This window comes from Nisaea acidiphila, assembly GCF_024662015.1.
In the GTDB taxonomy this organism is placed as follows: domain Bacteria; phylum Pseudomonadota; class Alphaproteobacteria; order Thalassobaculales; family Thalassobaculaceae; genus Nisaea; species Nisaea acidiphila.
On record NZ_CP102480.1, the window covers coordinates 1,989,176 to 2,219,861 of the forward strand.

Genomic DNA, 230,686 nt, shown 5'->3' on the forward strand with positions numbered 1-230,686 from the left:
TCCTCGGAGAAGATGTGCTTCTCCAGGCTCTCGGCGGAGTCCGCGCCCTCGCTTGCCTCGCGCGCCCGGATCGCCAGCAACTGGCGCTGATAGTTCCACTCGTAGAGCGTCGCGTTCGCGTCCAGTCCCTCGTAGCACTGCAGCCGGATGAGCCGGGTACCGAGCAGCTTCGCCAAAGCCCGCGCGATGTCGGTCTTGCCGACACCGGCCTCGCCCTCCAGGAGCAGCGGCCTGTGGATCTCCGTCGCCAGCGTCAGCGCCATCACGAGGCTGTCCTCGGCAATGTAGCCGGTCTGTGCAAGTTCCGCCTGAAGCTCTCTGTAATCTCTCATGAGCCGAAAACCCGGGCCGGACGACGCATGTTCCGCCGCCCGGCCCGCAAGGTGGGTTCCTACGCCGTGACGCCGAGCCGCTCGGCCGTCTTCCACACCCGCCAGTGATCGTGCGGCATCTGGGTGTGGGTCAGGCCGAGATGGGCGAAGGCATCGTTGACGGCGTTGGAGAAGGCCGAGACGCCGCCGACATTCGGCGACTCGCCGACCCCCTTGGCGCCGATCGGATGATGCGGTGAGGGGGTCACGGTGAAGTCGGTCTCCCAGACCGGGGTCTCCACCGCCGTCGGCAGGAAGAAGTCCATCAGGCTCGCGCCTTTCACGTTCCCCATCTCGTCGTAGGAGATCTCCTGCCCCATCGCGATGGCCAGCGCTTCGGTCAGGCCGCCATGGACCTGCCCCTCGATGATCATCGGGTTGATCCGGGTGCCGCAATCGTCCAGCGCATAGAAACGCCGGATATCGGTCACCCCGGTATCGACGTCGATATCGACGACGCAGATATAGGCCCCGAACGGATAGGTCATGTTCGGCGGATCGTAGTAGCTGACTGCCTCCAGCCCCGGCTCCATGCCCGGCGGGACATTGTTGTAGGCGGCGAAAGCCACCTCGGCCATGGTCTTGAAACGCTCCGGCGCTCCCTTGACCACGAACCGGTCGACCTCGAACTCGACATCGTCGTCATGCACCTCAAGCAGGTAGGCCGCGATCATCTGCGCCTTGGCCTTGATCTTCCGGCCGGCCATCGCCGTCGCCGCACCGGCAACGGGAGTGGAGCGGGAACCGTAGGTCCCGAGACCGTAGGGCGCGGTGTCGGTATCGCCTTCCTCGACCGTGATCTGGTCCGCCGGAATGCCGATTTCCGAGGCCAGGATCTGGGCGAAGGTGGTGGCGTGCCCCTGCCCCTGGCTGATCGTGCCGAGCCGGGCGATGGCGCTGCCCGTCGGATGCACGCGGATCTCGCAGCTGTCGAACATGCCGAGCCCGAGAATATCGCAATTCTTGATCGGTCCGGCCCCGACAATTTCGGTGAAGAACCCGATTCCGACCCCCATCAGCGACCGGGTCTCGCTGCGCGCGAAGGCCTCTCGGTTGGCTTTCTGTTCGTCCCGGAGCGCCTTGTAGCTGACCGTCTCCAGCGCCTTTTCCATCGCCGTGTGATAGTCGCCGCTGTCGTATTCCCAGCCGAGCGCCGAAGTGTAGGGGAACTGCTCCTTGCCGATGAAGTTCTTCATCCGGAGTTCCGCCGGATCCATCTCAAGCTTGCGGGCGAGCACGTCGATCATCCGCTCGATGAAATAGGAGGCCTCCGTCACCCGGAAGGAACAGCGGTAGGCGACGCCGCCCGGCGCCTTGTTGGTATAGACGCCGTCGACGCTCACATGCGCGACCGGGATATCGTAGGACCCGGTGCAGATGTTGAAGAACCCGGCCGGGAACTTGGTCGGGTCGGCGCAGGCGTCGAAGCCGCCATGGTCGGCAAGCACGTGGCACTTGAGCCCGGTGATACGCCCGTCGCGTGTCGCGGAGATCTCGCCCGTCATGTGGTAGTCACGGGCGAAGGCCGTCGATTGCAGGTTCTCGATCCGGTCCTCGATCCATTTCACCGGCACGCCGAGCACGATCGAGGCGACGACGGCGCAGATATAACCGGGATAGACACCCACCTTGTTGCCGAAACCGCCGCCGATATCCGGCGAGATGACGCGGATCTTGTGCTCCGGAATGGTGGAGATCAGCGAGGCCACGGTGCGCACCGCGTGGGGAGCCTGAAAAGTGCCCCAAAGCGTGAGCTGGCCGTTCACCTTGTCCATGCTGGCAACGCAACCCGCAGTCTCCAGCGGACAGGGATGGACGCGCTGGTAGGTGATCAGCTCCTTCGCAACCACCTCGGCCTCGGAGAGCGCCCTGTCGGTCGCGTCCTTGTCGCCCACCTCCCAGGTGAAGATGTGATTGTGGTGGCGGCGCGGTCCGTGGGCACCCTCGGTCTTGCCGTCGAGATCCTCGCGCAGTACCGGCGCCCCCGGATCCATGGCTTTGAAGGGATCGACCAGAACCGGCAGTTCCTCGTAATCGACCTCGACCAGTTCGGCCGCGTCGGAAGCCGCATAGCGGTCCTCGGCGACGACGAAGGCGACCTCCTGGCCCTGGAACAGCACCTTGCCGTCGGCAAGCACCATCTGGACGTCGCCGGCCAGCGTCGGCATCCAGGCGAGATTGACCGGCTTCAGGTCGTCGGCGGTGAGCACAGCCTTGACCCCCGGCACGGCCAGCGCCGCCTCCTTGTTCACCGACTTGATACGGGCATGGGCATAGGGCGAACGGACGAAGTCGCCGAACAGCATGCCCGGCAGTTTGATATCGTCGACATAATTGCCCTTGCCCTGCACGAAGCGGACATCCTCGACCCGGCGGCGGGCGGTGCCCATACCTTTCAGGTTCTGTTTGCGTTCCTCGACGCTTGCGACTTCGGCGTTCATTGGGCTGCCTCCCTGGTCGCGTTCAACTCGTCCGCCGCGGCTCGGATGGCCTTGACGATGTTCTGGTAACCGGTGCAGCGACAGAGATTGCCGGAGATGCCGTAGCGGATTTCCGTTTCGCTCGGATCGGGATTCTCCTGCAGCAGCCGGTAGGCGCGCGTGATCATGCCCGGCGTGCAGAAGCCGCATTGCAGTCCGTGATGCTCGCGGAAGGCCTCCTGCAGGGCATGCAGGGTGCCGTCGGCATTCGCGACTCCCTCGATCGTCGTCACATCGGCACCGTTCGCCTGGGCGACAAATACGGTGCAGGACTTCACGGATTTTCCGTTGAGATCGACGGTGCAGGCTCCGCAATGGCTGGTCTCGCAGCCGATATGCGGCCCGGTCAGGCTGAGCTGCTCGCGCAGGAAATGGATCAACAAGGTACGCGGCTCGGCGAGGCCTTCGACCTCGGTGCCGTTCACGTTCAGTTTGACATGCATCTTTGCCATCGGTCGGCTCCCCCTCAACCGGCGTTCTTCTGGGCGCGGGCGATGGCGCGGCGCACCATGACCCCGGCGACATGGGTCCGGAAATCGGCCGGCCCCCGACCGTCGCTCGTCGGCTCGGTGATGGCCTCCGCCTGTTTCACCGCCGTGTCGACCGCAGCCTGCCCGAGGTCGCTCCCGACAAGCGCTTCGGCCGCCGCTTCGGCGAAAAGCGGCGTGTCTGCCACATTGGTCAGCGCGATGGACGCGGACGTACAGCGCCCGCCGTCCAGGGTCAGGATCACCGCGGCCGCCGCCGTCGCGTAATCGCCGATCTTGCGTTTCTGCTTCTCATAGGCGGAACCGTGCCCCGGGGCCGGCGTCGGGATACGGATCTGGGTCAGCACCTCGTTTTCCTCGAGGGCCGTAAAATAGGCCGCCTCGTAATAGTCGCGCGCCGCGATGTCGCGGCTGCCGTTCGGACCGACCGCCCGGTAGCGCGCCCCGAGAGCCTGCATGATCGCCGGCATGTCGTTGCCCGGATCCCCGTTCGCGACATTTCCGCCGATCGTCCCGCAATAACGCACTTGCGGATCGGCGATCAGAGCGGCCGCCTCAAGGAGGATCGGGCATTTCTCCGCGAGCAGGGCCGAGGCCAGCACCTCATGCTGCGTGGTCAGCGCGCCGATGACGATCTCGCCGCCCTCTTCCGAGATGCCGTGCAGGCTTTCGATGGCTTGCAGGTCGACAATGTGCGACGGCACCGCCATACGCAGCTTCATCATCGGTATCAGGCTGTGCCCGCCCGCGAGCAGACGTGCTTCATCGCCGTGCTCGTTCAGCAGGGCGACGGCACCGTCGACGGATTCCGGGCGATGATATTCGAATGATCCTGGGATCATTGTTGGTACCCTCCCTCAAGGACTGCGGCTCTAAAGGCCTCGTTGCCGGTTCGCCGGCACTTGCGAAGGAGGATGAAGCGGCGCCGCCGGATGCACAGGCGGCGATGCGCTTGGGGCGCCTGGATTGCACGAATGACGTTATATCTGCACGAGTTGCGCCGGGGCGGGCCCGCGCGATCTACAGGCCCAGCGCCTTGCGCACATCGCCCATGTGGGAACGGCTGACAGGCACCGCCTCTCGGCTCTGCCCGGCAACCAGAACGAAGGCCTTGTCCTTCTGCCGCTCGAATCCGGTCGCATGTTCCATATTGAGCAGGAAGCTGCGGTGGGTGCGGAGAAAGGGGGTGCCTTTCAGAACCCCTTCCAGCTTGGAAAGCGACCAGGGACAGAAGACATGCGCAGCACCGTCGTAGATCTCCGTATAGTGGCCGTCTGCCCTGATGGAGCGAATCTCCTGCGGAGCCAGGAAAAAGGTCGTGTTGTTGCGCTCATAGGGAATACGGATCCGGCCATTCGGTGCGGCGGCAACGTGCCGGACCTCCGGGGCGGTTCGCTCGCCGGCGGGAACCGTTCCAGCGACGGACGCGGTCGCTTCCGGAAGCGGCCCCGGAGCCGGATCCTCGCGGAGCGGGCGCGGATCTTCCATCGGCAGGGCGGAGAGCAGGAACAGGCCGCAGACCAAGAAGGCGGCAACCGCGACGACCAGCGCCAGATAGGTGTCGGGGAGCACCGGCCCTTCAACGGGAAGAGCCATCTCGACACGGCTGAAGGCAGTGAACGCCATCGCCGAATAGTGCATCGATGATATCGTGACTCCCAGCACCACCGCCCCGAGACTGAGCTGGACCAATGTCCGCTTCTTGTAGGCGAGCGCCAGCGCGCAGGTCGAGGACAGGATGGCAATCACGGTCGGCAACACAAAACCGAGCGGGCTGAACTCGACGATGCAACTGCCCTGCAGGGCCTGCATGCCCACATAATGCATCGCAACGATACCGCAGCCGATCAGCGTGCCCGCTGCGACAGTCTTCGCGATCGAACGCACGCCCATATGCATGAGCGCGAGACCGGCCCCCGTGATGAGGATCGCGATCAATACGGAGCCCAGCGTGAAGAGCAGATCGTAGGCGACGGGCACCGGCAGGCGCAGCGCCAGCATGCCAACGAAATGCATCGACCAGATCCCGCCTCCGATTGCCATCGCCGCTTTCGCGAGCTGCGCCTTGCGGGTGCGACCGTCTACATAGCGCAACCCCGTCAGCAGCCGGAGACCGGTAAAGGACGCCATCGCGGCCACCGCCACGGACGCCACAACCAGAAGCGGATCGTAAGAAACGATCATTTCGCCGCCACCCGCAGGTTCCTCCCTGAAAGGGCCGGTTATCCAGCCTCTTGATTCAGCGATTGAGTGTAACAAAGATCGCAGCGGTTAAGGAAGGCGGCACCGGCGCGGCGCCGGTGGAATTCACCAACAGTCTCGGCATGCCGCTGCGCGAAGGGCTGCATTTCGTCCATATGACGCTTATCGGCGCCGGGATCCGGGACCGGATCCGCCTCGGCGCCAGCGGCAAGATCATCTCCGGCGCCGATATCGCGACCGCTCTGGCTCTGGGCGCCGACTGGTGCAACGCCGCGCGCGGCTTCATGTTCGCCGTCGGCTGTATCCAGGCCCGCGCCTGCCATACCAACCGCTGCCCGACCGGCGTGGCGACCCAGGACGCGGCGCGCCAGCGCGGTCTCGTCGTGGAAGACAAGTACAAGCGGGTCGCCAATTTCCACCGCAACACCCTGCACGGCTTCGCCGAGATGCTCGGCGCCATGGGGCTCGACGATCCGAGCCAGATCCGCCCCGACACGCTGCATATCCGCGCCACAGATCCGACCAGCATCCTGCATCACCGCCTGAAGCCCGGGCATCTCTTCGAAAAGGATTGTCCGGTGGCTTTCGCCGACCCGTGGAGCCTCGCCCGGGTCGACAGTTTCCGCCCCGCCGACATGGCGGAGGCGTGACGCGTCCTTCCTGCACGGCTTGCGATTAACAGCCCCGGCTTGCCGGCGGCAGCCGTGCGCCGGCGTCTCCGGCAGAAACCGGCAATCACCTATCGCTTCGGCCATCCGCTCGCCGATCGTGGACAGCATCCCGGTGGTGACAGACGTTGCGCAAGAGATGAGACCGCAGCAATCACACCGCCGCAGGCTTCCCAACGGCACACGCGCGGACCTTTAAGACTTGATGCGAGTCCTTTCCGCGCCTACGATTCAGGTGATCGCCAACAGCTAGCATCGGTAAAGAGATGCAAATCAAACTCGACGGCGCATTGCTCTCCCAGTTCGTCGTAAATGGCTTCGTCTGCTTCGATGGAGTAATCCCGCCATCGGAACTCGAAGGAATGGAACGGGAATTCGACCGGCTGGTCTCAGAGGGATCGTTCCTGAGCGATCAACGTTTCGAAAACGGATATTGCGTATCTGTCGCCGGGGCCTACGTCCAAGCCCGAGCGCAAGAACTGCCGCAGTTGAGCGCATTCCTGTCGGATCCGTCCCTGCACCAGCTGATGACGGCATATTTCCTGTCTTTCTACAGCCAGCCGGAACAACTTCCCGCTCCGATCTTCCATCAACAGCTCGATCTGGAAGAAAATGTCCGCGCGGGCTCGACCAGCAACAGTGACTGGCATTTCGACCGGTCTCCGAGCCTCAAATGTGCCGTGTTCTTCAACGATATCGGCCCAAACTGCGGTCCGTTTTCCGTTGTCCCGAAAACGCATTTCCAAACCCGGGAACGCGCCCATCGCCAGCTTGAAAAAAACCCGGATCCTCTCTTCGTCGATAATTACGTGAAATTCAAAGCGGCGCCGGAACGGACAACCTTTGTGGTTGGCCCGGGTTCGGTGGTTGTTTTCGACACCTTTCTGATCCACCAGGGCGGCGGAGTGACAGGGGACGGCCGGCGGAAGACGATGAGAACCGTGACTTGGCCCCCGATCCTCAACCACGACTACCTGCATCCCGCCCGTTTCGCGCCTGACCGGTCGGACGATATGGACTTCGAAACCTACTTCCCGCGCGATCGCACCGGACAGAGCATCAAGAACCCGCAACATCTGTATCGTGGATAGGATGTCCGCCGAAACGCCGCCTGAAGGGAATGCTCCGGCTCCTTCCGCAGAACTGCAGAAGGCCATCGAATTCATCAACAGCGGTCATTTGGATCTGGCCCAGGAGCAACTGCGGAATATCGTCCGGACGAGCCCGGACGACGTTCGCTCAATTCTGCTGCTGGTAGAGGTTTCGGACCGCCTGAAGGACAAGGACGAGGCCGCCGAACTCCTCGACAATCTGCTATCCCGCGCGCAACACAACGCTCATCTGCTGTATCGTCGGGGATTGGTCGCTCTCGGAACCGATCCGCAACAGCTTTCGAAAGCCAATGAAGCCGATCATTATTTCGAGAAAGCGATCGCCGCAGACCCCGGGATGGTTGCGGCGCACCTGCACCGCGGCCTGGCGCTGAAGAGACAGACTTGGCAGGTCGAAGGTATTCCGCACTACAAGCGCACACTCCTGCTCGTTCCCGAACTCACGGTCGCCGCATACGAACTCGCCCGCTCCCAGTTTCTCGCGGAAGATCTGACCGCGTCGAAAAACAACCTCCGGCGCACACTGGTTCTGGAACCGGGACACCCGTCCGCTCGAAAAGACCTCGAGGACCTGGAAGAGGTTCTGCGCAATGCCCGCATTCGACAACGCGGCATCAGATTTCCAAACAATCTGGATGATATGCAGGATGCCAGGGCCGCTCTCCGGAAGCACATCCTTTCGCCCTCCTATCCGAAGATCCTCAACAGCTCGACGAAAGTCGCAACATTCGGCTCTTGCTTCGCCGCAAATATTGCGCGGACGCTGCGTAGCCTTGGCGTCAAGGCGGGCAATACGACAATGGGCGAGTATGTGAATTCCACCTTCGCCAATCGCCACTACATCGATTGGGCCGTGAACGGGGCGGACAACGAGGTGACGCGCGGCATCGTCGACTTCCATGCCGGAGACCTAACGTTTTCTGCAAACAGGGAGGATCACCTCAAGACACTGGCCGAGAGCGACATCATCATCATGACCGTCGGTGTCGCCCCTTGTTTCTTCCGCCGCGACACGGGCGAACTGGTGATGCCGCGACAGTCGAACTTCAATCTCCGGGCGCTGCTCCGCGATTGCGAGTCCCGGATGACGACGGTCGACGAAAACGCCGAGAATATTCGTTTCATCGTCAGGCAGATCAGAAAGATTAATTCTGAGGCAACAATGGTGATCACGATTTCTCCTGTGCCCCTGAACGCAACATTCGAATACGACTCGGCCATTGTCGCAGATTGCGTCTCCAAATCGACGCTACGCGTGTCCGTGGACCAGGTCATGCGCGGTCAATTCGATAAACTGCTCTACTGGCCGTCGTTCGAGGTCGTTCGTTGGCTTGGCGCATATGCCCCGGGCATGTACGGGGAGGATGACGGATCCACAATCCACATTTCAGAGCGAGCGATCGGATTCATCGTTGAAGCCTTCGTCGAACAATTGAGCGGCGGTGAGCTTTCACTGGTGAATGCCGGCGACTGATCGATCACCCGCCGGAGCCGATTGCGATTCCGGCAGGACACGGAGCAACAGAATAATCGTTGTACGCCAGCGCGTATTGGCTACTGTTTGAGCCAGATCAGCCGCTGTTCCTGTCTCCAATCCATGCGAAAATCATAAAGAATGCACGGCCTTTCGGACTACGACGACTTCGATGCAACCGGACTGGCCGATGGTGTTGCGAAGGGCAGGTTCAGCCCGGACGAGCTGCTCTCCGCCGCTCTGGAACGGGTGGACGCGCTCAATCCCGCGCTCAATGCCGTGACTCAGGTGCAGGCCGATCGCGCCCGTGCGAACATCGCGGCGGGTCTGCCGGACGGACCGCTCAGCGGTGTGCCCTTCTTGTTGAAGGATCTCGGTGCCGAGGCTGTCGGCTTCCCCGGGAACAACGGCTCGCGGCTGCTTCGAAACACCGCCTATTCCTTCAATTCGAACCTGGTCGAGCGCCTGATCGCCGCGGGCCTGGTGATCTTCGGTCGCACGACCTCTCCCGAAGGCGGTATCGGCTGCGCCACCGAGGCCGCCGTCTATGGCGGCCCGACGCGCAATCCGTGGAACCCGGCCCATACGCCGGGAGGATCTTCCGGCGGGTCCGGCGCCGCGGTCGCGGCCGGCATCGTGCCCGCCGCCCATGGCTCGGACGGCGGCGGATCGGTCCGCATCCCGGCCTCGAGCTGCGGCCTGTTCGGCTTCAAACCGACCCGTGCCCGGCTGCCCGACGGTCCCGCCTCCGGCGAGGGCTGGGGCGGCATGGCAATCGAGGGCTTCCTCACCCGATCCGTACGCGACAGCGCGTTGCTGCTGGATATCGGCTCCGGTTCCGATCTCGGCGCACCTTATGTCGCGCCGCCGCTCGAAGCCGGTTTCCGCGCCGCGATGGATAACCCTGCCAAGGGATTGCGGGTGGCACTCTGCACAACGACCTTCGACGGCGATGCGGTACATCCGGAATGCGCGGCGGCGGCCGAGACAGCGGCGAAGCTGCTCGAAGATATGGGCCATCATGTCGAAATCGCCCGGCCGGAGGCCGACAACCAGGGCATGATGCGGGCCTGGACCAAGATCGTCGCCTGCGGCACGGCCCTCGGGGTCCGGAGCAAGCTGGCACGGCTCGGACGGGACCTCGGACCCGACGACCTGGAACCCGTGTCCCGCAGCGCGGTCGAATATGCGGCGGAGATCTCCGGCGCCGATTATCTGGAAGCGCTGGAAGAGGTGCACGATTACGGCCGGCAGATGGCCCGCTTCCTCGACCGCTACGATCTGCTGGTCAGCCCGACGCTGGCGGAACCGCCGGCCAAGGTCGGGCGTTTCTCGCATAACCGGCAGAGCTATCTCGATTACCGCCTCGGTCCGGACGGTGTCTTCGCCTATTCGCCCTATACCGCCTGCTTCAATGCGTCGGGCCAGCCGGCGGCCTCGCTCCCGCTGGCCTGGTCGAGCGAGGGCCTTCCGATCGGCGTCCACCTCGCCGCAGCTTTCGGCGCGGACGAGCTTCTAATGAGCGTCTGCGCGGAACTCGAACGGGCAGCTCCCTGGTTCAAGAAGCGTCCGGCCATGGCAAAGGAAGTCCGGAAATGAGCGACGCCGCGGTTTCGGCCCAATCGATCACCAAGATCTTCGGTCCGACCGACGGCGGCCTGCGCGCGCTCGACGACGTTTCGGTCGACATCCGCGCCAACGAGTTCTTCACGCTGCTGGGCCCGTCCGGCTGCGGCAAGACCACCCTGCTCCGGATGATCGCCGGCTTCGAGACGCCGACCTACGGCAACATCATCCTCGACGGCGTGGACATCACGACCGAGCCGCCTTTCAAGCGGCCGGTCAACACCGTGTTCCAGAGTTACGCCCTCTTCCCGCATCTCACCGTGGCCGAGAATGTCGGCTTCGGGCTGGAGATGCGCGGCCGGCAGAAGAAGGAAATCGCCGGCACGGTCGAGGAGGTCTTGGCGCTGGTGCGTATGGAGCAGATGGCCGGGCGTTATCCGTCGCAGCTTTCCGGCGGTCAGCAACAGCGCGTCGCGCTGGCCCGTGCGCTTGCGCCTCGGCCGTCCGTCCTTCTGCTCGACGAGCCGCTCTCCGCCCTCGATCTGAAATTGCGCAAGCAGATGCAGATTGAGCTGAAGCGCATGCAGCTCGAGACCGGCATCACCTTCGTCTTCGTCACCCACGATCAGGAAGAAGCGCTCACCATGTCGGACCGGATCGCGGTGATGAGCGCCGGACGGATCCTGCAGATCGGCGCCCCGCGCGACATCTACAACGCGCCGGCCAACCGTTTCGTGGCGGACTTTATCGGCGAGTCGAATTTTCTGCCGGCGACGGTGGCGGACGCCGGCAGCGTAACGCTCGGCAACGGCAATACCGCGCCAGCGGTAATGCCCGCCGGCCTCGAGGCCGGAACCCGCGTGACGGTCGCGATCCGCCCTGAACAGATCGACGTCTGCGCGGAAGCGGACGGCCTGCTCGCCGGCACCGTCGCGGAGCTGGTCTATTTCGGCACGGACATGCATGCCCATCTCACGCTCGGCGACGGCGAGACCGTCGTTGCCCGGGTGACGGCCCGCTCCGAGGCCGCCCTCGAAAAAGGCGGACGGACCGGCATCCGCTTCGCCCCCGGCGCGCTGCGCGTCGTCGAGGACGATGCATGAGCGGCGAGAGCGCCAGCCTCCGGTCCCTCGAGAGGGACGCGGCCGCCCGGCGCATCCGGCGCAACTGGCTGCTGTCCGCGCCGGCGCTCGCACTCCTTCTGGTCGGCGCCTCCGGCCCGCTGCTGATCGTGCTGGTCTATTCCTTCCTGAAGCCCGGCGATTTCAGCGGCGTGATCTGGGAGCCGAGCTTCAATGCCTGGTTCCAGATCCTGTTCTCGCGGGACATTTTCGACGACACGGTCGGCCTCGCCGATGCGCACCTCACGATCTTCTGGCGCTCGGTCCGGCTGTCGCTCTCGACCACGCTGATCACCCTCCTGCTCGGCCTGCCGACCGCCTATTTCATCGCCACCCGCTCCGGCCGCCAGCGCATGTTCTGGCTGTTCCTGATCACCATCCCGTTCTGGACCAACCTGCTGATCCGGACCTTCGCCATCCTCGAGATGCTGCGCAACGAGGGCATCGTGAACAACGCCCTGGTCGACCTCGGGCTGATCGCGGAACCGCTGCAGATCCTCTATACCGACACCGCCGTGCTGATCGGCATGTCCTACGTCTACCTGCCGCTGATGGTGCTGCCGCTCTATGCCGCGATCGAGCGCCTCGACTTCCGCCTCGTCGAGGCCGGTTACGACCTCTATGCGAACCGGGTACAGGTGTTCCGCCGCATCATCCTGCCGATCATCAAGCCGGGCATCATCGCCGGCTCGATCCTGGTCTTCGTCCCCTCGCTCGGCGCCTATGTGACGCCGCGGGTGCTCGGCGGCGGCAAGAACATGATGATCGGGAACTTCATCGAGCTGCAATTCGGCCAGGGCCGGAACTGGCCGCTGGGCGCCTCGCTCTCGATCCTGCTGCTGTTCATCGTGATGGCCGCGCTGCTGCTCTATGTCCGGGTCTCCTCGCGGGAGGAGCCGCATGGCTGAGCGCGCGCGGAAGTCCTTCTCCGTCCGGCAGCTGCCGGGAGTGACGCCGATCACCCTGGCCTGCTTCGCCGCGCTCTACGCGCCGATCGTGATCATCGTGATCTATTCCTTCAATGCGGGGGATTCGGTCGCGCTCTGGCAGGGCTTCTCGTTCCGCTGGTACGCCATCGCCGCCGAGAACGAACTGGTGCAGGAAGCGACAATCCGCTCGCTGGTGATCGCGCTCTGGGCCTCCGGAATCTCGACAGTGCTGGCGACCATGGCGGCGCTGGGCACCACGCGGACGGCGAAGTTCCCGGGCAGCACCTTCATCTACGTGATGATCAACCAGCCGCTGATGGTGCCGGAAATCGTCACCGCCGTAGCGCTGCTGATCTTCTTCGCCGCGATCAAGGTGGCGACCGGCTATTCCGGCCTCGCCTATCTGATCCTCGCCCATTCCGCCTTCTGCGTGCCCTTCGCCTACCTGCCGATCCGGGCCCGCCTGGAAGGTATGGACCGCACGCTGGAGATCGCGGCGGCGGACCTCTATGCCACGCCCTGGCAGACCTTCCGCAGGGTGACCCTGCCGCTGGTCGCGCCGGGCATCGTCGCCGGCGCCATGCTCGCCTTCGTGATCTCGCTGGACGACGTCATCATTACCGAGTTCGTGAAATCGGCGGGACAGGATACCCTGCCGACCTACATGCTCGGTCAACTGCGGCGGGCGATCACGCCCGAGGTCAATGCCATCTCCACGGCTTTGCTCGGGCTGACGATTTTGCTGCTCACCGCCTTCTTCCTCCTCACCGGGAGGAACAACGACAAGAAACCCTAAACGGAAAAGAACAGACCAGAGGCGCACAAAAGGAGAGTCCCATGCGCACGTCCTTGCTTGCACTGACCACCGCCGCGACGCTGGCCCTCGGCTCGCAGGCCTTCGCCGCCGGCGAACTGAACATCTACAACTGGGGCAACTACACCAACCCCAAGCTGATCGAGAAATTCGAAAAGACCTACGACGTCAAAGTCACGCTGACCGACTATGACTCGAACACCACCGCGCTGACCAAGATCGAGGCCGGCGGCCACGGCTTCGACATCGTGGTGCCGACCGGCAACTACGTGCCGATCTATGTCGAGAAGGGCCTCCTGCTCGAGAGCCGTCCGGACCAGATGGAGAACTTCAAGAACCTCTCCGAACAGTGGAAAGACGTTCCCTGGGATCCGAAGCGGCACTACACCGTTCCGTGGCAGTGGGGCACCACCGGAGTCGCGGTCGACACCTCCGTCTATGGCGGCGATATCAATACCTCCGCCATTTTCCTCGACCCGCCGGCGGAACTGGTCGGCAAGGTGAACGTCGTTCCGGAAATGAACGACATCATCAACATGACCCTCTTTTATGTCGGCGGCGAGCCCTGCACGACCGACAAGACGGTGCTGAAGAAGGTGCGCGACACGCTCGTCGCGGCGAAGCCGAAATGGCTCTCGATGGATTACGGCACCACCGACAAGCTCTCCAGCGGCGAGTACAAGGCGACCGTGAACTGGAACGGCTCGACCTTCCGCGCCCGCCTGAACAACCCGAAGGTCGCCTACGGCTATCCGAAGGAAGGCTACCCGCTCTGGATGGACGCGGTCGCGATCCTGAAGGACGCCAAGAACGTTGAGAACGCCAAGCTGTTCCAGAACTTCATCATGGAGCCGGAGAACGCCGCGCTGATCTCCGCCTTTGCGCGCTACGCCAACGGCGTCGAGGGCTCGGCGGAATTCCTGCCGGAAGAGATGAAGACCGCGCCGGAAATCGTGACGCCGAAGGAACTGCAGGCCGCCGGCAAGTTCCTGCCGACCTGCCCGCCGGCCTCGCGCGATCTCTACACCGCGATCTGGACCGAGCTGCAGAAGTAAGCGCTCGCGTCTGAACGAAAAACGAGACGGCCCGGGTAGCGACTTCCGGGCCGTTTTGCGTTTTCTCCATACTTCAGGCCGGCCTCTGCTCCGTCTCCTTCCACGAGATATCGAGAGGCGCCAGCGCGGCGAGATACTCCTCGAGAGCGATCAGACCGACGCATGGCATCGCGCCCGAAGCTCCAAGCGATTTCACCGCCAATTTCCGCGCCAGCAGGATCGACGGAATACAGGGTATGTTCGGGCCATCGCCGGAGCGGGCGACCAACTCCAAGGTGAGCGAGGTTTCTGCGCCCGCCTCATCGGTGCCGCTCATCGTCATATGGAAGGCGGAGGCGTCGGAACCGAAACGGTCGAACAGGTTCGAAGCTTTGAGCAACAAGGGCGCGAGCGGGACCAGGCTGCGGACGAGTCCGAACCGCACCAGCCAGGAAAGTCCCCAGAGCCCGAGATGGGAAAACGGCACTTCGAGCCCGGCGCGGAACCGTATCGTCCGAAGGTCCGGATAGCGTTCCGGAAAGAGCTCAAGATCGGGGATGTCGCAATAGCCGAGAAGCCGGGTCCCGAGATCGCCATAACGGCGGGCCGTCAGTCCCTGCCAGCCATGGACAGTCCGCCGGGACCCGTCGATCAGCGTGGTGAAGGGGCGCCCGACATAACCGAGGATCGCAGTCGTCGTCGCCAGACCGCGCCCGGTGCGCTGCGCCGTCGCGATCGCGTAGTCCAATCTGGTGAGGCAGGAAAACCGGGACCGGTAATGGTCGGCAATGGTGGAGGTCAGGCAGGGAACCGAACTCGCCCCGCTGACGACGGTGACACCCTTCGCTTTCGCCACCCCGTCCAACCTGCCGATCCCGGTAACGAAATCGCGGCCGTCGGCGAGGTCAATGTAGTGACAACCGGCCTCGATACAGGCTTCGGCCACCGCATAACTCTGCCCCTGAAATGGCCCCGAGGTGTGGATAACGATATCCGGCCGGATCCGCGCCAGCACCGGGCCGAGAGGTTCCGTCACATCGATCTGTTCCGCTTCGGCGGCGGGTAGGCTTTCGGCCAGGTCCCGAGCCTTTTCGAGCGACCGGCCGGCGACGATTACGGTCAGCCCCTCATCTTCGGAGAGGTTGCGGCAGATGAAACTGCCGAAGGTCCCGTAACCGCCGAGAACAAGAACGCGCGTACTCACTCCTGTATCTCCTCGAAGACGCCCGCCTGCACGAACATCGGACCGAGGAGGACATGATCAATATCGATGCGGATGCGGAAGCGCCCCGCGCCCTCGTTGATATGCATGAGATAGGTTTTGCCGGGGGAAAGCAGTCCCGGCACCGGAATGCGCACGAAACCAAGATCCCAGAAATAGCCGTCGCTCTGGAAATGCAGGTTCCCTTCCTTCTCGAAGACGAGCAGCTTCATGCCGAGGCCGAAACCGACATATTCCAGGACCTCCCCCCGCGTGCTCCTGCGCATGAAGGAGGTGAACTCGACCAGCTCTCTGCCCGGAAGGTGATAGATGCGGTGTTTATAGATCGCGGGGTCGCCGGGCTCCGCATAAACTTGGATGTCGACCGGCACGTTCGTGGCGCTATGGGGGATCAGCGCGCCCCTGATCAATGGCCTCGTCAGGAAGCCGAGCAGCTTTCCAGCGAACGAGCAGGAGAGTTCATCGAGAATGCCGCGATAACGAAGCGGTGCTCCCGGTTCGGGATTCTTCTCGAAACGCTTCTGGATATCCGGGTGGAGGTTCGACCACTTGTCCCCCATGACCTCCCGAAAAAGCTCACCTTCCGATCTAAGCGCAACAGAATCGAGTGGCATTACCCATCCTCCACGAAACTGAAGCGGCCACGATATTCATAGACCCGGCCCCAGAGCGGATGGGTGATCTGCGTCATCATTTCGAAACTGTCCGTATCCACAGGAACCTCCTCGGCCTCGTTCCGCCCCAGCAGCAGGCCGAGCGGCAGCGGAACGTGGCACCCGAAGAGCCGGATCCCGTAGCAGCGGTGGGCAAGGATCACCTTTCCGTTGCGCCAGGCGTAGCGGCAGCGCCAGAAAAACCCGTAACGCATGACTTCCACGACCTCACCGCCGCCGAGATGGAGCATGCGCGAGCGGAAATGATAGTCGCCGTCGTCGAAGCGGAACCGTCGGTCGAAGACGAAGGCCGCGCTGCCGGGATCGCTTCTGAATGTCACCGACACCGGCACACCGTGATCATTGCGGGCCGGTATCTGCCCGAGAGCGGAAAGCAGCGGCGCCAGCAAACGAACCGGACCGGCACTGACGACGTCGAGCGCACCTTCGACCCGGGTGGCATCATCGGAAAACGGGCGGTTCGGATAATGCCTTCGGATGACCGGAGGAAGGCGCTCCCAGTCGTCACCGAAAACCGAAGCGAAGATCGGCCGACTGGCATCGCTGGGCTTTCCCAACCCGTCAACGTCCCGCAAAAACAGCAGGGCTTTTCGAGCGCCGCGCAGGATGGCATAGGCCATCTCCGAGGCCTTGCGGGAGCGGTGCAGCAATCGGGCAAGCTTCGTCAGCACCTGGCCGGGATCGCCGTAGCGCGCGAGAAAGAGCGTCGCTTCGGCTCCGTAATAGAGACGCCCGTCCGCCTCGATCAGCATCCCCTTGTCAAGATCGAGGCCTTGCTCTTCCGCTGTTCGGCAAAGCCGGTGCGCCTGCATCGTCCTTGCGTCAACAAGCGCAAGCGTGCCGTGCTCCGTTCTGAGCGCCATCGCCTGAGCGACTGACCGGCATAGCGGACATGCGCCGTCATAGACCACCGAAACGCCGGCGGATATCGGCTCACCGTTCATGTCGCCTGCCCCATCCGGTTCAGCATTTCAGCCATCGACATGCGCCAATCGAGATCTACGAAACCGACTATAATTAGCGCGCGAATATTCTGCGCCGGATCAATTGTCGCACACTCCACAATGGACACTTGAATAATGCCGGTCACCGGCAGCGCATTGCGAGATCCGGCGTCTCGCTCATATTGAGCCCTCGTCACTTCGGGTTGACCCGCGCGCGATTTCCGATATGAAAACGTCCGAAATCCTCTTCTTCGATATATGTCCGTTGCTCAACGGGTCCGCTTATCGAACGAACCTTTCGACAGACGCAGAAGACCGATCCTTAAAGGAGGAAACCATGAAGCGTTGGATCCTGGGCGCCGTTGCCGCGGCCGCTCTGCTGGCTCAGCCTGTGCAGGCCGTTGCCGAGACCACAATCCGGGTCACCCTGCAGCTCCCGGAGAAGCACTCCCTCGGGCAGAACTGGCTCGCATTCAAGAAGATCGTCGAGGAGAAGTCCGGCGGCGACCTGCAGGTGCAGCTCTTCCCGTCGGCGCAGCTCTTCAAGGACAAGGAAGTGCCGGGCGCCGTCGGCTCCGGTGCGATCGAAGCGGGCTCCGCCTTCATCGGCCGCTTCGCCGGTTCCGTACCGACCGTCGACGTGGTCGCGATCCCCTTCATCTTCGACAGCGAGGCCCATGTCCGCGCCGCGGTCGCGCCGGACAGCGCGATGCGCAAGGAGCTCGACAGCGCCATCCTGAAGGAAACCAACAACCGGATCCTCTGGTGGCAGGCCTACGGGCTCAACGTCTATCTCGGCAAGGACGCGGCGATCGTCGAGCCGGGCGACCTCAAGGGCAAGAAGGTCCGGACCTACGGCAAGATCCAGGGCTGGACCGTCGAGGCTCTCGGCGGCGCACCGACCCTGATGTCCGGCTCCAAGCAGTTCCTCGCCTACCAGCAGGGCGCGGTCGATGTCGGCATGACCGGCGTCTCCGGCGTGAAGTCCCGCAAGCTCTACGAGGTGATGGATCACCTGACGCTGACCTATGACAGCGCCATCGAGTTCGTCGCGGTGATGAACAATGACGTCTACGAGGGTCTCTCGGACGCCAACAAGAAGATCGTCAACGAGGCCGCCCGCGAGGTCGAGCAGCAGCTGCGCGACCAGATCTTCGCCCAGCAGGCCGAAGCCGTCGAGGAAGCCCGCGGCAAGATGAACGTGGTCGAGCTGACCGACGCCCAGCGCGCCGCCTGGAAGAAGGCGACCGCCGGCATCGTCGACCGTTTCGTCAAGGAAAACGGCGGCGCAGGAAAGGCCGCCGTCGCCGCGGCCCGGGCCGCGGCGCAGTAAGCACCGAAACGATGCGCGGGGGCGGGGCGACCCGCCTCCCGCCCTCTTGCGAATTCAGGCGAAGAGACCCGTCATGATCCTGAAGTGCATCGACGCGATATCCGAGTTCACCGGCAAGCTCTGCGCCTGGTGCCTCGTCGCCGTCGGCTTCTTCATCACCTTCGAGATCGTCATGCGCTACGTCTTCAACGCGCCGACGATCTGGGTCGACGAGGTCAGCCGCATCCTGCAGGTCTGGGTGGTCTATCTCGCCGCCGCCTACGTGCTGAAACACCGGGAGATGGTGACCATCGAGCTGATCCTGCGCAATCCGCGCAGCCTCTGGCGCAAGCTCGCCGAAAGCCTCGCCATCCTGGTCATGTTCCTGTTCGCCGGCGCGGCGATCTATTTCGGCTTCGCGCTCTGGCTGCACGACACGCTCGCGGGACACACCACCGACACCTACCTCGCCCCGCCGAAATGGTTCACCCATGCCCCGGTCTGGGTCGGCAATGCGCTGCTGGTGCTGCAGGGCCTGGCCCAGCTCGTGCGGGTCTGGACCGAGGAACTGCCGGAGGACGACATCCTGGAAGGCGCGCACTGATGGAAGCCTTCCTGATCCTCGCGGCACTGGTCGCGCTGCTGCTGCTGCGCACCCCGGTCGCCTTCGCGCTTGGCGGGCTCGGCGTCATCCTGCTCGCCCTGAAGGGCCTGCCGATGGTCGCGGTGCCGCAGCGCCTGCACGGCTCGATGGACAGTTTCGAGCTGCTTGCCGTGCCGATGTTCCTGCTGATGTCCAACGTGCTTCTGAAAGGCGGTGTCGGCCGCGATCTCTATGCCGCGGTGCAGAGCTGGGTCGGACACTGGCCCGGCGGGCTCGGGGTGGCGACGATCCTCTCCTGCACCCTCTTCTCGGCAATCTCCGGCTCCTCCGTCGCCACCGCTGCCACCATCGGGACCGTCGCAATCCCGGAGATGATGAACCGCGGTTACGACCGGCGCTTCGTCTTCGGCATGCTCGCCGCCGGCGGCACGCTCGGGATCCTGATCCCGCCCTCGATCCCGTTGATCATCTACGGCGTGGTTTCCGAGACCTCGATCCCGACCCTGTTCCTCGCCGGCATCGGCCCGGGCCTGTTTCTCGCCGGGATCTTCACGCTCTACGGCATGGCCTATGCCCGCCTCTCCGGCCACTATCAGCCGGTTGCGGCCGCGCCATGGCGGGAGCGCGGACAGGCCACGCTCGGAGCGCTGCCAACGATCCTGCTGGCAACCGCGGTCGTCGGCTCGATCTATCTCGGCATCGCGACGCCCTCGGAAAGCGCCGGGCTCGGCTTCGTCGCCGCGCTCATGATCACCTTCGCCATGGGGCGGATGGACTGGCCGATGCTGAAGGAGGCGGTCGAGGCCTCGCTGAAGACTTCCGTCATGGTGCTGATCATCATCGCCGGCGCAAAGGTCTTCTCCTACGCCATCGCGCTTTACCTGATCCCCCAGACCATCTCCTCGCTGCTGACGGAGAGCATTTCCACGCCCGCGCTCTTCATGCTCGCGGTCGGCGCGGTGCTGCTGGTCATGGGCTTCTTCCTCGAGAGCCTTTCGATGCTGCTGATCATGGTTCCCGTGATGCTGCCGGCCGTGCTCAACATGAATATCGACCCGGTCTGGTTCGGCATCTTCTTCGTGGTGCTGATCGAAACCGCGCTGATCACGCCGCCGGTCGGCATGAACCTCTTCGTGATCCAGGCGGTCGGCAAAGCACGGCTGGAGGATGTCGCCCGCGGCGCCATTCCCTTTGCCGGTTTCATGCTGGCAACGGCGGCGCTGCTTTGGTTCTGGAAGGACCTCGCGCTCTATATTCCCTACCAGCTGATGCGCTGAGCAGAAAGCCGGCCGCCCCGCTCAGTCGGGCTGCGAAACCGCGCCGTAGAAGAACCGGACTTCCTGGCTCGGCTTGCCGAAATGCGCCTCGAACACGTCGAAGATCTGGCCCGAGCGGTAAAGCTTGCTGAGCGCCCGGTCGATCAGCAGGCGGAAATCCTCGTCGCCGCGCCGGATCGCCAGCGCGTAGGGCTCCAGCGTGTAACTCTTCTGGGAAAACTCGAACTGGCCCAGTTCCCGCTTGCGGATCAGTCCGGCGAGGATTGCGCGGTCGGCGAAATAGGCATCGACGGTACCGGCCGACAGCCGCCCCATGCCTTCGTCATGGCTGGCGACCGTCTCGATTTTCACCCCCTCGATGCCGGCGATCGGGCTGCGGCTCAGCCATGCCTCCGACGTCGTTCCCTCTCGGACGGCGAATGTCCGGCCCTGCAACGCACTCGCAACGACGGTCCGCGAGGCGTTCGCCGGGCTGTTTGTCAGCAAGACTTCCTTCAGCAGGTCCGGGGCATCCTTCCGCACGGCCACGCCGACACCGGTGATAAAGGTCGGGATCGAGAATGCCACTTTCTCCCGTCGCGCCAGGGTTATCGTCGTCGCGCCGCAAAGGACGTCGATATCCCCCGATGCGAGTTTCTCGAACCGGTTCGAGGCATCGACCTGAACCACCCGGCCCTTCAGTTCGGCCACGCCCAGCGCATCTACCACGACGTTGGCGATCAGACCGCAAAGATCGACGCTGAATCCCTTCAGGGTCGAGCCCTCCTTGACCGCGAAGGGCGGCGCATCGGTACGCACACCGAGCGAGATGGTCTTCGCCATCATGATCTTGTCGAGGACAGCACCCGCGTCGGCACGGGACGCCGTACCGGCAATTGCCAGCAGAGCAAGAAGCGGCGTAACCACGCCAAGGCGAAAGAATCTCATGAATTGGCCTCCGGAAGCGCGGCTCGGACACCGCTACTTTACATTGAAAAAAAGCACACGCAAGGGACGGCCGCTTCAAATGAGCTCGGACACCTCCGTCCAATAGAGGAAACTGTATGACGGACCGAATTGTTCCTTCCGATCCGGTCCCCGGCGATCGAAATGCACGACGCCGATCAGCCGGTCGACGAGCTCGCCGTCCTCCGACAGCGGAAACAGGACCCGCCTTGCGATGCGTGGAACATTGTCGACGGTCAGATGAAAGGAACCGTTATAGCAGACGAGCCTTTCCGCCGCGGCACGCTCCCAACGCCGCTCTGTATACTCCGCGTAACCCGGCTCGAAGACCTGGTCCGCAGTCTTGCCTTTGAGATGTCCTCCGAGCATGCGGTCCAGATCCTCACCGACCAGATGATAGGCAAACCGGCCGGATTCCACTCGGGAAAGTATGAAAATACGAGACAGCGCCCACGGAAAATCGACCGGATCCATGTCCCGCCAGCGAGGCAAACCGCGCTCGTGAAACTTGCAAAGCCAGTAGCGTGCGAAATCGGCCAAAAGCGGCGGCGCAGCCTCCGGAAAAATCTTTTCCAGCCCTGCTTCGACCCGGGCAGTCAATGGCACTCTCCATCGGAGCCGGTCACGGACAATAGCCCGGCTTCACCGCTACAGCCATCGTTTTGCCCGGATCAGGTTGTTTCGGCCGCGGCAGGTATGCCTTCGGCAAGCCAGGCAACCGCATCTTCGAAATCCAGAAATGCCCGGCGTTCCTGCGGGAACTGTTCAATCCGATAGACCGACCAGAGGCGTGCGAGAAGCATGGCGCTCCGGTCCGCGACAAGACTCGCGGATTTCGCGCTCAGGCGCCCGGGATAACGCTGAAGCACAAAGTTGGTCACGACCATCTCCCGCGTCGAGTAGCGCGAGAGGTCAGCTTCCCTAAGGTCCCAGAGAACAGGACCTCCGCTACCGTATTCCGGGTAGCGATCCAGGACTTCGATGCCTTTTTCGACGGCTTCACCGGTGAGTGCTTCCTGAATGTCAATCTTCAGGAATACAAGGCTCTTATGGACGATACGCCTCGTCTGGATCACGGTAAAATCCATGTTTTTTTTATCAGATTAAATGCACCTAATGGTATGCGCAACGCGGTTTGAAGATTTTTTTTGGAAAATTCTAAAACACTGTCTGGCGCCGGCGACGCACGATCATCCGCCCGCTTCGATCATCGGGAACCGGATCGTAACAGTGACGCCGTGTCCGGGCGTACTCTCGCACCGGACCGTTCCCTTGAGGACCTGTGTCACAAGATTGAACAGGATATGCATTCCGAGTCCGCTGCCGCCCTGGCCGCGTTTCGTCGTGAAAAACGGATCGAACACCTGCTTCACGACCTCACCCGACATGCCCTGACCGTCGTCCGCATAAGTAAACTCCAGCAAGCGACCGGACCGTGCAATCGTGATGGAAATGGCGCCATGGTCGCGGTCCGAAAACCCGTGAATGACCGAGTTCATTATGAGATTGGTCAGAATCTGGGCTATCGCGCCGGGATAACTTCGGAGGACAAGGTCGTCCGGCCCGTCGATCGAGACGGTAACATCCTCATGCCGAAGCTGTGGGCTAAGACTGTCGACGATGTCCTGAAGGTACTCGATCAGATTGAAGACCCGTTCCTCCTCGCTGGTCTGATCCACCGCAATGCTCTTGAAGCTGGAGATCAGCTTCGCGGCGCGGGCAAGATTTGCATCGACGAGTTTCATTCCCTCGGTGATCCTCGAGAGCGCGGCTTCGAACGCGCTCCTCTTCAGATTTCCCGTCGCGAGACCATCGATCAGCGAACTCGCCGAGCTCGAGACGGTGGTGCTTGCTGTGACGCAGATGCCGATCGGCGTATTCACCTCATGTGCGATCCCGGCGACCATGGCTCCCAAAGATGCAAGCCGTTCCGACTCGATCAGGCTCTTCCGGGCCTCGTAAAGTTCCGAGATGTCGGTCGTCGCACCGACATACCCCTCGAAAACTCCGTTCTTCCATAACGGGATGGCGTTCAGGCGGTAATGCCCCGGGGCCCCTGTGACTTTGCGCGCGATTTCATAGTCCCGGATCTGTTCGCGATTGGCGTAAGCGCTCAACAAATCCCGGCTCGCCTCTTCGGAATCGCCGACCTTTTCGTGATATTCCTGCAGCGACATGCCAATCAGATCCGCTGCCGGGAGATCGACGGGATTGGGGAAATTCTCCGACAGATAGGTGAAGCGCAAATCCGCGTCGCACTCCCAGAACCAGTCCGCAGAAGCATGGGCAAGAATACGGAAACGGCGCTCGCTTACCCGCAATTCTTCGGTCCGCTCAAGTACGGTCTTCTCAAGGCTCGCTTTCGCGATCTCCAGAGCGCGTTGCGCCTCTATCAGGTCCGATACGTCGTATCGCAGCACTCCAAGGCCCTGAACGACGTCATCGCGGTCGACGATCGGAAAGCGCGAGATAAGCAAGTGCGCCGGCGTCCCATCAGGGCCGGCGCGGGAAATCAAGGCGTCATCTCGCTGGCGCTGCGCCATGAGGCGAAGCTCCTGCGCCGTTACATCGCCGGTAAAATCCTCGATGCCCATCATCTCGAACATCTCGGCCGTGCTGCACCCGACCACCTCTTCTTCGGTCATGCCGATCTGCTCAAGCGCCACCTGATTGGCCCGGACAAGCCGGGTCTCCCGGTCGCGTATCATGATCCCATGAGTGAAATTGTCGAACAGGTTGCGCAGCAGATCTTCGGCTTCCTGATGCCGCCGTTCCAATCGGCGCTGCTCCGTCACATCCTGCCGCAGAAGAATGATGCCGCCCTGCGGTATCCTGGTCTCGTAGGTTACGCAGACGCTATCCCCCAGGAACTGCTCGTGCGCAGTTCCGGTGGCTTCCTCGTGGATCCTCATGCGATCCTCTATGAAGCGCTCGCGTTCGTCCGGTCCGACACCCGCAACCATCCCGCTTCCGACCACCTCCGAGAAAATCTGCCGGAAACTGACCCCGACAGCCCGGTCCGGGTCCCCTCGGAATGTCGACGTGTACTTGACGTATTCCTCGTTGCAGAGAACCAGCCTGTCCGACTCGTCGAAAACAGCGAAGGCGGCCGGCATTGCCATGATCGCCTCACGAAGAATTTCTTCCAGACGAGTCGCTCGCGCACGCTCGGCATCCAGTGCCGCCTCCACACGCCGTCTCAGCTCACGTTCAGCCTGTCGCGTTCGAATTGCCAACCCGATCGTGCCGACGACGGCGCCCGCCGCGAGGCAGACCGGAACGATCAGCATCCCACCGGAAACCGGCCCATCGCCGCTCGCCACCGCTACGAGCACAGCGAGCAAAGCAATATTCGTGCAGCAAACGAGGATTGCGACCATGAACATCGTTGCTGCCCCTCAGCACCGAGTGGGAAACGCCCCTCTCCCGGACGGTGCTACCTTATCAGATGAACGGAAACTCACGAATCTCGCGAGACCGTCCCGGACGACGCGCCATCGACACGTTTCAAAGCGGTTAGGTGACGGAAATATTCCCGAATCTGAAGCCACGGCAACTTGCACGTGAGATACATAGCAACGAGGACGCTCTCAAGCCGGCCACGCTTGAGGTCCCAAACAAGTTGTCGCCCCCAAGCCAGGCTCACCAGAACAAAAACCTGATAGTTCACGTCAAGAAACGTGCGTGGAGTGCCATACGTGACGGCGCGCCTCCAGTGCAGGTAGGTCTGATACTTCCAATAAGTGTTTGCGAGCGACCGAAGTGTATCGCGCCGCAGATGATTGACATAGGCCGACGGAATATACCTGAGCTTGGCATTGGGAACGTTCTTGTAGATCTGCTTGCAGATCTGGAAATCCTCCGCATTGGTACGGAGATATGCCGGGTAGCTTCCGGCCCGCACCAAAACATGGCGGCGAAAGAGAGTGTTCGCTCCGTAAAGGAAGCGCGGATTGTCGACCCGGTTCTGCCCGTAATGCTGAGCCATATGATAGGTTCGCCAACGATCCGCGATCGTACCGAGTTCCGTTTCCTGAACGCCTCCGGCGACACCGCACAAATCCGGGTCCCGTTCCATTTCCTCGACGAGAATTCGCAACCAGCGAGGGTCGGCCGCACAGTCGGAATCTATGGACGCGATGAGCTCGCCTTTGCTGAACCTGACGCCCGCATTCCGGGCCGTCGCGAGCCCTTTATTTCCCGGAAACTTAACGAGTTTCACACCCGGATACCGCGTCGCGATCTCGACCGAGCGGTCGGTGCTTCCATCGTCGACGAGAATGATCTCGTCCGGTTTGCGTTGCTGGGAGATCAATGAAGCGATGCACGCGCCGATCGTTCGCTCGGCATTGAAGCACGGGATGTAGACAGAGACCGTAAGTGACACAGTTTGGACCCGAAAAAAGACTTGGGGAGAGCTCTCAGATCTCGCCGAACAAAAAGCCCAGAAGAGCGAACCGGCGTCCTTTGCGCATGTGCAGAACCTCGTGCAGCAGAGAGCACGAGAACACGATCGCGGCGCCTGCCGGGGGTTTGTAGGACTGCTCGCTGAATTCCGGGAACCAAATCTCGCCGCCCTCATACTGATCAGAGTTCAGATTGATCGTCACCGCGAACCGGCGATAGGCCGATTGCGGGCTGGAATTGTCCCGGTGACCGTGTGCTTTTCCACCGCGCTCACCTTCGTAACAGGCGATCCGATAGCGTTCGTGCTTGGTCACCTTGTAATGGAAGGCCTTGTGGATCTCCGGCAGCAGCCGTTTTGAAATCCGCTCGTCGATATAGTTCTGGGTTTCGGGATTGATGACCCAATGATCGATCCGGTCGCCGCGGCCATAGTCCGGAATCCGCATCTTGCAGTCGGTTGTCCGGTTCTGAAGTTTGTTGTGCCCCGGCTCGACGAATTCCTGACCCTGCATGGCATAGACGCTCATCAAATGGGTGCAGTCCGCCGGGCTGAAGACATCCGGGACGAGCAGAACCGGCGGATGCATGCGGTAGGGCTGTTCAGCGCGCAAAGCCGACTGCGCGGCGAGCACGTCCAAAACGATCCCGGCATGGCCAGGCCTGTCCGCATTGAGCAAACGCAGAACATGACGGTTCGGTGAGACAAGAACCGTCTTTGGGCCTGCGCTAATCGGACGGCCGAAGGGCGCCTGCTGCCCAAAGGCCGCAAATGCCTTGCCTTCGGGATCGAGCAAGACCGAACCGGCATCCGCTTCCAGCTTAGGCGGTTTCTTTCCGGCCGCGACGAAGTATGCGCGAGCCCCGTGCTTCTCCAGCCGCTCCTTCGCCGCGACGAATTCTGCGGCCGCCGCACTGTTGGCTTCCGGATCGTGGCCCAGCAGCACGAAAACGTTGAAGTCACCCGCCACCGAGTCGTCGATGAGATTGAATTCGCCGCCGCCAAGCCTCGGTAAGGCGACCGGCGGGGCGATATCGCCCTGTTCAAGGTTTCGGCTCAAGACTGCCGACGCAAGTGCCATGACCCATCCTCTCGGTATCCACGGTGCCCGTAAATGTGCCCATTCAAATATGGAAAGCAAGAGTGTTCCGGAACGCAAACGGGCCCGCCAGAAGCGGGCCCGTGCAAGAAGTCTTGTTATGTCAGATCGCTCAGCTCGCCTTGGCGAAGAGCTCCGCGACATATTCCCAGTTCACCATGTTCTCGATGAAGGCCTTCACATAGTCCGGGCGACGGTTGCGGTAATCGATGTAGTAGGAATGCTCCCACACGTCGCAACCAAGCAGCGCGGTCTCGCCATAGGCCATCGGGCTTTCACCGTTCGGCGTCTTGGTGACTTTCAGCTTGCCGTCGCTGCCCATCGCGAGCCAGCACCAGCCGGAGCCGAACTGGGTAACGCCGGCCTCGATAAAGGCGGCCTGGAAGTCGGCGACCGAACCCAGATCCTCGATGATCTTCTTTTCCAGCTCGCCCGGAATGGCGCCGCCGCCATCCTTCTTCATCATCTGCCAGAACTGCACATGGTTCCAATGCTGGCTGGCATTGTTGAACAGACCGGCCATCTTTTCCTTGTAGGCGGTCTGCACGATCTCCTCGAGGGACTTGTCCTCGAGACCGGTGCCTTCCAGCAGCTTATTGCCGTTGGTCACATAGGCCTGGTGATGCTTGTCGTGGTGAAACTCAAGCGTTTCCTTCGACATGTACGGCTGAAGCGCTTCGTAATCGTAGGGAAGGGCAGGCAGTTCGAGGGCCATTTCGCTCTCCTGTTCTCGAATGTGATTCCGCCGGGATCCGGCAGGCCAAAGGTGAAAGCCGTTAATTTTTCGCCGATGTGCGCCAGATCCCTCGTGAACGTGACTTAATTCACATTCGCCGAAATGCAAAGGGAAGAAAACTGGACAAACAGGGGACGGACCCATGCAATAGGGTCAAAAATCGGGGGATACCGGGAATGCTGCTTGCCGAGATAACCGACACGCATCTGATGGATGGCGGGCTCCCGGCCTACGACAATATCGACACGAAGGCGTTTCTGGAGGCCGCGGTCGAAACATTGTCGGGTTTGACGCCGAGACCCGATGCCCTGCTTGTCGCAGGCGACGTTTCGGACGACGGGACCTCGGGCTCGTACCGGGTTTTTCGGGACATCGTCGGCCGGCTCGGCCTTCCGACCTATGTCATACCGGGAAACCACGATGCCCGGGAGAACATGCGCTCCGCCTTTGCCGCTGACGGTTACCTGCCCGCCGACGGGCATCTCGATTACGTCGCCGAGATCGGTCCTCTATCCCTCGTCGCTCTCGACACTCTGGTCGAGGGAGAGGTCTTCGGTGTCGTGGAGCCGGAACGCCGCGTCTGGCTGGAGAACGCCCTCCATGGGACAGAGGGGCGCCCGACGATCGTGATGCTGCACCACCCTCCTTTCATTACCGGCACCAAGATGGACGAGATCGGCTGCCGCGACGGCGACAGCATCGCTGCCGTGATCGAGCAGTTCGACAATGTCGAGATCGTTCTGTCCGGTCACTTCCACCGCTCGGTGCATCGCCGCTGGGCCGGTACGACCGCGAATATCTGCTCCTCGACCGCGCATCAGGTCGGCCTGAACCTCGCGCACGAACCGGGCTTCAAGGTCTATATGGAACCGCCGCAGGTCCAACTGCTGCACTGGCAGGAAGAGACGGGGCTCGCCGTCCATCAGGTCCCCGTCGGAACCTTCGAATGCGTACATGCGAGCGAATAGGCGATCTCAGAGGAGACTTTCGCCACGAACCTTCGATACCAATAATTTCCAGGACATGGCACATGGCCACAATTTGCAAGCGCTTCCTCGCGACAAGTCTTCTGATCTGCTTCTCCCTCCTCTGCAGTACGCTGCTCTCCCACAGAGCAGAGGCAGAACCGGGCGCGGAAAAGCGCGCTGCGATCGAGGCTCTCCTTGTCGAAACAGACGCACTCAAGCTTGGAGCGGAGATAGGAAAGCAGCTGATCAACGGCATAAAACCCGTATTCAAGAAAGCCGTACCGAACATCACGGACGAAGCTCTCGACGTGGTGGTGGAAGAGACGCTTTTTTCGGTTGAGAAAGCGCAGTCCGGCCTGATCGATCAGTACGTTCTGATCTACGACCGCTATTTCGAGGCGGACGAGATCGATGATCTTCGGGTTTTCTACAGAACACCCACCGGAAAGAAATCGCTCAAGGTGATGCCTCTGCTCATGCAGGACGCTGTGCAAATCGGTCAGACTCTCTCGAAAGACGTCATGCAGGACGCCATGCCAAGGATCGTGGAACGTCTTGAGGCCATGGGGTACAAGGTCAAGCAAAAGTAGGACGGGCAAACCGTATTCTCGAACAGGCGCGATCGCCTCGCTGCCAAGCCGTGATTGCCGCTGGCGCCGGAGGGTGTAAACTCCGGCGCCATGATGTCCCGATATCCCCTCGATCTCACTCGCCGCAAGCCGAATATCTACGGCTTCAGCGGCCTCGACCGCAGCGCCCATCTCCGCGAGGAGGAGGGCTGGCTCGAACGCCTCGTGGGCGAAGAGAGCACCCGTCTGGTCCCGGTCTGGCGCAGCCGCTCTCTCGTGGCCGGCGCGGACAGCGAATCCCCCGCGGCCTCGCTGCTGAGCGCGCGGGAGTTCACAGTCCTCGTCGAGCGTTCGGAGACCGTGATCTTCCTCGGCAACAAGGACGGCGAAGCGCATGTCGCGGTCGACCTCTCCGCGCTCGAAGAGAAAGAGGCGGCGGACCTGGTCAGCGGCGCCGGCGAGTTCATGGACCTGCGGCAGGTCGGACCGGTGCTGGAACGGTTCGACGGCTCGATCCTCGCCTATGCCCGCGGCCTGATGCACTGGCACCAGAGGCATCGCTACTGCGGCGTCTGCGGCGCCTCGACCCGAATTTCGAAAGGCGGTCACCAGCGCAATTGCAGCAACGAGAGCTGCCGCGCGCCGACTTTTCCGCGCACCGACCCCGCGGTGATCATGCTGGTGCATGACGCGGCCGGAGAGAAAGCCCTGCTCGGCCGCCAGGCGGTCTGGCCGGAAGGGCGGTACTCGACGCTCGCGGGCTTCGTCGAGCCGGGCGAGACCCTGGAGGAAGCGGTCGCGCGCGAGGTCTACGAGGAGACCGGCGTCGAGGTGCGCGATGTGCGCTACCACTCGTCCCAGCCCTGGCCCTTCCCGGCCTCGATCATGCTCGGTTTCCATGCCGAGGCGAAGACGAGCGAGATCTTCCGGCGCGACGACGAGCTCGAGGACGCGCAATGGTTCAGCCGGGAGGAGCTCCTGAATTTCCGCGCGCTCGGCAAGGGCCTGCCAAGCAAGGACTCCATCGCCCGGCGATTAATCGAGGACTGGCTCGCGGGCGAGGTCTGACGCCGGTCAGGCCGTTTCCGGTTCCCCGGCCGCCAACTCGTCCATCTGCACCGCGAGATCTATGTCGAGCATCGTCAGCCCACCCGCATCATGGGTGCTGAGGGTCACGTCGATCCGGTTGTAGACATTGAACCATTCGGGATGGTGATCCATCTCATCGGCGATTTCCGCGACCGCCGTCATGAAGGCGAAGGCCGTTTTGAAATCGGCGAAACGGTATTTCCGCGTGATCGCGTCCCGGCCCTCAGCAAGGCTCCAGTCGGGCAGGCCAGCGAGAGCCCGGTCCCGATCCGGGCCGGTGAGTTTCTCCATCATGTCGGCGTCCCCCAACGTTACGCTTCCATGCTAGCGCATTTCCCGCGCGCCGGTTATAGCCATGGCATGGCTCCGATGACCGAACCGCCGACGCTGGACGATATCGAACGGCTCGCCCGCGAGGCGTTCGCGACGATCCCGGACGGTCTGCGGGTGCAAACCGGCGACGTCACCTTCCTGGTCACGGAGTTCGCGGAAGAGGACGTTCTGGACGAGCTCGGTGCCGAGAGCCCGTTCGAAATCCTCGGCCTCTATGCCGGCGTGCCGTTCGGCGAGGCCTCGACCATGGCCAGCCCCTCCGACCTCAACCGGATCTTCCTCTACCGCCGACCGATCCTCGATTACTGGTGCGAAACCGGCGAGGACCTGCAGTCCATCGTGCGCCATGTCCTGGTGCACGAAATCGGCCATCATTTCGGGTTCTCCGACGCCGACATGGAAGCGATCGAAGCCGGCGCAGACTGACCTTTCACCGGGCGGATTGTCGCAGGCACACAGACCTCCTTGTGTTGCCTTCTAAAAGATATATTTTATATTCACCTTTAAGCGAAGGGAGACCTCGCATGAATACCGAAGCCATACGCAGTGCGCCCGGGAGACGGGCGGAGATCCGTGCGCAGGCCGAGGCACTCGGCGTGAACGAGGCCTATATCGACCTGCTGGTCGAGGTCTTCTACCGGCGGATCCGCCAGGACGAGGTTTTGGGCCCGGTCTTCGCCCGCCGGATTTCCGACTGGAGCCCGCATCTCGCCCGAATGAAGAGCTTCTGGGGCTCGGTCGCCCTTAACAGCGGGCAATATTCCGGCAAGCCCGTCCCCGCCCATCTGGCGCTGAAGGAAGTGCGCAGCGCCCATTTCGAACGCTGGCTCGCCCTCTTCCAGGCGACCCTGGAGGACACGGCGCCAACCCCCGGCGCGGTCGCCTATTTCATGGAACGCGCCCAGCGGATCGCCACCAGCCTGCAGCTCGCCATGTTCGGCGTTCCGGAGCTGCGCGGCGACAGGGGAGAGCCGCAATGATCCTCCTGAAAACCGTCACCATGCTCGCGCTTGCCGGCGCTGCCGGCTTTTTCCTGATCTATCTGACGGCGCTCGAAACCGGCAGCCGGGAGGATCGCCGTCTCGGCCGCGCCTCCTTCCTCGACGAGACCGGAAGCGCGCTCACCGTCGCCGCCCGCTCCGCCTTCTTCGCCTGGATCGGGTTCCTCGTCCTGCTGACCCTCTTCGACGCGGTCGGCTGAAAGGAACGGACAATGAAAAATCGCCTCCCCTTCTGGCGCCGCTTCGGACCGGCCCTGCTGCTCTGGATCGCTGCCCCGTTCCCGCTCTATCTCTGGGCCGGGATCGCGCTTGCCTGCGGGCTCCGATGAGCACCGGAACGGGCGCCCGCCCGGCATTGCCGCCAGGTGCCCAGCATTACAGCAGCTCGCCGCGCTTCACCGAGGTCACTGTGCCGGCCAAACTGACCGGGCTGCACCGCACCAAGCCGGGGGTCTGGGGCCGCCTCGTGGTGGAGGAGGGTGCGCTTACCTTCATCGAGCCCGGACCGGCGGAATATACGGACCGCCTCGCCGCCGGAGAGGTCGAGGTCATCGCGCCGGAGCGCCCCCATCGTGTCGCGGTGGACGGGCCCGTAGTTTTTCTTGTCGAGTTCTACCGGGAGTAACGGTGTCATGCGGCTCAATGTCCAGACCGACTATGCCCTGCGCCTGCTGATGCATCTGGCGGTCAATCCGGATCGGCTAATAACCATTCGGGAGGCTGCGGACCGGTTTTCCGTCTCCAAAACACATCTGATGAAACTCGCGAATGCGATGAGCCATGAAGGCTTCATCCAGGCCGTGCGCGGCCGCTCCGGTGGACTTCGTCTTGCCCGGCCGGCAGGCGAAATCCGGGTCGGAGACGTGGTGCGGCGGATGGAGAACGACTTTGCCGTGGTCGAATGTTTCCAGGCTGGCCGCGGCGAGTGCCTGATCACGCCCGCCTGCCGCCTGAAAGGCGTCCTGAACCGCGCTGTGGAAGCGTTTTTGGCGGAACTCGATGCCTGTACGCTCGAGGATTTGGTGCGGGCCAACGAACCCCTGCGCCTGATGCTGGCCTGACGCCCTGCGTCAGTCCAGTTCGCGGCCGAGCCATACCGCCCGTCCGGTTTCCTGTTCAGGCGGAAGCGCAATCGGCCGGAAGCCCGCGCGCTGCCAGAACGCGAGACCGCCCGCGTTACCGGGATTGACCCCGACATGAACCGAGGAGGCACCGGCCGCCCTCGCCCGGGAATACCAGGCCTCAAGCAGCCGCGTGCCGATCCCGCGGCGCTGCAGGCGCGGCAAGAGGTTCATATGCAGATGCCCGGGATGACCGGCCACGACGGCGTCGGGAATGACGCCCGCCGGATGATGGATGCGGTGCGCCCGTTTCGTATCCGCATCCCATCCGGGATCCACATCTCGGCCGGGATCCGGATAGCGCTTGCGCAGTTCCGGCCACCATTCGGCCTCCTGCCGGACTTCGAAGGCCCGTGTGTCAACGGCTCCGACCACATACCCGGCAACGCCCTCCTCGTCCTCCGCGACGATGCATAGCTCCGGCAGCAAGTTGGCGTAGGGGCCGACATAGACATGGCCGATGAGATCCGGGTCCCGGTAGAGATGCCGCGCATCCCCTCCGCCGTGGCCGGTCATCACCGAGACATGATAGAGCGCCGGAAGGTCGCCCTTCCGGTAGGTTCTGAGGCGAACAGACATGTTCAGCGCCGGCCGAAGAGTTTTTCGATATCGTTCAGGGAGAGCGAGACATAGGTCGGGCGGCCGTGATTGCACTGGCCGGAATGGGGCGTCGCCTCCATCTCGCGCAGCAGCGCGTTCATCTCCTCGACCGTCAGCCTTCGGCCGGACCGGACCGAACCGTGACAGGCGATCGTGCCGCAGATATGCGCGAGCCGGTCCTTCAGGGCCATCGCCTCGCCGAACTCCGTCAGTTCCTCGGCGAGATCGCGCACCAGCCCCTGCACGTCCGCCTCGCCCATCAGGGCAGGCACCTCCCGCACCACCACCGCGCCGGCGCCGAACGGCTCCAGCATGAGGCCGAGTTCGGCGAATTCCTCCGCCCTGGCGCCGAGACGGTCAACCGCGCCCTCGTCCAGCTCGACCACTTCCGGGATCAGCAGCATCTGCCGCTTGATGCCGTCCGCCTCCAGCGCCTTCTTCATGCGCTCGTAAACCAGCCGCTCATGCGCCGCGTGCTGGTCGACCAGCACGATGCCCTCGCCGGTCTGGGCGACGATGTAATTCTCATGCAGCTGCGCCCGGGCCGCGCCGAGCGGATGGCTCTGCAGGGCCGCGCTTTCCGGCAGCGGCGCCTCGGCCCGGGCCTGCGGCGCGACATCTTCCATCATGCCGCCGATCGGCGCCTGGAACGCCATCGCGGCGGCAGCCGCATCGCGCGGGACCTGCGGCTGCGCATAGGACGGCGGTTGCCACTGGTAGCGGGGCGCGGCGCCGGTTCCAAAATCCGTCGAGCGCCCGAGCGCGCCGAGCGCGGCATTGGAGACCGTCGTCGAGGCCCGGTGACCGGCGGCGGTCAGCGCATGTTTCAGCGCGCCGACAATGAGCCCGCGCACGAGACCCGGCTCGCGGAACCGCACCTCGGTTTTGGCCGGATGCACGTTCACATCCACCGCTTCCGGCGGCACCTCGAGAAAGAGCGCCAGCATCGGATGCCGGTCATGCGATATGAAATCCATATAGGCGCCGCGCACCGCGCCGTAGAGCAGCTTGTCCCGCACCGGCCGGCCGTTGACGAAGAGGAACTGGTGGCTCGTCGTGCGCTTGTTGATCGTCGGCAGACCGGCATAGCCCGAAAGCCGGATGCCCTCTCGCTCCGCTTCGATCGGCAGCGCATTGTCCTCGAAATCGCGCCCCATGACCGCGCCGAGCCGCGCCAAGCGGGCCTCGAAGAGGTCGCCGGACACTTCGTTGAGCCGCACGCTCGTCCGATTGCCGTCGCCGAGGGTAAAGGCGACATGGGGATGCGCCATCGCCAGCCGCTCGATCACATCGACGGCGTGGCTGTATTCCGTGCGCGCCGCCTTCAGGAACTTGAGCCGCGCCGGTGTGGCGTAGAAGAGATCGCGCACCTCGATGCGCGTTCCCTGACCGAGCGCCGCGGGTTCCGCCGCACCGACCCTGCCGCCTTCGATATCGAGGCTCCAGGCGCTTTCCTCCGGACCTGCCGCGGCCGAACGCGTGGTGATCGTCATCCGGCTCACAGCACCGATTGAGGGCAGGGCCTCGCCGCGGAACCCGAGGCTGGTGATATGGGTGAGATCCTCGCCTTTCAGCTTGGAGGTGGCGTGCCGCTCGACCGCGACCTCCAGTTCCTCCCGGCTCATGCCGACGCCGTTGTCCACGACGCTGATCGCCGTCCGGCCCCCGTCGCGCATAACGATGTCGATCCGGGTCGCCTCGGCGTCGAGCGCGTTCTCGACCAGTTCCTTCACCGCGCTCGCCGGCCGCTCGACCACCTCGCCGGCGGCGATCCTGTTGACCAGCCCGTCAGGAAGGCGGCGGATCCGCCCGATGCGCTCGTCGACCCGTTCCGCGACCGCGCTCACCCGGCCATCTCCGCGAGATAGCGCCGCGCCAGCACCTTGCCCTCTTCCACCGCCGGCTGGTTGAAAGCGTCGACCTCGAGCAAGTCGGCGGCGACCATGGTCTCCAGGAAGAAATGCATCATCAGCGCGCCGACGCTTTCCTCGTCCACGGCGGAGGCGCGGATGATGCGTGTGGGGCGGCCGTTCGCGATCAGCGTTTCCGCCGTCGCCCGCTGCTCCGCGTCAAGCAGGTCGCCCATGGTGCGGCCTTCGAGATAGGACAGCCCCTCGCCCATCAGTTCCGTCGCGTTGCCACCCACCCGGCCGCCGGTATCGGCAACATCGCTCTGCACGATGGTGACCAGCTTGTCCCGCGGTCCGTCGAGGAAAAGCTGCAGGGCGCTGTGCTGGTCGACCGCTCCGAGGGCACCGATGGGAGTCGTCCCGTTCCCGCCCTTGCCGAGGCTCTCCGCCCAGAGCTGGGTGTACCAGTCGCCGATCCGGTCCAGCCGGTCGCTATATGGCATCAGCACGCTCTGGGTAATCCCGCGCTCGCGCTGCAGGCCGATATTCACCATCGCGCCGGCCGCCGGTGCGCTCTCCTCCGGACTGCTTGCGTCCAGCGCCGCCCCGGTCACCGCAGCCGCGCCGCGCCGGATCGCTTTCGCGTCGAGCCCGACGATCATTGCCGGCAGCAGACCGTTGAGCGTCAGCCCGGAATAGCGCCCGCCGATATCCGGATCGTGGTCGAGGCAGGGACAGCCGACCGCCTCCGCGAACTGCCTGAGCGGCCGCGCGCCCGGTTCCGTGACAGCGATGAAGTGCCGCGCCGGATCGAGTCCCGCCTGCTTGAACGCATCGTGCAGGATCAAGGTCTGGCAGAGCGTTTCCGCCGTGCCGCCGGACTTCGAGATCGTAATGACCACAGTCCGTTCGAGCTCCACCCGCTGGAAGATCGCGGTGAAGGTTGCCGGATCGATATTGTCGAGAAAATGCAGCCGCGGCGCAGAAGGCGAGAACGCCGTGCCTTTCTCCGCCAATCGGCAGATCGTTGCCCCGCCGAGACTGGATCCCCCGATCCCGAGCACGATTACGTCCGCCGCGCGGCGTCGGATATCGTCCGAAAGCGTTTCGGCGAGTTCCAGGTCCTCCATGCGCCAAGGCAGGGAAAGCAGCGGAAGTTCGCCATTCTCCTTTTTTCGGCGAAGCCCTTCGAGAGAGGCTCCGGCAGCGCCCGAAAGCGCAGCGAAGGCGGCCCCCGAAAGGCCTCCGTCCCCGAGTTTGTCCTCGAATGTCGCGGAGAGATCGTGCCGGAGCGGCCCGGCCGCCAACTGAAACGCTTGCATGATAGGCGAATCTAGCATGGCCGGCGGGAAGGGACCACTCCGCGAACGCCAGATTCTAACGGGCGGGCGCTGTTCGCCGTCTCCCTCAGGAGCGCGGCTCCGGTACCGGCGCCGTGGGCTTCAAGTCCTTCGGCTGACCGACCACGACGAAGGTCAGCTCATCCGCAAGGAAGAGCCTTTTCGCAACCCGCTTCAGATCCTCCATGGTGACCGAATCGATCCGCTCCGGACGGCGGTCGAGATAATCGATCGGCCGCTTGTTCCGCTGCATCGAGACCAGCATCCCGGCGATTGGCGCTGAGCTGGTGAGCTGCATCGGGAAGGAACCGTTGATATATGTCTTGGCGTCCCGGACCTCCGCCTCGGTCGGCCCGTCCTCCGCCATCCCGGCCCAGATCTCGCGCACTAGCCGCACCGTCTCGGCAACCTTATCGTTGCGCGTCGAGACCCCGCCCATGATCATCTGCGCTCCGTTGAGCGGCAGGCTGTAGGCATAGATGCCGTAGGTCAGGCCGCGCTTCTCGCGGATCTCCTCGGTCAGGCGCGAACCGAATCCGCCGGCCATGATCTCCATCAGGATCGCGGCGGCGAAGCGATCCGGGTCGTCGCGCGGAATGCCCCGGTGTCCGAAAACGACGACGGATTGCGGCACCGGCTCCTCGATCACGAAGGTCTCGCCGACTGCGCTCAGCGTCGCCGCGTCCGGCGCTTCCGGTGCGGGCGTGTCGGGCAGGGCCCCGAAGGTCCGGTCCAGAAGGACACCGAGACGCTCCGGGTCGATATCGCCGACCACGCCGACTTCCATCGCGTCGCGGGTGAGCACCTTGTCTGCAAAGGCTTTCATGTCCGCAACCGTGATCCGGCCGATACTCTCGACAGTGCCAGCGCTGGGCCGGCCATAGGGATGATCCGGGAAAGCCGCCTGCCACCAGGTTCTCGACGCGATGGTCTGCGGCCGCGTGGCGCTCCGCTTGAGGCCGGAGACGATTTGGGCGCGAATGCGTTCGACTGGTTCGGTATCGAAGCGCGGTTCGGTCATGGCGAGGCGGAGCAGGTCGAATGCCTCGTCGGAATACTCTGTCAGGGTGCGCAGACGCGCGCCGAACCCGTCGCGCCCGGCATTGAAGCCGAGCCCGATGACCCGGTCCTCCAGACGTCTCCGGAAGGCCTCGCTGTCATATGGGCCCGCGCCCTCGTCGAGCAGGGCCGCGACCATATTCGCCAAGCCTTCCTTACCCTCGGGCTCAACCGCTGCACCGCCCTCGAAGGAGACAGAGAAGGTGATGATCGGGTTCTTGTGATCCTCGACCAGCCAAGCCTCAATACCGCCGGGGCTGACGACCCGCTGGATCTCGATCGCCTCGGCGCCGCCGGGACGCCCGAGGATCAGAAAGACGCCGAGCGCGATGCTTACCGCCCGCAAGAAAATGGTGGTCATGATGCTTTCCTCAGCTTGCGGGTTTCGGCCGCAGGACGCTGGTGACATGGCCCGGCTTTCTCAGCACCGCACGCGCCGCCTCCATCACCTGTTCGACGGTGACCGCACCGACCTCCTCGGGCCAGCTTTCGATCTCGTCGATTGTGCGGCCGACGGCGAGCGACCGACCGACGGAATGGGCAGGCGCCGTCACGCTGTCCCGCGCGTAGACCGCGCTCGCCTCCATCGCCTTCACCGCGCGAGCGACCTCCGCCGGATCGACGCCGTCACGCAGGATCGCCTCAAGCTCGCTCTCGACTGCCCTCTCCAGATCCTGAACCGTGTGGCCGTCCGCGGGCTGGCCATAGAACCCGAACGTCGCCGGACCGATGGTTCCACCGCCATAGAATGCGCCGACCGAAAGCGCCACCTTTTGCTCAATCACCAGTTCTTTGTAGAGCCTGCTGGTGGAACCGCCGCCAATGACCTCCGCGAGTACGGAAAGCGGCATGACATGCCGGCTCTCGCCCCAGAACCGGCTCGGCGCAAGCCAGCGCCGGGCCCAGCTCACCTGACCGGCGAGCGGATGGGTCAATTCCACACGGCGGGCGCTGATCTGTTCGGGTTCCGCCGGACGAATACGCTCCGGAACCGAACGGGCGGGAATCGCGCCATAGTACTTCTCCGCGAGCGGTTTCAGCCGCTCCATGGTGATATCCCCCGCGACGACCAGGATCGCGTTATTCGGAGCGTACCATTTGCGATAGAAGGCGAGCGCGTTCTCCCGGGTCAGCGCCTCGATCTCGTGCGCCCAGCCGATCAGCGGCCGTCGGTAGGGATAATTGAGGTAGAGCGCCGCGTCTGTACGCTCTCCCAGGAGGGCCGCTGGGCTATTGTCCACCCGCGAGCGCCGCTCCTCCAGCACCACCTGCCGCTCCGCCGCGACCTCGTCCGGATCCAGCGTCAGATTGACCATCCGGTCTGCTTCCATCTCCATCACCATCGGCAACTTGTCCGAGGCGATGGTCTGGAAATAGGCGGTGTAGTCGTAGCCGGTGAAAGCGTTGTCCTGCCCGCCATTACGCGAGACGGCACGGGAGAAGGCGCCCGACGGCACCTTGTCGGTGCCTTTGAACAACAGATGCTCGAGAAAATGCGCAAGGCCCGTCTCACCCGGCGCCTCATCGGCCCCGCCGACCCTGTACCAGACCATGTGGGTCACCACCGGTACCCGCTGGTCAGTGATCGCCACCACCTGCATACCATTGTCCAGCATGATGCTTTCGGGCTCGTAGACCTTAGCATCTGCATCGGCAACGCCGGCGGCGATCAGGAAACAGAAGGCGGCGAGGATCGGGACCGGGCCTCGCCCGAATGCCGGGCGTATCACGGGGCAATCTCCAAAAATGGCATGGCCGGAAACCCGGCCTCCGATCCTTCGAGATATGGACAGGTTTGCGGCAGGAACAAGGCCGACGCGCCGGTTGCAGTCGCCTGACAGCCGAGTTCCTTGCCAGAGAATCGATTGCGTGTACGATGCTATGACGCGGCCTCGAAAGAGCCTGCGACTGGTTCCGCGGATGCACTTAAGGCAAGAACCGAGCGGACGGCGCCTCGCCCGGGCGACACGAGAATAGGGGCCAATGGAGGGTCTGATGCTCGCGGTCGCGTCCGCTCGGAAATATTTGGTCTGTTTCTGCGCTATGGTTGCGTTGTGGCTCCCCGCAACCGCCTCTAAGGCGCAGTTGCTGACGGATTCCGCCGGACGGGCGATGCCGCGTCCGTCCAGGATTACGCAGATCCACCCCGCCGGCCCGGAGGCCGGTATATTCCTTTATATGCTCGCGCCGGATCTTATGAGCGGATGGAACGCTTCTGCAGAATCCGGCACGCGCGATCTTGTGCCGACAGCCTTCACCGAGATGCCAGACTTCGAGCGCTTGGCCAATGGCGGTGACCTGAAAGCCGCACTCGACAGCAACCCTCAGATCATCCTCGATTATGGCCTGATCGAACCTCATCACGTGACCCTCGCGGATCAGGTCCAGCAGCAGACCAGGATCCCCTATGCACTGATTGACTCGAGCCTCGAAGGCATTCCGGACGCTTTCCGCATCGCGGGCAGCCTGATCGGGCGGCCCCTAGAAGCCGAGACGAGAGCACGCAAAGCCGCCCTCCTCCTTGCGGACCTCGCCGCGATCCGGCAGACACTCTCCATTACCGAGACTGCGCCCAAAGTGTACTACGCGCGCGGCGCGGACGGTCTGCAGACCGGCGGTAAAGACTCGCTCCATGTCGAGCTGCTCAAATACGCGGCTGCCGTGAATGTCGCCGAGGATGTCGAGAGCGGCACGGGTGTGGCGCCGGTATCCCTCGATCAGGTCGCTGCATGGGACCCCGACGTGGTTCTGACAAACGATCCTGGCTTCTATGACCGGGTCTGGGACGACGAGCGGTGGTCCGGAATGAGGGCGGTTAAGACGGGCCGGGTCTATCTATCGCCCGCGCTGCCTTTCGGCTGGTTCGACCATCCCCATTCCGCGAACAGGCTGATCGGCCTGAGATGGCTTCTTGCCGTGCTGTATCCCGACCGTTTCGACGACGAACTGGAACCGGAAGCCCGGGATTTCTACCGCCAATATTATCATGTCGAGCTGACGGACGCGCAGCTCGGAGAAATCCTGGCGCCCGGAACCCGCTCTGGAAGCGGACGGTCTAGGTAAAGCGGGAGGCGCGGGCAGGCCGCAAACCAGCCCGAGGTCTAGTTGAAGAGACCTTTGCGCTTGCGCTCGATCGTCGGCGTCTCGCCGGTCGTCGGGGCATTTCCGAGCGCGGCGTTTTCCTGCAGGCGTTTCTGCTCCGCCTTGGCGTCGACAACGACGCCTTTGGGCGCCTCCTCTTTCCAGAACAGCAGATTGTCGATCAGGTACTGTTCGTCATAGACGAAGTTCTTGGTCTCCTGATTGACGGTATTCCGGATACCCGGCTCCGCCTCCGCGGTCCGCAGCAACTGACGCATTTTCGATTCGCCAGGCGTTTCTCTGGAAACCGGGGTGCTCGGAGCGGAAGACGGCACGGAGCCGGCGCGCCCCGAGACCGTGCTCTGGGCCCCCGCGCCAAGCACAAGGCGTTCGGCGGATTTCGTCACATCGCGCTCCTGCGGGCGCGGCTCGCCCGGAGTCGGCGGACGCAGAGCGAAATTCGGCGGCAGGCTGAGCGGCGGCCGGGCCACGACGGCGAATTCGTCCGGGGACTGTTTCTTGTTGCCGAGCGCCGAGCTGATATCGCTGCAAGCCTGCAACCCGAGCGCACCGACGCAAAGGGCAAGTCCTGCAACCCTGCCGAGCCTCATCATACCAATCTCACTCCGGTTCCTCGTCTTCCGCGTCACGCGCCGGGCCCTTTCGATATTTGGGGATCGGACCTCTGCGAGTCACCCAGAAAGCTGTCAAATAACAGAAACACCACGCCGATGGATATCGCACTATCGGCGATATTGAAAGCGGGCCAATGATAGCCCGCGATATGCCAGTCGATAAAATCGACGACCGCGTTGTAGCGTATCCGGTCGATCACATTGCCGAGCGCCCCCCCGATAATCAGCCCCAGGGAAATCCGCATCAGCGGGCTCGTCGCACGGGACAGCCAGACCGCGAGACCGGCGACCACCGCGATTGCAAAGGCCGAGAGATAGTAAGGAGTCATCGGATCGTCGCTCGCCAGCAGGCCAAAGCTCACGCCCCGGTTCCAGACCGCCACCAGATTGAAGAACGGCGTGACCTCGACGACACGTCCGTCGAGGAACAGGGTGGAAAGCGCCCAGAGCTTGGTGACCTGATCGAGGACGATCACGATCAGGGCAAGTACCCCGCCGAGCTTCAGACTGTGTTTCGCGGACTCCGTCACCGGACTATTCGGCAGCGGTGTCGAGAGAGCCCACCGCATCGGCGCAGCGCCCGCAGACCGGGGGGTCCTGCACTTCCGGCAGCACCTTCCAGCAGCGCTCGCACTTGCCGCCTTCGGCCAGCGCGGGAACCACCCCGACACCGTCGACATCGTCGAGGCGGAAGGCATCCGCGGGCGCTTCGCCGACGATCAGCTCCGCATCGGAGGTAATGAAAAGTTCGGCGGCATCCAGACCGTCGAACGCCTTTAGAGCCGCCTCGCCGACATAGACCTTCGGGGCTGCCTGCAGCGAGGAGCCGATACGCTTCTGGTTGCGCTCGATCTCCAGCGCGCCGGTGACGACCCGGCGCACATCGCGGATCTCGGCCCAGCGCGCGGCGACGGCCTCGTCGCGCCATTCCACCGGAGTTTCCGGGAAGGTCCGCAGATGAACCGACTCTTCCGGACCGGTCCCGCGCGTCGTCCAGGCCTCTTCCGCGGTGAAGCAGAGCACCGGGGCAAGCCAAGCGGTCAGCCGGTTGAAGATCTCGTCCAGCACGGTCCGCGCGGCGCGGCGGCGGACCGAGTCCGGCCGGTCGCAATAGAAGCTGTCCTTGCGGATGTCGAAATAGAAGGCCGAGAGATCGACGGCGCAGAAATTGTGCAGCTGGGTGAAGAGCGTATGGAAGTCGAACGCGCCGACCCGGTCGCGGATCATCGCATCCAGCTCCCAGAGCCGGTGCAGCACCCAGCGTTCCAGTTCCGGCATCTCGGCGACCGGCAGACGCTCCGCCTCCGTGAAACCGTCGAGATTGCCAAGCAGGTAGCGCAACGTATTGCGCAGGCGGCGATACTGGTCGGCCTGATGCTTGAGGATCTCCTTGCCGACGCGCAGATCCTCGGAATAGTCCGAGTTCACCACCCAGAGGCGCAGGATGTCGGCGCCGCTCTGGTCGATGATGTCCTGCGGCGCGGTGATATTGCCGAGCGATTTAGACATCTTGCGACCGTTTTCGTCGAGCACGAAGCCGTGCGTCAGCACCGCGTCATAGGGCGCGCGGCCGCGCGTACCGCAGCTTTCCAGCAGCGAGGAATGGAACCAGCCGCGGTGCTGGTCGGAGCCCTCGAGATAGAGATCGGCCGGCCATTTCAGTTCCGGGCGCGCCTCAAGCACGAAGGAATGGGTCGAGCCGCTCTCGAACCAGACCTCGACGATGTCCTTGTTCTGCTCGTAATCGTCGGCGTTGTACTTATTGCCGAGGAAACGGGACGGATCGCTGGTGAACCAGGCGTCCGAGCCTTCCTCCTCGAAGATGTTTCCGATCCGATCGATAACTTCCTGGTCGCGCAGCATCTCGCCTGTCTTCTTCTCGACGAAGACAGGGATCGGCACGCCCCAGGCGCGCTGGCGGCTGATGCACCAGTCCGGCCGCTGCTCGATCATCGAGCGCAGGCGCGTTTGCCCCGCCTGCGGCACAAACCGGGTCTCGTCGATCGCCTTCAGCGCGTTCAGCCGGAGATCGTTCGTCTCCATGGAGATGAACCATTGCGGCGTATTGCGGAAGATCAGCGGCGCCTTGGAGCGCCAGGAATGCGGATAGGAGTGGGTGATGCTGCCCCGCGCAAGCAACCCGCCGGCATCGCGGATGATGGCGGAGATCTTCAGATTGTCCTCCAGCACATGCATGCCGGCGAAGAGCGGGACGTGATCGTAGAACACCCCGTCGTCGCCCACCGTCTGCGGGATCTCGAGGCCGTTCGCCTGGCCGAGCACGAAGTCGTCCGCGCCGTGACCCGGCGCGATATGCACGAATCCGGTACCGGCCTCGGTGGTGACGAAATCGCCGAGCAACAGCGGCACGTCGTAATCATAGCCCTGTCCGCGCAGCGGATGCGCGAGGATCGAGCCGGCGATCTCGGCGCCCGTGACCCGTGCCAGTTCCTTCACCGCCTCGATCTTGCCCGCCTGCTTGACCGAGTCGAGCAGATCGGCGGCAACGACCAGCTTCTCGCCGACCTGGGCGAGGCTGTTCTCGGCGACATCGGTCACCTCGATCACGACATATTCGAACTCCTCGCCGCCAGCGACCGCACGGTTGCCCGCCATGGTCCAGGGGGTGGTCGTCCAGATCACCACGGACGCGCCTTCCAGCGCCGGATGTTTCGCCTCGACCACCTTGAAACGGACATGGATCGTGGTCGACTTGTGGTCGTGGTACTCGACCTCGGCATCGGCGAGCGCGGTCTTTTCGACCACCGACCACATGACCGGCTTGGCGCCCTTGTAGAGACCGCCATTCATCACGAACTTGCCGATTTCGCGGGCGATCTGGGCCTCCGCCGGGAAGGTCATCGTAAGATACGGATCTTCCCAGTTGCCCGAGACCCCGAGACGCTTGAACTCCTCGGTCTGGATGTCGACCCATTTCTGGGCGAACTCCCGGCATTCCCGCCGGAACTCGATGACCGGGACATTGTCCTTGTCGAGACCCTTCTCGCGGTACTGTTCCTCGATCTTCCACTCGATCGGCAGGCCGTGGCAGTCCCAGCCGGGGACGTAGTTGGCGTCCTTGCCGAGCATCTGCTGCGAGCGGTTGATGACGTCCTTCAGCACCTTGTTGAGCGCATGGCCCATATGCAGGTTGCCGTTGGCGTAGGGCGGGCCGTCGTGGAGGATGAACTTCTCGGCGCCGGCGCGGCTTTCGCGCAGTTTCTTGCGCAGACCAATCTTCTCCCAGTGCGCCAGAATCTCTGGCTCGCGGGTCGGCAGATTGCCGCGCATCGGGAAATCGGTCTTCGGCAGAAAGACGGTCGTCTTATAGTCCACGCTCATCGGTTTTCTCTCTTGGCGGGCCACTCCGGCCCGCGTCCTCTCAGTCGGACAGTTTCTCCCGCGCGACTTCCACGTCGCGCGCGATTTGCGCCTTCAATTCGTCGAGGCCGCTAAATTTCATTTCCGGGCGGATAAAGTCAATGAATTGCACGCGGAGTTTCCGCCCGTAAAGATCCGGCGCCACATCGAACAGATTGACCTCCAGCAGCGGCCCCCTGTCGTTCACGGTCGGTCGGCGCCCGAAATTCGCGACCCCGTTCCACCATGTGCCGCTTGCAGTATCGCGTGCGCGCACCGCATAGACCCCGTGGGCCGGATGCAGGACATGCTCAAGCTGAAGGTTCGCGGTCGGAAAGCCGATGGTACGGCCGCGCCGGTCACCATGCACTACCTCGGCCTCGACTTCCCAGGGGCGGCCGAGCAGCGCGGCGGCGCCGCGCGGATCGCCTTCCTGCAGGCACTGGCGCACCCGGCTCGAGGAATAGACCGCGCCGTCCCGCTCGGTCACCGCATCGATGACCGAGACGCCGAACCCCAGCCTTATGCCGAATTCCTGAAGCATCTCGGGTGTCCCGCGGCGGCGGTGCCCGAAGAAGAAATCGTGCCCGATGATAACATGTCGGAGGCCGAGCCCTCGATGCAGGATCCCGGTAATGAAGTCCTCGGCGGAGAGATGCGAGAATTCCGTGTCAAAGCCGAGCTCGAACAGGATGTTGATGCCGAGACCGGCGATCGCCTCGGCACGCAGCGCCGCGGTCGTCAGCCGGAAAACCGCCGCGTCGGGCTGGAACAGCATGCGCGGATGGGGCTCGAAGGTCAGTACCGACGCCGGCGCACCGGCGAGCTGCGCCGCGTGCAAAGCCTGCCCGATCACCGCCCTGTGGCCAAGGTGAACCCCGTCAAAATTGCCGACAGCGGCAATAGCGCCGCGGTCGTCCGAGGTCACCTCCTCGAGACTTCGAATTATCCGCATGTTCCAGCCATCCTATTGCGGACGGCTGGGTACCATGATCAATGCGTCGCCGTCGATCACCAACTGCTCGTTCACAAGGCAGCGGGTGGCGAAATGGACCCGGCTTTTCTCTTCCTGGATCTCAAGCACTTCCACCACCGCCTTGACGAGATCGCCGTAACGGACCGGGGCGGTGAATTTGAGGTTCTGCTTCAGATAAATACTGCCCTGCCCCGGCATCACCGTACCGAACAGGGTGGAAAAGAACCCTGCGGACAGCATTCCGTGAACAATCCGCTCGCGGAAAATGGTTCCGCGCGCATAGTCCTCGTCGAAATGCAGGGGGTTGCGGTCGCCGGACACATCGGCGAATTCGTCGACCATCGGCCCTGTCACTTTCCGGGAGAACTCCGCGCGCATGCCCGGGGCGAGATCCTCCAGATAGTAGCGTCCGATTTTCTCCGGTGCGTGAGACACAACCGGAGACGTCAATCCTCCATCTGGGGACATCTCGGCTCCAATATTCGATTGTGCAGTGCAACAAAACAAATATAGCCGTAGAGCCGGAGCCGCTCAACTGATTAGATAAGAAAAACGCGGAAAACCGGAGGAAACCGAATCCATGACGGATATGAGCCAGCTGGGCGACGCCATTCTGGCCGCCCGGCTTGAGAGCAAGCTGCCCGCGCCGACCCGGCAATGGTACGGCAGCACGGATATCGAGAACGCCTATGAGGTGCAGGACAACGTTCTGGCGGAAATCCTGCGCCGGCGCGGCGGACAGATCATCGGACGCAAGGCCGGATGCACGAACCAGTCGGCCCGGGACCTGCTCGGACTCGACGGACCGTTCCATGGCGCCCTTCTCTCCGGTACGGAGAAACAAAGTCCGGCGCGGATCGCCCGGGAAGATTATCCGTTCATCATTCTGGAGCCGGAGTTCGCACTCCGGATCGGAACGGCGTTACAGCCCGGCGCAACTCCGCACACGGCGAAGAGCGTGGTTTCCGCCGTCGATGCGATCGTTCCAGCGATCGAGATCGTGTCTTCCTGCCACGACGAATGGACCGCCGCGGGACCGGCTCTGCTCATCGCGGACAACGGCTCGTCCTACGGCTGGGTACGCGGAGAACCGGTGACCGACTGGACCGTGGAGGATGTGATGGCCGCGCCAGTCGCTCTCAGCGTCGATGGCACCGAAGTCGCCTCCGGCAGCGCCGCCAATGTCGATGGTGGGCCGTTCGAGGTGCTGGCCTGGATGGCGAACCGGATTCCGCTCGAGGCCGGGAGTTATGTCAGTACCGGCACGACCACGAATGTGCATCCCGCCGAACGCGGGGAAACGATCGAAGCCCAATTCGGGCCGTTCGGGCATGTGAGGGTGGAAGTCGTCTGAGCGAAACGGTCGCTATCCTTACCTTCCGGCCTTACCTTCCGGTGAGGAGATATTCCGGCCCGAAGGACAGCGCCTCGCCCTGCAAACTGCAGGACAGGATCACGTCGGGCTCCCTGCCGTTGCCCGGGCAGGGGAGCTTGACGACGGTCCATTCCGACACGCGGCCGTAGCTGGATACCATGCCGACATTCGTTCCGATGACGGGCAAGCGGAGGATATTGCTGTAGAACCGGATCAGGTCGCGTTCGACGATCGCCGGGGAAAGGCTGAGCGGCTTGCCGGTCTCGTCGATACCGAGCCGGTCCGTAAGCTCGGTGCCCCAGAGACGGCAGCGCATCTCGAAAGGGTCGTCGGAGACCATCTCGTCAACATGGATCCAGCCGTGCCAGCCCCCGAAATCATAGAAATCGAACGCGGACCAAGCCGGAAGACTCGCCCCTTGGCATTTTCCGCGCCAGATCGCGACGAAACCAGCCAGCGGTCCGAAGATCTCATCAGGCGCGTCCAGAGGATGCAGACCGAATTGCCGATCATGATCAGACTTCGGTGCGACGAAAGGCTTCCAGGCTCTCTTGTTCACGACGTCTCCGATCACCTCGCCGGAGGGATATCGTACGCCTTGTCACCAGATGGTAACAGCGATCAAATCGGATCGATCGGCACCGCACCAGCGTGACCGATTTCCGGCTCCAGCAGGGCCGCCGCCGAAAGCAGCGCCGCCTCGCCGCGCGGACCGCCTACGACCTGCAGACCGACCGGCAGTCCCTCGGACGTGAAACCGGCCGGCATGGAGAGTGCCGGAAACGTCGTCAGCGTAATCGCATAGGCCATGGTCAGCCATTCGACGTAATTGTCGAACTTGTGCCCGTCGCATTGCTCGACATAGCGCTGCTCGACCGGATAAGGCCCGACGCAGGTCGCCGGCGAGAGCAGCAGGTCGTAGGTCTCGAAGAAGTCGACCGCGCGCTGGATATAAGCGCCCCTTGCCAGTTCGACCCGGGTGAAATCCTTGATGCTGTAGTCGAGCGCCTTCTCGATGTTCCAGACCACTTCCGGCTTCAGCTTGTCCCGGTGCTCCGCCAGCAACTTATGCTTCGTCATATAGAAGGCCTCGGCGCGCAGGGCCTGGAATATGTCCTGCACGTCGTGGAAATCGGGATGCGCCTCCTCGACCTTGACGCCGAGGGATTCGAATTTGAGCGCCGCCGTCTCGCAGATCTTCGCGACTTCCGGATCGACCGGCGTACAGCCCAGATCGCGCGAAAAGGCGACGCGCTTCGGCAGACGCGCGGCTTTCACCGCGTCGACAAAGCTTTCCGAAGGCCGCGCGAGGGAGATCGGGTCGCGCGGGTGTTCGCCCACCATCGCGTCCAGCATCAGCGCCACGTCGGACACTGTTCGCGCCATCGGGCCGGCCACGGGCAGGTTCGCGAACGGCGTGCCGGAAGGCCCCCGTGCGACCCGTCCCGGGCTCGGGCGCATTCCGACGATTGAGCAGAAGCTCGCGGGATTGCGCAGCGATCCTCCGGTGTCGGAGCCCTGCGCGAGCCAAGCCGTGCCGCTGGCCAATGCGGCGGCGGATCCGCCCGACGAGCCCGCGACGCTGCGTTCCTGATTCCAGGGATTGAGCGTTGTGCCCAGCACTTCGTTGAAGGTATTCCCGCCCGCGCCGAACTCCGGCGTATTCGCCTTCGCGTAGACGACGCCGCCATTCTTCTCCAGCGTCTCGACGACGATGTCTGATTTGTCCGGAATATGGTCCGCGAAAATCGGCGAGCCGAAGGTGGTCCGCACACCCTTCACCTCTTCCAGATCCTTGATCGCGACCGGCATCCCCATAAGCAACCCGCGATCCCCGGCAGGCTTCTCCATCAGCGCCTTCGCGTTGTCTCGGGCCCGCTCGAAGCAGAGGGTCGGCAGGGCATTGATTTTCGGTTCAACCTCCGTGACGCGGGCCTCCAGCGCATCCAGAAGATCGAGCGGAGTCACCTCGTCCTTCACCAGCAGATCGCGGATTTCGGTCGCATTTTTCCAGATAAGGGAGGTATCGCTCATGTCAGGACTCCAGACGCCGGGCGGCGGAAACTCGAAAGGCAGGAGGCGACAGATTAATGAAAAGCGGAGCGACCGCAATCGGAACCGCCGGACAATGGACTGTTGCCGGAACGGAGAGGGTGCCGCGTTGACATGAGGCAAGGCCCGTCGCAAGGTCTGGCTCCTTCCGGCGCCCTACCGTCACAGCCTGCCACCGGAGATCCTGGAATGCGGATTTCGCTCGACGAGCTTGAGAAAACCATCACCGCCGCGTTTGCCAACAGCAAGGTCGCGCCCGACACGGCTGAAATTGTGGCGCGCGCTCTCGTTCGTGCGGAAGCAGACGGTATATCCTCCCATGGAGTGGCGCGCGTCCCGCCCTATGCCGAACAGGCCAAATGCGGGAAGGTCGACGGTTTCGCGAAACCGTCCGCCAGCCGTCCGCGCCCCGGAGTCGTCAATGTCGACAGCCACATCGGTTTTGCCTTCCCGGCCATCGCGCTCGGCCTTGCAGACGGGATAAAGGCTGCTCGCGAGACCGGTATTGCCGCCATCGGGATCTCCCATTCGCACCATTTCGGCGTTGCGGGTCATCACGTGGAAGACGCCGCCGACGCAGGACTGGTCGCCCTCGCCTTTTCCAATACGCCTTCGGCGATCGCGCCATGGGGCGGCAACAAGGCGCTGTACGGCACCAATCCGATTGCCTTCGCCTGGCCGCGCACCGGGAAGGTCCCGATGGTGATCGACCTCTCCGTCTCCACCGTCGCCCGAGGCAAGGTCACACTGGCCGCCAAGGCCGGCAAACCGATCCCCGAGGACTGGGCATTCGACGCCGACGGCAATGCGACAACCGACGCAAACGCGGCATTGGCCGGGTCGATGGCGCCGCTCGGAGGCGCTGGCGCCGGTGCGAAAGGGGCCGCGCTGGCGCTTATGGTCGAGCTGCTCTGCGGCGCGCTGACCGGATCCAATTTCGGCTACCAGGGCACATCCTTCTTCGAGCCGACAGGGGCACCGCCCTCGATCGGACACATGATCCTGCTGTTCGATCCTGCGGCATTCGGAGGCGCGGAAAATTTCGCCGGCCGAGGCGAGGAGATGTTCGCGGAAATCATCGCCCAGGAGGGCGCACGTTTGCCGGGAGACCGCCGGATTGTCCTGCGCGAGCAGGCGGCTAAGGATGGCGTCGATATCCCCAACGCACTTTACGAAGACATCAAGGGCCGCGCCTCCGAGGCGTGACGCAAGAGACGATGAGCGATGACATTAAGATCCGTCCGGCAACCCGGGAGGACGTTCCGCAACTGTTCAAGCTGGTGCAGGGGCTCGCGGAGTATGTCAAGGAAACCCACCTGCTGAAAGCCACCGAGGCCGACCTGCTGCGCGACGGCTTCGGACCCGAGCCCCGCTTCAAGGCAATCGTTGCCGATGACGGCGACGGAACGCTGCTCGGCAACGTCATCTATTCTGCCAATTACTCGACCTGGATCGGCCGTTCGGTCTGCTACATCGACGATTTCTTCGTTTCCGAGGCGGCCCGCGGCAAAGGCCTCGGCAAGCGACTGATGGCCGCCGTCGCGGCCGAGGCCGTGGCGGCGGGACACGGTCGCATCGCCCTCTCCGTGCTGCACTGGAATCCGGCCCGCGAAGTCTATCACCGGCTCGGTTTCGAGCATGAAGAGGAATGGCTGCGCTATTCGGTATCGGGCGAGGCGCTGCGCAATCTTGCCGCCGCCGCGGATTGATATGGGCTTCGCACGCTTGACAGAGCACCGCGACTTGGTCGCCAATCTATAGTGATTTCCGACCAACGGAGGGTTGCAACCGTGAATATCGACGTCGCCGGTGAAGTGAACGTTCTCTGGGAAGAAGCCCAACTCATCCTCGCGACCTACGGGTTCGACGTTTTGGGCGCGATTTTGATTCTGCTGCTTGGCTGGATTATCGCCGGCTGGGCGAGCAGCGCAACGCGCAGCGCCGTCGAGCGGATTGCCTGGATGGACGGCACGGTCAAGCCGCTGATCGCCTCCATCGTCCGCTATCTCGTCATCGTCATCACCGTCGTCGCGGTACTGAACCGCTTCGGGGTCCAGACGACAAGCATCATCGCCGTACTCGGCGCCGCCGGCCTCGCCGTCGGCCTGGCGCTGCAAGGCACGCTCAGCAACGTTGCCGCAGGGGTGATGATCCTCTTCCTGCGCCCGTTCAAGGTCGGAGATTATGTCACTGCAGGCGGCAACGGCGGGACCGTCGCCGAAGTCGGGCTCTTCACCACCGAACTCACCACCCCGGACAATGTCTATATCTCCGTGCCGAACAGCCAGATCATCGGCGGTGCGATCTCGAACTTCTCGCGGCACTCGACCCGGCGCATCGATATCGTCGTCGGCATCGGATACAGCAGCAATATCGACACCGCCTTCGCCGCGCTGATGAAACTTGCGGAAGAGGACGGACGCGTTCTGGCCGACCCGGAGCCGCAGGTCAGCGTCCGGGAACTGGCCGACAGTTCGGTCAATGTGGGGCTGCGCTTCTGGGTCAATTCGGTGGATTACTGGCCGACCCTCTTCGATTTCAACAAGGCAGTGAAGGAAACGCTGGACGCGAACGGCGTCGAGATTCCGTTCCCGCAGCGCGTGGTCGAGATCAAGAACCCGCAATAGGCCGCGCGCTCAGTAGGTACGGCCGAGCTTCAGCCAGTCGTGACGGTCCCGGCTTTCGATCTCGATCGAGAAGACCGAACCGTCACGCAATACGGTCAGCGGAACGCGGGTTCCCGCCGGACCGAGCGCCCAGATCGCGCGGAAAAAACCTTCCATGTCCTTCACCGGCTCCTCCCCGACCGCGATCAGCAGATCGCCCCTCTCAAGACCGGCCGACGCACCGGGCCCGCCCTCGGCGAGGCCCGAGACCACCAGGTAGCCTCTGATCTCCGCGGGATAGATCCCGACCCAGGGCCGCGCCGGCTCGGTAGAGCGGCCGAAGGCGAGCAGATCGCCAAGCACAGGCTTCAGAAGATCGATCGGCACGAACATGTTGCCGGCCTCGCCACTTCCGCCCGCGTCGCCGAGGATCAGAGAGCCAATGCCGAGCAGACGCCCATCCTCGCCGAACAGAGCCGCACCGCCGAATTCGGAGATTGGCGGAACGGTGAAGACCGCCCCCTCGATAAGGTATTCCCAACCGCCCGCGAAAGGCTTCACCGCCCGCACCTGGACGGGATGGGCCGGCACAGGCCCGACACTGGCGGCGAGCAGTGTCTGCAGATGTTCGATCTCGCCGGATACGCCGAGCGCGACGGCCGGCACGTCCAGGCCTTCGTGGGCGCGCAGCAGACCGAAACCGGTCGCGTGGTCATAGGCGACGATCTCGGCCGGAAAACGACGCCCGTCACGGTCGGTGACGGCGACCTCGTCAGCTTCGAGGATCAGGTACCCGATGGTCAGGATAAGGCCGTCTCCGGCGATGACCACACCTGCGCCCGCCCGCTCGGTGCCGAGGCGCGACGCCGTTCGTGAATCGCCCGGTACATGGGCTTCGATCCGAACGACGCTGAGCAGCGGATTGGTCGGTTCGGCCTCCGCGCGCCCGGAGAACGTGGCGAGCAGTACCGCGCACAGAACCAGAAACAGCAGCCGCGGCCCGGCTCGCGCTTTATGCCGCATCTGCATCGCCCTCCCCTCCATTCGGCGGTGCCGGGGATCGGATACCGCTCCAACCGATATATGGCGTCATCGGTGCCGGCCAAGAGCAAAGGGCCGCACCGCGATGGCGTGCGATGGGGCTGCGCGCGAAGCATGGATCTATGTTATTGTTCGCGAACGAATTCGATCCTCGACCTGGCAGGTGATGAATGGCGAGAGACCACGCGAAGAAAAAAGCGCTGGAGGCGCTGGAAGCGACCGGCAACAACCGCCGGGAGGCGGGCCTGCTCCTCAGGGTCTGGGCCGAGGCCGACGAGAAGTTGAAATCGGAGCTGGTCGCGCCTTTCCTCAACAATATCTGTGCGCTCACGGTGCAGAGTGCCGCGGCGGGACTTGCCGCACGGCGGAAACCGGGAACGCGGCGCGCACGTCCGGCGGACCAGGCTGCGTCCTTGCTTGAAGCCATCAGCGGAGGCGGGGCCCAGACAATGTCCAGTTCCCGCAGCTCCGCACCGCCGCCACCGGCAAGCAGCGCGCGGCACCGTCAGGCGGTCACGCTTCTCGCATCCGCCTTCAAGCCGACAAACTCGAAGTCCTGAAGCAGAAAAATCTACCGGCGGCGCTTACTTCGGCCGCGCCTCCACCATGTTCTCGTAGAGATTGGCGAGATAGGTCGGGTCCGCGCCGATGCTGACCTGCTGATTCGTCCGGTTGCGGATTTCAGCCGTCTCAGCCACGCCGGCAGCAACCATCTCCGGAGTCGGCTCGTCCGGAACGATAACCTGACCGTTCTTGATGAGGCCGGCCAGCATGTCCTGGGAGTGCTTGCGGAATCGCTGGAACGACGAGTCCATGCTACCGCTATCCCGCTTGGAGCGCGGATTCGAAGCCCGAGACAAGGCCATGGAGAAGATATCGAGGATCAAGTTCGGATTGTAAGTCTCGATCCAGCCGTCAAGCATGGCACCGAACACGGCCTCGACATAGACCCGTGCACCGCGCTGCCCCATCAGACCGCCCGCAAGGGTCCGGTCGGCCGCACCGACCATCTGATCGGTCGGCTGCTTCGGAACGATGGCGAAACCGGCGAGCTCCAGTGACTGAACGACACCTTCGGCATCCTTCTTGTACTGCTCCCACTCGTTTTCGATCAGGAAGGATCCGAGAATGTCGACCTGATCGTTCTGCACACGATTCAGGAACCGCGCGAATTCCTTCGCAACGTGCTCGACGACGGAAAATTCCTGCACCGGCTCTCTGCCGCGCATCGCAAACTCCAAAACCTGGCCGTTCTTCGCCGCGGCCGCGCCGCGAACCAATTCTCAAGCCCCGATGGTGCCGGACGATGGCCTACCGACCGGAAATAAATCTAAAATCCGCGCAAACTCTAGCCGATACATACATTAAAAAACAATGGCATCGTTCCGAATTGACACGGAAAAAGACCTGCGGAGTGCGGAAGCGCACGTCTTGGGCGATCAGCGCGGGGCCCGGGTCAGAAATCGCGGAGGAGCCTGCATGTCGCTCCCAACGTCCGGTTTACGGGCCGGACGAACCTGACGCCGCGGCGCATCCATGTCGCGCCAGTCACGTTCGGTCTCGAACGGTTGCCCCTGCAACGCCTCACGAATGATCGCGTGAGCCAGATGTTCGGCGGCCATACCGATATCGCCGCGCTGCCAGCCCGGCAGGGCATCGAATGCCGCACGCGCCATGAACCGGTCGATCTGCTTGCCGGACGTATAGGCGCGGCGGATCTCGCGCGTCACCTTATCGGACGGGCCGAGCTTTTCGGCAACGGTATCGGAAAGAATGCCAAGGGCTCTGCGATCGGTGGTCTCAAAGCTCGCCATCTAGCGCTCCGGGTGACTGGACGGAGACAAGATAAGCATACGGACGCACTCTGTCATCGGCTTCGTGAGTTATCCGAACTTGCGGACCGCGGTTCGCAGACCGCTCAGCACCTGATCCTCAAGGATCCCGCCATTGTCGGTAATGCGGTCAGCGATGACGACATACATGGCGTCGATATGCAGTTGCAGGATTTCGAATTGAATACGGCCGATCTTGGTTCGTCCCGTGACGAAATCGTTGAGCGTCGTCGCGATCAGACTGAGCACGTTGTAGCCGATGGTACCGCCCATGCCTTTGATCTGCAGACTCTCGTCGAATACCAGTGAAAGGAGGTCCCGCTGCTCCATGTTGCCATCGATGAGTTCCTGCACCGCGGCACGCAAAGTCCGGAGCCGACCCGCCAAATCGACCACGAACCGCTCCCGGGATTCGTTCACGACGGCTTCAAGGCGCCGCAGGACAGCCGGGCTCAACCGAAGGTCCATACCCGTGGTGCTGTTGACAGCACGCGTTCTCAGCTCTTCGACCGGAGGGAGAAGTATGGCTTTCGCAGCGGTCAAAACGGTTCCCAGCCTGCCTATTGGCGACGATCAGGCCCGTCATACGGCAGCTGGCGCCGCCGACGATCGGGTCCGAAATATTTGTCACTGTCAACGAAAGCGCGCGGATGCGCAATAATTCCGACCATACGACGGTAAAAACCCTCGACGCCATAGGGTTTTGCGATGAACTCGGTCACCCCGGCATCGCGGGCATCGAAGACATGGTCCTTGGCCGACAAGGCGGACATCACAAGGATCGGTATCTGGCGCGGCGCTCCCGTTTTCCCGGTCCGGACCTCACGGATCAGTTCGAGCCCACTTTTCGGCGGCAGATGCAATTCGGTCAAAAGAACGTCAACGATGTTCGACTTGAGAGCCGCAACGGCCTCGTCGTAACCATGCGCGACGAACACGGTCGTGGCACCCATCGTGAGAAGCAGGTCGCGCGCAAGGTCCGCAGAGAGCTGATTGCTGTCCACGATCAGGAAATGAACGTTACTGAAATCGACTTTTTCCGTCATGAACGGATCGGTCCCTTAAACTTCGCCATGATCCATACCTCATTCAAACCGACGGCCGCTTCCCCAAAATGCCGGCTTGTCGCGCGCTTCCCGCACGCCGGAGCACAAATCGTACCACGTACTCTTTCTGTCGGACGGAAGGTCGCCTGAAGCAGGCTCCTGTGGTTCCATAAGGTAAGATCGACAAACCGCGTGAAAATCTAACGAAATCGACCGCATAAACCAATGTCGGACATGAACAGCACAGAGCGACTGATCCTCCATTTCAAAAACAACCGCGCAGGCGAAGACGTTTTCCGCTTCACGGACGAGCGGATTTCAACGGCGATCGAGCGTCACAAAGATATCTCGGATCGCATCGAAATCCGCGTCGATTGGGATCTCGATAATTTCGAAAAATCTATGCGCGACGCCGACGCCCTGGTGACTTGGGATCTTCCGACGGAAAACCTGGCGGAGCGCGCGCCGGCACTGCGCTGGATCCATATCATCGGCGCCGGGGTCGAACATCTTTGTCCGCTGACCTGGCTCCCGGAGCGGACCGTCCTGACGAACAACCGCGGCATCCATGCGGAGAAGACGGCTGAATCCGCGGCAATGGCGGTGCTGATGCTGCACAACCGCATTCCTGCCTATGTAACGGACCAGCGTGCCGCACGATGGAATCCGGTCTTTGTTCCTCCGGTCAGTGGCAAGACGGTTGCCGTGATCGGAGTCGGAGAGATGGGCGGGGCTGCCGCGAGGAGTTTCAAGGCGCTCGGGCTCCGCGTGCTCGGAATCAGGCGCGGCGGCGTCCCGCACCCCGCTGTCGATCGCATGTACGCTCCGGAGGGGCTGCACCGGGTTCTCGCGGAAGCGGATTTCGTCCATATCACGCTGCCGCACACCCCCGAAACGAGAGGCCTGATTGACAAAGCCGCCATTCGGGCAATGAAGGCGGGGGCCGGCCTGATCAATTTCGGCCGCGCCCTGGTGCTCGATCACGCGGCGCTCGCCGAAGCGCTCAGGGACGGCCATCTCGGCGGCGCGTTCCTCGATGTGCACGACCGGGAGCCTTTACCGGGAGACTCCCCGCTTTGGGATGTGCCGAACCTGATCCTGACGCCGCATGTCACGTCGGACGACGATACGTCCTACACGCCGGCGACGCTCGATCTCGTGATGGAAAACTGCCGCCGGCTACTGAAAAGAGAAGATTTGAAAAACATCGTCAACCCAACGTTAGGCTATTAATCCTCACAACGTTGAAACGCTGTCCGCCCGCTCCATTTCGTGCTGTCCTGCTTCTCTCGGACGGGAACAAAAAACGGCCAGAATGAAGATTTCTTCTGCATCGCTCGACGGTCCGGATGATCCGCGAAAGGCTCTGACATCGGATATCCATCTGCGGGGCTTCGACTACTGGCGCTCCATTGCCGGTTCCGCCTCTCTTCCATTGCGCGAGGCTTTCGAGCCGGCGGATGTTCCCGATCTTCTGCCGCATTTGATCCTGCTGGAAGTGACCGAAAACCCGATCGATTTCCGCTACCGCGTGATCGGCGGCGTCGTCCGTCAGCACTTGCTCGGCAATTATACCGGACGTTGGATCTCCTCGATCCCGCATCAGGCGGCGCCGAGCACCATTCACAGCAATCTGGCGAAAGCCGTCCGCAACCGGAGCCCGCTGCTTTCCGACACGCCTTATATCGGACCGCAGAAGGATTTCCTGAAAAGCGACGAGCTCATCCTTCCGCTGATGGAGGCGGACGAGCGCGTGTCCCGTCTTCTCGTCCTGCTCGACTTCGTGAGAAGGCCGCTCGAAGAACGATTTTCCGGAAGGTGAAAGAGCGGCTCCGGCAACAGTCTGTTCGGGATTGCCGCATATCGCGCATATCGTGGAAATGTTAGATTCTCGCGATGTCGATACCCACGAAAATCGATCTGAACCGGGACACCATCCGGTCGGGCCATATCCGGTCCCTGATCCGCGCGCATGCCACCAGCTATCGCGTCCTCACGGACGAAGAGCTGCATGCATCCCTGACCTCGATGTTTCCGGAAGACGGGCCGCAGGGTGACGCCTGGCTGTTCGGGTACGGCTCGCTGATCTGGAACCCTACCATCCATTTCGCCGAATCGCGCTGCGCGACGGCCCATGGATATCATCGCCGTTTCTGCCTGCAGACCCATCTCGGACGCGGTTCGCCGGAGACCCCGGGATTGACGCTGGGGCTCGACCGCGGCGGCTGCTGCCGCGGGGTCGCCTTTCGCATTCCGCGAGAGACGGCTCTGGAGGAACTGGAGATCGTCTGGCGGCGGGAGATGGTGAGCGACGCCTACATCCCGCGCTGGCTGACCCTTTCGAGCGAGGAGGGGCCGATCCGCGCCATCGGCTTCGTGATGAACCGCGATCACGAGCGCTATGTCGGTCAGCTTCCGGAAGAGGAAATGGCCCGCACCATCGAGCGGGCCCACGGTTTTCTCGGCCCCTGCGCCGAGTATCTCTTCAACACGGTCGAGCATTTGGACGAACTCGGCATCCCCGACCGCGGCCTGACGCGCTTGCGCGACCGGGTTTCGGAAATCAGATCCGCCGCCGGCGACCCCTCGGACTGACATCCGTCTCAACCGCAAGACCGGATTTATGTAAGGGAAAATCCGTCTTCCGGACGGCGCTCTCCGGCGATAAAACGATCCTGCGCTTTCGAAAGGACGCGTTATGACCGTGAAGCCCCTCGCCGCGAAGTCTCTCTTCACCCGGACCGATCTGACGTCCCGGGACATTCAGAGCACGGACGACCTGGAAGACATAGAGGCCCTTATCGGCCAGCAGCGCGCGCTCGGGGCGGTCCGGTTCGCCGCCAGTATGCAGCAGCGCGGCTACAATCTGTTTGTCATCGGCCCGAAAGGCTCCGGCCGCCACATGGCGGTCAAACGTTTCCTGGAAGAACGGGGCGGCGAACTCGATGCCCCGCCTGATTGGGTCTATGTCCATAACTTCGACAAGCCTTATTCGCCGAAAGCGATAGCCGTTCCGGCAGGGCGAGGGGAACCGTTCCGACGGGCCATGCTGGAACTGGTCTCGGATCTGAAAGCGGTCATTCCGACGCTCTTCGAGAGCGAGGATTACCGGCTGCGAACAGATGCCGTGAACAAGACGGCGGCCGAGAAGCAGCAACACGCGCTTGAGGGCGTCGACAAGGAAGCGCGCAAACACGGCCTCACCCTGATCCGCACGCCGCAGGGCTTCGCCTTCGCGCCGCTCTCCGGCAAAAAGCCGATGGCGCCGGAGACATTCCAGCAACTCCCGGAAGAAGCGAAGAAGCGCTATCAGGACGCCACAAAGTCGATGATGGAGGAGCTGCAGAAGGTCCTCCACGGCCTGCCGATGATCGAGCGCGACCGGCTGCGCGCACTCCGCAAGATCGCCCGCGAGACCGCCCGGCACGTGATCGACCAGGAAATTTCCGACGTCGAGAAGGTGATGACCTCCTGCGATGCGGTACTGTCCTATCTGAAGACCGTCGCCGACGACATGGTCGAGCATATCGGCCTTTTCATGCATTCGGAGGAGGAAGGACCGCTCGCCCTGCCGAACGGCGGCGGCGAAAGCGCGGTCGAGAGCGATCCCTCGACCCGATATCAGGTCAATGTCCTGGTCGCCAACCGTCCGACGGACGGCGCACCCGTCATCATCGAGGACCACCCGGCACTCAGCAAACTGGTCGGGCGGATCGAACACTATGCCCGCATGGGTACGCTGATCACCGACTTCACCCTGATCAAGCCCGGCGCGCTGCACCAGGCCAATGGCGGTTTCTTGCTGATTAACGCCGACAAATTGCTGCTGAACCCGATGAGCTGGGAAGCCCTGAAACGCGCGCTCTACGCCGGGCAGATCACCATCGAATCGCCGTATATGACTTCCGCGACAGCGACCGTGGTCTCGCTGCAGCCGGATCCGGTTCCGCTCGACCTGAAGATCGTCCTATTCGGCGACTACCGTCTCTATCTCCTGCTCTCCTCCCTCGATCCCGACTTTCAGGATCTCTTCAAGGTCGCCGCGGATTTCGAGGAAGTCCTGGAGCGGACGCCGGAAAACGACCAGCTCTTCGCCCGCCTCGTCGCCACCATCGCCCGCAACAACAAGCTGCGCCCCTTCGCCCGCGACGCGATCGAGCGGGTCATGGAACATGCCGCCCGGATCGCCGGGGACGCCGAACGCGTGTCGACCCGCGTCGGGCTGATCGCCGACCTGATGCGCGAGGCGGATCACTGGGCGGGAGAGGTCAAGGCCAAGAGCGTTGCGCGCACGCATGTGCAGGAGGCGATCGACGCCCAGATCCACCGCGCCGACCGGGTCCGCGAACGCTCGATAGAGCAAATCACGCGTGGAACGGTGCTGATCGATACCGACGGCGCGAAGGTCGGGCAGGTGAACGGGCTTTCCGTGCTGCAGATCGGCAGTTTCGCTTTCGGCAAGCCGAGCCGGATCTCCGCCACCGTCCGCACCGGCGCCGGAAAGGTCGTCGATATCGAGCGCGAGGTCGAGCTCGGCGGCCCGCTCCATTCCAAGGGCGTGATGATCCTCTCCGGCTATCTCGCCCGGACCTATGCGCCGGACGCGCCGATGTCGCTCGCGGCGACCCTGACCTTCGAGCAATCCTATGGCGGGGTCGACGGAGACAGCGCCTCCTCGGCCGAACTCTATGCCTTGCTCTCCGCCCTCTCCGAGGTGCCGGTCGACCAGTCGCTCGCGGTCACCGGATCGGTGAACCAGATGGGCGAGGTCCAGGCCATCGGCGGGGCGAACGAGAAGATCGAGGGTTTCTTCGACGTCTGCGCCGCGCGCGGCCTGACCGGCAGGCAGGGCGTGCTGATCCCCGCCTCCAACGTGAAACATCTGATGCTGCGCGACGATGTGGTGCAAGCCTGTAAGGAAAAGAAGTTCCGTATCCTGCCGATCCGGACCATCGAGGAAGGCATCGAAACCCTCACCGGCAAGAAGGCGGGCGCGCGCGGCGCGGACGGCAAATATCCTTCCGGCAGCATCAACCGGCTGGTCGAGGACCGGCTGGTCGCCTTCGCCAAGGCGCGCTTCAAGGCGGCGGCAAAAGCGAAGACAGGGCAGTAGCTAGAGATACGTCCCGGCCAGCGTCACCAGCTTGCCGCCGAGGCCGAGTTTGAAGCGGGAGACGCCGGGCATATGCAGCCCGTCGACGCCGCCGAGATCGAGCCACTCGACGCCGAGCCCCTTCAGCTTTTCGATGGCAGCCCAGAGCAGCAGATTGTGGGCGTGTTCTTCCCGGCCTTCGAGCCCGGTCCAGCCGACGTAGTAAGTCGCCGCCTTGCCGTGGCGGACGGTCAGGATCGCGGCGATCGGCTCGCTTCCGGAATAGGCTGTAAAAACCTGAACAGCGCGCTTGTCCCGCCCGCTGTCGGCGAGCGCCGCGACGAAGGCGCCGGCAGGGGCGCGGAACTTGCGCCGCTTCCTGTGCTGATCGTGGCGGGAGAGCAGCCATTCCATCGGCGCTCCCCCGTAGCCGCTGCGGACCCGAAGTTTCGCGCCCTCGGCGGCCGTCAGCTGATTGCGCCATTTCACGTGCAGCCCCGCCCGAAGCGCGTCGAGATCGGGCCGCAGGTCGAGCCAGACGGTGCTGTACCCGGTCACCATAGGGCGCATCCCGACCGCCCCCATCTGCGCATCGCTCTCCGCGCCGGCGGGCAGTTCCGGCGTCAGGAAGAAGAGGTTGAGCTTCGCCACCGGATAGCGGCGCTTGATAAGACGGAAGACCGCCCCACGCTCGACATCGCTGACCGCGGCGAGAAAGACCGGGCCGCGGGTCAGTTTGGCCATGCGGAAACCGCCGGGAAAACGCCATTCGAGCAGCAGCGCCGCCGCCACCCGGTCTGGCCCGCGCATGAAGACGACCGGCATCGGCCGGTAGCCGGAGGCCCGTGCCATGGCCGCGCCATAGGCCGAGCATTGTTCGAGCGGCAGGCGTTCGGCCGCAGCCGTCAGCTCGTCCCACTGGCGCTGGTCGACCGCGTCCCAGAGCGCGACGATCCCGTCCAGTTCCTCCCCGCGCCTGTCGCTGCCGGCGCCTGACGCCATTGCCGTTTCCCCTCGCCCGCCTACGCGGCTAGTCTTAGCCCATGTCCCTGTTCGCACAATTCAAAAAGCCGCCGCTGATCCACGGGCACCGGATCCCGGGCCGCCGTTTCACGCGCTGGGCCGCGCTGTATTTTATCGGTTTCGTGGCGCTGCCGATTCTCGCCGTCACGCTGGCCCTCGACCTTGTCGGCTACTTTGTAGCAGTCAAGCTGTTCGGCGCCTCCTGCTACGGCCTGCTCTGCTTCTTCTGATCAGGACTTGCCTTCGGGTAAATCGATCCCGGCGAGTTTCTGGAACACTTTGATGACGGCGGAATCGTCCTCTGTGCCGAGCCCGGCCGCCGCCGCGCCGAGGAACTGCTGGTGCGCCGCCGCAGAGAGCGGCAGCGGGAAGGTGAGCTGCTTGCCGGTCTCCAGCACGATCCCGAGATCCTTGACGAAGATGTTCACCGCGCTGAGCGGGGCGTAATCGCCTTCGAGGATATGCGGCACCCGGTTGTTGAACATCCAGGAGGCGCCGGCGGAATTGGAGATCACCTCGAAGAGATCTTCCGGCGCCACCCCGGCCCGGATACCGAGCGCCATCGCTTCCGCCGCGGCGGCGATATGCACGCCGGCGAGGAGCTGGTTGATCGTCTTCACCGTGGAACCCGGTCCGGCTTGATCGCCGAGCCGGTAGACCTTGGACGCGATACCGTCGAGCAGGAAGCCCGCAGCCTCGAAGGCTTCGGGCTTGGCCGATCCCATCACCGTCATCTCGCCCGTGGCCGCCTTCGCGGCGCCGCCGCTGACCGGCGCATCGACCATCAGGATGCCGTATTCGGCAAGCCGTGCCTCGAGATCGCGGGCATAGGCCGCCGGTACCGTGCTGCTGGCGACGACGACCGCGCCTTTCTTCATGTGCGGCACGGCACCGGTCTCGCCGAAGAGCACGCTCTCCGTCTGGTCCGCATTCACAACGAGGACAAGCAAAGCATCCACGTGCGGCGCGAGTTCCGCCGGGCTCGCCGCACCCTTGCCGTCGTTCGCAGCGAAATCCGCCACCGACTCCGCGCGCACGTCCGTGCCCCAAGTCTCGACACCGGCCGCCACCAGCGACTTCGCCGCGCCCATGCCCATGGAGCCGAGGCCGATCACCCCGGCAATCTTCCCACTCGTCATCGTCTTCTCCCTAGATCAGCCCGCCATTCACATGGATGACCTGGCCCGTTATGTAGCTCGCTTCTTCCGAGGCAAGAAAGGCGATCAGTGCGGCGACCTCGCCCGGCCTGCCACGGCGCCCCATCGGGATCGACGGCACGAAGGCATCGACCGCGCCCGGTTTCAGCGCCGAAGGCGTGCCCGCCTCCTTCTCGATGAAGCCCGGTGCGACGACATTCGCGGTCGCGCCCGACGGCGCCAGCTTCAGGGCGAGCGCCCTGGCCGTCGCCTCGAGCGAGGCCTTCGCGCCGGCGGTCGCCGGGAAGGACGGCAGGTCCGTGCGCCAGACATGCGGGCCGAAAGCGCTGACAGCGACTACGCGCCCGCATGGTGCGGCTTCGAGAGAGGTCAGCGCCGCTTCGGCCATTTCGAAGAAGGAACGCGCGATGGCGTCGTGCGCCGCTTCGAAGGTCTCCGTTCCCGCCTCGCCGAGCGGGGCCCGGTCGGCATAGCCAGCATTGGCGACGAGAATGTCGAGGCCGCCGAAGAGTTCGGTGCAGCGCGCCACGAGCTGCCGTCCCGCCCCAGGATCGCCGAGATCGGACAGCACTGTCTCCACCGCGCAGCCGGCGCCGCGAATCTCGTCCGCGACCGCCGCCAGGGCAGCCGCGTTAGATCGCGTATGTAGAAGGAAACGGTCCCCCGGCCGGAGCAGCCGCCGCGCCGTCGCGGCGCCGATTCCCGTCGCCGCCCCCGTCACCAGAATGGTCCTCGCCGTCATGGCTCCCCCGCATCGAAAAGAGCCCGCACTTTTGCACGCAGCACCGTACTGCAAAAGGGGTGCGCGGCCGGAAAGACTGTGTTCTAGATCCAGCGCCGAACCCGGGCCTTGTAGTCGGTATAGGGCGTACCGAACTTGCGCTCTAGATAGGCTTCCTCGCGCAGGATGACGCCATACTTCATCACGCCGACAAAGCCGATGATGACCGCAAGGAACCAGAACGAATCGCCAAGCAGGCCGACGCCGGCAAGCAGGATCGCCATGGCGAGATACATCGGATTGCGGGTATGGGCGAAGATGCCGGAGGTAACGATCGCCGTCGACGGCACCCACGGTTTCACACTGGTTCCCGCTCGCTTGAACTGGCGCTCTCCCGCGACGGCAAGGGCAATGGCGCCGGCGATGAGCGCCGGACCGAGATAGAACCGCGCCCAGTCCGGGGCGAACGCCCGCGGCCAGAGGTAATCCAGGCCAAATCCGGCAAGGATCGCAATCAGCAGAATAACCGGGGGCGGCAGGATGACTCCCGCCGTGTCCTTCTTGGCCGCACTCTCTGCATCACCGCTCATCAGGATCCCCTCCCAACGTCACCTGAAATGTCGGACGCCGCGCCGCCGCTTCAAGAGGCGGGCGTGGCGGCGGGCTCCTTTTCGACACGCAGCCATGGCCAGCGCGCCCGGTAAGTCTCGCATTTATAGTCGAACTGATGCGGCGTCGGGTTCATCGGGTTCCAGCGCAGAATGCCGTCGAACATGTCGGCGAAACCGTAAGGCGCATGGACCTCGCCTTCCGACGAGATCCCGCAGCAGGTCCCCGCGACGACGAAACGCTCGATCCCGGTACGCGATTCGGAAATCGGCGGGTAGGGCACGCCGAACCGCTGTTCATACCAGAGCGGAACCCGCGCCTGGTTGCGGATCTCGATCTCCACCTCAAGATCGCCGAACAGCGCCTCTCCCCGCCGGATCACCGCGTCCTCTGCTTCGTAGCTGGTCTCCGGGTCGAAATAGAAAATGTCGTAATCGCGGATATTCTCGGTCAGAGGGCGATCCGAGAGGGCATTCCAGACCGTGCCGAAAAGACAGCCCGCAACGACCCAGCAATCCTCGACGCCAAGCTCCGGCAGCCGCTGGAGGAGTTCGCGGTTGACCGGATTCTCATGAACGAGCGCAACAAACCGCTCCCGCAATGCCGCCTCGCCCATTCTCAGGTCCCCCAACTTTTCGGCTATGTGAAATACATCCCAAACACGGGCGCGAATCGGCGGTCAAGCGATTGACGACATCCACTGGCGCTCCTTAAGAAATCTACGTCTCTATTTCCCCTGGCCGTCCTCTGGCCGGCTCAAGGACCATCGCCGGATGCCCGCTGCAACGCTCGCGCGCCACGCTCTCAGCCTCGCCATCGCCGCCGCCGGCGGGTGGCTTTTCGCCCTGCTGCACGTGCCGCTGCCCTGGCTGCTCGGTCCGATGCTCGCGATCGCGGCGATCAGTATGAGCGGCTACACGCTCTCGATGCCGAAAGGCGCGCGGCAAGTGGGGCAGCTTCTGCTAGGGACCGGGATCGGGCTCAACTTCACGCCGGAGGTCGCTGCCTTCGTCGCGCAGCATATCGTCGTCATGGTGATCTGTGCCCTCACCTCGATCGGCTTCGGGCTGATCTCGGCGCTGTATCTCCGCAAAGTCGCCAAGGTCGACATCGCGACCGCCTTTTTCTCGAGTCTGCCGGGCGGTGTGGTGGAAATGGCCCTGCAGGCGACCCGCTGGGGCGGCGAAATGGCACCGGTCTCCCTCGCCCAATCGCTCCGCATTCTCTGTGTCGTCACAACGATCCCCACAACCCTCATCCTGATCGGCGCGACCGGGCATTCTCCCTTCGAGGCGGCGAAACTGCCGTTCGAGCCGGCCGGGTTTCCATTTCTGATCGCCGCCTCGATCCTCGTCGGCGGGCTCATGGCCTGGCGCCGGATCACCAATGCCTGGATCCTCGGCCCGCTGATCGCCGCCGCGTTCATCACGGTGCTCAAGCTCGATCTGTCCGGCATGCCGCGCGAACTGCTCAATCTTTCGCAGGTCCTGATCGGCTGCTTTATCGGCTTGCGCTATCGCCGCGAACTCGTACTCTCGCTGCGCGGCTTCCTGCCGCACGCAGTCGTCAGCACAATCGTACTGGTCGGTCTCAATGTCGCCTTCGGGATCGGGATTGCCGGTATCACCGGGTTGCCGGCCTCGACCATGGTGCTGTCCGTCTCGCCGGGCGGCATGGCCGAGATGAGCATCACGGCGGCGGTTCTGGAACTCGGCGTGCCGCTCATCGCGGCTTTCCACATCGTCCGGATCTTCCTCGTCATCGGACTTTCCGGACTGATCTTCCGTTATGTCCTCAGCCCATGGACCTAACCGCCGGCCATACACCGACCGACCGCCAGTTGATCTGCATCAATGTTTCCCCCGATGCAGCGTGGAAGATGGTTTAGACCTGAAATAGCGGAAAAACACGGGGATTTCGGCGATGTTCCTCCGGCACACCATGAGTTCGACGATCATCGGCCTGATCGGCATCGCAGCGCTGACCTGGTTCGTCGCCTTCACGGCGGGAGAATCCATCGGGAATTTCTGGAACCCGGCCGGGATCACCATCGTGCTCGGCGGCACTGTCGCCGCCACTTTCATCGCCTTCAGATCCAACCAGCTTGCCGCGATTACCGGCGCAATCGGCGCAATCTTCCGCGACGAACGCTCGATCAATGCCGATATCAAGCACCTGGTGCAGATCGCACGGCTCTACCGGGGTGGGGATATTCCGCAAACTCAGGAAGCCATCAACAAGCTGACCAATCCGTTCCTGCGCCTCGGCCTGCAATTCGCCATCGACGGCACGCCGATCGACGACCTGATGCATGTGATGAACTGGCGCATCCAGAAGCTCATCGAGCGCGAGACCGCGGAGGCGAAACTGTTCCGGATGCTGGCCTCCTTCTCTCCCGCCTTCGGCATGCTCGGCACGCTGGTCGGTCTGATCGGTATGCTCGCCAATCTCGGATCCGGCGACCTGAACCTGATCGGACAGAACATGTCGATCGCCCTCATCACTACGGTTTACGGCCTGATGCTCGCGAACATGGTCTTCAAGCCCGTCGCCATCAAACTCGAACAGCGCACGGCCCAACGGGTGGCAATGATGAACGTGCTGCTCGAAGGAGTGATCCTGCTACGCATGGGACGCGGTCCCGGCACGATCGCAGACCAGATGCAAACGCTGGTGCGCAATTATCGCGACGAAATTCAGGACTGATCCCATGGGACCGGAGAACACCCCCCGCACAGCCTCAGAGGGCGACGACCGGCGTTCCTATGCTGCCGGCATGCGCCGCGCGGGCGGCGCCCGGACCAAGGGAGCCGATGCCGACAGCGACGAAGAGAGCTGGATGACCACCTATACCGACATGGTCACGCTGCTGCTAACCGTGTTCGTCATCCTGATCTCCATGTCCACCTTCGAGAAGCCCGGGATCGAGCTCGAAGCCGAGGTTCCCGCCGTCGAAGAACCGGAAAACCCGTTCGAGTCGATTTTCAACGCCCTGGCACCGGAGACCCAGCCGCGCCCGCAGGAAGTCGACGTGACCGACGAGGAAATGGCACGTCTGGATGCCCTGGAAAACTGGAGCCAGCGTGTGACCTCGGTGCTGCAGAGTTTCCTCGACAGCAACGACGCCCTGGACGGCGTGCAGGTCCGCGTGATGGATTTCCGCATCATCGTGGTCCTGCGCAACAAGATCCTGTTTCCCTCCGGAAGCGCGGCGCTCGAGGCACGCGGCCGGCAGGCGATCGACGCCCTTGCGGATATCCTTCGGGGGATCACCACACCGATCATCGTCGAGGGGCATACCGATAATGTGCCGATCAGCTCCGGGATTTACCCGTCGAACTGGGAGTTATCCAGCGCCCGCGCCGCAAGCGTCGTGCGCCGTCTGGTCGCCAGCGGGGTCGACCCGAAGAAGCTGCGCGCTGTCGGCCGCGCCGAAACAGAACCGGAGGCCGACAACGCCACACCGGAGGGCCGCGCCCGCAACCGCCGCGTGACGCTGATTATTACCCCACGTCTGGAAGAGCGAATCAGGTAGAATCGGAACCCGGGCGACCATTGGAGATGACGGCAAGCGGATGAAAACGCAGGAAACCGAACTGATCCGGCGCGCGCAGTCGGCGGCCGAAACCGACACGCCGTGCAGCATCCTGATCCTCAATCTCGCCGGCATTCCACATATCGAGGACCCGGTTTTCTTCCGTATCCTCGTTACCAGCCTGGAAAAGCGGGCAGGAATGCTCAAGGCGGACCGGTTCAATCTCGTCGGCCATCGCCTCAGCTTTGTCGTGGAGGCAAGCGCGGCGGCGGAACTGGAACGGGCCATAACGCAACTCTCGGAACTGCTGCTCAGTCACGGAAAGGCCGAGATCGAGATCATCCGCTTCGACATTCCGGCCAAACTCGATGCCTTTTTCGAACAAGCGCGCCTGCTGGTCGATCTGGCCCGCAATCAAGTGCACGATTCCATCGAGGAGGCACTATCGGACGAGCAGGAGAATCTCTCCCGCTTCCTTTCGATCGAAGAGACGCTGCATTCCGCCGACATCTCCAGCCTGCTGCGCGAACAGGCGATCTACGATTTCACCGACGATCAGAAACCGCAGATCGTCGCCTACGAGATCTTCTGCTCGATCTCGGATGTCGAAGACCTTTACAGCACTTCGATCAAGCAGAACCCCTGGCTGTTCGACCATGTGACCGCCCTGCTCGACGAGCGGATGCTGGCGCACCTGACGCATGACCACAATCAGGCCGACCGGGTGATCTCGATCAACCTGCACAGCGAGACAATCCTGTCCGACGGGTTCCGCCGGTTCGTGCAGCGGATCAGCCAGCATCAGCTGAGTAACCTGGTTTTCGAACTTCCCTATATGGAGTTCCTGGCCGATCCCGACCGCTTCCAGCGCGCCCTCGACCGGCTCGCGCAGAACAAACTCAAGGTCGCGATCGACGGGGTGGCCTGGACCTCCCTGAAATCGATCGTCAAACCGCCCTCTTCGGTCCGTTTCATCAAAGTGGAGTGGCATGATCAGCTTTCGGAAATCGATGACGAAGGCCGACTGCAAATCCTCGAGCAGCTGGAGCGGCTGGGCAAAAACCGCTGCGTGCTGATCCATTGCGGCAATCTAGACGCCGTCAAGGCGGGGCTCGATGCCGGGTTCAGGGTGATGCAGGGCTGGGGCGTCGACGAGGATGTCGCCCAGATCAGGCGGGATTACTTCGACCGGACCTCAGCGGCCATACGGGCGCAGAACGAAATGATGGAGGATCTCGACCCCGACGAGGACGATGACGATCATGCCGGGGGCATCTCGAAATGGTTTGGGAAACTGTTCAAAACACACCATAGAGAGGATGAGTTCTAAATCCTTTCGGGTCCCGACCGGTCACGCCGCTCTCAGTCGGCTCCGGCATCCACTACATTCTGAGTCCACACCATCTAGTTATTCTGTATCCTAGGTTTATCACTTTCCATCCAAGCTGGCGTCACGACCAGCAGATCACTCCGGTCTCTCCGGGAGGAAAATTCCATGAGCGCGATTGCCGCTGCAAACGACACAGCCCTCGATCTGGAGGAACGCGCCGAGCAGGAGCGCATGGTGCTCGACGCCGTCGAACGCTTCCTTGAACGGGACGTCGCCCCCTACGCGCACACGCTCGAAGCGGATGATGCCTGGCCGGAGGAAATCGTCGGCAAGATGTGCGAACTCGGCCTCTTCGGCGCAACCATCGGCGAAGAATGGGGCGGGCTCGGCCTCTCCGCCACCACCTACACCAAGATTGTCGAGCGGGTCAGCCGGGTCTGGATGTCGATTTCCGGCATTTTCAACTCGCACCTGATCATGGCCGCCGCGGTCGAGCGTTCCGGAACCGAGGCACAGAAGGCCGCCTGGCTGCCGCGCTTCGCCACGGGAGAACTCCGGGGCGGGATCGCCCTCACCGAGCCGGATGCCGGCACCGACCTGCAGGCGATCCGCCTGCGCGCGACGAAATGCGACAGTGGCTACAAGCTGAACGGCACCAAGATGTGGATCAGCAACGCCTATCACGGACATATCCTCGCGGTGCTCGCGAAGACGGACCCGGACGCTACCCCGCGCCACAAAGGGATGAGCCTCTTCCTGGTCGAGAAGGGCGACGGCTTCAACGTCTCAAAGAAACTGGAAAAGCTCGGCTATAAAGGGATCGATTCCGCCGGCTTCACCCTCGACGACTGTTTCGTGCCCGAGGCCAACCTGGTCGGCAATATCGAGGGCCGGGGCATGCAGCAGATCCTCGGCGGCCTCGAGCTCGGCCGGATCAATGTCGCGGCACGCGGCGTCGGCATAGCCCGCGCCTGTCTTGAGGAGTCGGTGCACTACGCACAGATCCGCAAGACCTTCGGCAAGCCTATCGCCGAGCATCAGGCCATCCAGCTCAAGCTGGCCGACATGGCGACCCAGGTGGAGGCTGCGCGTTTGCTGGTGGAACAGGCCGCCGCAGCCTACGACCGCCATGAACGCTGCGACATGGAAGCAGGCATGGCGAAGCTGTTCGCCACCGAAGCGGCGTTGCATAACAGCCTCGAAGCAATGCGCCTGCACGGCGCTTACGGCTATGCCAAGGAATACAATATCGAGCGCTATTACAGGGACGCGCCGCTGCTCGCCATCGCAGAAGGCACCAACGAAATGCAGCGCCTGATCATTGCCAAGCAGCTCGTTCAGCGCAGCCCGGCCTGAGAACCGCCCCATCGGAGATCAATAACCCGGCCTGTGCCGGGTTTTCTTTGGCCGGGTCGAGAATCCGGGAGCGCAACGCACAAGATTTTTTGCGAAAGCTCATTTTTTCATCTTAGAATCAATACAATCGAGACCTACCGCGCCGCAGCATTCTGGTGTAAGATTTCATTCAACGGGTCGCCGCGAACGTTCCTTGCCGATGCGCCCGACAGCGATAAAACCGAGGAAACAGTCACGCACCGGATAAACCGGCCCCTCCGCCGGTGCGGTGCCGCCGTTTGAAACGCAATAAATCCGGATAGACAGATGCTTGGCAGAAAAGTCCCTCTCGTAACCTTCCGCACCCGCGTCCGCGACGAGTCCATCGAAGGCCCGAACCCCTACAAGTGGGAAGACAAGACCTCCGACGACTATTTCAAAGGCAAGAAGGTCGTTCTCTTCTCGCTCCCGGGCGCCTTCACCCCGACCTGCTCGACCTTCCAGCTGCCGGACTTCGAGAAGCTCTATGCAGATTTCCAGGCCAAGGGCATCGACGAGATCTACTGCATCTCCGTCAACGACGCCTTCGTCATGAATGCCTGGGGCAAGTCCCAGGGCGTCGAGAACGTCAAGCTGATCCCGGACGGCTCGGGCGAATTCACCCGCAAGATGGGCATGCTGGTCAACAAGGACAATCTCGGCTTCGGTATGCGTTCATGGCGCTACGGAGCGGTGATCGACGACGGCACCGTGATCGGCTGGTTCGAGGAAGACGGTTTCGAGGACAATTGCGGCACCGACCCCTACGGCGCCTCCTCGCCGCAGAACATCCTCGAGAATGTCGAGACCGTTCTGAAGCGCGACGTCGCCGCCTGATTGCGACGCTGAACCGCACAAACGAAAAGCCCGGCATCGCCGGGCTTTTCTGCATCTAACCGGAAACGGAACCGGCCCTACTTGTTCATCCGGTTCTCGACCAGATCGTCCACGACCGCCGGCTCGGCCAGCGTCGAGGTGTCGCCGAGCGCGTCATGCTCGTTCGCGGCGATCTTGCGCAGGATACGGCGCATGATCTTGCCGGAGCGGGTCTTCGGCAGGCCCGGCGCCCACTGGATCAGGTCCGGCGAGGCGATCGGGCCGATCTCCTTGCGCACCCAGGTCACCAGCTCCTTGCGCAGCTCCTCGGTCGGCTCAAGCCCGGCATTCAGCGTGACATAGGCGTAGATGCCCTGCCCCTTGATGTCGTGCGGATAGCCGACGACCGCCGCTTCCGCGACCTTGTCGTGGGCGACCAGCGCGCTCTCGACCTCGGCCGTCCCCATGCGGTGGCCGGAAACGTTGATCACGTCGTCGACCCGGCCGGTGATCCAGTAATAGCCGTCCTCGTCGCGGCGGCAGCCGTCGCCGGAGAAATAGCGCCCCGGGAAGGTGGTGAAGTAGGTCTGGATGAAACGCTCGTGGTCGCCGTAGACCGTGCGCATCTGCCCCGGCCAGCTGTCCTGGATGCAGAGATTTCCCTCGGTCGCACCTTCCAGAACCTTGTTATCGCCGTCAACGATGATCGGTTCGACGCCGAAGAAGGGCAATGTCGCCGACCCCGGCTTCAGATTGGTCACGCCCGGCAGCGGCGTGATCAGGATGCCGCCGGTCTCGGTCTGCCACCAGGTGTCGACGATCGGGCAGCGTTTGTCGCCGACCACCTCGTGATACCACATCCAGGCTTCCGGATTGATCGGCTCGCCGACCGAGCCGAGGATGCGCAGGCTCTTGCGGCTGGTCGATTTCACCGGCCCGTCGCCCTCGCGCATCAGCGCGCGGATCGCCGTCGGCGCGGTGTAGAAGATCGACACATTGTGCTTGTCGCAGACCTGCCAGAAACGGCTGAAGTCCGGATAGTTCGGCACGCCCTCGAACATCAGCGTCGTCGCGCCGTTCGCCAGCGGGCCGTAGATGATGTAGCTGTGCCCGGTGACCCAGCCGACATCGGCCGTACACCAGTAGATCTCGCCGTCGCGGTAGTCGAAGACGTATTGATGCGTCATCGAGGCATAGACCATGTAGCCGCCGGTCGTGTGCAGCACGCCTTTCGGCTTTCCGGTCGAGCCCGAGGTATAGAGGATGAAGAGCGGGTCCTCGGCGCCCATTTCGGTCGGCGGGCAGTCGTCCGAGGCCGCATCGCAGATCTCGTGATACCAGTGGTCCCGGCCCTCGACGAAATTGACGCTACCGCCGGTACGCTTGACGACGACCACGGTCTTGCAGTCCGGGCAATCCTCCAGCGCCTTGTCGGTATTGACCTTGAGCGGCACCGTGCGTCCGCCGCGCAACCCCTCGTCCGCGGTGATGACGATGTTGCTGTCGCAATCCTGGATCCGGCCGGCCAGCGCGTCCGGAGAAAAGCCGCCGAAGACGATGGAATGAACCGCACCGACCCGGGCACAGGCCAGCATGGCGACCGCGGCCTCGGGGATCATCGGAAGGTAGATCGTAACCCGGTCGCCCTTCTTGACGCCGAGATCCTTCAGGGCGTTGGAGAACTTGCAGACGTCGCGATGCAGCTCGCGATAGGTGATCTTCTTGTCGTCCTTCGGGTCGTCGCCCTCCCAGATGATCGCCACCTGATCGCCGCGCTCCGCGAGATGCCGGTCGAGGCAGTTCGCCGCCGCGTTCAGCGTGCCGTCATGGAACCATTTGATATGCAGGTCCGAGGCGTCGTAGGAGACGTCCTTCACCTTGCTGTAGGGCTTGATCCAGTCGATGCGCTTGCCGTGCTCGGCCCAGAATGCCTCCGGGTTCTCGATCGACTCCCGGTACATCTTCTCGTAACCGGCCGCGTCCAGATGTGCCGTCTTTGCCAAGTCAGCCGGCACCGGAAAATCATGGACTTCCCACATTGCTTCCCCCTCTGAGCTACGGGCGCCTTTGGCACCCTTTCGGTCGTGCTTCGTTGGGCGCAACTATAGCAATCGTTTCGGTACGGTTAAGCGATTTTTGTGCGCTGCATTGAAGCAGGCGTCAGTATCGATCAGCGAAATTCAATTCCGCATCGAGTACGCCCGGACTCTCGGCATCCACCACTGTCGCCGCGATATCGAACGAGAAGCCCTGACGCGCGAGGGCGGCGAGATCCCGGTCGCGGGTCTCGGCGCGTTTTTCCGCGCTGCGAAAGGGGCCGATCCGCCGGCGCCTTGCGTAGCGGCAGGCCGCGTCGAGCTCGCTGCCCCCCTCCTCCCGCACCGTCTCGAGCGCACCGTCGATATCCCCGGGGGGCACTCCCTTCTCCATCAGCTTGCGCCGGATCATCTTCTCCGAGCTGCCGCGCGCGGCGAGCGAACGGGCGCGGGTCTCGGCGAACAGGCGGTCGTTCAGGATTCCCGCCTCTGCATAGCGCCGGATCAGCTCCTCGACCATCGCCGCGCCGTCCGCCGGGTCCGTATCGTGATAGGCGGCGGACTCCCGGACCCGCCGCATCAGCACGTTGCGCAGATTGGCCGCCGAGCTCGCATAGCGCTCCAGATACCAGAGCGCGACATTCTTCAGATAGCTCTCGGTGATCCGTTTCGGGATCTTCCTTGTGCGACGCGGCCCGGTCTTGCCGCTCTCGGAAAGCTCGCTCATCGATGCTCCGGGATGCGGCGGGTTGCTTCCCGCCATCGACACCCCATCTGGTTGCTGACACATTCTGCCGCGCCTATTGTGCGCGCCGACCGCCCAATCGCCAACGGCCCTCTTCATGACCGACCGCCCGTTCGTTCCGAATGCCAACGAGGATTTCGCCCCCGTCCCGACCGTCCGCCGAGTCGGACCGGTGAACTGGATCGGGGTCTGGACGCTTTACGAGAAGGAGGTCCGCCGTTTCCTCAAGGTGATCACGCAGACCGTGTTCGCCCCGGTTGTGACCTCCCTGCTCTTTCTCGCGATCTTCACGCTCGCCCTGCAGCGCTCGATCGATCTCGGAAACGGCATCAGCTATTCCGAGTTTCTCGCACCGGGACTCGTGGTCATGGCGATGATGCAGAACGCCTTCGCGAACACCTCCTCCTCGATCATGATCTCCAAGGTCCAGGGCAATATCGTCGACGTGCTGATGCCGCCGCTCGGGCCGGGAGAACTGCTCGCCGCCTTTGCGCTCGGCGGCGTCACCCGCGGCCTGATCGTCGGCACGTCGACCGTCATAACCATGGCGTTCGCGGTCGGCTTCCACGCCGCGCACTGGCCGGTCGCGATCTTCTTCGCGCTCTCCGCTTCGCTCGCCATGTCCCTGATCGGCATCGCTGCCGGCATGTGGTCGGGGAAGTTCGATCACCTCTCCTCGGTGACCAACTTCGTCATCCAGCCGCTCGCCTTCCTCTCCGGCACCTTCTATTCGATCGACCGGCTGCCCGGGATCTGGAACCAGCTCGCGCACCTGAACCCGTTCTTCTACATGATCGACGGCGTGCGCTACGGGCTGATCGGCTGGTCCGACACGAGCCCGCTGATCGGCGCCGCGGTGCTGACGGCGATGAACGCGGCCCTGATCGGGCTCTGCTACCTGCTGTTGAAGCGCGGCTACAAGATCAAGAGCTGAGCTCGCGGCGGTAGCGCTCGGCCCAGACGGCGCTTTCCGCGTCAGCGAGCTTTCCGGCCCGGATTTCCACCCTATCCGCAATCGCGGAATCGCGTCCGAGCGCGCGCAGCACCTTCGCCAGTTCCGCCCTCGGGTCGCGGCTGAGGTCGTCGTAATCGACGCGCACCGGCGCGATTCCGTGCGTCGCCAGCCAGTCCGTCCAGCCGGCATCCGCCGCCGTCAGACGGGCGACGAGATCCGCGAGTTGCGCGGAATCGTATTCGGCCGGTTTCGGTGGTGCCATCCGCTCCCTCTCCGAGCCGTCGGCATAGCGGTGCCAGAGACCCGTCTGCTGCGCCTTCAGATAGGAGATCGCCTGCGCCACCTTGTCCGACCGCGTCAGGTGCACGTAGAGGACGCGCCCGAAGGCTCGCTCAAGTCGCTCCGGTGCGCCGGGAAGCCCCGGATGGATACACTCGAGCGCGGAATCGAGTTCGCCCAGCGTCTCCCACATGATGCGCACGGCGAAGATACCGGTATCTCCGGTACCCTGGCGGATCACGGCCTCGAGATAGGCCCCGTCGATCTCGGGCGACGGAAGTCCGAATTCCTCCGCATATCCGGCGAGGTCTTCGCGCCGGAAGAAGGAGTGCGGATTCCCCGCGACGCCAGTCCCGGCGAGGAGGTCGCAGAACAGCGTGCTGCCGGAGCGCGGAGCCGAGCAGAGAACGAGGGACTGGTAGGTCATTGTGCGGCCTTGCGGGATGACTTCGGTTCCGCGAATAGAACATCCCTGGCCCAGGTACACAGCCCCGACCTCCACCGGCGGGCCCGATTGGCTTGCCCCTGTTGCCCGACGGGCACAAAACCGCTGGTCCCTGCGGCGCCGTCTGCTATTTTGCGCCGATTACGGTTCATTTGGCGGAAGAGACCATGCCCGCAGACGCGACAGCACAGGCGCCCGAGAGCGGCGCCGCGTCCCCGCGCGAAAAGCGCAGCACCGGGATTCTGCCGAGCCAGACGATCCGCGAGATGATCGCGAAGGGCGAGATCGCGACCACGATCCCGGTGATCGACGGACAGATCCAGCCCTCCAGCATCGACCTGCGGCTCGGCAAGAAAGCCTATCGGGTGCGCGCCAGCTTCCTGCCGGGGCGCGGCGCGACGGTGAAGCAGCGGCTCGACACGCTCTCCATGCACGAGATCGACCTGACCGAGGGTGCGGTGCTGGAGAAGGGCTGCGTCTATATCGCGCCGCTGCTGGAAAGCGTCTCGCTTCCGGCCAAGGTCTCCGGCACGGCGAACCCGAAAAGCTCGACCGGGCGGCTCGACATCTTCACCCGCCTGATCACCGACTACGGCACCGAGTTCGAGAGCGTGCCCGAGGGCTACGAGGGCCCGCTCTATTCGGAGATCAGCCCGCGCACCTTCAGCGTGCTGGCCCGCACCGGCTCGCGCCTCAACCAGCTCCGTTTCCGCCGCGGCAATCCTGTTGCGAGCGACGCTGCGATGCGCCGCCTGCAGGACAGCGTCAAGCTGGTGCACGGCCAGGAAGCCGACATCAAGGAGGGCGTCGCGGTCAGCGTCGACCTCACCGGCGACCCGGAGACCGGGCTCATCGGCTACAAGGCGAAGCAGCATACCGGCCTGATCGATATCGACCGGCCGGGCGGCTACGAGATCGCCGATTTCTGGGAGCCGCTCTATCGCCAGAAGGACCGCCCGGCGGAGCTGGTGCTGGACCCGGACGAGTTCTACATCCTCGCCTCGAAGGAATATGTCTCGGTTCCGCTCGACTATGCCGCCGAAATGCGCGCCTACGACACGCGGGTTGGCGAGTTCCGGGTGCATTACGCGGGCTTCTTCGATCCCGGCTTCGGCATGCCGGAGGCCGGCGGCGAGGCGACACGCGGCGTGCTAGAAGTACGTTCCCACGACGTGCCTTTCGTCATCACCGACGGACAGGTGGTCTGCCGCCTGGTCTATGAGCCGCTGACCGAGGTCCCGGACAAGATCTACGGCGCCGGCGGCATCGGCTCGAACTATCAGGGCCAGGGCCTGAAGCTCGGAAAACATTTCCGCAACGGCTGAATTTCTGCCGTTTTTCCGCTATCATCGCGTGCATCCGGAACCGCCTCGTTGGAGGAATGCCGCATGCCGAACCTGACCGCCCCCACCACCGTTAACCTGCCCAAGGTAAACCTGCCTCTCTCGGGCGACGTCACCCAGGCGATCAATCCCTGGAAATGGGTGTTCGACTGGGCCGGAAGCACCTTCAGCCTGATCAACGTCAATCTCGGCCGCTCGGCGAACCCCGAGCTGGAACAGGAGATCCTGGAGGAGGTCGGCTCCTACGGCCGCCAGCTCGGCCGGATCGGCGAAGCGATGCAGGTGCTGGTCGACAGGCTGGACCGCTCCACGCTGACGACGGAAGAACGGCATGCCATCGAGGCCTTCGAGGTGCAGCTCCGGGAAATCAACGAGCTGAAGGGACGCCAGCGTTGAATAACCTTCAACAAACTCCACTACCTATAATTATATTATTATCCAATAATTACCGTATGGCGAAATTAAACCATACAAGCTCATAACCCGACTTCACTCGGATTCAATGGAGGCAAGAATGGCGAAGAAAAAGACGATCATCCTCTGTTTCGACGGCACCTCGAACCACCCGCGCGACGCCAGGCAGGAACGCAAATGGTTCGGCCGGGGCGAAATTCGCGACAACGGAATCACCAACGTCCTCAAGCTGCATGCATTATTCGGCGGAAACCTGAAGAACAAGCCATCGAACCTGCCCGGCATGGCAAACCAGCGGAGCTTCTACTATTCCGGCGTAGGGACGTACGGCAATCGGCTCCAGCGCATGTTCAATGCCGGATTCGCCCCTTCGAACATGGACGTAGCAACGATCATGTTCCATGCCGGAGAGGATCTGAGACAAGCCTATAAGAAAGGTGACGAGCTGATCATCGTCGGCTTCAGCCGTGGGGCGGCGATTGCACGGAAATTCGCCTCGCGTCTACCCCGATTTCTGCCGGCCGCCACCAAAAACTGCATCACGTTGATGGCAGTATTCGACACAGTCGCATCCATCGGCGTGCCAAATCTAGACGATTTGGAAAAGCCGGTATCGGACGTCGTCTTCGAAGACAGCGTCATTTCCCCCTACATTAAGGAAGCGGTGCATCTGGTGTCTCTCGATGACAGTCGTATTGCCTTCCATCCGGTCTTGATGGCCCGTGAGCCGCGGGTCACGGAGGTCTGGTTCGCGGGCGCTCATTCGGACGTCGGCGGCGGATTCTGGAGAGACGGTTTATCCGATATAGCGCTTTCCCACATGATGACGGAGATTTCCCAGCGCACCGACGCCGTTTTCACCACTCCCGACAAGGTGGATTTCGACGGACTGAAGCACGAAGATGAATACAAGATCGATTTCGAGGATCTGGACCTGAAGCCGAATGTCCATGGGCAGTCCCATCAGCAGGACAGATGGGGGCCGATCGAAGAAATGACTCTCGAAACAAGGAGCCCACGCGTGGTGTTCCCCGAAGCGCCTCAGGAGGGGGCGGAAACTTCGGTCCTGCTGCACCAATCTGTCGTTGATCGGATCAAGAAAGTCGTCGACTACCGGCCTAAAGCCTTGAAAGGGGTCCGCCACCGCCTCGTCGCCGAGGCGGGTAGCGTCGGCAAGAAAGAGCATCTGGGGCTGGTCGGCCACATCTCCTGAACCCTGTTCTCAGACCGACACCATAAGCAAACACGGCGCGACATCCGCATATGTTGCAATGCCATTGTCGCGCCGTGTTGCAAATTTGATTATCGGCCGGAAGCCTCGGCTTCGGACCCTACCGGTCAGACCGTGATGTTTACCCCGCCGGAGGACGCGGCCTGCGCGCCATTCGACTGGGCGATCTGCTTTGCCGTTTCGACGGCACTGCTGACAACCTGGGCCTGAACAATCTGCTGCTGCTTGTCCGCGCGGAACGCGAAGATCGCGAGCGAGTTACCTACCGGTGATGTCATGGGCGGACTCCTTTCTGGCACTTCCGCTTTTCCAACACCGGGAATATAGGGGCTCCGGCTTAAGGAGTCATGAAGGATCGTATTGGATTTTATGGGCTTTCCCACAGAATTGTCCGAACCTCGCTAAGAATTGGCGCGTCAAAATCCCGGCTTCGACTCCGCTATGCCGCTGACGCCCCACATTCCCCTTGGCGTTCCCCGGATTCCGTGCTTTTTTCGCTTTCCGGCGGCGCCGGGGTTCGGTGCCGCCATTTCTTTTTCTCAGGAGAGGAACGTTGGTTACCACGGTGATGCCCACTTACGGGCGTATAGATATCGCTTTCGAGCGGGGGGAAGGTCCTTATCTGTACAGCACCGAAGGCCGACGATTCCTCGATTTCGCCTCGGGGATCGCGACCAACTCGCTGGGCCATGCGCATCCCCATCTCGTCGAGACCCTGAAGCAGCAGTCGGAAAAGCTCTGGCACGTTTCCAACCTCTACGAGGTGCCGGAACAGAAGCGGCTCGCCGACCGGCTGGTCGCGAACTCCTTCGCCGACACGGTCTTCTTCGCCAATTCCGGCGCGGAGGCCAACGAAGGCGCGCTGAAGATCGCCCGCAAGTACCAGTGGGAGCGCGGCGCGAAGGAGCGGCAGGAGATCGTCTGCTGCACCTCGGCCTTCCACGGCCGCACGCTGACCACGCTCTCGGCCGGCGATAACGAAACCTACCGGACCGGCTTCGGCCCGCGTCCGGAAGGCTTCCGCCATGTCGCCTTCGGCAACATGAACGAGATGCGCGAGGCGATGGGCCCCAAGACCGCGGCGATCCTGGTCGAGCCGATCCAGGGCGAGGGCGGCATCAACACAGCCGATGTCGAGTATCTGAAGGCGCTGCGCCAAGCGGCGGACGAGTTCGACGCGCTGCTGATCTTCGACGAGATCCAGTGCGGCATGGGCCGGACCGGCAAGCTCTGGGCCTATGAATGGGCCGGGGTGGAGCCGGACATCATGACGCTGGCCAAGGGCCTCGGCGGAGGTTTCCCCGTCGGCGCCATCCTCGCCTCCGAGAAGGCCGCCTCCGGCATGGCGCCGGGGACCCACGGCTCGACCTTCGGCGGCAACCCGCTGGCAATGGCGGTCGCGAACGCGGTGCTTGACGTGCTTCTCGAGCCCGGCCTGCTCGACCGCGTGGCGAAACTCGGTGATATCTTCCGGACCCGCCTCGTAGAGATCGCGGCGCGTCATCCGAAGGTCATCGCCGAGGTGAAAGGCAAGGGCCTGATGATCGGGCTGTCCTGCGTGGTCACGAATGCGGACCTTCAGGGCAAGCTGCGCGAGGCCGGTCTCCTGACCGTCGGCGCGGCCGGCAATGTGCTCCGCATCCTGCCGCCGCTGATCATCGACGAAAGCCATGTCGCGGAAGCCTGCGACATCATCGAAAAAGTCTGCGCGGGTATGGACGCCGGATAGGCGCCCCGCCGGCTCTCTCGCGGGAGAGCCGGCCGCTTCCGCCATCGACGACGGAAATCAAAAATGAGCGACCTCAACCATTTCCTCGATCTCGACCAGATCGATTCCCTCACCCTTCGGGCCATCGTGGATGAAGGCCTGGCGATGAAGCGCGGCGACGCCGGCACCGACAAACCGCTGGCCGGCAAGACGCTTGCCATGATCTTCGAGAAGCCCTCGACCCGGACCCGCGTCTCGTTCGAAGTCGGCATGAAGCAGCTCGGCGGCGATGTGGTGGTGCTGAACGCCGGAGACCTGCAGCTCGGCCGCGGCGAGACCGTGGCGGATACCGCTCGCGTGCTCTCGCGCTATGTCGACTGCATCATGATGCGGACCTTCAGCGCCGAGAATATCCGCGAGATGTCCGAGCACGCCACGGTCCCGGTCATCAACGGCCTGACCGACGCCTCCCATCCCTGCCAGCTGATGGCCGACGTGATGGCCTTCGAGGAGCATCGCGGCCCGATCCGCGGTAAGGTCGTGGCCTGGAGCGGCGACGGCAACAACATGGCCTCCTCCTGGATCCACGCCGCCGCCAAGTTCGGCTTCGAGCTCCGCATCGCCTGCCCGCCGGAGCGCAGCCCCGACCCGGCGCTGTTCGCCTGGGCCGAACAGAATGGCGGCAAGGTGACCCTGACGCACGATCCGGAAGCGGCCGTCGCGGGCGCGGACTGCGTCGTCACGGATACATGGGTCTCCATGGGCGACGACACCTCGAATGCACACAACCAGCTGGCACCCTTCCAGGTCACCGAGACCCTGATGGCGAAGGCGAAGCCCGACGCGGTCTTCATGCATTGCCTGCCGGCGCACCGCGAGGAGGAAGTCACCTCGGCGGTGATCGACGGGCCGCAATCGATCGTCTTCGATGAGGCGGAGAACCGCCTGCATTCGCAGAAGGCGATCCTGCACTGGTGTCTCGCCTGAGCACCTTCCGCCTGAACACTGGGGACGCGATATGAGCCTCGCCGACATCTTCGCCGAATCCGGCCATGACGACCTGCTGCTGCCGTTCCAAGTCAATCCGTTCGGCCTGCGCGGGCGAATGGTGCGGCTGAACTCCGCGGTCAATACGATCCTCTCGCGCCACGATTACCCGGAGCCGGTCTCTCTCCTGCTCGGCGAGGTGATGACCATCGCGGTCTGCCTTGCGGGTGCGCTCAAATACGAAGGCGTCTTCTCCCTGCAGATCAAAGGCGACGGCCCGATCCGCAGCATGGTCGCCGACATCACGAGCGAGGGCCATCTGCGGGGCTATGCCGCCTTCGACGCCGAGGCCGCGACCGCAGCCGCGGAGGACGGCGAGGTTACCGTGCCCCGGTTGATCGGCGGCGGCTATATCGCCTTCACGGTCGATCAGGGCGAGGATACGGAGCGCTACCAGGGCATCGTCCCGCTCTCCGGGCACACCCTCGCGGAATGCACCCACGCCTATTTCCGCCAGTCCGAGCAGCTCGAGACAGGCCTCAATATCGCCGTGCGCAAGGACGAGTTCGATGTCTGGCGGGCCGGCGCCCTGATGCTGCAGCGTATGCCGCTCGATGGCGGTGACGCGCCGGAGCCGGGCAAGGCACGCCCGGTGCACGATCTGGATGCCTACGAGGACGCCTGGCGCACGGCCATGGTCATGTTGAGCAGCGCCAGCGCGGACGAACTCGCCGGCACCCGCGTCGCTCCCGACCGGCTGCTCTTCCGCCTGTTCCACGAGTCCGGCATCGTCGCCTATCCGGCGCAGCCGGTGGTCGAGCAGTGCCGCTGTTCTCAGGACCGGGTCGAGACAGTGCTCAAGTCCCTCAGCCCCGAGGAAGTGAAGGAGATGACGGTCGACGGGCTGGTCTCCGTCACCTGCGAGTTCTGCAAGTCCCACTGGGAGTACGACGAGCCCACACTGGCGCGGATGCGCGAGGACACCGCACCAAATTGATCACATTGCTGCCCCATCTCTTGCGTTAGGATGGGGTTGCTGACCGGTTCATATTCAAGGGGGTCCCGATGCGCCTGCGTGCCGCGCTGTTCCTGCTCGTTCTGATGGTGCCAGTTCTCTCCGCCTGCGAGACTGCGCCGCCCGCCACAACCTTTCCGGAACTGACCTTCCGCCACAAGCAGCCGATCCGGCTCGCCGTCGGCTCGATAGAGATCTACAACGAGTTCCGGATGCCTTTCGCGCCACCGAACGTCGAGCACAAGATGCCTGTTGCGCCGGGCCCGGCGGCGGAGCGCTGGGGTCAGGACGTTCTGCAAGCCGCAGGCGGACCGGACAAGCTGGTAATGGTCATCACCGACGCTTCGGTCACCGAGACACCGCTGAAACGCAAGAAGGGGCTGGAAGGCGCCTTCACCAACGAGCAGACCGAACGCTACGACGGACGCATCGCCGTCCGCCTCGAGATCCGCACCGCGCTCAACAAGCGCCGTGCCGTCGCCGAGGCCTTCGCAACGCGCAGCACGACCATTCCGGAGGACGCCTCGCTGAACGATCGGGAAACGCTCTGGTACGGGTTGACGGAAAAGCTGCTGGACGATTTCGATACCGCCGTCCGGCCGCAGGTCTCGGCCCATCTTGGCGATTTCCTGCGCTAGCGGATTGCTGACGGAACCGGGGCGGTCATCCGCCGCCCCGAGCCCGGATCTTTCCGATCAGAGATTGGCCAGCACATATTCGGCGCTGGAGACCTCGAAGGCCCGCGGCTCTTCGACGAAGAGCTTGGTGACGGTGCCGTCCTCGACCACCATCGCGTAGCGCTGCGAGCGGGTACCCATACCGGCGACCGAGACATCCATCTCGAGACCGAGCGCCTTCGCCAGCTCCGCATTGCCGTCGGCGATCATGGTGACTGCATCGCCGGCCTTCTGGTCCTTCGCCCAGGCGCCCATTACGAATGCGTCGTTCACCGACGTGCAGGCGATGGCGTCCACGCCGCGCGCCTTCAGGTCGCCCGCCTTCTCGACGAAGCCCGGCAGGTGCTTGACCGAGCAGGTCGGCGTGAAGGCGCCCGGAACGGCGAAGAGCACGACCTTCCGGCCCTTGAAGAACGCGCCCGTCTCGAGATCGTCGATCCCGTCCGAAGTGTTGGTCTTAAGTGTGAGCGCCGGGATCTTGTCCCCAACCTTGATCGTCATGTCTGGTCTCCCCCTGTGACGAGTGTCCGGCCGAAACGGCCGCTGATGAATTCCTACAAGAGATAGGGCCCGCCGGCGGGAATGCCAGCATTGCTATCCGCGTGCTTCCCGGATCGCGGCCTCGACCGCTTCCAGGCTGAGAAGTTCCGGCAACACCACACCGGAGGGCGCGGCGGGACCGTAGACTGCATTGAAGGGAATACCATAGCGCCCGAAGGATGCGAGATATTCCGCGATGGCGGGATCCGGCGTGGTCCAGTCCGCACGCATCGCGACGATATCGCCGGAGGCGATCCGCGCCGTGATCTCGCTGCCGTCCAGTACCAGGGACTTGTTGACCTTGCAGGTGAGGCACCAGTCCGCGGTTACATCGATCAGCACCGTTTTCTCTGCCGCGACCAGCCGGGCGATCTCCCGCCGGTCGAATGTCTGCCAGTTGACCGCGCTCTCCGTTTCGGGAGCGGCACCTCCGTCCCGCGCCGTCGCCTGCAACCCAACCCCGATCACGGCGAGCATCGAAAACGCCGCCAACAGCCCGGCGGCACGATGCTGTGCTCCACCTCGGCGGGCACGCCAAACGAGCGCTCCGGTCAGGACCAAGGCGAGGACTGCAAGAAGGAGTGCGCGAACCGGCTCAGCACTCGCAGCAAAGACGGAGAAGAGCCATAGGGCCGTGGCAAGCAGAGCCAGTGCCAGTATCCGGCGCAACCAGACCATCCAGGGTCCCGGCTTCGGCAACGCCCGCGCCAGTCCGGGTATCGCGGCGACCAGCAGGTAGGGAGCCGCCAATCCCAGCCCCATGACGGCGAAGACCGTGAGTATCTCGGCCGCCCCCCGCGAGAGCGCGAAGCCGACCGCCGTGCCGAGAAACGGCGCGGAACATGGCGTTGCGAGCAGGGTCGCGAAGGCGCCGGTCAGGAAATGGCTGGTCAGGCGGCCCCGTCCGGCATCGCCGCCGGCAAGACCGAGATCGGCCAGGCGCCGCGGCAGGGCGATCTCGAACAGGCCTGCGAGATTGCCCGCGAACAGCACCAGGATCGCAATCATCACGGCGAGAAAGAGCGGCTGCTGGAACTGGATCCCCCAGCCGACCGCGAGACCGGCCTCCTTCAGAGCAATGGCGCCCCCGGCAAGCAGGAGAAACGAGGCGACAATCCCGGCCGCCGAGGCGAGGAAGCCGGTCCGGATCGCGCCCTTGTCGGCGCCGCCGTATTTAATCGCGCCGACGACTTTCAAAGAAAGCACCGGCAACACACAGGGCATCAGGTTCAGGATCAGCCCGCCGAGAAAGGCAATACTCAGGATGGCAGAGAGTGCCGCCCACCGTCCGGCATCCGCATTGCCGTCGGCCTCACTGACGATCAGTGCGCGTTCGAGAAAGCGATCCCCGTCCACCAGCGTCAGCGTCACCGCTTCTCCGCTGAGCCGTCCGCCTTCCGGCACGCCGGCGGGGACGATAAGGACAGCGGACAATCTGTCCGGCGAGAGCTCGACTTCCGGCTTTCCGAATGAGAAACCGGCGCGCGCCTCCGGAAAGACGTCCAGCGCCTCCAGCGGAACCGAGGAACGCACCTCGATGCGGAGCGAATGGGGTTCCGGCGCCCCGACTGCCGACACCGAGGCGATATCTAGCCCGAGGCCGCTCATGTCCCGCGGCACGCGGGCACGATAGCGGTCGATCAGCTGCGCGAAGGCCGTCGGCTCCGCCGCGCCGCCCTCGAGATCGAGCGCCAGCTTCGCGTTCAGCGGCACGCAGATATCGCTGCAGGCGAGCGCGTTCATGTCCGCCTTCAGCGAAAGCGCTGCCCCCGGCTTCGAGAGCACGGCGCCGATGGGGATCACCACCTCGTCGTGATAGCCGTAAGTCTCGAGCCCGAAGAGGCTGAAGCGTTCCGGCACCGGCCATTGCCATTCGGCGGCAGAGAGGTTTTCCGATCCCTGCCACGCGATCTCAGGCGGAAAGCCCGCGTCTCCGGGCGCCCGCCAATAGACCTTCCAGCCCTCGGCGAGACGGAACTGCAGACCCAACGGCACCGTCTCGCGTCCTTCCGTTCCGGAGACGGCGGATACCAGACGCACATCTGCAAAGTCGGTACTGACCCAGTCCGAGGCACCGGGCGCAGCACTAGCGTCACGCACGGCACCGGCTCCCGCCGCGAAGAGGCCCAGAAGCAGAAGCAGAGTTGGAAAAGCGGGACGCAGGGTCCAGATCATTAAGAGCAGTCCGACTGTGTTGCGCGGGAACTTTAACAATTCCGTCCGCCATATATAGTGGACCTCCGGTCGGGCGTCGGTCACATTTTCAGGAACCCGGACGTTCTCCCGGGTGCGAAGGGTTAACGAACACCGGAACTTCCGACATGCCGACCACGGTCGCCGACGAAACCGAAGAAGGCTATCTCACCGGCCAGCTCCTGGTGGCGATGCCGGCGATGCGCGACCCGCGTTTCGCGCGGACGGTGATCTATGTCTGCGTCCACAATGCCGAGGGTGCGATCGGCCTGGTGCTGAACCGTCTGGTCGGCTCGATCGAATTCCACGACCTGGTCGAGCAGCTCGACATGAATCTGATGGAGGCGGACATCGTCGCCAACCCGCCGGTGCATTTCGGCGGCCCGGTCGATACCGAGCGCGGCTTCGTGCTGCACAGCGCCGACTACCAGAGCGAGGAGACGCTGGATATCGACAAGGAGGTCGGTCTCACCGCCACCGTCGATATTGTCCGCACCATCGCCTCGGGCGACGGCCCGAAGAACCACCTGCTCGCGCTCGGCTATGCCGGCTGGGGCCCGGGCCAGCTCGACGGCGAGATCCAGGAAAACGCCTGGCTCAATGTCGATGCCGACAATGCACTGGTCTTCGACACCGATCTCGACAGCAAATGGGACCGGGCGTTGGCGAAACTTGGGATCAGTTCGGCGCTGCTCTCGACGGAAGCGGGCCGGGCGTAAACTTCCGTCCCCCAACGAGAAAAACACTCCACAACGTCGCATTATCGAGACAAAGCACGATTGCTGAATTGTCTCATTTTTGATACGTTACGGATGTTGAATGAAATGGCGCCTTGAGATTGATGCGCGTGCCGCGAAGGAGCTTCGGACTTTCCCGGCCGACATCAAGGCACGTATTCTACGGATAGGAGAGCTTCTGACGGAGTTTGGGCCAGAGAATGTCGGCCAGCCCCATGTGAGGCACCTGAAAGACAAGCTCTGGGAAATTCGGGCTTCGGGAAGAGACGGGATCGGGCGTGCTCTTTATTTCATCACAGAGGGACGCCGCATCGTCATCCTGAGCGTCTTCATCAAAAAGACTCGGAAAGCGCCTGACCGGGAGACAGCAAAGGCCATAAAACGGATGTTGGACCATGGCTGAAAAAGTCGCATTCGCGGACCTGCGCGAGGAGCTGCTTCAGGATCCGGAAACCCGATCCAAATACGAGACGCTTGAGCTGGAATTCGAAGTTGCGCGCAAGATCATCGCTGCTCGCACGAAAGCCGGCCTTACCCAGCAAGCCCTCGCGGAGAGGATGAACACGTCCCGCAGTACCATCGCGCGCCTTGAGGGAGGAAAAACGCTCCCCTCCCTCGAAACCGTCCGCCGCGTCGCGCGTGCGACTGGAACGGAAATCCGGCTATCGATCCACGCCTGACCGAAACTGTGCGCCGGCGGCTCACGCCGCCGGCAGCAGCTCGTCCACCAGCGCCATCCAGTAACCGATGCCGAGCGGGATCGAGGCATCGTTGAAGTTGTAGTCCGGGTAATGCAGCTTGCCCGACCTGTGATCCGGCGCCGCGGTGCCCATCCAGATGTAATTCCCCGGCCGCTCGTTCAGCATGAAGGAGAAATCCTCGCCCGCCATGCAGGGTTCGTGCTCGCGAATGACATTCGCCGTGCCGACGACGCTCCCGGCGATCCCGGCGGCGACATCCGCCTCGGCGGGCGGGTTGATCGCGGGCGGATAGTTCTTACGGTAGTCGATCACCGCCTCGCAGCCGAAGCCCTTGGCGATGCCTTCCGCCAATGATCGTATACGCGCCTCGGCGAGGTCGCGGACCGCCGGGTTGAAGTAGCGCACGGAGCCGCCGATCACTGCCTCGTCCGGCATCACGACATAGGCGTCGGAGCCCTTGAACATGGAGACGCCGATGGTCGCGGTCTCGTGCGGCGAGACGTTGCGGCCCGGCACGCTCTGGATCGCGGTGACGAGGTGGGCCGCCGCCAGTACCGTGTCGACGCCGTCGTGGGGCATGCCCGCATGGGTCCCCTGGCCGCGTACGGCGATGTCGAAATAGTCGATCCCGGCCATGGCCGGTCCGGCGAGCGGGCAGAAGGTGCCGAGCGGCAGATCCGGCCAGTTGTGCAGGCCCCAGACGCTCTTGCAGTCGGCCTTCTCGAACAGCCCCTCCTCGACCATCACCCGGCCGCCGCCACCGCCCTCCTCGGCCGGCTGGAAGATCAGCGCGACGGAACCGGCGAAATCGCGGCTCTCCGCCAGCAGTTTCGCGGTGCCGAGCAGCATCGCCGTGTGCCCGTCATGGCCGCAGGCGTGCATTTTCCCCGGCACGGTCGACTTGTAAGAGACGTCGCCCGTCTCCTGCATAGGCAGCGCATCCATGTCGGCGCGCAGCCCGATCGTGGGGCCCGGCTCGCGGCCGCGGACGATGCCCACCACCCCGGTGGTCGCGATCCCCGTCAGCACCTCATCGACGCCGAACTCCTTCAGCTTGCCCGCCACGATGCCCGCGGTCCGTACCTCTTCGAAGCCGGTCTCGGGGTGAGCATGCAAATCGCGGCGCCACGCGGTGACTTCCTCGTGCAGGGCCGAGATGCGGTTGTGATGGCGGGAGGAAATCGCGGGCAGGTCAGTCATGGGACATCCGGGAGTTGTCGGGCGGAAAGCCCATTCTCAGGGCCAAGGCCGCAGGATGACTCGCACGGGCGCCGGTTTCAAATCGTCATTCGGGAGCGCCTGAGAAAGACTCTCTGCGGATCAGCTCCACAAGCGGGACGACGGCCGGGTTATCCGACTCCCGCCGCACCTTCAGCACGACCTCAAGCCTGGGCGCGTTCCGGAGCGGCCGGGCGACGATGTCGGAGAGCTGCCCGTCGCAGATCGATTCCGGAACCAGCGCCACCCCGAGCCCGGCGGCGACGAGGCGAAGGATGGTGTTCTGCAGCTGCGGTTCGAAACGAAACCGCGGCACGATGCCGTCCGCGGCGAAGTAGTCGGAAACCGCCCGACGCAAGGTCTCTGAGATGCCGGACGGCGTCGCGATCAGGTCGGCGTCCCTCAGGTCCCGCGGACCGACCATCTCGAGTTCAGCCAGCGGATGTGACAGCGGTGTTACCAGGCAGAGGCGGTCGGTGACGACCGGTACGCTCTCGAGCTGCGGCAAGGTGCGCCCGGAGAAGGTAATCCCGGCGTCGAGTTCCCGGTTCAGGAGCTTGGCTTCGATCTCCGCCGGTGTTGTCTCCGAGAGCGAGACGCGGACATCGGGGCGGAGCGCCGTGTAGCCGCTGACGATGCGCGGCACGATCCGATGCGCCGCATGCATCATGAAGCCGAGTTGCACCTCGCCTTTCTGCCCTTCGGCGACCAGACGGGCATCGCGGCAGGCGGCCTCGAACTGCGCCAGCACCGCTCGAGAATCCTTCAGAAAGCGCTGCCCCGCCGGGGTCAGCGAGACCTGGCGCGAGTTCCGCTCAACTAACCGGACGCCAAGATCACGCTCCAGATTGGCGATCTGCCGGCTGAATGGCGGCTGGGTCATGTTCATACACTCCGCCGCCCGGCCGAAATGCAGCGTCTCGGCCAGGGCCACGAAATAGCGCATCTGCCGCGTATCCATTGATACCTTTTTTAACTCAATGAGCGCCTTGATCTGGATTGGATTGTATCGACAGGAGAGCGTAGAGAAAAGTCGTTCCGCAACGAAACCGTCCGCTCATGCTCTCGAACCTGTTCGTCGTCCTGCCGATCTTCGCACTGATCCTGACCGGGTTCGTCACCCGACGAACCGGCACGCTTGGCCCGACCGCGACCCGCGAAGTGAACCGCTTCGTCGTCTTTCTGGCCCTGCCGGCCATGCTGTTCAGCATCATGGCAAAGGCGGATCCGGCGGAAATCTGGCAGCCGGACTTCATCATCGCCTTCACGGCCGGCTGCGCGCTGGTCTTCGGCGCCACGCTCTGGATCCGCGTCCGCCAAGGCTGCCACGTCGCCGACGCCGCCATCGACGGACTGAACGCGAGCTATCCGAATACCGGCTTCATGGGCTTCCCGCTCGTGCTCGCGGTGATCGGCCAGTCGGCCATGGCCGCGACGATGATCGCGACGATCCTGACCGCCTGCATCCTCTTCGCCGTCGCCATCGTGCTGATCGAATGCGCACTCCAGACCGGTGCCCGCCGCCGTGACATCCTCCGCAAGACACTTGTCGCGCTGGTGAAGAATCCCCTCCTTGCCGCTCCCGCCCTCGGTGCGCTTTTCATGGCGTCGGGTCTCACGCTCCCCGAGACCTTCGACCGCTACCTTGCGCTGCTGGGCGGGGCGGCCTCTCCCTGTGCCCTCGTCGCGCTCGGCCTGTTTCTCGCCGACAATGCCGTGCGGAACGACGGGCCCGCGACGAGCAGCCGGCTGCAGGCGGTACTGATCGCGCTGAAGCTGGTGGTGCAGCCGGCCATTACCTGGGTGGTCGCGGTGCCGATCCTGGCCCTTCCGTCAGGCGTCGCCCATCTGGCAGTGCTTCTGGCGGCGCTGCCGACAGGCACCGGGCCTTTCATGCTGGCCGAGTTCTACCAGCGCGAGGCGGTGATCACGAGCCGCGTCGTGCTGATGACGACCGTGCTCTCGGTCGCCTCGCTGTCGCTCTATCTGGCGATTTCGGCAGGATAAGGTCCGTTCCGGATCCGGGCCGGCGCGGCTCAGAACTTCTTCAGCTCGTCCGCGAAGTTCGGATAGAACTCGTCGCGCAACAGCGCGAAGAGAATATGGTCCTGCCAGCGGCCGTCGATCTTCAGATACTTGCGCGCCAACCCTTCCTCGGTGAAGCCGGCTTTTCTCAGGACACCCTGGCTCGGATAGTTGCGCGGCAGGCAGGCCGCCTCGATCCGGTGCAGAGCGAGCTGGTCGAAGCCGAAGGAGCAAGCGCCGTGCACCGCCTCGGTCATGTAGCCGCGACGGGCATAGGGCCGGCCCATCCAGTAGCCGATGGTGCAGGACTGGGACACGCCGCGGCGGACATTGGCGATGGTGATGCCGCCGACCAGCGAGTCGTCGCTGCGCCGGTAGATGAAGAAGGAATAACCCTGGTCGCGTGCCCAATCCTCCGCATAGCGCGAGAGACGGCGGCGGAAGGCGGCCCGGGTCAGCGCGTCGTCCGGCCAGCGCGGTTCCCACTCGACAAGAAAATCCCGGCTGAGCGCGCGCAATTCGGCCCACTCACGCCAGTCATTCTTGTTCGGTTGCCTCAGATAGAGACGCGGCAGCGTGACGCGCGGTTCGATCTTCGACGGCGGGAAAAACGTCAGGACCACTCGGCGATCCCCCATGGAGTCCTATGCCGGATAGCATTTTTCCTGTTAACCGTGCGGAAGGCAAGCGGAAGTACCCGTCAGTTCAGCCGCGCCCGGATGCTGTCGTAGGATTCGAGCTGCGAGGTCGGACCCAGAGCCGCCAGGGTCGGAGCAGAAGCGAGCAACCGCTTTGCCGTCCGGCGAATTGCCGCTGTGTCCACCGCGTCGACCTTGGCCACCAGTTCCTCGACCGGCACCGGACGGCCGTAGACCAGCATGTGCTGGGCCAGCTGCTCGCAGCGGTTGGAGGTGCTCTCGCGGCTCATCAGCAGGCCGGAGCGGAGCTGCGTGCGCGCCCGTTCGACCTCCTGCTCGGTGACGTTCCCGGCCACGTCCTTCAACTCGTCGCAGACCACAGGTACGAGTTCTGCCACATCCTTCTCGCCGGTCCCCGCATAGATCGAGAACATGCCACCGTCGTGATAGGCGGCGCTGAAGGAATAGACCGAATAGACGAGGCCGCGCTTCTCGCGCACTTCCTGGAACAGGCGCGAGGACATGCCGCCGCCGAACAGCATGGACAGCACCTGCTGGGCGTAGAAATCCTCGTCATGGAAGCCCATGCCCTCGAAACCGAGCAGCAGGTGAAGCTGCTCAAGATCCTTCTCGACCCGGCTCTCGCCTCCCTTGTAGACGGCCGCCTCGGTCTTCGCGCCGGTCTTTGGTGCGAGCTTGCCGAACCCGCGCTCGACTTCTTCGACGACCTTGTCGTGCTCGACATTGCCCGCGGCGGAGAAGACGAGAATGTCGCCCGCGTAGTTCCCGCCGATGAAGGACATGACACCGTCACGGCTCATGTCACGAACGATCTCCGAACGTCCCAGAACCGGCCGGCCCATCGCCTGGTCCGGATAAGCGGTCTCCTGGAAATAGTCGAAGACGATATCGTCCGGCGTATCCGCCGCCTGGCCGATCTCCTGCAGGATCACATGGCGCTCGCGGGTGAGCTCGGTCTCGTCGAAGGTCGAGTTGGTGAGAATGTCGGAGAGAATGTCGACGCCGAGCGGGACGTCCTCCTTCAGCACCTTCACGTAATAGGCGGTCTGCTCGCGCGCGGTATAGGCGTTCATGTGGCCGCCGACCGCCTCGATCTCCTCGGCGATCTGCAGCGCGTTGCGCCGCCGCGTACCTTTGAACACCATGTGCTCCAGGAGATGCGCGACGCCGTTCTCGGCCGCCACCTCGTGCCGGGTCCCGACATTGAGCCAGGCCCCGAGCGAGACGCTCTCGACGCTGGCCATCCGGTCGGTCACGACCCGGACGCCGTTCGAAAGCTCAGTGATACGCACGCCGTCCTTGGCGTTACTCATGCAGCATTCTCCTTGCCGGCCACGATCCCGGCAATATGGGAACTGACGATGCCGAAATCATTGGCGAGCACCGTCATCCGCTCCTCGCGCTCCAGCAGGTCGGCGAGCCGCGCCGGAAGCGGCGGACGGATGCCGGTCGCGGCCTCGACCGCATCCGGGAACTTTGCAGCGTGGGCACAGGCGAGCGAGATCAGCGGCATTTCGGTCCCGATTTCTCCCGACGCGCGGGCCTGGCGTGCGGCTCCGAGAGAGACGGCGGAATGCGGATCGGTGATCTCGCCGGTCTCCTCATAGACAGCCTTGATGGTCGCTTTCGTCCCCGCCTCGTCCGTGCGGTAGCCGTCGAACACGGCGCGCGCCTTCTCCAGCATGCCCTGCGAGATGGCGAAACTGCCGCTCTCGCGGAAAGAGGTCAGCACCTCTGTCACGGCGGCGCCGTCGCGGTCGTAGAGATCGAACAGGAAGCGCTCGAAATTGCTCGAGACCTGGATATCCATGCTCGGGCTGATCGAGGGTTTTACGCCTTCGAGCTTCATCTCGCCTGAGGAGAGGAAGCGCGAGAGAATGTCGTTCTGATTGGTCGCCACCACCAGCCGGTCGATCGGCAGGCCCATCTGCTTGGCGGCATAGGCGGCGAAGATATTGCCGAAATTACCCGTCGGTACGACAAACGAGACCGGCCGCTCGGCCGTCGCGCCGACCGCCAGCGCCGAGGTCACGTAATAGACCACCTGCGGCAGGATCCGCGCCCAGTTGATCGAGTTCACGGCGGAGAGATTATGCCGGTCGCGGAAATCCGCGTCGTTGAAGAGCGCCTTCACCATGTCCTGGCAGTCGTCGAAAGTGCCTTCGAGCGCGATGGCATGGACGTTCGGCGCCAGCACCGTGGTCATCTGGTGCTGCTGCACCGGCGAGACCCGGCCCTCCGGGAAGAAAATGAAGATCTCGATATTGTCGCGGTCGCGGCAGGCCTCGATCGCGGCGGAGCCGGTATCGCCCGAGGTCGCTCCGACGATGGTCACCTTCTCGCCGCGCTTGGCGAGCACATGGTCGAACATGCGCCCGAGCACCTGCATCGCGTAGTCCTTGAAAGCGAGCGTCGGGCCGTGGAACAGCTCCATCATCCAGAGATTGGCGTCGAGCTGTTTCAGCGGCGCCACGGCCGTGTGATCGAAGGAACCATAGACCTCGTCCATGATGGTTTTCAGCGTCGCATCGTCGAACGCGTCGCCGGTGAAGAGGCGGCAGATCTCAAAGGCGGTCTCGGCGTAGGTGAGCCCGGACAGGCGCTTCAGGTCCGCTGCGGTAAGCTGCGGCCAGGTCTTCGGGACATAGAGTCCGCCGTCGCGGGCAAGGCCCGTCAGGAGCACGTCTTCGAAGCCGAGTTCGGGGGCTTTTCCCCGGGTACTGATATAGCGCACGTCCGCCGTCTCTTTTCGCTGTCCGAAAGAGCGCAACCTAGCGGCGGGCAAGGGTTCTTGCAACAATGCCCGCACGGGCTGAAACGGCAACGGGGACCGGCGGAATGACACTCGACTGCATCGCGATCATGACACCGGGGGACATGGGCCACGCCATCGGCCAGCGCCTCGCCGAGGCCGGGGCCAAAGTGGTGACCAACCTCGAGGGCCGCTCCGAACGCAGCCGCACTCTCGCGGCGAAAGCGGGGATTGAGGATCTCGCCTCCGATGCCCGGCTCCTGACCGAATGCGATGCCATCTTTTCCATCATGCCGCCGGACCAGGCGAGCGGCTTCGTCGACAGGATGGCGAAGGCCGCAGGCGGCCTTTCGGAAAAACCACGCGCCGCGCTTGTCGACCTCAACGCCATCGCCCCCTCGACCGCCCGCACGCTGCGCGACAAGGCCGAGGCTGCAGGCATCCGCTTTCTCGACGGCGGCATCATCGGCGGGCCGCCCTATCCGGGCCGGCCGAGTCCCCGTATCTATGTCAACGGCCCCGGCGCCGAGGCTTTCGAGGCGCTCCGCCCGGCGCTCGACATTCGTGTCGTCGAAGGGGAAGTCGGCGCCGCCTCCGCGCTGAAGATGTGCTTCGCCACGCTGACCAAGGGCGTGCAGGCGCTCGCGATCCAGAGTTTCGTCACGGCGGAGCTGGAAGGGGTCGGGCCCGCGCTCCGCACGGAGATGGAGGGCGCACAGGCCAATTTGCTGAAGAGCCTTACCAACAGCCTGCCCGGCATGCCGCCGAAGGCCTATCGCTGGGTCGGCGAGATGGAGGAGATCGCCAAGACCTTCGGCGATGCCGGCCTCACTCCGAAGACCTTCGAAGGCGCCGCCGATATCTACCGTTTCGTCGAGGGCACGCCGCTCGGTAAGGAGGTCGTCGAGAAACGCACCATGGGGACCGATCTTGAGGATCTGGTCGCACGGCTCGCGGACGCGCTCAGGGAGCGGGCGGGTTAGCCGTGCCTCGCCTTGCCTGCCACTCCTCGCGCGTGATCTCCCAGAGCTCCATCGGCAAACGCCCAGAAACGTAATCTTTCTCGCCGGTGGCGATCACGCGCATGCCGGTGCGCTCGGAGATCCGCCGGGAGCCTTTATTGGCAATCGCTTTCGGCACTCGCAGGACCGGCTGCTTCAGGGTCTCGAACCAGAACTCCGTCACAGCCTCCACCGCCTCGGACATCATCCCCCGACCCCGCCATTCCGGAAGCAGCCAGAAGCCCCGGTTGTTGTCGGGCTGGCTCATCAGGCCGATCACCCCGATCAGCGTACCGGGCTCGGATTTCGGACGGAGCGTCCAGTTCCACTCCGTACCGGCACGCATCGCGGGCAAGGCGATATCGCGGACATAAAACAGCGCACCGTCATGCGGATACGGCCACGGAACATGGCTGCCGAGATATCTGACGATTTCCCATTGCGGGAAGAGCTTCTGAAGCACGTCCGCATCGGCCAACTCCAACGGGCGAAGCAAGAGCCGCTCGGTTTCGAGCGCTGGCGTCACGGGCGCGGCGGTTTCGGACGTCTCTGTCATTTTCTCTCTCGATAGAACAAGCCTATCCAGCATAAGTCAGCGGCAGAGCCGTCGTGTACTTGATTTCCTCCATCGCGAAGCTGGAACTGACCTCGGCGAGGTCGGCGATGGAGATCAGGCGCTTATAGACCGCGTCATAGGCCTCGACGCTCGGCACCACGATGCGCAGCAGATAATCGACGGTGCCGCTCATCCGGTAGAATTCGAGCACCTCCGGGATATCCGCCACCCCTTTGGCGAAGGTCTCCAGCCACTCGTCATTGTGCTGGCTGGTCCGGATCATGACGAAGACGGTCAGCGGTACCTCGACCGCACGGCGGTCCAGCAGGGCCACGCGCTTGCGGATAATACCCTGCTTCTCGAGGTTCTGGATGCGCCGCCAGCACGGCGTCGAGGAAAGCCCGACGCGGCCGCCGATCTCCGCGACCGAGAGGGCGGCATCCTCCTGCAGCAGGGCCAGGATGCGGCGGTCCACGTCATCCATCGGCATTCTATAATTACCCAGTTTGTGAGAAAATTATTCTACAATTCTCCGGGACATCGCGAAAAATAGCAAACCATTTGCGCCGAATTGGGCGGACAATACCGGTCTCTTCACCCCTAAAACCGGAGCGCCGCCATGATTCTCAAACTCTTCACCAGCCATCCCCAGTCGGTCGGCGAGAGTTACTGGCAGCATTTCGGCTTCGCGACTTCGACCGGCGCGGCGATGATGCTCGGCGGGCTCGCCTGCATCGCGCACGGCCTGTTCCCGTTCCTCTTCACCCGGACCGGCAGCAAGACTATCGCCCGGCTCTACGAACGCATGTCCGCTGGCGCCCGTCACAAGGTGATGGCGGCCAACCATGCCGAGCTGGGGCAGCAGCCGGCGGAATGAGGATTACTCAGCCGAGATAACGCGTCCGCAGATGCGCGAGGAAGGCGTCGGCGCCGAGTTCGGCACCAGTCGCCTCGGTCAGGATCTCGTCGGTGAGCCTGGAACTCGCCTTCTCGTGCACGTTCGCTCTCAGCCAGCCGAGCAGCGGCGCGAAATCGCCTTCGGCGATCTGTGCGTCCAGCTCCGGCAGGGCGTCCTTCGCCGCCTTGAAGAGTTGCGCCGCCGCCAGCGCCCCGAGCGTGTAGGTCGGGAAATAGCCGAACGAGCCGTGATACCAGTGAATGTCCTGCAGGCAGCCGTCGCGGTCGTCCTCAGGCGCGACGCCAAGCGCGGTCTTCATGCCGTCGCGCCAAGCGCCCGGAAGGTCTTTCACCTGCAAATCACCTGACAGCAGCGCCTTTTCGAAATCGTAGCGCAACATGACATGCAGCGGGTAGGTGACCTCGTCCGCATCGACCCGGATCAGCCCGCGCGAGACCCGGTGACCGAGCCTGTTCAGGTTCTCCGGCGTGACGGCCGGACCGTCCGCCCCGAGGGTCTCGGCGGCGAGCGGCGCGAGGAAGCGGTAGAAAGCGGGCGCCCGGCAGGCCTGCATCTCCATCAGCAGGGACTGGCTCTCGTGCATCACCATGCCGCGCGAGGAGCCGACCGGCTGGCCGCGCCAGTCCTGCGGCAGGCCGCTCTCGTAGAGCGCATGGCCGGTCTCGTGGATCACCCCCATCAGGGCGCGGGTGAAATCCTCCTCGGAATAGCGCGTCGTGATCCGGATATCCTCCGGGATCCCGCCGGTGAAGGGATGCGCGCTCTCGTCGAGGCGGCCATGGGTGAAATCGAAGCCGAGCGCGGCCATGACCTTTTCGCCGAGCGCCTTCTGCTTCGCCGCCGGAAACGGGCCTTCCGGCGCTAGCGGTGCCGGACCGGCGGCCTGATGCGCCAGGATGCCGTCCATCAGCGCGGGCAATTCGGTTTTGAGGGTTGCGAAGATCGGATCGATCCAGGCCATGGTACCGCCCGGCTCGTAGCTATCGATCAGCGCGTCATAGAGCGAGCAGCCGAGTTTCTCGGCCTTGATCTCCCCATATTGGCGGGTCAGGTCGAGAACCTTGGCGAGCTTGTCGGAAACGGCGGAGAAATCGTCCTGCCTGCGCGCTTCGCGCCAGGCATTGACGCAGGCCGAGGTCGCCCGAGAGCGGGCTTCGACGAGATCGGCCGGGGCCACGGTCTCGTTGGTATGGACCCGGCGCATCTCGCGCAGATTGGCCTGCTGCCAGGGGGTCAATGTCGCGGTTGCCGCCTCTGCCTCCGCGAGTTCCTCGCCGACCGCCGGTGCGGAAAGCAGCTCATGCTGCAGCACGTCGAGGGTCGCCAGCTGTTCGGCCCGCGCCTCGGCGCCGCCCGACGGCATCATGGTCTCCTGATCCCAGCCGAGAATGGCACTCGCGCCGCTGAGTGCGGAATAGCGCCGGAAGCGGGTCTCCAGCGCGGTATAGGGATTATTGCTCACGGCCGGTTCCTTCGTCGGAGGCGTCGTCCTCGGGCTTCAGATGATAGATCACGTAGATAACGATCAGGGTCAGCGCAAGGAGCGCCCAGGTCATCGCGTAGCTCAGATGCTCGTTGCGGACATGGATCCTGGTGTCGGCGCCGATCGGCATCTTCAGCGGCCCCGGCGCGCGAAGCTGATCGACATAGTAGGGCAGAACCGGGCCTACCCCGCGATGCACCGCCATCTGGGCGGTATCGACATAGAGCCAGACCTCGTTTTGCGGCTCGTTCTCCGGCACGAAATAGCCCTTGAGCCGGTCCTGGCGGATCAGCCCCTCGACCGTCTGCAAGCCTTCGACATGCATCGGTCCGGTATCGACCGGACCGCGCGGCTTCAGCTGGATCCAGCCCCGGTTCACCAGCACGGTGCGCCCGTCGGTCAGGCGCATCGGCGTGATCAGGTGAAAACCGGCATTGCCTTCGAACGGCTTGCCGGTAACGAGCAGCTCCTTGTCGTGCAGAAACGTGCCTTCGAGCCGGACCCGGCGGTATCGCCAGTCCTCGATTTCGCCGAGCGCGTCGGGCGCCGCGACGGGATCCTCGGCGACGCGGCTCTCGAACTGCTCGATGAGGTTGGTCTTCCAGACCAGCCGCTCGATCTGCCAGTAGCAGAGGCCGAGCATGAAGGCGACGGCGAGGACGGTAAAGAAACTGGCCCAGAAGGTGGGCCGGAACCTGCGATTGCCGAGCATGTGCTTTCCCGGGCTGTGCGCACCGGCGGGAGCGGAGCTCCCGCCCCGGACCGCGGGTCAGACCCCCGGCGGGCGGTGCGGCGTCTTGTGCTTGTATTGCAGCGCGATCGTGTACGCCTTCAGGGGGCGTAGCAGCGCCATGGTGCCGCCGATGACGGCCGCGCCCCAGAGCACGGCATGTACCCAGAGCGGCGGTTCGAACAACGTCTCGAACCAGAGTGCGAGGGGCACCACGGTGCCGCCCAGCACGAAAATGATGAAGACAGCGGGACCGTCCCCGCTGTCCTCGTTCTTGAGATCCAGTCCGCAGGACGGACATGTCTCGCGGACGGTGAGGAACCCCTCGAACAGGCGCCCCTTACCGCAGCGCGGACAGCTGCAGGAGAGCCCGGTCGATAACGGGGAGAGCGGGGGATAGTAGGGTGCGCTCACGCAGATCTCCCCCGCTTCGTTCCCGTCAGGCCGATCAGCCGCCCCACCAGTAGACGCAGACGAACAGGAACAGCCAGACGACGTCGACGAAATGCCAGTACCAGGCCGCCGCCTCAAAGCCGAAATGGTGGTCCGGCTTGAAATGACCCGCGCGGCCGCGGAACCAGCAGACCGCCAGGAAGGTGGTGCCGATGATCACGTGGAAGCCGTGGAAGCCGGTCGCGAGGTAGAAGGTCGAGGCATAGATGCCGTCGGTGAAGCCGAAGGCAGCGTGGCTGTACTCGTAGGCCTGCAGCGCGGTGAAGGCGGCGCCGAGCAGGATAGTGATGCCAAGGCCGAGCTGGAACTGGTCCCGCTTGTTCTCGATCAGGGCATGGTGTGCCCAGGTCACGGTGCAGCCCGAGAGCAGCAGGATCATGGTGTTGATCAGCGGCAGATCCCAGGCATTGAAGGTCACAATGCCTTCCGGCGGCCAGACACCGGTATCCGGATAGAGCGAGGCGTCGAAGAAAGCCCAGAAGAAAGCGGCAAAGAACATGACCTCGGAAGCGATGAAGAGGATCATGCCGTAGCGCATGCCGAGCTGCACGACCGCGTTGTGATGGCCCTGATACTCGGCCTCGCGCACGACGTCGCGCCACCAGAAGAACATGGTCATCAAGATCGAAAGCAGGCCGAGGATCAGGATCGTCCCGCCGAACGCGTATTCATGCATGTACATGACGGCGCCGATCGCGGCGATGAAGCCTGACATGGACCCGACAAAGGGCCACGGGCTCGGCTCGACCAAATGGTAGGAATGCTGTGGATGTCCGCTCATTATCTTTCCCCTTTAGTCCGGCGTTTTACGCGCCTTCCTCTCCTTGATTATCCCTTAACGTCCGCTGCGTCGCCAGTCCCCGCACCGGTCTCCTTCAGAGAAGCCTGGGTGCGAGCGGTCTTTGCGCCGGACTGATCCTGTGCTTTGTAGAAGGTGTAGGACAGCGTGATCGTCGTAACCCCGTCCATCTTGATGTCCTTGTCCATCTCCGGATCGACATAAAACGAGACCGGCATGTCGACCCGCTCGCCCGGCTGCAGCACCTGCTCGGTGAAGCAGAAACAGTCGATCTTGTCGAAATAGAGTCCAGCTTTCTCCGGCGTGACGTTGAAGGTCGCCGTGCCGACGATCGGCTCGCTGCTGTTGTTTACCGCCTCGTAGAAGGCAAGCTTGGTCTCGCCGACCTTGATGTCGACCGTCTTCTGCACCGGCCGGAAGGTCCAGGCGAGGTCCGGCTGCACGCTCGCGTCGAAGCGCACGGTGACCCGGCGATCCAGGACTTCGGCAGCGGCGCCGTCGGCGACCTGCGTGGTCCCGCCGAAGCCGGTCACCCGGCAGAACAGATCGTAGAGCGGCACGGACGCAAAGGAGACACCGACCATGCCGACGACCACGCCGGCAAGGATCAGTCCGACCCGTGCGTTGCTCCGCTTGCGTTCCGCCTGCCCAGCCATGTCTCAGCTCATCTTCAGGATGGTGATGACGTAGAACAGCACGAAGAAGGCGATGATGCAGGCGAGAATGGCGAGGTTCTTGCCACGCTTGCGGGCATAGAATTGCTCGCGGGTTTCCGGTTTCCGGTCGTCGCTCATCGCACTCATGCCCCCGCCGCCCGGTCGATGATAAGCAGCGTGAAGATGACGAAAAGATAGAGGATTGAGTAGCCGAACAGGCGGCGGCAATTCTTCTCGCTCGCATCCCGGAAAACGCGCCAGGCCGATATCGTGAAGACCGCGCCGAAGACCGCCGCAGGGAGCCCGTAGGTCAGTAACCCGACGGTCTCGAACAGCGCCGGAAGCAGCGTGATGGGCACCAAAACCAGCGTGTAGAGCAGGATCTGCTTCTGTGTCTCGCGCCGGCCGGAAACCACCGGCAGCATCGGCACGCCCGCGGCCTCATAATCGCCGGAACGATATAGCGAAAGGGCCCAGAAATGCGGCGGGGTCCACATGAAGATGATCAGGAACATGACCAGCGGCAGCGCGGTAACGTCGCCCGTCACCGCGGCCCAGCCGATCACCGGAGGCAGCGCGCCCGAGGCGCCGCCGATCACGATGTTCTGCGGCGTGCGGCGCTTCAGCCACATGGTGTAGATGAAGACGTAGAAGCCGATCGTGGCGGCCAGCAAAGCGGCCGCGACCCAGTTGGTCGCGAGCCCCATCACCATCACCGACATGCCAGAAAGAATGACGCCGAACGCCAGGGCCTCGTCGGCGCCGACCTTCCCCATCGGGATCGGACGGCCGCAGGTCCGCGACATCACGGCATCGATATCGCGGTCGTACCACATATTGATCGCACCCGACGCGCCCGCACCGATCGCAATGCACAGCACTGCGACGGCCGCGAGGCCGGGATTGAGCTCGCCCGGGGCGAGATAGAGGCCGACGAACCCCGTGAAGACGACGAGCGACATCACGCGCGGCTTCAGTAGCGACACGTAATCACGGATCGCTTCAGACGCCGAAGCGGCGGACGCGTCCGCCGCTTTGAGCTCGATGGAAGTGTCAGACACGCAAGAGAACCTTTCTCGCTCCTGTCCATCCGGTACCGGCGCCGAGGCGCCGCGGATCACTTGATCCGCGGCAGCTCGTCAAAGGTGTGGAACGGCGGCGGGGAAGATACGGTCCACTCAAGGGTGTCCGCGCTCTCGCCCCACGGATTATCGCCCGCGACCCGCTTCTTCATGAAGGCCTCCACGATGATGTAGAGGAAGAGAAGGGTCGCGATGCCGCCCATATAAGCGCCGATCGAAGCAACGTAGTTCCAGCCGTGCAGCGCATCCGGATAGTCGATATAGCGCCGCGGCATGCCCGCCAGCCCGAGGAAGTGCATCGGGAAGAAGGTCACATTGGCCCCGATGAACATGATCCAGAAATGCACGCGGGCAAGGAAACCGTTGTAGTGGTAGCCGGTCATCTTCGGGAACCAGTAATAGAACCCGCAGAACAGCGCGAAGACCGCACCCAGCGACAGCACGTAATGGAAGTGCGCGATCACGTAGTAGGTGTTGTGCAGCACCACGTCGACACCGGCATTCGCCAGCACGACGCCGGTGACGCCACCGACCGTGAAGAGGAAGATGAAGCCGATCGCCCAGATCATCGGGACGCGGAACGAGATCGAGCCGCCCCACATGGTCGCGATCCAGGAGAAGATCTTCACACCCGTCGGCACCGCGATGACCATGGTCGCCGCCGTGAAATAGGCCCGCGTGTCGACATCGAGCCCCACCGTGTACATGTGGTGCGCCCAGACGATGAATCCGACGAAGCCGATGGAGACCATCGCGTAGGCCATGCCGAGATAGCCGAAGACCGGCTTGCGCGAGAAGGTCGAGACCACGTGGCTGATGATGCCGAAGGCCGGCAGGATCATGATGTACACCTCAGGGTGGCCGAAGAACCAGAAGAGGTGCAGGAACAGGATCGGGTCACCGCCGCCGGACGGCTCGAAGAAGGCCGTGCCGAAATTGCGGTCGGTCAGCAGCATGGTGATCGCGCCCGCCAGAACCGGCAGCGCCAGCAGCAGCAGGAACGCCGTGATCAGGATCGACCAGACGAAGAGCGGCATCTTGTGCAGCGTCATGCCCGGTGCGCGCATGTTGAAGATCGTGGTGATGAAGTTACTGGCACCGAGGATCGAGGACGCGCCGGCAAGGTGCAGCGACAGGATCGCCATGTCCATGGACGGGCCAGGCGTGCCGAGCTTGCTCGACATCGGCGGGTAGATCGTCCATCCGACGCCCGCGCCGCCATCGGCGAAGACCGAAAGGAAGAGCAGGACAAAGGCCGGAATCAGCAGCCAGAAGCTGATGTTGTTCATCCGTGGGAAAGCCATGTCCGGCGCGCCGATCATCAGCGGCACGAACCAGTTGCCGAAGCCGCCGATCAGCGCCGGCATGACCAGGAAGAACACCATGATCAGGCCGTGGGCCGTGGTGAAGACGTTCCAGACATGGCCGTTTTCCATGAACTGGACGCCCGGATTCTGAAGCTCCATCCGCATGTAGATGGACATCGCGCCGCCGATCAAGCCGGCGATGATCGCGAAGATCAGATACATCGTGCCGATGTCTTTGTGGTTGGTCGAATACAACCAGCGCCGGATACCCGTCGGCACCCCATGGTCATCAGCGTGAGCGTGCGCGCCACTCATATCGGTCTCTCCCAGTAGCGTGGTTGTTAGTTAGCGTTGACCGCGACACGGACCGGCGCGTCGCTGTTCATCGCAAATTGTTCCTTCGCACCCTTGAGCCATTCGGCGTAGTCGGCCTCGTTGAGGGCCTTCACGACGATCGGCATATAGGCGTGGCGGATACCGCAGATCTGGTTGCACTGTCCGTAGAAAGTGCCTTCCTTGTCGAACTGCATCCAGGTCTCGTTGGTCCGGCCGCCGATGGCGTAGATCTGAACCACCGCGGACGGCACGAAGAAGGAATGGAACACGTCGTTACTGGTGACCAGAACCTGGATCTTCTTGCCGACCGGAACAACCAGCGGATTGTCGACATCGAGCAGGCGCCGGCCATTTGCCTTCTGCAGATCCTCGCCTTCGAGCAGATAGCTGTCGAACACGATCTCTTCGTCCGGATACTCGTATGACCAGTACCACTGGTTGCCGATGACCTTGACGGTCATGTCCGGCTCGTAGGTTTTGTCGAGATAATAGAGGTTCTTGAATGACGGGACCGCGACCACCACAAGTATAATGACCGGCACTGCCGTCCAGAGGATCTCGATCAGCGTGTTGTGCGACGTCCGGGACGGGTTCGGATTGGCCGACGCCCGGTAGCGGATGCAGACATAGATGAGGAGTGCGAGAACGAAGACCGTGATCGCCGTGATCAGCACCAGGAGATAATCGTGGAACTCGCCGATCCGGACCCCGACCGGGGAGACCGGGTCCTGGAGACCAAGCTGGTAAGGCTGCGACGTGCGGACTTCCTCCGCACCTGCCGGCAGCGATAGTGCCGCGATCAACAGAAGGGGCAGCGCCGCGAGTTGCGCGAGGCTGGAGATTGCCCGGTTATAGAACCTCATGGTGTCCGCTCTCTCCGCGTTATTCATTCTCGGGCCGTTTTTAACGTCAGGCGCGGCCCTTCACAAGGGTATCGCAATACACCGTCCGCCTCATTGCGTGAAGACAATTCGACTGGCCCCCGCCGATCGGCAAGCGATCCGCGACGAAGTGACGCGCCCGCGGGGTTTGGCTTGCCAGATTGCAGCTAACCCCGTTCCGCGCCGTGACTTTATGAATAGCGGGACCATATGGTATCCAAAACGCGGACAAAGACGGCACGCGACAGATGCTGCCGAATCAGGAGCGGACTGAATGAGCGACCTCAGCAAGACGGACGAACTCTTCTTCGAGCGCAGCGGGATGGATCTTGATCGCGTCGGACGCATCGTCGACGAGGCGCTGCACGGTGCCGATGACGGCGAACTGTTCCTAGAGTACCGGCAAAGCGAGAGTCTCGCGTTCGATGATGGCCGCCTGAAGACCGCTTCCTTCGATTCCACCCAGGGCTTCGGTCTCCGGTCCATCGCGGGCGAAGCGCATGGTTACGCCCATGCTTCCGATCTTTCGGAAGCCGCAATCAAGCGCGCGGCCGACACTGTTTCCAGCGTGCAGCACGGTTACGGCGGTACGCTCGCAGCACCGCCGGCCGCCAGCAACGCGGCGCTCTATACCGACGCCAATCCGCTTGCCCTGACCCCCTTCGGCGACAAGGTCGACCTTCTGAAGGAAATTGACGCCTATGCTCGCGCCCGGGATCCCCGGGTCAAACAGGTCAGTGCCTCCCTTGCCGGCTCCTGGCAGGCCGTGCAGATCCTCCGCGCCGGAGGACACAGGGTCGCTGACATCCGTCCGCTCGTCCGGTTGAATGTCTCCGTCGTCATGGCGGAAGGCGACCGGATGGAAAGCGGCAGCTGCGGCGCGGGCGGCCGGGTCGCCTACGACATCTACCTGACACCGGAGCAATGGAAAGCGCAGGTCGACGAGGCGATGCGGATCGCCGAGGTTAATCTCACCTCGATCGCGGCGCCGGCGGGCGAAATGGAAGTGGTGCTCGGCAACGGCTGGCCCGGCGTGATGCTTCACGAAGCGGTCGGTCACGGCCTTGAGGGCGACTTCAACCGCAAGAAAACCTCCACCTTCTCGGGGATGATCGGCCAACGGGTTGCGTCTCCGGGTGTCACCGTTGTCGATGACGGCACCATCCACGACCGCCGCGGCTCGATCAGCATCGATGACGAGGGCACGCGCAGCCAGCGCAACGTTCTCATCGAGGACGGGATCCTCGTCGGCTACATGCAGGACCGGCAGAACGCGCGCCTAATGGGCATGGAGCCGACCGGCAACGGCAGGCGTCAGAGCTTTGCACACAACCCGATGCCCCGCATGACGAATACCTTCATGGAGGCCGGCGACAAGGATCCGGGCGAAATCCTCGCCTCGGTGAAGAAGGGGCTCTACGCGGTGAATTTCGCCGGCGGCCAGGTCGACATCACTTCCGGCAAGTTCGTGTTCTCCGCCAGCGAGGCCTATCTGATCGAGGACGGAAAGATCGGCGCCCCGGTCAAAGGCGCGACGCTCATCGGTAACGGCCCGGACGCGATGAACCAGATCGCCATGATCGGCAACGACCTCGCCCTGGACGACGGAATCGGTACCTGCGGCAAGAGCGGTCAGGGTGTGCCGGTCGGGGTCGGCCAGCCGACCCTCAAGATGACGGGCGTGACTGTCGGCGGCACCGCCATGTAGGCATGGATTAACGTCTCATGGCCGGTCGTTAACCTAATATTAGCCTAAATTCTATTTACTTCCCCGCGTAGCCACTCGGGACAGCCGGTGGTTGTTCGGCTTCACGGGAGACAAATCGTGCGTGACGTGCTCGGCGCCATTGCGCTTTTGCTCATCAGCACTTTTTTGATCGCAGGCATGATGCTTACCGGACCGGTGCAGACCGACCGGACGCTCGCCGCGATTTTCCCGCCATGGTTTGACCGGACGACCGTACTCGGAGCCGTTTCGGAATCCGGCGGCATGATGCTGCGTCATGGAGGACTTGAAACGGTCGCACTTGTTCGGCTCAACCGGCCCGACGCGGTCGAACAGCTTAAGAATTCCGGAGCCTGGGCCGTGGTCGATCCCACCGGGTTATTCGGTTGCGCAGGCGTCAAAGGTAGCGCGGCGCCTGTTTTCCTGAAGGAGATCTGAAGATGGGCACGTTGGGCCTGATCCGCGCGAAAGCGGTCAACTTCCTTGCAATATTCATCGCCGCGCACGTCCTGTTGATTGGGGCATTGGGATTCCTGCTCGACACCCACCTGATCGCGCCCACCGCAGGAGCCGCAGCATTCGCCGTTCTCTGCGGACTCGCCGCCTGGAAGGCACCGAACCAAAGCCTGACCCGGATCACGCTGTCGATCGCGCTGATGGTGATGGTGTCCCTGGTCGTGTTCCAGTTCGAAGGTCACCCCTGGCAGATCGACATCCACATGTACTACTTCGCATGCTTGGCGATTCTGACCACGCTCTGCGACATCCGGGCCGTGATTGCCGCGACGGCTGCCGTCGCCGTGCATCACCTGTCGCTCAACTTCCTCTTCCCGGCCGCGATCTTTCCGGACGGCGCCGATTTCGGCCGCGTCGTCGTACATGCAGTCATCGTCGTACTCGAAGCGGTTATCGTCGGTTGGCTTTCCTACACGGTCGCACAATCCTTCATGACCTCGGACTCGGCCTTGCACGAGGCTGAGGAAGCGAAGGCCGAAGCAGAGCGCCTCGGGCGCGAGCAGATGGAGCAGGAACGCCAGATGCAGGCGCGGAAGGCGGAGGAAATGTCGGCTCTCGCAGATACCTTCTCCTCCACTGTCGGCTCGATCGCCGTCACGGTCGCAAGCGCGACCACGGAACTCGGCCGCAATGCGAGCGAGATGAACTCGGTCGCGGGCTCTCTCGCCTCCCAGTCGCAGGCCGCCAACGAGAACACGGCCTCCGCCGCCGACAATGTCCGGACGGCGGCCCAGGTCACCGAGGAACTCGCGCGCTCCTTCTCCGAAATCGGCGAGCGCGTCGCCGAGGCCAGCGCGGTTACCCGGGAGGCCGTCGATCAGGCAAGCCAGACCAACGAGACGGTTTCCGGACTTGCCAATGCGGTCGACAAGATCGGCGAGTTTCTGAAACTGATCAACGACATCGCCGAGCAAACCAACCTGCTTGCCCTCAACGCGACCATCGAGGCGGCGCGTGCCGGCGAAGCCGGCAAGGGCTTCGCGGTGGTCGCGACCGAGGTGAAGAACCTCGCCTCGCAGACGGCGGAAGCGACGGAAACCATTTCCGCCCAGATCCAGGCAATCCAGGAAGAGTCGAACCGGGCCGTCACCGCGATCTCGACGATCCTCGAAACCGTCTCCAAGGTCGACGGCATCTCGGCCGGGATCGCCGCCGCGATCGAAGAGCAGGTCGCCGCCACGAACGAGATCTCCAATCAGGTCACCCAGGCCAGCGAACGCAGCAGCAGTGCCTCCGAGGGCATGAGCGCCCTGAATGCGGAAAGCACGCGCAGCGGCGAAGCGGCCCAGTCGATGCTGAGCGCCTCGGAGCAACTCGCGCAGGACACCAGCCGCCTGCGCTCGGAGATCGACGGCTTTCTCAGCCGGATCAAGGCCTCCTAGGCCTTATCCCGACTGTCAGACCGAAGAGGGTTCCGGCGCCTTGCCGGAACCCTCTTTTGCTTTGGGACGGGTTTCCCGGTAGCCGATATAAAGCCCCGCGGCGGCGACCAGCGCGCCGCCCGCGAAGGTCATCGCATCCGGCATCTCGCCCCAGAACAGGGCACCGAACAAAACCGCCCAGAGCATCGCCGAGTACTCGAATGGCGCGATGATCGCGGCCGCCGCGAAACGGAATGCCGAGGTCATGAGAAACTGCCCCACGCCGCCGAGCACACCGAGTGCGACGAGCACCGGCCAATCGCCCGGCTGCGGCGTGATCCAGACGCCCGTGGAGCCGATGGCACCGACGATGAGCGCGGCAACGCTGGTATAGAACACGATGGAAACGCTGCTCTCCGTATCGGACATCCGCCGCGCCAGCACCATGCCGAGCGCGAAGCAGAAGGAGGCGGCGATCGGCAGGATCGCGTAGGGCGAGAAGACGTCGCTTCCAGGCCGGACGATGATCACCACGCCGACGAACCCGACCAGTATCGCCGACAGCCGCCTTATGCCGACTTTCTCGCCCAGTATCGGCACGGAAAGCGCCGCGGCGAACAACGGCGAGGCAAAAGCCAGGGTCACCACTTCGGCCAATTCCAGCTTGGCAAGCGCGAAGAAGAAACAGAGCATCGCCCCGGTGCCAACCGTCGCGCGCGCCAGATGCGCGCGCCATCGCCTCGTCCGCAGGACGGTGAGACCGCCGGTAAGAGCAACGATGACCAACAGGGGGATGAGTCCGAACCCGGCACGGAAAAATATGATCTGGATGCTCGGAAAACCGGCGGACAGCCATTTGATCACCGCATCCATTACGGAAACGGTGAAGACGCCGGCGATCATCAGGGCTATTCCGCGGCCGGCAGCCGTGCTGTCGTCAATTCGTCCGTGCATCGTTCAGATCTTCCGGAGATGCCGCCATCTCCGGACAGATCCGGCGACGGCTCAATACCGTTGATATTCGTACAGAGGATCGATCTGCCCCTGCCATTCACCGTGATAGAGATCGAGCAGGCGGTCGGCGGGCGATTTTCCGGAATCGGCCACTTCCTGAAGCCAGTTGAGGAAACCGCTCTCGTCGTTTCCGGCAGAGTCGGTCCGGGCGCGGCGCTTCAGGCCATGACGCGAGATTTCGATCATCTGTTTTGCGAGATCCTGAACGGTACCGTCCCGGAACCCGGTCTGCAAGCCGGTCTTTGGCACGGCGTCACGCATCTGGGACATCTCTTCAACGCTCCAGCCGGCGATCAGATCCGCGGCCGCCTGCTGTGCATCCGAATCGTAGAGAATGCCCGTCCAGAGCGCAGGCAGCGCGCAGATATTGCGCCACGGCCCGGTATCAGCGCCGCGCATCTCGATATATTTCTTCAGCCGGACCTCGGGGAAACTGGTCGTCATGTGATCCGTCCAGTCGCCCATGAAGGCCTCCTCGCCTTCATAGCCCTCAAGCTCGCCCGCCATGAACTTGCGGAAGCTCTTTCCGGAAACGTCCTGATACTCCCCGTCGCGGTAGAGGAAGTACATCGGCACGTCGAGCATGTAGTCGACATAGCGCTCGAACCCGAAGCCGTCCTCGAAAACGAAAGGCAACATACCGCAACGGTCCGGATCGGTATCGGTCCAGACATGCGAACGGTAGCTCTTGAACCCGTTCGGCTTGCCCTCGGTGAAGGGCGAATTGGCGAAGAGCGCGGTTGCAACCGGCTGCAGGGCGACGCTGATGCGAAATTTCTGCACCATGTCGGCTTCGCTCTCGAAATCGTAGTTCGCCTGCACAGTGCAGGTGCGCTTCATCATGTCGAGACCGAGCGTGCCGACCTTCTGCATGTAGGCGCTCATCACGACGTAGCGCCCTTTCGGCATGAACTCGATCTCCTCGCGAGTCGAGGTCGGATCGAAGCCGGCGCCGAGCATGCCGACGCCGAGCGGATCGTTGACTTCCTTGATCTGCGCCAGGTGGGTGTGCACCTCGTCGCAGGTCTGGTGCAGGTTCTCCAGCGGCGCGCCGGAAAGCTCGAACTGCCCGCCCGGCTCAAGCGTGATCGCGCATCCGCTATGGCTCAGCGCGATGACGTTCTCGCCCTCATAGATCGGTTCCCAGCCGAACTTGTCGACCAGGCCCTGCAGGATGGCGCCGATGCCGTCACGGCCGAAATAGGGCAGCCGTTTGTGGTCGCTGAGACGGAAGGGAAATTTCTCGTGCTCCGTGCCGATACGCCAGTCTGCGCGCGGCGTACAGGCGGATTCCAGATCCTCGACGAGCTGCGCCTTGCCGACGATGGGATCGCCCTTGGCGCCAGGGGGACGGGACATGTTTCCTCCGGTGGGATCAGACGGGATGCGTGCCCTCGGGCACCGCTCTCAGGTTACAGATCAAGTCCGTCAGGACGTTCCATGGTCCAATCCCCGGCTACCGCCTGCCAACAGGCCAGCGCCGCGAGCGCTGCCGTGTCGGAACGCAGCAAACGCGGTCCTAGACTAACGGGTGTAACAAAGGAACTTTGGCGCAGCCGGTCAAGTTCACGATCGGCAAAACCTCCTTCTGGACCAATCAACAATCCGCAAGGGGTTCCCCCCTTGAAAGGAGGCTCGGACAACACATGGGCAATCGGCGTTCCGGCGCCGGTCTCGTCGCAGACGATCAGCGGACGCTCCGTGGGCCAGGCCTCGAGCAGAGCCTCGAACCGCATCGGATCGCGTATTTCCGGAACGCTGAGCCGCGCGGTCTGCTCGGCCGCCTCGGTCGCATTTGCGAGCAGGCGGTCGGTGTTCACGCGCTCGACCATGGTACGCTCGGTAAAGACCGGCCAGAGCACGGAAGCTCCGAGCTCGGTCGCCTTTTGAGCAGTGAAATCGATGCGCGCGCGCTTGATCGGAGCAAATACGAGCCAGATATCCGGTTCGGCGCGCTGCGGACGGCGCTGCGCTTTCAACGTGAGCGAGGTCCAGCCCTTGCCGATCCCGTCGATCTCCGCGATCCACTCCCCGTCGCGGCCGTTGAACAGCGCAACGCGGGCGCCCGGCCCAAGCCGGAGCACATGCTTCAGATAATGGGTCTGACCGGTCTCAAGGCCAACGGTTGCGCCCGCGGCGAGGTCGGTGCTCACGAAGAGCCGGGTCTCGATCTTGTCACTCATCCAGCCTCACGCCCGGGAGATGCGATACTGCGACCGCCCGATCACTCTCCTCCCGGTCCTTGCCGGGAAGTGCCGCCCGGTTTATGCAGAAGCCACCATGACCGCAAGCGATATCGCACGCAACGACTGGGTCGACCGGCTGCTTCCCACCGGCCTCCGCCCCTATGCCCGCCTGATGCGGCTGGACCGGCCGATCGGCACCTGGCTTCTGCTTCTACCCTGCTGGTGGGGACTTGCGCTCGGCTGGCAGGCGACGGACAAGGCGCTGCCCGTCCTCGACCTGATCTGGCTCTATATACTGTTCAGCCTGGGCGCGACGATCATGCGCGGCGCCGGCTGCACGATCAACGATCTCTGGGACCGGGATTTCGACCGCCAGGTCGCGCGCACGGTCGAGCGGCCGATCGCAAACGGCGACCTGTCCGTCCGTCAGGCCCTTGCCTTTCTCGTTCTGCAACTCGGCGCCGGGCTGCTCATCCTATTGCAGCTCAACCGGACCTGCTGGCTGCTCGGCGTGCTCGTGCTGGTGCTGGTCGTCACCTACCCGCTTTTCAAGCGGGTGACCTACTGGCCGCAATTCGTCCTCGGTCTCACCTTCAACTGGGGCGCGCTGATGGGCTGGGCCGCCGTGACAGGCGACATCCAGCTTGCCAACAGCGTGCTCTATGTCGCCGGCATCGTCTGGACGCTCGGGTACGACACGATCTACGCCCATCAGGACAAGGAGGACGACGTGCTGATCGGCGTGAAATCCTCCGCGCTGGCTCTCGGGGAGCGCACGGTGCCGTTCCTCTGGGCGGTCTATCCGCTGACCCTTGCCGGGATCGCGATGAGCGGCGCCCTGGTCGGTCTCGGATGGCCGTTCTATCTTCTCCTCGGCGCCGCCGGCGCGCAGCTTCTCTGGCAGATCCGCACGATCGACATAGACGATCCGAAAGGCTGCCTTCTCCGCTTCCGCTCCAACCGGTATTTCGGCTGGATCGTCACCCTGGCGATCCTCCTCGGATGACGCCCGGCGGCGGGCTTTCGATTCCAGCGGAATTCGTCCTCCGCAACACCGAGCTTGTTACCGCCCCCCTGGTTCCCGAAATCCGGCTGCACCTTGCGACGGACATCAGCCCGCTCTGGGAGGCCACCGAGGAGGAGCTGCAACGACACGGGCTGCCCCCACCCTACTGGGCTTTCGCCTGGGCCGGCGGTCAGGCACTGGCGCGATATGTCATCGATCATCCAGCGACCGTCGCCGGACGCCGAGTCCTGGATGTCGGCGCTGGCTCAGGTATCGTGAGCCTCGCCTCGTTATGGGTGTCGGCTGCGACAGTCGTTGCCAACGATATCGATCCTGTCTCCGCCCTTGCGGTCAGGCTGAACGCCGAGGAGAACGGCCTTTCCGCAGGGTTGGATATCGCCTGCCGCGACATGCTCGACGAACCGGCTCTGGCCGATGACGGCGGCCCGCTCTTCGATACCGTGCTGGCCGGTGATGTCTTCTACGAACGCGGCATGGCGGAACGGGCGCTCGCCTGGCTACGGCGCCACGCGGCGGCCGGCGCTCTTGTCCTGGTCGGAGATCCCGGCCGCGCCTATCTGCCGAAAGGCGGCATGGTCCATTGCGGTCGCTACCAGGTTCCGGTTCCGGCCGAACTTGAGGACAGGGAAGTAAAGGAAACCTCGATCTGGCAACTAGCCGAAGACGCGGGGCTTATCCCAAAACGATCGTGAAGCGCGGATCCTCGAAGGCAGCAACGTTTTCGCCAAGCGCGACCGCGAGTGCCGCACGGCGCTCGCGGTTCTCTTCCCCGAGCATGGAGAGTATCCACTCCTCCAGGTCCGGCCGATCCCCGAAATACCGGTGAACCGCCGCCAGCTTCGCCCGCTGCCCAAGGCTTACGAAACGCCGGTTCCGCGCCTCGACCTCGGCCAGAGCGACAGGACTGCCTTCAAGCGCGAGCGCCCCTCGCCTCGTGATGTAGCATCCGGCCCGCCGGACGGGCCGGCCGTCGCCGAGATCGATCACCTCCTCTTCGAAGGTTCCGTAGACATAGCTCTCGCCGACATTCTCCGTCTCGTGCATGCGCGCGAGCTGAGACTCGGTCAGCCATGTCACCGCCACTCGGACCTCGGTGCCCGGACTTGAATGGAGCGTCGCGGGGACCGAGCCATAACCCGCCAGATGGGCGCAATAGACCACGTCATACCCATGCATCCAGGCCCAGGTTACCGGGATCTCGCAACCCGGTCCGATACCGAATTTCCGGCGCAGTTGCTCCGGCGCGCGATTCGAGCCGACGGCAATAACCGGATGCCGCTCCGAAAGGTCGACCTCGCCACGGAACGTTTCCGCGCGGCCTTCCGTAAAGACGTAATCGTGAGGCGGCGCCGCATAGGGATAGCCGTAAGCGCGCTGCAATCCTGCGTTGTCGTGAGGGACCACCTGCGTTGAAACCCCGCCTGAGCAGTGAATCTGTGAATACTTAATTGAGACAAGACGACGCCTCTCCGGAAAACCGAAGATATCGGCCAATCTGCCGTTACGCAAATCGCTTTCGATTTATCATAGCACGCTCAACACTTTACCGCATTGCAGCATAAAAACTGAAATTCCTGGATTCATTATTTGGCGCCATTTCAGACTTAACAAATGCATCGGCGAATTTTCTTATTATTATTAGGTTAATGTTAAAACATGGAGAGGAAACTCGCATCCGGATCGGACTCTCGGGAAATTTCCGATGCAGTTTTGGCGAAACGTAAAGTTTCGGCGGGGACAAATGCTTGCAAGCAAATGACCGACGCATGGGGGCATGCTTCGGATCTCGCTGGAATCGAGCGCTTTCGCGGTACGAGGGGGCAATAGGCCTGGCCGGAGAACGGTTACCCGTCTCCGGGAAAAAAGAACAAAACAATGAAACAGGACCGGAGGATCGGCAAATGGGGCCAATAGACGAAACAGTGGAACTTTCAGAGCAGGTTTCCACGGAAAACCAAAATCCGAAACGCCGAGGTTTGGGAGTCGGTGGCAAGCTTTATTTTGCGATCGGCAGCATGTTTGTGATCACCGTTCTCGCGGCCTCCGTGGCAATTTGGGCGTTCGGCGATCTGCGGCGCGCGATGGAACGCTTCACCGGGGAATCGCTTCCCGCGATCAAGGTTTCGCTTGAGATGGCCGCGGTAAGCGCGGGCGTCGCGGCAAAGGCTCCCGAGATCATGACCGCGCGTTCCGAAGAGGAACGCACCTCGATGACAGGCGAGATCGAGCAACTCCTTTCAAGGCTTGAAGGACAGGTCGGCAATCATCCGTCCCTTACAGAAGAACAGCGGCAAAACAGCTTCGGTATGATCGCGACCTTCAGGACCGGGATACAGGGCCTCGACTCGAAGATGCACGAGAAATCCATGATCGAGGCCTCCATAAGCCGGAAGGTCTCGGACATGCTCGCGGCCCATGAGGCATTCCTGAACGAACTTACGCCATTGGTGGACGAGGGAAATGCAAACCTCGTGACGACGGGCGAGCAGACGATCGAGACTTCGGCCCAGCTGATCCAGGACCTGCTCCGCGGCGAAGTGAATGCGCTCCAGGCCGGTCTTCGCCTCAACGCGAACCTGCGCCAGCTCCTCGCCACGCTGGCCCGGGCGGCGGCAACGGTCGATTTCGAGGCGGTTGCGCCGCTTCAGGACCGTTTCGATGCGATTGTTGTCGACCTGTTGACCTACGAGGCCCTGCTTCCCGAGACGAAGGAAGCCAACGCGCTGAAAGCCTACACGGAAGAAATCCTGGCGCTCAGCGAGGGCGAGGATTCGATGTTCGCGATCCGGGCGACAGAGCTCGACTTCAACAAGTCGCTCACCTTCCAGGAAACTCTCGACCTCAAGGAAAAACGTACGGCGCTCGACACCAAACTGGCCGAGCTCGAAGCGCAGTTCTCGTCGAAGGTCGAACCGGTCGTCAACGCGGCAACCCGCAACCTCGCCCTCGGGAGCCGGAAGTTGAATGCAACCATCAGCGACACGATCGGTGGACTGGTGAACGGCGATATGGCCCGCCTGCAGGTAATGCTGCAGCTCGCCGCGGAAGCCAATCTCGCGGCCGGCCTTCTTAACTCCGCGGCAAGCGCTCCGGATGCTGCCGCCCTCACCGCGCTTGCCGCGCGTTTCGACACGGCAAGAGACGATGTGGAGAAGGATATCGCCGCCTTTACGGCACAAGCCGAGAATCAAAGCATTCCAGAACTGGCCACGCAGATGGTGAATTTCGGAGCCGGAGCGGAGGGGATATTCGCGCTCCGACAGAAGCAGCTGGAACTTGAGGCGGGCGCACTGAACGCGCTGGCCGAGAGCCGGACCACGTCGGAAACGATCAAGAGCTCGGTCGAAACGCTCGTCGGCAATGCCGAAACGGCCGCCGCCGAAAGTGAGATGCAGGCCCTGAAAGTCATTCAGGATAGCCAGAACCTTCTGTTCGCCGCTGTCGCTATCAGCGCGGCCGCAGGCATCCTGATCGGCTGGCTGCTCGTCTCGCAACAAGTGGTGCGCCGCCTTACCGGCCTTGCCGATACAATGGGCGTGATCGCGGATGGAGATCTGGAGACCGAGGTGAACACGTCCGGCAGAGACGAAATCTCCGCCATGGCCCGCACCGTCGAGGTATTCCGCGACAACGGGCGGGAAGTGGAACGACTGCGCACGGAACAGCAGCGCGCCGAAGCGCGTGCGACCGAAGAACGGCGCAAGGCAATGGTGAATCTCGCCGATACGTTCGAGCAGTCGGTCAAAGCCATCGTCGATCAGGTCGGCCGGTCGGCGGAAGAAATGGAAAAGAGCTCGGAGACCATGGTCAACGCCTCCGAACAGGTGAGAATGGAATCCAGCGGTGTGCTTTCCGTCGCCGAAGTCACCTCCAGCAACGTCAGCACCGTTGCGGCGGCGGCCGAGCAGCTGGCCGCTTCGGTGCAGGAGATCAGCGCCAACATCTCCGAGACCTCCCGAGTCGCGCAACAGGCTGCCGACAAGGCCCAGATGACGGATCGCATCGTCGCCAGTCTCGACGAGGAGTCGCAGAAGATCGGCGAAGTGGTGAAGCTGATCACCGATATCGCGGAACAGACCAACCTGCTCGCGCTGAATGCCACGATCGAGGCGGCCCGCGCCGGCGATGCCGGCAAGGGCTTCGCCGTGGTCGCCTCCGAGGTGAAGAACCTCGCGACGCAGACCGCCAAGGCGACGGAGGAAATCTCCGCCCAGATCGATGCCGTGCAGGCCAACACGAACCAGGCGGTCGATGCGATCCGCGAGATCGGCACCCTGATCGGCGACATGACCGAGAAGATGGTGGCGGTCTCCAGTGCGGTCGAGGAACAGGGTGCCTCGACAGACGAGATCGCCCGCTCCTCCTCCGAAGCCGCGCAGAGCACCAGCCAGGTCAGTGCGACCATGGATGGGATGATGGGCGTGGCTGGCGAAGCCGGCACCACGGCCGACCAGGTGCTGTCCGCCGCCAAGGGGGTCGCGTCGCAGGCCCAGACACTGAATCGGGAGGTCGCGACCTTCCTCAACAAGGTAAGAAACGACAGTTAACAGATAAGGTAAATTCTGCCCTCGACTGAAGGGATTTCGGGCGGGCCGCCAGGCCCGCCCGTTTCATTTCCTGTATGGCAATTAGGTGAATTGCCTGTTAATTCTTAGGCATATTTTAGCTTAAGGCCCCACAATAACTTCCTAAAAACATTATCTTTTTATCCTTGCAAAGGCCGCGGCGATTCCGCTGATATTGCGGGTGCGAAGATCCGTTTCGCTTGCGCGATTTACGCATTATGCTGAATTTTTTTATGGTAAACGCAGAAGCCGGCTTTCCCGGCGAAATCCGGAACACGACTTAGGGGTGCCTGCTACCGTGGTTGACTCGATGCATGTGGATGAAACCGACTCTCCCAGCGAAGAAAACGTGGGAGAGACCGTCAGAAAGCGGTTGCGGTTCGGGGTTGGAGGAAAGCTCTATTTCGCCCTTCTCGGCATTACCCTGATCACAATCGTCGGTATCGGCATTTCCCTCACAGCCTTCTTCGCTTTGAAGGACACACTGCAACTCTTCACCGGCAACTCGATCCCGGCGATCAAGAACTCGATGGCCCTCGCGAACACCAGCGCGAGTATCGCGGCGACGGCGCCGGCGCTGGTCAGCGCCTCCACGGAGGAGGAGCGCACGGAGATCCAGGACGGCATGCGGGTGGGTCTGGACGACCTCCGCGGCCGGCTGGAGGCCTTGACGACCCTGACCGACGAGCAGCGCGAAAAGATCTCCGCTCAAGTCGGCGAAATCGAGAGCGCCCTGACGAATTTGCAATGGACCATCAGCCGCCGTGAGGAATTGCGCGGCGATATGGACAAATTGACCAAATCGATCAACCAGGCCCACGCCCAGTTTGTCGCCGAGGCGATCCCGATCGTCCAGAACGCCAACGCAGCGCTTGAGTTCCGCGGTGACGAAACGATCGGGAATGCAGTGACCGCCGTCGAGGAACTGCTCGAAGGCGAAGTTCTGCAGTTGCAGTCCGGCCTGAAAGCGGCCGCAGCCGGGCACCAGATGCTTGCGGTTATCGCCGTGACCAATTCCGCGGGCTCTCCGGAAATGGTCGACATGTTGAAAGACGAGTTCGACCAAAGCTCGAACGAGGTTTATGACGCGGTAAACAATCTCGCGGACACGGAAAACTCGGTCGTGCTCCGGGATGTCGCCCTCGGCCTGAGCCTATTCGGCCTTGGGGACAAATCGGTTTTCGCGTTGCGGAAGCAAGAGCTAAACAAGGGTTCCCTCGGAATCGGCGAGCAACTCCAGATCGACATCAAGAGAGTCGCGATCAAGGCGGAAGTCGCCGAATTGACGAGCAAGTTCAAAGCGGCAATCGACCCGGTCGTCACCGAGGCGAGCTACAAGCTCATCGCCGGCGGAGAGAAACTGACCGAGGCCGTCGAAACCTCGATCTCGACCCTGGTCAAAGAAGACGCGGGCACGATCCGGAACGCGCTCGAGCTGGTTGCCCAGGCTAACCTGGCGGCGGGCTTGCTGAATGCAGGTGCGGTTGCGACCGACGCCGAGGCGGTGAAACAGATCACCTATCAGTTCCACGCGGCGAACGACGCGTTGAACGTTGCCCTGGAGGAGTTCCGCGATCGCGGCATCGACGAGTTCACCGCGGACAAGGCGGAAGAACTCAGCTCTTTCGGCATTGGCGCTTCGTCGGTCTTCGAGACCCGCAACGAACTGATCGACATGGAAAATGCGGCGGCCACCACGTTGGAGCAGGCTCGCCAGAGCGTGTCCGCGATGATCCACGAGGTGGATCTGCTGGTCGCGGAGGCCGAAGAGCAGGCTGCGGTCAGCGAGGCCTCGGCCATGGCGACCATCGAGCAAAGCGTCCAGCTTCTCGCGCTCGTCGGAGTCGGGAGCGTTGCCCTGAGCATACTCATTGGCTGGATGCTCGTGCGCCGTCAGGTGGTGCGCCGGATCAACGGTCTTGCGGAAACGATGGGCGTGATCGCGGACGGAGACCTCGAAACCGACGTCGACACTACCGGCTCCGACGAAATCTCGGTGATGGCGCGCACGGTGGAGATCTTCCGCGACAACGGCCGCGAGGTCGAGCGGCTGCGAGAGGAACAACAGCGTGCCGAAGCCCGCTCGGCTGAAGAACGCCGGCAAGCGATGCGCGATCTCGCGGACACTTTCGAACAATCGGTGAAAGCTATCGTCGATCAGGTCGGCCAGTCTGCCGGGGAGATGGAACGCAGCTCGGAAACCATGGTCACCGCCTCCGAACAGGTGAAATCCGAGTCGACCGGCGTGCGTTCGATCGCCGAAGCCACCTCGAACAACGTGAACACCGTCGCCGCCGCTGCGGAGGAACTCGCGGCCTCGGTGCAGGAAATCAGCGCGAATATCTCCGAGACATCCCGGGTCGCGCAGCAGGCTGCCGACAAGGCACAAAGCACGGACCGCATCGTCGCCAGCCTGGACGCGGAATCCCAGAAAATTGGCGAAGTGGTAAAACTGATCACCGATATCGCCGAGCAGACCAATTTGCTCGCCCTCAATGCCACGATCGAGGCGGCCCGCGCCGGCGATGCCGGCAAGGGCTTCGCCGTCGTGGCGTCGGAAGTGAAGAACCTCGCGACCCAGACCGCGAAGGCGACCGAAGAAATTTCCGCACAGATCGATGCCGTTCAAGCCAATACAAACCAGGCCGTCGACGCCATTCGCGACATCGGAAACCTTATCGGCGACATGACGGAGAAGATGATCGCCGTCTCCAGCGCGGTAGAGGAGCAGGGCGCTTCGACCGACGAGATCGCACGCTCCTCCTCCGAGGCGGCACAAAGCACCAATCAGGTCAGTTCGACTATGAACGAAATGATGGGTGTTGCCGGCGAAGCCGGTGCGAACGCAGATCAGGTACTGTCCGCGGCCAAAGGCGTCGCGGCGCAGGCGCAGTCTCTCGATCGCGAGGTTCAGAGCTTCCTCAACAAGGTGCGTTCGGACAACTAACCGGACGTCCGATTACCCGGTCAGAGGGCGGGATCGGTACGATCTCGCCCTTTTTCGCATCGCGAGTGGAAATTGTTGCCGCCGCGAACGGACAACCGTGCGTCACCACCGAATGCGTCGACTACACGATAAATCCGCATAAAAATTAACCTTAAGGCGAAGAAATAAGCTATTAATTTTACTCAATTTTTCGAACTTGATCTCTCGCAATCCCTAGTCGCAAAGTGTGAATAGCGGGCGTCTGCCGCACCGCACAATGACGCCGGATTTGGCGTCACGTTGGGGGACCGCGCTCCTGATCGGCCGATCCGGGAGCTTGCATTTGAGATGGGGGATCTTGAGCCGTGGACCAGGCAATCGATTCTGATGGCGAGATCGACGTTCCGGACGAGGCGGAAGAAAAGCGCCCCGTAAGACGAAGGAGCATCGGCGTTGGCGGCAAGCTCTACATGGCGCTCAGCGGTATCACACTGATTACCATCGCTGCGGCGGTGATTTCCATCTTCGCTTTCACCACGCTGCAGAAAACGCTGGATCAGTTTACCGGCACCTCGATCCCGGCGATCAAGGACTCGATGGCGCTTGCAAATGCCAGCTCGAATATCGCCGCGACCGCCCCTGCGCTGGTCAGCGCGGCGACCCAGGAAGAACGCGACGCCATTCAGGCGGACATGCAGGGCGGGATCGAGCAACTCCGCGCCCGCCTCGACCAGATGGCCTTCATCGACGATGCGGCGCGCACAAGCCTTTCCGGCCTGATCGGCGAGATCGAAAGCTCGTTGACCGAGCTGCAGGCCCAGATCAGCCTCAGGAACGAGCTGCGCATCGCACTCGACACCACCTCCGCGAACCTCAGGAAGGAACAGCGTCTCTTCGTCTCAGGCGCCTTGCCTCTGGTGCGTCAGGCCAGCGACACCCTGCAACAACGGGGGCAAACCGCCATCGTCACGTCCGGCGACGCCGTCGAAAATTTGCTCTCTCAGGAAATGATCCAGCTCGAAGCGGGATTGCGGACCGCCGCCCAGGGCTACGAGATGCTCTCCGTGATCGCGCTCTCCGCTACGGCCGAGACCGACGCCGAAGTCGATGCCATCGAGCGGCATTTCAAGGAGACCGCCGGCCAGATCAATGACGCCGTGAACATGCTGGATGACAGCGACGCGGCCTATGACTTGCGTCAGATCGGACTGAAGCTGATCTTTTTCGGCAAAGGCTCCAAGTCCGTCTTCGACCTTCGCAAGGCCGAGCTCGCCGGCGAAGACGCCAACGGCCAACGCCGCGATCGCATCGATGCCGAGGTCGCCAAGGTCACGGAAGCCTTCAAGGGTTCGATCGACCCGGTCATCAACGAAGCGACGGCAAGACTGAACGCCGGCGGCGCGGGACTGGTCGAAAATATCAAGGACTCGATTTCCAAACTGATCCACGAGGATGTCGGCACCATTCGGGACGCGCTTGAGCTCGTCGCCGAAGCGAACCGCATCGCCGGCCTGCTGAACGCGGCCGCCGGCGCGCCCGACACAGCCGCGGTCGGGCAGATTTCAAGCGAGTTCGTGCTCTCCAACAACGGCCTGGTGAACGCGCTCAATCACTTCCGCGACCGGCTCGATCCCCTGACGCTGGAAAGCGGGGACCTCCTGATTGCTTTCGGTACCGGCGACAATTCGATCTTCGCGATCCGCGGAAAGTATCTCGAAGCCGAAGCCGCCTCCCAGGCGGCCCTTGCCCAGAGCCGAGCCGCCGTCACGACAATGTCGGAAGAGGTCGGCCGCCTGGTCGCCCTCGCCGAGACCGAAGCCGCGGCGAGCGAGAAATCAGCCCGCCTGGTGGTGACCCAGAGCCGCTATTTCATGTTCGCGGTCTGCGGTGTGAGCGTGGTGCTCAGCCTGCTGATCGGCTGGCTGCTTGTTTCCCGCCAGGTGGTGCAGCGGATCACCGGTCTCGCGGAAACGATGGGCGTGATCGCCGACGGCGATCTGCAGACCGAGGTGGACACCTCCGGCGCCGACGAGATCTCCACCATGGCCCGCACAGTCGAGGTGTTCCGCGAGAACGGTCTCGAGGTCGAGCGGCTGCGCGAGGAACAACGGCGCGCCGAGGCCCGCTCCGCCGAGGAACGCCGCACGGCAATGCTGAACCTCGCCGACACTTTCGAGAAATCGGTGAAGGCCATCGTCGATCAGGTCGGCCGGTCGGCGGAGGACATGGAGAGAAGCTCCGAGACCATGGTCAACGCGTCCGAGCAGGTGAAGAGCGAGTCCACCGGCGTGCGGTCGATCGCCGAGGCGACCTCGACCAACGTCAACACCATGGCCGCCGCAGCCGAGGAACTTGCGGCCTCGGTGCAGGAGATCAGCGTCAATATCTCAGAGACCACCCGCGTGGCGCAGCAAGCCGCCGACAAGGCCCAGACGACGGACCGCATCGTCGCCAGCCTCGACGAGGAATCGCAGAAGATCGGCGAGGTGGTCGGCCTCATCACCGACATCGCGGAGCAGACCAATCTGCTGGCCCTCAACGCCACCATCGAAGCGGCACGCGCCGGCGATGCGGGCAAGGGCTTCGCCGTCGTCGCCTCCGAAGTCAAGAACCTCGCGACGCAGACGGCCAAAGCCACCGAAGAGATCTCGAACCAGATCAATGCGGTGCAGGCGAACACCACGCAGGCGGTCGATGCGATCCGCGAGATTGGCACCCTGATCGGCGACATGACCGAGAAGATGGTGGCGGTCTCCAGCGCGGTGGAGGAACAGGGAGCCTCGACAGACGAGATCGCCCGCTCCTCTTCCGAGGCGGCACAGAGCACCAATCAGGTAAGCTCCACCATGGAAGGCATGATGGGCGTCGCCGGAGAGGCCGGGACCACGGCCGACCAGGTGCTGTCCGCCGCAAAAGGCGTCGCCACGCAGGCCCAGTCGCTCAATAGAGAGGTCGAGACCTTCCTCAACAAGGTCAGAAGCGGTACCTAGGCGGAAATCGTCCCGGCGGGCGAGTCCTCACGGCTCGCCCATTCCCGCCGGAGGATCGCATAGACGAAATCCTCCGCCCAGGCGCCCTTGAAGAACTCCTTCTCCCGGTAATGCGCCTCGCGCCGCATGCGGAGCTTCTCCATCAGCTTCCAGGACGCAATGTTGCGCACGTCGCAATGGGCGCTGATCCGGTGCATGCCGAAATGAGCGAAGCCCAGTTCCAGCGCCTTCCGCGCCGCCTCCACCGCGTAGCCCCGCCCCTGATGGCGCGGATCGAACACGTAGCCGATCTCGCCCTGCAAATGCTCCCGGCTGAGCAGCTGCAGTTTCAGGTTTCCGAGATAGGCACCGTCCTCGCGCCGCTCCACCGCGATCTTCAGCTCGTCCCCGTCAGCTTCCAGAACAGGCGGCGTCATGTACCGCGCGAGTGCTTCCGGCGCCTCCTCGCGGGTCATCGGATCGCCGTAGAGCATCGCGACCACCTCGGGGTTGGAGCGCAACCGGAAGACATTCCCCAGGTCGTCCTCGCGATAGGCCCTGAGACAGAGCCGCTCGGTCAATACCGGCAAGTCGAGCGCGGTCCGTAGCAGATCACGATCAGCCACGGCTCAGCTCTCGAGCGGCAGACGGTCGGTGTTGCCCAGCAGGTCGGCCGCTGTCTCGCCGCTACCCTCGGCCGTTCCGACCTCGATCTCCTCGATCCGTTCGCCCCGTCGGGTGATCTTGTTCGTCGAAGTGCGGATGTCGCGGATGTCCTTCTCCGCCTGATTGAAATGGGTCTCCAGCTTGCCGACCCGGTCGTCCAGCCGCCCGACATCCACCAGCATCGTGCGGACCTCCTTCTGGATGACATGCGCCTGCTCGCGCATCCGGGCGTCCTTCAGCACCGCGCGCACCGTGTTCAGGGTCGCCATCAGGGTGGTCGGAGAGACGATCCAGACCCGCTCCTTCCAGGACTGCTCGACCACATGCGGCAGGTTCGCATGCAGCTCGGCATAGATCGCCTCGGACGGCAGGAACATCAGCGCGGACTCCGCCGTCTCGCCCGGCACGATGTAGCGCGACGCGATGTCCTTCACATGCTTCAGAATCGCCGCCGCCATCTGCTTGCGGGCCTGCTCGCGCTCGGTATCGGTCGAGGCGTTGGTGAGCGCGTGGTAGCTCTCCAGCGGGAACTTGGCGTCGATGGCGATCGAGCCTGGCGGGTTCGGCAGGTCGATCAGGCAGTCGACCCGCCGGTTCTCTCCGACCTGCGCCTGGAAGCGGTAGGCGTTGGGCGGCAGGATCGAGCTCACGAGATCGTTCAGCTGGATTTCCCCGAAGGCACCGCGCGCCTGCTTGTTGGAGAGGATGTCCTGCAGCCCGACAACCTGGGTCGACAGCTCGGTGATGTTCTTCTGCGCCGCGTCGATCACCGCGAGACGCTGCTGCAGCTCGGAAAGCGAGGTCTGTGCCTTGGTGCTGGATTTTTCCAGGCTCTCGCCGACCTTGCGAGTGACGTCGGCCAAGCGCTCGTCCAGCCGTTTGGCGACCTCGCGCTCCTGAACCTGCATCAGCTCGGCGATCTTCGCCTGGGCCGCCGCGTGATTTTCGGAGAGCTGGGTCACCCGGCCCGCAAGTTCGGCCTGCGCCGCCGCGGCGCGTTCCGCCTGTTCCGCCTGACGCCGCGCGGCCTCCTCCAGCGCCGCCGAGAGACGCGGGTCGGAGCCCCGCCCGCGCAGCAGCGCCACGACCGCGACCAAGACCGCCAGAACGGCGATCGCCGCCAGCGCGAGCGTCAGCCCATCCATGCCTGTATCCACTTGTCCACCATGTCTCCGCGAATCACTCATTCTACCACGGGACGGTGCCGCCGCCGCGCTTGACCTCGGAAGACCGATCCCCTACGTCAAGGGCGGCTAGCAACAAATTCGACATATAGAGCATGAGCACGCGCGACATCGTCTGGGCGCCGGACAAAGTGCTGAAGACCAAATGCACTCCGGTCGAAAACATCGACGACGAGATCCGGCAGATCCTCGACGACATGCTGGAGACCATGTACGACGCCCCCGGTATCGGGCTGGCGGCGCCGCAGGTCGGCCTGACCAAACGGCTGATCGTGATCGATGTCGCCGCCAAGGGCGAGGAACCGCAGCCGCTCAAGCTCGTCAATCCTGAGATCTCCTGGTCCTCCGACGAACTCAGCACCTACGAGGAAGGGTGCCTCTCCCTGCCCGGCCACTATGCCGAGGTGACGCGCCCGGCGGAGGTGAAGGTCAGATATCTGGACGAGTCCGGCGAGGAGCGCGAGATCGCGGCGGACGGGCTGCTCGCCACCTGCCTGCAGCATGAGATCGATCATATCGACGGCATCCTTTTCATCGATCACCTCTCCGCCCTGAAGCGGAACATGATCCTGAGGAAGATGACCAAGGCGAAGAAACAGCGCGCCGAAGACAAAGCGGCCTAGGAATCACTCCATGTCCGGGTCCGCCCCGACCGCCCCCGCAAACAAACCGCTCCGTCTCGCCTTCATGGGCACGCCGGATTTCTCCGTGCCCGTGCTGGAGGCGCTGATCGGCGCCGGGCACGAGATCGCCGCCGTCTACAGCCAGCCGCCCCGCCCCGCCGGGCGCGGCAAGAAGGAGCGCAAGTCGCCGGTCCACGAGGCCGCCGAGCGCCACGGCATCCCGGTCTTCACCCCGACCTCCCTGCGGAGCGAAGAGGAACAGGCGCGTTTTCGCACTCTCTCGCTCGATGCGGCGGTAGTGGTGGCCTACGGGCTGATCCTGCCGAAGGAGATCCTGGAGGCGCCCCGGCTCGGCTGCGTCAACGTCCATGCCTCACTGCTGCCGCGTTGGCGCGGCGCGGCACCGATCCAGCGCGCGATCCTCGCCGGCGACACGGAGACCGGCGTCACCATCATGGCGATGGACGAGGGCCTCGATACCGGCGACATGCTGCTTGCCGAGCGGATCGAGATCACGGACGAGACCACCGGCGAGAGCCTGCACGACGCGCTCTCCGATCTCGGCGCGAAACTGATCCTGCCGTCCCTTGCCGGATTGGCCGGCGGTTATCTCGAAGCGACGCCGCAGCCGGAAGACGGCGTCACCTACGCCGAGAAACTGACGCGGGAGACCGGCAGGCTCGACTGGTCGAAGAGCGCCGGGGAACTGGAGCGGACGATCCGCGCGCTGGCCCCCTGGCCCGGCGCCTGGTTCGAACTTGGCGGAGAACGTTTCAAGGTCTTCTCGGCGGAGGTGCTGAAGCTCGGCGCTCTCACCAACGATCCGGGCACCGTGCTCGATGCAGAGTTGACCGTCTCCTGCGCCGAGGATGCTCTCCGCATCACCCGGCTGCAGCGGCCCGGCAAGGCGCCGATGGCGGCCGCCGACCTGCTGCGCGGCTATGACGGGCTCGCGCCCGGCACCAGGCTCGGCTGATCCCCATGCCCCGTTTCCGCATAACGGTCGAATATGCCGGCGGGGACTTCGTCGGCTGGCAGCGCCAGGCCAACGGCCCCTCGATCCAGCAGAGCCTCGAGGAGGCGGTCGAGAAACTTTCCGGCGAACGCGTCGAGGTGGTCGGCGCTGGACGGACGGATGCGGGCGTGCATGCCATGGCGCAGGTCGCCCATTTCGATCTCGAAAGCGACCGCTTCGACGCCAATACGGTGATGAAGGCGCTGAACTTCCACGTCAAACCGGACCCGATCGCGATCCGCCATGCCGAGGAGGCCGACGGCGACTTCCATGCCCGCTTCTCGGCGACGAAACGCAGCTACCTCTACCGTATCCTGAACCGCCGCGCCCCGGCCGCGCTCGATGCGGGGCGGGTCTGGCACGTGCCGCAGGTGCTCGATGCCGAGGCGATGCACGACGCGGCGCAGGCGCTCGTCGGGCATCACGATTTCACCACCTTCCGGGCCAAGCACTGCCAGGCGCAGTCGCCGGAAAAGACCCTCGACAGTCTCACCGTTTCCCGGGTCGGGGAGGAAATCCATATCAACGCCCATGCCCGCTCCTTCCTGCACCACCAGATCCGTAACATCACCGGCACGCTGAAGCTGGTCGGCGAAGGCAAGTGGACGCGGAAGGATGTCGAGGACGCCCTCGCCGCGAAGGACCGTGCGGCCGGCGGGCCCACAGCGCCGCCGGACGGGCTCTATCTGGTCTCGGTCGGCTACTGAGCTTCAGCTCAGCGCGGCGATATTCTCCAGGATAAGGAAGGTCACCGTCGAGCAGAGCTCGTCGGCGAGGATGAAGCCCGCCGCCATCAGCGGCGAGACACCCAGAAGCCGGCGTGCCCAACGCCAGACGATGAAGAGCAGGCCGAGCCAGAGAATTACGGTGAGCGTGTCGAAGAAATCGGCGACCGCGCCCTCTCCCGAGCCGAACACATAGAAGCAGCAGAAGATGTAGGCGAAAGGCACGGTGACCCAGTTGTACGGCACGAGGAAATCGAGGATCAGGTCGAGCTTGCCGATCTTCTCGGCGATGAGGCAGGCAACCAGCGGAAAGACCAGCCAGTAGACCGCATAGCGCAGCCCGTAGCTGATCCAGTCGAAGAAATCGCCGGAAATCCAGGCCGCCGAACCGTTCGCGACGTCGGAGATAAGGATCGCCGGCAGCGCCAGCACGGCGGCAAAGAAGGAGCGGTAGAAGCCGGCCTCGCTGCGGTCGAACATGTCGATCGCGCCCGGCCGGCCGAGGGCGAGGCACCAGCAGCCGTAGAGCGCGCGGACGATCTCGGCCGTGCCCGGCAGCATCCGCCTACGCCTTGGCCGCGTCGAAGAATTTCCCGAGCGCCGCCTCATAAATCCCGGTCAGGGCCTCGATGTCCGAGACCGTCACATGCTCGTCGGTCTTGTGCATGGTCTGGCCGACGATGCCGAACTCGACCACCGGGCAGAACTTGCGGATGAAGCGGGCATCGGAGGTGCCGCCGGAGGTGCTGAGTTCGGGCTCCTTGCCTGTCACCTCTTTCACCGCCGCCGCGACTGCGTCGCTGAGCGGGCCGGGCTCTGTCACGAAGGCGTTCGAAGTGCACTCGACCCGGAAGTCGTAGCGCCCGCCGACCGCATCGAACATCTCCCGAAACTTCGCCTCGAGGCTCTCCGCCGTGTGCAGGTCGTTGAACCGCGCGTTGAAGGTCGCAGACGTCTTCGCCGGGATCACGTTGGTCGCCGGATTGCCGGTATCGACCGTCACGATGGCGACCGTGGATGGCTGGAAATGTTCCGTGCCATCGTCCAGCACGCCCGCCGTCAGCGGCTCCAGCATCCTCACCAGCCGATGGATCGGATTGTCGGCAAGATGCGGATAGGCGCTGTGGCCCTGGGTGCCGTGGACGGTGAGGTAACCGGTGAAGCTTCCGCGCCGGCCGATCTTCATCATCTGGCCAAGGAATTCCGGATTGGTCGGCTCGCCGACGATGCAGGCGTCGATCGTCTCGCCCTCGTCCGCCATCCAGTCCAGTACCTTGACGGTGCCGTTGATCGCCGGGCCTTCCTCGTCGCCGGTGATCAGAAAGGAGATCGAGCCGCCGAAATCGGTGCCGCGAGCCTCCAGAAACCGCGCGGCCGCCGCCGCGAAGCAGGCGACGCCGGATTTCATGTCGGAACTGCCGCGCCCGTAGAGCCTGCCGTCCCGGATCTCTCCGGAGAAGGGCGGGGCGATCCAGTCATCCGCATTGCCCGGCGGGACCACATCGGTATGGCCGGCGAAACAGATGTTCGGCGCCGCGGTGCCGATCCGGGCGTAGAGGTTCTCAACGTCCGGCGTGCCCTCATCGGAGAAGGTGAGGCGCCGGCAAGCGAAGCCGAGCGCCGTCAGTTCCTTTTCCAGGAGGGCGAGCGCACCGCCTTCGACGGGGGTCACGCTCTCGCAGCGGACGAGGTCCTGGGTCAGCCGGACCGGATCGATCTGGTTGCCCAAGCTCAGTCCCGCAGCAGGTCGTTGATCGAGGTCTTGGAGCGGGTCTGCGCATCGACGCGCTTCACGATCACCGCGCAGGAGAGGCTCGGGCCCGGCGTGCCGTCCGGCAGCGGCTTGCCCGGCAGCGAGCCCGGCACCACGACGGAATAGGACGGAACCCGGCCGATGAAGATCTCGCCGGTGCTGCGGTCGACGATCTTGGTGGTGGCGGAGATGAAGACGCCCATGGAGAGCACCGAGCCCTCCTCGACGATCACGCCCTCGACCACCTCGGAACGGGCGCCGATGAAGCAATTGTCCTCGATGATGACCGGGGAGGCCTGCAGCGGCTCCAGCACGCCGCCGATGCCGACGCCGCCGGAGAGATGCACGTTCTTGCCGATCTGCGCGCAGGACCCGACCGTGGCCCAGGTATCGACCATGGAGCCCTCGTCCACATACGCACCGAGATTGACGAAGCTCGGCATCAGTACGACGCCCTTGGCGATGAAGGCGGAGCGGCGCACGACGCAGTTCGGCACGGCGCGGAATCCGGCCTCGCGGAACCGGTTGGCGCCCCAGCCGGCGAACTTGGACGGCACCTTGTCCCACCAGACCGACGGGCCGAGATCGGCGTCCACCGGACCGCCCGGGATGATATCCATGTCATTGAGGCGGAAGGAGAGCAGCACGGCCTTCTTCGCCCACTCGTTCACCTGCCATTTGTGATCGCCGAGCGGCTCGGCGGTCCGGATGGCGCCGTTGTCGAGACCGCTCAGCGCTTCCTCGACCGCCTCGCGGACCTCGCCCTTGGTGTCCAGACCGACATTGTCCCGGTCGTCCCAGGCCGCATTGATCACCGTTTCGAGTTGGCTCGCGCTCATTGCCTCATACCCCGTCGCACGCTTGAAAATCGACGCGCAACATGGGCAAGCGACGGAAGCCTGTCAATCTGTCTGGCGGTGCTTTTTTGGCATGAAGCCGCGGCTTCGGCGCCGGCAACAGGGCCGCTCGATCCTATCCGGACGGCATTGACCGCGAACGCTTTCCCCAGTAGCAATTCCACCATGATCGGTATCGAGACAATCGTTGTCGTAGGAAGGCGCGTGGGTAAGGCGGTTTAGCCGCCGGGCGAAAGCACCCATGCGCGGTAAGCAAGGCCCCATCCGGGGCCTTTTTCGTGTCCGCCATTTCCGCAACGAGACTTCGGAAAGTCATATGTCCCAGCCGCCCGACGGACCGCGCCTCTCAACACTTATCCTGCTCTCGGCGCTCTGCATCCTCCCCATCAACATCTTCCTTCCGTCCCTGACCGGAATGGCGGCGGAGTTCGATGTCGATTATGGCGTCATCGGTCTCTCGCTCGCCGGCTATGCCGGGGCCTCCGCAGTTCTCCAGATCGTCCTCGGACCGCTGTCCGACAGGTTCGGCCGCCGGCCGGTGATCCTCGGCGGCCTCGCGATCTTCCTGGTCGCGACACTGGGCTGCATCTTCGCGCCCAATATCTGGAGTTTTCTCGGCTTCCGCCTGCTCCAGGCCGTCATCGCGCCGACCTATGCGGTCGCCCTTGCCGTCATCCGCGACACCACCGGCAAGGAAGAGGCGGCGAGCCGGATCGGCTATGTCGCCATGGCATGGGCCGTGGCGCCGATGCTCGGCCCGAGCCTCGGCGGCCTGCTCGACGAGAATTTCGGATGGCGGGCCAGTTTCTGGTTCCTTGAGGCGTTCGCTCTCGCGATCTTCGCCCTCTGCTGGTCGGACCTGCGCGAGACCAATCTTTCCCCCTCCGCGTCTCTCTGCGCGCAGTTCCGCACATATCCCGACCTGCTTGCCGCGCGCCGGTTCTGGGCCTACGCGCTCTGTATGGCCTTCTCGGTGGGCGCCTTCTTCGCCTTTCTCGCCGGGGCACCTCTTGCGGCCGGTTATGCCTATGACCTGTCTCCGGCGGCACTCGGTCTCGCCATGGGATCCATCACCTGCGGCTTCATGTTCGGCAGCTTCCTCTCCGGGCGCTTCGCCGGCCGCTTCCGGCTGACCGAGATGATGCTTGCCGGCCGTACGCTCGCCTGCGCCGGGCTGCTGCTCGGGCTGGCTCTCTATGCCGCGGGAGCCGATCACGTCATGGCCCTGCTGGGGCCCTGCATGCTTGTCGGCGTCTCCAACGGGCTGACCATTCCGAGCGCAAACGCCGGCGCGATCTCCGTGCGCCCGCAACTCGCCGGAAGCGCGGCCGGGCTCGCCAGCGCGATCACCGTGGCGGGCGGCGCCGCAATGTCGTCGGTCGCGAGCGCCGTGCTGACGCCGGAGAACGCGCGCTATGCGCTGCTTCTCGTGATGCTGGGCTCGGCCGCGATTGCTTTTGCCACCGCGCTGATCGCGCACCTGCTGGAGCGGGAAAGGAGCTAGCTCACACCGGAAGCCTGTTCAGCCACTCGGTCAGGTCCTCCGCGACATGGTGGACATAGTCCTCCCCGGCACCTTCCGTCGCCCAGTCCAGGGTTCCGGAAAGCCAGACCGTGGTCATGCCGAGGGCGGCGGCGGGTTCGAGGTTGCGTGCCATGTCCTCGACCATGACGGCGCGCTTCGGATCGATGCGATGGCGGGAAATCAGCACATCGTAGGGATCCGGATTGGGTTTCGGCACGTAATCCGCCGCGACGATGTCGAACACGTCCTCGAAATGGTGGTCGACGCCGATCCGCCCCATGATCCGGCGGGCGTGCGGGACCGAGCCGTTCGTGTAGATGATCTTTCGTCCGGGCAACCGTCCGATAGCCTCCGCCAGCGCATGGTTTTGCTCGATGTCAGAGACGTCGATGTCATGCACGAAATGGAGATATTCCTCCCCGTCCACCCCGTGTTCGACCATCAGGCCCCGGAGCGTGGTGCCGTGGCGGCGGAACATGTCCTTCTGAAGGGCCCGGGCCGCGTCATGATCGAGCGAGAAGCGCTCCTGGACATAAACCGTGATCCGCTTCGAAACCCTGGCGAAGAGGTTGCTCGCTGCGGGATAGAGCGTGTTGTCCAGATCGAAGATCCAGGTCTCGACATCGGCCGGGAGCAGCATTCTCTTGTCTTTTAGGAGATTGTTATCTTTCATCGCCCTAAAGTGGCGCTTCCGGCCGGTGCGGGCAAGTTTTCACGGCAGCACCGGGCGGGAACGAGACCGGCTGGGGGAAACTGAACGTGACGAGTCTTGAGAGCGGCGGCGGCGCGCTGCCGGGAGAGGAACTGGCCGAATTGGCGGAGAGCGATTCCGAAAGGCTCATGCGGCTGCTGGAAGACGGAGCGCCGCTGTTCGATTATCCGGGCCCGGTTCTGCTTCTGGATCGGGACAAGAAGGTCGTGGGCGCAAACCCCGGCGCGATGTCGCTTGTGCATGGGATCATGTCCGGCACCGCACTTTCCCTGACCGCGCTGGTCAGCGCGACCCTTTCCAGCGGCGGACGCCCGCAAAATATGAAAATTCTCGACGAGGAAGCGGGCCGCACGACCGACATCACCGCCCTGCCGGTCGATGGCGGCAAACATGTCCTGCTGTTCGGCCGTGACATCTCGCTCGACCAGAACCTCCGCAACGCTCTGGTCGAATCCCGCCAGCGCTACAAGGACCTGGTGGAAATCTCCAGCGACTTCGCCTGGGAGACCGATGCCAGCGGAAAGTTCGTCTTCGTCTCGACCGCGGGCGCGCTCGGCTACGAGCCCGACGAGCTGGTCGGGCATGTCGCCGACGATTTCGTCGAGAAGCTGGACGGCATCACGATCGTCACGCCCTTCAACGCGCGGGAACCCTCGACCGGGATCGAATTCCGGTTCCGCCGCGCCGACGGCACGGTCGCCGAACTCGAAGCCTCCGCCGCGCCGCTCAGTTCCGAGGACGGCGAATGGCTCGGCGCCCGCGGGGTTTGCCGGGACGTAACCGAAGCCCGGCGCCGCGACGCCGCTCTCGCTAAAGCCCGGAACCGGGAACGGCTGATGGCCTATATCGTCCGGACCATCCGCGACGAACTCGACCCGAAAGCGATGCTCGCATCGGCCGCCCGCGCCATTGCCCGCTCCCTCGCCTCCGACGGCTGCGTCATCTGCCGGCGCGATGCCCGGGGAAAACTGGCCGTTGCCGCCGAACTCGGCACTCCGCCGGCCGTGTTTCTCGCCAATGTTCTGGCGTCCGACGCAGAGGGACAGGCTCCGACGACGGTCGACGATCCCGACGGGACGCATGTCCTGTCCTTCCCCACCGATTATCACCAGGCCGCCAACGGCGCCGTCATCCTCTGGCGGGACGCGTCCGGCGGCGCCTGGAACGAGGACGATGCCGACCTGATGAAGGAGGTTTCCAACCAGATCGGCATTGCCATCGAACAGGTCGCCTCGCACGAAAATCTGGAACTGCTCTCGACCACCGACCCGCTCACGAAACTGCTTAACCGGCGCACCTTCCAGGAACGGCTGGACGGAAAGTTGTCGAAAAAGGGCGCCGGCGGCGCGCTGGTCTATGTCGACCTCGATAACTTCAAGCTCGTGAACGACAATCTCGGCCACAAGATGGGCGACAAGGTGCTGCTCGATGTCGCCGCCATGCTGCACGGATGCGCCGGCAAGGACGACATGCCGGCCCGTCTCGGGGGCGACGAGTTCGTCGTCTGGTTCGACACCGCCGACCGCGACAAGGCGCGTGCGAAGGCCGAGCACCTGCTGGAAGCCGCCGGCAGTCTGGCGCAGTACGCCGTCGACGAGACACGCAAGGTCGGGATGTCGATCGGCATCGCCTGTATCGCACCGGGCGGAAACGCCTCATCGGAGAACGCGGAAAATCTCATCGCCCGCGCCGACGAAGCGATGTACGAGATCAAGCACGGGGGCAAGAACGCCTATACGTTTGCCCCCGACCCGGAAGTAAGCGGAGCCGGCAACGATGACGACTAAACCCAAACGCCGCATGAGCGACGCCGACAGGACCGCCTACGAAAAAGCAAAAGGCATCGCCGCCAGCACCAATCTGGCCGAGCGCCGCCGCCTGGCCGAAGATCACCTGACGCCGCCGGAAATCCTCTTCTTCCTCGCCGAGGACGACAATAGCGAGATTCGCGAGGCGGTTGCCGCCAATACAGCCACACCGCGCCATGCCGATCAGTTCCTGGCCAAGGACGAGAGCGAGGATGTCCGCTCCATCGTCGCCCGCAAGGTGGCGGCCCTCGCGCCGGACCTGAGCTCTGAGCGCCGCGAGAGCATCCGCAAGCTGACCGTTGAGGTCCTGGAGACACTGGCACTAGACCATGTCGACCGGGTTCGGGCGGTGCTCGCCGATGCCGTAAAGGACCTGCCGGACGCACCGCCGGAAATGATCAGCCGTGTCATCGAGGTTCTCGCGCGGGACACCACGATTTCCGTGTCCGGCCCCATCCTCGAACATTCCCCGCTGCTGGCCGACGAACTGCTGGTCGAGATCATCCGGAACGAGCCGGTGGCGGGCGCCATTGCCGCCATTTCCCGCCGCCAGGCGGTCTCCGAAACCGTATCCGACGCGGTCATCAGCGCGGAAGACGATGCCGCGATCGCGGAACTGCTCGGCAACAGATCCGCACAGATCCGCGAGGAGACCCTCGACGATCTCATCGAGAACGCCACCGAACGTCGCGTCCTGCACCGCCCGCTGGTAACGCGCCCGAAACTGCTGGGGCGGCACGCCCTCAGCCTCGCCCGGTTCGTCGGGTATGCTTTGGTCGCGGAACTGGGCAAACGGACAGATCTCGGGGCAGAGGCGTCGGCGCAGCTCGCCCGCGAGCTCGAACGCCGCCTGGAGGAGAATCCCGAACTGGCCGGGGGCGAGCAGGACGGAGACGCCGTCCTGACCGGCCGGGAACGCGCAAAGCATATGTACGAGAGCGGGACCCTGACGGAAAGCGTCGTGCTGGAGGCGGTCAGCGAGGGCAAGCGTCCCTTCGTGCTGGCCGCGCTGGAACTGGTTTCCGGCCTCTCGGAGGAAGCGGTTCATTCCCTTGCCTCGTCGGTGAACCCCAAGGCGATCGTGGCCTTGGTCTGGAAATCCGGATACGGCATGGATTTCGCGCTGCAAATGCAGCTGCGACTGGCCAATATTCCGCCGGACAAGGCCCTGAAGCCGACCGAGGACGGCCTCTTCCCTCTGAGCGAGGATCAGCTGTCCTGGCAGATCGAACTCGTGACCGAAGAGGAAGAGGAGGACGATAAGGGTTGAGTGGCCGCCGGCCCCTGAAGGGGCCGACCGACAGGCGATCTCAGGACGCGACTTCGGCGCCGAGGCGCGGAGCTTTCTCTTCCTGCCAGTCTTCACCGGCTGCGATCACGCAGGTCATCCCGCCGGGGACGGAGATCGCGATGGTCCAGGTTCCATTCTTGGAGCTGAAGACTTCGACGAAATTTCCGGCACCGTCGAAACCCGATGCGGAAACCGTTTCGCCGTATTTCTCACCGAGCTGCGCGACAAGCTTGCTGTGCTGGGCGCATAGCTGCGGCTCCAACGCCTGGACGGGAGCGGCAGCGAAGAGAAGACCCGCCGCGGCTACGGCGATCCCCGCACAGGGTTTGGACAGCAACTTCTTACTTCCAATCATACTCTCCCCCTTTTCTAAAGGTTGCACCGATCCCGGAGCGCGCTCACAAATTCTTCTTAAAACAATAGAGTGAAGAACGACCTGGGAGCGCGCCCTCTCAGACAGGTCTTTTAAATAAGGTTTGTTTACAAAAAGCAAATAGCGCGACTATTTCCGTAAATCTTTTGTTAACTACAAATGATCATTGAATTTTGAAAACGGAAATGAAATCGAGCGGCAAGCGCACGATTTCGCTCGACTATTCGGCGTCATGTAAATTGCGCAGGCGACTTACCGGGACGCACCGCGCCATAGCGGTCTCGTCCCAATAGCGCGTGCGATGTGATTTATGCCACGGGGAACAACCGCCGCGATCAGCGGCGAATGATCGTGCCTACGCCGTGCGGAGTGAACAGCTCGACCAGACAGGCGTGGGGAACCCGCCCGTCGAAGATTACCGCAGCCCTGGCCCCGGTCTTGATCGCCTCGATGCAGGTCTCGATCTTCGGGATCATGCCGCCGGAGATCGTACCGTCTTCGATCCTCGCCTGCGCCTCTTCGACGGTCAGCTCCGGAATCAGCTCGCCGTTCTTGTCCAGCACGCCCGCAACGTCGGTCAGCAGAAGAAAGCGGGCCGCGTCCGCGGCCGCCGCGATGGCGCCTGCCGAGGTATCCGCGTTGATGTTGTAAGTCTCGCCGTCAGGTCCGAGACCGATCGGCGCGATGACCGGGATCAGGTCGCCGGAGGCGAAGATTTTCAGCACCTCGACATCGACACTTGCCGGCTCGCCGACGAAACCCAGATCCAGAACCTTCTCGATATTGCTGTCGGGATCGATCTTGGTGCGCTTCAGCTTGCGCGCTGTGATCAGGTTTCCGTCCTTGCCGGAGATCCCGACCGCACGGCCTCCGGCGGCATTGATCGCCGCCACGATGCCTTTGTTGATCGATCCCGCGAGCACCATCTCGACGATCTCGACCGTCGCCTGGTCGGTGACGCGCAGGCCATCGATGAACTCGCTCTTGATCGCGAGACGCTCCAGCATCTTGCCAATCTGCGGGCCGCCGCCATGCACCACGAGCGGATTCATGCCGACCTGCTTCAGCAGCACCATGTCGGCGGCGAAGGACTTGAACAGCTCCTCGTCGCCCATGGCATGACCGCCGAACTTCACCACGACTGTTTTGCCGCTGTAGCGGCGCATGTAGGGCAGAGCCTCGGTCAGGATGTCGGCCTTCGAAAGCCAGGTCTGCCGCAATTCGGCAAATGACGGTCCGTTCATGATCGATCTCCCCCTCTCAGGACGCCGCAAGCGCCGCAAGTCCCGCCCGCAGTTCCGGTATTCCAGTCCCCTTCTCCGCGCTGGTCCGCACGATAACGGGATGTGCCGCGACATGGGTACGCAATTCCGCCTCCGTCTCGGCGATCACCTTTTCCAGTTCGGCTTGTTTCGGCTTGTCGACCTTGGTCAGGACGACCTGGTAGGAGACCGCCGCCTGGTCGAGCATGTCCATCATCTCGCGATCGGTATCCTTCAGCCCGTGACGGGAGTCGATCAGCAGCAGCACCCGCTGCAGGACCGTGCTGCCTTTCAGGAAATGGCGCAGGACATGGTTCCAGGCCGCAACCTGGCTCTTCGAGACCTTGGCATAACCATAGCCCGGCAGGTCGACGATCATCAGCCGTCCGCCGAGATCGAAGAAATTGAGCTGCTGCGTGCGCCCCGGCGTGTTCGAGGTGCGGGCCAGCGTCTTACGCCCGGTCAGGGCGTTGACGAGGCTCGATTTGCCGACATTGGACCGGCCGGCGAAGGCGATCTCGGGCAAGCCCGCATCCGGAAGCTGGTCCAGCCGCGCGGCGCCCCAGACGAACCGGCATTCCTGTGCGAAGAGACGGCGGCCCGCCTCCAGCGCAGCCTGATCCAGTTCGTCTTCCATCGCGTCCCTACTTGACGCCCATGCGCCACATGATGAGGCGCTGCTGGGCAATCGAGAGCAGGTTGTTCCACGCCCAGTAAATCACCAGTCCGGCCGGGAAGCTGGCCAGCAGGAAGGTGAAGAAGAGCGGCAGGAACATGAACACCTTCGCCTGCACCGGGTCGGCCGGCTGCGGGTTCAGCTTCTGCTGCAGGAACATCGTCAGCCCCATGATGATCGGCCAGACGCCGATCAGCGGAATAAAGGCCGGCGGCGTCCAGGGGATCAGACCGAACAGATTGAACAGCGTGGTCGGGTCCGGCGCCGAGAGATCGTGGATCCAGCCATAGAACGGTGCATGGCGCATTTCGATCGAGACGAACAGAACCTTGTAGAGCGCGAAGAAGACCGGGATCTGAATCAGGATCGGCAGACAGCCCGACGCCGGATTGACCTTCTCCTTCTTGTAGAGCCCCATCATTTCCTGGTTCAGGCGCTGCTTGTCGTCGCCATACTGCTCGCGCAGGGCCTGCATCTTCGGCGTCAGCTCGCGCATCTTCGCCATCGACTTGTAGGACTTGTTGGCGAGCGGGAAGAACACCAGCTTCACCGCGACGGTAAAGATCAGGATCGCAATGCCGAAATTGCCGACGAGGTTGTGGATCCATGAGAGGGCATAGAAGAACGGCTTGGTAAGGAAGTAGAACCAGCCGAAATCGACCGCGAGATCGAAATTGGCAACGCCGTATTTCGCCTCGTAGCGGTCGAGCAGCTTCACTTCCTTGGCGCCGGCGAAGAGATGGGTCTCGGTTTCCGCGACGCCGCCCGCGGGCACGGCACGTGCCGCACCGAGATAATCCGTCTGATAGCGGTCGTCCTGCTGGCGGATGCTGTGGGTGAAGCGGTACTTCATCGCCTCGTCCTGTGCCGGGACGAGGGCCGCGAGCCAGTATTTGTCGGTGATGCCGATCCAGCCGCCTGTCGCTGCCACCTCGGTTTTTCCGTCCTCCTGGAGATCGTCGTAATCGACTTCGTTCAGGGTCTCGTCGAATACACCGAGCGGGCCTTCATGCAAGATGTAGAAGCCGGCGGTCGTCGGCGTGCCGCCACGGGAGAGCAGACCGTACGGGAACAGCGTGACGGCGTCCCCGCCCGAATTGCGCACCCGTTGGGTGACCGTGAACATGTAGTCGTCGTCGATCGCATAGGTGCGCTCGAAGACAAGACCCTGGCCATTGTCCCAGGAAAGCGTCACCGGCTGTTGCGGGCTCAGCACCGAGCCGTCCGCCGTCCAGACCGTCTTCGCGTCCGGCACCGGCGTTCCGGCCGCCTCCGGCACCCAGCCGAACTCGGCGTAATAGGATTTCGGCGCACCGGCCGGTTTCAGCAGATGAATATTGTCGCTGTCGGCGTCCAGGGTCTCGCGATAATGGGTCAGAACCACATCGTCGATCCGCGCGCCGACCGGCGAGATCGTGCCACGCATGCCGGGCGCATCGATCCGGATGCGCTTCGGATCGGCGGCGATTTCCTGCCTTGCCTTCGCCGCGTCTTCGGCCGACATCGCGCCCGCCGCAGGGACTGCGACGCCGGACGGCGGCGTTGCCGACGGAACGGAGGAGGCAGACGGCGCCGTCGACCCGGTCCCGGTGCCGCTGGCAGCGATCTCCGCCTGCCGGGCCACTTCCTTTTCCGCCTTCGGAACCTCGTAGAAAAACTGGAAGCCGACCAGGATCGCCACGGACAGCACGACAGCGGCAATCAGATTCTTCTGCTCGTTCATTATTCGGCCCGACATTCTTGTTGTGTTTGGGAAGACACCCCGCCCCTTTCGGGGACCGGATCATAGCCACAGCCGCCCCAGGGATGACAACGGAGAATCCGCTTCAGGGTGAGCCAGGAGCCAACAAACGGCCCATGGCGCCGGATCGCCTCCAGCCCGTAGCGCGAACAGCTCGGCTCGAACCGGCAGTTGGTGCCCAGAAGCGGAGAGACCAGATACCGGTAGGCAAGGATGAGACCGCTCAAGAGCCAAGTGAGCGGCGCAGCGATCACGCGCATCACGACTGGGCCTCCTGCTTCAGGGCGCCCACCTTGGAAAGCGCGCGCCGAAGGTCGGCGATCAGTCCGTTATAGGAACGGGTAAGGGTGTTGGCGCGGGCGATCAGGACGAACTCGTGCCCCGGTACGGCCATCGTGTTCAAGACGTCGTGAACCACGGCTCTCAGCCTTCGTCTCGCGCGGTTTCTCTGCACCGCACCGCCAACCTTGCGGCTGGCGGTATAGCCGATCCGGAGCGGGCCCGCTTGGCCCGGCTCAAGCGTACGCGCCTGAAGCACCAGCCCCTGGGTCACGGCCTTGCGCCCGTTACGGGCGATATTGAGGAATTCGCTGCGCTTTTGCAGGCGCTCCAACGATCCGGAGGACGGGTTGCGCATGGCAAAGACGCTTTCGAATGCGTGCGCCCGGCCGAAGCCGGGTTGCAGCATTTAGGCGGACAGACGCTTGCGGCCCTTGGCGCGCCGGTTGCGAATGACGTGGCGGCCACCGACGGTCGCCATGCGGGACCGGAAGCCGTGGCGGCGCTTGCGTACGAGGACGCTGGGTTGATAGGTGCGTTTCACGGGAATTCTCCGTCGACGTAAATATAGCAATCTCGCGAGTGCGGGGCTGTATATAGATTTGCCCTGCCCGAGTCAACGCGGGCGCGCGCAATTCTGCTCTCCGGACTCCCACTCCAGTCCGCCGGACCCCGCTCACGCCATGGTGACTGGTTGTGCCTCGACCTCGCCGCGACATAGGTGTCTTGGATGACAGGCGCGTCGATGCGCTATGATAAGCCAAGTCCGTGACGAGGGACGATGCCGAAAGATATGAGAACTGACACACCCTTGCAGCCGACGGAAGAGAAGCTCATCGAGACCGATATCTGCGTCATCGGCGGCGGCTCGGGAGGGCTTTCCGTCGCGGCAGGCGCGGTGCAAATGGGCACGAGCGTGGTGCTGTTCGAGCGCGGTAGGATGGGCGGTGACTGTCTGAACTACGGCTGCGTCCCGTCGAAGGCACTGCTTGCCGCGGGGCACGCGGCGGCAGCGGCGCGCAAAGCAGACAGGTTCGGTATCTCCCTGCCCGAACCGGATGTCGACTTTGCCCGGGTCCATGCCCATGTGCGCGACGTGATCGCCGGGATCGAGCCGCACGATTCCGTGGAGCGGTTCGAGAAGCTCGGCGTCAAGGTGATCCAGGCCGCTGCCACATTCACCGATACCCGGACCGTGACGGGCGGCGGCTACAGGGTGCGGGCACGCCGTTTCGTGATCGCGACCGGATCCTCCGCGGCAATCCCTCCCGTCGAGGGCCTGAAAGACACTCCCTACTTGACGAACGAGACGATTTTCGACCTGACGGAACGCCCGGCGCATCTGCTCATCATCGGCGGCGGACCGATCGGCTGCGAGCTGGCCGAGGCACACCGCAATCTCGGTTCCGAGGTCACGCTCGTCGAAGCCGCCGGATTGCTCGGCAACGAAGACCCGGAAGCGGCCGCCTTGATCCGCGCGCATCTGGAAAAGATCGGCGTCACCGTGCTCGATGGCGCGCTGGTCAGACAGGCAAGCGGTTCCGGCGGCGGCGTCACGCTCTCGGTCGAAACCGGCGGAGCGATCCAGCGGATCGAGGGATCCCATCTCCTCGTCGCCGCGGGGCGCCGGGCCAATACCGACGGGCTCGGACTGGAGGCAGCCGGCATCGAGACAAGCCGAACCGGCATCGAGGTCGATGCCGGCCTCAAGACATCGAACCGCCGGGTCTATGCCATCGGCGATGTCGCGGGCGGTCTGCAATTCACCCATGTCGCCGGATACCATGCGAGCGTGGTGATCCGGAGTGCCCTGTTCCGGCTTCCTGCCAAAGCGGATCTCAGCGCCGTGCCGCGGGTCACCTATACAGATCCCGAGCTGGCCCAGGTCGGATTGCTGGAGGAGGAAGCCCGGGCGAAACACGGCGAGAAGCTGCGCGTGCTGCGGTGGACCTATCAGGAGAACGACCGGGCCCGTGCGGAGCGCGCGACGGAAGGCTTCATCAAGGTGATCGCGCTGAAAAATGGTCGTGTCCTCGGCGCCACCATCGTCGGCCGGAATGCGGGCGAACTGATCCAGAGCTGGGGCCTCGCGATCGGTCAGAAGATCAAGATTGGCGCCATCGCCTCCTCGATCGTTGCCTATCCAACCCTCGCGGAAATCGGCAAACGGGCCGCCGGATCCTTCTTCACGGAAACCCTGTTCAGCCCCCGCATGCGCAAAATCGTCCGCTTCCTCGCGGCCTTCGGTTAAAATCCTTCCTCGGAACCCGCCGACGGACGGATGTGCATGCTGAGTTTCGCGAACAGTCTTTCCTTCCGGCTTCTGCTGCTGACGGTCTTTTTCGTGATGGTGGCGGAGGTGCTGATCTATACCCCGTCCATTGCCCGCTACCGTCTGAGCTACCTGCAGGAAAAGCTCGCCGAGGGACATTTGGCCGCGCTTTCGGTCAAGGCCGCGCCGGACGGGATGATCACCGAGATGCTGGCGCGTCAGCTGCTCGACCATGTCGATGCCTACAGCGTGGTCGCCAACGACGATTCCAACTTCATGCCGATGCTCAGCCGGCCGGAACTGCCCGAGGTCGACATCACGGTCGACCTGCGCGAGGTCGGGGTCGTCGAACTCATCTTCAATGCCTTCTCCACGCTGGCCCAGACCGGCGACAGGGTTATACGGCTGCACGGACAGTCGCCCGGCGATCCCGAGATCTTCGTCACCATGATCATCGACGAAGCACCGATGCGGATGGAGATGCTCGACTTCTCCTGGCGCATCCTGACGCTCTCGGTGGTGATCTCGCTCTTCACTGCCGCCCTGGTCTTCCTCTCGCTGCGCTGGATGATGGTGCTGCCCATGCAGCGCATCACCTCGAGCATGATTGCCTTCCGCCGACGCCCGGAAGATCCCACCTCCGATCTTCCGCCCTCGGCCCGGCGAGACGAGATCGGGATCGCGACCCGCGAGCTCGCCGACATGAAGCAGGGTGTTCGTCACGCGCTGCGGCAGAAAACGCGGCTCGCGACGCTCGGCACGGCGGTGAATAAGATCAACCACGATCTGCGCAACATGCTGGCGACCGCGACCCTCGTCTCCGACCGCTTCGCCGAGAGTTCGGATCCTTTCGTGCGCAAGGCGGTGCCGCCGTTCCTGCGTACCATCGACCGGGCGGTGAAACTCTGCTCCGACACCCTGAACTTCACCCAGGAGACGGTGCCGCTGATGACCGAGCAGGTCACCCTGAAGAACCTGCTCGACGAGATCCTGCCGGAACTGAGAGCCGGCCTGGAGGGCGAGCAGATCGCCATAGAGATCGATGAAGTCCCGGGCATCATGCTCACGATCGATCAGGACCAGATCTATCGCATCTTCGCCAACATCGCCTCGAACGCCGCCAGGGCCGGCGCTACGGAATTCCGGATCGGTTTCCAGCGCGACGACGAAACCCTGACCATCCGGTTCAGAGACAACGGTCCCGGCATCCCCGACCCGATCCGCGAAAAGCTCTTCCTACCATTTCAGCTTTCCGGCCATAGCGGCGGCTCGGGCCTGGGCCTGGCGATCGCGCGGGACATTGCGACCGCCCATGGCGGCACGCTGTTCCTCGAGAGCACGGGTCCGTCGGGCAGCGTCTTTCATCTGGAACTCCCCTGCCCTGCCACCAAAAGGTCCCGGTCGGCCAGACGCGCGGCATGATGGCACGTCGAGAGTCGCTTCCACCGGCGCGCCGGACACGTTACTGTTGCGCAAAGAGCCGGTAAGGCTACGAACGAATCAGGTCCAACAGCCGCAGGCTGGAGCACCCTATGCAGCAGCATGTATCGGGAGAGACGAGCGTGGCGGCGATGCACTCGCCGTGCGACGATTGCGACATCCGCGATCTTGCGATCTGCGGAACCCTGCGCGTGGACGAGGTCCAGCGGCTCAGCCGGATCATGACTTCGGTGGAACTCGCCGCCGGCGACACGATCGTCGACGAGGGCGAGCCGAGCGATTTCGTCTACACGCTGACCTCCGGTGCGGTGCGCCTTTACAAGCTGCTTGCCGACGGCCGGCGGTCGGTGACCGGTTTTCTCTTCCCCGGAGATTTCCTCGGGGTTTCGATGCAGGATATCTATGGCAGCAGCGCCGAGGCGATCACGCCGGTTACGCTCTGCCGGTTTCAGCGAACCGAGCTTGAGGCGCTGATGATGGATATTCCGACGCTGGAGCGGCGCCTGTTCGCACGCGCGACCGAGGAAATCCAGCTGATGCAGGAGCAGATCGTCCTGCTCGGCCGCAAGACGGCGGCGGAGCGCGTTGCGTCCTTCCTGCGGAGCTTGGCGCAACGTCAGGAGAAGCGGCACTTGCCGGCGAACCCGGTGACCGTTCCCATGACGCGGACCGATATCGCCGATTATCTCGGGCTGACCACGGAAACCGTGAGCCGCACGATCACCCAGTTTAAGACCAAAGAGCTGATCTCAATAGAGAACGGATCGCGCATCAGGATCCTCGACGAGGACCAGCTCGACGACCTTGCCGAAGCGATCTAGCCGTCCCCGGTTACGCGATCTCAGCGCCGAAGCGAGGAAATCGGTTCTACCGGACGCGGCTCCAGGTCCCAGGGAAAATGGATCCAGGTGTCCTGGCTGACCTCGGTGACGTAAGTGTCGACCAGCGGGCGACCGGCCGGCTTTGCATAAACCGTGGCGAAATGCGCGTCCGGTAAGATCGAACGCACGGCCTTGGCCGTCTCCCCGGTATCGACGAGATCGTCGACGATCAGCCAACCGGCGCCTTTCCCCGCAATCTCGCAGTTCTTCATTACGTTGATCCGGCCGCGCTCCTTGTCGTCGCCTTCGACGCCGTAGGATGCAACGCTGATCGTATCGATGATGCGGATGCTGAGTTCCCGGGCGACCACCGCCGCCGGGACCAGGCCGCCGCGGGTGATGGCCACGATGCCATCGAACGGACCGACCTCCGTCAGACGCCAGGCCAGGGCCTTGGCAGTGCGGTGGAGTTCCTCCCAGCTCACGGGGAAGGACTTATTGAAGCTGTCGCTCGACATCTCTGGCACCCATCGCGGTCACGAAGTGAACCGGCGACATAGCGCGCCTCTCCGGAAACCGCAACGTCCAATAGTCCCGGCGCAAGGCCGGCGGACGCAAACCGGGCCTAAACGGCCTTCGCGGCATCCCGGATCAGTTGCACCGCGGAAATCCGCCAGGACCCGTCCTGCTGCTGCTCCATCTCGTAGGCGGCGAGGTAGGCGAGCCCGTCCGGACCGATAAAAAACACAATCTGAACCGGACGCGGGCCGGATGTATCGAGCTCCCGGAACGTTACCTGCTGCGGCCGATAAACCGCCCGGTAACCGCCAAGCACCATGTTCCGGAAGCGGTCCGGCGTGCCGAAGATCTTCTGCAGGACCGGACTCGCATAGGTGAAGGCTTCCGCCCAATCGTCGCGCTGGAAGGCATCGAGCTGGCTGTTGATTGTCCCGCGAATGCTGTCGGCAGGTTCCGCCGCATGGAGCGGATACGAGGCGAGAAGGAGTCCGACGAGCACAACGAATTGGCCGATGACAGATCGCATGAGCTCCACTCCTTTTCGACGGTGACTGCGCTCCCTCTACGGTAGCACGGGTGGCTGCGGATCAGTCTGGCCGAGCGGGTTCGAACGGCGCGTGGCAAACCTCACGCACGAAAAAGGCGCCGTCCCGATGGAGGCGCCTTGATCGCTATACGGTTTATTCGCCTCAGCGGACGAAGAGATGCACTTCGTTACTGGCGGCATCCGGCGCCGTGGTCGCCGACAGGGCAACGCGGCTCGGCGGCAGCCCCATATCGGTCAGCGAACGGAGCACGTCCTGCGCATTCTTGCGCGCTTTGCTGGTATCGAGCGCGACCTGAGCGGACGATCCGGCCGACGGTGTAACCGCGACGAGATCGAAAGAGGCATCGGGGCGGCGCTCGAGAGCGCGGCTGACAGCCGTGTAGAGCGCCTGCTGATAGTTCACGTTACTGCGGTCGAAGCGGATCACCACCAACGGACGCCGGGAACCCGGCGCGGCGCTCAGTCCGCGTCCCTGCAGGGACGGTGTCGCGGTCACGTCCGCACTGCCCATGCCATAGGTCCGAGCAGCGAGGCTGGTGCCGAAGAACTCGCCGTTCTTGATCGCCAGCGCCAGCGTGTTCAGATCGTTCCGCTCGGTCGCCACGTAGCGGCTTTGGCGGCGGATATCGTCGCTGAGCTCGGTCAGGAGACGATCGACGAGAACCACGGTGCGATTGACGTCATCTTCCAGAATCTCAAGCTGGCGATGGTCTTCATCGACGGCGCCCGAGAGCCCAAAGGCGGCTCGCGTCGCATCCAGCAGATAGGTCGAAAGCGCGGCGTCGGCGGCAACACGGTTCGAAAGGTCGTTCATGTCGCCGATATCGGCATTGACCTGCTCAAGCAGCCCCTGGGACTGGTTCCATGCGGCAACCAGCATCGGATTGCCTGGCGTGGTTCCGACCTGCAGACGCGAGCGTATGCCGGCCACCGACTGATGGTAGGTCTGCGCGTTGCCGATGGTCCGCTGACGGATGTTCTGCAGATCGCCGTTATGTGCCCGGATCGATTCCTGCAGGCGGCGCAGGTCGTCGCGAAGCTGGACAACCTTGTTCCCGACAAAGGTTCCGGTCGCGGCGCCAGGCCGCGGTGGCTGCACTTCGAAGTTGGTGGTGTTGAGCGCCGGCGGCTGTCCGCTTGCGATCACCGGCTGCCCGGACGCTTCACCCGCGGACGGCGCGATCTGAACCTGAGACGGCGTCTGATTCGCTGCGGGATCTTCACCCGAGAGACTTGGCCACAAAGCGTCGGAAGAGAAAGAACAGCCCCCGAGAAGGAGTACCGTTGCGCCCAGGACAACGAGCGACGAGCGATTAAGAACCATAGGACGCTGTCACCTTGTAAATAGGTGTTATGTTTGCCGCGGTTTTAGGTAGATCCGTTCGACCGACCAATGCCGACCCCCTAGCAATTTTGCCCCGACTGTCCCGCCCCAAGGACAGAACGCCTCCCTTCCCGCACCCCCTGCATAAAAGCAGACTCGCGAGGAAGAAAGAAGCTTGCCGACGCAGTCCCCCACTGATGGTAGCCGCAAGCCGCGAAATTCGTAGGGATAGTAACCAAAGCCAATCGGCGCCACAAGTTGTTTTGCCAAACGATTCCGTAAGATACGCCGTTGTTGATTCCCCGATATAAGCGCTTGCGTTTCGAAATCGCCTTGAGTATGTTCCGGCCTCCTTCGAGGGCGGCACGCCCTTCGGGGCGCCCGTAGCTCAGCTGGATAGAGCGCTTGACTACGAATCAAGAGGTCGGGAGTTCGAATCTTCCCGGGCGCGCCATCGACCTCCAGAACCTCTCATAAAAATCTGCTCTTTCGTCAATGGTTTGGCCGATTCGCCAAATATTTGCCATTGGATCCTGCAAACTGAATCATAACAAACTTGCGGTTCACTGAGCCTATTGCGACCTCACGATTGGACGGAAGCTGATGACAGGGCTCTCCGCAGACGACCTCCGCAATCTCCGGGTTATGGTCGTGGAGGACGACAAACCGACGCGCATGTTGACGCGCACTTTCCTGGAACATCTGGGGTTCAGCGATGTCATTGAGCGGGAGAATGCCGCGCAGGCGCTAAACGACGTCACGCGGCGACACTTCGACCTTATCGTCACCGATCTCGAGATGGAGCCGATGAATGGCCTCGACCTCCTGTTGCGGGTGCGGCGCGATGCGAATGTGACCAATCCTTACGTGCCGGTCATCCTCATTACGCAGCATTCCGACCGTGACTCGGTCCTGAGGGCCCGGGACTTCGGCGCGAGCGCTTTCGTGGCGAAACCAGTGAATTTCGAAAACCTGAAGCGAACGGTGGCGGCCGTTCTCGCCGACAAACGACCGTTCGTGCAATGCGACGCGTACTCGGGACCGGACCGGCGCAGAAAGGACAAGCTTCCGAAGGACGGCAGGTACCAGCGCGAATCGGACTATAAATGGTAACGAAGCGGGCTACGGTAGAAGAACCGCCGCGCCCTGCAGTCGCCCATTCCTCAGATCCGACAAGGCCATGTTCGCATCGTCCAACGGATAGGTCCGGACCGAACTCCGGACCGGAACCTTCGGGGCGAGCTCCAGAAATTCCAGCGCGTCCTGCCGCGTCAGGTTCGCCACCGAGACAATTTTCTTTTCCCGCCAGAGGATATCGTAGGGAAAGCACGGGATGTCCGACATGTGAATGCCGCCGCACACCACGGTTCCGCCTGGTCGGACCGCTTTCAGCGCGCGCGGCACCAGATCGCCAACCGGCGCGAAGAGGATGGCGGCATCCAGCTCCTCCGGCGGTGCCTCCGTCGAATCGCCCGCCCACTTTGCACCGAGAGAAAAGGCGAACTCCCTAGCCGCATCATCGCCCGGCCGCACGAAACCGTAGATCTCCCGCCCCTGCCAGAGCGAGACCTGAATCAGGATATGGGCCGCCGCGCCGAAGCCGTAGAGCCCGAGGCGCCTGCCCTCGCCCGCCATCCGCAGGCAGCGATACCCGATCAGACCGGCGCAGAGCAGAGGCGCGGCCTCTTCGTCGGAATAAAAATCCGGAATCGGAAAACAGTAACGGGCATCTGCGACGAGATACTCGCCGTAACCGCCATCGAGCGTGTATCCGTTGAAACGGGCGTCGGGGCAAAGGTTCTCCTGTCCGTCGCGGCAATAGCGGCATTCCCCGCAAGTCCAGCCGAGCCAAGGCACTCCGACTCTTTGTCCCGTTTCGAGCTCGGTAACCCCGCTCCCCAGAGTCTCGACCGTTCCCACGACCTCATGGCCCGGCACGACATGCGGTTTCGGATCTGGCAGATCCCCGTCCACGACATGCAGATCGGTGCGGCAGACCGCGCAGGCATGAACCTTTATCAGAACTTCTCCAGGACCCGGGTCCGGACGCGGACGGTCCGCAGCCCGCAAAGGGTCTCCCGGTGCTATCAGCTCCATTACCCGCATCGCTAGCTCCGCTGGCCTAACTCTCCGGATGCAGCCGGCAGGCCTCCCGGTAGGGCGTGATCCGCGGTACCTGGCCCTTTTCGAGCCGCGCCTGCATGTCGGTCCAGTACGCGACCGTCAGCAGTTCGCCATGCGCCTCGCGGAAGATCCTTCTCAGAGACCTTTCCTCAATCCGGAGATGGGTTTCCAGTTCCTCCGGAAGGAAGATCACGCCCTCCTCGAAGAACCAGTCCGGTATGTCTTCCTCGCCATCAAAGCGGTCCTGGTTGGTGCGCACCTTGACGTCGGTCAAATCCTCGATGGCGTCATAGTCGAAGAGATAGACTTTCAGGATCTTGCTGACCCCGTAATTCCGCCCGTCGAGATCCTTGTTGAAGATGTTCGCGGCGGCATTGTTCTTGATGCACTGGCCAAGATTGCGTAGCGCCGTATCCGCTTTCTCTTCTCCCGCCTCGGTCATGAAGACAGGGAACGGCGTCATCTTGATCTGCACGATCAGATGGCGGAACAGCAGGCCGGCCCCGGTCTGGATCACGTTCTCGCCCGCATATTTCAGGATCTCGTGCCGAAGGTCGTCGGTGAAATAGTCCGCCGGCAGCACGACATTGTAATAGATCACGTTGTCCAGCATGGAGCCGGCCCGGTTGATCTCGTGCACCCGGCTGTATTTCTGCAAGACCGAGGGCACGCCCGGAAATTTGCCCCACTTGTAACCGGCCGTCGGATGGTCGCGGATCACCTTGGCGACATAGTCGAGGGACGGGGCGGAGAAACCGATCGCGACGGTGCCGCGCGGGCCGACCGCATGGTCCAGACGCTCTCCGCTTTCCCGCAGTTCCTCCTCGATCTGCCGCACCACAGCGATCTTGCCGATATGATTGTAGCCGATCGTCGAGTATTGCAGGCCGTGCGGACGGTCCGGCATCAGCTCGAAGAGAAAGGACGCCATCTCGTGATAATGCTCCGAGGTGACGTGAAAATTCGCCAGGGTCGAGCTGAAGACATATTGCAGATCGTCGGAGCCGAGGATCACCGCGTCGACATGAATACCGTCCGGCTCGTTCAGCAGCGCGATCCCGGCCGGCACCGGCTCACCGCCTTCGATCAGCAAGCGCCCGACGAGATAGGCGCCCCGGTTCCGGTAAAATCCCGCATCGGCCATCTCGATCGCGCGGATGCGGTCCGCCTGCGGAACCTCTTCGCGGATACGGGCCGCGACGGCGGCAGCATCACCGTCGAGATCGCGCCAGTGTCTTGAAAATCCGGGAAGAGTCAGGACCGGCGACAGATGTGCCGCCGCGAGCGATCCCTCCACGGCAAAAAGCCGCGTCACGACAGGATGGGCCGCCTTGTCCTCGTCCCGCGCCCGCGCGCTGGAATAGGTCGAGGCGCGCCACATGTCCGCATGCACCTGACGGCGCACCGAGTTTAGGAAGGCATAGGCAAGGTCGGCGTGATAGAGTCCCTCGATCAGCGGCAGGTACTTATCCTCGACCGCGCTCCAGAAAACATCGCGCCCCTGTACGTCCGGGCAATGCAGCAGGATGACCGGCACCAGCGTATCGACCGTCGCACCGTAAATGCCGAGCCGCTCCTGACTGAGAGCAAGCGAGGCTGGCCAGTCCCGCGCCTCGAAAGCGGCTTCGGCCAGGCCCGCGATCTGCCGGAAGCGGCCGTAATAATCGGTGAACGCGCCATGGATCAGCGCAGCGACGGACTCGATCCGTTCCGCCTCGCTGCCGGCCGCCTCCAATTCCTCTTGCGCCGCCGCCGTGATGGTCGGTGTTCTGAGCGTCGCCGCGCCGCGGCGGATCGATTGCATCATGCGGCGCGTCCTCCCCTTGCACCATTTCGCACAATGATGGGCCGGGGAGGCCGCTTTCGGAAGCGGGAAATCCGAAGGCCGGAAACGGAGCAGGCGGCCATTTGGCCGCCCGCAGCATTGGATGATGTCGGCAGATCAGGCGATTCGCTTGCCTTTCTCGTCATAGCGGTACCAGCCACGGCCGGCGCGGCGGCCGGCGCGGCCGGCGGCGACGACCTGGCGCAGGATCGGGCGCGGATGGAAGCGCTCGCCATAGGCCTCGTGCAGGATCTCGGCGACCTGCAGGTTCAGGGTGTTGGAGATATTGTCCATCAACTCGAACGGGCCGACCGGATGACCGAGCCCGAGCTTGCAGCCGGTATCGATATCCTCCGGCGTGCAGGCACCTTCCTCGACCAGCCGCAGCACCTCGTCCCACATCGCGAAAAGGATGCGGTTGACGGCGAAACCGACCACGTCCTTGACGTCGATCGGGGTCTTGCCGGCCTCGACGCAGGCATTGCGCGCCGCGTCGATCACCGCGTCATCGGTATCCATGCCGCGGATCACCTCGACCAGCTTCATGCGGCTGACGGGCGAGAAGAAATGCAGGCCGAGGAAACGGGACTGGCGCTTCTCGGAGAAATAGGAGGCGAGCACGGAAATCGAGATGCTGGAGGTGTTGGAGGCGATGATCGCATCGTCCTTACAGACCTCGTCGAGGGTCTTGTAGACCTCGGCTTTCACCTTCTCGTCCTCGAACACGGCCTCGATCACGAGGTCGCGGTCACCATAGGCGGAGAGGTCGGTCACCATCGTGATGTTGCCGAGCGCGGTCGCCATGTCCTCTTCCGCCCAGAACTTGCGGGCGACACCGCCTTCGAGCGTCTTCCTGATACCGGCCTCGGCCTTGTCGAGCCGTGCCTGCTCCGGCTCCATGATCATCACGTCCTTGCCCGCCATGGCGAAAACGAGCGCGATCTCCGAACCCATCATCCCGGCGCCGATCACGCCGATCTTGTTCACTGACATCCCATCCTCCTCAAAGGTCTCATGTCCCGAATTTCTTGCGGAGTTTCGTATAGGCTCCGGTGCGCCTGTTCAAGCGCACCGGTATGAAATGAAGCGCTCGAATACCGGCGCAAATCAGCGCAGCGAGAAGCCGCCATCCACGGTGACGACGGAGCCGGTCATATAGGCTCCCGCATCGGACGCGAGCAGCAGCAGCGCACCGTCCAGATCGTGCGGCTGGCCGAGGCGGCGCTGCGGGATCGTCCTGATCATCTGCTGCCCGGGTTGACTCTGGAAGAACTCGCTGTTGATCGGCGTCTCGATATAGCCGGGGGCGATCGCGTTCACCCGGATGTTGAAGCGGGTCAACTCAAGCGCCATGGCGCGGTTGAGCTGCAACAGCCCGCCCTTGGAAGCACAATAGGTCGAGAGCATGCCGATCACCTCGGTGCCGAGGATCGAAGAGATGTTGATGATCGAGCCGCCGCCCTTCTCCTTCATCTGCAGCGCCGCCGCCTGGGCCACGAGGAAGCAGCCTTTCAGGTTGGTGTCGAGGACCTGGTCGTAATCCTCGGGCGTCATTTCGAGGAACGGCTTCTGCACCGCAATGCCGGCATTGTTCACGAGGATGTCGAGCGGACCGAGCTCGCCCGCGGCCGCGCTCAGAGCCTCGCGGATGGAGGCCGGGTCGGTGACGTCCATGGAGACTGCGAAGGCGGTGCCGCCCGCTTCCCCGATCGTCGCCGCGAGATTTTCGAGCTTCGCCTTCTGCCGTGCCGCGAGCACGACCGACGCGCCATGCGCCGCGAGGGTTTCCGCGAAGCGGCTGCCGAGCCCCTGGCTCGCTCCGGTGACCAGAGCGACCTTGCCGGTGAGATCGAAGGACATAATGCGTCTCCCGCTCAGACGTTCAGGTTCTCGATCAGCACCGACATGCCCTGGCCCGCGCCCATGCACATGGAGATACAGGCATAGCGCTGGCCGGATTCCTGGAGGTGGTGCATCGCGGTGATGGTCATGCGCACGCCGGTCGCGCCCGGCGGATGGCCGATCGAGATGCCGCCGCCATAGAAATTCGTCACGTCGCGGCTGATTCCGAGCTCTTTCTCGGCATGCAGATTCACCACGGCAAAGGCCTCGTTGATTTCGTAATAGTCGATATCGGAGGCCTTCATGCCACGCTTTTCCCAAAGCGCCCGAATCGCTGGCACCGGGCCGCATCCCATGATCCGCGGCGGAACACCGACGATGGTCCAGTCGACCAGTCGGGCCACCGGCTCGACGCCCTTCGCCTCCATCTCCGCCCGGTCGCCGACCAGCACGAAGGCGGCGCCGTCAGTGACGCCGCTGGAATTGCCCGGCGTCACCTGGCCGTCCTTGCGGAAGACCGGCTTGAGCTTGGCAAGCTTCTCCAACGTGACATCCGGCCGAGGAAACTCGTCCTCGATCATCAGCCGGGTGCCCTTGCGCCCCTCCGGCACTTCGATCGGCGCAATCTGCCTTGCGAGAAAGCCGGTCACCATGGCCTTGCCGGCACGCTGCTGGCTCATCAGGCCCCAAGCGTCCATGTCCTCGCGGCGATACTGGAAATCTTCCGTCAAATTCTCCGCCGTCGCCCCCATCAGGCCGTGGCCGAAGGGATCGCTATAGACGGATTCGACACTGTCCTCGAAGCTCTGCGCGCCGCGGACGGCACCCCAGCGCATCTTCTGGTTCAGGAACGGGCCGCGGGAGAAGTTCTCGCCGCCGCCGGCAAGCGCGATCTTGCCGTGCCCCGTCATGATCTGCTGCGCGGCGGTCAGGATCGCCTGGGTGCCGGAGCCGCAGGCACGGTTGACCTGCAGGGCGCAGCTTTCGTCCTTCATGCCGATATTCATGCCGGCCACGCGGCCGACATAGTACCCGTCCGGATCGACCGGGAGCACATTGCCCCAGACCACGTGATCGATATCCTCCGGAGCGATCTCCGCATCCTCGACGCAGGCCCGCGCCGCGTGGGTCGCCAGCGTCGAAAGCGGAATGTCCTTCAGCGACTTGCCGAAATCCCCGAACGGCGTCCGCTTGCCGCCCGCAAGCACGATTTCCTGAGCCATGATCCCTTCACTCCCCCGCACCGGACCGGCCGGCGCATCTCGCTTGTTTATTGGCGGCGGAACTCTGGACCGAAGCCGGCGGCAGGCGCAAGTGCGATAGCGGAATGGGGCCAGAGCCTCCCGATTCGTCCCGTTTCGGGGCAGGAAGGAAACTCCGACCGCAAACAATTTATGCACATTAATTATGCATTTACACTTTCTGCTTAGAAAGCATGCACACTTTGTGATTCGATTGAGTTGACCGGTTCCAACTGACCTTCCGAGTAGGTTCTTCCATGAGCGCGACCGCATCCGAGAACGATCCCGAGCAGATCGTCACCCTGACCGCTGACGTGCGGACCACCGCCGAGACGAAGATCGCCGAGATCCAGGCGATCACCGGACGCACCAAGATGCTGGCCCTCAACGCCCTGATCGAGAGCGCCAGGGTCGGCGAACTCGGGCGGGGCTTCGCGGTGGTCGCGGACGAGGTGAAGGGGGTCTCTTCGGAAATCGAGCAGATCGCACAGACGTTGAATTCCGAACTTTCCGGCAAGGCGGAGATGCTGGAACGGATCGGCCGCTCGATCGTCGACCAGCTGAAAGGTCAGCGCCTTGTGGACCTCTCGCTCAATGCTGTCGAACTGATCGACCGGAACCTTTTCGAGCGCACCTGCGACGTGCGCTGGTGGGCAACGGACAGCGCCATCGTGGATTGCCTCGCCACGCCGTCGGAAGATGCGAGCGCCTACGCCTCCAAACGCCTCGGCGTGATCCTCTCGGCCTATACGGTCTATCTCGACCTCTGGGTCTGCGATGCGCGCGGCACGGTCGTCGCGAACGGCCGGCCCGACCGCTATCACGTTGAGGGCCAGTCTGCTGCGCAAGCCTCCTGGTTCCGCAATGCGATGGCATCGGCGAACGGAGACGAATACGCCGTGGATGATATCGTCACCAGTTCGGAACTCGATGGCCAACCGGTGGCGACCTACGCTGCCGCGATCCGCGAGAACGGAGAGAGCAATGGCGCCGTGCTGGGTGTGTTGGGGATCCATTTCGACTGGGGGCCGCAAGCGCAGACCATCGTCGAGGGCGTGCGCTTCGACGAGGCCGAAGCCGCCCGCTCCCGTGCGCTTCTGCTCGATGCCGATTTCCGCGTCATCGCCGCGTCCGACGGCGCGGGCGTGCTGAGCGAGCGCTTCGATCTCCGAACCGAAGGACGGGATAGCGGCCATTACTCCCTTCCCGACGGTACCGTCATCGGCTTTCACCGGACGCCGGGCTATGAGACCTATGAGGGGCTCGGCTGGTACGGCTGCGTGGTACAGGCGGCGCCTTAGAGTTTCGACGACCCGTCCGGCCGGAACCGCCATTTCCGTTCGATGGCGGCGGGGAGATCGAGGCCGAAACGGTTTGCGAAAAGCAGGATGTGCCCAAGCACGTCCGCCGCTTCGTTCTCCAGCGCGAGATGGAGCTCCTCGTTGCTGAGATCGCCGCGCCGTCCGCGGTCGCTATAGCGGTTCCAGACCTGGGTGAGCTCGCCGAGCTCTTCCTGCAGCTTCAGCAGATACCAGTCCGGATCGCGCTCGATACCGAAATTCAGTGCGTAGTCCTTCGATGCACGTTCGAACCTGCCGGCCAGAGTCTCCAGCATTCGCCTCATCCAAATGTTCGTCTTTTGTTCTTCACTTTAACCATCCAACACGGCGGGTCAAGCGGAGACCATCAGGAGGATGCCGGCCGGGCCGCAAGCAACGGAAGTGTAAAAACGACCGCCACGGCCACCATCGCGGCGGAGACCCAGAGCGTCGCCGTGAGGCCTGCCAACTGGTAAACAAGGCCGGAAAGCAGGGTTCCCGCGAAACGCCCGACCGCGTTCGCCATGTAATAGAAGCCGACATTGAGCGCGACCTTGTCGGCATCCGAATAGGCGACGATCAGATAGGAATGCAGCGCCGAATTCACGGCGAAGACGATCCCGAAGGTCAGCAGCCCGCCGATCAGGATGACGGACGGCGCGAGCATGTCCGCAGGCGGAGCCAATTGCGGCGTCAGGCCCGCAGCAATCGTTGCCGGAAGAAGCGCGAGCAGACCGCCCCAGAGCGCCGCACCGCGCGCCGCCGCCCCGGCGTCCTTCGTTTTCCTCATGAAGCGCGGCACCAGGGCCTGCACGATCCCGTAGCCGACAACCCAGACCGCCATGAAGAGGCCGACCCGGTCGAAGCTCCAGCCGAGCCGGTCATAGAGGAAGACCGGAACCCCGACGACGAACCAGACGTCGCGCGAGGCGAAGAGGAAGATCCGCGCGGCGGAAAGGAAGTTGATCTCCCGGGTCTTGGCGAAGAGATCCCGCCTGGCGATCTTCTGCTTCGCCTTGCCGAGATCGGCGGTCACGGTCAGTACCGCGCTTGCCAGGACCAGTGCGAGCATCCCGGCCATGGCATAGAGCGAGACCTCGAAGCCGAGCCATTGCAGCATCACCCCGCCCAAAAGGAAGCCGACGCCCTTCAGCGCGTTCTTCGAGCCGGTCAAGATAGAGACCCATTTGAAAAGCAGTCCGTCGCCCTCGGAGGCGACCACCAGTTTCACCGCCGATTTGGAACTCATCTTGGTGAGGTCCTTGGCAATGCCGGAAAGCGCCTGCGCCACCATCACGTATCCGACCGAGAAGAGCGCGGTCCAGGCGGGGTCCGTCAGCGAGAGCATCAGCAGCGCCGCGATCTGCACCGCCAATCCGGAAAAGAGCGTGATCTTCAGGCCGAAACGGGCGCCGATCCAGCCACCGAGGAAGTTGGTGACGATCCCCATCGCCTCGTAGAGCAGGAAGAGAAAGGCGATATCGAGCGGGGTGAAGCCCAGCCGGTGGAAATGCAGCAGCACCAGCATCCGGAGCGCGCCGTCGGTCAGCGTGAAGGCCCAGTAGGCCGCCGTGACCGCCGCGTAGGTACGCCCGTCCGCCGCCCGCACGCTTTCCGCAGCCATGCTCACAGGCTGGCCGCCACTTTGGCCGTCAGCTCCATCATCCGGTTCACATAGCCCCATTCGTTGTCGTACCAGGCATAGATCTTCGCCTGGGTGCCGTTGACCACCATTGTTGAGGGACCGTCGACGATCGCCGAGCGCGGATCGTCGGTGAAATCGGTCGAGACCAGCGGGCGGGATTCGAAACCGAGGATGCCTTCAAGCGGGCCGCTTGCCGCGGCCGCGACGAACAGCTCGTTCAGCTCGGCGGTGCTGGTCTCGCGCTCCAGCTCGAAGACACAATCGGTCAGCGAGGCGTTCAGCAACGGGACCCGGACCGCATGGCCGTTCAGCCGGCCCTGCAGTTCCGGATAGATCAGCCCGATCGCTGTCGCCGAACCGGTACTGGTCGGGATCAGCGCGTTCAAAGCGGAGCGCGCCCGGCGGAGATCCTTGTGCGGCCCGTCGACGATCACCTGGGTGTTGGTGACGTCGTGGATTGTGGTGATCGCGCCATGCCGGATACCGATCCCCTCATGCACGACCTTCACCACCGGAGCGAGACAGTTGGTCGTGCAGGAGGCCGCTGTCACGAGGTGATGCTGGGCGGGATCGTAGAGATGGTCGTTGACGCCCATCACGATATTGAGCGCCCCATCCTCCTTGACCGGAGCGGAGACCACAATCTTGGTAATGCCACGCTCGAAATAGGGCGACAGGGCTGCCCCGCTTTTGAACTTGCCGCTGCATTCGAGGAGAATGTCGACATCGCTCCCGGTCCAGGGATTTTCCGCCGGCGACTCGTGTGCGGTCAGCGGAATCTCCCGTCCGTCCACCACAATCCCTTGCTCCGTCCAGCCGACCTCGCGGTTCCAACGGCGGTGCACGGTATCGAACTCGAGCAGGTGCGCCGCCATCTCCGGCGACATGGCCGGATCGTTGATCGCGACGATTTCAAGATCGTCGAGACCCCAGCGGGCCCGCATGCCCATCCGTCCCATGCGGCCGAAGCCGTTGATCGCAACACGCGCATTCATGTCGGTTCTCCCTGCCCCGAACAGCCGCAATGGTCCGCCTCGACGGCGAGCGGCGCAAATTAATCTTTGCCGGCCTTCATTTCAATGATAATTGAATTGTTGAAATGAACGATACAGACGCCATTGCCGCGCTCGGTGCGCTTGCCCAGGAACATCGGCTGGGACTCTACCGGCTGCTGATGCATGCCGGTCCGTCCGGCATGTCCGCCGGGGACCTCGCGGACCGCGCAGGTCTCTCCCGCTCTGGCCTGTCTTTCCATATCGCGCAGCTCGAACGCGCCGGCCTCGTGCATGCCAGGCGGCAGCACCGGAACATCTTTTATGCGGTTGAGATCGATGCGATGCGACGGCTCTTAACATTCCTGACACAGGATTGCTGTAACGGAAATCCGGACATTTGCGGCGAACTCGCCGCGACCGCTGCCTTGTGCGGCACCACTCCGGAGACCGAGCGATGACCGGTGACAAGAGCTACAACGTGCTTTTTCTCTGCAAGGGCAATTCCGCCCGCAGCATCATGGCCGAGGCGATCCTGAACCGCGCCGGGGCCGGCCGTTTCAAGGCCTTCAGCGCCGGCAGCACGCCGCGCGGCGAGATCCATCCCTACGCGGCCGACCTGCTGCAACATCAGAACTATGCCCTCGACGGCCTGCGCTCGAAGAACTGGGACGCGTTCGGCGCGCCGGACGCGCCCGAGATGGATTTCGTCTTCACGGTCTGCGACGACGCCGCCAGGGAGACCTGCCCGGTCTGGCCGGGACAGCCGATGAGCGCCCATTGGGGCGTGCCGGATCCGGCCGCCGCCGAAGGAACGGAAGCCGAGAAACGCTTCGCCTTCGCCGACGCCTTCCGGATGCTGAACACCCGGATCGAGATCTTCGTCAACCTGCCGATCCATGGGCTCGACAAGCTGACCCTGCAGAAGCATCTCGACGATATCGCGGACTCCGCCAGGACGCCGGAGACCGCCTGAACCGATGAAAGGACCCGATCGCGCATGAGTACAGACACGGCGGCCAGCGAGGCCGCTCCCGGCGGCATCGGGTTCTTCGAGAAATGGCTTTCCGTCTGGGTCGCGCTCTGCATCGCCGCGGGCGTGCTCCTCGGCAATCTCGCGCCGGGCCTGTTCGAGGCCCTGGCGGCTCTGGAATATGCCTCCGTCAACATCGTCGTCGCCGTGCTGATCTGGGCGATGGTCTATCCGATGATGGTGGCGGTTGATTTCGAGAGCCTGAAAAGCATCGGCTCCAAGCCGAAGGGCCTCGTCATCACGCTGACGGTGAACTGGATCGTCAAGCCCTTCACCATGGCGGCGCTCGGCATCCTGTTTTTCCGCTATCTCTTCGGCGACCTGATCCCGCCGACCGATGCGGAGCAATATATCGCCGGCCTGATCCTCCTCGGTGCCGCGCCCTGCACGGCCATGGTCTTCGTCTGGTCGACCCTGACCAGGGGCGACGCGACCTACACGCTGGTCCAGGTTTCGGTGAACGACCTGATCATGATCGTCGCCTTTGCGCCGATCTGCGGCCTGCTGCTCGGCGTCACGGACCTCGTGGTGCCGTGGAAGACCCTGCTGCTCTCGGTGCTGCTCTATGTCGTGATCCCGCTCGGCGCGGGTTACCTGACGCGCCGCCACCTGACGGCGAAAGCGGCCAGTCACGATGCGGGCGAGCAGATCGTCCACGACTTCACCGCGCGGGTGAAGCCCTTCTCCGTGCTCGGCCTGCTTGCCACCGTGGTGCTGCTGTTCGGCTTCCAGGGTCAGACCGTGCTGGAGCAGCCGCTCACCATCGCGCTGATCGCCGCGCCGCTGGTACTGCAATCCTACGGCATCTTCGCCGTCGCCTATGGCTGGGCGAAGGCTTGGGGCGTGCCTTTCAACATCGCCGCGCCCTGCGCCCTGATCGGCACGTCCAACTTCTTCGAGCTCGCCGTCGCCGTCGCCATCAGCCTCTTCGGCCTCAATTCCGGCGCCGCGCTCGCTACGGTGGTCGGCGTGCTGGTGGAAGTGCCGGTGATGCTGTCGCTGGTCGCTTTCGCGAACCGCACGCGGAGCTGGTTCGCGACCGAGTGATCTTTGCCACGCCCCAGGCGTGCAGTGCTTGTGCGCTCCGGCGATCAGGCTAGATTTTCAGGATCATCCATCGGACCGGGAGGTCTCCATGGCGCGTTTCTGGAAAATGTCGGCACTCTGCGCCCTGCTGGCGGGCTGCGTCACGATCGAAGAAGCCACTGGCGCCCATGCGGATCTCGTACGCCAGGCGGCCTACGAACGTTGCGTGATCGTCAGCAATCCGGGCCGCGCGCGGTCGGAGAAATGGGCCAAGCCGCGTCCGCCCATCGTCTACAAGGTCGAGGAAGGCCATGACGGCTGGCTGCGCGGCGACGTCACCCTGCATCGCTCCTTCTATCCCAAGACCGTGCGCGACAATGTCTATGTCAATCAGGGTAGCGGTGAGGTGATCTGCGGCTCATCGGCCTGGCAGGCGCGCTTCGGCCGCGGGTTCTACTGACACACGCTTCCTAAAAAGAGTCCGGGCCGCCGAAGCGGCCCGGACAAAGCCCGAGTTCCAAGGGAGGAGGTCTCGGGGAAACTCAGTCGTGGATCTTCACGTATTCGAAGTCGCCCGGCTTGTTGTCGATACCGACACGCGGCGCGGAAATCCAGCCCGCAAATTGACCCGGCTCGCGCACCGGGCTCATCAGCGCGGCGATGAAGTCGCCGTCTTCCACATTCGGCAGGAACTCGTCCCGGCGCGCGCCCCATTCCGCATCGCTCATCAGCTTGCCTTCCGGAGTCGTATGGACGTTGCGGAACTCGCCGATATGGCGGTGGAAGGCGACGTTCGGCAGGGTGATCTCGAAATCGATCCCGGCCTTTTTGATGATCCGGTTCCAGCGGTTGATGCCGCCTTGGCAGTCGCGCACGTAATCGTCGCGCAGCCGCATGTTGAGGGCGGAAAGCGCCGGCTCGTCGACCATTTTGATCTCGCCGTCGACCAGCTTCAGCACCGGATAGGTGTCGTTGACCAGCTGGTGATCGTCCTCGATCCGCTCCTCCTGGAAGCGGCCCTTCAGACCCGCATTGTAGGCGTTCGCCGCGTTGGTCGAGACCTCGGAGCCGAACAGGTCGAGGGAAAGCGAGAAATGCAGGTTCGCCTTCTTCTGGATGGTCGGCAGGTCGATCACGCCGAGGGCACGGATCTTCTCGATCTCGAAGGGATCCTCGATCCCGGCCTCACGCATCGCCTCGCAGGTGCGCTGCACGGTGCGGCCGACGCCGGTCTCGCCGACGAACATGTGGTGCGCCTCCTCCGTCAGCATGAAGCGGCAGGTGCGCGACAGCGGATCGAAACCCGACTGCGCAAGGCTCTCGAGCTGCATCTTGCCGTCGCGGTCGGTGAAGAAGGTGAACATGAAGAAGGAGAGCCAATCCGGCGTCGCCTCGTTGAAGGCGCCGAGCATGCGCGGCTTGTCCGCATCGCCGGAGCGGCGGTTCAGCAGCTCGCCCGCCTCCTCGCGGCCGTCGCGGCCGAAATATTTCTGCAGCAGGTAGACCATGGCCCAGAGGTGCCGGCCTTCCTCCACATTGACCTGGAAGAGATTGCGCATGTCGTAGAGCGACGGCGCGGTCGCGCCGAGGAAGCGCTGCTGCTCGACCGAGGCCGGCTCGGTATCGCCCTGGATCACCACGAGGCGGCGCAGCATGGCGCGGTATTCGCCCGGCACTTCCTGCCAGGCATCCTCGCCCTTGTGCTCGCCGAAGGCGACCTTGCGGTTCTCGACCTGCGGCGCGAGCAGGATGCCCCAGCGGTAGTCGGGCATCTTTACATAGTCGAACTTGGCCCAGCCTTTCGGATCCACGCTGACCGCGGTCCGGAGATAGACGTCGGAGGTCTGGAAGCCTTCCGGGCCCTGGTCCATCCACCAGTCGATATAACCCGGATGCCACTGCTCTAGCGCCTTCAGGATCTTGCGGTCACTCGAGAGATTGATGTTGTTCGGGATCTTGGTGTCGTAGCTGACATTCATGATCTCGTTCATGGGGCGGTCCTCCTCTGTTCAGGTCCGATCGTCTTTTAGCGTGGGGATCAGACCCGCTTGATGTCGTATTCGGGCTTGCGGCCGGTGCCGTATCGGCCGAGCGCGCCCTCGGGGCCGACGGCGTTCGGGCGCTGGAAGATCCAGTTCTGCCAAGCGGTCAGCCGTCCGAAGATCTTGGTTTCCATGGTCTCGGGCCCGGCAAAGCGGAGGTTGGCCTCCATGCCGGTGAGCGCATCCGGAGAGTAGCTGGCGCGCTCCTCGAGGAAGATGCGCACCTCGTCTTCCCAGTCGATGTCGTCGAAGATGAAGGTGACGAGACCGAGCTCGTCGGCACGCTCCGCATCCAGACTCTCGCCGGCATTTTCCTGCGCCGCCTTCAGCGTATCCGGCTCGCCGATGAACCGGGTTTCCAGCCGCGTCAGCCCGTTGCTCATGGGGAACGGGCCGAAATTGGCCGGGCCGAGCACGATCTCCGCCGGCGGCCGGTTGTCCCCGTCGAGCTGGCCTTCCAGCATGTAGGAACGATCCGAGGCGAACAGCAGCTCGGCGAGCGAGCCGGCGAAGCAGCTTCCCGGCTCGACCAGCGCGACCAGCGAGCGGGAGGTGACATCGACGCGTTTCATCACCCGCTTCCAGTAGAGCAGGATCTCGCGGGCGAGCCAGTTGTCCCGGTTGGCGGCGAGAAAAGCGTCATGCGCCAGAACCTTGGCGCCGTCGCCCACGGTCTTGAAGATCAGCGTGCCGATCTCAAGCTCGTTCAGGCGCAGATGCAGGATCGCGTCGTCCAGCTCGCGGCAGAGCTTCAGCAGCCAGTAATCGGTTCCGAGCGCGGCCAGCGCGGCCACATCCGCCGGGGCGTCCGCTTCCGGTCCCTTGAGCAGAATGGTCGCGTTGCGCTCGTCGCGGTCGATCTCGACCGTGACCAGATCGTAGCGCATCAGATCGCCGTCGATCTCGCGCTCGATCTTCGGGAACGCGATCCCCTTCGAATCCGCCGGGCGGTCGGAGCTTTCCGCCATCGCGGCGACCCGGGCGGCAACAACCTCATCGAATTTCGAGTTCGGGGCGACCTCGTCGACCAGGTGCCAATCGGCGGCGCGCTTGCCCTTGATCCCTTCCTCGATGGCGCAGAACACGTCCGCGCGGTCGCGGCGCACCTTGCGCTTGTCGGTGACGCGAGTGAGACCGCCCGTGCCGGGCAGCACGGCGAGCAGCGGCGCTTCCGGCAGGGCGACCGAGGAGGAGCCGTCATCGGTCAGGATGATGTGGTCGGTCGCCAGCGCCAGCTCGTAGCCGCCGCCGGCGCAGGCCCCGGTTACCGCCGCGAGGTATTTCTGGCCGGACTCGGCACTCGCCTCTTCCATATAGTTCCGGGTCTCGTTGGTGAACTTGCAGAAATTCACCTTGTGGGCATGGGCCGCGCCCGCAAGCATGCGGATATTGGCGCCGGCGCAGAATACCCGGTCCTTGGCCGAGCGGAGCACCACGACCTTGACCTCGGGATGCTCGAAACGCAGACGCTGGATCGCGTCATACAGCTCGATATCGACACCGAGATCGTAGGAATTGAGCTTCAGCTCGTAACCGTCGAACAGCCCGCCGTTCTCGTCTACATCCATGATGAGGTCGGCCCTCCGGCCGTCGAATTCCAGCTTCCAGTGCTTGTAGCGGGACGGATCGGTCCGGAAATCGATCATCATTGCAGCGCCTCTCCCAATTGCCCGCCTTCGGCCGGGCCGGTTTCTTGTCGCGTGGCAATATAATGCAATCTCGGAATTTGACATGCATTATTTTGCATGTCGGGTCGTAAAGCCTTCGGAAACCCGGCGCAACAGAGAGATCCGCAATACGGAAATTCGACTGGTCTGCGAAATTTTCTGCGTGTAGCGTAAAATTATGCAGGATTTTGCAGCATCCTTCTCGCTGGCCTTCAGCCTGATCTTCTCGGCGGACCCGGAACTCGCCGAAATCGTGCTGCTGTCCCTCAAGGTCAGTCTCTCGGCGACGCTGGCAGCCTCGGCCATCGGCATGTCGCTCGGCGCGGCCATCGCGATTTTCCGCTTTCCGGGCCGCGGCGCGATCCTGGTGATCGCCAATGCCATGATGGGATTGCCGCCGGTCGTGGTCGGCCTCGCCATCTACATGCTGCTCTCGAATGCGGGGCCGCTCGGTGGGTTCGGGCTGCTCTATTCTCCGACCGCGATGATCATCGCGCAGACCGTGCTGGTGACACCGATCGCGACAGCGCTGACCCGGCAGGTCATTGCCGATCTGCACGGGGAATACGACGAACAGCTCCGCTCCCTCGCCCTCGGTCCGGTCGATACGCTCACCACCCTGCTCTGGGATGCCCGGTTCTCGCTGATCACCGTTGCGCTGGCCGGGTTCGGTAGGGCCATCGCCGAGGTCGGTGCCGTCATCATCGTCGGCGGCAACATCAATCACGTCACCCGGGTGATGACCACGGCGATCGCGCTGGAAACTTCGAAAGGCGACCTTGCCCTTGCCCTCGCGCTCGGACTGATCCTGATCGGCATCTCGATTGCAGTGAATGCCGCGCTGATGGCGCTCAAGGGCACGGCCAGGCGGTTCGCCTATGAATAACCTGCCCGAGAAAGTCAGCCGGAACGCCTCCTTCACCCGGCAGAACCTGGTGCTGCCGATGCGCGCGGAGGATCTCCGCTACGCACCCGACGGCGTCGCCCTGTTGCACGACGTCTCGCTGCAGATCGCCGAAGGCGGGGTCAGCATGATCCTCGGCGCGAACGGTGCCGGCAAAAGCATCCTGATGCGGATCCTGCACGGTCTGATTACGCCTCACGGAGGCCGCGTGCTCTGGCGCGGCGGAGAGGCGACCGACGCCGTCCGGCGGCGCCAGGCGATGGTGTTCCAGAAACCGGTCCTGCTCCGGCGTTCCGTTGCCGCAAATATGGAGCACGCGCTGAAAGCCGCCGGCGTCGCGCGCGGCGACCGCGGTCCCCGCATTGAGGCGGCCCTTCAAGAAGCCGGGATCGCGCATCTGGCAAAACGCCCGGCGCGGGTCCTCTCCGGCGGCGAACAACAGCGCCTCGCGGTTGCCCGCGCGCTCAGCCTGCGGCCGGACGTTCTGTTCCTCGACGAGCCGACAGCCAGCCTCGACCCGGCCTCCACCGCGGCCATCGAGGCGCTGATCCTCGCCGCCGACAGGCGCGGCTGCAAGGTGGTGATGATCAGTCACGACCTGCATCAGGCGCAGCGCCTCGCAGGCGAGATCGTCTTCATGGATCGCGGCCGGATCACCGAACAAAGCGCCGCCGAAACCTTCTTCGAGCAGCCGGCCAGTACCGCGGCGCGCGATTTTCTTGCCGGACGGCTGCATCTGCCGGACGGCACGACATCCTGAGAGAGAAGACCGAGTTAAGGGAGCGAAGAGAATGAAACATCTGACGAAATTACTTGCCGGGCTGGTGCTGGCCGCACTGACCGGATTCGGCAGCGCCGGCGGCGCGATTGCCGCCGACAAGTTCATCATCCTGCAGTCGACGACCTCGACGCAGAATTCCGGACTGTTCGACTACATGCTGCCGAAATTCACCGGGAAGACCGGGATCGAGGTACGGGTCGTGGCCGTTGGGACCGGCCAGGCGCTGAAGAATGCACGCAACGGCGACGGGGACGTTCTCTTCGTGCATGCCAAGCCCGCCGAGGAGAAGTTCGTCGCCGAGGGCTTCGGGGTGAAGCGCCAGGACGTCATGTTCAACGACTTCGTCATCGTCGGCCCGGCCGCCGATCCGGCGAAGGTCGGCGGCATGCGGAATGCACCGGAAGCCCTGAAGATGATCGCCTCGGCGGCGGCTCCCTTCGCGTCGCGCGGCGACGACAGCGGCACCCACAAGAAGGAAAAGCGGCTCTGGAACGCTGCCGGCGTGGACGCCGCGGCGTCCAGCGGGTCCTGGTATCGCGAGACCGGCTCCGGCATGGGCGCGACCCTGAACGCCGCCGTCGGCATGGGGGCCTATGCCCTGACCGACCGGGCCACCTGGATCAGCTTCAAGAACAAGGGCGATTTCAAGGTCCAGGTCGAGGGCGACAAGGCGCTCTTCAACCAGTACGGCGTCATCCTGGTGAACCCGGCCAAACATCCGAACGTGAAGAAGGAAGAGGGCCAGGCCTTCATCGACTGGGTCACCGGCCCGGACGGTCAGGCCACGATCAACAGCTACAAGCTGAACGGTCAGCAGCTTTTCTTCGCCAACGCGAACTGACGCTTCAGCGGTTCGGCCGGATCAGGGCGCGTTGTCCCGGATCCGGCCGAGCCCGGAAATATCATAGCCCCCGAGTTCCTCCGCCCGAACCCGGAAGAGAGCGGAACGGGCGAAATCCAGCAAGCTCTGGAAAGGGCGCTCGAAATAGAATTTCCGGCAGACCAGAAGATCGAATTCCTCTTCCACCAGGGGGACAAAGCCGAGATCACTCTGCCCCGCCGCAGCCGCCAGCCCGAGCCCGCAATCGGCGCGTCCCGCATGCACCGCCTCCGCCACTTCGGATTCGGTCCTCGCCGGCGGGTCGATCCTCCTGATATCGGCTTCGCCGAGACCTGACTCGTCCAGCAGCTGGCGCAGGAGGATCTGGCTTCCGGCCATATCCTGACGCGGAATCACCCGGCGCCCCTCAAGATCCGTGACGGTTGCAATGCCAAGAGGATTCCCGGCGGCGACAATCAGTCCCCGCGACCGTCTGGCCCAGGAAATCAGTACCGCGTCCCGTCTCGGACCAAGCGCATCGACGGCATCCAGGTTCCAGCGCACTCCTGCTGCTTCGGGGATATGAATGGCGGCGACCGAGACCTCGCGCCGCTGAAACCGGTGCAGCCCGTCGAGACTGCCGTCGAATAGCGTCGGCAAAGCCGCGCCGGACTCCCGGATCGCCCAGTCCAGCAAGGGATCGTGACTGCCGGCAACAATGGCCGGGCGCATTCCAGATACCTCCGGAACGCCAGCGGAGTCATCCCCTCCTCCGATCCATGCCTCGATCTCGTCGCGCGGGAACAGCAGCTTCCCTGTTACGCGCCGGCACGGCACCTCGCCGTCGGCGGCGAGCTGATAAACCTTGCGCTCCTTGACGCGAAGCAAATCGGCAAGTTCACGCACGGTGAGAAAGGCTGGGGCCGCTGTCATCTGTTTCGATGGTCCGGAAAAATTGCTCCCATCAGCCTTAATGACGGGATCGGCCAGCGTCAATCCGGCGCTATTTAAGAGACAGCGCGAACGCGACGATCGCGTCGAGATCGTCCGCGGTCAGATGAATTTCGGCGGCGCTCGGCGGCAGGGGCGTCAGGCGCTCGACCCCTTCCATGCGGATGAAACCGCCATGGGGCCGCCGGTCGAAGAAGGTGACGAAGCGCTGTTCTCCGTCGGCCAAGGACATCAGCAATTTGAAGGAGGGCGTGCTTCCGATCCCGCCGATACCGTGCGCCGGATCGATCACATGGCACCGCCCGCAGTGTTGCAGCGAGATCTCCCGCCCCGCCGCGACGAGCGCGGCCTCGTCGGCATGCGCCTCCCCGGCACACAGGGCGCCAAGAACGAGAATAGCCTGCAGCCGGCGGCGCATCATTCGAGCCGGACGTTTCCGGTGCTGGTCTGGTTGACATGCTCGCTGCTGAAATCGAGCTGACCGAGCCCGAACCAGGCAAGACCGGCACAAACGACGATTCCGATCAGTGAAACAACAAAAGCTTTCATATCGAAGGTCTCCTCAATTCCGTCCGTATTGTCGTTCGGCCTCCGCGAGCGCGGCGCGCAGAAAATGCAGAAGGGCTTTCCTGTCCTCGCCACTGCCGAGCCTCTGCAGCGGCATCTTGGTGCCGGGGACGACATGCTCCGGCCCCTTTTCGAACAACTCTCCAATGGTCTGTTCGCTCCAGACGATGTCGCTCTCGCGGAGCGCCCTGGAATAGGGATAGCCTTCGACGCTGCCGACCCGGCGGCCGAAAACGCCGAAGAGCGTTGGCCCGGCCCGATTGCCACCGTCCGGGGCCAGCGTGTGGCAGACCGCGCAGGTGCCGAACAATTCCGCCCCGCGTGCCGCGAGCGCATCCCCTTCCGGGACGAAAAGCGCCGCTTCCGGCGCGCGCGTGGCACCGATCTCGCGACCGCTTTCCAGGTCCCATCGCGCAACCTTGGCATCGCGACCGGCGGAGAGCAGCTGTCTCCCGTCCGGCGTGAAGGTGACGGACCAGACCGGTCCCTCGTGACCGCGGAGGGTCTGCAGCGGGCGACCGTCGGCGAGCGACCAGAGCACGATCTGTCCTTTCGCTCCGCCGGTTGCGAAGCGCTTGCCGTCCAGATCGACATCGATCGAGAGTACCGGCGCCTCGTGGCCCAGCATAAATCGTCGCTCTTTGCCGCTCTCGAGATCGAACAGCCGGACCGCCTCGTCGGTTCCGGCAACGACCAGCGTGCGTTCGTCCGGGGCCAGGAACAACTTGTTCACCGGCAATCCGACCTCGGCGAAAATCTCGGGAACCGCATTCGCATCCGGCTCCCAGATGCGGACCGTCCCGTCGTAACCGGCACTCAACAAGCGCGCGCCGTGCGTCATGAACTGGACCGCGTTCACCGGGCCGGCATGCCCCTTCAGAACCTTGAGCTCTCCGTTGCCGTCCAGCGGGGCGACATGGATCAGTCCGTCGAACCCCGCGGAGGCGACCCGGCTCCCGTCGGGCGCGACGGCGATCGCGGCCACCCGGCCCCGGTGGCGGGTCAGCAACGCGGCCGGTTCGGTTTGCCCAAGGGTCCAGAGATAGACCGCGCCGTCATTGCCACCGGAAACCGCGCGCGAAGATCCGGGCACGAAAGCGACGTCGCTGACCGCCGCGTCGTGGCCATACATCAGACGCCGGGCCCGCTCCTGCGGAAGATCCCAATAGATTACCGAATAATCGAAGCCGGCGGTGAGCGCTGTCATGCCGTCCGGCGCGACAACGATGGCATGTACCGGCCCGCCATGGCCGATCAGCTCGGCTTCGACAGGCACAGCCGATGCCGTCGCAAACAGAAGAGCGGACGCGATCCTCATCCGGATCGCGCCGCCAGGTTTCAGGGAGGAACCCGCGTTCCCGTGCCCCACCGCAGCCTCGCGCGGGCTAGTCCGACCCGGCCGAGGCCTGGCGCGCCTGAACTTCCTCGACCCAGAGGTCATGGTGCTCCTTGGCCCAGTTCTCGTCGACCATGCCGCTGCCCATGGCGTCGAACGCCCCCTCCATGCCGATGGAACCGATATAGATATGGGCGATGATGATCACGATCAGGGCGAGCCCCACGATCGAGTGCCAGAGCTGCGAGAGCTGCATCTCCTGCATCACCGTGAGATCGGCTGGAAGGTTCGCACCAAACATGTTCAGCACGGCGAAGGTCTTGCCGAACATATGAAGCTCAAAGGGAAAGAGCAGGGCGATCCCGGACGCGCTGATCGAGACGCCGCCGAGAATCACCGACCAGAAGATCACCTTCTGGCCCGCGTTGAATTTCTTCGAGGACGGATGCACACCCTTGGTGAACAGGCCCCCGGCCTTCGCCAGCCAGACCAGGTCCAGGCGGTTCGGAATGTTGTGCTTCACCCAGAGCACGAACATCATCACCACGCCGACCATGAAGGCAAAGGCGATGTAATTATGCAGGTACTTGCCCGCGATGGTGATCGCCGAAAAAGCGTCCGGGCCGATCACCGGCAAAAGCGCATAGCGGCCGTACAGCACGTTCAGCCCGGTCAGCGCGAGGACAACGAAACTGGTCGCCGTCAGCCAGTGGGCAAACCGCTCGACCGAGTTAAAACGCTCTATCAGCTTGCCGCTGAGACCGTGCTCGACCTTGATCCGGCCGCGCAGGATGAAGAACAGGCTGAGCAGAATGAGGATGCCGAGAAGCGCCCAGGCGCCGTAGAGCGAAAGCGGCCCGTTGCGGAAGGCCCGCCAATTGTCCCCCTCGGACTGGATCATGACCCCGGCACGGGCATCGGGGATGGAAACCTGTCCCTGCTGACCCTGACGGACCTGACGCCAGAAATCGGAGTCGCTTGAGGTTCCGAGCGTGTTGCCGGGTACCTGTCCCGCCTGCTGCGCGGCCGCCTCCGGCACGAGAGCCATGCCGGTCGCCGCAGCGAAACCGGCAAACAGGAAAACGGCGAGGGCAATGCCCGCGAGGCGCCCGAAGCAATGTGAACTCGTCATGCGATTTCCTCCCGGAGGCCTAGAGGTCGAAACTCTGCCGGCGTCCGCGATTGCGGATTTCCGACAGGGTCTCTTCGGAAAGCGATTGGTCTTCGGCACCGAGATAGGTGCCTTTCTTATAGAGGAGGACCCTGTTCTGCTCGTGCTCGCGGCACCCGGCAAGCAGGAGCATCGCCAAAGCTGCGAAGGCCAGTCCGCGGAACACGGCCGGACGCGAAATTTCCATGCCCGAATCACTCCTTGAAATGCGCCGTCCGCGATGCCGAAGTCCCGGTGTTTCGCGGTCGGACCGAGAGTCAACCAGACCCACGGCGCCGTTGGGCACCGTGGGCCGGATTGATGTCAAAAAACCAAACATATCGGGTCACTGACCAGAACCCGGGGGCCGGCAAGCGGCCCCCGGCGGGGAGCGTTTAGCCGCCCGTTTTCTGGTCGTAGGCCGTGCCCCAGCCCCACGCGCCCGAGCCGAAGCCGCGGGCCACGGTCCGCTCGCGATAGATGGCGGAGACCACGTCCCCGTCACCGGCGAGCAGTGCCTTGGTCGAGCACATTTCCGCGCAAAGCGGCAGTTTGCCCTCGGCGAGGCGGTTCCGGCCGTACTTCTGGAACTCGACCGAGCTGTGATCGTCTTCCGGACCGCCGGCGCAGAAGGTGCACTTGTCCATCTTGCCGCGGCTGCCGAAATTGCCGGCTTGCGGGTACTGCGGTGCCCCGAACGGACAGGCATAAAGGCAATAGCCGCAGCCGATGCACAGATCCTTGGAGTGCAGAACCACACCCTCGTCGGTCTGATAGAAGCAATCGACCGGGCACACCGCCATGCAGGGTGCGTCCGAGCAATGCATGCAGGCCACCGAGATGGACCGTTCGCCGGGCTTGCCGTCATTGATGGTGACGACACGGCGGCGGTTCACGCCCCAGGGAACCTCATGCTCGTTCTTGCAGGCCGTGACGCAGGCGTTGCATTCGATGCAGCGCTCGGCGTCACAAAGGAACTTCATACGTGCCATTGTTTCCCTCCCTTACGCAGGCTCGATGCGACAGAGGGTCGCCTTGGTTTCCTGCATCTGCGTGACCGAATCGTAACCGTAGGTCTGCGCAGTGTTCGTGGATTCGCCGAGGACATAGGGATCGGCGCCGTCCGGATACTTGCTCCGGAGATCCTCCCCCTGGAAATGCCCGCCGAAGTGGAACGGCATGAAGGCGACGCCCGTGCCGACCCGTTCGGTGACCATTGCCTTGACCTTGACCTTGCCGTTCTCGGGACCGGTCACCCAGACCATGCTTCCGTCACGGATGCCCGCATTGTTGGCATCGCGCGGATTGATCTCGATGAACATGTCCTGCTGCAGCTCGGCGAGCCACGGGTTCGACCGGGTCTCGTCCCCGCCGCCCTCGTACTCGACCAGACGGCCGGAGGTGAGGATGATCGGGAAGTCCTTGGAGAAGTCGTTCTTCTGGATCGACGCATAGAGCGTCGGCAGACGATACGCCTTCCGGTCCTCGTAGGTCGGATAGTCGGCCACGAGATCCCGCCGCGAGGTATAGAGCGGCTCGCGATGGAGCGGCACCGGATCCGGGAAGGTCCAGACCACGGCACGTGCCTTCGCATTACCGAACGGAGCGCATTCGTGCTTGATCGCGACGCGCTGGATACCGCCGGAAAGGTCGGTCTTCCAGTTCGTCTTGTCGCCCGCAATGCCTTCGATGGTCTTGCGTTCCTCGTCGGTCAGATCCTTGTCCCAGCCGAGTTTCTTCAGCATGGCCATGGTGAATTCGGGATAGCCGTCCTTAATGTCCGAATTCACGCTGTAGGAATCGACCGCCAGCAGGTTGTCGCCGTTCCGTTCGACGCCGAAGCGCGCACGGAAGGTGAGCCCGCCTTCGGAGACCGGCTTCGACGGATCGTAGAGGATCGGGGTGCCCGGATGGTTCATTTCCGGTGTGCCCCAGGACGGCCACGGCATACCGTAATAGTCGCCGTCGCACGGACCGCCCATCGCCTGTAGCGTGGTCTTGTCGAAGGTGTGCTGGTTGGCCATGTGCTTGCGCAGCCGTTCCGGCGACTGGCCGGTATAGCCGATGGTCCACATGCCCTTGTTGATCTCGGCCGTGACGTCCTCGATGTGAGGCACCTTGTTCTCGACCTTGATGTGCTTGAACATCTCGTCGGCCATGCCGAACTTCTCGGCGAAGAGATACATGATCTCGTGGTCCGTCTTCGATTCGAAGAGCGGGTCCACCACCTTTTCGCGCCACTGGATCGAGCGGTTGGAGGCGGTCACCGAGCCGTAAGTCTCGAACTGCGTGCAGGCCGGCAGGAGGTAGGCACCTTCCTTGCGGTCGTGCAGCACGGCGGAAACCGTCGGATAGGGGTCGACAACGACGAGGAGGTCGAGCTTCTCCATCGCCTTCTTCATCTCGACCATACGGGTCTGCGAGTTCGGGGCATGCCCCCACAGCACCATCGCCCGGACATTCTCGGGCTGGTCCATGTTGGCCTTGTCCTCAAGCACGCCGTCGATCCAGCGCGACACCGGAATGCCGCTGGATTCCATCAGCTTCTTGTCGCCAAAGCGACCGAGCAGATAGTCGTAATCGACGTCCCAGACCCGCGACCAGTGCTTCCAGGCACCGGTGCTGAGACCGTAGTAACCGGGCAGGGTGTGCGAGAGAACGCCGAGGTCGGTCGCGCCCTGCACGTTGTCGTGGCCACGGAAGATATTGGTGCCGCCGCCGGCCTTGCCCATGTTACCGAGCGCGAGCTGCAGGATGCAGTAGGCCCGGGTGTTGTTGTTGCCGTTGGTGTGCTGGGTCCCGCCCATGCACCAGATCACGGTGCCCGGACGGTTGTTCACCATGGTACGCGCGACCCGGCGGAGCTGCGAGCCCGGAACCCCGGTGACCCGCTCGGTCTCCTCCGGGTTCCACTTCTTCACCTCGGCTTTGATCTCTTCCATCCCCCAGACGCGCTGACGGATGAATTCCTTGTCTTCCCAGCCGTTCTCGAAGATGTGCCAGAGAATGCCCCAGATGAGCGCGACGTCGGAGCCCGGACGGAAGCGGACATATTCGGTCGCATGCGCCGCGGTCCGCGTGAAGCGCGGGTCGCAGACGATCAGCGGGGCCGAATTCTGTTCCTTCGCCCGGAGCAGGTGGAGCAGCGAGACCGGATGGGCCTCGGCCGGGTTGCCGCCGATGACGAAGATCGCGCGGCTGTTGTGGATGTCGTTATAGCTGTTCGTCATCGCGCCGTAGCCCCAGGTGTTCGCAACACCCGCGACTGTGGTCGAGTGACAGATACGCGCCTGGTGGTCACCGTTGTTGGTGCCCCAGAAAGCGTAGAACTTGCGGAACAGGTAAGCCTGCTCGTTGTTGTGCTTGGCCGAGCCGAGCCAGTAAACCGAATCCGGGCCGCTCTCCTGACGGATCTGCAACATCTTGTCGCCGATCTCGTTGATCGCCTGCTCCCAGCTGATCTTCTGGTACTTCCCGTTGACCAGCTTCATCGGATATTTCAGCCGGCGCTCGCCATGGGCGTGCTCGCGGACCGCGGCGCCCTTGGCGCAGTGCGAACCGAGGTTGAACGGGCTGTCGAAGCCCGGCTCCTGGCCGATCCACACGCCATTCCGCACTTCCGCCTCGACCGTGCAGCCGACGGAGCAGTGGGTACAGACCGAACGGATCGTTTCGATCCCGGCCAGCGGATTGGCCTGCGCTTCGGCCTTCTTGACCATGCCGCCGCCAAGGGCGGCCGCCGCGGCGAGACCGCCGACGGTAATTCCGGAGCGTTGCAGGAACGTTCTCCGGTCGATCGCGCTGCCGGCCTGGCCGGTCAGAGCGCGAGACATGCGCGAGGACGCAGCGCGCCCGCCTGTCTTCTTCATCAACATATCGTTCTCCCGAACATTACGGCCTCTTTGCCCGACCGCTTATGTTTCAGAGGGCACCCCAGCATGTGGCGCCCCGGACCTCCCGTTTGGGACGGCCCTTCCCCCGTCCGCTCTAGAAGCGTGACAAGGCGTATGCCGTCTTCACATGCGCGGTTTCCCTGTAGCCGGCACTGACCTTTTCGGGCCGCTCGGCGGCCTCGGCAGGTTTCTGCGCCCCGGCAATCGCCGCCGCACCGGCGGCTGCGCCGATGCCCGACAATTTCAGGAAATCACGGCGTGAGGATTCGGGCTTTTTTGCTTTCGCCATCACCAAACTCCGTTCTGCTCCGCACGGGTCCGATATGTTGCTCCGCCGCCGGCCCGTGCCCGGCGCAAGAGGTTTGCCGCTGCCCGGCCTCAGCCGAGCATGCGGAAACTTTCGCCCTCGATGGCCATGAACTGCCGTCCGATGGACCCGAGAGGCATATAGAGAACCGAGGCTTTCGCGCCTTCGAGATCCTCGAAGAATTTCTCCGCCCAGGGCGCGAGATGCTTGTCGAAAAACTCCGCCTGGCGATCGAGGTGGCAGGCCGGCCCGAAATCGCCGCGGATCATGCCAGCCATCACATCGCAAAGGGCGGCGATATGGTCCTCCGGCTCCTTGACATCGTCGGCCCGCGCGACCCCGAGCCGGGCCAAGTCGTCGCGCAGATCGGCGAGCGGTTTTTCGTTCAGGAATCCGGTCAGGTAGAATGAGCCGTGCGGCACCAGTTCCCCGCGGCCGACACCGTAGAAAAGCTGATGGAATTCGTCATTTCCGGACTCGGGTGTCGCCGCGCGCGCTGCCGCGGCGAAAGCCGCGACTGATTTGCCGAGCGGCGTGTCGTCCCCGCCGAGGCTCCGGGCAATCTCGAGACTTTCGGCAACAGGCGGCCGCGCAAGAAAATGCGCGAGCAACCCGTACCAATGCGCACGAACGGCGTCTTCTTCCGACACCAGACTGCGGGCGGTTTCTGTCACCAGCCCAATCTCCTTAGCGAGTCCGCTTTTTTAAACCAGCTGCGAACTTTCACACTCGTCAGGCATTTAGCCCTGTTTTTAGACTTTCACGCTACGCTCACTGCGGACCGAAGTCCACATATTCACGTGTGGCACCGCACCGGCTTTCCACCATGCGGGTGCCGGTTTCTCAGACGAGATCGCCGTCGCCGACTTCTTCGTCTTCTTCCGTATCGCCCGCGGCGCTGTCCGTTTCGGTTGCGTCCGGCTCCGCCGCCGCAACGCCGTCGCCAGATGTCTCCCCGTTCTGCGCATCGTCACCGGCCTCCGGCTCGATCCCGAGATCTTCGTCTGTCAGAAACCCTCGTCCCACCTTGTACGCGGTCTGCAGGCCCTCGATAACGGTCGCGGCGTCCGTGTAGTCCTCGCCGTAATCGATCAGCCCATCGACATTGGCCAGCACCGGATTCAGTCGCCAGAGCGCGCGTAGCGCACGGCGCCGCAGAAATTCCGGGACATTGGTCTGCATGAAGGGAGTGAAATCGCTCTCCGCATCGAGGCTTTCAATATCCGGAAGGGCCGCGACGACGGCTTCCTCCTCTTCGGTCAACGGCCGCTCATCGCCGACGTAGAGTTCGGGCAAGGCAGTCTCGGGCGCCGGCTCTGGGATCGACAGCGCAGCGCTCGCCTCGACAGGCTCCCGAGAAGCCTGTTTGCGCTCTGACCAGCGACCGAGAAAACCCCGGCCGGGAATGTCGTCCCTCTCAGACAAGACGACGTCTCCCGGAACCGTTCCGCGGCGCGTCGACCGCCGGGCGGCGGGCGAACTTGTCCTGCTCCTTGCGGTGGTCGCTGCGCTTGCGCTTTACGAAAACCTCGTCCTCGTGATGCCGGTCGCAGAATTCCTGCACCCAGGCGATCAGGCCATCGGGCATCGGGACCGCCTCGACGATCTCCTCGCCCGAATCGAGATAGTCCTGCGCCTCGTAGGCAGATGCAGTGACCAGGAATGGGACCACCTCGTACGGCGAATCTGGATCGTCGTCCGCGCGCAACACGACATAAACCGACGGGGTGCCGGCGAGGTTGACCTTATAGGGCTCGGTTTCTCCCCGGAACAGGGTCAGCGGGAGTGTGGCGGCATGGTAACGCTCGGCGCCTTCGGCTTTTTCGAGCAGCTTCCATTCGGCCACCTCCGGCGCGCCGACAATGACGGAGACGGCGCTCCAGCTGTGATCCTGCCAGGGATTGTCGAGCTTCCTGCGCTCCAGCACCACACCAACCGGGATCGTCCGGCTGCGTTCCATTTCCACTCCTCGGATTCCCTCTACCGGGATCATTGCCCCGGCCGCCTCCTGTTGCAAATATGTGTAGCAAAAGCGCGCAGGGGAAAGCCTCGATCAAACAAAGCGCGCACGGGAGAGACATTTATGGCCACCGAAAACGGGCGGCTGCTGATCTGCAATTGCAATGGCTCCATGCCTCTGGACGCCAGCGCTTCCGCGCTTTCGCGCGACGGAAACACGCCCTTCATCCACTCCGCGCTCTGCCGTTCGCAGCTCGGAAATTTTCGCGATGCGGTAACCTCCGGCGGCGCGGTAACGGTCTGCTGCACACAGGAAGCCCCGCTTTTCACCGAGGTCGCGGCGGAAGCGAACGGCGAGGAGGAGACCCTCACCTTCGTCAATATCCGCGAACGCGCGGGCTGGTCCGGGGAGGCGGAACAGGCCGGCCCCAAGATCGCGGCCCTGATCGCCGAGGCCGCTGTCAGCGGCGCACCGACGACGCAGGTGCCACTGAGCTCGGAGGGAGTTTGCCTGGTCTACGGCAAGGACCAGTCGGCACTCGATGCCGCACGCCAGCTCGCCTCTCGTCTTGACGTCACCTTGCTGCTGAAACAGAGCAACGACATCGTTCCGCCTGCGGTGATGGACGTGCCTGTTTTCCAGGGCCGGGTTGCGCGTGCCAAAGGACATCTGGGCGCCTTCGAGATCGCCGTCGACAATTACGGGCCGGCGGACCCGGCAAGCCGGGACTCCTTCCGTTTCGAGCGCCCGCAGGACGGCGCGATGTCGACCTGCGACCTTATCCTGGACCTGACCGGCGAGACCCCGCTCTTCACTGGACACGAGAAGCGCGACGGATACTTCCGCCCCGATCCGGGCGATCCCGTGGCGGTTCAGAAGGCCCTGTTCGAACTTGCCGACATGGTTGGCGAGTTCGCCAAGCCTCGCTATGTCGACTTCGACGCGGATCTCTGCGCCCATTCCCGCAACCGCAAGACCGGCTGCTCGCGCTGCATCGACGTGTGCCCCGCGGGCGCCGTCAGCCCGGACGGAGACATCGTCGCCTTCGATCCGTATGTCTGCGGCGGCTGCGGCGCCTGCAACTCGGTCTGCCCGACCGGCGCCGCGCACTACACCTTCCCGGCAACGGCCACGCTAATCGCGCGCCTGAGCGCACTGATGCAGGCCTACGGCGATGCGGGCGGAAAACACGCGACGCTCTTCGTGCACGACGCCGAGCATGGGGGCCAGATGATCGATATGATGGCCCGCTTCGGACGCGGCCTGCCGGCGCATGTGCTGCCTTTCGCGGTCACGCAGACGACACAGGTCGGCCTCGATTTCCTCGCCGCCGCCTTTGCCAACGGCGTCGGCCGGGTGGTGCTCTATGCGCATCCGACGAAACGGGAGGAGATCTCGGGCCTCGCGAGCCAAATCGGACTGGCGGAAACCGTGCTGACCGGACTCGGTTTCGAGAGCGGCCTTGTCGAGCTTCTGATCGAGGCCGACCCGGACGCTGTCGAAACCCGGTTCTGGAGCCTGCCCAAAACCGGCGGGGTCACGCCGCGCCCCTTTCTCGCCCTCGGCGGCAAACGGGAAATCATGGACACGGCGCTCGCCCAGCTTCGGCTGGCGGCGCCGGAGTCCGCCGACATCATCGCCTTGCCGCCCGGCGCACCCTATGGCCGGGTCGCGGTCGACGCGGAGGCCTGCACGCTTTGCCTCGCCTGCGTCGGCGCCTGCCCCGCCGGCGCCTTGCAGGACAATCCGGACAAGCCGGAACTGTCCTTCATCGAAAACAACTGTGTGCAATGCGGGCTTTGCCAGAACACCTGCCCAGAAAGCGCGATCACGCTGGAGCCGCGGCTGAACTTCCTGACCGAGGCGAAATCGCCGGCGGTGATGAAGGAGGAGGAGCCGTTTCACTGCGTTCGTTGCGGCAAGCCCTTCGCGGCCAAGAGCTCGATCGAGCGGATCGTCGCCACGCTGGCGGAGAAGCACCCGATGTTCAAATCGCCTGAAGCGGCAAGGCGGCTGCAGATGTGCGAGGACTGCAGGGTGGTCGACCAGTTCGAGGGCAAGGACGATCCGATGCGCGGCGGCGCCCGGCCCGCAGTGCGGACGACCGAGGATTATATCGACGGCAAGATCCCCGACGAGGACGAGAACATCCACTGACGCGGCCCGTGCCCCGTCAGCCGCCGAACCGGTCCTGGCACATGGCCGCCGCGCGCTGGCGGAAGAGCCTGTGCTTCGCCTCGTCGATAATCCCCTCCTGGAGCATCTTGTCGACGGCGCCATAGCGCTGGGAAAGGCATTCGGCGAGCGGACCGTTCGCCGGCATCGCCTTCTCTTCCGGCGCGCCCAGAAACCCCGCGATATCGCCCCGGTGCAGATAAGCGAGCGAGGAAGCGGCGCCGACCAGTACGAGGCCCGCGAGGGCTCGGGCCCGCCAGCTATCGAGGAAGGCGGTGCGCTGCATCGCCCTATTCTGTCTCGATGGTACCGTCGATGGTGACTTCGAGCCCCGCGGCGGGAACGGAGAGCACCACCTTCGCCTCAGCGGGACCGGTGAGGCTGCCATTTTCCACCGCCTTGCGGATCGCAGCCTCGATCTCGCGCTGCGAGGTCACGCCTACCTTCTTCAGGAACTTCCGCACGCTCATGTTGAAGACGTCTTCGTTCATTGTTTCCTCCCTGTTTCCGGGTTCGGCACCGCTCACGCCGGCGGCGCGAGCGGCAGATTGACGAGAAGGTTCTGCGGCTTCATCCGCAAGACGCCCGACGGGTCCTGCGCCAGACCGAGATAGACCGGACGCCCGGCGATCGACGGCATCATCGCTTCCGGCGATTTGAACTCGAGGCGGAACAACGCCAGAAGATTGACCATCTCCTCTTCCGGCACCTCGTCGCCCTGGTAGAGGGCGTTCAGGATCGCGCTGGAAGTGACGTCCAGCCCGATATGCCAGACCCATTTCTCGTCCGCGATGCTGCGGACCGGCGCCACCGAAACCTCGACTCCGAGGAAATGCGCGACCCAAGCTTCCAGCACGCGGCAGAGCGCGTCGAGCCCCGGGCGGGTGAAGGTCAGGTCGAGCACGGTATCGAAGCGGTCGCTACGCTCCCAGTAGATCGAGGCATTCTCCTCGGTCAGCACATCCAGTTCGACCGAACGGAGCGGTGTGTCGTTCTCCGCGATCAGCCGTTCCAACGAGCTGTAGCCCTGTCCGGCCGCATGCATATCGACGATTTCCTCGTCGGCGCACATCACCGTGCCGTCCTGCAACGTCACCCGCTGAGAGCGGAACAGCAGCTCCGCCGCGCGGGCCCGGAACGGGTCCGTCACGCCCTCCAGCATGTTCCGGCAGACGACATGGGCGAGCTGATCGAGGAAAAGCGGCGGGATCGAGATACCGCCCTCGCGGAAGGTCGAGAGATAGAAGGCTTCGAGGCTGTCCGCAGCCAGCAGGGCGTCGCGAAAACCGAGAACGATCTGGTAGTTCTCCCGCCCGTCCGGATCGCCGAACGCCGCGAGCTCCATATCGCTGACCGGACGCCGGGGATCTTCCAGAAGCGCCGCATGGAGGCTGCGTTCGGTGGCGCAGGATTCCGCGACCGGTGCGATTTCGGGGCGCGCGAATAAGGCGCGCAGAAACGCATCGGTGACCGTGAGCCGGCCGTCCGCGTTCCGCTCCAGCAACCCATAGCCGGAGCTGATCCAGAAATCCCTCGCCTCAGCCATCGCGCCGCACCCGCACCGTCAATCCAGCGACCATGTCGGTTTCCTCACCACGTCGGTCAACGGCACCAGGGGCGTCTTCGTCTCGCCGAGCACCAGGCCGCCCTTCTCATCGAGCCCGAGCAGCGTACCGCGCCATTCCTTGCCGCCGAATTTCAGCTCCACGTTCTCCCCCCGCTTCGCCGCACGCGGCAGCCACATATCGGCAATGGGGCGCAGGCCTTCGGAGAGATAGCGGTTGGTCCAGAGCAGGAAATGGCGCGAGAAACTCTCCAGCAGGCTGCCGGTCGTAAGATCGCCGCAGCCTTCGTCGAAGAGCGTGGTGCGCTGCCGCGTCATGCCCGGCTCTGGCGCGTCGTCCCGCGGCGTCATCGCGAGCCGGATACCGAGCACGGCCCATTCCGGTTCGGGGTCTTCCGGATCGTCCCAGAGCGCCGGATCGACGGAAATCGTCACGCCGCCGGCGAGCGCACCGTTCACGATCAGCCGGTCGGGCCAGCCGAAAAGCACCTCGACCTGCGGCGGCACCGTGGCACCGAGACAATCCCCGAGCGCCACCATCGCGACATGCACGGCCGCGAGGGTCTCGGACAACGGCCGGTCCGGGCCGAGGACGATCGCGCAAGCGAAATCCGTGGCGCTGTCGAGCCAGAACAGGCTCGCAGGATCGGCGCCATCCTTCGCGGCGGCAATCGCCGCCTCCAGAGGGTCGCTGCCCTCGAGCACGCGGCAGGGCCGATAGATTGGCGGAAAGGACAATTCGTCCAGCATGTTTCACTCCCTTGGCCCGAAACTAGCACGCCGTTTCGGACTGTCATGGCAGAATCGCCAACCGGATCGCCTCGTGATAATCGAGTTTGGCAACATAGACAGAACAAAGCGTAGGGGGAGTGAGCAAGGGTGCAGGTTCGCGGACTGCTGATCGCAGCACATGGGCTGCACCAGGCCGGCCGAATCGCCGAGGCCGTCAGCGGCTACCGACGGGTGCTCACGGCTGCGCCCGCCGAAGCCGACAGCTGGCACCTGCTCGGCACAGCGATGCTGCAGGCATCCCGCCCCGGCCCGGCAGCCGCCTGCATCTCCAAGGGCCTTGTCGCGCATCCCGCCCGACACGACTTCCGCCTCAACCTCGGCTTTGCGCTGATCGACTCCGGCCGCATCGAAGAGGCCGCATCGGTGCTCGACACGGCCTGCCGGCAAGCGCCGGGCGAGGCCTCGTACTGGAGTGCCTGCGCCGCCGCACGCAAACGGCTCGGAGATCAGCGTGGAACGGAAAAGGCGTACCGCGCCGCACTTGTCCTCGCCCCGGCCGACAGCACCTCACTCTACAATCTCGCGCTCGCGCTACAGGAAAACGGCGATGCGGAAAGGGCAGCGAGTCTCTACGGGCGGACACTTTCTTTCGATCCGTTGAACAGGACCGCCCGCGCCAATCGGGCCCAGGCTCTGAAGAGCCTCGATAAGGTCAACGAGGCCATCCGCGAGTTCCGGCGCGCACTCGTGCTCTCGCCGGACGATGCGACATTGCTGAACGACCTCGGCATCCTGCTCTGGGCGGAAAAATGCGTCCGCGACGCCATCGACCTCTACTCCCGCGCCATGACTGCAGCACCAGAGCGGGCAGAGATCGCCCGGAACCTGACCGGGGCGCTCGCGAGTTCAGGCCGATACGAAACCGCTCTCGAAGTCTACGGAAAGGCGATCGAGACGCACCCGGAAGATCCCGGCTTTCCGGTCCGGAGGGCCTTTGCTCTCCCCGTCATCGCGCGGGATCTCGCGCAGATTGATGAAGCCCGGCTGAAGATCGCCGGTTTTCTCGCCTCGCCGGACGCGGAACGGATCCGGCTCTCGGATCCTCTGACGGAAGTCGGCGCGGCGAACTTCTATCTCGTCTATCACGGCCGCAACGACCGCACTCTCGCGGAGGGGATCAGCGCCTTCTACCGCCGTGCGTGCCCGGCGCTGAATTTCATCGCGCCGCATTGCGCGGACGGGCCCAAACACGGCGACAAAATCGAACTTGGTATCTGCTCGAAATATCTCGCGGGCCATACGATCGGCGCAGTGTTCGGAGAACTCGTCACGGGGTTCGACAGGGACCGTTTTCGTCTCACCCTGCTCCGCCCGCCCGGCCTGAGAGACGCCGCAGCGGCAAAGATCGCTGCCGGCTTCGACAGGGTGGTCGAACTGCCTGCGGATATCGGGCGCGCGGCGACGGTCGCGGCGGAGTGCCACCTCGATGCATTGCTCTATACCGATATCGGTATGGAGCCGTTCACCTACTTTCTCGCCCATACGCGGCTCGCCCCCGTGCAATGGGCGACCTGGGGGCATCCGGTCACGACGGGTATCAGCACGGTCGACGTCTATCTCTCACCGGACTGTTTCGAGCCCGAAGGCGCGGATGCGCACTATGCCGAGCGGCTGGTGAGGAGTCCGAGCATCCCGATGGTCTACCGGGACGGCCCGGTACCTCCGCCGGCGGAGAAGAGCGCATTCGGATTGCCGGAGAACGGACCGCTCTATCTCTGCCCGCAGAACCTTTTCAAGCTGCACCCGGATTACGACCATGTCTTCGCCGATATCCTGCGGCGCGATACGCGCGGCACGCTGGGCCTGATCGAAGGCGCCAACCCGGAATGGACGGAGAGGCTGAAGACCCGTCTCCAAACCGTTCTCGGCAGCGCAATGGAGCGGGTGCGGTTCCTGCCTTATCTGCCGAAGAATGAATATATGCGTTTGCTCGGCGCGGCAGAGGTGATGCTGGACCCGATCCATTTCGGCGGCAGCAACACGACTCTCGGCGGGTTCGCCGCCGGTACCCCGGTGATCACTTGGCCCGGACCCTACATGCGCGGACGCATGACCGCAGGACTATACCGCACCATGGGGATCGAGGATTGCATTGCCGCGGACCATTCGGACTATGCCGCTAAGGCGGTCGAGATCGCCAACGACCCCGCATGGCGCGCCGATGTCGCCCAGCGGATCCGGGAGGCACGGCCGGCAGTCGTCGGGACCACCGGCGCTTCGGACGATCTCGGAAACCTGCTGGCGGAGGCCGTCAGCTCGCGGAGCGGTTCGCGATAAGCTCGGCCTTACCCGTCTCCATGTCGTAGCGCAGGCGTGGCTCGTTCTCGAGCGGGCGGCCGGTCACCCTGACGAAGCAGGCTCTTGCGGGGTAATCGATCGCATGAATCTCCCGCACGTCGTAGAAGCCGGCATCGCCCGGCTTCAGTCGATAAGTCTTCACATGCTCGATCGTTGCCGCGCCGTCGCCGCTACCGCCGTCGACACGCTTGAACTCGCTCATGTCGGTATATTCCTTGGCCTGACCGTAGATCGCCCAGGACGTGCCATGATCGTGCGGCGGCGAGGCGTGCGGCTTCTCGTTGACATGGGCCAGAACGACGAATTCCAGTTCGTCGTCGCGGTAAAGTTCGGTCACGCCCAGCGGCGCACCCTTGCCGCAAACCTCTTCGACGAACGCGTCGTTTTGCAGAAGCTTCTCAAGCTTCGCGCGCACCGCGTCGCGGCCTTCCGCATTGTTGTTCGCCGCCAGAATGTCGTGACTTTCGCGGCAGAACTCGTCCAGACCGTATGCCATGCCGGATCTCCCTTTGATTTCGTGACTTTCGCCGCCGGTTCGAATGCCGGTGGATTGATATCGCGGTCCATTCTCCCCCCAACCGTGGAGGAAGACAACGGACTGAATGCCGCAAGACTGGTTATTTGCCGGCGTTCATCCGCGCGATAGTCGCCGTGGTGCTGTGGCCATCCTCAAGCTGCGCGAGCACGACCTTACCGCCGTAAGACTGCACAAACTCGGCACCGACCACCGTCTCGACCGTGTAGTCCGCACCTTTGATCAGCACGTCGGGACGCACGGTCTCGATGAGTTCCATCGGCGTATCCTCACCGAAGATCGCGACCGCATCGACCGTCGCAAGCGAAGCAAGCACCGCGGCGCGGGAGGCTTCCGACTGGACCGGCCGCGTCGGGCCCTTCAGGCGCGCAACCGATGCATCACTGTTGAGCCCGACGATAAGCCTGTCGCAAGCCGCCTTGGCCTGACGCATCAGCGAGACATGCCCCGGATGCAGCAGATCGAAACAACCGTTAGTGAAACCGACCCGAAGCCCCTGATCGCGCCATTCCTTCGCCCGCCTGGCAATCATGTCGGCCGAGGCGACCTTGACCTCGCCCTGCAGAAGGTCGTGGGCCCGGAACGCAGCGGCGAGTTCGGATGCGTAGGCGACGGCCGTTCCCATCTTGCCGACGACAATCCCGGCGGCGGCATTAGCAAGCTCGATACCATGCGCAACCGGCAACCCGCGCCCGAGAGCCGCAGCCAGCACCGCGACGACGGTGTCACCGGCACCGGACACATCGAACACTTCCCGCGCCGCCGCTTCGAAATGCAGAGGCTCGGCATCCCGGTCGCCGCTTACATAAGTCATGCCGTCCTGGCTGCGCGTTACCAATACGGACTCGACGCCGGCATGCGCGATGATGTGACGCGCCGCGGCAACGATGGCTTCCACATTATCGACCGGCATTCCGCTCGCCTCGTAAAGCTCGCGCCGGTTCGGCGTGATCACCGTCGCTCCGCGATACCGACCGTAGTAGGTCCCTTTCGGATCGACGATCACCGGGCGCCCCTTCTTGCGGGCGGTCTCGATAAGCTGTGTCAGACCGGACTGGCTGAGCAGCCCCTTGCCGTAATCGGACAGAACCAGCGCAGAGGATTGATCCAGGTCCGCGACTGCGCGCGAGATCATATCCTCCTCGACAGCGGCATCGATTGCGCCGACATTTTCCTGGTCCGCCCGCAGCAGCTGCTGTGCGCCCGCCACGTAGCGCACTTTGATTGTGGTCTCACGGCCCGGGATGGTCAGCAGGTGGCTCTCGACACCCGTTTCCTCGGCAACCAGCCCTGTAAGTTCGCGACCCGCCGCATCACGACCGATGACGGAGATGAAGCAGGCCTCGGCGCCGAGCGCGACAAGGTTGCGTACGACGTTTCCCGCCCCGCCCAGCATTGCGGTCTCACGCTGGATTCGGAGTACCGGTACGGGCGCCTCCGGCGAAATCCGGTCGACGCTCCCATAGACGAAGCGGTCGAGCATCGCATCGCCGACACAGAGCAATCGGACCCCCGCGAGCGAGTCGACCTTGGCTGCGAGATCGGAATCGTGGGTCATTTGGCCTCCGCGAGACCGAGCTCGATTTCAATCGCACCGCAAAGCGAGTGACCAATGGTGATGTGCATTTCCTGGATCCGGTTCGAGGCATCGTGCGGAACCACGATCAGGGGATCCGCAAGTCCGACCATGTCGCCGCCGCCCCGACCGGCGAAACCGGCCGCGACCAGCCCCAACCGGCGCGCCGCCTTCAGCCCCTCGATCACGTTCGGCGAGGTGCCGGAGGTCGATATACCGATGGCGACGTCCTCCGGTTTTCCAAGCGCCTCAATCTGCCGGGCGAACAGTTGATCAAACCCAAGGTCATTGCCCGCCGCCGTCAGGGCGGAACTGTCCGTCGTAAGCGCGATCGCCGCGATCGCCGGGCGGTCCTTCACATAGCGGATCGTGAACTCCGTCGCGAGATGCTGCGCATCCGCCGCGCTGCCACCGTTCCCGAAAAACAGCAGCTTTCCGCCGTTCCTGATCGCAGCGACACAGCGTTCGGTCAGTTCGGAGAACGGAGCGGAAAGCATCTTACGCGCATCCGCCGCCACTCTCAGATGCTCATCGAACTCGCTCTCGAAGAACGCGCCGAGATTCATATCACTTAAGGCTCCGGCCCCAATGGTTGTGCGCTTTTTGCCCGAGTTGCCACACGGCGCGCCGACGTTATCCCAAATGCCGACGACCGCATCAAGAAAACCTGATTTTCGAGTAATCGAAGAAAATTAGATCGAATTTTATTGATTTTTGGGAATCAATCTGTAGAGTATGTTTAGTAGCTTGTGATATAAGCTATTTCGTCGCAGAAAGAGACGCTCCAATGTATGCACAAAGCAGCCTCAAAGCCCACTTTCTTTGCATTTTCTTCACACTTTTCTGCGATAATTTGCGGCTGACGAGCGCTAACCCACAACATATGCGCTCTGCGGGATAATTATGGCCGAGCTTGACGGAACCAACGGGAACGACACCCTGCTAGGGACGAACGCCGCCGATACGATCGACGGCGGAGCCGGTGAAGATTCCATCGTTGGCGGCGCGGGCGATGATCTCCTTCTGGGGAGCGCTGGCTCCAAGGATTCCATCAACGAGCTTGAATACAACGATACGCTCTCAGGCGGAACCGGCAACGATACGATGCGCGGTGGCGGCGGAGACGATACCTACGAGTTTCGCATCGGCGACGGCCGCGACGAGATTCTCGATGAATATCACTTCTACGAACAAAACCCGCTTGGCGGGCTCCAGCCTGTCCAGGAGGGCGACGGCGGGTTCGATACGCTGAGTTTCGGCCCGGGCATCACACCCGACAATCTCTGGATCTCGATCAGCAACGGCGACCTGTACGTCGCGATCCTGCAACCAGGTGTGGACCCCTTCGATTCCGAAGATATGGTCGTGATCCAGAATTGGGCCGACTCTTACAACAGGATCGAACAATTCACCTTTGACGACGGCACCGTCTGGTCGGTCGAAGAGATTCTCGGAAATATCTCGGGCACCGACGGCGCCGACACCGTCGAGTGGGGCGGAAGCGAAGGCGTAGGTGTCGCATCCGGTAACGGCGACGACTCCGTCAGCGGCGGCATGGGCGCGGACACGCTCGGCGGCGGCAGCGGCGGCGACACGCTCGCTGCCGGCGGCGGGGATGACGGTGTCTTTGGTAACGAAGGCAGCGACAGCCTTTTCGGCGAGGCCGGAAACGATACCGTCGACGGCGGCACGGGCAACGACACCATTGACGGCGGGGACGGCGACGACAGCCTCAAGGGCGGCGATGGCGACGACCTGATCCGCGGCTCCGGCGGCGAGCAAGGCAATATCAACGAATCTGCCGGCAACGACACGCTATCCGGCGGCGCGGGCGCGGATACATTGCGCGGCGGCGGCGGGGACGATTTATACCAGTTCGGTACCGGCGACGGTCGGGACCTGCTTCACGACGAGTACATACACACGCAGCTCACGCCGAGTGGAGAGATTGTTCTCTTTACCCGCGATGAAAATGCCGGCAACGACACGATCGCGTTCGAGGACGGAATCACCGCAGAGGATCTGTGGATCAATCTTGTCGGCGATGACCTCATCGTCGGTATTCGCGACGGCGAGACAGATATCACCGGTCTTGAGGACCAGATCACGATCGTCGACTGGCGCGACAGCCTGAACCGGATCGAAACCTTCGAGTTCGACGACGGCAGTCATATGGATGTTACGGACATCCTGCAGAACATTTCCGGCAGTGCCGGGAACGACACGCTGACCTGGAGCGGTTCCGAAAGCACCGCAATGGATGGCGCGGACGGCGATGACTCCCTCAGCGCCGGAGCCGGAAACGACTCGCTGACCGGTGGAGACGGCGACGACACCATCCAGCTCGGGAACGGCGACAATCTCGGGATCGGCGGCAGCGGCGCCGACTCGATCATCGGCGGCGCGGGCCAGGACACGATCGGCGGCGGCTCCGGGGACGACTATATCGACGGCGGCGAGGGTAGCGACCTCCTGGTCGGCAACGACGGCAACGACACGCTCCGCGGCAGTGCCGGAGAGCGCGGCACGCTCAACGAGGGAGCCGCCTCCGATACGCTTTCCGGCGGTGCCGGAGACGACGAGTTGCGCGGTGGCGGCGGCAGCGACACCTATATCTATCGCGCCGGCGAAGGGCACGATCAGATCCTCGACGAGTATGTCTATACCGGCCGTTCTCCCCTCGGGGCGGTTTACTCGCCCGTAGACAAGGACGGCGGCACCGACGACCGGCTCCAGCTCGTCGGCGAAGGAATCGTGGACACCACGACCATTTCCCTCGACGGATCGACCCTCTATGTCGGCGTCGGCGGGAATGGTGCCGAGGATATCACCAGCTATGACGATCTGGTTCAGATCAACCGCTGGACCGAGGATTTCCGACAGGTCGAGAATTTCGAGTTCGTCGATGACGGAGTGACCGTCACCAGCGATCAGCTGCAGAGCGTCTTCGACTCGATCAGCAATGGCGACGACCTGATCGATGCGAGCTTCATCGGCCTGGGCCTCGATGCCGGTGCCGGAAACGACACTGTCGAAGGCAGCGACTATTCGGACCGTTTCGACGGCGGCAGCGGAGACGATCTGCTGAGCGGCGCCGGCGGTAACGATCTGCTCGACGGCGGCAGCGGCAATGACACGCTTGCCGGCGGCACGGGCAGCGACACCTTCAGCGGAACCCCGGCATCTCTCGACGGCGACCTGATCGCCGACTACGAGTATCAGGATGTTGTGCGTCTGGAAAACACCCAGATTGCCGAAAGCAACGTCACGCTGACGGCGGAAAACGGACAGACCACGGTCGAAATCGATACCGGCAGCGGGACGGGAACGACCTTCACCCTCAATGGCGAGTTCATCGGCGTTGAAGTGGTGCAGGAGGGTGACAATAGCGAGCTGCGCTTCACGACCGAATCCCTCGACGACACACTGATCGGCACCGAAGCCGACGATACGATCAACGGCGGCGGCGGCAGCGATTATATCGACGGGGCCGGCGGCAACGACTTCCTGATCGGCGGCGACGGAAACGACACGGTCAGCGGCTCGGCCGGCGCCGACACTGTCATCGGCGGCGAAGGCAATGACAGCCTAGACGGCGCGGCGGGCGACGACAGCATCACCGGCGATGGCGGGTCCGACACGATCCAGGCCGGCGACGGTAATGACAGCGTCGATGGCGGCGTCGGCAACGACACGCTGAGCGGCGGTGCCGGCGACGACACCATGACCGGCGGTGCCGGCGACGATCTCGTCGATGGCGGCGACGGTAACGACACCCTCACCGGCGCCGACGGCGACGACACCGTGCTCGGCGGTGCCGGCGAGGACACGCTCGGCGGCGGCGAAGGCAACGACCTGATCGATGGCGGAACCGGAAACGACACGCTCACCGCAGGCGATGGCGACGACACGCTCATCGGCGGCGAAGGTGACGACCTCGCCGAGGGGGGCGCGGGCAACGACACGCTGAGCGGCGGAGCCGGAAACGACACCATGACCGGCGGCGCCGGGAACGACCTGCTCGACGGCGGTGACGGGAACGACACGCTGACCGGCGCGGACGGCGACGACACCGTGCTCGGCGGTGCCGGCGAGGACACGCTCGGCGGCGGCGAAGGCAACGACCTGCTCGACGGCGGGACCGGCAACGACACGCTTACCGCCGGCGCGGGCGATGACACCTTGAGCGGCGGAGACGGCGACGATCTCGCCGAGGGCGGCGCGGGCAACGATGAGGTCAGCGGCGGCGCGGGCGACGACACAGTGCTCGGCGATGACGGCGACGATCTGGTCGATGGCGGCGACGGCAATGACAGCGTGGTCGGCGGAGCGGGCGACGACACTCTGAGCGGCGGCGCCGGGAACGATATCGTCGAAGGCGGTTCCGACGACGACCTGCTTATCGGCGGCGATGGCGACGACACGCTCTCCGGCGAGGATGGAAACGACACCATTTTCGGCGACGGCGTCGAGGACACCGCGATCGGTGACGACTGGAATGAATACCAGCCGGATACCGGAACCGACGACAGCGTCTCCGGCGGTTCCGGTGACGACAGTGTCTCGGGTGGTTCCGGCGATGACAGCGTCTCTGGCGGTTCCGGCGATGACAGTGTCTCCGGTGGGTCCGGTGACGACAGCGTCTCAGGCGGCTCCGGTGACGACAGCGTCTCAGGCGGCTCCGGTGACGACAGCGTCTCCGGTGGCAGCGGCGATGACAGTGTCTCCGGCGGTTCCGGCGATGACAGCGTCTCAGGCGGCTCAGGTGACGACAGCGTCTCCGGCGGCTCCGGCGATGACAGCGTCTCCGGTGGCAGCGGCGACGACAGCGTCTCCGGTGGCAGCGGCGACGACAGTGTTTCCGGCGGCTCCGGTGATGACAGCGTCTCGGGCGGCAGCGGCGATGACAGTGTCTCCGGTGGTTCCGGCGATGACAGCGTTTCCGGCGGCTCCGGTGATGACAGCGTCTCGGGCGGCAGCGGCGATGACAGTGTCTCCGGTGGTTCCGGTGACGACAGCGTCTCCGGCGGCAGCGGTGACGACAGCGTTTCCGGCGGTTCCGGTGACGACAGTGTCTCTGGCGGCAGCGGCGATGACAGCGTTTCCGGCGGTTCCGGCGATGACAGTGTCTCCGGCGGCAGCGGCGATGACTCCGTCTCGGGTGGTTCCGGCGATGACAGCGTTTCCGGCGGCTCCGGTGATGACTCCGTCTCCGGCGGCAGCGGCGATGACTCCGTCTCGGGTGGTTCCGGCGATGACAGCGTTTCCGGTGGCTCCGGTGATGACTCCGTCTCGGGTGGTAGCGGCGACGACAGCGTCTCGGGCGGAACCGGAAACGATACTGTCTCCGGCGGCGACGGAAGCGACGAGTTTGACGAGGACGACTTCACTGTCACGGGCGGTTCGGGCGACGATACGGTTACCGGCGGCAGCGGCGACGATACGCTGACCGGCAGCGACGACGACGATGTGATCGTCGGCGATACCGGCGGCGACAGCGTGGCCGCGAGCGGCGATGACGTGCTCGATGGCGGCGCGGGCAACGACATTGTCTTCGGCGGCCTCGGCAACGACTCGATCGACGGCGGGACCGGAAACGACACGCTGGTTGGCGGCGCAGGCAACGATTCGGTTCTCGGCGGCGAAGGCGACGATCTCGCCCTCGGCGAGGAAGGCGACGACACCGTTCTGGGCGGCGCCGGCAGCGACACGCTGGTCGGCGGCGACGGCGACGACCGGGTCGAGGGTGGCGAGGGAAGCGACCTCCTGTTCGGCAGTTCGGGCGACGACTACGTCTATGGCGGCGCCGATGACGACACTGTGCTTGGCGGCACCGGGAACGATGAGGTGCGCGGCGGCGCGGGCAACGACCTGCTCTACGGCGGCGACGGCGCCGACACCTTCGCGGGCACCGCGGACGAGCTGAACGGCGAGACCATCGCCGATTACGACCAGGATGCCGGTGACGTAATCCAGATAGACGGCGCGGTTGTCGATCCCGACGCGTTCAGCTTCGAAACCGTAGACGGCCGGACCACCGTCTCGGTCGACACCACCGGCGACGGCTCGGCCAACACCACCTTCACAGTGCTCGGCGACTACAACACCGTCACGACCACGGAAGTGAACGGCAACACCAAGCTGTTCTTCGGCAACGACACCGTTTCGGGCGGCGACGGCAACGACACCGTCTCCGGAGGCGACGGCAACGACACCGTTTCGGGTGGCGACGGCAACGACACCGTCTCCGGTGGCGGCGGCAATGACACCGTTTCAGGCGGCGATGGCAACGACACCGTCTCCGGTGGCGGCGGCAATGACACCGTTTCAGGCGGCGGCGGCAATGACACCGTTTCAGGCGGCGACGGAAACGACACCGTTTCGGGCGGCGACGGCAACGACACCGTCTCCGGTGGCGACGGCAATGACACCGTCTCCGGCGGCGACGGCAATGACACCGTTTCAGGCGGCGACGGCAATGACACCGTCTCCGGTGGCGACGGCAATGACACCGTTTCGGGCGGCGACGGCAATGACACCGTCTCCGGTGGCGACGGCAATGACACCGTTTCGGGCGGCGACGGAAACGACACCGTTTCGGGCGGCGACGGCAATGACACCGTTTCGGGCGGTGACGGCAACGACACCGTCTCCGGTGGCGACGGCAATGACACCGTTTCAGGCGGTGACGGCAACGACACCGTTTCCGGCCCCACTCCGGGTGACGACAGCCTGACCGGTACCGACGGCGACGATACGATCTCTGGCCTCGAGGGCGACGACACCATCGATGGCGGTGACGGGAACGATCTTGTCGACGGCATGGATGGCGACGACACCGTCACCGGAGGTGCGGGCGACGATACGGTCATCGGCGGCGCGGGCGAGGACACGCTCGGCGGCGGCCTCGGCAATGACAGCCTCGACGGTGGTACCGGCAACGACACCCTGACCGCCGGCGATGGCGACGATACGCTCGATGGCGGCGCCGGGAACGACCTTCTTGAGGGCGGCGCGGGCAATGACAGCCTGGTAGGCGGCGACGGCGACGACACGCCGGAGCTTACGACCACCCGCATCGACTCTACGAATTTCAGCAGCACCGACAACGGCTTCCGCATCACCGCGACCAACGCGCTCGGGGACGGGTCCCGGTCCGAGCCCAGCGTGGACAACGTCTCGGTCAGCTCCGGCGGATTGGGCGTCGAGGGCGCGACCGGCGGACCGTCCGGACAGCTTGGCTACGACACCGGCCTCGGTTTCTCCGAGGAATTGATTATCGAATTCGACAATGAGAGCGCCGGCGCCACGGTCGAGATCGGACGATTGTTCGCGAGCGAGGGCAATGGCGGCGAGCAGGGTCATTGGACCGCCTACCGCGACGGTCAGGTCGTCGGCGAGGCCGATTTCCAGGCCGATAGCGGCGACACGCTCACATTGTCCATCGATATCGACGGCGGGTTCGACAAGCTCGTCTTCACGGCGACCGACTATGCGGACGGTGCCAACGGCTCCAGCGACAGCAGCGACTATGTCGTCAGGAGCATCGAATTCACCACCGAGGGCGAAGTGTCCGGCAGCGACGACACGCTTCTCGGCGGCGACGGTGACGACACCATCGAAGCCGGCGCCGGCGACGACAGCGTCGAGGGCGGCAGCGGCGACGATGTCCTCAGCGGCGGCGACGGCAACGACCTGGTCGATGGCGGCACGGGGAACGACACTGTTACGGGCGGTGCCGGCGACGATACCGTTCTGGGCGGCGCGGGCGAGGACACGCTCGGCGGCGGCGAAGGTAATGACAGCCTCGACGGCGGCGCGGACAATGACACGCTGACGGCGGGCACGGGTGAAGACACACTGGTCGGCGGCAGCGGCGACGACGTGCTTGAGGGCGGCGCCGGCGCGGATTCGCTTGAAGGCGGTGACGGGGCGGACAGCTTCGTCGGCGACTTGTCGGATCTCGACGGTGACGCGATCTCCGACTACGACGCGGCCGAAGGCGACCTGGTTATCGCCAATGCGGAGTTCGGGGACGACGCCGTATCCCTCTCCCACGCGAATGGCCAGACCACGGTCACCGTCGACGCCAGCGGCGAAAGCGCGACCTTCACGGTGAACGGTGAGTACAACTCCGTCACCACCACGACCGAGAACGGCCAGACCTCCATCAGCTTCTCGCCGGATGTCACCGCGACCCCAGGCGACGACAGCCTCACCGGTAGCGATGGCGACGACACCATCAGCGGCCTCGCGGGCGACGACACCATCGACGGCGGCGACGGCAACGACCTCGTCGACGGCATGGAGGGCAACGACACCGTCACCGGCGGTGCGGGCGACGATACCGTGCTCGGCGGCGACGGAGAGGACACGCTCGGCGGCGGCCTCGGCAACGACAGCCTTGATGGCGGCGCGGACAACGATACGCTGACGGCGGGCGACGGCAATGACACGCTGGATGGCGGTGACGGAAACGACCTGCTCGAAGGCGGCGGCGATTTCGATCTGCTTTATGGCGGCAATGGCGACGACACGCTCGACGGCGGCGAATGGAACGATACGCTCTCGGGCGGTGCCGGCGACGATTCCCTGCTCGGCGGCGAACAAGGCCGGGACTCGCTCGACGGCGGCACCGGCAACGATACGCTCGACGGGCAGAACGGTAACGACACGCTTTCCGGCGGCGAAGGCGGCGATCTTGTCCTCGGCGGAGATGGCAATGACAGCCTCGACGGCGGAACCGGCGACGATACGCTCAGCGGCGATGCCGGAAACGATGTCATCGAAGGCGGTGACGGCGCGGACAGCGTCGAGGCCGGAGATGGCTCCGATACCGTGCGCGCCGGAAGCGGTGACGACAGCGTCGAGGCCGGAGCGGGCCGCGACAGCGTCGAAGGTGGCGACGGCAACGATCTGATCGACGGCGGCGAGGACCAGGACACCGTGCTTGCCGGCGCGGGCGACGACACCGTGATCGGCGGCGGCGCCGAAGACGTGCTCTCCGCGGGAGAGGGTAATGACCTCGTCTACGGCGATGCCGGGGACGACTCCATCTATGGCGGAAGCGGCGACGACACGCTCAGTGGCGGTGCAAGCGAAGACTTCATCCGAGGCGGCGACGGCGACGATTTCATCGACGGCGGCAGCGAAGGTGACTACCTCGCCGGCGATCTCGGAGACGACACCATCTCGGGCGGGGACGGCAATGACTCCCTCGGTGGTGGAAGCGGCAACGATATTCTCGACGGCGGCAACGGTGACGATGCCATTGGCGGCGGCAGCGGTGAGGATACCTTGGAGGGTGCGGACGGCGCCGATCGTCTAAACGGTGGCGACGGAGACGATCAGCTCTCGGGCGGCGCCGGGAACGACACGCTTTCTGGCGGCGAAGGCAACGACGTTCTTGAAGCCGGGGATGACGACGATTCCCTGAGCGGCGAGGCCGGTGACGATACGCTGGACGGAGGCGACGGAAACGACCGCCTGTTCGGCAACGACGGCGCCGACAGCCTGAACGGTGCCGGTGGCGACGACACTCTTATCGGCGGTTCCGGCGACGACGTCATCGAAGGCGGCGCGGGCGCGGACATCCTGGCGGGCGAAGACGGCGCGGACAGTTTTGTCGGAGACGTCTCCGACCTGAACGGCGACCTGATCTCCGACTACGACGCCGATGAGGGCGATCTGGTCATCGCCAATGCCGAGTTCGGCGACGACGCGGTCTCCCTCTCCTACGCCAACGGCCAGACCACGGTATCAATCGACACCGGTAGCGAGAACGCGACCTTCACGGTCAACGGCGAGTACCACTCCGTCGTCACGAGCACGGAAGACGGCGCGACCTCGATCACCTTCTCGCCGGACGTCACGGCCACACCAGGCGACGACAGCCTGACCGGTACCAGCGGCGACGACACGATCTCCGGCCTCGCGGGCGACGACACCATCGACGGCGGCGACGGCAACGATCTGCTCGACGGCATGGACGGGGACGATACCGTCACCGGCGGAAACGGCGACGACACGGTACTCGGCGGCGCGGGCAACGATACGCTCGGCGGCGGCCTCGGAGACGACAGTCTCGACGGTGGCAGCGGCGACGACATGCTGACCGCGGGCCAGGGTAACGACACGCTCGACGGCGGCGACGGAAACGATCTGGTCGATGGCGGCCTCGACGACGACACCGTTACCGGCGGCGCGGGCGACGACACCGTGCTCGGCGGCCAGGGCAACGACACGCTCGGCGGCGGCGACGGAAACGACAGCCTCGACGGCCATACCGGCGACGACATCCTGACCGCGGGCGCGGGCGAGGACACGCTGTCGGGCGGCGACGGAAACGACCTCCTCGAAGGCGGCGAGGGCAACGACAGCCTACACGGCCACACAGGCAACGACACGCTGAGCGGCGATGCCGGCGACGACACCCTTGTTGCGGGCGACGGCAACGACGTGCTCGACGGCGGCAGCGGCGACGACAGTCTCGACGGCCATACCGGCCATGACGAGATGGATGGCGGCGACGGCGACGACACGCTGGTGGCCGGCGATGGAAATGACACGCTCGAAGGCGGCGCCGGAAACGACGATCTCGACGGCGGAACCGGCAACGATGTGCTCGACGGCGGTGACGGCGACGACAGCCTCGTGGCAGGAAACGGCGCGGACAGCCTCGACGGCGGCGCGGGCAGCGATACGCTGGAAGGCGGCGAAGGCAGCGACACGCTGGTCGGCGGCGCGGATGCCGACGAACTCTCCGGCGGCATCGGCGACGATGTGCTTTCTGGCGGCGACGACAACGACGTGCTCGAAGGCGGTCAGGGCAGCGACACGCTCGCCGGCGGCGGCGGTGCGGACAGCTTCGTCGGCAGCCTGACGGAGCTGAACGGCGACAGCATCACCGACTACGATCCGGACGAAGGCGATCTCGTGATCGCGGGCGCCGAGTTCGGCACTGATGCGGTCTCGCTCGACTACGCCAACGGCCAGACCACGGTCACCATCGACGCCAATAACGACGGCAGCACCGACGCGACCTTCACGCTCGACGGCGAGTTCCATTCGGTCACCGCGACGACCGCGGACGGCACGACCTCCCTCTCCTTCTCGCCGGACATCACCGCCTCCGAGGGCGATGACAGCCTGACCGGGACGGACGGCGACGACACACTCACCGGCCTCGGCGGCGACGATACGATCGACGGCGGGGACGGCAACGACCTGGTCGATGGCGGCGACGGCAACGACACCGTCACAGGCGGCGCGGGCGACGACACCGTGCTCGGCGGCGCGGGCGAGGACACGCTCGGCGGCGGCGAAGGCAATGACAGCCTCGACGGCGGCACCGGCAACGACACGCTGACCGCGGGCGCCGGCGACGATACGCTGGTCGGCGGCGACGGCAGCGACCGGCTTGAGGGCGGCGGCGACGACGACAGCCTCGAAGGCGGCGCCGGGAACGATACGCTGCTTGGCGGCGAAGGCTCCGACACGCTTTCCGGCGGTGACGGACGTGACAGTCTCGACGGCGGCGAGGGCGGCGACCTCTATCAATGGAACGCGGACTCGGGCAGCGGTATCCGGCATTACCAGACCGGCGATCCCGAAAACCCGATCGAGCTCGGCGACGCGGAGAATTTCGCGCCCGAGGACCCTGGCCATGCGCGCTACGACAATTATCACGATAACGGCGCGACCGGCATCGACACGCTCACCGGCACCGACGAGAACGACAACATCGCGCTCGATTTCGGCGGCGAGCGGCTCGCCGGCATCGAAGTCATCGACGGCGGCGACGGCGACGACGTGCTCGACCTCGCCAGCAACCGCTACGACTACCAGGACGCCACCCTGATCGGCGGCGACGGCAACGACGTGCTCTGGGGCAACCAGGGCGACGATTCCCTCGACGGCGGCGCCGACAATGACTGGCTCGCGGGCAACTCCGGCAATGACCGGCTAGATGGCGGCGACGGGAACGACCGGCTCGACGGCAATAGCGGCGACGACAGCCTTGAGGGCGGCGCCGGCGCGGACACGCTGAACGGCGGCACCGGGACAGATACGCTGGTCGGCGGCGACGGCGAGGATCTCTTCCGCGGCACCGCGGCCGAACTCGACGGCGACACGATCGAGGATTACCAGGGCGGCGAAACCGTCCGGGTGACCGACGCAAGCCTGGATGCGGACGACATCACGCTCACGGTGGCCGACGGCAAGACCACGGTCGAAATCGACGGCGGCGGGGCCGAGGCCAGCTTCACCATCGACGGCGAATATCGCGGCGTGATCGCGACCGGAAACGGCGGCGACACCGATCTCGTCTTCACCGAGGAAGTGCAGGGCCGGGTCATCATCGGTACACCGCACTCCGACGACATCACCGGCACCGAGGGCGCCGACACCGTCAGCGCCCTGCAAAGTAACGATACGGTTCATGCCGGCGATGGCGACGATGTCGTTTCCGCCAACCAGGGTAACGACAAGATCTACGGCGAGGCGGGTGACGACACGCTCTCCGGCGAGGAAGGCTACGACCGCCTGTCTGGCGGAGAAGGCAACGACCTGCTGGATGGCGGCGAAGGTTCCGACGTGCTCGACGGCGGCACCGGCGACGATACGCTGAGCGGCGATACCGGCAACGACTACATTTCCGGCGGCGAAGGCAACGACCTGATCGACGGCGGTCACGGAAACGATCAGATCTCTGGCGGCGACGGCGAGGACACGATCGACGGCGGCCAGAATCACGACCGGATATTCGGTGGCGAAGGCAATGACGTGATCGACGGCGGCGAGGGCCATGACCAGGTCGCCGGCGGCAGCGGCAACGACACGCTCAGTGGCGGCGAAGGCCATGATGGCCTTGCCGGCGACGAGGGCGACGACGTCATCGAAGGCGGTGACGGCAACGATACGGTCGTCGGCGGCGACGGCAACGACGCGCTCACCGGCAATGACGGCAAGGACAAGCTGGTCGGCGGCGCGGGCGACGACACTCTCGACGGCGGCGACGACCGCGACAGCCTCTCCGGCGGAGACGGAAACGACGCAATCGACGGCGGCGCCGGGAACGATCACGTGATTGCCGGTGACGGGGACGACTCGGTGCTGGCGGGCGACGGCGGCGACTATGTGATTGCCGGCCAAGGCAACGATTCGGTCGTGGGCGGTGCGGGCAACGATTACCTGCGCGGCAATGACGGCAACGACACGCTGTCCGGCGGCGACGGCGACGACAGCGTTTCCGGCGATGACGGCGACGATGTGATAGACGGCGGCGCGGGCGACGACACGCTCACCGGCGGCGACGGCAACGACATGGTCTCCGGCGGTGACGGACGCGACAGTCTCGGCGGCGGACGCGGGGACGACACGCTCGACGGCGGCACCGGCAACGACATCCTGACCGCCGGCAGCGGCGACGACCTGCTGCAGGGCGGCGAAGGCAATGACTGGATCGAGGGCGAATCCGGCAACGACACACTGGAAGGCGGCGCGGGGGCGGATACGTTCTTCGGCACCCTCTCCGAACTCGATGGCGACACGCTCTCAGACTACAATGCCGAAGAGGGCGATCTCGTCATCGCCCAGGCCCGGGTCGACGAGGACGACATCACGCTGACGGTCGAGGACGGCAATACGCTGGTTACGATCAGATCCGGCCATCACCACCACAGCTCCGACATCTCCTTCACCCTGACCGGCGTCTTCACCGCCGTCGAGGCGACGGAGCGGCACGGCAAGACCACACTCTCCTTCACCCCGGCGGAAGCGGTCGACGGCTCCGGCACCGAGGGCGACGACAGCCTCAGCGGCAGCATGGTCGACGACACCATCGAGGGCCTCGGCGGCGACGACACGATCGACGGCGGCGACGGCAACGATCTGGTCGATGGCGGCGCGGGCAACGACACCGTCACCGGCGGCGCGGGCGACGATACAGTGCGCGGCGGCGACGGCGAGGATACGCTCGGCGGCGGTACCGGCGACGACCTGCTCGAAGGCGGAAACGGCAACGACACCCTGACCGCCGGCGCGGGCGAGGACACCCTGAGCGGCGGCCTCGGCAGCGACCGTCTCGAAGGCGGCGACGGGAACGATACGCTGGTCGGCGACGGCGCCGCGGCCGGAACCGGCGAGACCGAGACCATCCGGATCGACAGCACGAATTTCGGCGAGACCGGCAGCGGCTTCATGGTGACGGCGACCCGCGCGCTCGAGGACGGCAGCCAGAGCGACGCCAGCGTCGACAACATCGTCGTCGAACGGGACGCACTCGGCGTCGAGGGCACCATGACCCCGGGCGGCATTCCGGATCAGCTCGGCTACGACCCGGCGCTCGGCTTCTCCGAAGAGCTGATCGTCGAGTTCGACAACATGGCGATCGGCGCGACCGTCGAGATCTCGCGCCTCTTCTCCGACGAGGGGAACGGCGGCGAGCAGGGTCACTGGGCGGCCTGGCGCGACGGCGAGCTGGTCGGCGAGGCGGATTTCGTGGCCTCGAGCGGCAACGAGACGACCGTATCCATCGATATCGACGGCGGCTTCGACAAGCTGGTCTTCTCCGCGACCGATTATGCGGGCGGCGACGACGGCAACGCGCACGACAGCAGCGACTACCTGATCAAGAGCATCCAGGTCACGACAGATCCGGCGGCTTCCGCTTCGGCGGACGACACCCTGATCGGCGGCGAGGGCGACGATGTCGCCTCCGGCGAGCAGGGGGCGGACCTGATCGACGGCGGCGCCGGAAACGACAGCCTCGACGGCGGTGCCGGAAACGACACCCTGATCGGCGGCGACGCCGATACGAGCGAGGTGCTCGGTCCGGAACTGATCGTCAACGGCGATTTCGAGGACCTGCCGGGTGGCCTGAACCATGGCAGCTGGGGCACCTATACCGCGATCGACGGCTGGACAGCCGAGGACCTGACGCCGGCCGAGGGCGGTACGGCGCCGATCGAGATCCAGCAGGGCGTGGTCGGCGGCGCACCGCAGCAGCCGGACGACTGGGCCGACGACAATCACGTCGCAGAGCTCGACAGTCACGCGGAGAATGGCGGCACCTCGGGCGACACCAACGTCCTGATGGCGCAGACCGTCCAGGTGGCGGAAGACGGCGAGTTCCGCTTCAGCTTCGATTACGCCGGCCGCGAGCGCGGCGGCCAGATCGAGGAAACCAGCGAATTCAGCGTCTGGGTCGATGGCGTGGAAGTGCTGAAGGTCGAGGACGCGGCGAAGGAATGGGTGCATCAGACCCTGACCGTCAGCCTGACCGCCGGGTCCCATGTCATCGCCTTCAGCGGCGGCGACGCCGACGGCACCTCAGACCAGTACGGCGCGCTGATCGATAATGTCTCGCTGCGCCAGATCGCGGATGCGGCCCCGAACGACACCCTGGACGGCGGGGCGGGCGACGACGTGCTCTCCGGCGGCACCGGCGCGGACGTGCTCTCGGGCGGCAGCGGCAACGATATCTTCCGCGGGACGGCCGAGGAGCTGGAAGGCGACCGGATCGAGGATTACGAGAACGGCGACTCCATCGTCTTGACCGGGCTGGAGCTGGGCTCCGGCGATGTCAGCCTGATGGCCGACGGCGCCAATACCCGGGTCTGGCTCGATACCGACAATGACGGTGTCGCGGACACCTCCTTCCTGCTCGCAGGCAGCTTCGAAGGCGTGACGGTCTCGGCGAACGGCGACACCACCCTCACCTTCGCCGCCGAAGCTGCCGTGGAGGAGCCGGAGGATGACGTGGTCACCGGCACCGAGGGCGACGACCTTCTGACCGCGACCGAGGAAGCCGACACCCTCGACGGTCTTGCCGGCAACGATACGATCGACGGACTCGCGGGCGACGACGTGATCTACGGCGGCGCGGGCGACGACCGGGTCAGCGGCGGCGACGGCGCGGACAGCCTCTATGGCGGCGACGGCAACGACAGCCTCTACGCCGATGGCGACGACGATGTGATCGACGGCGGCGAGGGCTTCGACCGTGCCTTCGTCGATATCCGCGAAGCACGCAGCGGCGCCGACTTCCAGAATGTCGAACAAATCGAGCTGACCGCCAATGCGAGCTGGGAGTCCGGCCACGAACTGCTGGCCGCCACCGATCTCGACGGTGACGGCGACGACGACATGCTTTGGCGCAATGCCGATACCGGCAAGGTCATGGCCTGGGAGATGGAGGGCTCGGTCAGCGTCGAACGCAGCTTCCTCGGCAATATCGACGAGGACTGGACAGTCGAGGCGGTCGAGGACTTCAACGGCGACGGCAAGGACGACCTGCTGATCCGCAACAGCGCGAACGACGCGGTCTCGGTCTGGGAGATGGACGGTATCTCGCAGCCGGCGAAGGGCTTCTCCGGCTTCCTCGGCAACGATTGGGAAATTCTCAGCACCGGCGATTTCGACGGCAACGGCAAGGCGGACTTTATCGCCCGCAACAGTGCCAATGACAGCGCCACGGTCTGGACCATGGACGGCGCGACCCCGGTCGAGAAGAGCTTCGCCGGAACGATCGGCGCCGACGAGACCCTGGAAGCGGTGGCCGACTTCAACGGCGACGGCAAGGACGACCTGTTGCTGCGCAACGGCACCACCGGCTCGACCTCGGTCTGGGAAATGGACGGCGGCACCGCCACCTCCAAGAACTTCGCCGGCACGCTCGGTTCCGACTGGAAGATCGAGCATGTCTCCGATCTCAACGGCGACGGGACCGAGGATCTGTTCCTGCGCAACGGTACCGACGGCACCGTCTCCGTCTGGGAGATGAATAGCGGCGTCGCCTCGAACAAGGGCTATGTCGGCTCGCTCAGCTCCGACTGGTCGATCGAAGGCTTCGCCGGCTTCAACGGCGACGGCACGGACGACATGCTGGCCCGCAACGGCTCCAGCGGTGCGGTTACCGTCTGGGAGATGGACGGGGCCAATCTGCTCAATGCCGGCTACGCGGGCGATCTCGCCTCCGACTGGACGGTCAAGGGCCTCGCCGACTTCAACGGCGACGGCAAGGCCGATATCCTGGCTCAGAACGGCACGACCGGCGCGGTTTCCGTCTGGGAGATGGACGGGGCCGAGGCGATCTCGAAGAACTATGTGAAGAGCCTCGGCGACGGCGAGTCGATCACCGCGATCACGGATGTGAACGGCGACGGCCAGGCCGACATCCAGGTGACCAATGCCAACACCAACGGCATCGCCTTCTGGGAAATGGACGACGGCGAACTCAAGCGCGCGGTCTATGGCGGCCACTATTACGTGGACACCCAGTTCATCTAAAGGATTTCCGGTCGGACCCTCGCCTGGGTCCGACCGGTATTTCTCTCGTCGATCAGCCGGTGTTCAGGATTCCGCCCCGGCAGCGCAGCCCCAGGCCGCCTTATCCGGCCAGATGCATGGCAGGGTCCCTGATTGCCTCGAAACTCGGGCGCTCCGAGACCTGGCGGTAATAGCGGGCGAGGTTCGGCGTCAGCTTCTCCGCACCTTCGAGCAGCGCCCAGCGGTGCACCCGGATCGTCATCGGGATGTCACCATAGCTCCAGGCATCGTCGGCGATATACCGGTTTCGGCCAAGCTCGGCCTCGACGACGCCCCAGGCTTTCTCCAGCTGCGCCCTCGATTGCCGTGCCACGGCCGGATCCCGTTCCGTCTCCGGCAGCCGGATCGTGTGCTTTACCAGATTGTGCATCGGCGGGATCAGCTCGTTGTTCTCCCACATGATCCAGCGCGCGGCCGAGGCGAAGCGGCCTATGTCGCTACCGTAGAATCCGGCGGGGCCGTATGTCATGGCGAGGTACTGCAGGATCGCATTCGATTCCCAGAGAACGTACTCCCCGTCCTTCAGGGTCGGCACCGTCCCGTTCGGATTCATCGCGAGGTAGTCCGCCGTATCGACCACGCCGAAAGCCTTGTTGCCCTTGGCGACATGCCCGCCCTCGCCCATGGTCGCGCTCGCCAGCGTGAACTCGAATGGCAGACCGAGCTCCGCCAGAGCGAGCAACACCTTTTGCGTTCTCGCCGAGCTCGGCCGCCCCCAAATCCTGATCCCCATATCATCGCCTCCCCAAGGCCGGTTCTCACGTCGCACGGAGTTTAGCCGCTAGCGCCCTCGGCGGAGGAATTTCCCGCGATCCGGATTCTCCGGGCGTGCTGCGCCATGCTCCCTTGCAATCCGAAAAGTAACCGGAACGCGAGGTCGTGACATCCTGACGCGCATGCCCGAAAATCTCGCTAACGGGTTTCGGAAAGAGCCGAAAATAACTAAATCTTAGGAGTTGGCTTCTAGCTTTCTGTCTATGTGCACCAAGGGGTAGGATGCATTTAGATAAACTTTTATTGAAATTCGCTACACATTCCATCTATAACCCCAACGTATGGTGAACCCGAGTACCGGCTGGAGAAGCTGGCCGTAGAATAGTCCGCGCTCTGGAGCACAGAATGGGCAAGAAGCACAAACACGACCATGACGGAGAAAGCAGCGTGGATTCTTCGTCCGAGAGCGGGTTGATCACGGGTACCGGCGGCCGCGACACCATCACCGGGTCCAGCGGCGACGACACCATTTCCGGCCTCGGAAACCGCGATACCATCTACGGGCGCGACGGCAACGACCAACTCTTCGGCGATGACGGCCGTGACTTTCTCGACGGCGACGACGGCAACGACCTGCTCTATGGCGGTGCGGATCGCGACACGCTGTCCGGTGGCGGCGGCAATGACACGCTCTATGGCGGCGACGGCAGCAACTCGCTCTTCGGCAATGACGGCGACGACTATCTCTCCGGCGGCGAGGACGGGGAAACCCTCTCCGGCGGGGACGGCAACGACACGCTGATCGGTGGGGCCGGAAACGACCTGCTCAAAGACACCTCCGGCGACAACAGCTTCGATGGCGGCGAAGGCAAGGATTCGATCACCGGCGGCTCCGGTGACGACACCATTCTCGGCGGCGACGGCGACGACAAGGTCACCGGCGGCGCCGGCAATGACAGCATCGATGGCGGCGCCGGCAACGACACCCTGTCCGGCGACTATCAGAACGACACGATCCTGGGCGGACTCGGCGACGACAGGATCTATGGCCGGGGCGGTAGCGACAGCATCGACGGCGGTGCTGGCGACGACACCATCACCGGCGGCTGGAGCCACGACACGCTGTCCGGCGGCACGGGCAACGACACCATTTCGGGAGCCGGCGGCAACGACCTGATCGATGCCGGCGACGGCGACGACTATGTCAAGGCCGCCTCCGGCGACGACACGATCTCGGGTGGCGCGGGCAACGACACGATCTCGGGACGCGGCGGCAGCGACAGCATCGACGCGGGCGCCGGTGACGATTCCGTGCGCGGCGACTATGGCAGCGAGACCCTGATCGGCGGCAGCGGCAACGACACGATCTCGGGCGATGGCGGCAACGACCTGATCTATGGCGGTGACGACGACGACCTGATTGTCGCGGAGTCCGGCAACGACACGCTGTCCGGTGGCGCCGGCGACGACACCATCGAGGGCGGTGGCGGCAGCGACCTGTTCGACGGCGGCGACGGCAACGATGTGCTGACCGGCGATTACGGCAACGAGACTTTTTATGGCGGCGACGGCGACGATACGGTTAGCGGCGAAGGCGGCGCGGATCTGATATACGGCGGCGACGGTGCCGATTCGCTGGATGGCGAGGACGCCAGCGACACCGTTTATGGCGGCGCCGGCGACGACACCATCGAGGGCGGCGCGGCAAATGACACGCTTTATGGCGGCAGCGGCAACGACCTCTTCAGCGGCAGCGGATCCGAGATCAACGGCGACCATTTCGCCGATCTCGAGGAAGGCGATCTCATCCGCATCACCGGCAAGAGCATCGATTCCGACGACATAACTCTGACCACCGAGAACGGCATCACCACGGTCGCGATCGACCAGAACGGCGACGGCTGGGCCGAGATCCGCTTTACCCTGGAAGGTAGCTTCTCCGACGTCACGGTCACCGTCGAAGACGGCGACACCAGTCTGCAGTTCGGATCCGGCCCGCTTGCCGGCACCGAAGGAAACGACAATCTCACCGGCACGGGAGAGGGCGACACGATCTCCGCGCTCGGCGGCGACGACACGGTTTCCGGTCTCGCCGGGGATGACGAGATCACCGGCGGCGCCGGGAACGACGAAATCTATGGCGGCGAAGGCGCGGACTCCCTCTCCGGCGGTGACGATGCCGACGTGCTGGACGGCGGCGCCGGGAACGATCTGCTCGACGGCGGCGCGGGCGCCGACACGCTCTATGCCGAGGACGGCACCGACACGGTGTCGGCGGGCGACGGCGACGACGCGATCTATGCCGGCGACAGCGGCGTGGTCGACGGCGGCGACGGGAACGACACGCTCTATGTCGATACCCGATCCGACCTGGACGGCCTCTCAATTTCCAATGTCGAAGACATCGTGATCGCCGACGAGCAGGCCACCGAAGGCGACGACGCGATCAGCGGCTTTGCCGACGCGGACACCATTTCCGCCCTGGCCGGTGACGATACGGTTTCGGGCCTTGCCGGCGACGACGTCCTCGATGGCGGCGACGGCAACGACCTTCTGGACGGCGGCGAAGGTAACGACGAGCTCTATGGCGGCGCGGGCAACGACACCATCTCGGCTGGCAACGGGGACGACTCGGTTGAAGCCGGAAGCGGCGAGAATTTCGTCGATGGCGGAGCCGGCAACGACACCGTGACCGGCGGTTCAACAAGCGACACGCTCTCCGGCGGCACCGGCAACGACCAGCTCTCCGGGGCGGGCGGCAGCGACCGGATCGACGGCGGCGACGGCAATGACCGCATTGTCGCCGGTGGCGGCAACGATGTGCTCGAAGGCGGCGACGGCGCCGACACGGTTCTCGGCCAGGGTGGTGCGGACAACATCGACGGCGGCTCAGGTGCCGACAGCCTTGTCGGCGGGTCCGGTAACGACACGATTTCAGGCGGCACCGAAGACGACACTCTCAAGGGCGGCGGCGGCAGCGATCTGCTCGACGGCGGAACCGGTAACGATTCGATTATTGCCGGCGGCGGCGCGGACACGGTTTCCGGCGGCGAAGGCGACGACACGATCCGCAACAATGGCGGCGCCGACAGCCTCGACGGCGGCGCGGGCAATGACGTTCTCTCCGGCGGCGATGACGCCGACGTGCTGGACGGCGGGGCCGGGAATGATCTCCTCAACGGCGGCGCCGGATCTGACACGCTTTACGCCGAAGACGGCACGGACACGGTGTCGGCGGGCGACGGCGACGACGCGATCTATGCGGGCGACAGCGGCGTCGTGGATGGCGGTGCCGGGAACGATACGCTCTATGTCGACACTCGGAGCGACCTCGACGGTCTCTCCGTCTCCAACGTCGAAGACATCGTGATCGCCGACGAGCAGGCCACCGAAGGCGAAGATGCCATCTCCGGCTTTGCCGATGCGGACACGCTCTCCGGTCTTTCCGGTAACGACACGATCGACGGTCTTGCAGGCGACGACGTTCTCGACGGCGGCGCCGGCAATGACGAGATCACCGGCGGGTCGGGTAACGACGCCCTAACGGGCGGCACGGGTGACGATACGCTAAGCGGCGGTGCCGACAGCGACACGCTCTCGGGTGGCGTCGGCGCGGATCAGCTCTCCGGCGGCGAAGGCGCGGACTCCCTGTCCGGCGGCGACGACGCCGATGTGCTGGTCGGCGGTGCCGGGAACGACCTCCTCGATGGCGGCGCCGGATCTGACACGCTTTACGCAGAGGACGGCACGGACACGGTGTCGGCCGGCGACGGCGACGATGCGATCTATGCCGGCTCCGAGGGCGTGGTCGACGGCGGCGCCGGTAACGACACGCTCTATGTCGATACCCGCTCCGATCTGGACGGTCTCTCAATCTCCAACGTCGAAGACATCGTCATCGCCGACGAGCAGGCGACCGAAGGCGACGATGCCATCAGCGGGTTTACGGGTCATGACACCCTTTCCGGGCTTGGCGGCGACGACACGCTCGACGGTCTCGCCGGGAACGACGTTCTCCATGGCGGCGACGGCAATGACGAGATCACCGGCGGTGAGGGCAGCGATGCGCTGAATGGCGATGCTGGATCCGATACGCTCTACGGCGGCGCGCATAGCGATACGCTCAAAGGCGGCGCCGGAGACGATCTTCTGGTCGGCGACACCGGCAATGACGTTCTCGACGGCGGCGCCGGCAACGACACGCTGTCCGGCGGCGTCGATACGGATACGCTTTCCGGCGGCGACGGCGACGACGCGATCTATGCCGGCGACAGCGGCGTGGTGGATGGCGGTGCGGGGAACGACACGCTCTATGTCGACACCCGCTCCGACCTCGACGGCCTGACGGTCTCCAACGTCGAAGACATCGTCATCGCCGACGAACAGGCGACCGACGGAGACGATGCGATCTCCGGCTTTGCCGATGCGGACACGCTCTCCGGTCTTTCCGGTAACGACACGATCGACGGTCTTGCAGGCGACGACGCTCTCGACGGCGGCGCCGGCAATGACGAGATCACCGGCGGGTCGGGTAACGATGCGCTGACCGGTGGTGAAGGTGAAGACACCCTCTCCGGCGACGCGAATGCCGATACCCTTTCGGGCGGTGCCGGCGCGGACCAGCTCTATGGCGGCGAAGGCGCGGACACCCTCTCCGGCGGCGATGACGCCGACGTGCTGGACGGCGGTGCCGGGAACGATCTCCTAGACGGCGGCGCAGGCGCCGACACGCTCTATGCCGAAGACGGCGCCGACACGGTCTCGGCGGGCGACGGCGACGATGCGATCTATGCGGGCGACAGCGGCGTGGTGGATGGCGGCGCCGGTAACGACACGCTCTATGTCGATACCCGTTCGGACCTCGACGGTCTCTCCGTCTCCAATGTCGAAGATATCGTCATCGCCGACGAGCAGGCGACCGAAGGCGACGATGCCATCTCCGGCTTCGAAGATGCGGATACGCTTTCCGGCCTTGGCGGTAACGATACCATCGACGGACTTGCGGGCGACGACGTCCTTGATGGCGGCTCCGGCAATGACCAGCTCACGGGCGGCGCGGGCAACGACGCCCTGACCGGCGATACCGGCGACGACACGCTGAGCGGCGGTGCCGACAGCGACACGCTCTCGGGCGGTGCCGGTGCGGACCAGCTCTATGGCGGCGACGGCGCGGACTCCCTCTCGGGCGGCGATGACGCCGACGTGCTGGACGGCGGTGCCGGGAACGACCTCCTCGATGGCGGCGCCGGATCTGACACGCTCTACGCCAAAGACGGCACCGACACGGTGTCGGCCGGTGACGGCGATGATGCGATCTATGCGGGCGACAGCGGCGTGGTGGATGGCGGCGCCGGTAACGACACGCTCTATGTCGATACCCGTTCGGACCTCGACGGTCTCTCCGTCTCCAATGTCGAAGATATCGTCATCGCCGACGAGCAGGCGACCGAAGGCGACGATGCCATCTCCGGCTTCGAAGATGCGGATACGCTTTCCGGCCTTGGCGGTAACGATACCATCGACGGACTTGCGGGCGACGACGTCCTTGATGGCGGCGCGGGTAATGACGAGATCACTGGCGGTGCGGGCAACGACGCGCTCTATGGCGGAACCGGTGACGATACGCTCTATGGCGGCGAAGGCGCGGACTCCCTCTCGGGCGGCGACGATGCCGATGTTCTGGACGGCGGTGCCGGGAACGACGAGCTCGACGGCGGCGCCGGATCTGACACGCTTTACGCCGAAGACGGCACCGACACGGTGTCCGCCGGCGACGGCGACGACGCGATTTATGCGGGCGACAGCGGCGTGGTCGATGGCGGTGCCGGGAACGACACGCTCTATGTCGACACCCGGTCCGACCTCGACGGCCTGACGGTCTCGAATGTCGAAGACGTCGTCATCGCCGACGAGCAGGCGACCGAGGGCGACGATGCCATCAGCGGTTTCGAAGATGCGGATACGCTTTCCGGCCTCGGAGGCGATGACACCATCGACGGTCTGGCCGGCGACGACCTCCTTGATGGCGGCGCGGGCAATGACGAGATCACCGGCGGTGCCGGTAATGACGCGCTCTATGGCGGCGAAGGCGAAGACACCCTGGTCGGCGGTGCCGGTTCCGACACGCTCTTGGGCGATGCGGGCGACGATGTCCTGGATGGTGGTGACGGCGACGATACGCTGAGCGCCGGGGACGGAGACGATGCGCTGGACGGCGGTGCGGGCAGTGATGCCGTTGCCGGCGGTGAAGGTGCGGATCTCGCATATGGTGGCACGGGCGACGACGCTCTTGAGGGCGGAACCGGTGACGATACGCTCTATGGCGGCGAAGGCGCGGACTCCCTCTCGGGCGGCGACGATGCCGATGTGCTCGACGGCGGGGCCGGGAACGACCTCCTCGATGGCGGCGCAGGCGCCGACACTCTCTATGCCGAAGACGGCACCGACACGGTGTCGGCCGGCGACGGCGACGATGCGATCTATGCCGGCTCCGACGGCGTGGTCGACGGCGGCGCGGGCAACGACACGCTCTATGTCGACACCCGCTCCGACCTCGACGGCCTGACGGTCTCCAACGTCGAAGACATCGTCATCGCCGACGAACAGGCGACCGACGGAGACGACGCGATCAGCGGCTTTGCGGATGCGGATACGCTTTCCGGCCTTGACGGTAACGATACCATCGACGGTCTCGCGGGCGACGACGTTCTTGACGGCGGAGCCGGCAATGACCAACTCACTGGCGGCGCGGGTAACGACGCGCTGACCGGCGGCACGGGTGACGATACGCTCTCCGGCGGCGAAGGTTCCGACTCCCTCTCCGGCGGCGACGACGCCGATGTGCTGGACGGCGGGGCCGGCAACGATCTCTTCGATGGCGGTGCGGGCGACGATACGCTCTATGCCGAGGATGGCACGGACACGGTGTCCGCGGGCGACGGCGACGATGCGATCTATGCGGGCGACAGCGGTGTCGTGGATGGCGGCGCGGGCAATGACACGCTCTATGTAGACACGCGGTCCGACCTCGACGGCCTGACGGTCTCCAACGTCGAAGATATCGTCATCGCGGATGAGCAGGCAACCGAGGGCGACGATGCCATCAGCGGCTTCGAAGACGCGGATACCCTGACGGGCCTCGGCGGCGACGATACGATCGACGGTCTCGCGGGCGACGATGCTCTCGACGGCGGCTCGGGTAATGACGAGATCACTGGGGGTGCGGGCAACGACGCGCTAACCGGCGGAACCGATGACGATACGCTGAGTGGCGGTGCAGATGCCGATACGCTTTCCGGAGGTGCTGGCGCCGACCAGCTCTATGGCGGCGAAGGCGCGGATTCCCTCTCCGGCGGTGACGACGCCGACGTGCTGGACGGCGGCGCGGGGAACGATCTCCTAGACGGCGGCGCGGGCGCCGACACGCTCTATGCCGAAGACGGCACCGACACGGTGTCGGCCGGCGACGGCGACGACGCGATTTATGCCGGTTCCGACGGCGGCGTCGACGGCGGTGCCGGAAACGACACGCTTTATGTCGACACCCGGTCCGACCTCGACGGCCTGACGGTCTCCAACGTCGAAGACATCGTCATCGCGGATGAGCAGGCGACCGAGGGCGACGATGCCATCAGCGGCTTCGAAGACGCGGATACCCTGACGGGCCTCGGAGGCGATGACACCATCGACGGTCTTGCGGGCGACGACGTTCTCGACGGCGGAGCCGGCAATGACGAACTCACCGGCGGCGCGGGCAACGACGCCCTGACCGGCGGTACCGGCGAAGATACACTCTCTGGCGGTGCAGATGCCGATACGCTTTCCGGAGGTGCTGGCGCCGACCAGCTCTATGGCGGCGAAGGCGCGGATTCCCTCTCCGGCGGTGACGACGCCGACGTGCTGGACGGCGGCGCGGGGAACGATCTCCTAGACGGCGGCGCGGGCGCCGACACGCTCTATGCCGAAGACGGCACCGACACGGTGTCGGCCGGCGACGGCGACGACGCGATTTATGCCGGTTCCGACGGCGGCGTCGACGGCGGTGCCGGAAACGACACGCTCTATGTCGACACGCGCTCCGACCTCGACGGCCTGACGGTCTCGAATGTCGAGGACATCGTTATCGCCGACGAGCAGGCGACCGAGGGCGATGACCTTATCTCCGGCTTCGAGGATGCGGATACGATCTCGGCGCTCGCGGGTAACGACACTGTCTCGGGTCTTGGTGGCGACGACGTCATTGCCGGCCTCGAAGGCAATGACCTGCTGGATGGTGGCGACGGCGACGACCAGCTCTATGGCGGCGCAGGGAACGACACGCTCGAAGGCGGCGACGGTGCGGATTCTCTGTATGGCGGTGCCGGCAATGACGAGATCACCGGCGGAGCCGGAAATGACGCGCTGGATGGCGGTGCGGACTCGGATACGCTGGAGGGCGGGGCCGGTGACGACAGCCTGAATGGCGGTATCGGCAATGACCAAGTCGAGGGCGGCAACGGCAGCGACGCCCTGACCGGCGGGGCCGGTGAAGACACGCTAAGCGGTGGTGCAGACGCCGATACGCTCTCGGGCGGCGACGATGCCGATGTGCTCGACGGCGGGGCCGGGAACGACCTCCTCGATGGCGGCGCAGGCGCCGACACTCTCTATGCCGAAGACGGCACCGACACGGTGTCGGCCGGCGACGGCGACGATGCGATCTATGCCGGCTCCGACGGCGTGGTCGACGGCGGCGCGGGCAACGACACGCTCTATGTCGACACCCGCTCCGACCTCGACGGCCTGACGGTCTCCAACGTCGAAGACATCGTCATCGCCGACGAACAGGCGACCGACGGAGACGACGCGATCAGCGGCTTTGCGGATGCGGATACGCTTTCCGGCCTTGACGGTAACGATACCATCGACGGTCTCGCGGGCGACGACGTTCTTGACGGCGGAGCCGGCAATGACCAACTCACTGGCGGCGCGGGTAACGACGCGCTGACCGGCGGCACGGGTGACGATACGCTCTCCGGCGGCGAAGGTTCCGACTCCCTCTCCGGCGGCGACGACGCCGATGTGCTGGACGGCGGGGCCGGCAACGATCTCTTCGATGGCGGTGCGGGCGACGATACGCTCTATGCCGAGGATGGCACGGACACGGTGTCCGCGGGCGACGGCGACGATGCGATCTATGCGGGCGACAGCGGTGTCGTGGATGGCGGCGCGGGCAATGACACGCTCTATGTAGACACGCGGTCCGACCTCGACGGCCTGACGGTCTCCAACGTCGAAGATATCGTCATCGCGGATGAGCAGGCAACCGAGGGCGACGATGCCATCAGCGGCTTCGAAGACGCGGATACCCTGACGGGCCTCGGCGGCGACGATACGATCGACGGTCTCGCGGGCGACGATGCTCTCGACGGCGGCTCGGGTAATGACGAGATCACTGGGGGTGCGGGCAACGACGCGCTAACCGGCGGAACCGATGACGATACGCTGAGTGGCGGTGCAGATGCCGATACGCTTTCCGGAGGTGCTGGCGCCGACCAGCTCTATGGCGGCGAAGGCGCGGATTCCCTCTCCGGCGGTGACGACGCCGACGTGCTGGACGGCGGCGCGGGGAACGATCTCCTAGACGGCGGCGCGGGCGCCGACACGCTCTATGCCGAAGACGGCACCGACACGGTGTCGGCCGGCGACGGCGACGACGCGATTTATGCCGGTTCCGACGGCGGCGTCGACGGCGGTGCCGGGAACGATACGCTCTATGTCGACACTCGGAGCGACCTCGACGGTCTCTCCGTCTCCAACGTCGAAGACATCGTGATCGCCGACGAGCAGGCCACCGAAGGCGAAGATGCCATCTCCGGCTTTGCCGATGCGGACACGCTCTCCGGTCTTTCCGGTAACGACACGATCGACGGTCTTGCAGGCGACGACGTTCTCGACGGCGGCGCCGGCAATGACGAGATCACCGGCGGGTCGGGTAACGACGCCCTAACGGGCGGCACGGGTGACGATACGCTAAGCGGCGGTGCCGACAGCGACACGCTCTCGGGTGGCGTCGGCGCGGATCAGCTCTCCGGCGGCGAAGGCGCGGACTCCCTGTCCGGCGGCGACGACGCCGATGTGCTGGTCGGCGGTGCCGGGAACGACCTCCTCGATGGCGGCGCCGGATCTGACACGCTTTACGCAGAGGACGGCACGGACACGGTGTCGGCCGGCGACGGCGACGATGCGATCTATGCCGGCTCCGAGGGCGTGGTCGACGGCGGCGCCGGTAACGACACGCTCTATGTCGATACCCGCTCCGATCTGGACGGTCTCTCAATCTCCAACGTCGAAGACATCGTCATCGCCGACGAGCAGGCGACCGAAGGCGACGATGCCATCAGCGGGTTTACGGGTCATGACACCCTTTCCGGGCTTGGCGGCGACGACACGCTCGACGGTCTCGCCGGGAACGACGTTCTCCATGGCGGCGACGGCAATGACGAGATCACCGGCGGTGAGGGCAGCGATGCGCTGAATGGCGATGCTGGATCCGATACGCTCTACGGCGGCGCGCATAGCGATACGCTCAAAGGCGGCGCCGGAGACGATCTTCTGGTCGGCGACACCGGCAATGACGTTCTCGACGGCGGCGCCGGCAACGACACGCTGTCCGGCGGCGTCGATACGGATACGCTTTCCGGCGGCGACGGCGACGACGCGATCTATGCCGGCGACAGCGGCGTGGTGGATGGCGGTGCGGGGAACGACACGCTCTATGTCGACACCCGCTCCGACCTCGACGGCCTGACGGTCTCCAACGTCGAAGACATCGTCATCGCCGACGAACAGGCGACCGACGGAGACGATGCGATCTCCGGCTTTGCCGATGCGGACACGCTCTCCGGTCTTTCCGGTAACGACACGATCGACGGTCTTGCAGGCGACGACGCTCTCGACGGCGGCGCCGGCAATGACGAGATCACCGGCGGGTCGGGTAACGATGCGCTGACCGGTGGTGAAGGTGAAGACACCCTCTCCGGCGACGCGAATGCCGATACCCTTTCGGGCGGTGCCGGCGCGGACCAGCTCTATGGCGGCGAAGGCGCGGACACCCTCTCCGGCGGCGATGACGCCGACGTGCTGGACGGCGGTGCCGGGAACGATCTCCTAGACGGCGGTGCCGGCGCCGATACGCTCTATGCCCAGGAAGGCACCGACACGGTGTCGGCCGGGGACGGCGACGACGCGATTTATGCGGGCTCCGACGGCGTCGTGGACGGCGGTGCGGGGAACGACACGCTCTATGTCGACACCCGCTCCGACCTCGACGGCCTGACGGTCTCCAACGTCGAAGACATCGTTATCGCCGACGAGCAGGCCACCGAAGGCGACGACGCCATCAGCGGCTTTGCCGATGCGGATACCCTGACGGGCCTTGGCGGTGACGACACACTGGACGGTCTCGCGGGCGACGATGCTCTCGACGGCGGCGCCGGCAATGACCTGCTCTATGGCGGCGCCGGCAACGACAGCCTTACGGCCGGTGAAGGCCGGGACACGCTCTATGGCGGCGACGGCGACGATCATCTGAATGCCGAGGACGGTATCAACACTGTCTTTGGCGGCGACGGGGACGACACTCTGATCGGCGGAGGAAGCGTCCACAATCTCAGTGGCGAGGCCGGCGACGATCTTATCGTCGGCGGTAACGGGACGAGCGTTTTGCACGGCGGTGCCGGCAACGACACGCTGAGTGCCGGCGGCGGGGCCGACATCGTGAACGGCGGTAGCGGCGACGATACCCTCGACGGCGGAGACGGCCGCGATTCCTTGGCTGGCGGCGACGGGAACGACCTCGTTTCCGGCGGAGCGGGCAATGACGAGGTTGCCGGTCTGGACGGAGCCGACACCCTGGTCGGCGGTTCCGGCGCCGACATATTCGCCGATACCCGCGTCGAGCATATGGACGGGGATCTGATCGCCGACTACAGCGTCGAAGACGGCGACCGTCTGCTCCTTACCGGAGAATTCGATGACAGCGCGATCACGCTGACTGTCGCGAACGGCGAGACCATCGTCGAAATCGACGAGGACGGCGACGGTACCCCCGAGGCGACCTTCACCATGGTCGGCGAGTTCAACTCGGTCACGACTTCCACGGAAAACGGCAAGACCTCGATCTCCTTCTCGCCGGACGTCACCGCGACGGAAGGCGCCGACAGTCTCTCCGGCGCCTCCGGCGAAGACACGATCAGCGGTCTCGGCGGAGACGACACGATCGACGGCGCGGCCGGGAACGATCTGCTCGATGGCGGCGCCGGAAACGACCAGCTCACGGGCGGCGAAGGCGATGACACGCTGAGCGGTGGAGACGGCGTCGATGCGCTCTCCGGCGAGGCGGGCGACGACCTGGTCTCCGGCGGGGCCGGCGCGGACACGCTCGACGGCGGCGACGGCGGAGATACGCTCGACGGCGGCGACAATGCGGACCAGCTGAGCGGCGGAGCCGGAAACGATCTTCTGAACGGCGGCGAAGGCAACGACACGCTCGACGGCGGCGCGGATGCGGACCGGATCAGCGGTGATGCCGGAAGCGACCGTCTCGATGGCGGCGAAGGTGACGACACGCTCGATGGCGGCGCCGATGCCGATACGCTCTACGGCGGCGGCGGCAACGATGCCGTCAGCGGAGGGGCGGGCAACGACACACTCGAGGGCGGCAGCGGCGACGATACGCTCTCGGGCGGAGACGATGCCGACAGTCTCGACGGCGGCGTGGGCAACGATCTGCTGGACGGCGGTGCGGGCAACGACACGCTCGGCGGCGGCGAAGGTTCCGACACCCTCTCCGGCGGCGACGGCGACGACGCTCTCTATGCCGGCGACAGCGGCGTGGTCGACGGCGGCGACGGCGAGGACACGCTTTATGTCGACACGCGCTCCGATCTCGACGGTCTGACCGTCACGAATGTCGAAGAGATCGTCATCGCCGACGAACAGGCGACCGGCGACGACAATGCGATCAGCGGCTTCGAGGGCGCGGATACCCTCAGCGGCCTGGCCGGCGACGATACGATCGACGGGCTTGGCGGAAACGACGTCCTCGACGGCGGCGAGGGCAACGACCAGATCACCGGCGGGGCCGGGAACGACACGCTGAGCGGCGGAACCGGCGAGGACACGCTCTCCGGCGGCGCGGACGCGGACAGCCTCTCGGGCGGGGCGGGCAACGATCTGCTTGATGGCGGCGCGGACAATGACACGCTCCGCGGCGAGGACGGCGACGATACGCTGAGCGGCGACGCGGGAGACGACCTGCTCGACGGCGGCGACGGCAACGACGTGCTGTCCGGCGGCGACGGCGACGACACCGTGCTCAGCGACGGCGGCGACAACACGATCTACGGCGGGGCCGGAAACGACGATCTCGGCGCCGGCCACGGCGACGATCTGCTCAACGGCGGCACGGGCAACGACTCGATCAGCGCCAACGACGGCAATGACACCATCAGCGGCGGCGACGGCGACGATACGGTCCTCGCCGGAGATGATGCCGATTCCGTCGATGGCGGCGCCGGGAACGACCTTATCGACGGGGGCGCCGGCGCGGACACACTGAGCGGCGGCGCAGACGATGACCTGCTTGACGGAGGCGCGGACGACGACGAGCTCGACGGCGAAGACGGCAACGATACGCTGAGGGGCGGCGCGGGCAACGATACGCTCGATGGCGGGACCGGCAACGACGTGCTGTCTGCCGGCGCCGGCAGTGACGTACTCGATGGCGGTAGCGGAAACGACACGCTTGTAGGCGAGAGCGACGGCGAAACCCTCTCGGGCAGCGATGGCGACGACAGCCTTGTCGGCGGCGGCGGCAACGACGTGCTGGACGGCGGCGCGGGCAATGACGCCATCACCGCGGGCAGCGACGTCGATACCGTCCTCGGCGGCTCCGGCGACGATACGATCGTCAATCTCGGCGGCGCGGACCAGATCAGCGGCGGCGACGGAAACGACGTCATCACCGGCAGCGACACTGCGGAAACTCTCGATGGCGGCGCGGGCGACGACACCATTTCCGGCGGCGGCGGAACCGACAGCATCGACGGCGGCGACGGAAACGACGTCATCACCGGCGGCGACAATGCCGAGACCCTCGACGGCGGCGCGGGCGACGACCTGATCAGCGGCGGGGCCGGCAACGACCGGATCCTCGCCGGAGCCGGGGCGGACACCGTGATCGGCGGCGACGGCGCCGACAGCATCGTCGGCTCGCTCAGCGATCTCGACGGCGATTCCATCAGCGGCTACGACCCGGACAGCGGCGATCTCGTCATCGCAAACGCGAGCTTCGACAGCGACGCGGTCACGCTCTCGGTTGCCGACGGCAAAACCACCGTCGGTATCGACGCAAACGGCGACGGCAGCGCGGACGCGACCTTCGTGCTGGACGGCGTGTTCAATTCCGTGACCGCGACGGCCGCCGACGGTGCGACCGCCCTCGCCTTCTCCACCGAGGTGACGGCGACGGAAGGCGCGGACACGCTGACGGGCACCGAGGACGCGGACACCATCACCGGCCTTGCGGGGGACGACCTGCTGCAGGGCGCGGGCGGCAACGACCTGCTGGACGGCGGTTCCGGCAACGACACGCTGCAGGGCGGCGCCGGGGCCGATGTGCTTTCCGGCGGAGACGGCGCCGATCTGCTCTCAGGCGGCGCCGGCGCGGATACGCTGTCCGGCGGGGCCGGGAACGACACCTTCGCCGGCAGCGCGGGCGAGTTTGCGGGCGATACCCTGAGCGATCTCTCCGACGGCGACTCGGTGCTGATCCGCGGCGCGGAATTCACCTCCGACAATGTCACGCTGACGGTCGCGGACGGCGTAACCACCGTCGCCATCGATTCGAACGGCGACGGCACGGCCGACGCCAGCTTCACCATCCAGGGCGAGTTCCGCTCGGTGACGGCCGCCACCGAGAACGGGGACACAACGCTCTCCTTCTCGACCGAGGTGAACCTCTCCGACAAGGTCGTCTGGTCGGTCTACGGCACCGGCGATTTCGACGGCGACGGCAACCAGGACCTGCTGCTGACCTCGAACCAGAGCGGCGTCTCGGTCTGGACGATGGACGGCGCGACGGCGACCGAGAAGGCCGCGACGGGCTCGCTCAACCGGGGCGGCGATTTCTCGATCAAGGCGGTGGCCGACTTCGACGGCGACGGCGGCGACGACATCCTGCTCGTCGGCAGCGACGGCGCGGTCTCGGTCTGGGAGATGGACGGCGCGACCGCGAGTGCCAAGGCCTATGCGGGCCGGATCGCGAGCGGCTGGGAGATCACCGGCACCGCCGACTTCGACGGCGACGGCGGGCACGACATCCTGCTCCGTCACCAGGACGGCGCGGTCTCGATCTGGCAGATGGACGGCGGCACCACGGAAAGCCGTTCCTATGCCGGCCAGCTCAGCTCCGACTGGACGGTCGAGCAGATCGCCGACTTCGGCGGTGACGGCAAGGCCGACCTGCTGGTGCGCAACACCGCCGACGGCACCGTCTCGATCTGGGAGATGGACGGCGGCACCGCTTCGAACAAATCCTACGCCGGCAAGCTCGACAGCAGCTGGGAGATCGAGACGGTCGCGGACTTCAACGGCGACGGCAAGCAGGACATCCTCGCGGTGGGCAGCGACGGCGCGGTCTCGGTCTGGGAAATGGACGGCGGCACCGCCACGAGCAAGTCCTACGCCGGCAAGATCGGTGAAGGCTGGGAGATCAAGTCGGTGAAGGACTTCACCGGCGACGGCAAGGCCGACATCCTGACCCAGAACGCCGACGGCGCGGTCTCGGTCTGGGAGATGGACGGCGGCACCGCGACAGCCAAGACCTATGTCGGCAAGCTCGGCGAGGGCTGGGAGATCAAGTCCATCGACGACTTCAACGGCGATGGCTCAAGCGACCTGCTGACCGCCAACGCGGACGGTGTCGTCTCGCTCTGGGAGATGGATGCCGGCGGCGCCTCGGAGAAGGCCTATGTCGGCCGCCTGCAGGAAGGCTGGGAACTCGGCGAGATCGCCGATTTCAACGGCGACGGAACGGCCGACATCCAGCTCCAGAACACCGAAACCGGCCAGGTCTCGATCTGGGAAATGGACGGCGCCGACGTTGTGGTCGCAGGACTCACCGGAAACCTCTGGGCCGATCTGGTCTGATGCTTTTCCTTCCGGCGGCAGTCGCCGCCGGAAAACAGATCCCGGGACCCGCCATCCGTTCGCACCCGGATAGTTCCGATTGATTTTTGCTGCTCACATCACAGGTTTAGGGCCGTTTTTTCATTCACGGCGCGTAACCTATTCTTAATCTTTCGCCCACATAATCATGTTTGAAATCAGACGAGTAACGGCAAGCTCCAAGCTAATATATTGGATTTTATAGAAATTATTTCAATATTCTAGATATCAGTCTGAGATTGATTTTTGATTTTCTGACTGAACCGCGAACGCCCCCGGACGGGGCGGTGCACGACATCTCCCGGAAACGGGCGGAACTGGATCGAGCTCATGGAACTGACGGGCACGAAAAAAAAGGATCTTCTGGTCGGTACCGGAGACAACGACACGATCTCCGGGCTCGGCGGCAATGACACGATCACCGGCGCGGCCGGCGATGACGTGCTGTACGGAGATGCCGGCCGGGACCGCCTGACCGGCGGCGCCGGGAACGATCTGCTTTTTGGCGGCGACGGCAGCGACACGCTCGAAGGCAGCGAAGGCGCGGACACGCTCGACGGCGGGGCCGCCTCCGACACCATCTATGGCGGCACCGGAACGGACCAGTTCCAGGGCAGCGCGGGCGATCTCGACGGAGACCATTTCGCCGACTTCGAGGACGGAGAGACCGTGCGCGTCACCGGCGTGACTTTCTCCGGCAGCAATGTCACGCTTTCGACGAGCGGCGGCGTCACGACGGTTTCCGTCGACACCAATGGCGACGGCGCGGCGGACACGAGCTTCACCCTCGAAGGAACCTTTCTGTCGGTCACCGCGATCCAATCGGGAGCCGACACCAGTCTGCAGTTCAGCACGGACTCGGGCACGAACGCCGATACCCTTTCCGGAACCAACAATACCGACACGCTTTCCGGCGGCGTCGGCGACGATCTGATCTATGGCGGCAAGGGAAATGACAGCCTGGCCGGCGACGGCGACAACGACCAGGTCTATGGCGAGGAAGGCAACGACACGCTGGACGGCGGGACCGGCAACGACTTGCTCGACGGCGGCATCGGTGCGGACAGCATGGCCGGAGGCGATGGCGATGACACGCTCTCCGGGAATGCCGGCGACGATACGCTCATGGGCGATGCCGGCGCCGACGATCTTGCGGGCGGCGACGACGCCGACACACTCTCCGGCGGAGCGGACAACGACACCCTCGATGGCGGCGCCGGCGACGACAGCCTCGACGGCGGCGCAGGCAATGACAGCCTGAGCGGAGGCGATGGCGCCGACACCCTTCTGGGCGGCGACGGGGTGGACACATTTCAAGGGTCGGCGGCCGAGTTCGACGGCGATCTGGTCAGTGATCTCGCGAACGGCGAATCGATGCTGATAAAGGGCGCGAGCTTCGCGAACGACGCCGTCACCCTGACCGCCAGCAACGGCAACACTGCGATCGCAATCGACACCAACGGCGACGGCACCGCCGACGCATCCTTCACGCTCGGCGGCACGTTCAAGACGGTCACCGCGACATCGGGCGCGGAAGGGACCACGCTCAGCTTCTCGAGCCGGACGGAGTGGTCGATCAAGGCCGCCGGCGATTTCAACGGCGACGGCGATCAGGACCTCGCCGTGGCCGCGGACACCGGTGACGTATCCCTCTGGACGCTCGACGGCGCGACGGCGACAGCCAAAACCCTGGCCGGCAATCTCACCAATGTCGGCAATTTCAGCATTCACAGCGCCGAGGATTTCGACGGCGACGGCGACGACGACATCCTGATACAGGATACCGATGCCGGAGTGGTTTCGGTCTGGGAAATGCAAGGCGGGTCGGTCGTCGCCAAGGATTTTTCCGGCCTGCTGGGCGCCGGCTGGAAAATCGTCGACACCGCGGATTTCGACGCCGACGGCGGGCATGACATTCTGCTCCGCAATGACGACGGTGCGGTCTCCGTCTGGATTATGGACGGCGGCACGGCGACCGAAAAGACCTATGTCGGGAATATGGGCTCTGAATGGACCGTCGAGGCGGTCACGGATTTCAATGCCGACAACAAGGCCGACATCCTGTTCCGCAGCCAGACCGGCGACGTCTCCGTCTGGGAAATGGACGGCGCCACTGCCACGACGAAGGCCTATGTGGGGAACATGTCGTCCGACTGGACCGTCGAGACGACCGCTGATTTCAACGTGGACAGCAAGTCCGACATCCTGTTTCGCAGTCAGACCGGCGACGTCTCGGTCTGGGAAATGGACGGCGCCTCGGCGACGACGAAATCCTATGCGGGCAAGCTCGGCGACGGCTGGAGCATCGAGGCGGTCGACGATTTCACCGCGGACGGCAAGGCCGATATCCTGACCAAGAGCTCGAGCGGCGATGTCTCCGTCTGGGAGATGGACGGCGGAACTGCGGCGGCGAAGACCTATACCGGCAAGCTCGGCACCGGCATGAACATCGAACAGATCGCAGATTTCAACGGCGACGGGTCGGCGGATCTTCTGGTCAGCGACGATTCGACCGTCGTCTCGGTCTGGGAGATGGATGCCGGCGGGACCTCCGAGAAAGCCTTCGTCGCATCATTGTCCGATGGTTGGAAAACCGGGCTCGCAGAGGATTTCAACGGCGATGGAAAGGCCGACATCCAACTCGAGAACACGTCGACCGGCCAGGTCTCGATCTGGGAAATGGATGGCGGCGAAGTCACGACCGCAGGTTTGACTGGCAATCTCTGGACCGACTTGGTATAGCCTTACTCGCGCGATGGTTAACGTCGCGCTGCGGGCAAAAGGCCCCTTTCGGCATCGAAGAATCTCTCCGTCCCGGATCTCCTTTTCGGCAAGCGCCTGAGGATCCGGCCAGCGGCTAACCGGCGCCCCTGAGGACCGGAGCCGCTCGGAGTACCTGCCATCCTCACAAGACATATTGCTCGTGGGTGTCTCTTAACGTGTGCACGGAGGTTCACATGGCTGGGACGCTATTCGAGGGTACCGATTCCGACGATATTTTTACCGGCACGGGCGATGACGACACGCTCATCGGCAATGCCGGGAATGACACGCTTCTAGGGCAGGGAGGCGCCGACTCGATTGTCGGCGGCTCCGGCAATGACAGTCTCGACGGCGGCGACGACGGTGACCGCCTGAGCGGAGGGATCGGCGACGACACCCTGCTCGGAGGCGCCGGCGAGGACACCCTCGTCGGCCACGAAAACGACGACCTGATCTATGGCGGCGACGGCAACGACCTCGTCATCGGCTGGCACGACAACGACACGCTCTACGGCGACGCGGGAGACGATTCCGTTTCCGGAGGCCGTGCGGACGACCTCCTCTTCGGCGACGATGGCGACGACGTTCTCTATGGCGGCGACGGCAACGATATTCTCTATGGCGGGGCCGGACTCGACACACTCTACGGCGATGCAGGCGACGATATCCTTTATGCCGACGACGACGAGATCGTCTATGGCGGCGCCGGAAACGACACCGTCTATACCAACGACACCTCGGACCTCAGCCGCTTCGTCGACATCGAGTCGATCGTCGGCGTGGACGCCGTCACACTGACCGGCAGCGTCGACCCGGATTACCTGACCGGCACCGTGGTCGGAGACGAAATCGACGGCGGCGGCGGAGACGACACGATCGACGGCGGCCTCGGCAAGGACACCCTGCTTGGCGGCGACCACAACGACCTGATCTACGGCGGCGGCGGCCTGGACGTCATCTCCGGCGAATCGGGGCTCGATACGCTCTATGGCGGCGACGGCAACGACGCGATCGACGGCGGAGACGGCGACGATCTGATCTATGGCGGCGCGGGTTCGGATTCGGTTGTGGCCGGCGACGGCGACGATGTCATTTACGACGACGGTCTCGACATCATTTACGGCGGCGCAGGCAACGATACGGTCTACACCACCGATGACAGCGACCAGTCGCGCTTCATCGGGGTCGAAGAGGTCGTTCTCATACCGCTGGATACCGTCACGGCCGGAGACGACGCCGACAGCCTGACCGGAACCCTCGCCGCAGACGCGATCGACGGCGGCGGCGGAGACGACACGCTCTACGGCATCGGCGGTAACGACATCCTCTATGGCAGCGACGGAGACGATTATCTCGATGGCGGCGAGGGTGACGATTTTCTCGACGGCGGTGCCGGAAACGACACGATCGAGGGCGGCAAGGGAGCCGATACGCTCTATGGCGGAGACGGCGACGATGTCCTCTACGACGACGGTGACGACGTCATCTACGGCGGCGACGGCGAAGACACCGTCTGGACGACCGCTTACGGCGACGAGTCCCGTTTCATCGGTGTCGAGGAAATCCGCTACCTCTATGAGCTGATCACAGGCACGGAAGACAGCGACACGCTGAGCGGTGCGGAGGGCCGGAACCGGATCCTCGGAATGGGCGGCGACGACCTCGTCATCGGCAATACCGAGGCAGACACGCTTTCCGGCGGTGCCGGCGCGGACAACATGAGCGGTCTCGCCGGCGACGATCTGCTGATCGGCGATGCGGGCGACGACACGCTCGTCGGCCATAGCGGCGACGATGTCATCAGCGGCGGCGAGGGAAACGACTTCATCATCGGCTGGTATGACGACGACACCCTGTACGGCGAAGACGGCGACGATCTGATCTCCGGCGGCAGCGGGGCCGATCTGATCGAGGGCGGAGCGGGGAACGACGAGATCTCCGGCGGCGCGGAGTCGGATACACTGAGCGGCGGCGACGGCGTCGACACGATCTATGGCGATGCGGGCGACGATGTCATCTATGACGACGGCAGCGACGTGATCTATGGCGGCGACGGCAACGATACCGTCTACACCACCGACGACAGCGACATCTCGCGGTTCCATGACATCGAGCATTACGAGCTGATCTGGAACCAGGTCAGTGGAACCGATGGTGACGACCTGCTGTCGGGAACCGATGCGATCGACGACATTACCGGCCTTGAGGGCGACGACACGATACATGCCGGCGGCGCGGGAGACCTCGTCTACGGTAATGCCGGCAACGACGTGATCTATGCCGGCGACGGATTGGACTTGGTCGACGGCGGGGACGGCGACGATACGATCTGCGGCGGTCTCGGCATCAACGGCGATATCCTGAACGGCGGCGACGGCAACGACGTTTTCGTCGCGACAATGGAGGAGCTCGACGGAGACGCGATCGCTGACATGACGGAGAACGACCGTCTGATCATCGAAGACGCGGAACTCGGCTACAGCCGGTTCTCGATGACCTATCAGAACGGCCAGACCTTCGTCTCGGTCGATTCGGACGCGGACGGCGAGGCCGATGCGGTCTTCGGACTGGTCGGCGAATACGAATCGCTTTCGGCGCAGATCGTTGACGGCAACACCGTCGTCACCTTCACGCCGGCCGAGATCCCAGGCTGGGGAATCACCCATTCGGGAGATTTCAACGCCGACGGAAAAACCGACCTGCTGCTGACCTCGACCGAGGAAAGGGTCTCGATCTGGACGCTCGACGGGGCGGCGGCTCTGTCCAAGAAGGATGCCGGCGGTCTCGCCGGGCAGGAAAACTTCTCGATCCGCTCGATCGCGGATTTTGACGGCGATACCGACGACGACGTTCTGATGCTCGGCGACAACGGAACGCTGTCGGTCTGGCGCATGTATGGCGGAACGGCGGCGGACAAATCCTATGCCGGACGTCTGGACGACAGCTGGACCGTGGAAGGCACCGCCGATTTCAACGGAGACGGCAAGGAGGACATCCTGATCCGCCAGGATACCGGTACGGTCTCCGTCTGGACGATGGGCAGCGACGGCGCGGCGACGGATAAATCCTATGCCGGACGCATGGGATCGGACTGGACCATCGAGGGCCTCGCCGATTTCAACGATGACGGCAAGACCGACATCCTCGCCCGCAACGACGGCGGCGCGGTTTCCGTCTGGGTCATGGACGGCGGCACGGCCAGCGAGAAGACCTATGCCGGCAATATGAGCTCGGACTGGGACATCGAGGCGATCGCCGATTTCAACGGCGACGACAAGCAGGACCTCCTGATCCGGAACGGCGACGGTGTGGTCTCGGTCTGGGAGATGGACGGTGGGACCGCGACCAACAAGGGCTATACCGCCACCCTGCGGGACGGCTGGGAGATCGAGGCCGTGACGGACCTGACCGGCGACGGCAAGGCCGACATCCTGACGCGGAATGCGGATGGCGTGGTCTCCGCCTGGGAGATGGACGGAAGCACGGCCACCGCCCAGACCTACACCGGAACCCTGGGGTCCGGCTGGTCGATCCACGCGACCGCCGATTTCAACGGGGACGGGTCGGCGGACCTGCTGGTCTCGGACGGCACCGCCGTCTCCGTCTGGGAGATGGATGCCGGCGGGACGTCGGAGAAAGCCTTCGTCGGCAATCTTCAGGACGGCTGGCAGCTCGGCCTCGTGGAGGACTTCAACGGCGACGGCAAGGCCGACATCCAGATCGCCAGCGAAGCGACCGGCCAGGTCTCGATCTGGGAGATGGACGGCGCAAACATCACCCATGCCGGTCTTACCGGCAATCTCTGGACCGATCTGGTCTAGCCCCCGGCGGGGCGGCGGCGCTTCCGGTCGCGCACCGGAAGCACGCCGCCCGCTTTAGGGAGCGACGAACACACTCAGAAGAGTCACGCTGCCACTAAGTAGCAGAACCGAGAGAACAAGCCGCGCGGAATCCCGGATCGAGAGCACGCGGCTGCGGCGCAGCAGCACGGACTGCCCGCCGAGCATCACATAAGACGCGACGATCACGCCCACCCCGACGCCTTCGAGCTCCGCAACCCGGAAGCCGATCACCGTGCCCGCCCAGAGCGTGGCGATCGCCAGCAGGTAGACCACCACGATCTCTCGGCTCGGCCGGGTCCGCGCCGACATCGCGATCGGCATCAGCCAGGAAGCCATGATCATCGGAATCCCGGCGACCAGAAAGATCTTCAGTGCCGGAACAGCCGCCGCATAGGCGCCGTAGACCAGCGGCACGATCAGTTTGGCGGTCAACACGCCGATGCTGGAGAGCACCGAAATGACCAGGGCGAGCTTCAGGGCGTCCCGGACCACGCGCGGCGAGAGCGCGAAAGGCTCGGCCGCATAAGCCTCGGCCGAGAGTTTCGGGTAATAGGCCTGTGCGATGGTCCCGAAAGTGCCGGCATAGAGACCGAGCACCGCCGCGGCGAAGGAAAACTGGCCATAGGTCTGCGGGTCGGCAAGGTCGGCGACGAACCAGCGGTTCGCCATCATGAAGAAACTCCAGAGCGACACCGAGACGAAGAGCGGGAAGGCCGCGACGACCGTCCGGCCGACCCTCGGAAAGCTCGGACGATAGCGGATGTCGAGCGGGTCCCTCCGCAGCATGTTCGCCGCCACGCCGCCGAACCAGAGGATCAGCACGGAGAAACAGCCGGAGAGGCCGCCGAAAAAGAGACCGAGAACGCGCGGCACCGTCAGCCCGATCTGGGCGATGGCGTTGTTCGCGGTGAACTGGCTGTAATTCGAGAGCCCCCGGTAGAGCGCGAGGTGTCCCATGAGAATGAAGAGGACCCCGCCAGCCATGATCGCGAGCAATGTCGCCGGCATCGGCAACGGCACCTTGAAGGAATTGCGGAAGAGATAGGCCAGCAGAAGCGCCGATGAAATGGCGACCACCGCGAGATAGAACCGGGTCCAGAGAATGCCCTGTATGCGTACGCCGGCGGGGCGTGTCATCCCGGCCTGCTTCATCCGCGCGGCGGTCCGGGTGATGAGCTGCGAGGTTCCGAGATCGAGCAGCCAGAGATACTGCACGAAAGTCGAGATCAGGATGAACTGCCCGAAGGAGACCGGCTCCATGAACCAGGGAATGAAGAGCCCGGTAGCGGCAACGCAGGCATTCACCGTCGGCACCACCAGCGCGTAGCTGCGCGGGCTTTCGAGAAAACGGGAGAGCGCTCCCGCCGCGGTCGGCAGGACCGGCGGCTCGGTACTTTGCCGTTCGCTGCCGCTCGTCATATGCTGGCTCCGGGCAGGCGGCCGGCCGGATGCTGGGAAACGGGGCGGATCTTATGGAGTGCGACTGGGATCAGGGAATACCGGCCGCGCTCCGGATCGGCCGTATCGAAGGCACCGCGTTTGGAATTGAAACTGCCGACCGTCACTCTTTTTTCACCCTTGCCCCGGAACGATTTGGCGCCCGCATTATAGACGATCGCGCCGTCCTGATCGGCCCCGAAAACGGGCAGCGCGATCTCACCGTCGAGATGGCAGAGGGATCCTGGACCGCGTCCATCGCATCGACGGTCGGCCCGAGCCGCCTCTCACTCGCTGCCTCGCTTACCACGCTTTCGCCCTCGTTTTTCCAGGATTTCGTTCTGCGCGCCGTTTTTTCTGCCTCCTCCTTCCACGAGGCCGAGATCGGCGGCGAGCGTTTCGCGCACGAAAACCGGAACCTTTATCATCAGCATGCGGTCCGCGAGGCAAAGCTCAGCGGGCCGAACGGCACGCTGACGGTCCGTGTGACCGGCGCAGCGGCGCGCTCCTGGTTCGACCAGTGGCTCTATGTCCGCGATGCGCCGGAGGGGTGGGTCGTACATGCGCGGCTGCTGCCGCGGGAGCCCTATGCCAGGCTTTGGGTCCGCTGGTTCAACCGCTTCGGACGGATCTCGCTGCCGGATGCCGCCAGCCGCGCCGTCCTCGCCGTGCCTTATTTCCGGGAGAAGCTTTGGTACGCGGCGGAACGCGGCGGAGCCGGCGCATTGCAATTGCAGGCCAGCGGCCTTGCGGGCGTGCCGGCGGAAGAAACCCTCTCGCTCGCGATGGAACTCGATTTTGACATCCCCTGATTCCGGCCTTGCCTGCCGCCTCGAAACCCTCTCGCTCGGCATTGCCGAAGCGCTCGCCGGGCAATGCGACCGCCACCACGGTTTCGCGGAGACCGAGTTCTACGGCACTGCCTTTGCCTGCATGCTCTGGTGCCGCTGGCCGGATCGCTTCGCCGCCGATCTTGAAGCCGGGCTGATGCGCCTGAAACAGCAGGACAAGCGCGCAAGAATCGGGCTCTGGGAGAACCCGTTCCACTGGGAGTTCGTAAGATTCGCACTTGCCGACCTGTTCCGCCACGGTTCGGTGGCCGCGTTCCATGGCAGCGACGAGGTTCTCGAGAAGCCGGCCTTCGTCGGCACGCGCGTGGCGAACTGGATGCTGCTCAGAAGCACGGCGCGAATCGCCGAGGGGCGCGGCACCTGGCTCGGACGGCTGGAGCGCCGGGTCGCGCTCTCGGTCTATCAGCAGCCTGGCGGCTTCATCGAGGATCAGCGCGGCGCGCCGACACAGCAATATCATGCCTTCATGACCGCCCTGCTCGGCTATCAGATCGTCGTCCTCGGCGAGGACTCCGCGTTCCTGCACACACGCTTCGAGACAGCGCTCACAGCATTGCAGCGCACAGCCCTGCATGACGGAGAGGTCAACGCCATCGGCCGCGGCCAGTTCCAGAGCTTCGGCTATGCGGCATCCATTCTCGCCCTCGCCTACGGACTCCGGCTCGGGCTTGCGGCCGAAGGGGCGCAAACCCTGCTGGAACTTGTGCTCCAGCGACTTGAGCGGTCGGTCGCGGCGGATGGAGCGCTGCCCCTGATGCTCATTGAGGCTGCGGGCGCGCCCGGCACACCGCCGGTGCATCCACATCAGAGCCGTATCGGCTGGCATTCCTACAATAACGGACCCGACTATCTCGCCTTCACCGGCGCGGCACTCAAGCTGGCCGCCGAGCAATTGACCGGCATGACCCTATCGTCACGGCCGTTGTCGCCACCGGAGCAAGACACGCTCTCGGACGGAATACGGGCGGTTCGAACTCCGGTATGGTCGGCGATCCTCACCCTGCCGCATGCGGGCCTGACGGCGGCGCAACCGCTCCCCTACATCGTCTTGCCATCTGGGGCGCGCCCGCTTCCGGCTTATGGGGGCGAAACCCTGCCGGAAAGCATCTACACCGCTCTCGCCCAGCCATTGCCGGTTCTCGAGGCGCCGCCCGGAACGTTCCGCACCCTCTTCGGCGGCGCGCTCTTCCGCTGGGACGGACCTGACAAGATCGTCGGCGAGGGCACGTCGTTCCGCTTCGAGCGCCGTTTCGATTTCACCGACGACATGATCACCATCGAAGACGCGCTGATCCTGAACCAGCCGGACCCGGAGATGCGCCTCCACCTCCCTTGGCTGCCAATGCCGGACGGCTGCGATGCGACCGACAATGGAACGGTCTTCAAGCTGGACGGCGCGCGTCTCGAGAGCGATCTACCGCTGACGCCGGTGGAAACGGCGGGGAGGCAATACGGCATGTCGGGCGCACTTCGGATTTGGTCGCACGCCACGGCGGCGCCAAGCGGCGGAGACGTCGCGCGGGCCGCCTATAGGGTCAGACTCACCCCTTGACCCCGTCCACCAGCAGCGACAGATGGGAGGAGGGAAAGCTCTTGTCCGGCGTGCCGTGACGGCGGCTACGATGGATATGCCCGCGCTCAGCGGGCCACGCCTCTTCATGGAACCGGCCGCCCGCGTCGAACCACTCTCCCGGCTCCACCTCGAACCCGGCTCCGGCAAGCGCCGCGCTCAGGCTTTCAATTGTGAACAGCTGCTTGTGGTCGTCGGCGCCTGGACCGATGCCCCCCGGCTCCACGTTGCGGATATAGTCCGGGTCCGGATTGTGCCCGTCCGGCACCGCGATCCGGATCGTGCCCCCAGGCTTCAGATAGCGATAGGCATTCGCCAGCACCTTCGGGATCAGATCCGGCGGAATATGTTCGAAGACATGCTCGGCCAGCAGCCGCTCGACCCGGTTCTCCCCGCCGACCAGATCCGCCCATACGGCCGGGTCGGTCGCATCGAAGAAGCCGATGTCGGAGCCGAGCCAGTCCGGCTCCGGAGCGGCGCCGCCGAGGACGATCTTCAACGGCCGTCCGTCCCTGGCCGCGCGGCGCAGACGGCGTTCCGCCGCCCGGTCCCGCAGTGGCCGGAGCAGAAGCTCGGAAATTTTCCGTCTCAGGTCCATCCTGCTCACGTTCATTTAACCATTACGCACAAGAATACGGCGCAAGCGGTTGCGAAATCACGATTAAGTCACCTCGGCGCACGATATACGAGCCGCAGTGGATCTGATAGGTTAATCGCTCCCGATTCGCACGCTCTGCAGAGGATCCATGCCGGCGGACGCGCCCCCGACCGTCTCCGTTGTGACAACCGCCTACCAGGCCGAGCGCCATGTCGCCCGGGCCCTGCGTTCGGCGGCGGCGATGGCCGGCGGCTGGCCGGTCGAGATTCTGCTGTTCGATGACGGCTCCACCGACGGAACGGCGGAGACGGCGGACCGCGTCGCGGACGAAATACCGGAAATCTCGGTGATCCGCGGTGGGCGATGCGGCCGGGCCGCCGCTCTCAACCGTGCCGTTTCGGCGGCGCGCGGACGCTACGTCGCGATCCTGGACGCGGACGACATTGCACTTCCGAACCGGCTGACCGCCACGCTGCCGATGCTGGAAACCGGCTTCGGGCTGGCCATGACCTGCTCCGAGGCGCTGGTCTTCGAAGGTACCGCGCCCGCTTCGCCGGCTGGCGACCTGACCCGTACCGAAGAGCACGATGTCAGCCCGGCGGCACTTTACGTTTCCAACCGCCTCGTGCATTCCACCGTGCTGTTCCGGCGGGACGCCTGGGAAGCGGCGGGCGGCTATGACGAGCAACTCGATGTCTGCGTCGATTACAGTTTCTATTTCCGCCTGCTTCGGGTCGGCGGCATCCGGCAGAGCAGCGCCGTGACCTGTCTTCGCCAGCGACGCGGTGACAGCTATTTCGCAGAGAAATCCCATCGCAGCTATACCGACGCCCTCGCGCGGATCCGCGCCGAGGCGCGGGCCACACTGCCGATCCCGCTCTGGGCCCAGCTCGCCGCGACGGCACAAAACGCCAAACTCGGCGCCGAAGCGCTCGCACATTATTTCCACCCCCGGCGCGGAGCGGCCTGAACGATGCGAAACGAGAGGCCGGAGTCCCCCGAAACCGGGCAGGAGCTGCAGCCGCATATCCGCGGCGCGCTCTACCGCAGCGCCATGGAGACCCGTCGTCTCGGCCATGCGGCACCGCTGAGCGTCTCGCTGCTGATGACCATCATTTTCGCCCAGGCCCTGGTGACGATCCCGGCGCAGTTCCGGGTGATCCCGGCCATATCCCTGGGCGGTTTCCTATCGCTGCTCTTCGTCCTGCTGCTGGTGATGCATTTCCTCATGCGGCCTTACGTGGTCAAGGAGGCGCGATGGCCGGTTTTCATGTTCCTGCTCTTCATCGCCTGGATCGCCTACGGCTTCATTTTCTACCGGCTGACCGTGCCGGGGCTGCAGAATACCGTCATCATCATCTCCAGCATCCTC

198 protein-coding genes and 1 tRNA gene (2 of these 199 cut by a window edge) are annotated in these 230,686 nt (G+C 64.1%); 87 read left to right on the forward strand and 112 right to left on the reverse strand.

Going from position 1 to position 230,686, the window contains the following annotated elements; genetic code table 11:
• From NUH88_RS09170 to NUH88_RS09190, 5 genes are all read right to left on the reverse strand, one after another.
• Positions 1 to 332, reverse strand: partial view of an AAA family ATPase gene (locus NUH88_RS09170; protein WP_257771585.1) — the beginning only. Its footprint begins 553 nt before the window's first position; the window shows 332 of its 885 coding nt (coding positions 1–332); the start codon lies at positions 330 to 332; the stop codon falls past the left edge of the window.
• A 59-nt stretch (positions 333 to 391) separates the two neighbouring features.
• Positions 392 to 2,812: an aerobic carbon-monoxide dehydrogenase large subunit gene (locus tag NUH88_RS09175; RefSeq protein ID WP_257771586.1), complete on the reverse strand. Its 2,421-nt coding sequence runs from the start codon at positions 2,810 to 2,812 to the stop codon at positions 392 to 394.
• Positions 2,809 to 3,303 (reverse strand): (2Fe-2S)-binding protein, encoded by a 495-nt coding sequence (locus tag NUH88_RS09180; RefSeq protein WP_257771587.1) that lies wholly within the window; start codon positions 3,301 to 3,303, stop codon positions 2,809 to 2,811. Before NUH88_RS09180 ends, NUH88_RS09175 begins: the two co-directional genes overlap by 4 nt.
• A 14-nt stretch (positions 3,304 to 3,317) precedes the next feature.
• The gene (locus tag NUH88_RS09185) at positions 3,318 to 4,181 is read right to left on the reverse strand and encodes an FAD binding domain-containing protein (RefSeq protein ID WP_257771589.1); all 864 of its coding nucleotides are present in this window, start codon (positions 4,179 to 4,181) and stop codon (positions 3,318 to 3,320) included.
• Positions 4,182 to 4,359: 178 nt separating this feature from the next.
• Entirely contained in the window at positions 4,360 to 5,523 is a 1,164-nt protein-coding gene (locus tag NUH88_RS09190; protein ID WP_257771590.1) for an MHYT domain-containing protein, read from the reverse strand.
• A gap of 62 nt (positions 5,524 to 5,585) precedes the next feature.
• Here NUH88_RS09190 and NUH88_RS09195 point away from each other — a divergent pair, with 62 nt between their 5' ends.
• The 8 genes from NUH88_RS09195 (at position 5,586) to NUH88_RS09230 (ending at position 14,280) form a co-directional block, all read left to right on the forward strand.
• Positions 5,586 to 6,191 carry a glutamate synthase-related protein gene (locus NUH88_RS09195; protein WP_257771591.1) on the forward strand — a complete coding sequence of 202 codons (606 nt, stop codon included), beginning with the start codon at positions 5,586 to 5,588 and terminating at the stop codon, positions 6,189 to 6,191.
• A 284-nt stretch (positions 6,192 to 6,475) separates the two neighbouring features.
• Positions 6,476 to 7,300: a phytanoyl-CoA dioxygenase family protein gene (locus NUH88_RS09200; RefSeq protein WP_257771592.1), complete on the forward strand. Its 825-nt coding sequence runs from the start codon at positions 6,476 to 6,478 to the stop codon at positions 7,298 to 7,300.
• A gap of 1 nt (position 7,301) precedes the next feature.
• On the forward strand, positions 7,302 to 8,795 hold the full coding sequence (locus tag NUH88_RS09205; protein WP_257771594.1) for a GSCFA domain-containing protein: 1,494 nt from the start codon (positions 7,302 to 7,304) through the stop codon (positions 8,793 to 8,795).
• A gap of 141 nt (positions 8,796 to 8,936) precedes the next feature.
• Positions 8,937 to 10,394 carry an amidase gene (locus NUH88_RS09210; RefSeq protein WP_257771596.1) on the forward strand — a complete coding sequence of 486 codons (1,458 nt, stop codon included), beginning with the start codon at positions 8,937 to 8,939 and terminating at the stop codon, positions 10,392 to 10,394.
• The gene (locus tag NUH88_RS09215) at positions 10,391 to 11,464 is read left to right on the forward strand and encodes an ABC transporter ATP-binding protein (RefSeq protein ID WP_257771598.1); all 1,074 of its coding nucleotides are present in this window, start codon (positions 10,391 to 10,393) and stop codon (positions 11,462 to 11,464) included. Before NUH88_RS09210 ends, NUH88_RS09215 begins: the two co-directional genes overlap by 4 nt.
• Positions 11,461 to 12,390, forward strand: a complete 930-nt coding sequence (locus NUH88_RS09220; RefSeq protein WP_257771599.1) for an ABC transporter permease — start codon at positions 11,461 to 11,463, stop codon at positions 12,388 to 12,390. Before NUH88_RS09215 ends, NUH88_RS09220 begins: the two co-directional genes overlap by 4 nt.
• Positions 12,383 to 13,207 carry an ABC transporter permease gene (locus NUH88_RS09225; RefSeq protein WP_257771600.1) on the forward strand — a complete coding sequence of 275 codons (825 nt, stop codon included), beginning with the start codon at positions 12,383 to 12,385 and terminating at the stop codon, positions 13,205 to 13,207. The genes NUH88_RS09220 and NUH88_RS09225 overlap by 8 nt, the downstream gene beginning before the upstream one ends.
• 41 nt (positions 13,208 to 13,248) lie before the next feature.
• Complete coding sequence (locus NUH88_RS09230) at positions 13,249 to 14,280, forward strand: extracellular solute-binding protein (RefSeq protein WP_257771601.1); 1,032 nt, start codon at positions 13,249 to 13,251, stop codon at positions 14,278 to 14,280.
• A gap of 73 nt (positions 14,281 to 14,353) precedes the next feature.
• Here NUH88_RS09230 and NUH88_RS09235 read toward each other — a convergent pair whose 3' ends face one another.
• Genes NUH88_RS09235 through NUH88_RS09245 form a run of 3 tightly spaced genes read right to left on the reverse strand, consistent with a single transcriptional unit; the run spans position 14,354 to position 17,099 of the window.
• Positions 14,354 to 15,463 (reverse strand): saccharopine dehydrogenase family protein, encoded by a 1,110-nt coding sequence (locus tag NUH88_RS09235; RefSeq protein WP_257771602.1) that lies wholly within the window; start codon positions 15,461 to 15,463, stop codon positions 14,354 to 14,356.
• The gene (locus NUH88_RS09240) at positions 15,460 to 16,041 is read right to left on the reverse strand and encodes a DUF4166 domain-containing protein (RefSeq protein ID WP_257771603.1); all 582 of its coding nucleotides are present in this window, start codon (positions 16,039 to 16,041) and stop codon (positions 15,460 to 15,462) included. Before NUH88_RS09240 ends, NUH88_RS09235 begins: the two co-directional genes overlap by 4 nt.
• A 53-nt stretch (positions 16,042 to 16,094) precedes the next feature.
• Entirely contained in the window at positions 16,095 to 17,099 is a 1,005-nt protein-coding gene (locus tag NUH88_RS09245; protein WP_257771604.1) for a DUF4166 domain-containing protein, read from the reverse strand.
• Positions 17,100 to 17,436: 337 nt separating this feature from the next.
• Here NUH88_RS09245 and dctP point away from each other — a divergent pair, with 337 nt between their 5' ends.
• From dctP to NUH88_RS09260, 3 genes are all read left to right on the forward strand, one after another.
• The gene (dctP, locus tag NUH88_RS09250; RefSeq protein WP_257771605.1) at positions 17,437 to 18,432 is read left to right on the forward strand and encodes a TRAP transporter substrate-binding protein DctP; all 996 of its coding nucleotides are present in this window, start codon (positions 17,437 to 17,439) and stop codon (positions 18,430 to 18,432) included.
• Between the two features lie 73 nt (positions 18,433 to 18,505).
• Positions 18,506 to 19,015 carry a TRAP transporter small permease gene (locus NUH88_RS09255; protein ID WP_257771606.1) on the forward strand — a complete coding sequence of 170 codons (510 nt, stop codon included), beginning with the start codon at positions 18,506 to 18,508 and terminating at the stop codon, positions 19,013 to 19,015.
• The gene (locus tag NUH88_RS09260; protein ID WP_257771607.1) at positions 19,015 to 20,292 is read left to right on the forward strand and encodes a TRAP transporter large permease; all 1,278 of its coding nucleotides are present in this window, start codon (positions 19,015 to 19,017) and stop codon (positions 20,290 to 20,292) included. The genes NUH88_RS09255 and NUH88_RS09260 overlap by 1 nt, the downstream gene beginning before the upstream one ends.
• A gap of 21 nt (positions 20,293 to 20,313) precedes the next feature.
• On the opposite strand, the gene NUH88_RS09265 is transcribed toward NUH88_RS09260, so the two are convergent.
• From NUH88_RS09265 to NUH88_RS09295, 7 genes are all read right to left on the reverse strand, one after another.
• Positions 20,314 to 21,219 (reverse strand): amino acid ABC transporter substrate-binding protein, encoded by a 906-nt coding sequence (locus NUH88_RS09265; RefSeq protein WP_257771608.1) that lies wholly within the window; start codon positions 21,217 to 21,219, stop codon positions 20,314 to 20,316.
• Between the two features lie 75 nt (positions 21,220 to 21,294).
• Complete coding sequence (locus NUH88_RS09270; protein WP_257771610.1) at positions 21,295 to 21,837, reverse strand: PAS domain-containing protein; 543 nt, start codon at positions 21,835 to 21,837, stop codon at positions 21,295 to 21,297.
• Between the two features lie 71 nt (positions 21,838 to 21,908).
• On the reverse strand, positions 21,909 to 22,313 hold the full coding sequence (locus NUH88_RS09275) for a hypothetical protein (protein ID WP_257771612.1): 405 nt from the start codon (positions 22,311 to 22,313) through the stop codon (positions 21,909 to 21,911).
• Between the two features lie 114 nt (positions 22,314 to 22,427).
• Positions 22,428 to 24,623, reverse strand: a complete 2,196-nt coding sequence (locus NUH88_RS09280; RefSeq protein WP_257771614.1) for a PAS domain-containing protein — start codon at positions 24,621 to 24,623, stop codon at positions 22,428 to 22,430.
• A gap of 74 nt (positions 24,624 to 24,697) precedes the next feature.
• On the reverse strand, positions 24,698 to 25,624 hold the full coding sequence (locus NUH88_RS09285; protein ID WP_257771616.1) for a glycosyltransferase family 2 protein: 927 nt from the start codon (positions 25,622 to 25,624) through the stop codon (positions 24,698 to 24,700).
• 34 nt (positions 25,625 to 25,658) lie between these two features.
• A complete protein-coding gene (locus NUH88_RS09290; RefSeq protein ID WP_257771618.1) occupies positions 25,659 to 26,723 on the reverse strand; it encodes a 2OG-Fe(II) oxygenase family protein in 1,065 nt (354 codons plus the stop codon).
• A 130-nt stretch (positions 26,724 to 26,853) separates the two neighbouring features.
• Entirely contained in the window at positions 26,854 to 27,456 is a 603-nt protein-coding gene (locus NUH88_RS09295) for a superoxide dismutase (RefSeq protein ID WP_257771619.1), read from the reverse strand.
• Positions 27,457 to 27,653: 197 nt separating this feature from the next.
• Between NUH88_RS09295 and NUH88_RS09300 the strand changes: the two genes are divergently transcribed.
• The 3 genes from NUH88_RS09300 to nudC all read left to right on the forward strand — a co-directional run bounded on the left by NUH88_RS09300 (position 27,654) and on the right by nudC (position 30,082).
• Positions 27,654 to 28,445, forward strand: a complete 792-nt coding sequence (locus NUH88_RS09300) for a phosphodiesterase (RefSeq protein ID WP_257771620.1) — start codon at positions 27,654 to 27,656, stop codon at positions 28,443 to 28,445.
• A 62-nt stretch (positions 28,446 to 28,507) separates the two neighbouring features.
• Positions 28,508 to 29,035 (forward strand): DUF2059 domain-containing protein, encoded by a 528-nt coding sequence (locus NUH88_RS09305; RefSeq protein ID WP_257771622.1) that lies wholly within the window; start codon positions 28,508 to 28,510, stop codon positions 29,033 to 29,035.
• 93 nt (positions 29,036 to 29,128) lie between these two features.
• A complete protein-coding gene (nudC, locus tag NUH88_RS09310) occupies positions 29,129 to 30,082 on the forward strand; it encodes an NAD(+) diphosphatase (RefSeq protein ID WP_257771623.1) in 954 nt (317 codons plus the stop codon).
• A 6-nt stretch (positions 30,083 to 30,088) separates the two neighbouring features.
• On the opposite strand, the gene NUH88_RS09315 is transcribed toward nudC, so the two are convergent.
• Positions 30,089 to 30,397: a 4a-hydroxytetrahydrobiopterin dehydratase gene (locus tag NUH88_RS09315; RefSeq protein ID WP_257771624.1), complete on the reverse strand. Its 309-nt coding sequence runs from the start codon at positions 30,395 to 30,397 to the stop codon at positions 30,089 to 30,091.
• A gap of 75 nt (positions 30,398 to 30,472) precedes the next feature.
• On the opposite strand from NUH88_RS09315, the gene NUH88_RS09320 reads away from it, so the two are divergent.
• The 5 genes from NUH88_RS09320 to NUH88_RS09340 all read left to right on the forward strand — a co-directional run bounded on the left by NUH88_RS09320 (position 30,473) and on the right by NUH88_RS09340 (position 32,498).
• Positions 30,473 to 30,862 carry a metallopeptidase family protein gene (locus NUH88_RS09320; protein ID WP_308220093.1) on the forward strand — a complete coding sequence of 130 codons (390 nt, stop codon included), beginning with the start codon at positions 30,473 to 30,475 and terminating at the stop codon, positions 30,860 to 30,862.
• 98 nt (positions 30,863 to 30,960) lie between these two features.
• On the forward strand, positions 30,961 to 31,416 hold the full coding sequence (locus NUH88_RS09325; RefSeq protein ID WP_257771626.1) for a group III truncated hemoglobin: 456 nt from the start codon (positions 30,961 to 30,963) through the stop codon (positions 31,414 to 31,416).
• On the forward strand, positions 31,413 to 31,637 hold the full coding sequence (locus NUH88_RS09330; protein ID WP_257771627.1) for a hypothetical protein: 225 nt from the start codon (positions 31,413 to 31,415) through the stop codon (positions 31,635 to 31,637). The genes NUH88_RS09325 and NUH88_RS09330 overlap by 4 nt, the downstream gene beginning before the upstream one ends.
• A 125-nt stretch (positions 31,638 to 31,762) precedes the next feature.
• The gene (locus tag NUH88_RS09335) at positions 31,763 to 32,062 is read left to right on the forward strand and encodes a TehB family protein (protein ID WP_257771629.1); all 300 of its coding nucleotides are present in this window, start codon (positions 31,763 to 31,765) and stop codon (positions 32,060 to 32,062) included.
• 7 nt (positions 32,063 to 32,069) lie between these two features.
• Positions 32,070 to 32,498 (forward strand): Rrf2 family transcriptional regulator, encoded by a 429-nt coding sequence (locus NUH88_RS09340; RefSeq protein WP_257771631.1) that lies wholly within the window; start codon positions 32,070 to 32,072, stop codon positions 32,496 to 32,498.
• 9 nt (positions 32,499 to 32,507) lie between these two features.
• Here the strand turns inward: NUH88_RS09340 and NUH88_RS09345 are convergent, their stop codons facing one another.
• The 5 genes from NUH88_RS09345 to NUH88_RS09365 all read right to left on the reverse strand — a co-directional run bounded on the left by NUH88_RS09345 (position 32,508) and on the right by NUH88_RS09365 (position 39,137).
• On the reverse strand, positions 32,508 to 33,137 hold the full coding sequence (locus NUH88_RS09345; RefSeq protein WP_257771633.1) for a GNAT family N-acetyltransferase: 630 nt from the start codon (positions 33,135 to 33,137) through the stop codon (positions 32,508 to 32,510).
• 2 nt (positions 33,138 to 33,139) lie between these two features.
• Positions 33,140 to 35,005, reverse strand: coding sequence for a DNA mismatch repair endonuclease MutL (mutL, locus tag NUH88_RS09350; RefSeq protein ID WP_257771634.1), 1,866 nt, complete (start codon positions 35,003 to 35,005; stop codon positions 33,140 to 33,142).
• A complete protein-coding gene (locus NUH88_RS09355; RefSeq protein ID WP_257771635.1) occupies positions 35,002 to 36,330 on the reverse strand; it encodes a phosphoglucose isomerase-related protein in 1,329 nt (442 codons plus the stop codon). Before NUH88_RS09355 ends, mutL begins: the two co-directional genes overlap by 4 nt.
• Positions 36,331 to 36,415: 85 nt before the next feature.
• On the reverse strand, positions 36,416 to 37,768 hold the full coding sequence (locus NUH88_RS09360) for a M16 family metallopeptidase (protein ID WP_257771636.1): 1,353 nt from the start codon (positions 37,766 to 37,768) through the stop codon (positions 36,416 to 36,418).
• Positions 37,769 to 37,778: 10 nt separating this feature from the next.
• Positions 37,779 to 39,137 (reverse strand): M16 family metallopeptidase, encoded by a 1,359-nt coding sequence (locus NUH88_RS09365; protein WP_257771637.1) that lies wholly within the window; start codon positions 39,135 to 39,137, stop codon positions 37,779 to 37,781.
• Positions 39,138 to 39,603: 466 nt separating this feature from the next.
• On the opposite strand from NUH88_RS09365, the gene NUH88_RS09370 reads away from it, so the two are divergent.
• The gene (locus NUH88_RS09370; protein ID WP_257771639.1) at positions 39,604 to 40,470 is read left to right on the forward strand and encodes an ABC transporter substrate-binding protein; all 867 of its coding nucleotides are present in this window, start codon (positions 39,604 to 39,606) and stop codon (positions 40,468 to 40,470) included.
• A 38-nt stretch (positions 40,471 to 40,508) separates the two neighbouring features.
• On the opposite strand, the gene NUH88_RS09375 is transcribed toward NUH88_RS09370, so the two are convergent.
• The 5 genes from NUH88_RS09375 to NUH88_RS09395 are packed head-to-tail and all read right to left on the reverse strand — an operon-like array spanning position 40,509 to position 45,894.
• Positions 40,509 to 41,102: a DUF3035 domain-containing protein gene (locus NUH88_RS09375; protein WP_257771641.1), complete on the reverse strand. Its 594-nt coding sequence runs from the start codon at positions 41,100 to 41,102 to the stop codon at positions 40,509 to 40,511.
• Positions 41,103 to 41,134: 32 nt separating this feature from the next.
• The gene (lspA, locus tag NUH88_RS09380; RefSeq protein WP_257771643.1) at positions 41,135 to 41,653 is read right to left on the reverse strand and encodes a signal peptidase II; all 519 of its coding nucleotides are present in this window, start codon (positions 41,651 to 41,653) and stop codon (positions 41,135 to 41,137) included.
• Positions 41,654 to 41,657: 4 nt separating this feature from the next.
• Positions 41,658 to 44,465, reverse strand: a complete 2,808-nt coding sequence (ileS, locus tag NUH88_RS09385; protein ID WP_257771644.1) for an isoleucine--tRNA ligase — start codon at positions 44,463 to 44,465, stop codon at positions 41,658 to 41,660.
• A gap of 40 nt (positions 44,466 to 44,505) precedes the next feature.
• Positions 44,506 to 45,438: a bifunctional riboflavin kinase/FAD synthetase gene (locus tag NUH88_RS09390; RefSeq protein ID WP_257771646.1), complete on the reverse strand. Its 933-nt coding sequence runs from the start codon at positions 45,436 to 45,438 to the stop codon at positions 44,506 to 44,508.
• Between the two features lie 12 nt (positions 45,439 to 45,450).
• On the reverse strand, positions 45,451 to 45,894 hold the full coding sequence (locus NUH88_RS09395) for a MaoC family dehydratase (RefSeq protein WP_257771647.1): 444 nt from the start codon (positions 45,892 to 45,894) through the stop codon (positions 45,451 to 45,453).
• A 145-nt stretch (positions 45,895 to 46,039) separates the two neighbouring features.
• Between NUH88_RS09395 and NUH88_RS09400 the strand changes: the two genes are divergently transcribed.
• Positions 46,040 to 46,813, forward strand: a complete 774-nt coding sequence (locus NUH88_RS09400; protein WP_257771648.1) for a 2-keto-4-pentenoate hydratase — start codon at positions 46,040 to 46,042, stop codon at positions 46,811 to 46,813.
• Positions 46,814 to 46,844: 31 nt separating this feature from the next.
• Here the strand turns inward: NUH88_RS09400 and NUH88_RS09405 are convergent, their stop codons facing one another.
• Positions 46,845 to 47,393 carry a PAS domain-containing protein gene (locus NUH88_RS09405; RefSeq protein ID WP_257771650.1) on the reverse strand — a complete coding sequence of 183 codons (549 nt, stop codon included), beginning with the start codon at positions 47,391 to 47,393 and terminating at the stop codon, positions 46,845 to 46,847.
• A gap of 62 nt (positions 47,394 to 47,455) precedes the next feature.
• The gene (locus tag NUH88_RS09410; RefSeq protein ID WP_257771651.1) at positions 47,456 to 48,868 is read right to left on the reverse strand and encodes an amidase; all 1,413 of its coding nucleotides are present in this window, start codon (positions 48,866 to 48,868) and stop codon (positions 47,456 to 47,458) included.
• A gap of 207 nt (positions 48,869 to 49,075) precedes the next feature.
• Here NUH88_RS09410 and NUH88_RS09415 point away from each other — a divergent pair, with 207 nt between their 5' ends.
• The 3 genes from NUH88_RS09415 (at position 49,076) to NUH88_RS09425 (ending at position 51,513) form a co-directional block, all read left to right on the forward strand.
• Positions 49,076 to 50,092 carry an Ldh family oxidoreductase gene (locus tag NUH88_RS09415; RefSeq protein WP_257771652.1) on the forward strand — a complete coding sequence of 339 codons (1,017 nt, stop codon included), beginning with the start codon at positions 49,076 to 49,078 and terminating at the stop codon, positions 50,090 to 50,092.
• Between the two features lie 11 nt (positions 50,093 to 50,103).
• Positions 50,104 to 50,595, forward strand: coding sequence for a GNAT family N-acetyltransferase (locus NUH88_RS09420; RefSeq protein ID WP_257771654.1), 492 nt, complete (start codon positions 50,104 to 50,106; stop codon positions 50,593 to 50,595).
• A gap of 81 nt (positions 50,596 to 50,676) precedes the next feature.
• Complete coding sequence (locus NUH88_RS09425) at positions 50,677 to 51,513, forward strand: mechanosensitive ion channel family protein (protein ID WP_257771655.1); 837 nt, start codon at positions 50,677 to 50,679, stop codon at positions 51,511 to 51,513.
• Positions 51,514 to 51,522: 9 nt separating this feature from the next.
• Here the strand turns inward: NUH88_RS09425 and NUH88_RS09430 are convergent, their stop codons facing one another.
• On the reverse strand, positions 51,523 to 52,515 hold the full coding sequence (locus NUH88_RS09430) for a S1C family serine protease (RefSeq protein WP_257771657.1): 993 nt from the start codon (positions 52,513 to 52,515) through the stop codon (positions 51,523 to 51,525).
• Between the two features lie 188 nt (positions 52,516 to 52,703).
• On the opposite strand from NUH88_RS09430, the gene NUH88_RS09435 reads away from it, so the two are divergent.
• Positions 52,704 to 53,093 (forward strand): hypothetical protein, encoded by a 390-nt coding sequence (locus NUH88_RS09435; protein WP_257771659.1) that lies wholly within the window; start codon positions 52,704 to 52,706, stop codon positions 53,091 to 53,093.
• Between the two features lie 24 nt (positions 53,094 to 53,117).
• Here NUH88_RS09435 and NUH88_RS09440 read toward each other — a convergent pair whose 3' ends face one another.
• The 4 genes from NUH88_RS09440 to NUH88_RS09455 form a co-directional block, all read right to left on the reverse strand.
• Positions 53,118 to 53,762, reverse strand: coding sequence for a hypothetical protein (locus tag NUH88_RS09440; RefSeq protein WP_257771661.1), 645 nt, complete (start codon positions 53,760 to 53,762; stop codon positions 53,118 to 53,120).
• Positions 53,763 to 53,972: 210 nt separating this feature from the next.
• A complete protein-coding gene (locus NUH88_RS09445) occupies positions 53,973 to 54,347 on the reverse strand; it encodes a hypothetical protein (RefSeq protein ID WP_257771662.1) in 375 nt (124 codons plus the stop codon).
• 69 nt (positions 54,348 to 54,416) lie between these two features.
• On the reverse strand, positions 54,417 to 54,821 hold the full coding sequence (locus NUH88_RS09450) for an Hpt domain-containing protein (protein WP_257771664.1): 405 nt from the start codon (positions 54,819 to 54,821) through the stop codon (positions 54,417 to 54,419).
• A 104-nt stretch (positions 54,822 to 54,925) separates the two neighbouring features.
• Positions 54,926 to 55,411 carry a response regulator gene (locus tag NUH88_RS09455; RefSeq protein WP_257771666.1) on the reverse strand — a complete coding sequence of 162 codons (486 nt, stop codon included), beginning with the start codon at positions 55,409 to 55,411 and terminating at the stop codon, positions 54,926 to 54,928.
• Between the two features lie 225 nt (positions 55,412 to 55,636).
• On the opposite strand from NUH88_RS09455, the gene NUH88_RS09460 reads away from it, so the two are divergent.
• The 4 genes from NUH88_RS09460 (at position 55,637) to NUH88_RS09475 (ending at position 60,524) form a co-directional block, all read left to right on the forward strand.
• The gene (locus NUH88_RS09460; protein ID WP_257771668.1) at positions 55,637 to 56,644 is read left to right on the forward strand and encodes a D-2-hydroxyacid dehydrogenase; all 1,008 of its coding nucleotides are present in this window, start codon (positions 55,637 to 55,639) and stop codon (positions 56,642 to 56,644) included.
• 82 nt (positions 56,645 to 56,726) lie between these two features.
• Entirely contained in the window at positions 56,727 to 57,233 is a 507-nt protein-coding gene (locus tag NUH88_RS09465) for a PAS domain-containing protein (RefSeq protein ID WP_257771670.1), read from the forward strand.
• A 74-nt stretch (positions 57,234 to 57,307) separates the two neighbouring features.
• On the forward strand, positions 57,308 to 58,006 hold the full coding sequence (locus NUH88_RS09470; RefSeq protein WP_257771671.1) for a gamma-glutamylcyclotransferase: 699 nt from the start codon (positions 57,308 to 57,310) through the stop codon (positions 58,004 to 58,006).
• Positions 58,007 to 58,109: 103 nt separating this feature from the next.
• A complete protein-coding gene (locus NUH88_RS09475; RefSeq protein ID WP_257771673.1) occupies positions 58,110 to 60,524 on the forward strand; it encodes a Lon protease family protein in 2,415 nt (804 codons plus the stop codon).
• Here NUH88_RS09475 and NUH88_RS09480 read toward each other — a convergent pair whose 3' ends face one another.
• Positions 60,525 to 61,505 (reverse strand): lipid II:glycine glycyltransferase FemX, encoded by a 981-nt coding sequence (locus tag NUH88_RS09480; RefSeq protein WP_257771674.1) that lies wholly within the window; start codon positions 61,503 to 61,505, stop codon positions 60,525 to 60,527.
• Between the two features lie 41 nt (positions 61,506 to 61,546).
• On the opposite strand from NUH88_RS09480, the gene NUH88_RS09485 reads away from it, so the two are divergent.
• Positions 61,547 to 61,756 carry a hypothetical protein gene (locus NUH88_RS09485; RefSeq protein WP_257771675.1) on the forward strand — a complete coding sequence of 70 codons (210 nt, stop codon included), beginning with the start codon at positions 61,547 to 61,549 and terminating at the stop codon, positions 61,754 to 61,756.
• Here NUH88_RS09485 and ltnD read toward each other — a convergent pair whose 3' ends face one another.
• From ltnD to NUH88_RS09505, 4 genes are all read right to left on the reverse strand, one after another.
• Positions 61,757 to 62,665 (reverse strand): L-threonate dehydrogenase, encoded by a 909-nt coding sequence (ltnD, locus tag NUH88_RS09490; RefSeq protein ID WP_257771677.1) that lies wholly within the window; start codon positions 62,663 to 62,665, stop codon positions 61,757 to 61,759. It lies immediately after the preceding gene.
• A 10-nt stretch (positions 62,666 to 62,675) separates the two neighbouring features.
• Positions 62,676 to 63,425, reverse strand: a complete 750-nt coding sequence (locus NUH88_RS09495) for an SDR family NAD(P)-dependent oxidoreductase (RefSeq protein ID WP_257771678.1) — start codon at positions 63,423 to 63,425, stop codon at positions 62,676 to 62,678.
• A gap of 83 nt (positions 63,426 to 63,508) precedes the next feature.
• Positions 63,509 to 63,994, reverse strand: a complete 486-nt coding sequence (locus tag NUH88_RS09500) for a methyltransferase family protein (protein WP_257771680.1) — start codon at positions 63,992 to 63,994, stop codon at positions 63,509 to 63,511.
• A gap of 50 nt (positions 63,995 to 64,044) precedes the next feature.
• Positions 64,045 to 64,629: a nucleotidyltransferase family protein gene (locus NUH88_RS09505; RefSeq protein ID WP_257771682.1), complete on the reverse strand. Its 585-nt coding sequence runs from the start codon at positions 64,627 to 64,629 to the stop codon at positions 64,045 to 64,047.
• A 157-nt stretch (positions 64,630 to 64,786) separates the two neighbouring features.
• On the opposite strand from NUH88_RS09505, the gene NUH88_RS09510 reads away from it, so the two are divergent.
• The 6 genes from NUH88_RS09510 (at position 64,787) to NUH88_RS09535 (ending at position 71,089) form a co-directional block, all read left to right on the forward strand.
• Entirely contained in the window at positions 64,787 to 65,824 is a 1,038-nt protein-coding gene (locus tag NUH88_RS09510) for an AbrB family transcriptional regulator (protein WP_257771684.1), read from the forward strand.
• A 112-nt stretch (positions 65,825 to 65,936) separates the two neighbouring features.
• A complete protein-coding gene (locus NUH88_RS09515) occupies positions 65,937 to 66,719 on the forward strand; it encodes a motility protein A (RefSeq protein ID WP_257771685.1) in 783 nt (260 codons plus the stop codon).
• Between the two features lie 4 nt (positions 66,720 to 66,723).
• On the forward strand, positions 66,724 to 67,548 hold the full coding sequence (locus NUH88_RS09520) for an OmpA/MotB family protein (protein ID WP_257771687.1): 825 nt from the start codon (positions 66,724 to 66,726) through the stop codon (positions 67,546 to 67,548).
• 40 nt (positions 67,549 to 67,588) lie between these two features.
• Positions 67,589 to 68,878 (forward strand): EAL domain-containing protein, encoded by a 1,290-nt coding sequence (locus tag NUH88_RS09525; protein ID WP_257771688.1) that lies wholly within the window; start codon positions 67,589 to 67,591, stop codon positions 68,876 to 68,878.
• 165 nt (positions 68,879 to 69,043) lie between these two features.
• The gene (locus NUH88_RS09530) at positions 69,044 to 70,234 is read left to right on the forward strand and encodes an acyl-CoA dehydrogenase family protein (RefSeq protein WP_257771690.1); all 1,191 of its coding nucleotides are present in this window, start codon (positions 69,044 to 69,046) and stop codon (positions 70,232 to 70,234) included.
• Positions 70,235 to 70,540: 306 nt separating this feature from the next.
• Positions 70,541 to 71,089 (forward strand): peroxiredoxin, encoded by a 549-nt coding sequence (locus NUH88_RS09535; RefSeq protein WP_257771692.1) that lies wholly within the window; start codon positions 70,541 to 70,543, stop codon positions 71,087 to 71,089.
• Positions 71,090 to 71,166: 77 nt separating this feature from the next.
• Here NUH88_RS09535 and acs read toward each other — a convergent pair whose 3' ends face one another.
• Positions 71,167 to 73,107: an acetate--CoA ligase gene (gene acs / locus NUH88_RS09540; RefSeq protein ID WP_257771694.1), complete on the reverse strand. Its 1,941-nt coding sequence runs from the start codon at positions 73,105 to 73,107 to the stop codon at positions 71,167 to 71,169.
• Between the two features lie 121 nt (positions 73,108 to 73,228).
• Positions 73,229 to 73,831 carry a regulatory protein RecX gene (locus tag NUH88_RS09545; protein WP_257771695.1) on the reverse strand — a complete coding sequence of 201 codons (603 nt, stop codon included), beginning with the start codon at positions 73,829 to 73,831 and terminating at the stop codon, positions 73,229 to 73,231.
• A 115-nt stretch (positions 73,832 to 73,946) separates the two neighbouring features.
• Here NUH88_RS09545 and NUH88_RS09550 point away from each other — a divergent pair, with 115 nt between their 5' ends.
• A complete protein-coding gene (locus NUH88_RS09550) occupies positions 73,947 to 74,783 on the forward strand; it encodes an ABC transporter permease (RefSeq protein ID WP_257771697.1) in 837 nt (278 codons plus the stop codon).
• On the opposite strand, the gene NUH88_RS09555 is transcribed toward NUH88_RS09550, so the two are convergent.
• Positions 74,773 to 75,510 carry a Stf0 family sulfotransferase gene (locus tag NUH88_RS09555; RefSeq protein ID WP_257771698.1) on the reverse strand — a complete coding sequence of 246 codons (738 nt, stop codon included), beginning with the start codon at positions 75,508 to 75,510 and terminating at the stop codon, positions 74,773 to 74,775. The two genes, NUH88_RS09550 and NUH88_RS09555, sit on opposite strands and share 11 nt — an antisense overlap.
• 185 nt (positions 75,511 to 75,695) lie before the next feature.
• Between NUH88_RS09555 and NUH88_RS09560 the strand changes: the two genes are divergently transcribed.
• The 3 genes from NUH88_RS09560 to NUH88_RS09570 all read left to right on the forward strand — a co-directional run bounded on the left by NUH88_RS09560 (position 75,696) and on the right by NUH88_RS09570 (position 78,498).
• A complete protein-coding gene (locus tag NUH88_RS09560) occupies positions 75,696 to 76,853 on the forward strand; it encodes a 2'-deoxycytidine 5'-triphosphate deaminase (protein WP_257771700.1) in 1,158 nt (385 codons plus the stop codon).
• A 63-nt stretch (positions 76,854 to 76,916) separates the two neighbouring features.
• On the forward strand, positions 76,917 to 77,267 hold the full coding sequence (locus NUH88_RS09565; RefSeq protein ID WP_257771702.1) for a hypothetical protein: 351 nt from the start codon (positions 76,917 to 76,919) through the stop codon (positions 77,265 to 77,267).
• A gap of 118 nt (positions 77,268 to 77,385) precedes the next feature.
• Positions 77,386 to 78,498 (forward strand): phospholipase effector Tle1 domain-containing protein, encoded by a 1,113-nt coding sequence (locus NUH88_RS09570; protein ID WP_257771704.1) that lies wholly within the window; start codon positions 77,386 to 77,388, stop codon positions 78,496 to 78,498.
• Positions 78,499 to 78,623: 125 nt separating this feature from the next.
• Here NUH88_RS09570 and NUH88_RS09575 read toward each other — a convergent pair whose 3' ends face one another.
• On the reverse strand, positions 78,624 to 78,794 hold the full coding sequence (locus NUH88_RS09575; RefSeq protein WP_257771706.1) for a hypothetical protein: 171 nt from the start codon (positions 78,792 to 78,794) through the stop codon (positions 78,624 to 78,626).
• A 275-nt stretch (positions 78,795 to 79,069) separates the two neighbouring features.
• On the opposite strand from NUH88_RS09575, the gene NUH88_RS09580 reads away from it, so the two are divergent.
• From NUH88_RS09580 to NUH88_RS09595, 4 genes are all read left to right on the forward strand, one after another.
• Positions 79,070 to 80,245, forward strand: coding sequence for an aspartate aminotransferase family protein (locus NUH88_RS09580; RefSeq protein WP_257771708.1), 1,176 nt, complete (start codon positions 79,070 to 79,072; stop codon positions 80,243 to 80,245).
• A gap of 63 nt (positions 80,246 to 80,308) precedes the next feature.
• A complete protein-coding gene (gene argF, locus NUH88_RS09585) occupies positions 80,309 to 81,211 on the forward strand; it encodes an ornithine carbamoyltransferase (RefSeq protein WP_257771710.1) in 903 nt (300 codons plus the stop codon).
• A gap of 31 nt (positions 81,212 to 81,242) precedes the next feature.
• Complete coding sequence (locus NUH88_RS09590; protein WP_257771712.1) at positions 81,243 to 82,208, forward strand: Hsp33 family molecular chaperone HslO; 966 nt, start codon at positions 81,243 to 81,245, stop codon at positions 82,206 to 82,208.
• A gap of 68 nt (positions 82,209 to 82,276) precedes the next feature.
• A complete protein-coding gene (locus NUH88_RS09595) occupies positions 82,277 to 82,864 on the forward strand; it encodes a hypothetical protein (RefSeq protein ID WP_257771713.1) in 588 nt (195 codons plus the stop codon).
• Between the two features lie 57 nt (positions 82,865 to 82,921).
• Here NUH88_RS09595 and NUH88_RS09600 read toward each other — a convergent pair whose 3' ends face one another.
• On the reverse strand, positions 82,922 to 83,404 hold the full coding sequence (locus NUH88_RS09600; protein ID WP_257771715.1) for a peroxiredoxin: 483 nt from the start codon (positions 83,402 to 83,404) through the stop codon (positions 82,922 to 82,924).
• A 93-nt stretch (positions 83,405 to 83,497) separates the two neighbouring features.
• Entirely contained in the window at positions 83,498 to 85,618 is a 2,121-nt protein-coding gene (locus tag NUH88_RS09605) for a protein-disulfide reductase DsbD family protein (RefSeq protein ID WP_257771716.1), read from the reverse strand.
• Positions 85,619 to 85,764: 146 nt separating this feature from the next.
• Between NUH88_RS09605 and NUH88_RS09610 the strand changes: the two genes are divergently transcribed.
• From NUH88_RS09610 to NUH88_RS09620, 3 genes are all read left to right on the forward strand, one after another.
• The gene (locus NUH88_RS09610; protein ID WP_257771717.1) at positions 85,765 to 86,355 is read left to right on the forward strand and encodes a YqgE/AlgH family protein; all 591 of its coding nucleotides are present in this window, start codon (positions 85,765 to 85,767) and stop codon (positions 86,353 to 86,355) included.
• Positions 86,356 to 86,455: 100 nt separating this feature from the next.
• Positions 86,456 to 86,776 (forward strand): type II toxin-antitoxin system RelE/ParE family toxin, encoded by a 321-nt coding sequence (locus NUH88_RS09615; protein ID WP_257771718.1) that lies wholly within the window; start codon positions 86,456 to 86,458, stop codon positions 86,774 to 86,776.
• Positions 86,769 to 87,053 carry a helix-turn-helix transcriptional regulator gene (locus NUH88_RS09620; protein ID WP_257771720.1) on the forward strand — a complete coding sequence of 95 codons (285 nt, stop codon included), beginning with the start codon at positions 86,769 to 86,771 and terminating at the stop codon, positions 87,051 to 87,053. Before NUH88_RS09615 ends, NUH88_RS09620 begins: the two co-directional genes overlap by 8 nt.
• Positions 87,054 to 87,074: 21 nt before the next feature.
• Here the strand turns inward: NUH88_RS09620 and NUH88_RS09625 are convergent, their stop codons facing one another.
• Together NUH88_RS09625 and NUH88_RS09630 are read right to left on the reverse strand one after the other, a co-directional pair.
• Complete coding sequence (locus tag NUH88_RS09625) at positions 87,075 to 88,274, reverse strand: M20 aminoacylase family protein (RefSeq protein ID WP_257771722.1); 1,200 nt, start codon at positions 88,272 to 88,274, stop codon at positions 87,075 to 87,077.
• Positions 88,275 to 88,359: 85 nt separating this feature from the next.
• Positions 88,360 to 89,253: a LysR family transcriptional regulator gene (locus NUH88_RS09630; protein WP_257771724.1), complete on the reverse strand. Its 894-nt coding sequence runs from the start codon at positions 89,251 to 89,253 to the stop codon at positions 88,360 to 88,362.
• Between the two features lie 98 nt (positions 89,254 to 89,351).
• On the opposite strand from NUH88_RS09630, the gene NUH88_RS09635 reads away from it, so the two are divergent.
• A complete protein-coding gene (locus NUH88_RS09635) occupies positions 89,352 to 90,299 on the forward strand; it encodes an AEC family transporter (RefSeq protein ID WP_257771726.1) in 948 nt (315 codons plus the stop codon).
• Between the two features lie 29 nt (positions 90,300 to 90,328).
• Here the strand turns inward: NUH88_RS09635 and NUH88_RS09640 are convergent, their stop codons facing one another.
• The 3 genes from NUH88_RS09640 to thrC form a co-directional block, all read right to left on the reverse strand.
• Positions 90,329 to 90,940, reverse strand: a complete 612-nt coding sequence (locus NUH88_RS09640; RefSeq protein ID WP_257771727.1) for a GNAT family N-acetyltransferase — start codon at positions 90,938 to 90,940, stop codon at positions 90,329 to 90,331.
• A gap of 77 nt (positions 90,941 to 91,017) precedes the next feature.
• Positions 91,018 to 92,289 carry a M16 family metallopeptidase gene (locus NUH88_RS09645; protein WP_257771729.1) on the reverse strand — a complete coding sequence of 424 codons (1,272 nt, stop codon included), beginning with the start codon at positions 92,287 to 92,289 and terminating at the stop codon, positions 91,018 to 91,020.
• A complete protein-coding gene (gene thrC, locus NUH88_RS09650) occupies positions 92,286 to 93,710 on the reverse strand; it encodes a threonine synthase (protein WP_257771731.1) in 1,425 nt (474 codons plus the stop codon). Before thrC ends, NUH88_RS09645 begins: the two co-directional genes overlap by 4 nt.
• Before the next feature lie 104 nt (positions 93,711 to 93,814).
• On the opposite strand from thrC, the gene NUH88_RS09655 reads away from it, so the two are divergent.
• Complete coding sequence (locus NUH88_RS09655; protein WP_257771732.1) at positions 93,815 to 94,711, forward strand: NAD(P)-dependent oxidoreductase; 897 nt, start codon at positions 93,815 to 93,817, stop codon at positions 94,709 to 94,711.
• Here the strand turns inward: NUH88_RS09655 and NUH88_RS09660 are convergent.
• Both NUH88_RS09660 and NUH88_RS09665 read right to left on the reverse strand, forming a co-directional pair.
• Positions 94,692 to 95,285 (reverse strand): GNAT family N-acetyltransferase, encoded by a 594-nt coding sequence (locus tag NUH88_RS09660; protein ID WP_257771733.1) that lies wholly within the window; start codon positions 95,283 to 95,285, stop codon positions 94,692 to 94,694. The genes NUH88_RS09655 and NUH88_RS09660 overlap by 20 nt on opposite strands.
• 22 nt (positions 95,286 to 95,307) lie before the next feature.
• Positions 95,308 to 95,775: an Lrp/AsnC family transcriptional regulator gene (locus tag NUH88_RS09665; RefSeq protein WP_257771735.1), complete on the reverse strand. Its 468-nt coding sequence runs from the start codon at positions 95,773 to 95,775 to the stop codon at positions 95,308 to 95,310.
• A gap of 129 nt (positions 95,776 to 95,904) precedes the next feature.
• Between NUH88_RS09665 and NUH88_RS09670 the strand changes: the two genes are divergently transcribed.
• Positions 95,905 to 96,162, forward strand: a complete 258-nt coding sequence (locus NUH88_RS09670; RefSeq protein ID WP_257771737.1) for a DUF6356 family protein — start codon at positions 95,905 to 95,907, stop codon at positions 96,160 to 96,162.
• 7 nt (positions 96,163 to 96,169) lie between these two features.
• On the opposite strand, the gene NUH88_RS09675 is transcribed toward NUH88_RS09670, so the two are convergent.
• The 9 genes from NUH88_RS09675 to coxB are packed head-to-tail and all read right to left on the reverse strand — an operon-like array spanning position 96,170 to position 103,913.
• Positions 96,170 to 97,666, reverse strand: coding sequence for a carboxypeptidase M32 (locus tag NUH88_RS09675; RefSeq protein ID WP_257771738.1), 1,497 nt, complete (start codon positions 97,664 to 97,666; stop codon positions 96,170 to 96,172).
• The gene (locus NUH88_RS09680) at positions 97,656 to 98,399 is read right to left on the reverse strand and encodes an SURF1 family protein (protein WP_257771739.1); all 744 of its coding nucleotides are present in this window, start codon (positions 98,397 to 98,399) and stop codon (positions 97,656 to 97,658) included. The genes NUH88_RS09675 and NUH88_RS09680 overlap by 11 nt, the downstream gene beginning before the upstream one ends.
• Before the next feature lie 57 nt (positions 98,400 to 98,456).
• On the reverse strand, positions 98,457 to 98,831 hold the full coding sequence (locus tag NUH88_RS09685; protein WP_257771740.1) for a DUF983 domain-containing protein: 375 nt from the start codon (positions 98,829 to 98,831) through the stop codon (positions 98,457 to 98,459).
• A 34-nt stretch (positions 98,832 to 98,865) separates the two neighbouring features.
• Positions 98,866 to 99,651 carry a cytochrome c oxidase subunit 3 gene (locus tag NUH88_RS09690; protein ID WP_257771742.1) on the reverse strand — a complete coding sequence of 262 codons (786 nt, stop codon included), beginning with the start codon at positions 99,649 to 99,651 and terminating at the stop codon, positions 98,866 to 98,868.
• 47 nt (positions 99,652 to 99,698) lie between these two features.
• A complete protein-coding gene (locus NUH88_RS09695) occupies positions 99,699 to 100,325 on the reverse strand; it encodes a cytochrome c oxidase assembly protein (protein WP_257771744.1) in 627 nt (208 codons plus the stop codon).
• A gap of 3 nt (positions 100,326 to 100,328) precedes the next feature.
• Positions 100,329 to 100,472, reverse strand: a complete 144-nt coding sequence (locus tag NUH88_RS09700) for a cytochrome c oxidase system small membrane protein (protein WP_257771745.1) — start codon at positions 100,470 to 100,472, stop codon at positions 100,329 to 100,331.
• Positions 100,469 to 101,386 carry a heme o synthase gene (locus tag NUH88_RS09705; RefSeq protein WP_372743555.1) on the reverse strand — a complete coding sequence of 306 codons (918 nt, stop codon included), beginning with the start codon at positions 101,384 to 101,386 and terminating at the stop codon, positions 100,469 to 100,471. Before NUH88_RS09705 ends, NUH88_RS09700 begins: the two co-directional genes overlap by 4 nt.
• 56 nt (positions 101,387 to 101,442) lie before the next feature.
• Entirely contained in the window at positions 101,443 to 103,029 is a 1,587-nt protein-coding gene (ctaD, locus tag NUH88_RS09710; RefSeq protein ID WP_257771747.1) for a cytochrome c oxidase subunit I, read from the reverse strand.
• Positions 103,030 to 103,055: 26 nt separating this feature from the next.
• Positions 103,056 to 103,913 carry a cytochrome c oxidase subunit II gene (gene coxB / locus NUH88_RS09715; protein ID WP_257771749.1) on the reverse strand — a complete coding sequence of 286 codons (858 nt, stop codon included), beginning with the start codon at positions 103,911 to 103,913 and terminating at the stop codon, positions 103,056 to 103,058.
• A 292-nt stretch (positions 103,914 to 104,205) separates the two neighbouring features.
• On the opposite strand from coxB, the gene tldD reads away from it, so the two are divergent.
• The 3 genes from tldD to NUH88_RS22260 all read left to right on the forward strand — a co-directional run bounded on the left by tldD (position 104,206) and on the right by NUH88_RS22260 (position 107,555).
• On the forward strand, positions 104,206 to 105,639 hold the full coding sequence (tldD, locus tag NUH88_RS09720; RefSeq protein WP_257771751.1) for a metalloprotease TldD: 1,434 nt from the start codon (positions 104,206 to 104,208) through the stop codon (positions 105,637 to 105,639).
• Positions 105,640 to 105,756: 117 nt separating this feature from the next.
• Positions 105,757 to 106,095, forward strand: a complete 339-nt coding sequence (locus NUH88_RS09725; protein ID WP_257771752.1) for a hypothetical protein — start codon at positions 105,757 to 105,759, stop codon at positions 106,093 to 106,095.
• A gap of 2 nt (positions 106,096 to 106,097) precedes the next feature.
• Positions 106,098 to 107,555 carry a methyl-accepting chemotaxis protein gene (locus NUH88_RS22260; RefSeq protein WP_308220094.1) on the forward strand — a complete coding sequence of 486 codons (1,458 nt, stop codon included), beginning with the start codon at positions 106,098 to 106,100 and terminating at the stop codon, positions 107,553 to 107,555.
• Positions 107,556 to 107,570: 15 nt separating this feature from the next.
• Here NUH88_RS22260 and NUH88_RS09735 read toward each other — a convergent pair whose 3' ends face one another.
• Genes NUH88_RS09735 through NUH88_RS09745 form a run of 3 tightly spaced genes read right to left on the reverse strand, consistent with a single transcriptional unit; the run spans position 107,571 to position 110,731 of the window.
• Positions 107,571 to 108,488, reverse strand: a complete 918-nt coding sequence (locus NUH88_RS09735; protein ID WP_257771754.1) for a DMT family transporter — start codon at positions 108,486 to 108,488, stop codon at positions 107,571 to 107,573.
• A gap of 51 nt (positions 108,489 to 108,539) precedes the next feature.
• Positions 108,540 to 109,907: a glutamate--cysteine ligase gene (locus NUH88_RS09740; RefSeq protein WP_257771757.1), complete on the reverse strand. Its 1,368-nt coding sequence runs from the start codon at positions 109,905 to 109,907 to the stop codon at positions 108,540 to 108,542.
• 53 nt (positions 109,908 to 109,960) lie between these two features.
• On the reverse strand, positions 109,961 to 110,731 hold the full coding sequence (locus tag NUH88_RS09745) for a 16S rRNA (uracil(1498)-N(3))-methyltransferase (RefSeq protein ID WP_257771759.1): 771 nt from the start codon (positions 110,729 to 110,731) through the stop codon (positions 109,961 to 109,963).
• A gap of 97 nt (positions 110,732 to 110,828) precedes the next feature.
• On the opposite strand from NUH88_RS09745, the gene ubiA reads away from it, so the two are divergent.
• Together ubiA and NUH88_RS09755 are read left to right on the forward strand one after the other, a co-directional pair.
• Positions 110,829 to 111,740: a 4-hydroxybenzoate octaprenyltransferase gene (gene ubiA / locus NUH88_RS09750; RefSeq protein ID WP_257771761.1), complete on the forward strand. Its 912-nt coding sequence runs from the start codon at positions 110,829 to 110,831 to the stop codon at positions 111,738 to 111,740.
• On the forward strand, positions 111,737 to 112,453 hold the full coding sequence (locus NUH88_RS09755) for a class I SAM-dependent methyltransferase (protein ID WP_257771763.1): 717 nt from the start codon (positions 111,737 to 111,739) through the stop codon (positions 112,451 to 112,453). Before ubiA ends, NUH88_RS09755 begins: the two co-directional genes overlap by 4 nt.
• Here the strand turns inward: NUH88_RS09755 and NUH88_RS09760 are convergent.
• Positions 112,434 to 113,165: a hypothetical protein gene (locus NUH88_RS09760; protein WP_257771765.1), complete on the reverse strand. Its 732-nt coding sequence runs from the start codon at positions 113,163 to 113,165 to the stop codon at positions 112,434 to 112,436. The genes NUH88_RS09755 and NUH88_RS09760 overlap by 20 nt on opposite strands.
• A 611-nt stretch (positions 113,166 to 113,776) precedes the next feature.
• Here NUH88_RS09760 and NUH88_RS09765 point away from each other — a divergent pair.
• From NUH88_RS09765 to NUH88_RS09775, 3 genes are all read left to right on the forward strand, one after another.
• A complete protein-coding gene (locus NUH88_RS09765; protein WP_257771767.1) occupies positions 113,777 to 116,308 on the forward strand; it encodes a methyl-accepting chemotaxis protein in 2,532 nt (843 codons plus the stop codon).
• Between the two features lie 367 nt (positions 116,309 to 116,675).
• Positions 116,676 to 119,273 (forward strand): methyl-accepting chemotaxis protein, encoded by a 2,598-nt coding sequence (locus tag NUH88_RS09770; protein ID WP_257771769.1) that lies wholly within the window; start codon positions 116,676 to 116,678, stop codon positions 119,271 to 119,273.
• 344 nt (positions 119,274 to 119,617) lie between these two features.
• Positions 119,618 to 122,242, forward strand: coding sequence for a methyl-accepting chemotaxis protein (locus NUH88_RS09775; RefSeq protein WP_257771771.1), 2,625 nt, complete (start codon positions 119,618 to 119,620; stop codon positions 122,240 to 122,242).
• Here NUH88_RS09775 and NUH88_RS09780 read toward each other — a convergent pair.
• Positions 122,239 to 122,847, reverse strand: coding sequence for a GNAT family N-acetyltransferase (locus tag NUH88_RS09780; RefSeq protein WP_257771772.1), 609 nt, complete (start codon positions 122,845 to 122,847; stop codon positions 122,239 to 122,241). The two genes, NUH88_RS09775 and NUH88_RS09780, sit on opposite strands and share 4 nt — an antisense overlap.
• Before the next feature lie 3 nt (positions 122,848 to 122,850).
• Complete coding sequence (locus NUH88_RS09785) at positions 122,851 to 124,032, reverse strand: DNA recombination protein RmuC (protein ID WP_257771774.1); 1,182 nt, start codon at positions 124,030 to 124,032, stop codon at positions 122,851 to 122,853.
• A gap of 134 nt (positions 124,033 to 124,166) precedes the next feature.
• Between NUH88_RS09785 and def the strand changes: the two genes are divergently transcribed.
• The 3 genes from def to truA are packed head-to-tail and all read left to right on the forward strand — an operon-like array spanning position 124,167 to position 126,416.
• Positions 124,167 to 124,694, forward strand: a complete 528-nt coding sequence (def, locus tag NUH88_RS09790) for a peptide deformylase (RefSeq protein ID WP_257771775.1) — start codon at positions 124,167 to 124,169, stop codon at positions 124,692 to 124,694.
• Between the two features lie 10 nt (positions 124,695 to 124,704).
• Entirely contained in the window at positions 124,705 to 125,670 is a 966-nt protein-coding gene (fmt, locus tag NUH88_RS09795) for a methionyl-tRNA formyltransferase (protein WP_257771776.1), read from the forward strand.
• Between the two features lie 5 nt (positions 125,671 to 125,675).
• A complete protein-coding gene (gene truA, locus NUH88_RS09800; protein WP_257771777.1) occupies positions 125,676 to 126,416 on the forward strand; it encodes a tRNA pseudouridine(38-40) synthase TruA in 741 nt (246 codons plus the stop codon).
• Positions 126,417 to 126,419: 3 nt separating this feature from the next.
• Here truA and NUH88_RS09805 read toward each other — a convergent pair whose 3' ends face one another.
• Genes NUH88_RS09805 through dapD form a run of 3 tightly spaced genes read right to left on the reverse strand, consistent with a single transcriptional unit; the run spans position 126,420 to position 129,026 of the window.
• Complete coding sequence (locus NUH88_RS09805) at positions 126,420 to 126,995, reverse strand: hypothetical protein (protein ID WP_257771779.1); 576 nt, start codon at positions 126,993 to 126,995, stop codon at positions 126,420 to 126,422.
• Positions 126,996 to 126,999: 4 nt separating this feature from the next.
• On the reverse strand, positions 127,000 to 128,163 hold the full coding sequence (gene dapE / locus NUH88_RS09810; protein ID WP_257771780.1) for a succinyl-diaminopimelate desuccinylase: 1,164 nt from the start codon (positions 128,161 to 128,163) through the stop codon (positions 127,000 to 127,002).
• A gap of 2 nt (positions 128,164 to 128,165) precedes the next feature.
• On the reverse strand, positions 128,166 to 129,026 hold the full coding sequence (dapD, locus tag NUH88_RS09815) for a 2,3,4,5-tetrahydropyridine-2,6-dicarboxylate N-succinyltransferase (protein WP_257771781.1): 861 nt from the start codon (positions 129,024 to 129,026) through the stop codon (positions 128,166 to 128,168).
• A 334-nt stretch (positions 129,027 to 129,360) separates the two neighbouring features.
• Between dapD and NUH88_RS09820 the strand changes: the two genes are divergently transcribed.
• A complete protein-coding gene (locus NUH88_RS09820; RefSeq protein WP_257771782.1) occupies positions 129,361 to 130,548 on the forward strand; it encodes a multidrug effflux MFS transporter in 1,188 nt (395 codons plus the stop codon).
• A gap of 1 nt (position 130,549) precedes the next feature.
• Here the strand turns inward: NUH88_RS09820 and NUH88_RS09825 are convergent, their stop codons facing one another.
• A complete protein-coding gene (locus NUH88_RS09825) occupies positions 130,550 to 131,209 on the reverse strand; it encodes a pyrimidine 5'-nucleotidase (protein ID WP_257771783.1) in 660 nt (219 codons plus the stop codon).
• A gap of 119 nt (positions 131,210 to 131,328) precedes the next feature.
• Here NUH88_RS09825 and NUH88_RS09830 point away from each other — a divergent pair, with 119 nt between their 5' ends.
• Positions 131,329 to 133,068, forward strand: a complete 1,740-nt coding sequence (locus NUH88_RS09830; RefSeq protein ID WP_257771785.1) for a sensor domain-containing diguanylate cyclase — start codon at positions 131,329 to 131,331, stop codon at positions 133,066 to 133,068.
• On the forward strand, positions 133,058 to 134,359 hold the full coding sequence (locus tag NUH88_RS09835; protein WP_257771787.1) for a DUF2336 domain-containing protein: 1,302 nt from the start codon (positions 133,058 to 133,060) through the stop codon (positions 134,357 to 134,359). The genes NUH88_RS09830 and NUH88_RS09835 overlap by 11 nt, the downstream gene beginning before the upstream one ends.
• A 40-nt stretch (positions 134,360 to 134,399) precedes the next feature.
• Here NUH88_RS09835 and NUH88_RS09840 read toward each other — a convergent pair whose 3' ends face one another.
• The 7 genes from NUH88_RS09840 to rpmH form a co-directional block, all read right to left on the reverse strand.
• On the reverse strand, positions 134,400 to 134,735 hold the full coding sequence (locus NUH88_RS09840; RefSeq protein ID WP_257771789.1) for a hypothetical protein: 336 nt from the start codon (positions 134,733 to 134,735) through the stop codon (positions 134,400 to 134,402).
• 353 nt (positions 134,736 to 135,088) lie between these two features.
• Positions 135,089 to 135,997, reverse strand: a complete 909-nt coding sequence (gene argB, locus NUH88_RS09845) for an acetylglutamate kinase (RefSeq protein ID WP_257771790.1) — start codon at positions 135,995 to 135,997, stop codon at positions 135,089 to 135,091.
• Between the two features lie 16 nt (positions 135,998 to 136,013).
• Entirely contained in the window at positions 136,014 to 136,652 is a 639-nt protein-coding gene (gene yihA / locus NUH88_RS09850; RefSeq protein ID WP_257771791.1) for a ribosome biogenesis GTP-binding protein YihA/YsxC, read from the reverse strand.
• A gap of 7 nt (positions 136,653 to 136,659) precedes the next feature.
• Positions 136,660 to 138,414 carry a membrane protein insertase YidC gene (yidC, locus tag NUH88_RS09855; RefSeq protein WP_257771792.1) on the reverse strand — a complete coding sequence of 585 codons (1,755 nt, stop codon included), beginning with the start codon at positions 138,412 to 138,414 and terminating at the stop codon, positions 136,660 to 136,662.
• Entirely contained in the window at positions 138,414 to 138,692 is a 279-nt protein-coding gene (gene yidD, locus NUH88_RS09860; protein ID WP_257772174.1) for a membrane protein insertion efficiency factor YidD, read from the reverse strand. Before yidD ends, yidC begins: the two co-directional genes overlap by 1 nt.
• On the reverse strand, positions 138,692 to 139,120 hold the full coding sequence (rnpA, locus tag NUH88_RS09865) for a ribonuclease P protein component (RefSeq protein WP_257771794.1): 429 nt from the start codon (positions 139,118 to 139,120) through the stop codon (positions 138,692 to 138,694). Before rnpA ends, yidD begins: the two co-directional genes overlap by 1 nt.
• On the reverse strand, positions 139,121 to 139,255 hold the full coding sequence (gene rpmH / locus NUH88_RS09870) for a 50S ribosomal protein L34 (protein ID WP_193184514.1): 135 nt from the start codon (positions 139,253 to 139,255) through the stop codon (positions 139,121 to 139,123).
• Positions 139,256 to 139,504: 249 nt separating this feature from the next.
• On the opposite strand from rpmH, the gene NUH88_RS09875 reads away from it, so the two are divergent.
• From NUH88_RS09875 to NUH88_RS09885, 3 genes are all read left to right on the forward strand, one after another.
• A complete protein-coding gene (locus NUH88_RS09875) occupies positions 139,505 to 140,962 on the forward strand; it encodes a dihydrolipoyl dehydrogenase family protein (RefSeq protein WP_257771796.1) in 1,458 nt (485 codons plus the stop codon).
• A gap of 36 nt (positions 140,963 to 140,998) precedes the next feature.
• Positions 140,999 to 142,405, forward strand: a complete 1,407-nt coding sequence (locus NUH88_RS09880) for a HAMP domain-containing sensor histidine kinase (RefSeq protein ID WP_257771797.1) — start codon at positions 140,999 to 141,001, stop codon at positions 142,403 to 142,405.
• A gap of 110 nt (positions 142,406 to 142,515) precedes the next feature.
• On the forward strand, positions 142,516 to 143,244 hold the full coding sequence (locus NUH88_RS09885; protein WP_257771799.1) for a Crp/Fnr family transcriptional regulator: 729 nt from the start codon (positions 142,516 to 142,518) through the stop codon (positions 143,242 to 143,244).
• Between the two features lie 20 nt (positions 143,245 to 143,264).
• Here the strand turns inward: NUH88_RS09885 and gpt are convergent, their stop codons facing one another.
• The 3 genes from gpt to NUH88_RS09900 form a co-directional block, all read right to left on the reverse strand.
• Complete coding sequence (gene gpt / locus NUH88_RS09890; RefSeq protein ID WP_257771801.1) at positions 143,265 to 143,762, reverse strand: xanthine phosphoribosyltransferase; 498 nt, start codon at positions 143,760 to 143,762, stop codon at positions 143,265 to 143,267.
• 107 nt (positions 143,763 to 143,869) lie between these two features.
• Positions 143,870 to 144,289, reverse strand: a complete 420-nt coding sequence (locus NUH88_RS09895) for a DUF4864 domain-containing protein (RefSeq protein ID WP_257771802.1) — start codon at positions 144,287 to 144,289, stop codon at positions 143,870 to 143,872.
• Positions 144,290 to 144,452: 163 nt separating this feature from the next.
• Positions 144,453 to 145,457, reverse strand: coding sequence for a hypothetical protein (locus NUH88_RS09900; protein ID WP_257771804.1), 1,005 nt, complete (start codon positions 145,455 to 145,457; stop codon positions 144,453 to 144,455).
• Positions 145,458 to 146,011: 554 nt separating this feature from the next.
• Here NUH88_RS09900 and NUH88_RS09905 point away from each other — a divergent pair.
• Together NUH88_RS09905 and NUH88_RS09910 are read left to right on the forward strand one after the other, a co-directional pair.
• Positions 146,012 to 146,088: transfer RNA gene (locus NUH88_RS09905), tRNA-Arg, on the forward strand.
• Between the two features lie 149 nt (positions 146,089 to 146,237).
• On the forward strand, positions 146,238 to 146,747 hold the full coding sequence (locus NUH88_RS09910) for a response regulator (RefSeq protein WP_257771806.1): 510 nt from the start codon (positions 146,238 to 146,240) through the stop codon (positions 146,745 to 146,747).
• 9 nt (positions 146,748 to 146,756) lie between these two features.
• Here the strand turns inward: NUH88_RS09910 and NUH88_RS09915 are convergent, their stop codons facing one another.
• From NUH88_RS09915 to NUH88_RS09935, 5 genes are all read right to left on the reverse strand, one after another.
• On the reverse strand, positions 146,757 to 147,740 hold the full coding sequence (locus tag NUH88_RS09915) for a zinc-dependent alcohol dehydrogenase family protein (RefSeq protein WP_372743556.1): 984 nt from the start codon (positions 147,738 to 147,740) through the stop codon (positions 146,757 to 146,759).
• 16 nt (positions 147,741 to 147,756) lie between these two features.
• Positions 147,757 to 149,565: an isocitrate dehydrogenase kinase/phosphatase AceK regulatory subunit gene (locus NUH88_RS09920; RefSeq protein ID WP_257771808.1), complete on the reverse strand. Its 1,809-nt coding sequence runs from the start codon at positions 149,563 to 149,565 to the stop codon at positions 147,757 to 147,759.
• Positions 149,566 to 149,700: 135 nt separating this feature from the next.
• Positions 149,701 to 150,576, reverse strand: coding sequence for a 3-hydroxyacyl-CoA dehydrogenase family protein (locus tag NUH88_RS09925; protein ID WP_257771810.1), 876 nt, complete (start codon positions 150,574 to 150,576; stop codon positions 149,701 to 149,703).
• 114 nt (positions 150,577 to 150,690) lie between these two features.
• The gene (locus NUH88_RS09930) at positions 150,691 to 151,443 is read right to left on the reverse strand and encodes an SDR family NAD(P)-dependent oxidoreductase (protein WP_257771811.1); all 753 of its coding nucleotides are present in this window, start codon (positions 151,441 to 151,443) and stop codon (positions 150,691 to 150,693) included.
• 14 nt (positions 151,444 to 151,457) lie between these two features.
• Positions 151,458 to 152,648: a thiolase family protein gene (locus NUH88_RS09935; RefSeq protein WP_257771813.1), complete on the reverse strand. Its 1,191-nt coding sequence runs from the start codon at positions 152,646 to 152,648 to the stop codon at positions 151,458 to 151,460.
• Positions 152,649 to 152,923: 275 nt separating this feature from the next.
• Between NUH88_RS09935 and NUH88_RS09940 the strand changes: the two genes are divergently transcribed.
• Positions 152,924 to 153,967: a methyl-accepting chemotaxis protein gene (locus NUH88_RS09940; protein ID WP_257771815.1), complete on the forward strand. Its 1,044-nt coding sequence runs from the start codon at positions 152,924 to 152,926 to the stop codon at positions 153,965 to 153,967.
• Here NUH88_RS09940 and NUH88_RS09945 read toward each other — a convergent pair.
• The 3 genes from NUH88_RS09945 to NUH88_RS09955 all read right to left on the reverse strand — a co-directional run bounded on the left by NUH88_RS09945 (position 153,964) and on the right by NUH88_RS09955 (position 156,625).
• A complete protein-coding gene (locus NUH88_RS09945) occupies positions 153,964 to 154,281 on the reverse strand; it encodes a nucleoside triphosphate pyrophosphohydrolase family protein (protein ID WP_257771816.1) in 318 nt (105 codons plus the stop codon). The genes NUH88_RS09940 and NUH88_RS09945 overlap by 4 nt on opposite strands.
• A gap of 71 nt (positions 154,282 to 154,352) precedes the next feature.
• Positions 154,353 to 155,609 (reverse strand): organoarsenical effux MFS transporter ArsJ, encoded by a 1,257-nt coding sequence (gene arsJ, locus NUH88_RS09950; RefSeq protein ID WP_257771818.1) that lies wholly within the window; start codon positions 155,607 to 155,609, stop codon positions 154,353 to 154,355.
• 2 nt (positions 155,610 to 155,611) lie between these two features.
• Positions 155,612 to 156,625, reverse strand: coding sequence for an ArsJ-associated glyceraldehyde-3-phosphate dehydrogenase (locus NUH88_RS09955; RefSeq protein WP_257771820.1), 1,014 nt, complete (start codon positions 156,623 to 156,625; stop codon positions 155,612 to 155,614).
• Between the two features lie 104 nt (positions 156,626 to 156,729).
• On the opposite strand from NUH88_RS09955, the gene NUH88_RS09960 reads away from it, so the two are divergent.
• The 4 genes from NUH88_RS09960 to NUH88_RS09975 all read left to right on the forward strand — a co-directional run bounded on the left by NUH88_RS09960 (position 156,730) and on the right by NUH88_RS09975 (position 159,141).
• Positions 156,730 to 157,083 carry an ArsR/SmtB family transcription factor gene (locus tag NUH88_RS09960; protein WP_257771821.1) on the forward strand — a complete coding sequence of 118 codons (354 nt, stop codon included), beginning with the start codon at positions 156,730 to 156,732 and terminating at the stop codon, positions 157,081 to 157,083.
• Positions 157,080 to 157,598 carry an arsenate reductase ArsC gene (locus NUH88_RS09965; RefSeq protein WP_257771822.1) on the forward strand — a complete coding sequence of 173 codons (519 nt, stop codon included), beginning with the start codon at positions 157,080 to 157,082 and terminating at the stop codon, positions 157,596 to 157,598. The genes NUH88_RS09960 and NUH88_RS09965 overlap by 4 nt, the downstream gene beginning before the upstream one ends.
• A gap of 24 nt (positions 157,599 to 157,622) precedes the next feature.
• The gene (arsB, locus tag NUH88_RS09970) at positions 157,623 to 158,702 is read left to right on the forward strand and encodes an ACR3 family arsenite efflux transporter (RefSeq protein WP_257771824.1); all 1,080 of its coding nucleotides are present in this window, start codon (positions 157,623 to 157,625) and stop codon (positions 158,700 to 158,702) included.
• A gap of 88 nt (positions 158,703 to 158,790) precedes the next feature.
• On the forward strand, positions 158,791 to 159,141 hold the full coding sequence (locus tag NUH88_RS09975; protein WP_257771826.1) for a hypothetical protein: 351 nt from the start codon (positions 158,791 to 158,793) through the stop codon (positions 159,139 to 159,141).
• Between the two features lie 82 nt (positions 159,142 to 159,223).
• Here NUH88_RS09975 and boxB read toward each other — a convergent pair whose 3' ends face one another.
• Complete coding sequence (boxB, locus tag NUH88_RS09980; RefSeq protein WP_257771828.1) at positions 159,224 to 160,672, reverse strand: benzoyl-CoA 2,3-epoxidase subunit BoxB; 1,449 nt, start codon at positions 160,670 to 160,672, stop codon at positions 159,224 to 159,226.
• Between the two features lie 47 nt (positions 160,673 to 160,719).
• Entirely contained in the window at positions 160,720 to 162,372 is a 1,653-nt protein-coding gene (boxC, locus tag NUH88_RS09985; RefSeq protein WP_257771829.1) for a 2,3-epoxybenzoyl-CoA dihydrolase, read from the reverse strand.
• 196 nt (positions 162,373 to 162,568) lie between these two features.
• Here boxC and NUH88_RS09990 point away from each other — a divergent pair, with 196 nt between their 5' ends.
• From NUH88_RS09990 to NUH88_RS10000, 3 genes are read left to right on the forward strand one after another with little or no spacing between them, the layout of a single operon-like run.
• Positions 162,569 to 163,276 carry an ABC transporter permease gene (locus NUH88_RS09990; RefSeq protein WP_257771830.1) on the forward strand — a complete coding sequence of 236 codons (708 nt, stop codon included), beginning with the start codon at positions 162,569 to 162,571 and terminating at the stop codon, positions 163,274 to 163,276.
• Entirely contained in the window at positions 163,269 to 164,054 is a 786-nt protein-coding gene (locus tag NUH88_RS09995; protein ID WP_257771832.1) for an ATP-binding cassette domain-containing protein, read from the forward strand. The genes NUH88_RS09990 and NUH88_RS09995 overlap by 8 nt, the downstream gene beginning before the upstream one ends.
• A gap of 31 nt (positions 164,055 to 164,085) precedes the next feature.
• A complete protein-coding gene (locus tag NUH88_RS10000; RefSeq protein ID WP_257771834.1) occupies positions 164,086 to 164,916 on the forward strand; it encodes an ABC transporter substrate-binding protein in 831 nt (276 codons plus the stop codon).
• Positions 164,917 to 164,937: 21 nt separating this feature from the next.
• Here NUH88_RS10000 and NUH88_RS10005 read toward each other — a convergent pair whose 3' ends face one another.
• From NUH88_RS10005 to NUH88_RS10060, 12 genes are all read right to left on the reverse strand, one after another.
• Positions 164,938 to 165,828, reverse strand: a complete 891-nt coding sequence (locus NUH88_RS10005; protein WP_257771836.1) for a substrate-binding domain-containing protein — start codon at positions 165,826 to 165,828, stop codon at positions 164,938 to 164,940.
• Positions 165,829 to 165,898: 70 nt separating this feature from the next.
• Entirely contained in the window at positions 165,899 to 166,267 is a 369-nt protein-coding gene (locus NUH88_RS10010; protein WP_257771838.1) for a c-type cytochrome, read from the reverse strand.
• Positions 166,264 to 166,395: a hypothetical protein gene (locus NUH88_RS10015; RefSeq protein ID WP_257771840.1), complete on the reverse strand. Its 132-nt coding sequence runs from the start codon at positions 166,393 to 166,395 to the stop codon at positions 166,264 to 166,266. The genes NUH88_RS10010 and NUH88_RS10015 overlap by 4 nt, the downstream gene beginning before the upstream one ends.
• 13 nt (positions 166,396 to 166,408) lie before the next feature.
• A complete protein-coding gene (locus NUH88_RS10020) occupies positions 166,409 to 167,731 on the reverse strand; it encodes a c-type cytochrome (RefSeq protein WP_257771842.1) in 1,323 nt (440 codons plus the stop codon).
• Between the two features lie 67 nt (positions 167,732 to 167,798).
• A complete protein-coding gene (locus tag NUH88_RS10025; protein ID WP_257771844.1) occupies positions 167,799 to 168,881 on the reverse strand; it encodes a formate dehydrogenase subunit gamma in 1,083 nt (360 codons plus the stop codon).
• A 19-nt stretch (positions 168,882 to 168,900) separates the two neighbouring features.
• Entirely contained in the window at positions 168,901 to 169,107 is a 207-nt protein-coding gene (locus NUH88_RS10030) for a hypothetical protein (RefSeq protein WP_257771845.1), read from the reverse strand.
• Between the two features lie 187 nt (positions 169,108 to 169,294).
• Positions 169,295 to 169,891: a formate dehydrogenase FDH3 subunit beta gene (gene fdh3B, locus NUH88_RS10035; RefSeq protein WP_257771846.1), complete on the reverse strand. Its 597-nt coding sequence runs from the start codon at positions 169,889 to 169,891 to the stop codon at positions 169,295 to 169,297.
• Between the two features lie 12 nt (positions 169,892 to 169,903).
• Complete coding sequence (locus NUH88_RS10040; protein ID WP_257771848.1) at positions 169,904 to 172,774, reverse strand: formate dehydrogenase subunit alpha; 2,871 nt, start codon at positions 172,772 to 172,774, stop codon at positions 169,904 to 169,906.
• A 112-nt stretch (positions 172,775 to 172,886) separates the two neighbouring features.
• Positions 172,887 to 173,081 carry a twin-arginine translocation signal domain-containing protein gene (locus NUH88_RS10045; protein WP_257771850.1) on the reverse strand — a complete coding sequence of 65 codons (195 nt, stop codon included), beginning with the start codon at positions 173,079 to 173,081 and terminating at the stop codon, positions 172,887 to 172,889.
• Between the two features lie 89 nt (positions 173,082 to 173,170).
• Positions 173,171 to 173,773 carry a TorD/DmsD family molecular chaperone gene (locus NUH88_RS10050; RefSeq protein WP_257771851.1) on the reverse strand — a complete coding sequence of 201 codons (603 nt, stop codon included), beginning with the start codon at positions 173,771 to 173,773 and terminating at the stop codon, positions 173,171 to 173,173.
• Between the two features lie 169 nt (positions 173,774 to 173,942).
• Positions 173,943 to 174,524, reverse strand: coding sequence for a DUF3306 domain-containing protein (locus NUH88_RS10055; protein WP_257771853.1), 582 nt, complete (start codon positions 174,522 to 174,524; stop codon positions 173,943 to 173,945).
• Positions 174,517 to 175,059 carry a DUF3305 domain-containing protein gene (locus NUH88_RS10060; protein WP_257771855.1) on the reverse strand — a complete coding sequence of 181 codons (543 nt, stop codon included), beginning with the start codon at positions 175,057 to 175,059 and terminating at the stop codon, positions 174,517 to 174,519. Before NUH88_RS10060 ends, NUH88_RS10055 begins: the two co-directional genes overlap by 8 nt.
• A gap of 123 nt (positions 175,060 to 175,182) precedes the next feature.
• On the opposite strand from NUH88_RS10060, the gene NUH88_RS10065 reads away from it, so the two are divergent.
• The gene (locus NUH88_RS10065; protein ID WP_257771856.1) at positions 175,183 to 177,216 is read left to right on the forward strand and encodes a 4Fe-4S binding protein; all 2,034 of its coding nucleotides are present in this window, start codon (positions 175,183 to 175,185) and stop codon (positions 177,214 to 177,216) included.
• A gap of 16 nt (positions 177,217 to 177,232) precedes the next feature.
• Here the strand turns inward: NUH88_RS10065 and NUH88_RS10070 are convergent, their stop codons facing one another.
• From NUH88_RS10070 to NUH88_RS10085, 4 genes are read right to left on the reverse strand one after another with little or no spacing between them, the layout of a single operon-like run.
• Positions 177,233 to 177,520 carry a hypothetical protein gene (locus NUH88_RS10070; RefSeq protein ID WP_257771857.1) on the reverse strand — a complete coding sequence of 96 codons (288 nt, stop codon included), beginning with the start codon at positions 177,518 to 177,520 and terminating at the stop codon, positions 177,233 to 177,235.
• 4 nt (positions 177,521 to 177,524) lie between these two features.
• Complete coding sequence (locus tag NUH88_RS10075; RefSeq protein WP_257771858.1) at positions 177,525 to 177,725, reverse strand: DUF6494 family protein; 201 nt, start codon at positions 177,723 to 177,725, stop codon at positions 177,525 to 177,527.
• 32 nt (positions 177,726 to 177,757) lie between these two features.
• Positions 177,758 to 178,780, reverse strand: coding sequence for a DUF6352 family protein (locus NUH88_RS10080; protein ID WP_257771859.1), 1,023 nt, complete (start codon positions 178,778 to 178,780; stop codon positions 177,758 to 177,760).
• Positions 178,781 to 178,798: 18 nt separating this feature from the next.
• Positions 178,799 to 179,548, reverse strand: a complete 750-nt coding sequence (locus NUH88_RS10085) for a biotin/lipoate--protein ligase family protein (protein WP_257771860.1) — start codon at positions 179,546 to 179,548, stop codon at positions 178,799 to 178,801.
• Positions 179,549 to 179,677: 129 nt separating this feature from the next.
• Between NUH88_RS10085 and NUH88_RS10090 the strand changes: the two genes are divergently transcribed.
• Positions 179,678 to 181,867: a tetratricopeptide repeat protein gene (locus tag NUH88_RS10090; RefSeq protein ID WP_257771861.1), complete on the forward strand. Its 2,190-nt coding sequence runs from the start codon at positions 179,678 to 179,680 to the stop codon at positions 181,865 to 181,867.
• Here NUH88_RS10090 and NUH88_RS10095 read toward each other — a convergent pair.
• From NUH88_RS10095 to NUH88_RS10105, 3 genes are all read right to left on the reverse strand, one after another.
• Positions 181,842 to 182,384 carry a cupin domain-containing protein gene (locus tag NUH88_RS10095; protein ID WP_257771862.1) on the reverse strand — a complete coding sequence of 181 codons (543 nt, stop codon included), beginning with the start codon at positions 182,382 to 182,384 and terminating at the stop codon, positions 181,842 to 181,844. The two genes, NUH88_RS10090 and NUH88_RS10095, sit on opposite strands and share 26 nt — an antisense overlap.
• 121 nt (positions 182,385 to 182,505) lie before the next feature.
• Entirely contained in the window at positions 182,506 to 183,981 is a 1,476-nt protein-coding gene (gene rfaE1, locus NUH88_RS10100; protein ID WP_257771863.1) for a D-glycero-beta-D-manno-heptose-7-phosphate kinase, read from the reverse strand.
• Positions 183,978 to 184,565, reverse strand: a complete 588-nt coding sequence (locus NUH88_RS10105; RefSeq protein WP_257771864.1) for an SIS domain-containing protein — start codon at positions 184,563 to 184,565, stop codon at positions 183,978 to 183,980. The genes rfaE1 and NUH88_RS10105 overlap by 4 nt, the downstream gene beginning before the upstream one ends.
• Before the next feature lie 337 nt (positions 184,566 to 184,902).
• Here NUH88_RS10105 and NUH88_RS10110 point away from each other — a divergent pair, with 337 nt between their 5' ends.
• Entirely contained in the window at positions 184,903 to 201,291 is a 16,389-nt protein-coding gene (locus NUH88_RS10110; RefSeq protein ID WP_257771865.1) for a calcium-binding protein, read from the forward strand.
• A 100-nt stretch (positions 201,292 to 201,391) separates the two neighbouring features.
• Here NUH88_RS10110 and NUH88_RS10115 read toward each other — a convergent pair whose 3' ends face one another.
• The gene (locus NUH88_RS10115) at positions 201,392 to 202,063 is read right to left on the reverse strand and encodes a glutathione S-transferase family protein (protein WP_257771867.1); all 672 of its coding nucleotides are present in this window, start codon (positions 202,061 to 202,063) and stop codon (positions 201,392 to 201,394) included.
• A gap of 386 nt (positions 202,064 to 202,449) precedes the next feature.
• Here NUH88_RS10115 and NUH88_RS10120 point away from each other — a divergent pair, with 386 nt between their 5' ends.
• The 3 genes from NUH88_RS10120 to NUH88_RS10140 all read left to right on the forward strand — a co-directional run bounded on the left by NUH88_RS10120 (position 202,450) and on the right by NUH88_RS10140 (position 224,837).
• Positions 202,450 to 218,235, forward strand: a complete 15,786-nt coding sequence (locus NUH88_RS10120) for a hypothetical protein (protein ID WP_257771869.1) — start codon at positions 202,450 to 202,452, stop codon at positions 218,233 to 218,235.
• Positions 218,236 to 218,583: 348 nt separating this feature from the next.
• Entirely contained in the window at positions 218,584 to 220,995 is a 2,412-nt protein-coding gene (locus tag NUH88_RS10125; RefSeq protein WP_257771871.1) for a calcium-binding protein, read from the forward strand.
• A 215-nt stretch (positions 220,996 to 221,210) separates the two neighbouring features.
• Positions 221,211 to 224,837 (forward strand): FG-GAP-like repeat-containing protein, encoded by a 3,627-nt coding sequence (locus NUH88_RS10140; protein WP_308220095.1) that lies wholly within the window; start codon positions 221,211 to 221,213, stop codon positions 224,835 to 224,837.
• A 54-nt stretch (positions 224,838 to 224,891) separates the two neighbouring features.
• On the opposite strand, the gene NUH88_RS10145 is transcribed toward NUH88_RS10140, so the two are convergent.
• The gene (locus tag NUH88_RS10145) at positions 224,892 to 226,277 is read right to left on the reverse strand and encodes an MATE family efflux transporter (RefSeq protein WP_257771872.1); all 1,386 of its coding nucleotides are present in this window, start codon (positions 226,275 to 226,277) and stop codon (positions 224,892 to 224,894) included.
• Between the two features lie 29 nt (positions 226,278 to 226,306).
• On the opposite strand from NUH88_RS10145, the gene NUH88_RS10150 reads away from it, so the two are divergent.
• Together NUH88_RS10150 and NUH88_RS10155 are read left to right on the forward strand one after the other, a co-directional pair.
• Complete coding sequence (locus NUH88_RS10150) at positions 226,307 to 227,107, forward strand: hypothetical protein (RefSeq protein ID WP_257771874.1); 801 nt, start codon at positions 226,307 to 226,309, stop codon at positions 227,105 to 227,107.
• Positions 227,094 to 228,698, forward strand: coding sequence for a hypothetical protein (locus NUH88_RS10155; protein ID WP_257771875.1), 1,605 nt, complete (start codon positions 227,094 to 227,096; stop codon positions 228,696 to 228,698). Before NUH88_RS10150 ends, NUH88_RS10155 begins: the two co-directional genes overlap by 14 nt.
• Here NUH88_RS10155 and NUH88_RS10160 read toward each other — a convergent pair.
• Positions 228,688 to 229,314, reverse strand: a complete 627-nt coding sequence (locus NUH88_RS10160; RefSeq protein ID WP_257772178.1) for a class I SAM-dependent methyltransferase — start codon at positions 229,312 to 229,314, stop codon at positions 228,688 to 228,690. The two genes, NUH88_RS10155 and NUH88_RS10160, sit on opposite strands and share 11 nt — an antisense overlap.
• A 148-nt stretch (positions 229,315 to 229,462) precedes the next feature.
• Here NUH88_RS10160 and NUH88_RS10165 point away from each other — a divergent pair, with 148 nt between their 5' ends.
• A complete protein-coding gene (locus NUH88_RS10165; RefSeq protein WP_257771876.1) occupies positions 229,463 to 230,284 on the forward strand; it encodes a glycosyltransferase family 2 protein in 822 nt (273 codons plus the stop codon).
• 3 nt (positions 230,285 to 230,287) lie between these two features.
• On the forward strand, positions 230,288 to 230,686 hold the start of the coding sequence (locus tag NUH88_RS10170) for an O-antigen ligase family protein (protein WP_257771877.1). It continues 903 nt past the right edge of the window; 399 of the gene's 1,302 nt are visible here — the first part of the coding sequence; it begins with the start codon at positions 230,288 to 230,290; its stop codon lies beyond the right edge, outside the window.

What these genes read in the sequence shown, in the direction of transcription:
- NUH88_RS09175 (WP_257771586.1), bottom strand. Translation starts at nt 2,812, where the DNA reads ATGAACGCCGAAGTCGCAAGCGTCGAGGAACGCAAACAGAACCTGAAA.
- NUH88_RS09180 (WP_257771587.1), bottom strand. Translation starts at nt 3,303, where the DNA reads ATGGCAAAGATGCATGTCAAACTGAACGTGAACGGCACCGAGGTCGAA.
- NUH88_RS09185 (WP_257771589.1), bottom strand. Translation starts at nt 4,181, where the DNA reads ATGATCCCAGGATCATTCGAATATCATCGCCCGGAATCCGTCGACGGT.
- NUH88_RS09190 (WP_257771590.1), bottom strand. Translation starts at nt 5,523, where the DNA reads ATGATCGTTTCTTACGATCCGCTTCTGGTTGTGGCGTCCGTGGCGGTG.
- NUH88_RS09200 (WP_257771592.1), top strand. Translation starts at nt 6,476, where the DNA reads ATGCAAATCAAACTCGACGGCGCATTGCTCTCCCAGTTCGTCGTAAAT.
- NUH88_RS09205 (WP_257771594.1), top strand. Translation starts at nt 7,302, where the DNA reads ATGTCCGCCGAAACGCCGCCTGAAGGGAATGCTCCGGCTCCTTCCGCA.
- NUH88_RS09210 (WP_257771596.1), top strand. Translation starts at nt 8,937, where the DNA reads ATGCACGGCCTTTCGGACTACGACGACTTCGATGCAACCGGACTGGCC.
- NUH88_RS09215 (WP_257771598.1), top strand. Translation starts at nt 10,391, where the DNA reads ATGAGCGACGCCGCGGTTTCGGCCCAATCGATCACCAAGATCTTCGGT.
- NUH88_RS09220 (WP_257771599.1), top strand. Translation starts at nt 11,461, where the DNA reads ATGAGCGGCGAGAGCGCCAGCCTCCGGTCCCTCGAGAGGGACGCGGCC.
- NUH88_RS09225 (WP_257771600.1), top strand. Translation starts at nt 12,383, where the DNA reads ATGGCTGAGCGCGCGCGGAAGTCCTTCTCCGTCCGGCAGCTGCCGGGA.
- NUH88_RS09230 (WP_257771601.1), top strand. Translation starts at nt 13,249, where the DNA reads ATGCGCACGTCCTTGCTTGCACTGACCACCGCCGCGACGCTGGCCCTC.
- NUH88_RS09240 (WP_257771603.1), bottom strand. Translation starts at nt 16,041, where the DNA reads ATGGGGGACAAGTGGTCGAACCTCCACCCGGATATCCAGAAGCGTTTC.
- NUH88_RS09245 (WP_257771604.1), bottom strand. Translation starts at nt 17,099, where the DNA reads ATGAACGGTGAGCCGATATCCGCCGGCGTTTCGGTGGTCTATGACGGC.
- dctP (WP_257771605.1), top strand. Translation starts at nt 17,437, where the DNA reads ATGAAGCGTTGGATCCTGGGCGCCGTTGCCGCGGCCGCTCTGCTGGCT.
- NUH88_RS09255 (WP_257771606.1), top strand. Translation starts at nt 18,506, where the DNA reads ATGATCCTGAAGTGCATCGACGCGATATCCGAGTTCACCGGCAAGCTC.
- NUH88_RS09260 (WP_257771607.1), top strand. Translation starts at nt 19,015, where the DNA reads ATGGAAGCCTTCCTGATCCTCGCGGCACTGGTCGCGCTGCTGCTGCTG.
- NUH88_RS09265 (WP_257771608.1), bottom strand. Translation starts at nt 21,219, where the DNA reads ATGAGATTCTTTCGCCTTGGCGTGGTTACGCCGCTTCTTGCTCTGCTG.
- NUH88_RS09280 (WP_257771614.1), bottom strand. Translation starts at nt 24,623, where the DNA reads ATGTTCATGGTCGCAATCCTCGTTTGCTGCACGAATATTGCTTTGCTC.
- NUH88_RS09290 (WP_257771618.1), bottom strand. Translation starts at nt 26,723, where the DNA reads ATGGCACTTGCGTCGGCAGTCTTGAGCCGAAACCTTGAACAGGGCGAT.
- NUH88_RS09295 (WP_257771619.1), bottom strand. Translation starts at nt 27,456, where the DNA reads ATGGCCCTCGAACTGCCTGCCCTTCCCTACGATTACGAAGCGCTTCAG.
- NUH88_RS09300 (WP_257771620.1), top strand. Translation starts at nt 27,654, where the DNA reads ATGCTGCTTGCCGAGATAACCGACACGCATCTGATGGATGGCGGGCTC.
- NUH88_RS09305 (WP_257771622.1), top strand. Translation starts at nt 28,508, where the DNA reads ATGGCCACAATTTGCAAGCGCTTCCTCGCGACAAGTCTTCTGATCTGC.
- nudC (WP_257771623.1), top strand. Translation starts at nt 29,129, where the DNA reads ATGTCCCGATATCCCCTCGATCTCACTCGCCGCAAGCCGAATATCTAC.
- NUH88_RS09315 (WP_257771624.1), bottom strand. Translation starts at nt 30,397, where the DNA reads ATGATGGAGAAACTCACCGGCCCGGATCGGGACCGGGCTCTCGCTGGC.
- NUH88_RS09320 (WP_308220093.1), top strand. Translation starts at nt 30,473, where the DNA reads ATGACCGAACCGCCGACGCTGGACGATATCGAACGGCTCGCCCGCGAG.
- NUH88_RS09325 (WP_257771626.1), top strand. Translation starts at nt 30,961, where the DNA reads ATGAATACCGAAGCCATACGCAGTGCGCCCGGGAGACGGGCGGAGATC.
- NUH88_RS09330 (WP_257771627.1), top strand. Translation starts at nt 31,413, where the DNA reads ATGATCCTCCTGAAAACCGTCACCATGCTCGCGCTTGCCGGCGCTGCC.
- NUH88_RS09335 (WP_257771629.1), top strand. Translation starts at nt 31,763, where the DNA reads ATGAGCACCGGAACGGGCGCCCGCCCGGCATTGCCGCCAGGTGCCCAG.
- NUH88_RS09340 (WP_257771631.1), top strand. Translation starts at nt 32,070, where the DNA reads ATGCGGCTCAATGTCCAGACCGACTATGCCCTGCGCCTGCTGATGCAT.
- NUH88_RS09345 (WP_257771633.1), bottom strand. Translation starts at nt 33,137, where the DNA reads ATGTCTGTTCGCCTCAGAACCTACCGGAAGGGCGACCTTCCGGCGCTC.
- NUH88_RS09355 (WP_257771635.1), bottom strand. Translation starts at nt 36,330, where the DNA reads ATGCAAGCGTTTCAGTTGGCGGCCGGGCCGCTCCGGCACGATCTCTCC.
- NUH88_RS09360 (WP_257771636.1), bottom strand. Translation starts at nt 37,768, where the DNA reads ATGACCACCATTTTCTTGCGGGCGGTAAGCATCGCGCTCGGCGTCTTT.
- NUH88_RS09370 (WP_257771639.1), top strand. Translation starts at nt 39,604, where the DNA reads ATGAGCGGATGGAACGCTTCTGCAGAATCCGGCACGCGCGATCTTGTG.
- NUH88_RS09375 (WP_257771641.1), bottom strand. Translation starts at nt 41,102, where the DNA reads ATGATGAGGCTCGGCAGGGTTGCAGGACTTGCCCTTTGCGTCGGTGCG.
- ileS (WP_257771644.1), bottom strand. Translation starts at nt 44,465, where the DNA reads ATGAGCGTGGACTATAAGACGACCGTCTTTCTGCCGAAGACCGATTTC.
- NUH88_RS09390 (WP_257771646.1), bottom strand. Translation starts at nt 45,438, where the DNA reads ATGCGGATAATTCGAAGTCTCGAGGAGGTGACCTCGGACGACCGCGGC.
- NUH88_RS09400 (WP_257771648.1), top strand. Translation starts at nt 46,040, where the DNA reads ATGACGGATATGAGCCAGCTGGGCGACGCCATTCTGGCCGCCCGGCTT.
- NUH88_RS09410 (WP_257771651.1), bottom strand. Translation starts at nt 48,868, where the DNA reads ATGAGCGATACCTCCCTTATCTGGAAAAATGCGACCGAAATCCGCGAT.
- NUH88_RS09415 (WP_257771652.1), top strand. Translation starts at nt 49,076, where the DNA reads ATGCGGATTTCGCTCGACGAGCTTGAGAAAACCATCACCGCCGCGTTT.
- NUH88_RS09420 (WP_257771654.1), top strand. Translation starts at nt 50,104, where the DNA reads ATGAGCGATGACATTAAGATCCGTCCGGCAACCCGGGAGGACGTTCCG.
- NUH88_RS09430 (WP_257771657.1), bottom strand. Translation starts at nt 52,515, where the DNA reads ATGCGGCATAAAGCGCGAGCCGGGCCGCGGCTGCTGTTTCTGGTTCTG.
- NUH88_RS09435 (WP_257771659.1), top strand. Translation starts at nt 52,704, where the DNA reads ATGGCGAGAGACCACGCGAAGAAAAAAGCGCTGGAGGCGCTGGAAGCG.
- NUH88_RS09440 (WP_257771661.1), bottom strand. Translation starts at nt 53,762, where the DNA reads ATGCGCGGCAGAGAGCCGGTGCAGGAATTTTCCGTCGTCGAGCACGTT.
- NUH88_RS09445 (WP_257771662.1), bottom strand. Translation starts at nt 54,347, where the DNA reads ATGGCGAGCTTTGAGACCACCGATCGCAGAGCCCTTGGCATTCTTTCC.
- NUH88_RS09455 (WP_257771666.1), bottom strand. Translation starts at nt 55,411, where the DNA reads ATGACGGAAAAAGTCGATTTCAGTAACGTTCATTTCCTGATCGTGGAC.
- NUH88_RS09460 (WP_257771668.1), top strand. Translation starts at nt 55,637, where the DNA reads ATGTCGGACATGAACAGCACAGAGCGACTGATCCTCCATTTCAAAAAC.
- NUH88_RS09465 (WP_257771670.1), top strand. Translation starts at nt 56,727, where the DNA reads ATGAAGATTTCTTCTGCATCGCTCGACGGTCCGGATGATCCGCGAAAG.
- NUH88_RS09470 (WP_257771671.1), top strand. Translation starts at nt 57,308, where the DNA reads ATGTCGATACCCACGAAAATCGATCTGAACCGGGACACCATCCGGTCG.
- NUH88_RS09475 (WP_257771673.1), top strand. Translation starts at nt 58,110, where the DNA reads ATGACCGTGAAGCCCCTCGCCGCGAAGTCTCTCTTCACCCGGACCGAT.
- NUH88_RS09480 (WP_257771674.1), bottom strand. Translation starts at nt 61,505, where the DNA reads ATGGCGTCAGGCGCCGGCAGCGACAGGCGCGGGGAGGAACTGGACGGG.
- NUH88_RS09485 (WP_257771675.1), top strand. Translation starts at nt 61,547, where the DNA reads ATGTCCCTGTTCGCACAATTCAAAAAGCCGCCGCTGATCCACGGGCAC.
- ltnD (WP_257771677.1), bottom strand. Translation starts at nt 62,665, where the DNA reads ATGACGAGTGGGAAGATTGCCGGGGTGATCGGCCTCGGCTCCATGGGC.
- NUH88_RS09495 (WP_257771678.1), bottom strand. Translation starts at nt 63,425, where the DNA reads ATGACGGCGAGGACCATTCTGGTGACGGGGGCGGCGACGGGAATCGGC.
- NUH88_RS09500 (WP_257771680.1), bottom strand. Translation starts at nt 63,994, where the DNA reads ATGAGCGGTGATGCAGAGAGTGCGGCCAAGAAGGACACGGCGGGAGTC.
- NUH88_RS09505 (WP_257771682.1), bottom strand. Translation starts at nt 64,629, where the DNA reads ATGGGCGAGGCGGCATTGCGGGAGCGGTTTGTTGCGCTCGTTCATGAG.
- NUH88_RS09510 (WP_257771684.1), top strand. Translation starts at nt 64,787, where the DNA reads ATGCCCGCTGCAACGCTCGCGCGCCACGCTCTCAGCCTCGCCATCGCC.
- NUH88_RS09515 (WP_257771685.1), top strand. Translation starts at nt 65,937, where the DNA reads ATGTTCCTCCGGCACACCATGAGTTCGACGATCATCGGCCTGATCGGC.
- NUH88_RS09520 (WP_257771687.1), top strand. Translation starts at nt 66,724, where the DNA reads ATGGGACCGGAGAACACCCCCCGCACAGCCTCAGAGGGCGACGACCGG.
- NUH88_RS09525 (WP_257771688.1), top strand. Translation starts at nt 67,589, where the DNA reads ATGAAAACGCAGGAAACCGAACTGATCCGGCGCGCGCAGTCGGCGGCC.
- NUH88_RS09530 (WP_257771690.1), top strand. Translation starts at nt 69,044, where the DNA reads ATGAGCGCGATTGCCGCTGCAAACGACACAGCCCTCGATCTGGAGGAA.
- NUH88_RS09535 (WP_257771692.1), top strand. Translation starts at nt 70,541, where the DNA reads ATGCTTGGCAGAAAAGTCCCTCTCGTAACCTTCCGCACCCGCGTCCGC.
- acs (WP_257771694.1), bottom strand. Translation starts at nt 73,107, where the DNA reads ATGTGGGAAGTCCATGATTTTCCGGTGCCGGCTGACTTGGCAAAGACG.
- NUH88_RS09545 (WP_257771695.1), bottom strand. Translation starts at nt 73,831, where the DNA reads ATGAGCGAGCTTTCCGAGAGCGGCAAGACCGGGCCGCGTCGCACAAGG.
- NUH88_RS09550 (WP_257771697.1), top strand. Translation starts at nt 73,947, where the DNA reads ATGACCGACCGCCCGTTCGTTCCGAATGCCAACGAGGATTTCGCCCCC.
- NUH88_RS09555 (WP_257771698.1), bottom strand. Translation starts at nt 75,510, where the DNA reads ATGACCTACCAGTCCCTCGTTCTCTGCTCGGCTCCGCGCTCCGGCAGC.
- NUH88_RS09560 (WP_257771700.1), top strand. Translation starts at nt 75,696, where the DNA reads ATGCCCGCAGACGCGACAGCACAGGCGCCCGAGAGCGGCGCCGCGTCC.
- NUH88_RS09565 (WP_257771702.1), top strand. Translation starts at nt 76,917, where the DNA reads ATGCCGAACCTGACCGCCCCCACCACCGTTAACCTGCCCAAGGTAAAC.
- NUH88_RS09570 (WP_257771704.1), top strand. Translation starts at nt 77,386, where the DNA reads ATGGCGAAGAAAAAGACGATCATCCTCTGTTTCGACGGCACCTCGAAC.
- NUH88_RS09575 (WP_257771706.1), bottom strand. Translation starts at nt 78,794, where the DNA reads ATGACATCACCGGTAGGTAACTCGCTCGCGATCTTCGCGTTCCGCGCG.
- argF (WP_257771710.1), top strand. Translation starts at nt 80,309, where the DNA reads ATGAGCGACCTCAACCATTTCCTCGATCTCGACCAGATCGATTCCCTC.
- NUH88_RS09590 (WP_257771712.1), top strand. Translation starts at nt 81,243, where the DNA reads ATGAGCCTCGCCGACATCTTCGCCGAATCCGGCCATGACGACCTGCTG.
- NUH88_RS09595 (WP_257771713.1), top strand. Translation starts at nt 82,277, where the DNA reads ATGCGCCTGCGTGCCGCGCTGTTCCTGCTCGTTCTGATGGTGCCAGTT.
- NUH88_RS09600 (WP_257771715.1), bottom strand. Translation starts at nt 83,404, where the DNA reads ATGACGATCAAGGTTGGGGACAAGATCCCGGCGCTCACACTTAAGACC.
- NUH88_RS09605 (WP_257771716.1), bottom strand. Translation starts at nt 85,618, where the DNA reads ATGATCTGGACCCTGCGTCCCGCTTTTCCAACTCTGCTTCTGCTTCTG.
- NUH88_RS09610 (WP_257771717.1), top strand. Translation starts at nt 85,765, where the DNA reads ATGCCGACCACGGTCGCCGACGAAACCGAAGAAGGCTATCTCACCGGC.
- NUH88_RS09615 (WP_257771718.1), top strand. Translation starts at nt 86,456, where the DNA reads ATGAAATGGCGCCTTGAGATTGATGCGCGTGCCGCGAAGGAGCTTCGG.
- NUH88_RS09620 (WP_257771720.1), top strand. Translation starts at nt 86,769, where the DNA reads ATGGCTGAAAAAGTCGCATTCGCGGACCTGCGCGAGGAGCTGCTTCAG.
- NUH88_RS09625 (WP_257771722.1), bottom strand. Translation starts at nt 88,274, where the DNA reads ATGACTGACCTGCCCGCGATTTCCTCCCGCCATCACAACCGCATCTCG.
- NUH88_RS09630 (WP_257771724.1), bottom strand. Translation starts at nt 89,253, where the DNA reads ATGGATACGCGGCAGATGCGCTATTTCGTGGCCCTGGCCGAGACGCTG.
- NUH88_RS09635 (WP_257771726.1), top strand. Translation starts at nt 89,352, where the DNA reads ATGCTCTCGAACCTGTTCGTCGTCCTGCCGATCTTCGCACTGATCCTG.
- NUH88_RS09645 (WP_257771729.1), bottom strand. Translation starts at nt 92,289, where the DNA reads ATGAGTAACGCCAAGGACGGCGTGCGTATCACTGAGCTTTCGAACGGC.
- NUH88_RS09655 (WP_257771732.1), top strand. Translation starts at nt 93,815, where the DNA reads ATGACACTCGACTGCATCGCGATCATGACACCGGGGGACATGGGCCAC.
- NUH88_RS09660 (WP_257771733.1), bottom strand. Translation starts at nt 95,285, where the DNA reads ATGACAGAGACGTCCGAAACCGCCGCGCCCGTGACGCCAGCGCTCGAA.
- NUH88_RS09665 (WP_257771735.1), bottom strand. Translation starts at nt 95,775, where the DNA reads ATGCCGATGGATGACGTGGACCGCCGCATCCTGGCCCTGCTGCAGGAG.
- NUH88_RS09670 (WP_257771737.1), top strand. Translation starts at nt 95,905, where the DNA reads ATGATTCTCAAACTCTTCACCAGCCATCCCCAGTCGGTCGGCGAGAGT.
- NUH88_RS09680 (WP_257771739.1), bottom strand. Translation starts at nt 98,399, where the DNA reads ATGCTCGGCAATCGCAGGTTCCGGCCCACCTTCTGGGCCAGTTTCTTT.
- NUH88_RS09690 (WP_257771742.1), bottom strand. Translation starts at nt 99,651, where the DNA reads ATGAGCGGACATCCACAGCATTCCTACCATTTGGTCGAGCCGAGCCCG.
- NUH88_RS09695 (WP_257771744.1), bottom strand. Translation starts at nt 100,325, where the DNA reads ATGGCTGGGCAGGCGGAACGCAAGCGGAGCAACGCACGGGTCGGACTG.
- NUH88_RS09700 (WP_257771745.1), bottom strand. Translation starts at nt 100,472, where the DNA reads ATGAGTGCGATGAGCGACGACCGGAAACCGGAAACCCGCGAGCAATTC.
- ctaD (WP_257771747.1), bottom strand. Translation starts at nt 103,029, where the DNA reads ATGAGTGGCGCGCACGCTCACGCTGATGACCATGGGGTGCCGACGGGT.
- coxB (WP_257771749.1), bottom strand. Translation starts at nt 103,913, where the DNA reads ATGAGGTTCTATAACCGGGCAATCTCCAGCCTCGCGCAACTCGCGGCG.
- tldD (WP_257771751.1), top strand. Translation starts at nt 104,206, where the DNA reads ATGAGCGACCTCAGCAAGACGGACGAACTCTTCTTCGAGCGCAGCGGG.
- NUH88_RS22260 (WP_308220094.1), top strand. Translation starts at nt 106,098, where the DNA reads ATGGGCACGTTGGGCCTGATCCGCGCGAAAGCGGTCAACTTCCTTGCA.
- NUH88_RS09735 (WP_257771754.1), bottom strand. Translation starts at nt 108,488, where the DNA reads ATGCACGGACGAATTGACGACAGCACGGCTGCCGGCCGCGGAATAGCC.
- NUH88_RS09740 (WP_257771757.1), bottom strand. Translation starts at nt 109,907, where the DNA reads ATGTCCCGTCCCCCTGGCGCCAAGGGCGATCCCATCGTCGGCAAGGCG.
- NUH88_RS09745 (WP_257771759.1), bottom strand. Translation starts at nt 110,731, where the DNA reads ATGAGTGACAAGATCGAGACCCGGCTCTTCGTGAGCACCGACCTCGCC.
- ubiA (WP_257771761.1), top strand. Translation starts at nt 110,829, where the DNA reads ATGACCGCAAGCGATATCGCACGCAACGACTGGGTCGACCGGCTGCTT.
- NUH88_RS09755 (WP_257771763.1), top strand. Translation starts at nt 111,737, where the DNA reads ATGACGCCCGGCGGCGGGCTTTCGATTCCAGCGGAATTCGTCCTCCGC.
- NUH88_RS09765 (WP_257771767.1), top strand. Translation starts at nt 113,777, where the DNA reads ATGTTTGTGATCACCGTTCTCGCGGCCTCCGTGGCAATTTGGGCGTTC.
- NUH88_RS09785 (WP_257771774.1), bottom strand. Translation starts at nt 124,032, where the DNA reads ATGGATGGGCTGACGCTCGCGCTGGCGGCGATCGCCGTTCTGGCGGTC.
- def (WP_257771775.1), top strand. Translation starts at nt 124,167, where the DNA reads ATGAGCACGCGCGACATCGTCTGGGCGCCGGACAAAGTGCTGAAGACC.
- fmt (WP_257771776.1), top strand. Translation starts at nt 124,705, where the DNA reads ATGTCCGGGTCCGCCCCGACCGCCCCCGCAAACAAACCGCTCCGTCTC.
- truA (WP_257771777.1), top strand. Translation starts at nt 125,676, where the DNA reads ATGCCCCGTTTCCGCATAACGGTCGAATATGCCGGCGGGGACTTCGTC.
- NUH88_RS09805 (WP_257771779.1), bottom strand. Translation starts at nt 126,995, where the DNA reads ATGCTGCCGGGCACGGCCGAGATCGTCCGCGCGCTCTACGGCTGCTGG.
- dapD (WP_257771781.1), bottom strand. Translation starts at nt 129,026, where the DNA reads ATGAGCGCGAGCCAACTCGAAACGGTGATCAATGCGGCCTGGGACGAC.
- NUH88_RS09820 (WP_257771782.1), top strand. Translation starts at nt 129,361, where the DNA reads ATGTCCCAGCCGCCCGACGGACCGCGCCTCTCAACACTTATCCTGCTC.
- NUH88_RS09825 (WP_257771783.1), bottom strand. Translation starts at nt 131,209, where the DNA reads ATGCTGCTCCCGGCCGATGTCGAGACCTGGATCTTCGATCTGGACAAC.
- NUH88_RS09835 (WP_257771787.1), top strand. Translation starts at nt 133,058, where the DNA reads ATGACGACTAAACCCAAACGCCGCATGAGCGACGCCGACAGGACCGCC.
- NUH88_RS09840 (WP_257771789.1), bottom strand. Translation starts at nt 134,735, where the DNA reads ATGATTGGAAGTAAGAAGTTGCTGTCCAAACCCTGTGCGGGGATCGCC.
- argB (WP_257771790.1), bottom strand. Translation starts at nt 135,997, where the DNA reads ATGAACGGACCGTCATTTGCCGAATTGCGGCAGACCTGGCTTTCGAAG.
- yihA (WP_257771791.1), bottom strand. Translation starts at nt 136,652, where the DNA reads ATGGAAGACGAACTGGATCAGGCTGCGCTGGAGGCGGGCCGCCGTCTC.
- yidC (WP_257771792.1), bottom strand. Translation starts at nt 138,414, where the DNA reads ATGAACGAGCAGAAGAATCTGATTGCCGCTGTCGTGCTGTCCGTGGCG.
- yidD (WP_257772174.1), bottom strand. Translation starts at nt 138,692, where the DNA reads ATGCGCGTGATCGCTGCGCCGCTCACTTGGCTCTTGAGCGGTCTCATC.
- rnpA (WP_257771794.1), bottom strand. Translation starts at nt 139,120, where the DNA reads ATGCTGCAACCCGGCTTCGGCCGGGCGCACGCATTCGAAAGCGTCTTT.
- NUH88_RS09875 (WP_257771796.1), top strand. Translation starts at nt 139,505, where the DNA reads ATGAGAACTGACACACCCTTGCAGCCGACGGAAGAGAAGCTCATCGAG.
- NUH88_RS09880 (WP_257771797.1), top strand. Translation starts at nt 140,999, where the DNA reads ATGCTGAGTTTCGCGAACAGTCTTTCCTTCCGGCTTCTGCTGCTGACG.
- NUH88_RS09885 (WP_257771799.1), top strand. Translation starts at nt 142,516, where the DNA reads ATGCAGCAGCATGTATCGGGAGAGACGAGCGTGGCGGCGATGCACTCG.
- gpt (WP_257771801.1), bottom strand. Translation starts at nt 143,762, where the DNA reads ATGTCGAGCGACAGCTTCAATAAGTCCTTCCCCGTGAGCTGGGAGGAA.
- NUH88_RS09895 (WP_257771802.1), bottom strand. Translation starts at nt 144,289, where the DNA reads ATGCGATCTGTCATCGGCCAATTCGTTGTGCTCGTCGGACTCCTTCTC.
- NUH88_RS09910 (WP_257771806.1), top strand. Translation starts at nt 146,238, where the DNA reads ATGACAGGGCTCTCCGCAGACGACCTCCGCAATCTCCGGGTTATGGTC.
- NUH88_RS09915 (WP_372743556.1), bottom strand. Translation starts at nt 147,740, where the DNA reads ATGCGGGTAATGGAGCTGATAGCACCGGGAGACCCTTTGCGGGCTGCG.
- NUH88_RS09920 (WP_257771808.1), bottom strand. Translation starts at nt 149,565, where the DNA reads ATGATGCAATCGATCCGCCGCGGCGCGGCGACGCTCAGAACACCGACC.
- NUH88_RS09925 (WP_257771810.1), bottom strand. Translation starts at nt 150,576, where the DNA reads ATGTCAGTGAACAAGATCGGCGTGATCGGCGCCGGGATGATGGGTTCG.
- NUH88_RS09930 (WP_257771811.1), bottom strand. Translation starts at nt 151,443, where the DNA reads ATGTCCTTCGATCTCACCGGCAAGGTCGCTCTGGTCACCGGAGCGAGC.
- NUH88_RS09935 (WP_257771813.1), bottom strand. Translation starts at nt 152,648, where the DNA reads ATGGCTCAGGAAATCGTGCTTGCGGGCGGCAAGCGGACGCCGTTCGGG.
- NUH88_RS09940 (WP_257771815.1), top strand. Translation starts at nt 152,924, where the DNA reads ATGAGCGCGACCGCATCCGAGAACGATCCCGAGCAGATCGTCACCCTG.
- NUH88_RS09945 (WP_257771816.1), bottom strand. Translation starts at nt 154,281, where the DNA reads ATGCTGGAGACTCTGGCCGGCAGGTTCGAACGTGCATCGAAGGACTAC.
- arsJ (WP_257771818.1), bottom strand. Translation starts at nt 155,609, where the DNA reads ATGGCTGCGGAAAGCGTGCGGGCGGCGGACGGGCGTACCTACGCGGCG.
- NUH88_RS09955 (WP_257771820.1), bottom strand. Translation starts at nt 156,625, where the DNA reads ATGAATGCGCGTGTTGCGATCAACGGCTTCGGCCGCATGGGACGGATG.
- NUH88_RS09960 (WP_257771821.1), top strand. Translation starts at nt 156,730, where the DNA reads ATGAACGATACAGACGCCATTGCCGCGCTCGGTGCGCTTGCCCAGGAA.
- NUH88_RS09965 (WP_257771822.1), top strand. Translation starts at nt 157,080, where the DNA reads ATGACCGGTGACAAGAGCTACAACGTGCTTTTTCTCTGCAAGGGCAAT.
- arsB (WP_257771824.1), top strand. Translation starts at nt 157,623, where the DNA reads ATGAGTACAGACACGGCGGCCAGCGAGGCCGCTCCCGGCGGCATCGGG.
- NUH88_RS09975 (WP_257771826.1), top strand. Translation starts at nt 158,791, where the DNA reads ATGGCGCGTTTCTGGAAAATGTCGGCACTCTGCGCCCTGCTGGCGGGC.
- boxB (WP_257771828.1), bottom strand. Translation starts at nt 160,672, where the DNA reads ATGAACGAGATCATGAATGTCAGCTACGACACCAAGATCCCGAACAAC.
- boxC (WP_257771829.1), bottom strand. Translation starts at nt 162,372, where the DNA reads ATGATGATCGATTTCCGGACCGATCCGTCCCGCTACAAGCACTGGAAG.
- NUH88_RS09990 (WP_257771830.1), top strand. Translation starts at nt 162,569, where the DNA reads ATGCAGGATTTTGCAGCATCCTTCTCGCTGGCCTTCAGCCTGATCTTC.
- NUH88_RS09995 (WP_257771832.1), top strand. Translation starts at nt 163,269, where the DNA reads ATGAATAACCTGCCCGAGAAAGTCAGCCGGAACGCCTCCTTCACCCGG.
- NUH88_RS10000 (WP_257771834.1), top strand. Translation starts at nt 164,086, where the DNA reads ATGAAACATCTGACGAAATTACTTGCCGGGCTGGTGCTGGCCGCACTG.
- NUH88_RS10005 (WP_257771836.1), bottom strand. Translation starts at nt 165,828, where the DNA reads ATGACAGCGGCCCCAGCCTTTCTCACCGTGCGTGAACTTGCCGATTTG.
- NUH88_RS10010 (WP_257771838.1), bottom strand. Translation starts at nt 166,267, where the DNA reads ATGATGCGCCGCCGGCTGCAGGCTATTCTCGTTCTTGGCGCCCTGTGT.
- NUH88_RS10015 (WP_257771840.1), bottom strand. Translation starts at nt 166,395, where the DNA reads ATGAAAGCTTTTGTTGTTTCACTGATCGGAATCGTCGTTTGTGCCGGT.
- NUH88_RS10020 (WP_257771842.1), bottom strand. Translation starts at nt 167,731, where the DNA reads ATGAGGATCGCGTCCGCTCTTCTGTTTGCGACGGCATCGGCTGTGCCT.
- NUH88_RS10025 (WP_257771844.1), bottom strand. Translation starts at nt 168,881, where the DNA reads ATGACGAGTTCACATTGCTTCGGGCGCCTCGCGGGCATTGCCCTCGCC.
- NUH88_RS10030 (WP_257771845.1), bottom strand. Translation starts at nt 169,107, where the DNA reads ATGGAAATTTCGCGTCCGGCCGTGTTCCGCGGACTGGCCTTCGCAGCT.
- fdh3B (WP_257771846.1), bottom strand. Translation starts at nt 169,891, where the DNA reads ATGGCACGTATGAAGTTCCTTTGTGACGCCGAGCGCTGCATCGAATGC.
- NUH88_RS10040 (WP_257771848.1), bottom strand. Translation starts at nt 172,774, where the DNA reads ATGTTGATGAAGAAGACAGGCGGGCGCGCTGCGTCCTCGCGCATGTCT.
- NUH88_RS10045 (WP_257771850.1), bottom strand. Translation starts at nt 173,081, where the DNA reads ATGGCGAAAGCAAAAAAGCCCGAATCCTCACGCCGTGATTTCCTGAAA.
- NUH88_RS10060 (WP_257771855.1), bottom strand. Translation starts at nt 175,059, where the DNA reads ATGGAACGCAGCCGGACGATCCCGGTTGGTGTGGTGCTGGAGCGCAGG.
- NUH88_RS10065 (WP_257771856.1), top strand. Translation starts at nt 175,183, where the DNA reads ATGGCCACCGAAAACGGGCGGCTGCTGATCTGCAATTGCAATGGCTCC.
- NUH88_RS10070 (WP_257771857.1), bottom strand. Translation starts at nt 177,520, where the DNA reads ATGCAGCGCACCGCCTTCCTCGATAGCTGGCGGGCCCGAGCCCTCGCG.
- NUH88_RS10075 (WP_257771858.1), bottom strand. Translation starts at nt 177,725, where the DNA reads ATGAACGAAGACGTCTTCAACATGAGCGTGCGGAAGTTCCTGAAGAAG.
- NUH88_RS10080 (WP_257771859.1), bottom strand. Translation starts at nt 178,780, where the DNA reads ATGGCTGAGGCGAGGGATTTCTGGATCAGCTCCGGCTATGGGTTGCTG.
- NUH88_RS10085 (WP_257771860.1), bottom strand. Translation starts at nt 179,548, where the DNA reads ATGCTGGACGAATTGTCCTTTCCGCCAATCTATCGGCCCTGCCGCGTG.
- NUH88_RS10095 (WP_257771862.1), bottom strand. Translation starts at nt 182,384, where the DNA reads ATGGCATACGGTCTGGACGAGTTCTGCCGCGAAAGTCACGACATTCTG.
- rfaE1 (WP_257771863.1), bottom strand. Translation starts at nt 183,981, where the DNA reads ATGACCCACGATTCCGATCTCGCAGCCAAGGTCGACTCGCTCGCGGGG.
- NUH88_RS10105 (WP_257771864.1), bottom strand. Translation starts at nt 184,565, where the DNA reads ATGAATCTCGGCGCGTTCTTCGAGAGCGAGTTCGATGAGCATCTGAGA.
- NUH88_RS10110 (WP_257771865.1), top strand. Translation starts at nt 184,903, where the DNA reads ATGGCCGAGCTTGACGGAACCAACGGGAACGACACCCTGCTAGGGACG.
- NUH88_RS10115 (WP_257771867.1), bottom strand. Translation starts at nt 202,063, where the DNA reads ATGGGGATCAGGATTTGGGGGCGGCCGAGCTCGGCGAGAACGCAAAAG.
- NUH88_RS10120 (WP_257771869.1), top strand. Translation starts at nt 202,450, where the DNA reads ATGGGCAAGAAGCACAAACACGACCATGACGGAGAAAGCAGCGTGGAT.
- NUH88_RS10125 (WP_257771871.1), top strand. Translation starts at nt 218,584, where the DNA reads ATGGAACTGACGGGCACGAAAAAAAAGGATCTTCTGGTCGGTACCGGA.
- NUH88_RS10140 (WP_308220095.1), top strand. Translation starts at nt 221,211, where the DNA reads ATGGCTGGGACGCTATTCGAGGGTACCGATTCCGACGATATTTTTACC.
- NUH88_RS10145 (WP_257771872.1), bottom strand. Translation starts at nt 226,277, where the DNA reads ATGACGAGCGGCAGCGAACGGCAAAGTACCGAGCCGCCGGTCCTGCCG.
- NUH88_RS10150 (WP_257771874.1), top strand. Translation starts at nt 226,307, where the DNA reads ATGCTGGGAAACGGGGCGGATCTTATGGAGTGCGACTGGGATCAGGGA.
- NUH88_RS10160 (WP_257772178.1), bottom strand. Translation starts at nt 229,314, where the DNA reads ATGGACCTGAGACGGAAAATTTCCGAGCTTCTGCTCCGGCCACTGCGG.
- NUH88_RS10165 (WP_257771876.1), top strand. Translation starts at nt 229,463, where the DNA reads ATGCCGGCGGACGCGCCCCCGACCGTCTCCGTTGTGACAACCGCCTAC.